At 73.4% G+C, this 224,004-nt stretch carries 209 protein-coding genes, 3 tRNA genes, 1 pseudogene and 1 riboswitch (2 of these 214 running past the window's edge); of the genes and pseudogenes, 117 read left to right on the top strand and 96 right to left on the bottom strand.

All coding sequences use genetic code 11. The features are described from left to right. From nagA to ACZ7LK_RS21725, 3 genes are all read right to left on the bottom strand, one after another. A protein-coding gene (nagA, locus tag ACZ7LK_RS21735; RefSeq protein WP_469461083.1) for an N-acetylglucosamine-6-phosphate deacetylase crosses the window boundary here: on the bottom strand, positions 1-1,140 show its 5' portion. The gene continues 6 nt to the left of window position 1, outside the view; only the first 1,140 of its 1,146 coding nucleotides appear in the window; it begins with the start codon at positions 1,138-1,140; its stop codon lies off the left edge, out of view. Then, complete coding sequence (locus tag ACZ7LK_RS21730) at positions 1,140-2,075, bottom strand: ROK family protein (protein ID WP_392274980.1); 936 nt, start codon at positions 2,073-2,075, stop codon at positions 1,140-1,142. Before ACZ7LK_RS21730 ends, nagA begins: the two co-directional genes overlap by 1 nt. 91 nt (positions 2,076-2,166) lie before the next feature. Then, positions 2,167-3,078 (bottom strand): SIS domain-containing protein, encoded by a 912-nt coding sequence (locus ACZ7LK_RS21725; protein WP_392274981.1) that lies wholly within the window; start codon positions 3,076-3,078, stop codon positions 2,167-2,169. A 155-nt stretch (positions 3,079-3,233) separates the two neighbouring features. Here ACZ7LK_RS21725 and ACZ7LK_RS21720 point away from each other — a divergent pair, with 155 nt between their 5' ends. The 3 genes from ACZ7LK_RS21720 to otsB are packed head-to-tail and all read left to right on the top strand — an operon-like array spanning position 3,234 to position 5,645. Then, a complete protein-coding gene (locus ACZ7LK_RS21720) occupies positions 3,234-4,502 on the top strand; it encodes an extracellular solute-binding protein (RefSeq protein ID WP_469461086.1) in 1,269 nt (422 codons plus the stop codon). 13 nt (positions 4,503-4,515) lie between these two features. After that, positions 4,516-4,767, top strand: coding sequence for a DUF3263 domain-containing protein (locus ACZ7LK_RS21715; protein WP_392274982.1), 252 nt, complete (start codon positions 4,516-4,518; stop codon positions 4,765-4,767). 35 nt (positions 4,768-4,802) lie between these two features. After that, positions 4,803-5,645 (top strand): trehalose-phosphatase, encoded by an 843-nt coding sequence (otsB, locus tag ACZ7LK_RS21710; protein ID WP_392274983.1) that lies wholly within the window; start codon positions 4,803-4,805, stop codon positions 5,643-5,645. Positions 5,646-5,695: 50 nt separating this feature from the next. Here otsB and ACZ7LK_RS21705 read toward each other — a convergent pair whose 3' ends face one another. Together ACZ7LK_RS21705 and ACZ7LK_RS21700 are read right to left on the bottom strand one after the other, a co-directional pair. Next, complete coding sequence (locus tag ACZ7LK_RS21705) at positions 5,696-7,141, bottom strand: alpha,alpha-trehalose-phosphate synthase (UDP-forming) (protein ID WP_392274984.1); 1,446 nt, start codon at positions 7,139-7,141, stop codon at positions 5,696-5,698. A gap of 45 nt (positions 7,142-7,186) precedes the next feature. Then, a complete protein-coding gene (locus tag ACZ7LK_RS21700; protein WP_471142717.1) occupies positions 7,187-8,131 on the bottom strand; it encodes a glucosyl-3-phosphoglycerate synthase in 945 nt (314 codons plus the stop codon). 130 nt (positions 8,132-8,261) lie between these two features. After that, positions 8,262-8,406: riboswitch (SAM riboswitch) on the top strand. Here ACZ7LK_RS21700 and thrC point away from each other — a divergent pair. From thrC to groL, 4 genes are all read left to right on the top strand, one after another. Next, entirely contained in the window at positions 8,391-9,707 is a 1,317-nt protein-coding gene (gene thrC, locus ACZ7LK_RS21695) for a threonine synthase (protein WP_471142715.1), read from the top strand. Its footprint overlaps the riboswitch before it by 16 nt. 24 nt (positions 9,708-9,731) lie before the next feature. Further along, entirely contained in the window at positions 9,732-10,010 is a 279-nt protein-coding gene (locus ACZ7LK_RS21690; protein WP_156693656.1) for a ubiquitin-like small modifier protein 1, read from the top strand. Between the two features lie 411 nt (positions 10,011-10,421). Continuing rightward, positions 10,422-10,628, top strand: coding sequence for a cold-shock protein (locus tag ACZ7LK_RS21685; protein ID WP_008743607.1), 207 nt, complete (start codon positions 10,422-10,424; stop codon positions 10,626-10,628). A 411-nt stretch (positions 10,629-11,039) separates the two neighbouring features. Beyond that, the gene (groL, locus tag ACZ7LK_RS21680) at positions 11,040-12,662 is read left to right on the top strand and encodes a chaperonin GroEL (RefSeq protein WP_392274987.1); all 1,623 of its coding nucleotides are present in this window, start codon (positions 11,040-11,042) and stop codon (positions 12,660-12,662) included. Positions 12,663-12,707: 45 nt separating this feature from the next. Here groL and ACZ7LK_RS21675 read toward each other — a convergent pair whose 3' ends face one another. Then, positions 12,708-13,478 carry a TetR/AcrR family transcriptional regulator gene (locus ACZ7LK_RS21675; RefSeq protein WP_471142710.1) on the bottom strand — a complete coding sequence of 257 codons (771 nt, stop codon included), beginning with the start codon at positions 13,476-13,478 and terminating at the stop codon, positions 12,708-12,710. A 327-nt stretch (positions 13,479-13,805) separates the two neighbouring features. On the opposite strand from ACZ7LK_RS21675, the gene ACZ7LK_RS21670 reads away from it, so the two are divergent. Beyond that, the gene (locus ACZ7LK_RS21670; protein WP_469461093.1) at positions 13,806-14,927 is read left to right on the top strand and encodes a glycosyltransferase family 2 protein; all 1,122 of its coding nucleotides are present in this window, start codon (positions 13,806-13,808) and stop codon (positions 14,925-14,927) included. Between the two features lie 34 nt (positions 14,928-14,961). Next, positions 14,962-15,405 (top strand): SRPBCC family protein, encoded by a 444-nt coding sequence (locus ACZ7LK_RS21665; protein WP_469461095.1) that lies wholly within the window; start codon positions 14,962-14,964, stop codon positions 15,403-15,405. Between the two features lie 22 nt (positions 15,406-15,427). Here the strand turns inward: ACZ7LK_RS21665 and ACZ7LK_RS21660 are convergent, their stop codons facing one another. After that, positions 15,428-15,670, bottom strand: a complete 243-nt coding sequence (locus tag ACZ7LK_RS21660) for a DUF397 domain-containing protein (protein WP_471142707.1) — start codon at positions 15,668-15,670, stop codon at positions 15,428-15,430. Next, on the bottom strand, positions 15,651-16,493 hold the full coding sequence (locus tag ACZ7LK_RS21655) for a helix-turn-helix domain-containing protein (protein WP_471142704.1): 843 nt from the start codon (positions 16,491-16,493) through the stop codon (positions 15,651-15,653). The genes ACZ7LK_RS21660 and ACZ7LK_RS21655 overlap by 20 nt, the downstream gene beginning before the upstream one ends. Before the next feature lie 115 nt (positions 16,494-16,608). On the opposite strand from ACZ7LK_RS21655, the gene ACZ7LK_RS21650 reads away from it, so the two are divergent. Beyond that, positions 16,609-16,806, top strand: a complete 198-nt coding sequence (locus tag ACZ7LK_RS21650; protein ID WP_392274993.1) for a hypothetical protein — start codon at positions 16,609-16,611, stop codon at positions 16,804-16,806. Next, on the top strand, positions 16,803-17,009 hold the full coding sequence (locus ACZ7LK_RS21645) for a hypothetical protein (protein ID WP_471142700.1): 207 nt from the start codon (positions 16,803-16,805) through the stop codon (positions 17,007-17,009). The genes ACZ7LK_RS21650 and ACZ7LK_RS21645 overlap by 4 nt, the downstream gene beginning before the upstream one ends. A gap of 9 nt (positions 17,010-17,018) precedes the next feature. Here the strand turns inward: ACZ7LK_RS21645 and ACZ7LK_RS21640 are convergent, their stop codons facing one another. The 3 genes from ACZ7LK_RS21640 to ACZ7LK_RS21630 form a co-directional block, all read right to left on the bottom strand. After that, positions 17,019-18,512, bottom strand: coding sequence for a PTS transporter subunit EIIC (locus ACZ7LK_RS21640; RefSeq protein WP_392274995.1), 1,494 nt, complete (start codon positions 18,510-18,512; stop codon positions 17,019-17,021). Between the two features lie 97 nt (positions 18,513-18,609). Continuing rightward, positions 18,610-19,512, bottom strand: coding sequence for an N-acetylmuramic acid 6-phosphate etherase (gene murQ, locus ACZ7LK_RS21635; protein ID WP_471142698.1), 903 nt, complete (start codon positions 19,510-19,512; stop codon positions 18,610-18,612). A 25-nt stretch (positions 19,513-19,537) separates the two neighbouring features. Then, positions 19,538-20,485, bottom strand: coding sequence for a MurR/RpiR family transcriptional regulator (locus ACZ7LK_RS21630; RefSeq protein WP_392274997.1), 948 nt, complete (start codon positions 20,483-20,485; stop codon positions 19,538-19,540). A 65-nt stretch (positions 20,486-20,550) separates the two neighbouring features. Between ACZ7LK_RS21630 and ACZ7LK_RS21625 the strand changes: the two genes are divergently transcribed. Then, a complete protein-coding gene (locus ACZ7LK_RS21625) occupies positions 20,551-20,907 on the top strand; it encodes a hypothetical protein (RefSeq protein ID WP_392274998.1) in 357 nt (118 codons plus the stop codon). Continuing rightward, on the top strand, positions 20,904-21,173 hold the full coding sequence (locus ACZ7LK_RS21620; RefSeq protein WP_392274999.1) for a DUF4031 domain-containing protein: 270 nt from the start codon (positions 20,904-20,906) through the stop codon (positions 21,171-21,173). The genes ACZ7LK_RS21625 and ACZ7LK_RS21620 overlap by 4 nt, the downstream gene beginning before the upstream one ends. 40 nt (positions 21,174-21,213) lie before the next feature. On the opposite strand, the gene ACZ7LK_RS21615 is transcribed toward ACZ7LK_RS21620, so the two are convergent. The 4 genes from ACZ7LK_RS21615 to ACZ7LK_RS21600 all read right to left on the bottom strand — a co-directional run bounded on the left by ACZ7LK_RS21615 (position 21,214) and on the right by ACZ7LK_RS21600 (position 24,866). Beyond that, on the bottom strand, positions 21,214-22,422 hold the full coding sequence (locus ACZ7LK_RS21615) for a Cmx/CmrA family chloramphenicol efflux MFS transporter (protein WP_469461310.1): 1,209 nt from the start codon (positions 22,420-22,422) through the stop codon (positions 21,214-21,216). Positions 22,423-22,476: 54 nt separating this feature from the next. Further along, positions 22,477-23,130 (bottom strand): HD domain-containing protein, encoded by a 654-nt coding sequence (locus ACZ7LK_RS21610; RefSeq protein WP_471142694.1) that lies wholly within the window; start codon positions 23,128-23,130, stop codon positions 22,477-22,479. Positions 23,131-23,249: 119 nt separating this feature from the next. Then, positions 23,250-23,954: a copper homeostasis protein CutC gene (locus ACZ7LK_RS21605; protein WP_392275001.1), complete on the bottom strand. Its 705-nt coding sequence runs from the start codon at positions 23,952-23,954 to the stop codon at positions 23,250-23,252. Positions 23,955-23,999: 45 nt separating this feature from the next. Beyond that, positions 24,000-24,866 carry a hypothetical protein gene (locus ACZ7LK_RS21600; RefSeq protein ID WP_469461105.1) on the bottom strand — a complete coding sequence of 289 codons (867 nt, stop codon included), beginning with the start codon at positions 24,864-24,866 and terminating at the stop codon, positions 24,000-24,002. A gap of 165 nt (positions 24,867-25,031) precedes the next feature. On the opposite strand from ACZ7LK_RS21600, the gene ACZ7LK_RS21595 reads away from it, so the two are divergent. Continuing rightward, a complete protein-coding gene (locus ACZ7LK_RS21595) occupies positions 25,032-27,290 on the top strand; it encodes a heavy metal translocating P-type ATPase (RefSeq protein ID WP_392275003.1) in 2,259 nt (752 codons plus the stop codon). Positions 27,291-27,377: 87 nt separating this feature from the next. Here the strand turns inward: ACZ7LK_RS21595 and ACZ7LK_RS21590 are convergent, their stop codons facing one another. Then, positions 27,378-29,333, bottom strand: a complete 1,956-nt coding sequence (locus tag ACZ7LK_RS21590; RefSeq protein ID WP_471142869.1) for a HelD family protein — start codon at positions 29,331-29,333, stop codon at positions 27,378-27,380. A 312-nt stretch (positions 29,334-29,645) separates the two neighbouring features. Here ACZ7LK_RS21590 and ACZ7LK_RS21585 point away from each other — a divergent pair, with 312 nt between their 5' ends. Beyond that, positions 29,646-29,816 carry a hypothetical protein gene (locus ACZ7LK_RS21585; protein WP_392275004.1) on the top strand — a complete coding sequence of 57 codons (171 nt, stop codon included), beginning with the start codon at positions 29,646-29,648 and terminating at the stop codon, positions 29,814-29,816. Here the strand turns inward: ACZ7LK_RS21585 and ACZ7LK_RS21580 are convergent. The 3 genes from ACZ7LK_RS21580 to ACZ7LK_RS21570 form a co-directional block, all read right to left on the bottom strand. Then, positions 29,803-31,476 carry a DNA repair helicase XPB gene (locus tag ACZ7LK_RS21580; protein ID WP_392275005.1) on the bottom strand — a complete coding sequence of 558 codons (1,674 nt, stop codon included), beginning with the start codon at positions 31,474-31,476 and terminating at the stop codon, positions 29,803-29,805. The two genes, ACZ7LK_RS21585 and ACZ7LK_RS21580, sit on opposite strands and share 14 nt — an antisense overlap. Before the next feature lie 117 nt (positions 31,477-31,593). After that, a complete protein-coding gene (locus tag ACZ7LK_RS21575; protein ID WP_392275006.1) occupies positions 31,594-31,755 on the bottom strand; it encodes a hypothetical protein in 162 nt (53 codons plus the stop codon). A 349-nt stretch (positions 31,756-32,104) separates the two neighbouring features. Further along, complete coding sequence (locus tag ACZ7LK_RS21570) at positions 32,105-34,726, bottom strand: helicase-associated domain-containing protein (RefSeq protein WP_471142688.1); 2,622 nt, start codon at positions 34,724-34,726, stop codon at positions 32,105-32,107. A 42-nt stretch (positions 34,727-34,768) separates the two neighbouring features. Here ACZ7LK_RS21570 and ACZ7LK_RS21565 point away from each other — a divergent pair, with 42 nt between their 5' ends. Together ACZ7LK_RS21565 and ACZ7LK_RS21560 are read left to right on the top strand one after the other, a co-directional pair. After that, on the top strand, positions 34,769-35,764 hold the full coding sequence (locus tag ACZ7LK_RS21565; RefSeq protein WP_471142685.1) for a hypothetical protein: 996 nt from the start codon (positions 34,769-34,771) through the stop codon (positions 35,762-35,764). A gap of 58 nt (positions 35,765-35,822) precedes the next feature. After that, on the top strand, positions 35,823-36,443 hold the full coding sequence (locus ACZ7LK_RS21560) for an HAD family hydrolase (protein WP_469461116.1): 621 nt from the start codon (positions 35,823-35,825) through the stop codon (positions 36,441-36,443). Here the strand turns inward: ACZ7LK_RS21560 and ACZ7LK_RS21555 are convergent. Continuing rightward, a complete protein-coding gene (locus tag ACZ7LK_RS21555) occupies positions 36,422-36,670 on the bottom strand; it encodes a hypothetical protein (protein ID WP_392275010.1) in 249 nt (82 codons plus the stop codon). The genes ACZ7LK_RS21560 and ACZ7LK_RS21555 overlap by 22 nt on opposite strands. Before the next feature lie 161 nt (positions 36,671-36,831). On the opposite strand from ACZ7LK_RS21555, the gene ACZ7LK_RS21550 reads away from it, so the two are divergent. Continuing rightward, positions 36,832-37,215, top strand: coding sequence for a cold-shock protein (locus ACZ7LK_RS21550; protein ID WP_031073201.1), 384 nt, complete (start codon positions 36,832-36,834; stop codon positions 37,213-37,215). Between the two features lie 75 nt (positions 37,216-37,290). Here the strand turns inward: ACZ7LK_RS21550 and ACZ7LK_RS21545 are convergent, their stop codons facing one another. From ACZ7LK_RS21545 to ACZ7LK_RS21530, 4 genes are read right to left on the bottom strand one after another with little or no spacing between them, the layout of a single operon-like run. Next, positions 37,291-38,130 carry a 1,4-dihydroxy-6-naphthoate synthase gene (locus ACZ7LK_RS21545; protein WP_471142681.1) on the bottom strand — a complete coding sequence of 280 codons (840 nt, stop codon included), beginning with the start codon at positions 38,128-38,130 and terminating at the stop codon, positions 37,291-37,293. Next, positions 38,127-38,879 carry a futalosine hydrolase gene (locus ACZ7LK_RS21540; protein ID WP_471142866.1) on the bottom strand — a complete coding sequence of 251 codons (753 nt, stop codon included), beginning with the start codon at positions 38,877-38,879 and terminating at the stop codon, positions 38,127-38,129. Before ACZ7LK_RS21540 ends, ACZ7LK_RS21545 begins: the two co-directional genes overlap by 4 nt. A 2-nt stretch (positions 38,880-38,881) precedes the next feature. Then, positions 38,882-39,361 (bottom strand): DUF2771 domain-containing protein, encoded by a 480-nt coding sequence (locus ACZ7LK_RS21535; protein ID WP_392275012.1) that lies wholly within the window; start codon positions 39,359-39,361, stop codon positions 38,882-38,884. Between the two features lie 27 nt (positions 39,362-39,388). Next, a complete protein-coding gene (locus tag ACZ7LK_RS21530; protein WP_471142678.1) occupies positions 39,389-40,735 on the bottom strand; it encodes an MFS transporter in 1,347 nt (448 codons plus the stop codon). Between the two features lie 287 nt (positions 40,736-41,022). Between ACZ7LK_RS21530 and ACZ7LK_RS21525 the strand changes: the two genes are divergently transcribed. Together ACZ7LK_RS21525 and ACZ7LK_RS21520 are read left to right on the top strand one after the other, a co-directional pair. Beyond that, entirely contained in the window at positions 41,023-41,937 is a 915-nt protein-coding gene (locus ACZ7LK_RS21525; RefSeq protein WP_392275014.1) for a DUF3027 domain-containing protein, read from the top strand. Positions 41,938-42,221: 284 nt separating this feature from the next. Beyond that, entirely contained in the window at positions 42,222-45,398 is a 3,177-nt protein-coding gene (locus ACZ7LK_RS21520) for a sacsin N-terminal ATP-binding-like domain-containing protein (protein ID WP_471142674.1), read from the top strand. A gap of 84 nt (positions 45,399-45,482) precedes the next feature. On the opposite strand, the gene ACZ7LK_RS21515 is transcribed toward ACZ7LK_RS21520, so the two are convergent. Both ACZ7LK_RS21515 and ACZ7LK_RS21510 read right to left on the bottom strand, forming a co-directional pair. Next, complete coding sequence (locus ACZ7LK_RS21515; RefSeq protein ID WP_471142671.1) at positions 45,483-47,942, bottom strand: HAD-IC family P-type ATPase; 2,460 nt, start codon at positions 47,940-47,942, stop codon at positions 45,483-45,485. Positions 47,943-48,033: 91 nt separating this feature from the next. Continuing rightward, positions 48,034-48,306 carry a DUF2530 domain-containing protein gene (locus tag ACZ7LK_RS21510; RefSeq protein ID WP_392275017.1) on the bottom strand — a complete coding sequence of 91 codons (273 nt, stop codon included), beginning with the start codon at positions 48,304-48,306 and terminating at the stop codon, positions 48,034-48,036. Positions 48,307-48,532: 226 nt separating this feature from the next. Between ACZ7LK_RS21510 and ACZ7LK_RS21505 the strand changes: the two genes are divergently transcribed. Then, positions 48,533-49,990, top strand: a complete 1,458-nt coding sequence (locus ACZ7LK_RS21505; protein WP_392275018.1) for an NCS2 family permease — start codon at positions 48,533-48,535, stop codon at positions 49,988-49,990. A gap of 99 nt (positions 49,991-50,089) precedes the next feature. Here the strand turns inward: ACZ7LK_RS21505 and ACZ7LK_RS21500 are convergent, their stop codons facing one another. Next, positions 50,090-50,278 (bottom strand): ribbon-helix-helix protein, CopG family, encoded by a 189-nt coding sequence (locus ACZ7LK_RS21500; protein WP_392275019.1) that lies wholly within the window; start codon positions 50,276-50,278, stop codon positions 50,090-50,092. A 131-nt stretch (positions 50,279-50,409) separates the two neighbouring features. On the opposite strand from ACZ7LK_RS21500, the gene ACZ7LK_RS21495 reads away from it, so the two are divergent. Next, on the top strand, positions 50,410-50,853 hold the full coding sequence (locus tag ACZ7LK_RS21495) for a MarR family winged helix-turn-helix transcriptional regulator (RefSeq protein ID WP_392275020.1): 444 nt from the start codon (positions 50,410-50,412) through the stop codon (positions 50,851-50,853). Positions 50,854-50,883: 30 nt separating this feature from the next. Next, a complete protein-coding gene (locus ACZ7LK_RS21490; RefSeq protein ID WP_471142667.1) occupies positions 50,884-52,272 on the top strand; it encodes an MFS transporter in 1,389 nt (462 codons plus the stop codon). A gap of 48 nt (positions 52,273-52,320) precedes the next feature. Here ACZ7LK_RS21490 and ACZ7LK_RS21485 read toward each other — a convergent pair whose 3' ends face one another. Then, entirely contained in the window at positions 52,321-52,830 is a 510-nt protein-coding gene (locus tag ACZ7LK_RS21485; protein WP_392275022.1) for a GNAT family N-acetyltransferase, read from the bottom strand. A 41-nt stretch (positions 52,831-52,871) separates the two neighbouring features. Between ACZ7LK_RS21485 and thpR the strand changes: the two genes are divergently transcribed. Continuing rightward, a complete protein-coding gene (gene thpR, locus ACZ7LK_RS21480) occupies positions 52,872-53,444 on the top strand; it encodes an RNA 2',3'-cyclic phosphodiesterase (protein ID WP_392275023.1) in 573 nt (190 codons plus the stop codon). A gap of 128 nt (positions 53,445-53,572) precedes the next feature. On the opposite strand, the gene ACZ7LK_RS21475 is transcribed toward thpR, so the two are convergent. Together ACZ7LK_RS21475 and ACZ7LK_RS21470 are read right to left on the bottom strand one after the other, a co-directional pair. Then, on the bottom strand, positions 53,573-54,559 hold the full coding sequence (locus ACZ7LK_RS21475) for an aldo/keto reductase (protein ID WP_469461129.1): 987 nt from the start codon (positions 54,557-54,559) through the stop codon (positions 53,573-53,575). A 54-nt stretch (positions 54,560-54,613) separates the two neighbouring features. Then, on the bottom strand, positions 54,614-55,123 hold the full coding sequence (locus tag ACZ7LK_RS21470) for a MarR family winged helix-turn-helix transcriptional regulator (RefSeq protein WP_392275025.1): 510 nt from the start codon (positions 55,121-55,123) through the stop codon (positions 54,614-54,616). Here ACZ7LK_RS21470 and ACZ7LK_RS21465 point away from each other — a divergent pair. Beyond that, complete coding sequence (locus ACZ7LK_RS21465; RefSeq protein ID WP_392275026.1) at positions 55,122-55,652, top strand: carboxymuconolactone decarboxylase family protein; 531 nt, start codon at positions 55,122-55,124, stop codon at positions 55,650-55,652. The genes ACZ7LK_RS21470 and ACZ7LK_RS21465 overlap by 2 nt on opposite strands. On the opposite strand, the gene ACZ7LK_RS21460 is transcribed toward ACZ7LK_RS21465, so the two are convergent. After that, a complete protein-coding gene (locus tag ACZ7LK_RS21460) occupies positions 55,639-56,115 on the bottom strand; it encodes a MarR family winged helix-turn-helix transcriptional regulator (protein WP_392275027.1) in 477 nt (158 codons plus the stop codon). The two genes, ACZ7LK_RS21465 and ACZ7LK_RS21460, sit on opposite strands and share 14 nt — an antisense overlap. Positions 56,116-56,267: 152 nt before the next feature. Between ACZ7LK_RS21460 and ACZ7LK_RS21455 the strand changes: the two genes are divergently transcribed. Further along, positions 56,268-57,428, top strand: a complete 1,161-nt coding sequence (locus tag ACZ7LK_RS21455) for an alpha/beta hydrolase family protein (RefSeq protein WP_392275028.1) — start codon at positions 56,268-56,270, stop codon at positions 57,426-57,428. Here ACZ7LK_RS21455 and ACZ7LK_RS21450 read toward each other — a convergent pair. Next, positions 57,372-57,638: a DUF397 domain-containing protein gene (locus tag ACZ7LK_RS21450; RefSeq protein WP_471142660.1), complete on the bottom strand. Its 267-nt coding sequence runs from the start codon at positions 57,636-57,638 to the stop codon at positions 57,372-57,374. The two genes, ACZ7LK_RS21455 and ACZ7LK_RS21450, sit on opposite strands and share 57 nt — an antisense overlap. Beyond that, the gene (locus tag ACZ7LK_RS21445) at positions 57,635-58,453 is read right to left on the bottom strand and encodes a helix-turn-helix domain-containing protein (RefSeq protein ID WP_392275030.1); all 819 of its coding nucleotides are present in this window, start codon (positions 58,451-58,453) and stop codon (positions 57,635-57,637) included. The genes ACZ7LK_RS21450 and ACZ7LK_RS21445 overlap by 4 nt, the downstream gene beginning before the upstream one ends. A gap of 82 nt (positions 58,454-58,535) precedes the next feature. Between ACZ7LK_RS21445 and ACZ7LK_RS21440 the strand changes: the two genes are divergently transcribed. Both ACZ7LK_RS21440 and ACZ7LK_RS21435 read left to right on the top strand, forming a co-directional pair. Continuing rightward, the gene (locus tag ACZ7LK_RS21440; protein WP_471142863.1) at positions 58,536-58,946 is read left to right on the top strand and encodes a hypothetical protein; all 411 of its coding nucleotides are present in this window, start codon (positions 58,536-58,538) and stop codon (positions 58,944-58,946) included. A 102-nt stretch (positions 58,947-59,048) separates the two neighbouring features. Then, the gene (locus ACZ7LK_RS21435; RefSeq protein WP_471142658.1) at positions 59,049-59,987 is read left to right on the top strand and encodes a hypothetical protein; all 939 of its coding nucleotides are present in this window, start codon (positions 59,049-59,051) and stop codon (positions 59,985-59,987) included. A 30-nt stretch (positions 59,988-60,017) separates the two neighbouring features. Here the strand turns inward: ACZ7LK_RS21435 and ACZ7LK_RS21430 are convergent, their stop codons facing one another. Then, positions 60,018-60,563, bottom strand: a complete 546-nt coding sequence (locus ACZ7LK_RS21430) for a DUF7927 domain-containing protein (RefSeq protein WP_469461138.1) — start codon at positions 60,561-60,563, stop codon at positions 60,018-60,020. Positions 60,564-60,640: 77 nt separating this feature from the next. On the opposite strand from ACZ7LK_RS21430, the gene ACZ7LK_RS21425 reads away from it, so the two are divergent. Then, entirely contained in the window at positions 60,641-60,952 is a 312-nt protein-coding gene (locus tag ACZ7LK_RS21425; protein WP_392275033.1) for a CAP domain-containing protein, read from the top strand. Positions 60,953-60,958: 6 nt separating this feature from the next. Here the strand turns inward: ACZ7LK_RS21425 and ACZ7LK_RS21420 are convergent, their stop codons facing one another. Continuing rightward, positions 60,959-61,666, bottom strand: coding sequence for a GDSL-type esterase/lipase family protein (locus ACZ7LK_RS21420; RefSeq protein WP_471142654.1), 708 nt, complete (start codon positions 61,664-61,666; stop codon positions 60,959-60,961). Between the two features lie 59 nt (positions 61,667-61,725). Here ACZ7LK_RS21420 and ACZ7LK_RS21415 point away from each other — a divergent pair, with 59 nt between their 5' ends. Further along, complete coding sequence (locus ACZ7LK_RS21415; RefSeq protein WP_471142651.1) at positions 61,726-62,715, top strand: WD40 repeat domain-containing protein; 990 nt, start codon at positions 61,726-61,728, stop codon at positions 62,713-62,715. 186 nt (positions 62,716-62,901) lie between these two features. On the opposite strand, the gene ACZ7LK_RS21410 is transcribed toward ACZ7LK_RS21415, so the two are convergent. From ACZ7LK_RS21410 to ACZ7LK_RS21400, 3 genes are all read right to left on the bottom strand, one after another. Beyond that, positions 62,902-63,753 (bottom strand): ABC transporter permease, encoded by an 852-nt coding sequence (locus tag ACZ7LK_RS21410; RefSeq protein WP_392275036.1) that lies wholly within the window; start codon positions 63,751-63,753, stop codon positions 62,902-62,904. Then, a complete protein-coding gene (locus ACZ7LK_RS21405) occupies positions 63,750-64,721 on the bottom strand; it encodes an ABC transporter ATP-binding protein (RefSeq protein ID WP_392275306.1) in 972 nt (323 codons plus the stop codon). The genes ACZ7LK_RS21410 and ACZ7LK_RS21405 overlap by 4 nt, the downstream gene beginning before the upstream one ends. Before the next feature lie 231 nt (positions 64,722-64,952). Next, positions 64,953-65,747, bottom strand: a complete 795-nt coding sequence (locus ACZ7LK_RS21400; RefSeq protein WP_469461146.1) for a TetR/AcrR family transcriptional regulator — start codon at positions 65,745-65,747, stop codon at positions 64,953-64,955. Between the two features lie 88 nt (positions 65,748-65,835). On the opposite strand from ACZ7LK_RS21400, the gene ACZ7LK_RS21395 reads away from it, so the two are divergent. Both ACZ7LK_RS21395 and ACZ7LK_RS21390 read left to right on the top strand, forming a co-directional pair. Continuing rightward, positions 65,836-66,804 carry an ATP-binding cassette domain-containing protein gene (locus ACZ7LK_RS21395; protein ID WP_392275038.1) on the top strand — a complete coding sequence of 323 codons (969 nt, stop codon included), beginning with the start codon at positions 65,836-65,838 and terminating at the stop codon, positions 66,802-66,804. 8 nt (positions 66,805-66,812) lie between these two features. After that, positions 66,813-67,631 carry an ABC transporter permease gene (locus ACZ7LK_RS21390; RefSeq protein WP_392275307.1) on the top strand — a complete coding sequence of 273 codons (819 nt, stop codon included), beginning with the start codon at positions 66,813-66,815 and terminating at the stop codon, positions 67,629-67,631. A gap of 63 nt (positions 67,632-67,694) precedes the next feature. Here the strand turns inward: ACZ7LK_RS21390 and ACZ7LK_RS21385 are convergent, their stop codons facing one another. The 8 genes from ACZ7LK_RS21385 to ACZ7LK_RS21350 form a co-directional block, all read right to left on the bottom strand. Beyond that, positions 67,695-68,357 (bottom strand): DUF4360 domain-containing protein, encoded by a 663-nt coding sequence (locus ACZ7LK_RS21385; RefSeq protein WP_392275039.1) that lies wholly within the window; start codon positions 68,355-68,357, stop codon positions 67,695-67,697. A 275-nt stretch (positions 68,358-68,632) separates the two neighbouring features. Then, positions 68,633-69,751 (bottom strand): phosphoserine transaminase, encoded by a 1,119-nt coding sequence (gene serC, locus ACZ7LK_RS21380; protein ID WP_471142647.1) that lies wholly within the window; start codon positions 69,749-69,751, stop codon positions 68,633-68,635. A gap of 94 nt (positions 69,752-69,845) precedes the next feature. Beyond that, positions 69,846-71,090, bottom strand: coding sequence for a cytochrome P450 family protein (locus ACZ7LK_RS21375; RefSeq protein ID WP_471142859.1), 1,245 nt, complete (start codon positions 71,088-71,090; stop codon positions 69,846-69,848). Next, entirely contained in the window at positions 71,090-72,307 is a 1,218-nt protein-coding gene (locus tag ACZ7LK_RS21370; protein WP_392275041.1) for a cytochrome P450, read from the bottom strand. The genes ACZ7LK_RS21375 and ACZ7LK_RS21370 overlap by 1 nt, the downstream gene beginning before the upstream one ends. Then, on the bottom strand, positions 72,304-72,903 hold the full coding sequence (locus tag ACZ7LK_RS21365; protein WP_392275042.1) for a GTP-binding protein: 600 nt from the start codon (positions 72,901-72,903) through the stop codon (positions 72,304-72,306). Before ACZ7LK_RS21365 ends, ACZ7LK_RS21370 begins: the two co-directional genes overlap by 4 nt. Next, complete coding sequence (locus ACZ7LK_RS21360; RefSeq protein ID WP_392275043.1) at positions 72,884-73,240, bottom strand: DUF742 domain-containing protein; 357 nt, start codon at positions 73,238-73,240, stop codon at positions 72,884-72,886. Before ACZ7LK_RS21360 ends, ACZ7LK_RS21365 begins: the two co-directional genes overlap by 20 nt. Next, positions 73,237-73,644 (bottom strand): roadblock/LC7 domain-containing protein, encoded by a 408-nt coding sequence (locus ACZ7LK_RS21355; RefSeq protein ID WP_336320886.1) that lies wholly within the window; start codon positions 73,642-73,644, stop codon positions 73,237-73,239. The genes ACZ7LK_RS21360 and ACZ7LK_RS21355 overlap by 4 nt, the downstream gene beginning before the upstream one ends. After that, complete coding sequence (locus tag ACZ7LK_RS21350) at positions 73,641-75,209, bottom strand: sensor histidine kinase (RefSeq protein WP_471142641.1); 1,569 nt, start codon at positions 75,207-75,209, stop codon at positions 73,641-73,643. Before ACZ7LK_RS21350 ends, ACZ7LK_RS21355 begins: the two co-directional genes overlap by 4 nt. Before the next feature lie 187 nt (positions 75,210-75,396). Here ACZ7LK_RS21350 and ACZ7LK_RS21345 point away from each other — a divergent pair, with 187 nt between their 5' ends. The 10 genes from ACZ7LK_RS21345 (at position 75,397) to ACZ7LK_RS21300 (ending at position 89,342) form a co-directional block, all read left to right on the top strand. After that, a complete protein-coding gene (locus ACZ7LK_RS21345; RefSeq protein WP_471142638.1) occupies positions 75,397-78,204 on the top strand; it encodes an FAD-binding and (Fe-S)-binding domain-containing protein in 2,808 nt (935 codons plus the stop codon). Between the two features lie 109 nt (positions 78,205-78,313). Further along, positions 78,314-79,240 (top strand): EamA family transporter, encoded by a 927-nt coding sequence (locus ACZ7LK_RS21340; protein ID WP_392275046.1) that lies wholly within the window; start codon positions 78,314-78,316, stop codon positions 79,238-79,240. A gap of 78 nt (positions 79,241-79,318) precedes the next feature. Beyond that, positions 79,319-80,107 carry a TIGR03084 family metal-binding protein gene (locus ACZ7LK_RS21335; RefSeq protein ID WP_471142636.1) on the top strand — a complete coding sequence of 263 codons (789 nt, stop codon included), beginning with the start codon at positions 79,319-79,321 and terminating at the stop codon, positions 80,105-80,107. Continuing rightward, a complete protein-coding gene (locus tag ACZ7LK_RS21330) occupies positions 80,104-81,780 on the top strand; it encodes an acyclic terpene utilization AtuA family protein (RefSeq protein WP_392275048.1) in 1,677 nt (558 codons plus the stop codon). The genes ACZ7LK_RS21335 and ACZ7LK_RS21330 overlap by 4 nt, the downstream gene beginning before the upstream one ends. Continuing rightward, positions 81,777-83,375 (top strand): acyl-CoA carboxylase subunit beta, encoded by a 1,599-nt coding sequence (locus ACZ7LK_RS21325; RefSeq protein WP_471142633.1) that lies wholly within the window; start codon positions 81,777-81,779, stop codon positions 83,373-83,375. The genes ACZ7LK_RS21330 and ACZ7LK_RS21325 overlap by 4 nt, the downstream gene beginning before the upstream one ends. A 10-nt stretch (positions 83,376-83,385) precedes the next feature. Further along, entirely contained in the window at positions 83,386-85,278 is a 1,893-nt protein-coding gene (locus ACZ7LK_RS21320; RefSeq protein ID WP_471142630.1) for an ATP-binding protein, read from the top strand. Next, positions 85,275-86,408 carry an acyl-CoA dehydrogenase family protein gene (locus ACZ7LK_RS21315; protein WP_471142628.1) on the top strand — a complete coding sequence of 378 codons (1,134 nt, stop codon included), beginning with the start codon at positions 85,275-85,277 and terminating at the stop codon, positions 86,406-86,408. Before ACZ7LK_RS21320 ends, ACZ7LK_RS21315 begins: the two co-directional genes overlap by 4 nt. A 35-nt stretch (positions 86,409-86,443) precedes the next feature. Beyond that, complete coding sequence (locus ACZ7LK_RS21310; RefSeq protein ID WP_392275052.1) at positions 86,444-88,021, top strand: 4-coumarate--CoA ligase family protein; 1,578 nt, start codon at positions 86,444-86,446, stop codon at positions 88,019-88,021. After that, complete coding sequence (locus ACZ7LK_RS21305; RefSeq protein ID WP_392275053.1) at positions 88,018-88,764, top strand: enoyl-CoA hydratase family protein; 747 nt, start codon at positions 88,018-88,020, stop codon at positions 88,762-88,764. Before ACZ7LK_RS21310 ends, ACZ7LK_RS21305 begins: the two co-directional genes overlap by 4 nt. After that, on the top strand, positions 88,752-89,342 hold the full coding sequence (locus ACZ7LK_RS21300) for a TetR/AcrR family transcriptional regulator (protein ID WP_392275054.1): 591 nt from the start codon (positions 88,752-88,754) through the stop codon (positions 89,340-89,342). The genes ACZ7LK_RS21305 and ACZ7LK_RS21300 overlap by 13 nt, the downstream gene beginning before the upstream one ends. 58 nt (positions 89,343-89,400) lie before the next feature. On the opposite strand, the gene ACZ7LK_RS21295 is transcribed toward ACZ7LK_RS21300, so the two are convergent. Continuing rightward, positions 89,401-90,501 (bottom strand): citrate synthase 2, encoded by a 1,101-nt coding sequence (locus ACZ7LK_RS21295; RefSeq protein WP_392275055.1) that lies wholly within the window; start codon positions 90,499-90,501, stop codon positions 89,401-89,403. Positions 90,502-90,792: 291 nt separating this feature from the next. Between ACZ7LK_RS21295 and pdxH the strand changes: the two genes are divergently transcribed. Further along, a complete protein-coding gene (gene pdxH, locus ACZ7LK_RS21290; RefSeq protein WP_469461320.1) occupies positions 90,793-91,419 on the top strand; it encodes a pyridoxamine 5'-phosphate oxidase in 627 nt (208 codons plus the stop codon). Positions 91,420-91,435: 16 nt separating this feature from the next. Here pdxH and ACZ7LK_RS21285 read toward each other — a convergent pair whose 3' ends face one another. After that, a complete protein-coding gene (locus tag ACZ7LK_RS21285) occupies positions 91,436-91,753 on the bottom strand; it encodes a hypothetical protein (protein ID WP_392275056.1) in 318 nt (105 codons plus the stop codon). Between the two features lie 505 nt (positions 91,754-92,258). On the opposite strand from ACZ7LK_RS21285, the gene ACZ7LK_RS21280 reads away from it, so the two are divergent. After that, a complete protein-coding gene (locus ACZ7LK_RS21280) occupies positions 92,259-93,572 on the top strand; it encodes a PAS domain-containing protein (protein ID WP_392275057.1) in 1,314 nt (437 codons plus the stop codon). Positions 93,573-93,641: 69 nt separating this feature from the next. Here ACZ7LK_RS21280 and ACZ7LK_RS21275 read toward each other — a convergent pair whose 3' ends face one another. Beyond that, positions 93,642-94,409, bottom strand: a complete 768-nt coding sequence (locus tag ACZ7LK_RS21275; RefSeq protein ID WP_392275058.1) for an SIS domain-containing protein — start codon at positions 94,407-94,409, stop codon at positions 93,642-93,644. Between the two features lie 151 nt (positions 94,410-94,560). On the opposite strand from ACZ7LK_RS21275, the gene ACZ7LK_RS21270 reads away from it, so the two are divergent. Beyond that, positions 94,561-95,253, top strand: coding sequence for a metal-dependent transcriptional regulator (locus tag ACZ7LK_RS21270; RefSeq protein WP_392275059.1), 693 nt, complete (start codon positions 94,561-94,563; stop codon positions 95,251-95,253). A gap of 510 nt (positions 95,254-95,763) precedes the next feature. Then, entirely contained in the window at positions 95,764-96,633 is an 870-nt protein-coding gene (locus tag ACZ7LK_RS21265) for an alpha/beta fold hydrolase (protein ID WP_471142621.1), read from the top strand. Between the two features lie 210 nt (positions 96,634-96,843). Here the strand turns inward: ACZ7LK_RS21265 and ACZ7LK_RS21260 are convergent, their stop codons facing one another. Then, positions 96,844-97,539, bottom strand: coding sequence for a bifunctional DNA primase/polymerase (locus ACZ7LK_RS21260; protein ID WP_392275061.1), 696 nt, complete (start codon positions 97,537-97,539; stop codon positions 96,844-96,846). A 368-nt stretch (positions 97,540-97,907) separates the two neighbouring features. Between ACZ7LK_RS21260 and ACZ7LK_RS21255 the strand changes: the two genes are divergently transcribed. Both ACZ7LK_RS21255 and ACZ7LK_RS21250 read left to right on the top strand, forming a co-directional pair. Continuing rightward, entirely contained in the window at positions 97,908-99,290 is a 1,383-nt protein-coding gene (locus tag ACZ7LK_RS21255; RefSeq protein WP_392275062.1) for a transcriptional regulator, read from the top strand. Positions 99,291-99,432: 142 nt separating this feature from the next. Next, positions 99,433-100,887, top strand: coding sequence for a hypothetical protein (locus ACZ7LK_RS21250; protein ID WP_471142617.1), 1,455 nt, complete (start codon positions 99,433-99,435; stop codon positions 100,885-100,887). 27 nt (positions 100,888-100,914) lie between these two features. On the opposite strand, the gene ACZ7LK_RS21245 is transcribed toward ACZ7LK_RS21250, so the two are convergent. Further along, positions 100,915-102,186 carry an ABC transporter substrate-binding protein gene (locus tag ACZ7LK_RS21245; protein WP_469461322.1) on the bottom strand — a complete coding sequence of 424 codons (1,272 nt, stop codon included), beginning with the start codon at positions 102,184-102,186 and terminating at the stop codon, positions 100,915-100,917. Positions 102,187-102,355: 169 nt separating this feature from the next. Here ACZ7LK_RS21245 and ACZ7LK_RS21240 point away from each other — a divergent pair, with 169 nt between their 5' ends. Both ACZ7LK_RS21240 and purU read left to right on the top strand, forming a co-directional pair. Then, positions 102,356-102,802, top strand: coding sequence for an SCO4402 family protein (locus tag ACZ7LK_RS21240; RefSeq protein WP_469461325.1), 447 nt, complete (start codon positions 102,356-102,358; stop codon positions 102,800-102,802). Between the two features lie 123 nt (positions 102,803-102,925). Next, positions 102,926-103,777, top strand: coding sequence for a formyltetrahydrofolate deformylase (gene purU, locus ACZ7LK_RS21235; RefSeq protein ID WP_392275065.1), 852 nt, complete (start codon positions 102,926-102,928; stop codon positions 103,775-103,777). A 76-nt stretch (positions 103,778-103,853) separates the two neighbouring features. On the opposite strand, the gene ACZ7LK_RS21230 is transcribed toward purU, so the two are convergent. Both ACZ7LK_RS21230 and ACZ7LK_RS21225 read right to left on the bottom strand, forming a co-directional pair. Beyond that, positions 103,854-105,074: a zf-HC2 domain-containing protein gene (locus tag ACZ7LK_RS21230; RefSeq protein ID WP_471142614.1), complete on the bottom strand. Its 1,221-nt coding sequence runs from the start codon at positions 105,072-105,074 to the stop codon at positions 103,854-103,856. Further along, positions 105,071-105,631, bottom strand: coding sequence for a sigma-70 family RNA polymerase sigma factor (locus ACZ7LK_RS21225; protein WP_392275067.1), 561 nt, complete (start codon positions 105,629-105,631; stop codon positions 105,071-105,073). Before ACZ7LK_RS21225 ends, ACZ7LK_RS21230 begins: the two co-directional genes overlap by 4 nt. Positions 105,632-105,853: 222 nt before the next feature. On the opposite strand from ACZ7LK_RS21225, the gene ACZ7LK_RS21220 reads away from it, so the two are divergent. The 4 genes from ACZ7LK_RS21220 to ACZ7LK_RS21205 all read left to right on the top strand — a co-directional run bounded on the left by ACZ7LK_RS21220 (position 105,854) and on the right by ACZ7LK_RS21205 (position 108,311). Beyond that, positions 105,854-106,228: an STAS domain-containing protein gene (locus ACZ7LK_RS21220; RefSeq protein WP_392275068.1), complete on the top strand. Its 375-nt coding sequence runs from the start codon at positions 105,854-105,856 to the stop codon at positions 106,226-106,228. Between the two features lie 31 nt (positions 106,229-106,259). Then, complete coding sequence (locus ACZ7LK_RS21215; RefSeq protein ID WP_392275069.1) at positions 106,260-106,778, top strand: EF-hand domain-containing protein; 519 nt, start codon at positions 106,260-106,262, stop codon at positions 106,776-106,778. 248 nt (positions 106,779-107,026) lie between these two features. Continuing rightward, positions 107,027-107,299, top strand: a complete 273-nt coding sequence (locus ACZ7LK_RS21210) for an SH3 domain-containing protein (RefSeq protein WP_392275070.1) — start codon at positions 107,027-107,029, stop codon at positions 107,297-107,299. Positions 107,300-107,837: 538 nt separating this feature from the next. After that, the gene (locus ACZ7LK_RS21205) at positions 107,838-108,311 is read left to right on the top strand and encodes an ATP-binding protein (protein ID WP_392275071.1); all 474 of its coding nucleotides are present in this window, start codon (positions 107,838-107,840) and stop codon (positions 108,309-108,311) included. Positions 108,312-108,609: 298 nt separating this feature from the next. On the opposite strand, the gene ACZ7LK_RS21200 is transcribed toward ACZ7LK_RS21205, so the two are convergent. Beyond that, entirely contained in the window at positions 108,610-109,590 is a 981-nt protein-coding gene (locus ACZ7LK_RS21200; protein ID WP_392275072.1) for a GlxA family transcriptional regulator, read from the bottom strand. Positions 109,591-109,649: 59 nt separating this feature from the next. Here ACZ7LK_RS21200 and ACZ7LK_RS21195 point away from each other — a divergent pair, with 59 nt between their 5' ends. Then, positions 109,650-110,978, top strand: coding sequence for an MFS transporter (locus tag ACZ7LK_RS21195; RefSeq protein ID WP_392275073.1), 1,329 nt, complete (start codon positions 109,650-109,652; stop codon positions 110,976-110,978). A gap of 40 nt (positions 110,979-111,018) precedes the next feature. Here the strand turns inward: ACZ7LK_RS21195 and ACZ7LK_RS21190 are convergent, their stop codons facing one another. The 4 genes from ACZ7LK_RS21190 to ACZ7LK_RS21175 all read right to left on the bottom strand — a co-directional run bounded on the left by ACZ7LK_RS21190 (position 111,019) and on the right by ACZ7LK_RS21175 (position 113,698). Beyond that, complete coding sequence (locus tag ACZ7LK_RS21190) at positions 111,019-111,342, bottom strand: hypothetical protein (protein ID WP_392275074.1); 324 nt, start codon at positions 111,340-111,342, stop codon at positions 111,019-111,021. A 21-nt stretch (positions 111,343-111,363) separates the two neighbouring features. Next, positions 111,364-112,023, bottom strand: coding sequence for a GOLPH3/VPS74 family protein (locus tag ACZ7LK_RS21185; protein ID WP_469461175.1), 660 nt, complete (start codon positions 112,021-112,023; stop codon positions 111,364-111,366). Between the two features lie 245 nt (positions 112,024-112,268). Next, positions 112,269-112,925, bottom strand: coding sequence for a pyridoxine/pyridoxamine 5'-phosphate oxidase (locus tag ACZ7LK_RS21180; protein WP_471142607.1), 657 nt, complete (start codon positions 112,923-112,925; stop codon positions 112,269-112,271). Positions 112,926-113,050: 125 nt separating this feature from the next. Beyond that, positions 113,051-113,698: a TetR family transcriptional regulator gene (locus ACZ7LK_RS21175; RefSeq protein ID WP_392275077.1), complete on the bottom strand. Its 648-nt coding sequence runs from the start codon at positions 113,696-113,698 to the stop codon at positions 113,051-113,053. 424 nt (positions 113,699-114,122) lie between these two features. On the opposite strand from ACZ7LK_RS21175, the gene kbpA reads away from it, so the two are divergent. Continuing rightward, a complete protein-coding gene (gene kbpA, locus ACZ7LK_RS21170) occupies positions 114,123-114,905 on the top strand; it encodes an AfsK-binding protein KbpA (protein WP_469461180.1) in 783 nt (260 codons plus the stop codon). A gap of 136 nt (positions 114,906-115,041) precedes the next feature. Continuing rightward, positions 115,042-117,513 (top strand): protein serine/threonine kinase AfsK, encoded by a 2,472-nt coding sequence (gene afsK, locus ACZ7LK_RS21165; protein WP_471142602.1) that lies wholly within the window; start codon positions 115,042-115,044, stop codon positions 117,511-117,513. 69 nt (positions 117,514-117,582) lie between these two features. Here the strand turns inward: afsK and ACZ7LK_RS21160 are convergent, their stop codons facing one another. Continuing rightward, the gene (locus ACZ7LK_RS21160) at positions 117,583-118,359 is read right to left on the bottom strand and encodes a hypothetical protein (protein ID WP_469461184.1); all 777 of its coding nucleotides are present in this window, start codon (positions 118,357-118,359) and stop codon (positions 117,583-117,585) included. Between the two features lie 157 nt (positions 118,360-118,516). Here ACZ7LK_RS21160 and ACZ7LK_RS21155 point away from each other — a divergent pair, with 157 nt between their 5' ends. Then, positions 118,517-119,050 carry a hypothetical protein gene (locus ACZ7LK_RS21155; RefSeq protein WP_469461186.1) on the top strand — a complete coding sequence of 178 codons (534 nt, stop codon included), beginning with the start codon at positions 118,517-118,519 and terminating at the stop codon, positions 119,048-119,050. 137 nt (positions 119,051-119,187) lie between these two features. Here ACZ7LK_RS21155 and ACZ7LK_RS21150 read toward each other — a convergent pair whose 3' ends face one another. Then, a complete protein-coding gene (locus ACZ7LK_RS21150; protein WP_392275083.1) occupies positions 119,188-119,421 on the bottom strand; it encodes a sigma-like protein in 234 nt (77 codons plus the stop codon). A 172-nt stretch (positions 119,422-119,593) separates the two neighbouring features. After that, entirely contained in the window at positions 119,594-122,545 is a 2,952-nt protein-coding gene (gene afsR / locus ACZ7LK_RS21145) for an SARP-family global regulator AfsR (RefSeq protein WP_392275084.1), read from the bottom strand. Positions 122,546-122,819: 274 nt separating this feature from the next. Between afsR and ACZ7LK_RS21140 the strand changes: the two genes are divergently transcribed. Further along, positions 122,820-123,116 carry a hypothetical protein gene (locus tag ACZ7LK_RS21140; RefSeq protein WP_392275085.1) on the top strand — a complete coding sequence of 99 codons (297 nt, stop codon included), beginning with the start codon at positions 122,820-122,822 and terminating at the stop codon, positions 123,114-123,116. A 44-nt stretch (positions 123,117-123,160) separates the two neighbouring features. Continuing rightward, complete coding sequence (locus ACZ7LK_RS21135) at positions 123,161-123,763, top strand: pentapeptide repeat-containing protein (RefSeq protein WP_392275086.1); 603 nt, start codon at positions 123,161-123,163, stop codon at positions 123,761-123,763. A gap of 131 nt (positions 123,764-123,894) precedes the next feature. Here ACZ7LK_RS21135 and ACZ7LK_RS21130 read toward each other — a convergent pair whose 3' ends face one another. Continuing rightward, complete coding sequence (locus tag ACZ7LK_RS21130) at positions 123,895-124,737, bottom strand: alpha/beta fold hydrolase (RefSeq protein ID WP_471142596.1); 843 nt, start codon at positions 124,735-124,737, stop codon at positions 123,895-123,897. A gap of 150 nt (positions 124,738-124,887) precedes the next feature. Between ACZ7LK_RS21130 and ACZ7LK_RS21125 the strand changes: the two genes are divergently transcribed. From ACZ7LK_RS21125 to ACZ7LK_RS21115, 3 genes are all read left to right on the top strand, one after another. Further along, complete coding sequence (locus ACZ7LK_RS21125; protein ID WP_471142593.1) at positions 124,888-125,301, top strand: PaaI family thioesterase; 414 nt, start codon at positions 124,888-124,890, stop codon at positions 125,299-125,301. Between the two features lie 227 nt (positions 125,302-125,528). Further along, entirely contained in the window at positions 125,529-127,100 is a 1,572-nt protein-coding gene (locus ACZ7LK_RS21120; RefSeq protein ID WP_471142590.1) for an APC family permease, read from the top strand. A 96-nt stretch (positions 127,101-127,196) separates the two neighbouring features. After that, positions 127,197-127,514, top strand: coding sequence for a cupin domain-containing protein (locus tag ACZ7LK_RS21115; RefSeq protein ID WP_392275090.1), 318 nt, complete (start codon positions 127,197-127,199; stop codon positions 127,512-127,514). A 6-nt stretch (positions 127,515-127,520) separates the two neighbouring features. On the opposite strand, the gene ACZ7LK_RS21110 is transcribed toward ACZ7LK_RS21115, so the two are convergent. From ACZ7LK_RS21110 to ACZ7LK_RS21100, 3 genes are read right to left on the bottom strand one after another with little or no spacing between them, the layout of a single operon-like run. Continuing rightward, positions 127,521-127,850, bottom strand: coding sequence for a putative quinol monooxygenase (locus tag ACZ7LK_RS21110; RefSeq protein WP_469461194.1), 330 nt, complete (start codon positions 127,848-127,850; stop codon positions 127,521-127,523). 37 nt (positions 127,851-127,887) lie between these two features. After that, entirely contained in the window at positions 127,888-128,652 is a 765-nt protein-coding gene (locus tag ACZ7LK_RS21105; RefSeq protein ID WP_471142587.1) for an IclR family transcriptional regulator, read from the bottom strand. A gap of 10 nt (positions 128,653-128,662) precedes the next feature. Then, positions 128,663-130,165: a CehA/McbA family metallohydrolase gene (locus ACZ7LK_RS21100; protein WP_471142584.1), complete on the bottom strand. Its 1,503-nt coding sequence runs from the start codon at positions 130,163-130,165 to the stop codon at positions 128,663-128,665. Between the two features lie 92 nt (positions 130,166-130,257). Between ACZ7LK_RS21100 and ACZ7LK_RS21095 the strand changes: the two genes are divergently transcribed. From ACZ7LK_RS21095 to ACZ7LK_RS21075, 5 genes are all read left to right on the top strand, one after another. Beyond that, entirely contained in the window at positions 130,258-131,085 is an 828-nt protein-coding gene (locus ACZ7LK_RS21095; RefSeq protein WP_471142581.1) for a TIGR03619 family F420-dependent LLM class oxidoreductase, read from the top strand. A gap of 27 nt (positions 131,086-131,112) precedes the next feature. Continuing rightward, a complete protein-coding gene (locus tag ACZ7LK_RS21090) occupies positions 131,113-133,734 on the top strand; it encodes a bifunctional FO biosynthesis protein CofGH (RefSeq protein ID WP_392275095.1) in 2,622 nt (873 codons plus the stop codon). A 93-nt stretch (positions 133,735-133,827) separates the two neighbouring features. Continuing rightward, positions 133,828-134,949 carry an ADP-ribosylglycohydrolase family protein gene (locus tag ACZ7LK_RS21085; protein ID WP_392275096.1) on the top strand — a complete coding sequence of 374 codons (1,122 nt, stop codon included), beginning with the start codon at positions 133,828-133,830 and terminating at the stop codon, positions 134,947-134,949. A 200-nt stretch (positions 134,950-135,149) separates the two neighbouring features. Continuing rightward, a complete protein-coding gene (locus ACZ7LK_RS21080) occupies positions 135,150-135,566 on the top strand; it encodes a hypothetical protein (RefSeq protein WP_471142577.1) in 417 nt (138 codons plus the stop codon). A gap of 17 nt (positions 135,567-135,583) precedes the next feature. Next, positions 135,584-137,920, top strand: coding sequence for a tetratricopeptide repeat protein (locus ACZ7LK_RS21075; RefSeq protein ID WP_471142574.1), 2,337 nt, complete (start codon positions 135,584-135,586; stop codon positions 137,918-137,920). A 111-nt stretch (positions 137,921-138,031) separates the two neighbouring features. On the opposite strand, the gene ACZ7LK_RS21070 is transcribed toward ACZ7LK_RS21075, so the two are convergent. The 3 genes from ACZ7LK_RS21070 to ACZ7LK_RS21060 form a co-directional block, all read right to left on the bottom strand. Next, the gene (locus tag ACZ7LK_RS21070; protein ID WP_471142571.1) at positions 138,032-138,241 is read right to left on the bottom strand and encodes a DUF397 domain-containing protein; all 210 of its coding nucleotides are present in this window, start codon (positions 138,239-138,241) and stop codon (positions 138,032-138,034) included. A gap of 190 nt (positions 138,242-138,431) precedes the next feature. After that, entirely contained in the window at positions 138,432-139,289 is an 858-nt protein-coding gene (locus ACZ7LK_RS21065; protein WP_471142568.1) for a helix-turn-helix domain-containing protein, read from the bottom strand. A gap of 274 nt (positions 139,290-139,563) precedes the next feature. Beyond that, positions 139,564-140,292: a GOLPH3/VPS74 family protein gene (locus ACZ7LK_RS21060; RefSeq protein WP_392275099.1), complete on the bottom strand. Its 729-nt coding sequence runs from the start codon at positions 140,290-140,292 to the stop codon at positions 139,564-139,566. Between the two features lie 179 nt (positions 140,293-140,471). Between ACZ7LK_RS21060 and ACZ7LK_RS21055 the strand changes: the two genes are divergently transcribed. From ACZ7LK_RS21055 to ACZ7LK_RS21035, 5 genes are all read left to right on the top strand, one after another. Next, complete coding sequence (locus tag ACZ7LK_RS21055; protein ID WP_471142565.1) at positions 140,472-142,763, top strand: D-alanyl-D-alanine carboxypeptidase family protein; 2,292 nt, start codon at positions 140,472-140,474, stop codon at positions 142,761-142,763. A 273-nt stretch (positions 142,764-143,036) separates the two neighbouring features. Continuing rightward, the gene (locus tag ACZ7LK_RS21050) at positions 143,037-144,950 is read left to right on the top strand and encodes an MFS transporter (RefSeq protein ID WP_471142563.1); all 1,914 of its coding nucleotides are present in this window, start codon (positions 143,037-143,039) and stop codon (positions 144,948-144,950) included. A gap of 44 nt (positions 144,951-144,994) precedes the next feature. Next, complete coding sequence (locus tag ACZ7LK_RS21045) at positions 144,995-145,675, top strand: adhesin (RefSeq protein ID WP_392275102.1); 681 nt, start codon at positions 144,995-144,997, stop codon at positions 145,673-145,675. 33 nt (positions 145,676-145,708) lie between these two features. Continuing rightward, positions 145,709-146,017, top strand: coding sequence for a hypothetical protein (locus ACZ7LK_RS21040; protein ID WP_471142561.1), 309 nt, complete (start codon positions 145,709-145,711; stop codon positions 146,015-146,017). Between the two features lie 330 nt (positions 146,018-146,347). Then, on the top strand, positions 146,348-146,704 hold the full coding sequence (locus ACZ7LK_RS21035; protein ID WP_471142558.1) for an STAS domain-containing protein: 357 nt from the start codon (positions 146,348-146,350) through the stop codon (positions 146,702-146,704). Between the two features lie 120 nt (positions 146,705-146,824). On the opposite strand, the gene ACZ7LK_RS21030 is transcribed toward ACZ7LK_RS21035, so the two are convergent. The 3 genes from ACZ7LK_RS21030 to ACZ7LK_RS21020 form a co-directional block, all read right to left on the bottom strand. Beyond that, a tRNA-OTHER gene (locus tag ACZ7LK_RS21030) sits at positions 146,825-146,910 on the bottom strand. A gap of 33 nt (positions 146,911-146,943) precedes the next feature. Continuing rightward, positions 146,944-147,810 carry a lamin tail domain-containing protein gene (locus ACZ7LK_RS21025; RefSeq protein ID WP_392275105.1) on the bottom strand — a complete coding sequence of 289 codons (867 nt, stop codon included), beginning with the start codon at positions 147,808-147,810 and terminating at the stop codon, positions 146,944-146,946. A 20-nt stretch (positions 147,811-147,830) separates the two neighbouring features. Beyond that, on the bottom strand, positions 147,831-148,442 hold the full coding sequence (locus tag ACZ7LK_RS21020; protein ID WP_469461210.1) for a hypothetical protein: 612 nt from the start codon (positions 148,440-148,442) through the stop codon (positions 147,831-147,833). A 755-nt stretch (positions 148,443-149,197) separates the two neighbouring features. On the opposite strand from ACZ7LK_RS21020, the gene ACZ7LK_RS21015 reads away from it, so the two are divergent. From ACZ7LK_RS21015 to ACZ7LK_RS20995, 5 genes are all read left to right on the top strand, one after another. Beyond that, positions 149,198-150,829, top strand: a complete 1,632-nt coding sequence (locus tag ACZ7LK_RS21015) for an NHL repeat-containing protein (RefSeq protein ID WP_471142554.1) — start codon at positions 149,198-149,200, stop codon at positions 150,827-150,829. Positions 150,830-150,997: 168 nt separating this feature from the next. Next, positions 150,998-152,083, top strand: a complete 1,086-nt coding sequence (locus ACZ7LK_RS21010) for a hypothetical protein (protein WP_392275108.1) — start codon at positions 150,998-151,000, stop codon at positions 152,081-152,083. Beyond that, complete coding sequence (locus ACZ7LK_RS21005; protein WP_471142552.1) at positions 152,076-153,728, top strand: polyprenyl synthetase family protein; 1,653 nt, start codon at positions 152,076-152,078, stop codon at positions 153,726-153,728. Before ACZ7LK_RS21010 ends, ACZ7LK_RS21005 begins: the two co-directional genes overlap by 8 nt. After that, positions 153,725-154,405: a hypothetical protein gene (locus ACZ7LK_RS21000; protein ID WP_471142549.1), complete on the top strand. Its 681-nt coding sequence runs from the start codon at positions 153,725-153,727 to the stop codon at positions 154,403-154,405. Before ACZ7LK_RS21005 ends, ACZ7LK_RS21000 begins: the two co-directional genes overlap by 4 nt. Before the next feature lie 101 nt (positions 154,406-154,506). After that, entirely contained in the window at positions 154,507-154,977 is a 471-nt protein-coding gene (locus tag ACZ7LK_RS20995) for a hypothetical protein (RefSeq protein WP_471142547.1), read from the top strand. A 496-nt stretch (positions 154,978-155,473) separates the two neighbouring features. Here ACZ7LK_RS20995 and ACZ7LK_RS20990 read toward each other — a convergent pair. Continuing rightward, positions 155,474-155,546, bottom strand: a tRNA-Arg gene (locus tag ACZ7LK_RS20990). Positions 155,547-155,684: 138 nt separating this feature from the next. On the opposite strand from ACZ7LK_RS20990, the gene ACZ7LK_RS20985 reads away from it, so the two are divergent. From ACZ7LK_RS20985 to ACZ7LK_RS20970, 4 genes are all read left to right on the top strand, one after another. After that, a complete protein-coding gene (locus ACZ7LK_RS20985) occupies positions 155,685-156,323 on the top strand; it encodes a ScbR family autoregulator-binding transcription factor (RefSeq protein WP_471142545.1) in 639 nt (212 codons plus the stop codon). Next, on the top strand, positions 156,320-157,216 hold the full coding sequence (locus tag ACZ7LK_RS20980) for an NAD(P)H-binding protein (RefSeq protein WP_471142542.1): 897 nt from the start codon (positions 156,320-156,322) through the stop codon (positions 157,214-157,216). The genes ACZ7LK_RS20985 and ACZ7LK_RS20980 overlap by 4 nt, the downstream gene beginning before the upstream one ends. A 209-nt stretch (positions 157,217-157,425) precedes the next feature. Then, complete coding sequence (locus tag ACZ7LK_RS20975) at positions 157,426-158,073, top strand: ScbR family autoregulator-binding transcription factor (protein ID WP_392275115.1); 648 nt, start codon at positions 157,426-157,428, stop codon at positions 158,071-158,073. A gap of 125 nt (positions 158,074-158,198) precedes the next feature. Further along, positions 158,199-159,932, top strand: a complete 1,734-nt coding sequence (locus tag ACZ7LK_RS20970; RefSeq protein WP_392275116.1) for a class I adenylate-forming enzyme family protein — start codon at positions 158,199-158,201, stop codon at positions 159,930-159,932. 195 nt (positions 159,933-160,127) lie between these two features. Here the strand turns inward: ACZ7LK_RS20970 and ACZ7LK_RS20965 are convergent, their stop codons facing one another. Then, positions 160,128-161,411 (bottom strand): M6 family metalloprotease domain-containing protein, encoded by a 1,284-nt coding sequence (locus ACZ7LK_RS20965; protein ID WP_469461224.1) that lies wholly within the window; start codon positions 161,409-161,411, stop codon positions 160,128-160,130. A gap of 269 nt (positions 161,412-161,680) precedes the next feature. Between ACZ7LK_RS20965 and ACZ7LK_RS20960 the strand changes: the two genes are divergently transcribed. From ACZ7LK_RS20960 to ACZ7LK_RS20940, 5 genes are all read left to right on the top strand, one after another. Further along, entirely contained in the window at positions 161,681-162,340 is a 660-nt protein-coding gene (locus tag ACZ7LK_RS20960) for a TetR/AcrR family transcriptional regulator (protein WP_392275118.1), read from the top strand. A 111-nt stretch (positions 162,341-162,451) separates the two neighbouring features. Then, positions 162,452-164,005 carry an MFS transporter gene (locus tag ACZ7LK_RS20955; protein ID WP_471142537.1) on the top strand — a complete coding sequence of 518 codons (1,554 nt, stop codon included), beginning with the start codon at positions 162,452-162,454 and terminating at the stop codon, positions 164,003-164,005. An 87-nt stretch (positions 164,006-164,092) separates the two neighbouring features. Further along, positions 164,093-164,998 (top strand): LysR family transcriptional regulator, encoded by a 906-nt coding sequence (locus ACZ7LK_RS20950; protein ID WP_392275120.1) that lies wholly within the window; start codon positions 164,093-164,095, stop codon positions 164,996-164,998. Between the two features lie 90 nt (positions 164,999-165,088). Then, positions 165,089-165,649: a cysteine dioxygenase family protein gene (locus tag ACZ7LK_RS20945; RefSeq protein ID WP_392275121.1), complete on the top strand. Its 561-nt coding sequence runs from the start codon at positions 165,089-165,091 to the stop codon at positions 165,647-165,649. Then, complete coding sequence (locus ACZ7LK_RS20940) at positions 165,649-166,695, top strand: YeiH family protein (RefSeq protein WP_392275122.1); 1,047 nt, start codon at positions 165,649-165,651, stop codon at positions 166,693-166,695. The genes ACZ7LK_RS20945 and ACZ7LK_RS20940 overlap by 1 nt, the downstream gene beginning before the upstream one ends. Before the next feature lie 77 nt (positions 166,696-166,772). On the opposite strand, the gene ACZ7LK_RS20935 is transcribed toward ACZ7LK_RS20940, so the two are convergent. Continuing rightward, positions 166,773-167,285: a MarR family winged helix-turn-helix transcriptional regulator gene (locus tag ACZ7LK_RS20935; RefSeq protein ID WP_471142532.1), complete on the bottom strand. Its 513-nt coding sequence runs from the start codon at positions 167,283-167,285 to the stop codon at positions 166,773-166,775. A gap of 121 nt (positions 167,286-167,406) precedes the next feature. Here ACZ7LK_RS20935 and ACZ7LK_RS20930 point away from each other — a divergent pair, with 121 nt between their 5' ends. Next, complete coding sequence (locus tag ACZ7LK_RS20930) at positions 167,407-168,216, top strand: dioxygenase family protein (protein ID WP_469461231.1); 810 nt, start codon at positions 167,407-167,409, stop codon at positions 168,214-168,216. A 477-nt stretch (positions 168,217-168,693) separates the two neighbouring features. Next, positions 168,694-169,707 (top strand): sigma-70 family RNA polymerase sigma factor, encoded by a 1,014-nt coding sequence (locus tag ACZ7LK_RS20925; protein WP_469461233.1) that lies wholly within the window; start codon positions 168,694-168,696, stop codon positions 169,705-169,707. A 163-nt stretch (positions 169,708-169,870) separates the two neighbouring features. Here ACZ7LK_RS20925 and ACZ7LK_RS20920 read toward each other — a convergent pair whose 3' ends face one another. Further along, positions 169,871-170,827 carry a helix-turn-helix transcriptional regulator gene (locus ACZ7LK_RS20920; RefSeq protein ID WP_392275126.1) on the bottom strand — a complete coding sequence of 319 codons (957 nt, stop codon included), beginning with the start codon at positions 170,825-170,827 and terminating at the stop codon, positions 169,871-169,873. A gap of 62 nt (positions 170,828-170,889) precedes the next feature. Between ACZ7LK_RS20920 and ACZ7LK_RS20915 the strand changes: the two genes are divergently transcribed. The 4 genes from ACZ7LK_RS20915 (at position 170,890) to ACZ7LK_RS20900 (ending at position 176,430) form a co-directional block, all read left to right on the top strand. Beyond that, entirely contained in the window at positions 170,890-172,452 is a 1,563-nt protein-coding gene (locus ACZ7LK_RS20915) for an MFS transporter (RefSeq protein WP_471142527.1), read from the top strand. A gap of 221 nt (positions 172,453-172,673) precedes the next feature. Beyond that, positions 172,674-173,435: a DeoR/GlpR family DNA-binding transcription regulator gene (locus tag ACZ7LK_RS20910; protein WP_392275312.1), complete on the top strand. Its 762-nt coding sequence runs from the start codon at positions 172,674-172,676 to the stop codon at positions 173,433-173,435. Next, positions 173,432-174,385 carry a 1-phosphofructokinase gene (pfkB, locus tag ACZ7LK_RS20905; RefSeq protein WP_392275128.1) on the top strand — a complete coding sequence of 318 codons (954 nt, stop codon included), beginning with the start codon at positions 173,432-173,434 and terminating at the stop codon, positions 174,383-174,385. The genes ACZ7LK_RS20910 and pfkB overlap by 4 nt, the downstream gene beginning before the upstream one ends. Continuing rightward, on the top strand, positions 174,382-176,430 hold the full coding sequence (locus ACZ7LK_RS20900; protein WP_471142524.1) for a PTS fructose transporter subunit IIABC: 2,049 nt from the start codon (positions 174,382-174,384) through the stop codon (positions 176,428-176,430). The genes pfkB and ACZ7LK_RS20900 overlap by 4 nt, the downstream gene beginning before the upstream one ends. A gap of 13 nt (positions 176,431-176,443) precedes the next feature. Here the strand turns inward: ACZ7LK_RS20900 and ACZ7LK_RS20895 are convergent, their stop codons facing one another. The 3 genes from ACZ7LK_RS20895 to ACZ7LK_RS20885 form a co-directional block, all read right to left on the bottom strand. Continuing rightward, positions 176,444-177,181 (bottom strand): DUF6227 family protein, encoded by a 738-nt coding sequence (locus ACZ7LK_RS20895; RefSeq protein ID WP_392275313.1) that lies wholly within the window; start codon positions 177,179-177,181, stop codon positions 176,444-176,446. Between the two features lie 174 nt (positions 177,182-177,355). Next, positions 177,356-178,384: a P1 family peptidase gene (locus ACZ7LK_RS20890; RefSeq protein WP_471142521.1), complete on the bottom strand. Its 1,029-nt coding sequence runs from the start codon at positions 178,382-178,384 to the stop codon at positions 177,356-177,358. Further along, positions 178,381-179,562: a low temperature requirement protein A gene (locus tag ACZ7LK_RS20885; RefSeq protein ID WP_392275131.1), complete on the bottom strand. Its 1,182-nt coding sequence runs from the start codon at positions 179,560-179,562 to the stop codon at positions 178,381-178,383. Before ACZ7LK_RS20885 ends, ACZ7LK_RS20890 begins: the two co-directional genes overlap by 4 nt. A 425-nt stretch (positions 179,563-179,987) precedes the next feature. Here ACZ7LK_RS20885 and ACZ7LK_RS20880 point away from each other — a divergent pair, with 425 nt between their 5' ends. Next, a complete protein-coding gene (locus ACZ7LK_RS20880; RefSeq protein ID WP_469461243.1) occupies positions 179,988-180,230 on the top strand; it encodes a hypothetical protein in 243 nt (80 codons plus the stop codon). Positions 180,231-180,248: 18 nt separating this feature from the next. Here the strand turns inward: ACZ7LK_RS20880 and ACZ7LK_RS20875 are convergent. From ACZ7LK_RS20875 to ACZ7LK_RS20850, 6 genes and pseudogenes are all read right to left on the bottom strand, one after another. Next, positions 180,249-180,344: pseudogene (locus tag ACZ7LK_RS20875) on the bottom strand (large conductance mechanosensitive channel protein MscL); the annotation flags it as partial. Positions 180,345-180,408: 64 nt separating this feature from the next. Further along, entirely contained in the window at positions 180,409-180,828 is a 420-nt protein-coding gene (locus ACZ7LK_RS20870) for an RcpC/CpaB family pilus assembly protein (protein ID WP_392275133.1), read from the bottom strand. A gap of 457 nt (positions 180,829-181,285) precedes the next feature. Then, positions 181,286-182,164 carry an S-methyl-5'-thioadenosine phosphorylase gene (locus tag ACZ7LK_RS20865; RefSeq protein ID WP_392275134.1) on the bottom strand — a complete coding sequence of 293 codons (879 nt, stop codon included), beginning with the start codon at positions 182,162-182,164 and terminating at the stop codon, positions 181,286-181,288. Positions 182,165-182,242: 78 nt separating this feature from the next. Then, on the bottom strand, positions 182,243-182,560 hold the full coding sequence (locus tag ACZ7LK_RS20860; protein WP_471142517.1) for an FmdB family zinc ribbon protein: 318 nt from the start codon (positions 182,558-182,560) through the stop codon (positions 182,243-182,245). A gap of 68 nt (positions 182,561-182,628) precedes the next feature. Further along, positions 182,629-183,924 (bottom strand): MFS transporter, encoded by a 1,296-nt coding sequence (locus ACZ7LK_RS20855; RefSeq protein WP_469461249.1) that lies wholly within the window; start codon positions 183,922-183,924, stop codon positions 182,629-182,631. Positions 183,925-184,271: 347 nt separating this feature from the next. Then, a complete protein-coding gene (locus ACZ7LK_RS20850; RefSeq protein ID WP_392275137.1) occupies positions 184,272-185,792 on the bottom strand; it encodes a potassium/proton antiporter in 1,521 nt (506 codons plus the stop codon). Between the two features lie 197 nt (positions 185,793-185,989). Between ACZ7LK_RS20850 and ACZ7LK_RS20845 the strand changes: the two genes are divergently transcribed. Beyond that, complete coding sequence (locus tag ACZ7LK_RS20845) at positions 185,990-188,830, top strand: penicillin acylase family protein (protein ID WP_392275138.1); 2,841 nt, start codon at positions 185,990-185,992, stop codon at positions 188,828-188,830. A gap of 14 nt (positions 188,831-188,844) precedes the next feature. Here ACZ7LK_RS20845 and ACZ7LK_RS20840 read toward each other — a convergent pair whose 3' ends face one another. Continuing rightward, positions 188,845-189,426 (bottom strand): 5-formyltetrahydrofolate cyclo-ligase, encoded by a 582-nt coding sequence (locus ACZ7LK_RS20840; protein WP_392275139.1) that lies wholly within the window; start codon positions 189,424-189,426, stop codon positions 188,845-188,847. Between the two features lie 107 nt (positions 189,427-189,533). Here ACZ7LK_RS20840 and galU point away from each other — a divergent pair, with 107 nt between their 5' ends. The 8 genes from galU (at position 189,534) to ACZ7LK_RS20800 (ending at position 197,361) form a co-directional block, all read left to right on the top strand. Further along, positions 189,534-190,445: a UTP--glucose-1-phosphate uridylyltransferase GalU gene (gene galU, locus ACZ7LK_RS20835; RefSeq protein ID WP_392275140.1), complete on the top strand. Its 912-nt coding sequence runs from the start codon at positions 189,534-189,536 to the stop codon at positions 190,443-190,445. After that, positions 190,442-191,749 carry a molybdotransferase-like divisome protein Glp gene (gene glp, locus ACZ7LK_RS20830; RefSeq protein WP_469461254.1) on the top strand — a complete coding sequence of 436 codons (1,308 nt, stop codon included), beginning with the start codon at positions 190,442-190,444 and terminating at the stop codon, positions 191,747-191,749. Before galU ends, glp begins: the two co-directional genes overlap by 4 nt. A 126-nt stretch (positions 191,750-191,875) precedes the next feature. After that, complete coding sequence (moaC, locus tag ACZ7LK_RS20825; protein ID WP_392275142.1) at positions 191,876-192,376, top strand: cyclic pyranopterin monophosphate synthase MoaC; 501 nt, start codon at positions 191,876-191,878, stop codon at positions 192,374-192,376. Beyond that, positions 192,373-192,987: a MogA/MoaB family molybdenum cofactor biosynthesis protein gene (locus ACZ7LK_RS20820; protein ID WP_392275143.1), complete on the top strand. Its 615-nt coding sequence runs from the start codon at positions 192,373-192,375 to the stop codon at positions 192,985-192,987. Before moaC ends, ACZ7LK_RS20820 begins: the two co-directional genes overlap by 4 nt. Next, positions 192,984-193,604 carry a GNAT family N-acetyltransferase gene (locus ACZ7LK_RS20815; RefSeq protein ID WP_392275144.1) on the top strand — a complete coding sequence of 207 codons (621 nt, stop codon included), beginning with the start codon at positions 192,984-192,986 and terminating at the stop codon, positions 193,602-193,604. Before ACZ7LK_RS20820 ends, ACZ7LK_RS20815 begins: the two co-directional genes overlap by 4 nt. A gap of 148 nt (positions 193,605-193,752) precedes the next feature. Then, entirely contained in the window at positions 193,753-194,820 is a 1,068-nt protein-coding gene (gene sepX / locus ACZ7LK_RS20810) for a divisome protein SepX/GlpR (RefSeq protein WP_392275145.1), read from the top strand. Between the two features lie 86 nt (positions 194,821-194,906). Continuing rightward, positions 194,907-194,980: transfer RNA gene (locus tag ACZ7LK_RS20805), tRNA-Ala, on the top strand. A 410-nt stretch (positions 194,981-195,390) separates the two neighbouring features. Then, positions 195,391-197,361 (top strand): RICIN domain-containing protein, encoded by a 1,971-nt coding sequence (locus ACZ7LK_RS20800; RefSeq protein ID WP_471142510.1) that lies wholly within the window; start codon positions 195,391-195,393, stop codon positions 197,359-197,361. 39 nt (positions 197,362-197,400) lie between these two features. Here ACZ7LK_RS20800 and ACZ7LK_RS20795 read toward each other — a convergent pair whose 3' ends face one another. Further along, positions 197,401-198,393, bottom strand: a complete 993-nt coding sequence (locus tag ACZ7LK_RS20795; protein ID WP_392275147.1) for a trypsin-like serine peptidase — start codon at positions 198,391-198,393, stop codon at positions 197,401-197,403. Between the two features lie 171 nt (positions 198,394-198,564). Next, complete coding sequence (locus tag ACZ7LK_RS20790) at positions 198,565-199,044, bottom strand: GNAT family N-acetyltransferase (RefSeq protein ID WP_392275148.1); 480 nt, start codon at positions 199,042-199,044, stop codon at positions 198,565-198,567. Positions 199,045-199,103: 59 nt separating this feature from the next. On the opposite strand from ACZ7LK_RS20790, the gene ACZ7LK_RS20785 reads away from it, so the two are divergent. Together ACZ7LK_RS20785 and ACZ7LK_RS20780 are read left to right on the top strand one after the other, a co-directional pair. After that, positions 199,104-199,901, top strand: coding sequence for an exodeoxyribonuclease III (locus ACZ7LK_RS20785; RefSeq protein ID WP_392275149.1), 798 nt, complete (start codon positions 199,104-199,106; stop codon positions 199,899-199,901). Positions 199,902-200,039: 138 nt separating this feature from the next. Next, a complete protein-coding gene (locus ACZ7LK_RS20780; protein ID WP_392275150.1) occupies positions 200,040-201,083 on the top strand; it encodes a DUF6528 family protein in 1,044 nt (347 codons plus the stop codon). Here ACZ7LK_RS20780 and ACZ7LK_RS20775 read toward each other — a convergent pair. After that, entirely contained in the window at positions 201,073-201,699 is a 627-nt protein-coding gene (locus ACZ7LK_RS20775) for a MerR family transcriptional regulator (RefSeq protein WP_392275314.1), read from the bottom strand. The genes ACZ7LK_RS20780 and ACZ7LK_RS20775 overlap by 11 nt on opposite strands. Positions 201,700-201,954: 255 nt before the next feature. On the opposite strand from ACZ7LK_RS20775, the gene ACZ7LK_RS20770 reads away from it, so the two are divergent. The 5 genes from ACZ7LK_RS20770 (at position 201,955) to ACZ7LK_RS20750 (ending at position 206,666) form a co-directional block, all read left to right on the top strand. Next, positions 201,955-203,469, top strand: a complete 1,515-nt coding sequence (locus ACZ7LK_RS20770; protein ID WP_471142505.1) for a flavin-containing monooxygenase — start codon at positions 201,955-201,957, stop codon at positions 203,467-203,469. Further along, entirely contained in the window at positions 203,466-204,344 is an 879-nt protein-coding gene (locus tag ACZ7LK_RS20765) for an alpha/beta fold hydrolase (RefSeq protein ID WP_392275152.1), read from the top strand. Before ACZ7LK_RS20770 ends, ACZ7LK_RS20765 begins: the two co-directional genes overlap by 4 nt. Next, positions 204,341-205,234, top strand: coding sequence for an SDR family oxidoreductase (locus ACZ7LK_RS20760; protein ID WP_392275153.1), 894 nt, complete (start codon positions 204,341-204,343; stop codon positions 205,232-205,234). The genes ACZ7LK_RS20765 and ACZ7LK_RS20760 overlap by 4 nt, the downstream gene beginning before the upstream one ends. 96 nt (positions 205,235-205,330) lie before the next feature. Further along, a complete protein-coding gene (locus ACZ7LK_RS20755) occupies positions 205,331-205,528 on the top strand; it encodes a hypothetical protein (protein WP_392275154.1) in 198 nt (65 codons plus the stop codon). Between the two features lie 295 nt (positions 205,529-205,823). Further along, complete coding sequence (locus ACZ7LK_RS20750) at positions 205,824-206,666, top strand: alpha/beta fold hydrolase (RefSeq protein ID WP_471142500.1); 843 nt, start codon at positions 205,824-205,826, stop codon at positions 206,664-206,666. Between the two features lie 17 nt (positions 206,667-206,683). On the opposite strand, the gene ACZ7LK_RS20745 is transcribed toward ACZ7LK_RS20750, so the two are convergent. Beyond that, positions 206,684-210,166 (bottom strand): S41 family peptidase, encoded by a 3,483-nt coding sequence (locus ACZ7LK_RS20745; RefSeq protein ID WP_471142496.1) that lies wholly within the window; start codon positions 210,164-210,166, stop codon positions 206,684-206,686. Positions 210,167-210,328: 162 nt separating this feature from the next. On the opposite strand from ACZ7LK_RS20745, the gene ACZ7LK_RS20740 reads away from it, so the two are divergent. Together ACZ7LK_RS20740 and ACZ7LK_RS20735 are read left to right on the top strand one after the other, a co-directional pair. Beyond that, entirely contained in the window at positions 210,329-210,901 is a 573-nt protein-coding gene (locus tag ACZ7LK_RS20740) for a TetR/AcrR family transcriptional regulator (protein ID WP_392275157.1), read from the top strand. Between the two features lie 213 nt (positions 210,902-211,114). Further along, the gene (locus ACZ7LK_RS20735; RefSeq protein WP_469461273.1) at positions 211,115-213,286 is read left to right on the top strand and encodes an MMPL family transporter; all 2,172 of its coding nucleotides are present in this window, start codon (positions 211,115-211,117) and stop codon (positions 213,284-213,286) included. A gap of 49 nt (positions 213,287-213,335) precedes the next feature. On the opposite strand, the gene ACZ7LK_RS20730 is transcribed toward ACZ7LK_RS20735, so the two are convergent. After that, positions 213,336-213,698, bottom strand: a complete 363-nt coding sequence (locus tag ACZ7LK_RS20730) for an SsgA family sporulation/cell division regulator (protein WP_392275159.1) — start codon at positions 213,696-213,698, stop codon at positions 213,336-213,338. 160 nt (positions 213,699-213,858) lie between these two features. On the opposite strand from ACZ7LK_RS20730, the gene ACZ7LK_RS20725 reads away from it, so the two are divergent. The 5 genes from ACZ7LK_RS20725 (at position 213,859) to ACZ7LK_RS20705 (ending at position 218,821) form a co-directional block, all read left to right on the top strand. Continuing rightward, positions 213,859-214,923, top strand: coding sequence for an energy-coupling factor ABC transporter permease (locus ACZ7LK_RS20725; RefSeq protein WP_471142491.1), 1,065 nt, complete (start codon positions 213,859-213,861; stop codon positions 214,921-214,923). A gap of 1 nt (position 214,924) precedes the next feature. Further along, a complete protein-coding gene (gene cbiQ, locus ACZ7LK_RS20720) occupies positions 214,925-215,686 on the top strand; it encodes a cobalt ECF transporter T component CbiQ (RefSeq protein ID WP_392275161.1) in 762 nt (253 codons plus the stop codon). Continuing rightward, positions 215,683-216,456, top strand: coding sequence for an energy-coupling factor ABC transporter ATP-binding protein (locus ACZ7LK_RS20715; protein ID WP_392275162.1), 774 nt, complete (start codon positions 215,683-215,685; stop codon positions 216,454-216,456). Before cbiQ ends, ACZ7LK_RS20715 begins: the two co-directional genes overlap by 4 nt. A 140-nt stretch (positions 216,457-216,596) precedes the next feature. Further along, a complete protein-coding gene (locus tag ACZ7LK_RS20710) occupies positions 216,597-217,772 on the top strand; it encodes a serine hydrolase domain-containing protein (RefSeq protein ID WP_469461277.1) in 1,176 nt (391 codons plus the stop codon). 233 nt (positions 217,773-218,005) lie between these two features. Next, positions 218,006-218,821 carry a helix-turn-helix transcriptional regulator gene (locus ACZ7LK_RS20705; protein ID WP_392275164.1) on the top strand — a complete coding sequence of 272 codons (816 nt, stop codon included), beginning with the start codon at positions 218,006-218,008 and terminating at the stop codon, positions 218,819-218,821. On the opposite strand, the gene ACZ7LK_RS20700 is transcribed toward ACZ7LK_RS20705, so the two are convergent. The 6 genes from ACZ7LK_RS20700 to ACZ7LK_RS20675 form a co-directional block, all read right to left on the bottom strand. Continuing rightward, on the bottom strand, positions 218,806-219,225 hold the full coding sequence (locus ACZ7LK_RS20700; RefSeq protein ID WP_392275165.1) for a hypothetical protein: 420 nt from the start codon (positions 219,223-219,225) through the stop codon (positions 218,806-218,808). The two genes, ACZ7LK_RS20705 and ACZ7LK_RS20700, sit on opposite strands and share 16 nt — an antisense overlap. Before the next feature lie 144 nt (positions 219,226-219,369). Further along, the gene (locus tag ACZ7LK_RS20695) at positions 219,370-221,010 is read right to left on the bottom strand and encodes a penicillin-binding transpeptidase domain-containing protein (protein ID WP_392275166.1); all 1,641 of its coding nucleotides are present in this window, start codon (positions 221,008-221,010) and stop codon (positions 219,370-219,372) included. Between the two features lie 385 nt (positions 221,011-221,395). Next, positions 221,396-221,728, bottom strand: coding sequence for a hypothetical protein (locus ACZ7LK_RS20690; protein WP_471142485.1), 333 nt, complete (start codon positions 221,726-221,728; stop codon positions 221,396-221,398). A gap of 67 nt (positions 221,729-221,795) precedes the next feature. Next, on the bottom strand, positions 221,796-223,028 hold the full coding sequence (locus tag ACZ7LK_RS20685) for a tyrosine-type recombinase/integrase (protein ID WP_471142483.1): 1,233 nt from the start codon (positions 223,026-223,028) through the stop codon (positions 221,796-221,798). 73 nt (positions 223,029-223,101) lie between these two features. Then, on the bottom strand, positions 223,102-223,332 hold the full coding sequence (locus ACZ7LK_RS20680; protein WP_469463094.1) for a helix-turn-helix domain-containing protein: 231 nt from the start codon (positions 223,330-223,332) through the stop codon (positions 223,102-223,104). 463 nt (positions 223,333-223,795) lie between these two features. After that, positions 223,796-224,004: the final stretch of an ATP-binding protein gene (locus ACZ7LK_RS20675; protein ID WP_471142479.1), read on the bottom strand. 1,267 nt of this gene lie beyond the right edge of the window; the window shows 209 of its 1,476 coding nt (coding positions 1,268-1,476); its start codon lies beyond the right edge, outside the window; its stop codon occupies positions 223,796-223,798.

Below are 224,004 nucleotides of genomic sequence, written 5' to 3'. Positions count from 1 at the left end.
CAGTCGGGGTTCAACCACCCATTCGCCCTTGCGCATGACACCCACCAGGGTGAATCCGGCGTCCAGGACCACCAGATCGGCGTCCTTGCCGGGCTCCAGGGAGCCGACCCTGTCGTACACGCCGAGCAGCTTCGCCGGGTTGGCGGAGACGGCGCGGACGATCGACTCCACGGGCAGGCCGTCGATGGTGGCGGCCCGCTTGAACGCGGTGTCGAGGGTGAGGGTGGAGCCGGCGATCGAGCCGCCCTCGACCAGCCGGGCGACGCCGTCGAGCACCTGGACCTCCAGCGGGCCCAGGTGGTAGGTCCCGTCCCCGAAGCCCGCCGCGTCCATCGCGTCCGTGATGAACGCGACCCGGCCGGGGCCCGCGTGATGGAACGCCAGCTCCAGGGCCGCGGGGTGCAGATGGGTGCCGTCGTTGATCAGCTCGACGGTGACCCGCTCGTCCTCCAGCAGCGCGGCGATCGGCCCGGGCGCGCGGTGGCCGAGCGCGGGCATGGCGTTGAACAGGTGGGTGGCGACGGTGGCGCCCGCGTCGATGGCCTCGACGGTCTGCTCGTACGTGGCGTCCGTGTGGCCGATCGCGGCGATGACGCCGTGTTCGGCCAGCAGCCGTACGGAGTCGATGCCGCCGGGCAGCTCGGTGGCGAGGGTGACCATCCGGGCGTGGCCGTGTGCCGCGTCGACCAGCTTGCGCACCTCGGCGGGGTCCGGGTCGCGCAGCAGGCCCTCGCTGTGGGCGCCCTTGCGGCAGGGCGAGATGAACGGCCCCTCGAAGTGGATGCCCGCGATGTCGCCCTGCTGGGCCAGCTCGGACAGCTCACCGGCGCGGTGCGCGAGGAAGTCCATGTCGCCGGTGACGGTCGAGGCGACGACGGTGGTCGTGCCGTGCAGCCGGTGCGTGTGGACGCCCCGGAGGACCTCCTCCATGGTGCCGGAGGTGAACGACGCGCCGCCGCCGCCGTGGTTGTGCATGTCGACGAAGCCGGGCACCACCCAGTGCCCGGTGAGGTCGAGGGCCGGGGCGTCCGCCGGGGCGTGTCCCGCGATCCGGCCGCCTTCGACGATCACCCGCCCGTTGTCCACGATCCCGGTCGGCAGCACCACGCGGGCGCCGGCGAGAACCTTGTGATCGGCCATCAGGCGGATACCTCCGAACTGGCGAGTAGGTCCCAGGCGAGCAGGCCCGCGCCCAGGCATCCGGCGGTGTCCCCGAGGGCCGCCGGCACGATGGCGGGGAGTTTCTGGAACGTGACGCGTTCCTCGACGGCCGCCCTGAGGGGTGTGAACAACGTTTCCCCCGCCTCGGCGAGACCGCCACCGATGATGAGCGTGCGGGGGTCCAGCAGGGTGAGCGCGGTGACCAGCCCGTCGGCGAGCGCGTCGACCGCCTCCCGCCACACCCGTACGGCCCGCTCGTCGCCCGACCGGACGGCCTTGGCGCAGTCCGCCGCGTCCGCCTCCGGGTCGCCGCTCGCCACCGCCCAGGCCCTCGACACGGCGGAGGCCGAGGCGAGCGTCTCCAGGCAGCCGCGCTGCCCACAGCCGCACGCGGGGCCGCCCGGGCGGACCACGATGTGGCCGATCTCGCCGGCGTACCCGTGCGCGCCCGCCTCGATGGCGCCGCCGATGCCGATCGCCCCGGCGATGCCGGTGCCCAGCGGCACGAACAGGAACCGGTCGGCGCCCCGGCCGGCGCCCACCCGGCCCTCGGCCAGCCCGCCGGTGCGCACGTCGTGCCCGAGGGCGACCGGCAGGCCGCCGAGCCGCTCCGCGAGGAGGGCGCGCAGCGGGACGTCGCGCCAGCCGAGGTTGGCGGCGTAGACCGCGAGGCCCCGGTCGGGGTCGACGATGCCGGGGACGGCGACACCGGCGGCGACGGCGGCCGTGCCGTACCGCTCGCGGCCGTGCGCGAGCAGCTCGGCGGCGAAGCCGAGGATGGACTCCACGACCGCGTCGGGGCCGCGCTCGCGGCCGGTCGCCCGGCGCGCCTCGTACAGCAGGGCCCCGTCGGCTCCGACCAGGGCGGCCTTCATCCCGGTGCCGCCCACATCGAGGGCGATGACGTGTCTCACGAGGGACAGTGTCGCTCGTGAACCCGTGAAAGGTCTAGTCCACTTCTCGGGATTGTTGCCGACGCATACAAAACGGGGCCGGGGGACGGGGTCATGCTCCGGGTGAGGACAGGATCACGCTCCGCGTCAGGTTGCGCGGCCGGTCCGGGTCGTACCCCTTCGCCTCCGCCACGGCCACCGCCAGCCGCTGCGCCCGGACCAGATCGGCCATCGGGTCGGCCGACGCGTGCGCGTACAGCGTCCCGCCCACCCTCGCCACGTCCCCCGCGAGCCCCTCCGGCGGGGTGCCGAACACCCAGGTCACCCGGCCGGGGCCGGTGACCGCGATCGGCCCGTGCCGGTACTCCATCGCGGGGTACGCCTCCGTCCACGCCCCCGCCGCCTCCCGCATCTTCAGCCCCGCCTCCAGCGCCAGCCCGTACGTCCAGCCCCGGCCCAGGAACGTCCACTGCTCGGCCTCCGCCACGGCCCGGGGCAGCGGCTCCGCCACCGCCGCCTCCGCGTCCACCGCCGCCTCCGCGACCGGCTTGACGCCCGGTACGTCGCCCAGCGCCGCGCGCAGGAACGCCAGCGCCGTCGTCGCGAACCGGGTCTGCACCACCGACTCCTCGTCCGCCCAGTCGAGCACCGCGACCACGTCCGCCGACTCCATCACCGGCGTCCTCGGGTCGGCCGTCAGCGCCAGCGTCGGCACCCCCCGCCCGCGCAGCGCCCCCAGCAGCTCCAGCACCTCCGTCGTCGTGCCCGAACGGGTGATCGCCACGACCCGGTCGTACGCGCGGGCCGACGGGAACTCCGAGGAGGCGAACGCGTCCGTCTCCCCCTGGCCGGCCGCCTCCCGCAGCGCCGCGTACGCGATGGCCATGAACCAGGACGTGCCGCACCCCGTCACCGCGACCCGCTCCCCGGGCCGCGGGAGGCCCTCCCCGAACGACGCGGCCGCCTCGGCGGCACGGCGCCAGGAGTCGGGCTGGGTGGCGATCTCTTCTGCGGTGCGTGACATGCGCGGAGGCTCCTACGGCTGCGAGTGGCTGCGGAGGGGACGGCCGGGTGTGGCGGACCGGGCGTTGTTGGCCAAGCGATACCCAGGTGGTGTAGACCTCATCCCCGCTGTGCGAAAATCACTGCTCGAACAGACGCAAAGGTGGGGAAAGAGTCGTGCAGCGCCGCTACACAGGACTGACCGCGGCGGTGGCCGCACTGGGCATGGCGGCGACGCTGGCCGGCTGCGGAGCCGGCGGCGGTGCCGAGGACGTCACGCTCAGGCTCGTCGCCGCCGACTACGGCAGCAACCAGGGCAACACGTCCGAGAAGTACTGGGACGAGGTCGCCCGCTCCTTCGAGAAGACGCACCCCGGCATCACGGTCGACGTCGACGTCATGTCCTGGAAGGACGTCGACCGCGAGGTCGCCGAGATGGTCCGTGCCGGCCGGGCGCCCGACCTCGCCCAGATCGGCGCGTACGCGGACTACGCCGCCGACGACCGGCTCTACAAGGCCGACGAACTCCTCCCCATCCCCACCCAGGCCAACTTCCTGCCCCTGCTCAGCCGGGCGGGCCAGGTCGACCGCAACCAGTACGGCATGCCGTTCGCCGCCAGCACCCGGCTGCTCTTCTACAACAAGGACCTCTTCGAGAAGGCCGGCGCCCAGCCCCCCAAGACCTGGGACGAGATCAGCGCCGCCGCCGGGAAGCTGAAGGCCAAGGGCGTGACGTACCCCTTCGCGCTGCCGCTCGGCGCCGAGGAGTCCCAGGCCGAGACCATGATGTGGATGCTCGCCGGCGGCGGTGGGTACCGCGACACCAGCAACATCTCGTACGACATCAACTCCAACCAGAACGTCGCCACGTTCACCTGGCTGAGGGACAACCTCGTCGCCAAGGGGCTGACCGGGCCCGTCGCCCCCGGCCGGTTCGACCGGCAGGAGGCCTTCGACGCCTTCGTCCGCGGCGACGTCGGCATGCTCAACGGCCACCCCACGCTGATGGACGCGGCGAAGCAGGCCGGCGTGGACGTCGGCATGGTGCCGCTGCCCAGCCCCGACGGCGAACCCCGGCCCTCGATGGGCGTGGCCGACTGGATGATGGCCTTCAAGCAGAACGGCCACCGCAAGGAGATCGGCGCGTTCCTGGAGTTCGTCTACCAGGACAAGAACGTGCTGGCCTTCTCCGACCGGTACGACATCCTCCCGGTCACCAGCACCGCCAGCGCCGCCATGCGCAACGACACCAAGCACAAGGACCTGTGGCCGTTCCTGGAGGAGCTGCCCACCTCCGAGCTCTACCCGGTGGGCAGCACGTCCTGGGCCAAGGTGAGCGAGAGCGTCAAGAAGAACATCGGCAAGGCCGTCGCGCCCGGCGGCGACCCGGACGCCGTGCTGTCGCAGATAGCACGGGACGCCAAGGACGCGGAGGCGGCCGAGTAACTATGTTGCTCATATGACCGCTTCTCCTCGTCCGGCGGGCCCGGACCTGACCGACCGGGACCGCGCCGTCCTCGCCGTCGAACGGCGCTCGTGGCCCGGCCCCGGTGCCAAGGAGCGCGCGATACGCGAGCAGCTCGGCCTGTCGCCCACCCGCTACTACCAGCTCCTCAACGCGCTCCTCGACGACCCGCGCGCCCTCGCGCACGACCCCGTCACCGTCAACCGGCTGCGCCGGCTGCGGGCGTCGCGGGAGGCGCGGCGGTAGGTGTGGGCGGCCGGGGCCCTGGATAGGTTCGGTGCATGGGCACCCCACCGGAATCCTTGCCGCGTCCCGTCACGCCCGCCGGCCGTGAGGGCCTCGACGCGTTCCTGGCCGACCCCCGGCGGGCCGTCGTCGCGCTCGACTTCGACGGCACCCTCGCCGACATCGTCGACGACCCCGAGCAGGCCCGCGCCCACCCCGGCGCCGTGCCCGCCATCGCCGCGCTCGCCCCGCGGGTCGCGTCCGTCGCGGTCATCACAGGCCGCCCGGCCGGAGTCGCGGTGCGCCACGGAGGCTTCGCCGGAGTGCCCGGCCTGGAGCGCCTGGTCGTCCTCGGCCACTACGGCGCCGAACGGTGGGACGCCGTCACCGGCACCGTCCGGGCCGCCCCCGAGCACCCGGGCGTCGCGGCCGTCCGCGCCGAGCTGCCCGGCTTCCTCGACCGGGCGGGCGCGTGGCGCGGCACGTGGATCGAGGAGAAGGGCCGGGCGCTGGCCGTCCACACCCGGCGCGCGGACGACCCCCAGGCCGCCTTCGACGCGCTGCACGCCCCGCTCGCCGACCTCGCCACCCGGCACGGCCTCGTCCTCGAACCCGGCCGCCTGGTCCTGGAACTGCGCCCCCCGGGCGTCGACAAGGGCGTGGCGCTGACGGAGTACGTCCGCGAGACCGGCGCGCGGACCGTCCTGTACGCGGGCGACGACCTGGGCGACCTGCCCGCCTTCGCGGCGGTGGAGAAGCTCCGCTCGGACGGCCTGGCGGGACTGCTGGTGTGCAGCGGCAGCGACGAGGTCACCGAAGTCGCCCAGCGCGCCGACCTCCTCCTCCCCGGCCCCTCGGGCGTCGCCCGCTTCCTCCAGGCCCTGGCGGCGGCCGTCTGACCCCTCCGGCGGGGCGGCCGTGCCCGCGGGGCGGCGCCCCGCCGGAGGGGTCAGAGGGAGCGGAGGGCGGTGAGCTGGTCGAGGAACCAGCGGGAGGGGGGGAGGGACGTGGCGGCGGCGGCCAGGCGCTTGGTGCGGTCGGCGCGCTCGGTGAGGGGCATGGAGAGGGCCTCGTGGAGGGCGTCCGCGGTGCCGACCACGTCGAACGGGTTCACCGTGATCGCGTCGTCGCCCAGCTCCTCGTGCGCGCCCGCCTCGCGGGACAGGACCAGGGCGCAGCCCGCGTCGGAGACGACGGGGACCTCCTTGGCGACCAGGTTCATGCCGTCCCGGATCGGGTTGACCAGGGCCACGTCGGCCAGCCGGTACGCGGCCAGCGAGCGGGCGAAGTCGTCCTCGACGTGCAGGATCACCGGGGTCCAGCCGTCGCGGCCGTACTCCGCGTTGATCTCGTCCGCGAGGCGGGTGACCTCGGCGGTGTACTCGCGGTAGACGGCCAGGTCCTGGCGGGAGGGGTACGCGAAGGCGAGGTGGACGACCCGCTCGTGCCACTCGGGCCGCTCGGCGAGCAGGTGCCGGTAGGCGAGGAGGCCGCGGACGATGTTCTTGGACAGTTCGGTGCGGTCGACGCGCACGACGGTCCGGCGGTCGGGGCCGATCTGCTCGCGCAGGGCCGCCATCCGGTCCTCGACGTCCGGGCGGCGGGACCGCTCGCGGAGGAAGTCGGCGTCCGCGCCGAGGCCGTGCACGCCCAGGTGTGTCTGGTGTGGCGTGCCGTGCGCCGAGTGGCGCACGCTCGGCGACTGGTCCTTGGGCCACTGCGTCGTCACGTCCATGTCCTTGAGGGCGGACGCGCAGCAGTCCTGGAAGGCCTGGAGCCAGCGCCAGGTCAGGAAGCCCAGCCGGTCGGCGCCGAGCATGCCGAGGAGGAGTTCCTCCGCGATGTCGTCGGGCAGCATGGCGAAGTACTCGGGAGGGGCCCAGGGGGTGTGCGAGAAGTGGCCGATCCGCAGGTCGGGGCGCAGCTCGCGGAGCATGCCGGGGACCAGGGCCAGGTGGTAGTCCTGGACGATCACGACGGCGTCGTCGGCCGCCTCCACGGCGAGGGCCTCGGCGAAGGCGCGGTTGTAGAGGCGGTAGGACGCCCACTGGCGGCGCAGCTCCGCGTCGAAGACCGGCTCCAGCGGGGTCTGGTACAGCATGTGGTTGACGAACCACAGCACGGAGTTGGCGATGCCGTTGTAGGCGTCGGCGTGCACGGCCGCGTCGATGTCCAGCATCTTCACGCCCGGCTCGACCGCGGCGCCCCGGCGCACGGCCTGCCGGTCGCCGTCGCTCAGGGCCGCGCACACCCAGAGCGCGCCCGCGTCGGGCCCGATCGCGGACAGTCCCGACACCAGTCCGCCGCCGCCGCGCCGGGTGTCGAAGGTCCCGTCCTCCCGTGGCACGTAGCTGACCGGACCGCGGTTCGAGGCGACAAGAATCTGGGCTGCCATGGAGACGAACCTAGCCCGTAGCCCAAACACTCAAACGTATGGCGCTCACGCCACGCGGCGGCGCCGTGCGTACTCGGCCACCTCGATCATCGGGGGCCGTTCCTCGGTGTCGACGTCGTGCGTGCGCGGGACGAAGCCGTCCTCCCCGCGGTCGAACTGGGTCAGCCGCGGCCGGACCAGGTGCCCGCGCGACAGCCGTAGCTGGGCCGTGCGGTAGATCGCCGCCGCCATCCGGCCCAGCGCCCGTTCGTCCTGGTGCCGGTGCTTGCGGACGCCCACGTCCACCTGGGCGAGGGCGTCGAGGCCCACGGTGTGCAGGGCGTCGACCAGCAGGCCGAGTTCGACCCCGTACCCGACGGGGAAGGGCAGCCGTTCCAGGAGCGAGCGGCGGGCCGCGTACTCCCCGCCCAGGGGCTGGACGAAGCCGGCGAGCTGCGGCCAGTGGAGGTTCAGCAGCGGCCGGGCCACCAGCTCGGTCACCCGCCCGCCCTGGCCGGGCGTGCCGGCCAGGGGCCGGTCGTACATGGCCTTGACCAGGTGGACGGTGGGGTCGGTGAGGAGCGGGCCGACGATGCCGCTGACGAAATCGGCCGAGAAGTCGCGCAGGTCGGCGTCGACGAAGCAGACGACGTCACCGGTGGTGGCGAGGAGGGAGCGCCACAGGACCTCGCCCTTGCCGGGGAGGGCGGGTATGCGGGGGAGTATCGCGTCCCGGTGCACCACGCGCGCGCCCGCGGTGGCGGCCACCTCGGAGGTGCGGTCGGTGGAGCCGGAGTCGATCACCAGGAGTTCGTCGACGAGGGGGACGGCGGGTGACATGAGGTCGCGGCGGATGGTGGCGACGATGTCGCCGACCGTCGCCTCCTCGTTCAGCGCCGGCAGGACGACGCTGACGGTCGTGCCGTGCTTGGCCGCGAGCAGCCGGTCGAGCGGCCGGTCGGCCACGGACCAGGACCGCCGTTCCAGCCAGCGCTCCACCTCTTCCAGCACGTGATCTCCATCTCGCGTTTCGGACGACCATCTCGGGCGTCGGGGGGTTCGGTTACAGTCTTGAACAACGCGGATGACCGTCGCATGTCGGGTCCCCACGTTGGTGAACACGCACCACACAATCGAATACCGCTCATCCAGAGGGGCAGAGGGACACGGCCCGTTGAAGCCCCGGCAACCCTCCAGTCGGCACTCGTCAGCTCTTGCGCGAGGCCCCGGCTAGGGAAGGTGCCAAATCCGTCTCATGGCGAAGTGCGCCATGAGGAAGATGAGGAGAAAGGGCCTCGCCTCCATGGCTGTACAGACTGTCGCCACCGCCAAGAACGTCGACCTCGGGCCTGCTTCCGCCCTCTCCTGTCGCGAATGCGGCGAGCGCTTCCCGCTCGGCCCGGTTTTCGCCTGTGAGCTGTGTTTCGGGCCGCTGGAGATCGCCTACGACCTGCCGGTGGGTGACCCGGAAGCCCTGCGCAAGCGGATCGAGGCCGGTCCCGCCAACATCTGGCGGTACGCCCCTCTCCTGCCCGTGCCGTCCGACGTGGCGGACAAGCCGAACCTGAACCCCGGCTGGACCAAGCTCGTCCGGGCGGACAACCTGGGGCGCGAGCTGGGCGTCGAGCCGGGCAAGCTGTTCGTGAAGGACGACTCCGGCAACCCGACGCACTCCTTCAAGGACCGGGTCGTCGCCCAGGCGCTGGAGGCCGCCCGTGCCTTCGGCTTCACCACGCTGTCGTGCTCCTCCACGGGGAACCTGGCGGGTGCCGTGGGCGCCGCGGCGGCGCGGGCCGGGTTCCGCTCGTGCGTGTTCATCCCGCACGACCTGGAGCAGGGCAAGGTCGTCATGGCCGCCGTGTACGGCGGTGAGCTGGTCGGCATCGAGGGCAATTACGACGACGTCAACCGCTTCTGCTCCGAGCTCATCGGCGACCCGCTGGGCGAGGGCTGGGGCTTCGTGAACGTGAACCTGCGGCCGTACTACGCGGAGGGTTCCAAGACCCTGGCGTACGAGATCTGCGAGCAGCTCGGGTGGGAGCTGCCGGACCAGCTCGTCATCCCGATCGCGTCCGGCTCCCAGCTCACGAAGATCGACAAGGGGCTCCGGGAGCTCGTCGAGCTCGGTCTGGTCGCGGACAAGCCGTACAGGATCTTCGGTGCGCAGGCGGAGGGCTGCTCCCCGGTGTCGGCGGCCTTCAAGGCCGGTCATGACGTCGTGCGGCCCCAGAAGCCGAACACGATCGCGAAGTCGCTGGCCATCGGCAACCCGGCGGACGGCCCGTACGTGCTGGACATCGCCCGCCGCACGGGTGGCGCGGTGGAGGACGTGAACGACGAGCAGATCGTCGACGCGATCAAGCTGCTGGCGCGCACGGAGGGCATCTTCGCCGAGACGGCGGGCGGGGTGACCGTGGGCGTGACGAGGAAGCTGATCGAGGCGGGCGTGCTGGACCCGTCGCTCACCACGGTCGTGCTCAACACGGGCGACGGCCTGAAGACCCTCGACGCGGTGGCGCCGACCACCGGCCCGACCGCCACCATCCGCCCGAGCCTGGACGCCTTCCGCGCCGCCGGCCTGGCCTGACCGACTGAGAGGCAGCACCACGACATGAGCGTCAACGTCCGCATCCCCACCATCCTCCGTACGTACACGGGCGGCCAGGCCGAGGTCCCGGCGGAGGGCGCGACCCTCTCCGAGGTCATCGAGTCGCTGGAGAAGAACCACCCGGGCATCGCCGCGCGTGTCCTGGACGACCAGGGCAAGCTCCGCCGCTTCGTGAACGTGTACGTCAACGACGACGACGTGCGCTTCGAGGACGGTCTGGCCACCGCCACGCCCGACGGTGCCGGCGTGTCGATCATCCCGGCCGTCGCGGGCGGCTGCTGACGTACGCAGCGTGACGGACATTGCCCCCTCCGCGAGAGAAAGCGGAGGGGGCAATTCTGCATGGTTGAGCGCGGTAGAGTTGGGGAAGTCCCCGCCACCGCCTGTGCCGCACGCATATGAGAAGGTGCGCGGTCGCGACAAGATGCAGTCAATGTGAGCCCGAGAGTTGCGCCATTTGCGCGCTTTGCCCGGCCCGACTTGCCCGGGATTTTGGCTACTTCAGCCCCCTTTTCCGTTCACGCGTGCTCGGATTTCTCGTCCGATTGACCTGTTGCAGACGGCAGTTGGGCAGATACATTCAGCGGCGGTCGACGCGTTCCGGCGCACGCCTCCACCTGTCAGGGGGGCGAGGTCTGACCCGGGTCCGCGAAGTGCGGTCCTGTGCAAGGGCCAGTAATAGGGGAGTTAGGCATGGCTCAGGGCACCGTCAAGTGGTTCAACGCGGAGAAGGGGTACGGCTTCATCGCGGTCGACGGTGGTGCGGATGTTTTCGTCCACTACAGCGCGATCCAGATGGACGGCTACCGCACCCTTGAAGAAGGTCAGCGGGTCGAGTTCGAGATCTCGCAGGGCCAGAAGGGTCCGCAGGCGGACATGGTCAAGCTCGCCGCCGGCTGAGAGCCGCGTCGCGATCGACCGACCATCGACTGTCGACATCGCAAGTCTCGTCAGTACCGCACGTCAAGAGCCGAGGGGCTCGCGTTCCAGGGGACGCGAGCCCCTCGGCGTTCGTCCGGGCCCGTGGCATTCGCCCGGGCCCCTCGGTGTTTCTCCGGGCCGGCCGGGACGCGCCGCGCCCCCGGGCGGAGGCCCCCGAGGGGGTTCTCTCCGCGAGAGGCGCTTGCACTCGCAGGGGTCGAGTGCTAATCATTGGCGTTAGCACTCTGAAGGTGAGAGTGACAACGAAGGACCGGGTCGGTGAGGTCCGCAGGCCGGTGGGGCAAGGAACCACCTCAGGCAGGCAGACCGTCCGTCGCGGGCGCCAGCGCGGTCCGGAGCATCCACCCCAGTCCGGGAGGACCACTTCACATGGCCAAGATCATCGCGTTCGACGAGGAGGCACGGCGCGGCCTCGAGCGCGGCATGAACCAGCTCGCCGACGCCGTCAAGGTGACCCTGGGCCCCAAGGGTCGCAACGTCGTCCTCGAGAAGAAGTGGGGCGCCCCCACGATCACCAACGATGGTGTCTCCATCGCCAAGGAGATCGAGCTCGAGGACCCGTACGAGAAGATCGGCGCCGAGCTGGTCAAGGAAGTCGCCAAGAAGACGGACGACGTCGCCGGTGACGGTACGACCACCGCGACCGTCCTCGCCCAGGCGCTCGTCCGCGAGGGTCTGCGCAACGTCGCCGCCGGCGCCAACCCGATGGCCCTGAAGCGCGGCATCGAGACCGCCGTCGAGGCCGTCTCCGGCGCGCTGCTCGAGCAGGCGAAGGATGTCGAGACCAAGGAGCAGATCGCTTCCACGGCCTCCATCTCCGCCGCCGACACCCAGATCGGCGAGCTCATCGCCGAGGCCATGGACAAGGTCGGCAAGGAAGGCGTCATCACCGTCGAGGAGTCCCAGACCTTCGGTCTGGAGCTGGAGCTCACCGAGGGTATGCGCTTCGACAAGGGCTACATCTCGGCGTACTTCGCCACCGACATGGAGCGTATGGAGGCGTCGCTCGACGACCCGTACATCCTGATCGTCAACTCGAAGATCTCCTCGGTGAAGGACCTGCTCCCGCTGCTGGAGAAGGTCATGCAGTCCGGCAAGCCGCTGCTGATCATCGCCGAGGACGTCGAGGGCGAGGCCCTGTCGACCCTGGTCGTCAACAAGATCCGCGGCACCTTCAAGTCCGTCGCCGTCAAGGCCCCGGGCTTCGGCGACCGCCGCAAGGCCATGCTGAACGACATCGCCATCCTCACCGGTGGCCAGGTCATCTCCGAGGAGGTCGGCCTCAAGCTCGAGAACGCCGGCCTGGACCTGCTGGGCCGCGCCCGCAAGGTCGTCATCACCAAGGACGAGACCACCATCGTCGACGGTGCCGGTGACAGCGACCAGGTCGCGGGCCGCGTCAACCAGATCCGTGCCGAGATCGAGAACTCGGACTCGGACTACGACCGCGAGAAGCTCCAGGAGCGTCTGGCGAAGCTGGCCGGCGGCGTGGCCGTCATCAAGGCCGGTGCCGCCACCGAGGTCGAGCTCAAGGAGCGCAAGCACCGCATCGAGGACGCGGTGCGCAACGCCAAGGCCGCCGTCGAGGAGGGCATCGTCGCCGGTGGTGGCGTGGCCCTGCTCCAGGCCTCCTCGGTCTTCGAGAAGCTCGAGCTCGAGGGCGACGAGGCGACCGGCGCGAACATCGTTCGCCTGGCGCTGGAGGCCCCGCTGAAGCAGATCGCCGTCAACGGTGGTCTCGAGGGCGGCGTCATCGTCGAGAAGGTGCGCAACCTGCCCGTCGGCCACGGCCTGAACGCCGCGACCGGCGAGTACGTCGACATGATCGCCGAGGGCATCATCGACCCCGCCAAGGTGACCCGTTCCGCTCTGCAGAACGCGGCCTCCATCGCGGCGCTGTTCCTCACCACCGAGGCCGTCATCGCCGACAAGCCGGAGAAGGCCGCGGCCGGTGCTCCGGGCGGCATGCCGGGCGGTGACATGGACTTCTGATCCTCGCGGATCGGACACAGTCCTTTCGTTCCGAGGGCGGCACCCCTACTCCCAGGGGGTGCCGCCCTCGGGCGTTTCCCGGGGCCGGGCGCCGGTCACGCGGTCGAGGAGCGCGTCGACCCCGGCGGCCAGCTCCTCGCGCCCGCCCCGGCCGGAGAGGGACACGGCGCTCGCGCGGAGGCGCGGGAAGTCCTGGGCGGGCATGCGGTGCAGGCCGAGCCGGAACGCCGGCTCCGGCTCGTCGGGCGCGTCGACCATCGCGCGCAGTTCCACCAGCAGGTAGCCGAGCAGCCAGGCGGTGAAGGCGCGGTGGGCGGCCGTCGCGGTGGGTTCGTCCAGCCCCGCCTGGTACAGCAGGCGGAGGACCCGCTCGTCGACGCGCAGCACGGCGGCCGGCCGGCGGGCGAGCGGCACGCTCAGCATCCGGGTCGCGAGCAGGGGCACGACCTCGGGGTGGCGCAGGGCGACGGCGTACGTGGCGCGGGCGATCCGCTGGAGCCCCGCGCGCCAGTCCTCGGCGTCCCCGTCCGCTCCCGGGCCCGCTCCCGCGTCGGCGTCCGGCGCCAGGAGCTCCTCCACCTCTTGGTGCAGTGCCTCCACCAGTCCGTCCAGCAGGGCTCCCTTGCCGGGCAGGTACCGGTACAGCGACATGGCCTCCACGCCGAGCTCGGCGCCGAGGCGGCGCATGCTCAGCGCCGACAGCCCCTCCGCGTCGACCACCCCGAGGGCGGCCGCCAGCACGCGCTCGCGGGTGAGCCGCCCGTAACGCCCTCTGTCACTGGCGCGCCGGCCGCCGGCCGTGTCGTCATGAGCCATCGGCTGCCGTCCCCTCGTCGTATCTACACCGTACACGGCCTTTGTATACGTATTTCCCATTTGGGGCTTGACGTGGCACTTCTCCCGGGTGAACAATCGGGTATACAACGTAAACGTACGACCCACGGTTAGCCCGTAAGCGCCTCCCGGCGCGGGCGGCCCCCGGCGCCATCGATCGCGCCCCTCCCCTCGAACCGCATTTCAGGGAAGTCGGCACACCATGTACGGCTCACTCGCACACACCGGAATCTCTTGGCCTCTGTACGCCGTCGTCGGCATCATCGCGACGGTCGTCGGCAAGACGCTGAGCTGGTTCAGGGATCACTGATGACCCCCGTCGGCACCATCGAGCGTGAGGACGTCACGCCGGTACGACATCCCGGGCCCGGGACGGGACGGCTGTCCGTCACCGCCCTGGTCCCCGCCCACAACGAGGAGGAGGCCATCGGTGACACGCTCCGGTCCCTCCTCGACCAGACCGACCCCTTCGACGAGATCATCGTCGTCGACGACTGCTCCACCGACCGCACCGGCGACATCGCCCGGTCCTACGGCGTGACCGTCGTCCGACCCGAGCGCAACCGGGGGAGCAAGGCGAAGGCCCAGAACTACGGGCTGCCCGCGGTGCGGACCGACCTGGTCCTGCCGGTGGACGCCGACACGCTCCTCGCGCCCGACTACGTCGAACTGATCGAGGCCGCGTTCCACGACGACCGCGTGGCGATCGCCGCCGGCTGCGTCCAGACCAGGTTCGACGACAGGGCGACCGAGCGGGGCCGGTGCATCGAGTACCTCTTCGGCTTCCACTTCCAGCGGCCGATCCAGAACGCCGCCAACAGCCCGGTCGTCTGCTCCGGCTGCTGCTCGGCCTTCCGCACCGACGAACTGCGCAGCTTCGGGGGCTTTCCCGAGCGGACCATCGTCGAGGACATGGACTACACCTGGAGCAAGCAGATCGAGGGGCGTCGCGCGGTCTACGTCGGCGACGCCGTCGCGTGGGCGGCCGACCCCTCCGACCTCACCTACCTGCGCAAGCAGGTATGGCGCTGGATGGCCGGCTTCTTCCAGAACGTCCGCATCCACTCCAAGGGCATGATCTGCCACAAGCCGATGCTGTTCCTCTGGATCCTCATCGCCTGCTGGGACATCGTCACCGCGCCACTCTGGTACGTCATGCCGTTCTTCCTGATCTTCGTCCTCCACCAGGACGTCGGCACCACCCTGATGTGGTGGCTGGGCTTCGAGATGGTGCTGATGTGGCTGCCGCTGATCTACGCGATAAGACGCCGCCACCTGTCCTGGCTGCGCATCCTCCGCAACTTCCCGTTCGTCTATATGAACAAGATGGTCAACATCGTCTACGCATGGAAGGCCCTCCTGGTGGAGCTGATCGGCGTCCCGCTGAAGCTCACCCACGGCCTGGTCACCTACGAGAAGGGCCGGGCCTGAGCCCCCGCTCGCAGCCGGGGCATACGCTGGACCCATGGCCGTCGACGTCCTCACCGAGACCGTCATCGGCGCCCCGTGCGACCTCGTCGCCGCCTACGCCGCCGACCCGTCGAACGCGCCCGAGTGGTACCTCAACATCGTCTCCGTCGAGTGGGAGACCCCGGCGGAGGTCGAGGTCGGCGCACGGGCCGCGTTCGTCGCCCGCTTCCTCGGCCGGAGGCTCGTGTACACCTACGAGATCGTCGCGTACGAGCCCGGCCGCCGACTGGTGATGCGCGCCGACCAGGGGCCGTTCCCCATGGAGACCACCTACACCTGGGAGCCCTACGGCCCCGGGGGCGACCGAACGCTGATGACCCTGCGCAACCGGGGCGACGGCGGCAGCCGGGTCGTCGCCGCCGCGATGCGCCGCGCCAACCGCAAGGACCTCGCGCTGCTGCGGCACCTCCTGGAGACGCGCTACGGCCCCGGGGCGTGACCCCCGGGGTCGCGGTGGCGCGCTATCGCTTGAGGTCCGCCACGAACGAGGACCATGCGGCGGCCCGGAACACGAGCACCGGGCCGGTGGGGTTCTTGGAGTCACGGACGGGGATCATGTCCGGGTGGCCGTCGGCGACTTCGAGGCAGTCGCCGCCGCTGCCGCCGCTGTACGTGGACTTTCGCCACGTGGCGACTTCGAGGCAGTTGCCACTGCTGCCGTCGCTGTAGCTCGACTTGCGCCACTCAAGGATGTCGATCTTCATGGGCGTAATCCTCCGCCACTGATGCGATCAGAGCCAGGGATTCTCTGGGTGACAGTGCACTGGCCCCGAGCAGATCGTAGGACAGTTCGTAGCGTTTGACGGTGGCCGGGTCGTCCTGCAACTGGCCTGTCCCCAGGCCCTGGAGGTAGGCCAGTGGTGGTGCGTCGTCGAAGGCCATCAACTTCACGGCACCCTCCAGTGCCATGTGCGCGCCTGCCACGAACGGCAGGACCTGCACGATCACCCGGTGGGCGCGGCCCAACCGCGTGATGTGTTGCAACGCCTCGGCCATCACCGCCGGACCGCCGACCCTGCGTTGCAGCACGGCCTCGTCCAGGACCGCCCAGAACAACGGCGTCGTCGGATCGTCGAGGATGCGGGCGCGAGCCAGGCGGGCGTCGACCAGGCCGTCGATGACGTCCTCCGTGGCGGTCGGCTGGTACGCGCGGAAGACCTCCCGTGCGTACCCCTCCGTCTGCAACACGCCCGGGATCAGCAGCGGTGCGTACTCCTTGATGGCGGTCGCGACCGCTTCCGCCTCCGCCGCTTCCGCGAAGTGATCGGGATACCGCGACCTGTTGGCGGCTTGGCAGTTCCGCTGGAAGAACCCGTTCGTGCCCAGTATCTCGTCGATCTGTGCCGCGAACTCCGGCTGCATCCGCCGCGTACCCGCTTCGAGCTGGCCGATGAACGAGCCGCTCACGAAGAGCTTCAGGCCCAGCGCGTCCTGGCTGAGCCTGGCGTTCTCGCGGGCATGGCGCAGCTCGGCGCCGAGCAGTGCCCTGGGCGAGGAAGACGGGTCGAGATCCTTTGGACCGGGCATGTGTCAACTCCCGTTAGCACAGATGGGGTTGTTGGGCCGCCTTTGTGTTCAGACTAGCCGCCAATCGACCACGCTGTGTACAGAAGCCGAACACTCAGCGTGGAGGTGCCTGGTCATGGGGATGCGATCCGTGGAGCACGTGGTGGACCAACTGCGGGACGAGCTCGGCAGAGTGGGCGTGACGCTGCCGTCCCTGCGGGTGGACCCGGTGTCGGCCGCGAGCGAGATGCCGTATCCGCTGGTGGACCTGGGACGCTGCAACGTGGACACGGCCATGCGGCTGATCGCCGTGCTGCACGAGGCGCGGCGATGAGCGGCGGGCCCGAGTACGTGATCGACGGCCGGGACGGCCGGATCGGCGAGGTGATGGGGCACTTCGGCGGCTACGTACAACTGCGTCCACCGGGCGGCGGCCGGGAGTGGGACTGTCCCGCCGACGCCCTGGCCCCCGCGCCGCCGGGTGAGGTGCTGCGCGCACGCGTTCGGGAGTTGAACCAGCGGGGGCGCCTGCCCTGAAGGGGGTGGTCAAGGAGCCGGTGGTGGGGTGACGGGCGCTTCGGAGGCCTGCGGGGCGGGGGCGGGGGAGCCCCCGGTGGCCCCGGCGCCACGGGTGGCCCCGGGGGCGGCCGGCTCCTCGGGGGGCACGTCGAACTCTTCGAGGAGCGTCCTGCCGAAGCCGAAGCAGTACGTGACGAGGAAGCCGGCCACGTAGCCGGTGAGCAGCCCGCCGGCGTAGACCGCGATCGTCGTGCCGAGGCCGGTGCCGCCCGCGAGGAGGGGGAACAGGGCCCAGCCGGACGGGCCGATCGCCGTGGCGCCGACGGGCTCGCCGAGCATGCCGAACAGGCCGACGAACCCGCCGCCGAAGGCGCCGCCGACGCAGGCCGTGACGAAGGGGCGGCCGAGCGGCAGCGAGACGCCGTAGATCAGGGGCTCCCCCACCCCCAGCAGGCCGGCCGGGAGGGCGGACCTGATGGTGCGGCGGATGGCGGTGTTGCGCCGGAGCCGTACGTAGACGGCGGCGGCGGCGCCGACCTGGCCCGCGCCCGCCATGGCGAGGATGGGCAGCAGCACGGTGTGGCCCTGCTGCTCGATGAGGGTGGCGTGGATGGGGATCAGTGCCTGGTGCAGGCCCACCATCACCAGGGGCAGGAAGAGCCCGCCGAGGACGAATCCGGCCGCCGCGCCGCCGCGTACCAGGAGCCAGTCGGCGGCGTTGCCGATGGCGGCGGACACCTCGCCCGCGAGGAACATCAGGCCGTAGACGGTGACGAGGCCGGAGAGCAGCACCGTGAGCGTGGGCGTGAGCAGCACGTCGAGGGACTCGGGGACGCGGCGCCGGCACCACTTCTCGATCCGTACGGCGAGCAGCGCGGCGGCCAGGGCGCCGAGGACTCCGCCCTGGCCGGGTGCGAGCTGCTGGCCGAACGCCTCGACCTTGGCGACCCCGGGGAAGACGACGATCGCGGCGACCGCGCCGCCCAGGACCGGCGTACCGCCGAACTCCGTGGCGGTGTTGACGCCGACGAACACGGCGATCAGCGCCATGAAGCCCGAGGCGATGGCGGTGAGGGCGGGGGTGAGGGCGGGGAGCCGGTGGAGGTTGAGGAGCAGGCCGTTGAAGCCCGCGATGATGCCGCAGCCGATGAGGGCGGGGATGAGCGGCACGAAGATGTTCGCGACGCGGCGGAGAAGGAGCTTGGCGGGGGTGGCGTTACGGGCCTTCCGGCCGGCCCTCAGGGCGGCGCCCCGGGACCGGAGGAGGAGCGCCTCGAACTCGGGGGTGACCCGGGCGACGGTGCCGGGGCCGAGGACGATCTGGTAGCTCGCCCCGTCCTCGACGACTCCGAGGACGGCGGGGTGGGCCCTGAGGGCCTCGTCGCTGACCAGGGTGCGGTCGCGGAGGCCGAGGCGGAGCCGGGTCATGCAGTGGGCGACGGTGGTGACGTTCCCGGCGCCGCCGACGAGGGGGAGGAGGTCGGCGGCGGTCGTGCGGGGGTCGGACGCGGGTGGGGTCATGGCGCGGATGGTGCCAGGGGTGCGGCACCGTGGGGCGGGTGCGCGCCGGTGGGCGGGTGGTGGGCCCACCCGTTCGTCCCCGGGCCGGCGCCGCCGGTCACTGTTCCAGGGCCGCCCGGAGGTGGCCGTCGGTCTTGGTGAGGAGCGCGGTCGCCGTCTCGGCGTCGACACCCGCCAGGAGGGTGAGGATCGCGGGCTTGACCTCGCCGTCCGTGGCGGCCAGGGCCGCTACCACGGCCGTGTCGGGGGCGCCGGTGGCGAGGGCGACGATCCGGCGGGAGCGGGCGCGGAGCTTGTCGTTGGAGGCGCGGACGTCGACCATGAGGTTCCCGTACGTCTTGCCCAGCCGGATCATCGTGATCGTGGAGATCATGTTGAGGACCAGCTTCTGCGCCGTGCCGGCCTTCAGGCGGGTGGAGCCGGTGAGGAGTTCGGGGCCGACGACGACCTCGATGCCGTGTTCGGCGGCCGCCGCGAGGGTGCTGCCCGGGTTGCAGGACAGGCCGATCGTCAGGGCGCCCCGGGCGCGGGCGTGTTCGACCGCGCCGACGGCGTAGGGGGTGCGGCCGGAGGCGGAGACGCCGACGACCGTGTCGTCGGCGGTGAGGGAGAGGGCGTCCAGGTCGGCGACGGCCAGCTCCCGGGAGTCCTCGGCGCCCTCGACCGCCTCCAGCAGCGCGGCCGGGCCGCCGGCGATGAGGCCGACGACCTGGTGGGGGGCGGTGTTGAAGGTGGGCGGGCACTCGCTGGCGTCCAGCACGCCGAGCCGCCCGGCGGTGCCGGCGCCGGCGTAGACGAGGCGGCCGCCGCGGGCCATGCGGTCGGCGGTGGCGTCGATGGCGGCGGCGATGCGGGGCAGTTCGGCGGCGACCGCGCCGGGGACCGTCCGGTCCTCGGTGTTCATCAGGCGGGCGATCTCGGCGGTGGGGAGGCGGTCGATGTCCGCCAGCTCCGGCCGGAAGGCCTCCGTGGTGAGGCCGGACAGTTCGGAGGGGTTCATCTGTCGTGCTCTTCCGTCGTGTGCGTCAGCGGGTGCGGGGAGCGTGGCGGTGCGCGAGGGCCTCGTAGGACGCGGAGAGGGCGGGCGCGGCCGTCTCGTACGTGCGCTGGGTGACGCCGGTGAACAGGCAGTCGACCACCAGTAGCTGGCTGGTGCGGGACGACATGGCGGCGGGGCGCAGTTCGCTCTCCCGGGCGGTGGAGGTGGTGAGTATGTGGTCGGCGTACTGGGACACCGGGCCGTTCGGGCGGCCGGTGATCGCGACGGTGGTGGCGCCGCGGTCGAAGGCGGCGCGGAGCGGTTCTATGACGTCACCGGTGGAGCCCGAGTGTGTGATGGCGATGGCGACGTCGCCGGAGCGGAGCTGGACGGCGTTGGTGACGGCGAGGTGCGGGTCGCTGTGGGCGTGGGCGACGAGTCCGATGCGGAGCAGCTTCTGCGCGAGATCCTGGGCGACGAGGCCGGAGGCGCCGACGCCGTAGATGTCGGTGCGGCGCGCGCCGGCGAGGGCGGTGACGGCGGCTCCGAGCTGGATGGTGTCGAGTCCGGCGGCGGTGTCGGCGAGGGTCTGCTGCTCGTCGTGGGCGAGCTTGGCGACGACGTCCGCGATCGGGTCGTCCACCGCGATGTCGGCGGTCACGGAGGGGGCGCGGCCGGACTGCTGCTGGGCGGCCAGCCCGGCGAGGGCAAGGCGCAGGTCGCGGTAGCCGGGGTAGCCGAGGAGGCGGGCGGTGCGGACGACGGTCGCCTCGCTGGTGCCGGTGAGCTCGGCGAGGCCGGTGACCGTGAGGGCGGCGCAGCCGGCGGGGTCACCGGCGACGGCTTCGGCGACGCGCTGCATGGAGCGGGTCATGGAGGGCGCGAGGGTGCGGACCTTGGCGGCGAGGGCGGCGGGCGCGGGGGCGGCTTCCCCGCCGGGTCTGCCCGTGCTCCCCGAACCGTTGCTGAAAATTTCCTTCACCTTGTTGGTCACCACTGAAAGGTATTTTCAGCCCGGTGGGCCGTCAACCCCTCCGGACCTGGGGTGACAATGGCTCCATGGACGCCGTAGACCCCCTGGAGCAGGCCCTGCACGCCGCGCGGGCCCTGGTCCTCGCCGATCTCATGGCGCGGAACGTCGCCGAGGCCGAGGTCGTGTCCCTCGTCGAGGACGCGGTGACGCACCGCCGATGGTGGGTCGAGCAGTGGCCGGAAGGCATCGAGTACCTCGCCGGTCTCGTCGCCCAGGACGTCCAGGACGCCCTGCTGGAGCGGTACGGCCGCTGGCCGCTGTGCCCCGTGTGCAGCTCCGGCGACCCGCACGCGCTGGACGTCGAACCGGAACTGGGCCCCGACCCGCACTGGGTGTGCGGCAAGGCGGGCGTGGTCGTGGCCCGGGTCGGCGGCCTCACGTGACGGTCTACATCGACCCGCCGAACTGGCCGGGGCACGGCCGCATGTGGTCCCACATGGTGAGCGACACGTCCTACGACGAGCTGCACGCCTTCGCCGCCGGGATCGGCGCCCCGCCCCGCGCCTTCGACCGGGACCACTACGACGTCCCCTCCGAGCGGTACGCCGACGCGGTGGCGGCGGGCGCGGTCGAGGTGGGGTCGAAGGAACTGGTCCGCCTGCTCCAGGAGTCCGGTCTGCGCCGTCCGAAGCACCGGTCGGCGGACTGAGGCCGCTCCCGCCCCTCGCGGGCGGTGGGTGGTGGTGGGCTCAGCGGCGGGCGGTCTCGCGGTCCCGGGCCGTCGGGACGGCCGAGCCGGTGACCACGCGGGACGCCGAGGAGTGCAGGCGCAGGGCCATGGCCGCCGCCGCGAGTCCGAGGACGGTCATCGCGGCGCCCGCCCAGGCCGTGGACGGGAAGCCGAGGCCCGCGTCGATGACTGTGCCGCCGAGCCACGGGCCGCCGGTGTTGCCCAGGTTGAACGCGGCCGTGGTGGTGGCGCCCGCCAGGGTGGGGGCCGCCCCGGCGACGTTGAACATCCGGGCGTTGAGGGCCGGGGCCGTGTAGAACGCCGAGACGCCGAGGAGAAAGGAGAGGACGACCGTGGCGACGGGGCTGGGGGCGAGGACCGCGAGCGCCACCAGGAACACCGTCGAGGCGGTGATGCCGCTGAGCAGCACGCCGAACAGGTGGGCGTCCGCGACCCGGCCGCCGATCGTCGTGCCGATCAGCGCGCCGATGCCGAAGAGGGCCAGCACGGTCGGCACCCAGCCGGCGTCCAGCCCGGACACGTCGGTGAGCAGCGGCGCCAGGTAGGAGAAGGCGCAGAACACGCCGCCCGCCGCGAGCGCGGTGACCGCCACCGCGAGCCAGACCTGCCGGTCCCGGTAGATGCTCAGCTCGTGCCGGAGCCGTGGCTTCTCGTCGGGGAGGGGGATGCGGGGGATGAGGGTCACCACGCCGGCCAGGGCGACGGCGGAGGCGGCGCCGACCGCCCAGAACGCGGACCGCCAGCCCAGGTGCTCGCCGAGGAACGCGCCGGCCGGGACGCCCAGGACGTTGGCGATCGACAGGCCGCCGATCATCACGGCCATCGCGCGGGCGCGTGAGCCGACCGGCACCATCGCGATGGCGACGGCGGCGCCGACCGCCCAGAAACCGGCGCACGCCAGCGCGCTGACCACGCGGGAGGCGAAGAGGATCCCGTACGAGGGCGCCAGCGCGCCCGCAAGCTGCCCGGCGCCGAACGTGCTGATCAGCGCGATGAGCGTGGTCTTGCGCGGCAGCCGGAGGGTGGCCACCGCGAGGAGCGGGGCGCCGATGACCATGCCGATCGCGAAGGCGGATATGAGCAGCCCCGCCCGGGGGATGGAGACGCCCATGTCCTCCGCGATGGGCGGCAGCAGGCCGGACAGCATGAACTCGCTCGTGCCGAGCGCGAAGACGGACAGGCCGAGGATGTAGACGGCCAGGGGCATGCGGGTGCGATCGGCGGAGGACGGCATGCCAGGGGTCAACACCTCGTTGATCCCTTACATTCCCGCGGTCTCCAGGAGCTTCAGCTCCGTGGTCAGGTTCTGCCGGGCCCGCTCCTCCCACGCGCGTGCCCCGTGGGGCGTACGGAACAGGCGCGGCAGGCCCAGCAACTGGCGCAGCACCGCCGCGCGGCCCGCGCGGAACGCGTCGTCCGGGACGAAGCCGTACTCCTCCCGTACGGCGGCGGCGTACACGGCGTACGCGTCGGGCGTGGCGGCCAGTACGGCGAGGTCGGCGTCGCACAGCGCCTCGCCGTTGCGGTCGCCCTCGGCCGGGTCGTGGGTGACCGTGAGCCGGACCAGGCGGGCCACCTCCGCCGTGGCCGCCCCGTCGAAGCCCAGCTCGGGCAGGGCCCGCTCGGCCAGCCGGGCGCTGCGCTCCTCGTTGGTGGACCGCTCGGGCAGGTACACGGCGTCGTGGAACCAGGCGGCGAGCCGTACGAGGTCGGGGTCGTCCGCGTGGTCCGCCAGCTCGTCGACGCGGTCCAGCACGGCGAGCAGGTGGTCGGTGGTGTGGTACCGCCGCTGCGGCTCGGCCCAGCGGGCGAGCAGGTCTTCGGCGTACCGGTCGGCATGGGGCGCGTCCCGTACGGCCGACAGCCAGCGCCGGCGGAGGTCGTCGTGGGCGGGGTGCGCGGGAAGGGACGCCATGCGCCCATTCTGCCGCCCGCTCACCCCGCTCACCCCGCCCACCCCGCCCACCCCGCTCACCCCGCCCACACCGCCCGGGCCCGCCCGGGGGCGGGCGCCCTCCGGTCGGGGTCCGGGGGTCAGGGGGCGGGGGCGTCGAGGGTGGTGCGCCAGGTGCGGACCGCGGTGGGGGAGACCGGGGCGGTCCAGCCGGAGGGGCGGGCGGCGCCGCCGATGTGGAAGGCGGTGATCCCGCCCGCGAGGAGCGCCGGGACGTGGTCCAGGCGCAGTCCGCCGCCGACCAGGAGCCGGGGTTCGTACCCCGGTTCGCCGCGGCGGGCGGCGTCGGCCTCGGCGAGCAGGGTCGGCAGGCCCGCGTCGACACCGGTGGCCGAGCCGGCGGTGAGGTAGGTGTCCAGGCCCGGCAGGTCCGCGAGCTGCTTGCGCGCCGCGTCCCGGTCGGCCGCCCGGTCGAGGGCGCGGTGGAACGTCCAGCGGCAGCCCTCCAGCTCGGCCACCACCCGCTCGACGGTCACCAGGTCGACATTCCCCTCGGCGTCGAGGAAGCCGAGGACGAACTCGTCGGCGCCCTCCTCGCGCAGCTCCCGGGTCACCCGCACCAGCGCGTCGACGTCGCCGGCCGCGAAGCCGTCGGCCAGTCGCAGCATCACGCGCAGCGGGATGTCCACGGCGGCGCGGATCCGCCCGTAGGTCTCGCGGGAGGGGGTGAGCCCGTCCGCGGCCATGTCGGTGACCAGCTCCAGCCGGTCCGCTCCTCCGGCCTGTGCGGCGATCGCGTCCTCCGCGTCGAGGGCGATCACCTCCAGGACTGCACGGTTGCTCACTGACGGCTCCCTTTCACCGGGCTACAGGTCTAGTCCAATGCCACCCTAATGCGCGTGCACGGTGAAGGCAGCCGTACGCACCTTCCCGCCGTGCCGGAAATCGAGGAAGAGCCGGTACGCCCCCGCGCTCGGCGCCGTGGCTGTGAACGCCACCTCCGGCCCGGCGGGGCCCTCGTGGGGGTGGACGTGCAGGTACGCCAGGTCTCCGGCGCGCAACGCGACCAGGTGGCCGTACGCGCCGAGGTACGGCTGGAGGTCGGTGACGGGCCTTCCGTTCCGGCTGACCCGCAGCGTCAGTTCTGCCGCCCGCCCCGGCTCGGGCGTCCCGGCCAGTTCGACGCGGTAGCCGTCCACCTCGGCGACCCGGTTCGGCGCGGGCGGCGGCGCCGGGCGATACGTGCCGGACACGGCGAGGTCCGCGCCGAGCGTCAGCGCCTCGCCGCCCGCGGGCGTGAAGTCGGCCAGCGCCCGGTAGTCGCCGGCCCGCGGCAGCTCCACCGGTGTCGACCAGGTGCCGTCGGCGCCCCGTACGGGATGCAGGTGCCGGTAGACGGTGAGGTCCCGGGAGACGAGCACCAGGTGCAGTTCCTTGCCGTGCTTCCGCTCGTACGCCGTGACGGCCCGCCCGTGTCCGTCCTCGATGCGGAACCGCAGCTCACCCGGCTCGCCGGCGGTGAGGGCCGGCCGCTCCAGGGCCAGGGTGCGGCCGCGCTCGGAGATCTGGAGCCCGCCGGGGACCGGGGGTTCGGCCGCTCCGGCGGGCGTGGCGGGCGCGTCGTGCCGCCCGTGCGCCGCGGCCGGCCGCTCCTCCGCCGCGACGACCGGCCCGACGCCCTTCCCCACCCCGTACGCCGTGCCGAAGGTCGCGGCGAGGGCGGCGGCGAATGCGGTGATCTTCGCTCCGGTGTTCATGACGGCTCCTTGATGAGGCGGGGTCCCAATGCAGCTCACCATACCCCCATGGGGTATCAAGTCAAGCGGGGGCGACGCTTGCTTCCTCCTACCCCCCGGGGGTATACAGGAGTCGAACGGAAGGGCATACCCTGTCGGGGTATCAATCGGCGAGGAGCAGCACTCATGAGCACCCCCACGACGACGACACCCGGCCCCACCGCCGAGGTGGAGCTCGCCATCGGCGGTATGACCTGCGCCTCCTGCGCGGCCCGCGTCGAGAAGAAGCTCAACCGCATGGACGGCGTCACCGCGACCGTCAACTACGCCACCGAGAAGGCCAAGGTCACCTTCGCCGACGGGGTGCGGGTCGCCGACCTCATCGCCACCGTCGAAGCGACCGGCTACACCGCCCGCGAACCCGAGCCCCCCGTGCCCGAGGTCCGGGAGGAGGACCGGGAGCCGGCCGACGAACTGCGGCCGCTGCGCCAGCGTCTGGTCACGGCCGTCGTGCTGTCCGTACCCGTCGTCGCCATGGCCATGGTCCCGGCGCTCCAGATCGAGTACTGGCAGTGGCTCTCCCTCACCCTCGCCGCGCCGGTCGTCACCTACGCCGCCTGGCCCTTCCACCGGGCCGCCTGGACCAACGCCCGGCACGGCGCCGCCACGATGGACACCCTCATCTCGGTCGGCACGTCGGCGGCCTTCCTCTGGTCGCTGTGGGCGCTGTTCCTCGGCACCGCCGGCACGCCCGGCATGACCCACCCCTTCGAGCTGACCATCGCCCGCGGCGACGGCGCCGGGAACATCTACCTGGAGGCCGCGGCCGGGGTCACCGCCTTCATCCTGGCCGGCCGCTACTTCGAGGCCCGCTCCAAGCGCAAGGCGGGCGCGGCGCTGAAGGCGCTGCTGGAGCTGGGCGCCAAGGACGTCACCGTCCTGCGCGGCGGCCGGGAAACCCTCGTCCCCGTCGGCGAGCTGCGGGTCGGCGACCGCTTCGTCGTCCGGCCCGGCGAGAAGATCGCCACGGACGGCACCGTCGTCGAGGGCACCTCCGCCGTGGACGCCTCCATGCTCACCGGCGAGTCCGTGCCGGTGGAGGTCGGCACCGGCGACCCCGTCACCGGCGCCACCCTCAACGCCGGCGGCCGGCTGGTCGTCGAGGCCACCCGTATCGGCGCCGACACCCAACTGGCCCGGATGGCCAAGCTGGTGGAGGACGCCCAGAACGGCAAGGCCGCCGCCCAGCGCCTCGCCGACCGGATCTCCGCCGTCTTCGTCCCCGTCGTCATCGGCCTCGCGCTCGCCACCCTCGGCTTCTGGCTCGGCAACGGCTCCGGCCTCACCGCCGCGTTCACCGCCGCCGTCGCCGTGCTGATCATCGCCTGCCCGTGCGCCCTCGGCCTCGCCACCCCGACCGCCCTCATGGTCGGCACCGGACGCGGCGCCCAGCTCGGCATCCTGATCAAGGGCCCGGAAGTCCTGGAGACCACCCGCAAGGCCGACACGATCGTCCTCGACAAGACCGGCACCGTCACCACCGGACGCATGACCCTGCTCGCGGTCCACACCGCCGAGGGCACCGACGAGGACGACGTGCTGCGCCTGGCGGGCGCCCTGGAGCACGCCTCCGAGCACCCCATCGCCAAGGCGGTGGCCACCGGGGCGGCCGAGCGCGTCGGCACGCTCCCCACCCCCGAGGACTTCGCCAACGCCGCCGGCCTCGGCGTCCAGGGCGTGGTGGACGGCCACGCCGTGCTCGTCGGCCGCGAGAAGCTGCTGGCCGCGTGGTCCATCGAGCTCCCCGCCGCGCTGGAGCGCGCCAAGCACGAGGCCGAGGCCGCCGGCCGCACCGCCATCGCCGTCGCCTGGGACGGCGAGGCCCGCGCGGTCCTGGAGGTCGCGGACGCGGTCAAGGACACCAGTGCCGAGGCGATCGGCCGCCTCCGGGCGCTCGGCCTCACGCCCATCCTCCTGACCGGCGACAACCGGGCCGTCGCCGAGGCGGTCGCTGCCGAGGTCGGCATCGACGAGGTGTACGCGGAGGTCATGCCCGAGGACAAGGTCGATGTGGTCAAGCGCCTCCAGGCCGAGGGCCGCTCGGTCGCCATGGTCGGCGACGGCGTCAACGACGCCGCCGCGCTCGCCCAGGCCGACCTGGGCCTCGCCATGGGCACCGGCACGGACGCCGCGATCGAGGCGGGCGACCTCACGCTCGTCCGCGGTGACCTCCGCGCCGCGGTCGACGCCATCCGGCTCTCGCGCCGGACCCTCGCCACGATCAAGGGCAACCTGTTCTGGGCGTTCGCCTACAACGTCGCCGCGCTGCCGCTCGCCGCGGCGGGCCTCCTGAACCCGATGATCGCGGGCGCGGCCATGGCGTTCTCGTCGGTCTTCGTGGTCGGCAACAGCCTCCGCCTGCGCGGCTTCAAGCCGGTCGCGTGAGCCCGGCCGGGCGCCGTTCGGCTCCTGCCCGGTGGGTGGGGACGTCCCGCCGTCCGGCTCCTGCCGGTGGTGCGGGGCGGCGCCCCGTCAGGGGGCCAACTCCGGGGGCAGCGGGGCCGCGTGCAGGAGCGTCAGGCCCGAGACCGCCCGGGTGAGGGCCACGTACAGGCGGCGGAGGCCGGTGCGCTCGTCCGGTTCGCCGTCGACGACCGCCGCCGGCTCGTCGAGGACGACGTAGTCGTACTCCAGACCTTTCGCCAGCGACGCGGGCACCAGCGTCAGACGGGACTCGGCGGTCGTCTCCTCGCCCGGTGCCAGCCACGCCAGGCCCGCCCCGCGCAGCGCGTCCGCCAGGACCGGCACCCGGGCGTCCGCCGCGATCAGGCCGATCGACCCCTCGTGGCGCAGCGCGGCCCGGCACGCCGCCACCACCGAGGCGGCCAGGTCCTCCGCCCGGCACGGCACGATCTCCAGCGAGCCCGGCGACTCCCGCACCGAGCGCACCGGGGCCAGCCCGGGCGACATGTGCGGCAGCAGCCGGGACGCGTACGCGATCACCTCGCGCGGCACGCGGAAACCGGCCGTGAGCTCCTCCACCACCGCGTCCGGCTTGCCCAGGTGCGCCAGCGCCTCCGCCCAGCTCGCCGTCGCCCACGGGGTGGTTCCCTGGGCCAGGTCGCCCAGCACGGTCACCGAGCCGGTCGAGCAGCGCCGCCCCACCGCCCGGTACTGCATGGGCGACAGGTCCTGCGCCTCGTCCAGGACCACATGGCCCAGGGACGGCGTACGTTCCACCAGGTCGGCCGCCTCGTCGATCAGTACCGCGTCCGCCGCCGACCACCGCGCGGCCCTCACCGAGCGGGGCGGCTTCGTCCACAGGACCGCCTTCTGTTCCTCGGCGGTCAGCAGCCCGTCCGCGTGCTCGGCCAGGAACGCGGCGTCCGACAGCAGCCGCAGCACCAGCTTCGCCGGGTCGACGGCCGGCCACACCGCCTTGACCACCGCCTTCACCGCCGTGTTCCGCGCCACCGCGTCCTGGACCCGGTCGTCCGGCGCCTCGCCCGCCTGTTCCATGCGGACCAGCACCGCGTGCGCGATCCGCTGCGGCAGGGCGTCCCGCGCAGCCCCGTACCGGATGTCGCGGTCCAGCAGCTCGCGGACGATCTCCTCCAGCTCGTACGCCGGCACCCGCCAGCGCCGGGAGCCGCGCACCACCACCAGCGGCTCGGTGGGCGGCGTCACGTGCGACCGCACGGCCCGGCGCAGCACCTCGGCCATCCGGGCGTCGCCCTTGACGACGGCCGCCGTCGCCTCGTCCGCGCCCCGCACCTCCACGCGCGCGACCAGGTCGTCGACCGTGGCCTGCTTCACCTCCAACTCGCCCAGCGCGGGCAGCACCTGCTCGATGTAGTGGAGGAAGGACCGGTTCGGTCCGACGACCAGCGTGCCGGTGCGGGCCAGCCGCTCCCGGTGCGCGTACAGCAGGTAGGCCACCCGGTGCAGGCCGACCGCCGTCTTGCCGGTGCCGGGCCCTCCCTGGACGCAGACGGAGCCGGACAGGCCGCTGCGGACGATCTCGTCCTGCTCGGGCTGGATGGTCGCGACGATGTCCCGCATCGGGCCGACGCGCGGCCGCTCGATCTCCGCCTGGAGCAGCCGGGACGTCGTCTCCGCCTCCTCCGGGTCGGACAGGTGCTCGTCCTCGTAGGCGGTCAGCTCACCGCCCGTGTACCCGAACCGCCGGCGCAGCGCGACGTCAAGCGGGTCCTTCCGGGACGCCCGGTAGAACGGCTGCGACACCGGGGCGCGCCAGTCGACGACCATCGGGTCGCCGTCCGCGTCGTGGACGTGCCGCCGCCCGATGTAGAACCTCTGGCCCTCCTGCGTGGTGTGCAGGTAGTCGAGCCGGCCGAAGAACAGCGGGGTGTGGGACAGGTCGGCGAGCGCCTTGATCCGGTCCTCGATCTGGGCCGACAGCACGGCGGCGTTGACCCAGTTCGCGGTGACGTCACGGATGTCGAGGGCCTGGACGTCCTCGCGCATGGTGCGCAGGGCGGCACGCGAGGCGGCGAGGTGGGCGCGCTCTCGCGCGAGCGGATCGGGCACGGCGGGGCCTCCAGGGGCGTACGCGGGGGGACGGCGGGCCGACCGGTTTCCGACCGGTGGGCGGCGCTCCACGGGAGGGAGGCGGGCAAGGCGGGCGATTCTAGCCAGGGTGCCGGGCGGCGGGCGAGCGAATTGTCGTGGCCGTCCGTCCCGTAGGGGATGCCGTATGCCTGGAGTCGTACGCGGGCGGCGCCCGGGTTCGGTCTGCGGACCGATGTACCGGCCACCGGCGGGAACCATCATGGAGACATGACCACCACCCTCCATGACGCCCCCGGCGCGACCGCCCTGGGCACGGCCCACCACCCCGCCCACCGCATCGGCAACGCCCTGCGTGTGATCAAGGTGTTCGCCGAGGCGGCGTTCGGGGTGGTCGTGCTCGGCGAGTTCGCCGAGGAGGCAGGCGTCAGGCGCCGCTGAGATCCGGATCGGTGCCCTGCGACGGGGACAGCAGCTCGTCCGCGTCGACGATCCGGTACGCGTACCCCTGCTCGGCCAGGAACCGCTGGCGGTGCGCGGCGAAGTCCTGGTCGATCGTGTCCCGCGCGACCACCGAGTAGAAGTGCGCCTGGTGCCCGTCCGCCTTGGGCCGCAGCACCCGGCCGAGACGCTGGGCCTCCTCCTGGCGTGAGCCGAAGGTGCCCGACACCTGGATGGCGACGGTCGCCTCCGGCAGGTCGATCGAGAAGTTCGCCACCTTGGAGACCACCAGCACGCTGATCTCGGCGTTGCGGAAGGCGTCGAAGAGCTTCTCGCGCTGCGCGTTGGGCGTCTCGCCCTTGATCACCGGGGCGTCGAGGTGTTCGCCCAGTTCGTCGAGCTGGTCGATGTACTGGCCGATGACGAGGATCTGCTGGCCGGCGAACTTCCGCACCAGCGCCTCCGTGACCTTCCGCTTCGTCGCGGTCGTCGCGCAGAAGCGGTACTTCTCCTCCGTCTCGGCGGTCGCGTAGGCCAGCCGCTCGCCGTCGGTGAGGTTGACCCGCACCTCGACGCAGTCGGCGGGCGCGATGTAGCCCTGCGCCTCGATCTCCTTCCACGGCGCGTCGAACCGCTTGGGCCCGATGAGCGAGAACACGTCCGACTCGCGGCCGTCCTCGCGCACCAGCGTCGCGGTCAGTCCGAGGCGCCGGCGGGCCTGGAGGTCGGCGGTGAACTTGAAGACGGGCGCGGGCAGCAGGTGCACCTCGTCGTAGACGATCAGGCCCCAGTCGCGGGAGTCGAACAGCTCCAGGTGCGGGTAGATGCCCTTCCGCTTCGTGGTCAGCACCTGGTAGGTGGCGATCGTGACCGGGCGGATCTCCTTCTTCGTCCCGCTGTACTCGCCGATCTCGTCCTCGGTCAGCGAGGTCCGCTTCACCAGCTCGTGCTTCCACTGGCGGGCGGAGACCGTGTTGGTCACCAGGATCAGGGTGGTCGCCCCGGCCTTGGCCATGGCGCCCGCCCCGACGAGGGTCTTGCCCGCGCCGCAGGGGAGGACGACGACCCCCGAGCCGCCGTGCCAGAAGCCCTCGACGGCCTGCCGCTGGTACGGGCGCAGCGCCCAGCCGTCCTCGGCCAGGTCGATGCGGTGCGCCTCGCCGTCCACGTACCCGGCGAGGTCCTCGGCCGGCCAGCCGAGCTTCAGCAGTGTCTGCTTGATCTGCCCGCGCTCGGAGGGGTGGACGACGACGGTGTCCGCGTCGATGCGCGCGCCGACCAGTGGCTGCACCTTCTTGGAGCGGAGGATCTCCTCCAGGACCGGCCGGTCGGTGGTCGTCAGGACCAGCCCGTGGGTGGGGTGCTTGGACAGGGTGAGCCGCCCGTAGCGGGCCATGGTCTCGGCGACGTCCACCAGCAGGGCGTGCGGCACCGGGTAGCGGGAGAACTCGACCAGCGCGTCGACGACCTGCTCCGCGTCGTGCCCCGCCGCCCGCGCGTTCCACAGGCCCAGCGGCGTGACCCGGTAGGTGTGGATGTGCTCGGGCGCGCGCTCCAGCTCCGCGAACGGAGCGATGGCGCGACGGCAGGCGTCGGCCCGCTCGTGGTCCACTTCGAGCAGCAGTGTCTTGTCGCTCTGGACGATCAGGGGTCCGTTCACGCCTCACCCTTTCCTGGCGGCCTCGGTGTGTGGCCAAACATCCAGTGTTACGCATCGGCGGCGTAAGCGGCCCGGGCCGGGGTGGGCGGGGTGCGGGGGTGACCGGGCCGGGGCGGGTCAGAGCAGGGGACTGTTGAACAGGGGGCCCTCGATCTGGAGGTCGGCCAGGGGGCCGCCGGGCCCGCCGATCGGCGGGAGCGTGGTGGCGGCGGCCGGGGTGGCGAGGGCGGTGAAGAACAGCGTCGCGGCCGTCAGGAGGAGGGCGATGCGCCGGCTCATGCGGGGGTCCTTTCACATCGGCGGCGTACGTGGCCGGGCCCGCGCCTTCCGTGGTGGCGCGGGCCCGGCGGCAGAGGGGGACGGGCGGTCAGAGGGTGAGCCCGCCGCCGAGGTCGATGCCGATCGCGGCGGCCTGGGTGGTGATCGCGGAGAGGAAGGCGGCGGTGGTGATCAGGACCGTGGTGACGCGACGACGCATGGGGGGCGACCTCTTTCGGGTGCGGTGCCGTTCGGGACGTCCCGTGGCTGCCCGCGCCGCGCCGGAGGAATGCGGAAGGTCCCCCTGAGGTGGGGAATCGGTCACTCACGCGCGGTAAATCGTCCGCCCGCGCGCATGATCCGGCCGGGGTCAGGTCGGGTCGTCGGCGAGTTCCGCGACGCCGGTGATGCGGTGCAGCGGGTAGGTGCGGACCTCGTCGGCGGTGTGGTCGTACGCTGTGACGAAGCCGCCCTCCACCCGTACCGGGGCGATCACCCGCTGGCTGGCGGCGCCCTCGGCGGTGACGTAGCCGATCCACACCGCCGAGCCGGTCATCGCGGCGGCCTGGACGGTGGCGAGGGTCTCGGCGGCCGAGGTGCGGGGAGGGGCGCCGTCCCCGGCCGTCCCGGAGGTGGCCGGCTCCTCCTTGCGGACGACCGTCGAGGCCAGGTCCCCGGCGCGGATGGCCCGCACGGCGGCGCCCAGCAGCGTGGCGTCCGGCTCCGGGGGGCCCTCGGGCACCGGCGCGGGCGCCGTGCGCGCCGGGGTCCGGTAGGCCCGCGCCCGGGTGATCAGGACGTCGCCCTCCGCCGACTCGGCCGCGGGGGCGAAGCCCATGGACCGCAGCCCCTCCAGCAGCGCCGCCGGGTCGGCCTGGGCGGCGAGCACGGTCGGCGCGAGGCGCCGCAGCCGGAGGGACGCCGACCGCTTGTCGGCCAGGATCTCGCCCAGCACCGTGTCGTCGTCGCAGCGTACGTAGGCGGAGGCGGCGCCCACCCGGAGGTGGCCGTGTCTGCGGGCGACGTCGTCGATGAGGTACGCGAGCGGCTGGGGGACCGGGGTGCGGGAGTGGGCCGCCAGGAAGGCGTGCAGGTCGGCGGCCGCCTGCCCGGCGTCCAGGGCGCGGCGCACCGAGCCGGGCGTGAAGCGGTACACGGTCGCGCCGCCCTTGGACTCGACGTCCGCGACGACGGCCAGCATGTCGGCGAGCGGCCGCTTCAGGGGCCCGGGGGCGACCGCCGTCAGGTCGGCCTGGAGCAGGACGTGGTCGACCGGTTCGGGCAGCAGCGGTGCGAGGAGCGCGGCGGCGCCCGCGTGGGCGGCGACGGTGGCGTGGGCGGGCCGGCGGCCGTTGACGGCCTCGGTGCCGCCGGGCGCGGGCACCGGCACGAACGCCTTCGCCGGGTACCCGGGGCCCTGGCCGGCCACCGGGTGGTCCGTGCCCGGGGCGGGGGCGCCCGGGAGCAGGGCGCGGCCGTGGGCGGACAGGGCGCCGCGCCCGGTCACGCCCAGCAGCTCGGCCTCGGTCAGGGTCCAGCTCGCCAGCCGGACCCGCAGGTCGGCGCCCGGCTGCGCGGCGCCCCGCCCGTCGCGCAGCGGGCGCTCCCAGCGCAGCCGGGCGAGCAGGGCCTCCGGGTCGGGCGACGCCCCGGCGGGGAGGCCGGCCAGCAGGGACAGCACCCGGCGGCGCACCTCGGGCGCGGCGCCCCGGTCGAGGTCGGGTCCGAGGGCCGCGAGCGTGCGGCCCTTGGCGTCCTGGGTGCCGATCAGGCCGGGTGTCCGGGTCGAGGCGAGCCACGTTCCGGCGAGCAGCGCCCAGCGTTCGGCGGCGGGCAGTTCGAGCCACTCGTCGAAGGCGGGGGTCGGCGCGTACCGCTCGTCCGCCTCGCCGTCCGACGCGATCAGGCCGGCCCCGTACGCCACCTCCAGCCAGAAGGCCGCGACCTGTTCGGGCACGTCGAGCGCCGTCGCGGTCCGCTTCAGGTCGCGGACGGACATGCCGCCCGCGCGCAGGACGGCCGGTCCGCCCTCGTTCCACTCCTTGGCGAGTTCCTCGATGGTGGCGAGCGCGTGGTGGGCCTGGCCCGCCGCCGTGCTGTCGACGACCGGGGGGCCGTACTCGCGGGCGGGCGTGACGGCGGGCGGCACCGGCTCGGGCGCCCGGTGCGCGCGCCCGGCGCGCAGGTGCAGCGCCGCCTCCCGGGGCAGCACCACCGTGCGCGCGGTCGCGGGCAGCAGCAGGCCCCGGTCGCGCAGCCAGCGCACCGGCGGCGCCGGGTTCGGGGTCACCTCGCCGTACGGCGGCCCCCACACCAGCCGGTCCAGGATGCCGAGCGCCTCCATCGGCGCGGTGTCCAGCAGCGCGCCCATCCGATCCCGGTCGGTGAACAGGTCCGTCAACGCGGCGACCGCCGACACCGGATCGTGTGTCGTCGGCAGTCCCGCCGTCGCGATGATCTCCTGGAGCCGGGTCGGGGACATGCCCGCCGTCGCCTCGGCGACCGTGGGGCCGAGGCCGGTGGGGGACGGGTGCTGCGGGGAGGGGGCCAGCAGTTCCCGGGCGGTCCGCACCAGCCGCAGCCGGTCGTCGTCGCCCCACGCCAGCGCCTGGGCGCGGAGCACGGCGACCGCGCGCGGCAGCGCCGCCTCGACGTCGGGGTCGCCCTCGTCGCCGGCCATCAGCGCGAGGAGCTCGGCGTACGGGGCGGGGTCCGGTGCCACCGCGAGCGCCTCGGCGGTCTGGAGCGCGAACCGGTCGAGCCGTTCCAGCGCCCGTACGACGGAGGCGCGGGTCCCGGCCCGGGTGGCGAGCTGCGTCAGGTCGCCGGGGACGGGGACCAGCAGGTCGGGGCGGGCGCTCAGCAGCGCGGCCAGCCCCTCGTCGCCACGGGCCCGGAGGGCCTCCGCGAGGGTGCGCGGAGCCGTCGTACCGCCATTGCCTTCGGTTCCTGCGGCCACGTGCGCCTCCCGATCGAGCTCACCGGTCCCCATCCGGACCACGTTAGCCCCTGCGCAGGCGCTAACGTCGTGACGGTGGGGATCGAGAGCGACCAGCTGGTGTTCGACTATCTGAGCCGGGTGGGTGACCTGGCCCAGCAACGGCAGCTGTCCTCGCAGACGCGGATGCGGCTGGTGTCGTCGCTGCGCAGCGAGATCGACAGCAGGCGCGCCAAGGACGACAGCCCGGGGGCGGTGCGCGGCATCCTCACCGCCCTGGGCACGCCGGACGAGGTGGTCGACGCGGCGGCCTCGGGCGCGTCGGGCGCGCCGAACACCCCGGGTGCGTCGGGGGCGCCGGGACGGCCACGGCCGGCCGTGCCGGAACAGCGCACGCCCCGGACACGCTTCCGCCGCCGCGCGGGCACGGGCTCCGACGTGCCGGCGGCGCGCGAGAGGCCCGCCGCGGACGCGTGGAGCCCGCACCTGGCCGGGATGGACGAGGTCGGCGCGTCGGTGGAACAGCCCGACTGGTGGCGGGTCGAGGAGGGCGCGTTCGGCGGGGACGCCGTGCCGCCCGGGTTCCGGGGCGGGGTGGAGATCCCGGACATGCTGAAACCCCCGCCGAAGGAGGAGCCCGCCCCGGCCGCCGCCCCCGCCGCCGGCGCGCCGGCGGCGGACGCGGAGCCGCCGTCGCCGCCCGCGTCGGCGGCCGCCGCGCGCCGCCGCCCGCCGCTGCTCCGGCTGCCGCTGCGGCTCGGCCACCCGATGCTGGTGGCCGCCGCCCTGCTGCTGGTGGCGGGCGTGGTGCTCGGCTCATGGGCGGCCCTCGGCGGCGGCTGGCTGCTGGCGTACCTGTCGGGCCGTCTCAGCCGTACGGAGGCCAAGCTGGCCGTGTTCGGGCTGCCCGGTGCCGTCGCCGCGGCCACGGCGGTGTGGCTGTGGGGCCGCCTCGACGGCCGCTGGGGCGAGCCGATCCCGGCGGGCGGCGACGCCCTGGGCCAGGCGCTGGGCGCTGCCTGGCCGTGGACGCTGCGGGCGGCGGCCCTGGCCTCCGCCCTCTACCTGCTGTGGCGGGCCCGCCGCGTCTGACGCCCGGGGAGCGGGCGACCGGCCGGCACCGCGCGGGCCGGCGGGCACAATGGCGGTCATGGTCCCCACGCTGACGGTCGGCTTCGACCTCGACATGACCCTGATCGACTCCCGCCCCGGGATCCACGCCACCTACCGGGCGCTGTCCGCCGAGACCGGTGCGTGGATCGACGCCGATCTGGCCGTCACGCGGCTGGGACCACCCCTCGAACAGGAGCTCGCACACTGGTTCCCGGCCGACCGGATCGCGGAGACGGCCGACCGCTACCGGGAGATCTACCCGGCCCACGCCATCGCGCCCACCCTCGCGATGCCCGGCGCCAGGGATGCGATTCAAGCCGTTCGCGCGGCGGGCGGCCGGGCCGTCGTCGTCACCGCCAAGCACGAGCCGAACGCCAAGCTGCACCTGGAGCACCTGGGCATCGAACCCGACGCGGTGGTCGGCTGGTTGTGGGCCGAGGCGAAGGCGGAGGCGCTGCGCGAGCACGGCGCGGGCGTGTACGTCGGCGACCACACCGGCGACGTGCGCGGCGCCCGCGCGGCCGGCGCCCTGGCGGTGTCGATACCCACCGGGCCGTGCGACGCCGACGAGCTGCGGGCGGCCGGCGCGGACGTCGTCCTGCCCGACCTGACGGCCTTCCCGGCCTGGTGGGACGCCTACCGGGCCGACGTGGCCTGACGGCGCTGGGCGGCGACCGACCGCAGCACCCCGGCGGCGGCGATCAGGAACCCGACGCCCATGAGCATGCACACGGCGTACGCGACCGGCGGGAACGGGTCGGTGCCCAGGAACAGCGGGGCCATGGTGGCCAGAGTGGCGACGGCGCCGACGATGAAGACGATTCCGCCGGCCCGGACCAGGCCGTCACCGGGGGCGGTGCCGCCGGCGGGGGTTTCACTATGCATTCGGCCAGGGTAGTTCCCTGGCCGGAGGAACGGACCGGCGACGTCTTGTCACCAGCCCCTGGACCATTAGCCTTGACGTGTGGCGGGTCCCGGCGACCCGCTGTAGTGCTATCCAGAGCCATTTTTGGCGCCAGACATCGAGTACGAGGACGAGGACAGACGTGCCTACCGGCAAGGTCAAGTGGTTCAACAGCGAGAAGGGCTTCGGCTTTCTCTCCCGCGACGACGGCGGCGACGTCTTCGTGCACTCGTCGGTGCTCCCTGCCGGGGTCGACGCCCTCAAGCCCGGCCAGCGCGTCGAGTTCGGCGTGGTCGCGGGCCAGCGCGGTGACCAGGCGCTCTCGGTGACGGTCCTCGACCCGACCCCCTCGGTCGCGGCGGCCCAGCGGCGCAAGCCGGACGAACTGGCCTCGATCGTCCAGGACCTGACGACGCTGCTGGAGAACATCACGCCCATGCTGGAGCGCGGCCGCTACCCCGACAAGGTCCACGGAAAGAAGATCGCCGGCCTGCTGCGGGCGGTCGCCGACCAGCTCGACGTCTGAGGACCGCCCCGCCCGGCGGGGCCCCGCCACGACGCCCGCCCCCGGCCACGGCCGGGGGCGCGGCCCGTCACGGGGTCACGGGAAGGCCAGCGCCTCCGGCCGCACCGGCGGGACCAGCCCCTCGGCCGCCGCGCGGGTCAGCAGCCCCCGTACCGCCGCGTAGCCGTCCTCGCCGAGGTCGGCCGTGAACTCGTTGACGTACAGCCCGATGTGCTGATCGGCCACGGCCCGGTCCATCTCCTGGGCGTGCTCCCGTACGTACGGGCGCGACGCCTCCGGGTCGTCCCAGGCCATACGGACCGACGCGCGCGCCGACTCCGCGAGCCGCCGGAGCGTGTCCGCGCCCAGGGAGCGCTTCGCGACGATCGCGCCCAGCGGGATCGGCAGCCCGGTCGTGCCCTCCCAGTGCTCGCCCATGTCGGCGAGGCGGTGCAGGCCGTAGTCCTGGTACGTGAACCGGGCCTCGTGGATGACCAGGCCCGCGTCGACCTTGCCGTCCCGCACGGCCGGCATGATCTCGTGGAACGGCATCACCACGACCTCGCCGACCCCGCCCGGGACGACGTCCGCCGCCCACAGCCGGAACAGCAGGTACGCGGTGGAGCGCTCGCTCGGCACCGCGACCGTCCGGCCGGTCAGGTCCAGGCCCGCCTCCCGGGTGAGGACCAGCGGGCCGCAGCCCCGGCCCAGCGCGCCCCCGCAGGGCAGCAGGGCGTACTCGTCCAGGATCCAGGGCAGCACGGCGTACGACACCTTCAGGACGTCGAAGCCGGCCGCGCCGCGCTCGGCCAGGCCGTTCGTCACGTCGATGTCCGCGAACGTCACGTCGAGCGGGGGCGCGCCCGGCACCAGGCCGTGCGCCCAGGCGTGGAAGACGAACGTGTCGTTCGGGCACGGGGAGTACGCGATCCTCACAGGTCCTCCGGGAAGACGGTGGTACCGAGCGACCGGAAGGCGTGCCGCAGCGAGTCCAGGGCCTCGCCGATCCGCCAGGCGGCCCGGTCGCGCGGGCCGACGGTGTTGGACACCGCGCGCAGTTCGACGACGGGCACCCCGTGGGCGGCGGCCGCCTCGGCGACGCCGAAGCCCTCCATCGCCTCCGAGCCGGCCCCGGGGTGACGGGCGATGAGCTCCGCGGTGCGGGCGGCGGTGCCGGTGACGGTCGACACGGTCAGCGCCGGGGCGACCACGTGCGGCCGGCCGTCCGCGCGCAGGGCGGCGGCGATCCGGCCGGTCAGACCGGGCGGCGGCAGGTGGACGGAGCGGCCGAAGCCCAGCTCCTCGACGGCGACGTACCCGTCGGGCGTGTCGGCCCCCAGGTCGGCGGCGACGATCGAGCCGGACACCACGAGCGTCCCGAGCGGCGCCACGGGCGCGAAACCGCCGCCGATGCCGGCCGAGACGACCAGGTCGTACGGGGCCGGGGCGGCGGCGAGGGCGGCGGTCGCCGCGACGGCCGCGGTCGCGGGGCCCACGCCCCCGGTGACGACGTCCACGACGGTGTCCGTGGTGGCTCCGTCCGCCGCGTGCGGCGGACGCCGGCGCAGACGGGTCAGGGCGTGACCCGACGGCAGGGCGCCCGGGGCGGACACCGCGTCACCGCCGAGACCGGCGACGACGGAGTCCGACTCCACCGCCACCGCCGTCACGACCAGGACACGCAGGGTCAGGATTCCTTCTTCAGCTCGAAGTGCCAGATGCCGGTCAGCTTCTTGCCGCTGGTCTCCACGATGCTGATCTGCGCCGTGTTGGACGTCTCACCGGTCTGGCTGGAGAGGAACGCGCTGGCCGGGATCGACCGGTACGTCTTCTTGTAGGGCTCCTGCTCGGCCTGCTGGCCCCCGATGAACAGCGTCCAGCCGTGCTCGGCGACCTCCGGGTCCACGCCGAAGCGGATCCGGTCGTCGGCGGAGACCGTGATGGTCTTCTCCGGCTTCTTCTTCAGACAGCCCTGGATCAGCGACTCCTTGATGGCCTCGCCGTCGTTGTAGCAGGCCGCTTCGGCGTTGACCGAGTCGGACCCGACCGTCACGGTCGCGAGCGGGGTCGGCTTGTCGCATGCGGAGAGTACGAGGAGTCCGGCGGAGACGGCACCCAGAGCGACGCCGGCCCGGCGGGCCTTACCGGAAAAGAACGCAACGGTCATGGGCCGAAGGCTATACGCCGCCCCGCATCACGCCACGCGGGGGTGCGGCGTGCCGCGCCGTGCCGCCGACAGCAGGCCCCGTACCGTCACCGCCACGCCCAGCGCCAGGATCGCCGCCGCGACCGACATGCCGAGCGTCCCGTTCAGCGGCAGCGCGATGCCGATCCCCCCGCCGACCACCCACGCCATCTGGAGCAGCGTCTCGGAGCGGGCGAACGCCGACGTCCGCACCACCTCCGGCACGTCCCGCTGGATCATCGCGTCCAGCGACAGCTTCGACAGCGCCTGCGACAGCCCCGCCACCGCGCCGAGCACCGCGACCGCGATCCCCCCGAAGAACACCGCCGCCACGATTGCCGCCACCATCGCGAGCGTCACCATCGCCGCGACGATCAGCTCCGGCGCCCGCGACCTGAGCAGCGCCCCCAGCGCCGTACCGCACGCGTTGCCGACGCCCGCCGCCACGCCCACGATGCCCAGCGACACCGCCGCGCTCTGTCCCGACAGCGGGTGCTCCCGCAGCAGGAACGCCAGGAAGAAGATCAGGAAGCCGGACAGCACCCGGTGCGCGGCGTTCGCCTGGAGGCCGTGCAGCACCGACGGGCCGACCGTGCGGAGGCTCGGCTTCCGCTCGCCGTGCGTCAGCATGTGCGCCTTGCGCTCGCCCTTCGCCGAGTCGACCTTGGGCGGCATCGACAGCGCCAGCAGCGTCCCCCCGGCGAACAGCACGCACGCCCCGTACAGCGGCCACTGCGGCCCGATCCGCTGCAACCCCACCCCCACGGGCGCGGCGACGCCCGTCGCCAGCAGCCCGGCCAGGGTCACCCGCGAGTTCGCCTTCACCAGGGAGAAGCCGTGCGGCAGGAGTCTGGGCACCACGGCGCTGCGCACCACCCCGTACGCCTTCGACGCCACCAGCACGCCGAGCGCCGCCGGGTACAGCTCCAGGTCCCCGGTGACCACCGCGCCCGACAGGGCGACGGCGAGCAGCACCCGGGCGAGCATCGCGCCCGCCATCGCCGCCCGGCGGCCGTGCGGCAGCCGGTCCAGCAGCGGGCCGATGACGGGAGCGAGGAGGGTGAACGGGGCCATGGTGACGGCCAGGTACAGCGCCACCCGGCCGCGGGCCTCGTCCGTCGGCACCGAGAAGAACACCGTGGAGGCGAGCGCGACGGTGATCATGACGTCACCCGCGCCGTTCACGGCGTGCAGTTCGATCAGTTTCCCGAGGCCCGATTCGCCCGCGCCGTGGGCGTGCGTCGCTTTTCGGATACCGCGCGCGGTGCCGGTGAACGGCAGGTGGAGGGCGCGCCCCAGCCGCCGGCCCGCCCTCCGGCGCGGCCCGGCATCGTCGGACGACCTCGCGGCTGCCACCTCGTCATAGTGCCCCAGCAGCCGCTTCCGCGAACCGTGAAGAGGGCTACTTGGGGCGGGCAGGTGGGCGGCGGGCTGCGGAAGGGGTAGCGTGCGTAGCGCGCCACCGGCGGAAGTTCTCGGCCGCGCGCCTCTTCGGCATCCCGCAGAATGGATGACGATAGGTGTGCCCGAGACACGGAGGGCGCGGACGTCGATGCGGCCCACTGGTCCGCTCCGCCCGCCGCCCGAACCTTCGCGAATCGGCCGGCGCATCTGTGAGACGGCGTAGGAGATGAGCGAGACCTGTGAGTGCTGCGACGACGCGAAGCCGTACCCCGCGTACCCCCGCCCCCGACCGCCTGTGCGCCGAGGCGGTGGACCTTGCCCGGGAGGCGGCCGCGGAGGCGGCCGCGCCCGGGGTGGTGGGTGAGCACACGGGCGTCGTCGCGGAGGGCGACCGGGTCGTCACGCACTTCTTCGCCTGCCACGAACCCGGCTACCGGGGGTGGCGCTGGGCCGTGACGGTCGCCCGCGCGTCGCGCGCGAAGGTCGTCACCCTCGACGAGACGGTGCTGCTGCCGGGGCCCGACGCCCTCCTGGCGCCCGAGTGGGTGCCGTGGAGCGAGCGGCTGCGCCCGGGCGACATGGGGCCGGGGGACCTGCTGCCCACCGAGCAGGACGACCTGCGGCTGGAGCCCGGGTACACCGGGGAGGACGTGCCGCCGCCGAACTCCCCCGTGTCGGAGGAGATGGCCGAGCTCGTCGACGCCGAGGACGCCGACCTGGTGGCCCGCACCCCCTCGCGGGGCTCCATCGCGGCCGTCGCGGAGGAACTGGGCCTGCGCCGGGCGCGGGTGCTGTCCCGGTACGGGCTGCATGTCGCGGCCGACCGCTGGGAGGAGAACTTCGGGGCGAAGACCCCGATGGCGCAGGCCGCGCCGGCGCCGTGCGTGTCGTGCGGGTTCCTCATGCCGCTGGGCGGGTCGCTGAAGCAGGCGTTCGGCGTGTGCGCCAACGAGTTCTCGCCGGCGGACGGGCGCGTGGTGTCCCTGACGTACGGCTGCGGCGGGCACTCCGAGGCGGCCGTCATGCCCAAGCCGCCGCGGCCTGCCCCGCCGGTGCTGGACTCGATGGGCGCGGACGAGTTCCCCCTGCGCCCGGCCCGCGACAGCGGTTCGGTGCCGTCGGCGTCCCCGGACGAGGACCTCGGCCACAGCTAGCCCCCCGGGCGGGGGCGCCCACGGGCGCCGGCCGGGCGGGCCGCTGCGGGAGGCACGTCACGGGTTCTCCCACGCAAGCCCGGTCGTCCTACGCCCGGAACACGCCACCCTCCGCGTCCCCCTTCGGGGTGGCCCCACGGCCCGGGGTGATCCACCGGCGTGAGGGTGACGGGGTCGGAGGTGGGGGGTGCTCGGACGTAAAAGAGCGCAGCGACAGTCCGGGTACCGCCCGCCGTAGGCCCCGGCCCCCGGGGGAGGGACTGCCTCGTCGGGGGACGGGGGGCATGGCGCTCCGGGCGGCGCGCGGTACCTTCGGGCTCCGTAACGACGCGCAGGGCGAGAGAGCGGAGCACGACGTGGGCGTGAGGGCGACGGCGACCGATGGGGCCGACCCGTTCGGGACCGCGCGGCTGCGGCGTGGGGTGCTGGACGCGTGGGGCGCGGGACCCGCGAGGTTCCGGGAGGACGCCAACGCGGAGGAGGACCTGGCGCTCGGCGGGTACCGCGACCGGCTGGTGGTGGAGCTGGCGCAGAACGCCGCGGACGCCGCCGCCCGCGCCGGCGTGCCCGGCCGGCTGCGGCTGACGCTGCACCCGGCGGACGCGGACGGCCCCGCCGTGCTCGCGGCCGCCAACACCGGCGCGCCGCTGGACGCGACCGGTGTCGAGTCGCTGAGCACGCTGCGCGCGTCCGCCAAGCGGGAGGGCCACGAGGGCGCGGTCGGCCGGTTCGGCGTCGGGTTCGCCGCGGTGCTGGCGGTGAGCGACGAGCCGGCGGTCGTGGGCCGGCACGGGGGCGTCCGGTGGTCGTTGCGGGAGGCCCGCGAGATGGCGGCCGACGTGGCGAAGGCCAGCCCCGGCCTGGGCGACGAACTGCGCCGCCGGGACGGCCACGTGCCGCTGCTGCGGCTGCCGCTGCCCGCCGAGGGCACCGCGCCGGAGGGGTACGACACGGTGGTGATCCTGCCGTTGCGGGACGCCGCCGCCGTGGACCTGGCCGAGCGGCTGCTCGCCGGGATCGACGACGCCCTGCTGCTGACCCTGCCGGGGCTCACCGAGGTCGTCGTGGAGGGCCCGAAGGGGACGCGGACGCTCACCCGGCGGGAGGAGGACGGGTACGTCCACATCGACGACAGCGAGGACGGCACGCGCCGGTGGCGGACCGTCACCCACCGGGGCGCGATCGAGCCGGAGCTGCTGAAGGACCGGCCCGTCGAGGAGCGGCTGCGGCCGCACTGGACGGTGACGTGGGCCGTTCCGGTGGACGGCGAGGGCGCGCCGGTCCGTCCGCGCACCGCGCCGGTGGTGCACGCCCCGACGCCCACCGATGAACCGCTCGGCATCCCCGCCCTGCTCATCGCGACGTTCCCGCTGGACACGACCCGCCGCCACCCGGCGCCCGGCCCGCTGACCGACTTCCTGGTGCGGCGCGCCGCCGACGCGTACGCCGAACTGCTCGCCGACTGGCGGCCGGTGACCACCGGCACGGTCGACCTGGTGCCGGGCCCGCTGGGCGGGGGCGTCCTGGACGGGGCGCTCCGGGGGGCGGTGCTGGAGCTGCTGCCCCGGGTGGCGTTCCTGGCCCCGGCGGCGGCCACGGAGGAGCTCCCGGCGCTGCGCCCGTTCGAGGCGGAGGTCGTCGAGGGCGCCGGCGCCGACACCGTCCGCGTCCTGGCGGAGGTCCTGCCGACGCTGCTGCCGGCCGGTCTGGAGCGCCGGGCCGAGCTGCGCGCCCTGGGGGTGGCCCGGCTGTCGCTCGGCGACGCGATCGACCGGCTGGCCGGCACCGAGCGCACCCCCGCGTGGTGGCACCGGCTGTACGAGTCGCTCGCGGGCGTCGACCCGGACCGGCTGACGGGCCTGCCCGTGCCGCTCGTCGGCGGCCGTACCGCGACCGGCCCCCGGCACGTGCTGCTGCCGCTGGCGGACACGCCCACCGACCTGACGAAGCTGGGCCTGAAGGTCGCCCACCCCGACGCCGCGCACCCGCTGCTGGAGAAGCTCGGCGCCCTGCCCGCCACCCCGCGCGCGGTGCTCACCACCCCGCAGGTGCGGGCGGCCGTGGCGGGGTCGCTGGACGCGGGCGAGATGTGGGAGGAGGACGCCCCGGACGCCGAGGAGCTGGCGGAGACGGTCCTCACCCTCGTACGGGACGCCGGGCTGGAGCCGGGCGACGAGCCGTGGCTGGGCGCGCTGGCGCTGCCCGACGAGGACGGCGAGCTGGCTCCGGCGGGTGAACTGGTGCTGCCGGGCAGCCCGTTCGCGGACGTGATGCGGCCGGACGAACTGGCGCTGGTGGACGCCGGGCTGGCCGAGCGGTGGGGCGGGCAGCCGCTCGCCGCGTGCGGGGTGCTCGCGGACTTCGCGCTGGTACGCGCCTCGGACGTGGTGCTGGACCCGGACGAACTGGAGCCGCGCGAGGGGGACTTCCCGGAGCCGGACGACGCGGGGCTGCTGGACGCGGTCGACGTGTGGTGCGAGGACGTGCTGGACCGGCTGCCCGAGACGCCGGTGCCGCCCGTCGCGACCGAGATCGTGGCCGTGCGGGACCTGGACCTGGTGGACGACGACGCCTGGCCCCGGGCGCTGGCCATGCTCGCCCGGCCGCCGCTGCGGGACGCCCTGACCCAGCCGGTGCGGGTCCTGCTGCCGGACGGGACGACCACGACGGTCCGCCCGTACACGGCCTGGTGGCTGCGCGACCACCCGGTGCTGGACGGCCGCCGTCCCGCCGGGCTGCGCGCGGCCGGGGCGGACCCGCTGCTGGAGGGTCTGTACGACCCGGCCGACACGACCGGTTTCGCCGACGCGCAGGTGCTGCGCGCCCTGGGCGTGCGCACCTCGGTGGCCGCGCTGCTGGACGAGCCGGGCGGTGCCGCCGAGCTGCTGGGCCGGCTCGCCGATCCGGAGCGGGAGGTGACGGGCGCCCAGCTTCACGGCCTGTACACCGCCCTGGCGGACCTCGACCCCGAGCAGGTGACCCTGCCGGACGAGCTGCGCGCGGTGGTGGACGGCGAGGTGCGGGTGGTGGACGCGGCGGACGCGCTGGTCGCCGACGCGCCGGACCTGCTGCCGCTGACGGCGGGGCGGCCGCTGCTGCCGGTGGCCCCGGCGCGGGCGGCGGACCTGGCGGAGCTGCTCCAGGTGCGGCGGCTGAGCGAGGAGGTGGTGGCGGAGGTGACGTCGGCGGGCGAGGAGCACGACGTACCGGAGCCGGTGCACGCCCTGCTCGGTCCGGGCACGCCGGTGACGTACGTGGAGCACGAGGAGCTGCGGGCGGGGGGCGTCGAGCTGGACTGGCGGCGAACCCCGGACGGCACGGTGCACGCGGCCACCCTGGAGGGCGTCGCGGCGGGCCTGGCGTGGGCGGCGGGCCAGTGGCCGCGCCGCTTCGAGGTCGCCGCCCTGCTGGAGGACCCGTCCCGCACGGCGGAGCTGGCCCGCGACCGCTGGTTCGACTGACGGCCGCGCGCCCCGGGGGCACCGGCACCGCGCCCCCGGGGGGCACCGGTACCGAACCCCCGGGCCCGCGTCCCCGGGGCGGCGTCAGGCGGTGGACCGGCGGTCCACCAGCCGCCAGGCGAGTTCCACCAGCGCGGCGCCGACGGCCGCGATGGCCACGGCGAGCCACGGCATGGTGGTGCCCACCAGCCGGAGGGCGAAGAAGTGCTGGAGCCAGGGCACGGCGAGGACCAGGACGAAGGCGCCGGCCATGGTGGCGACCAGGGCGACGCGCCACCAGGTGTAGGGGCGGGCGATGATCGCCAGGACCCACATGGACACCAGGAACAGGGTGAGGGTGGCCGCGCTGGTCTCGGCGCCGAGCGCGTCGGGTCCGTCGTAGTGGGCGCGGGCCAGGAGGTACGTCGTGAAGGTGGCGGCGGCCGCGACGATGCCGCCGGGGACGGCGTACCGCATGACCCGGCGGACGAAGTGGGGTTCGGCTCGCTCGGTGTTGGGGGCCAGCGCGAGGAAGAAGGCGGGGGCGCCGATGGTGAGGGTGGACAGCAGGGTGAGGTGGCGGGGCAGGAAGGGGTACTCGATGCCGCTGCACACCACCAGGATCGCCAGCAGCACCGAGTAGACCGTCTTGGTGAGGAAGAGGGTGGCGACCCGGGTGATGTTGCCGATGACCCGGCGGCCCTCGGCCACGACGGCGGGCAGGGTGGCGAAGCTGTTGTCGAGGAGCACGATCTGGGCGACGGCCTTGGTCGCCTCGGAGCCGGAGCCCATGGACACCCCGATGTCGGCGTCCTTGAGGGCGAGGACGTCGTTGACACCGTCGCCCGTCATGGCGACGGTGTGGCCGCCGGACTGGAGGGCGCCGACCATCTTCCGCTTCTGCTGGGGGGTGACGCGCCCGAAGACGGCGGCCGCGTCGAGCGCCTCGGCCATCTCGTGCCGTTCGGCGGGGAGCCGGCGGGCGTCGACGGTGGCGTCGGCGCCGGGCAGGCCGAGTTTCGCGGCGACGGCGCCGACGGCCACCGCGTTGTCGCCGGAGATGACCTTGGCGGCGACGTTCTGGTCGGCGAAGTAGCCGAGGGTGTCGGCGGCGTCGGGGCGCAGCCGCTGTTCGAGGACGACGAGGGCGGTGGCGCGGGCGCCGTCGGTGACGTCGGGGGCGTCCAGTGCGCCGGCGGCGCGCGCCAGGAGCAGGACGCGCAGTCCCCGCCGGTTGAGGTCGTCGGTCTCGCGCTGGACGGGATCGTCGTCGGGGAGGAGGACGTCGGGGGCGCCGAGCAGCCAGGTGCTGGTGCGGCCGTCGCCCTCGCTGAAGGTGGCGCCGCTGTACTTGCGGGCGGAGGAGAAGGGCAGGGCCTGGGTGCAGCGCCACTCCTCGTGGTCCGGGTAGGCGTCGATGATCGCCCGGAGGGAGGCGTTGGGGCGGGGGTCGGATTCGCCGAGGGCGCCGAGGACGGTCCGTACGTAGGTCTCGTCCCCGCCGCCGAGGGTGCGCAGCTCGGTGACGTCCATGCCGCCCTCGGTGAGGGTGCCGGTCTTGTCGAGGCAGACGACGTCGACGCGGGCGAGCCCCTCGATGGCGGGCAGTTCCTGCACGAGGCACTGTTTGCGGCCGAGCCGGATGACGCCGATGGCGAAGGCGACGGAGGTGAGGAGGACCAGGCCCTCGGGGATCATCGGGACGATGCCGCCGACGGTGCGGGCGACGGAGTTCTTGACGTCGGTGTCCTTGACGACGAGCTGGCTGATGACCAGGCCGATGGCGGTCGGGACCATCATCCACGTCACGTACTTGAGGATGGTGGAGATGCCGGACCGGAGTTCGGAGCGGACCAGGGTGAAGCGGGACGCCTCCTCGGCGAGCTGGGCCGCGTAGGCCTCGCGTCCCACCCGGGTGGCGGTGAAGGCCCCGCCGCCGGCGACGACGAAGCTGCCGGACATGACCTGGTCGCCGCGCTTCTTCACGACGGGGTCGGCCTCGCCGGTGAGCAGGGACTCGTCCACCTCCAGGTTGTCCGCCTCGGCGACCTGGCCGTCGACGACGACCTTGTCGCCGGGGCCGAGCTCGATGCAGTCCCCGAGGACGATCTCCGAGGTGTGGACCTCGGCGGCCTTCCCGTCGCGCCGGACGGTGGGCTTGGTCTCGCCGATGACGGCGAGCGAGTCCAGGGTCCGCTTGGCCCGCAGTTCCTGGACGATGCCGATGCCGGTGTTGGCGATGATCACGAACCCGAAGAGGCTGTCCTGGATGGGGGCGACGATCAGCATGATCACCCACAGGACGCCGATGATCGCGTTGAAGCGGGTGAAGACGTTGCCGCGGACGATGTCGGTGGTGGAGCGGGAGCTGCGGACGGGTACGTCGTTGACCTCGCCCCGCGCGACCCGTTCGGCCACCTCGGCGGCGGTCAGTCCGGCGGGCCGGTGCTGGACGGGCGGCCGCACGGGGTGGACGGGGTCGAGTTCCGCCCCGGCGTCGATGGTGGGTTCGCCGGGATCGGCGCCCTCGGAGCCGTCGGTCTCGATCTGCGCCCGCTGCGTCATGTTTCCGACGGTACGACCGTCCCCGCGCCCGCACACGGCGAGCGGCGGGGGGATCCGCCCGGAACGACGCGGACGGTCCCCGGGCGCCGCGTCAGGGGCGCGCGGTGCCGTCCCGCTCGGCGGCGGCCGCCCGCTTGAGGGCCGCGTCGCGCCTGCGGACGTACCAGATGCCGATCAGGCCCAGTCCGGCGCCGGCGAGGCAGGTCCACACCCACCAGGTGAGGTCGTGGTCGGCGAACCAGCCGTAGAAGGGGACCTGGGCGAGGAAGAGGACGAACCAGAGGACCGTGCCGCCGGTGATGGTGGCGACGACGGGCCCCTCCAGGGGCTCGGGTGCCTCGTGCTTGGGGGTCCACTTCGCCATGCGCACAGTGTAGGCGGGGCGGTCCCGGGGTCCGACGGGCCGTGCGGGGCGGTCCCCCGGGGCCGTGCGGGGACTGGCTCTACGCGCGGAGATACCGATCTTCGCATGATGCGTTCATACTGAAACAGCTTGTGTCTGACTGGTTTTCTTTGTGTGAATGGCCAAATGCGACCGGTCATGACAGCCGTCCTGCCTTCCTTCCCGCCCCCGCACCCTGAGGTTCTCCATGCCCTCCTCGGCCACCGCGCCGGCGGACGCCGTCTCCACGCCGCCGTCCCCCCAGCCGTCTTCCCGCGGCCGCCTGGACCGCTTCTTCAAGATCTCGGAGCGTGGCTCCACGGTCGCCCGTGAGGTACGCGGCGGCTTCGCGACCTTCTTCGCGATGGCCTACATCATCGTGCTGAACCCGATCATCCTGGGCAGCGCCAAGGACATGTACGGGCACCAGCTCGACGGTGGCCAGCTCGTCACCGCCACGGTGCTGACCGCCGCGTTCTCGACGCTGCTGATGGGCGTCATCGGCAACGTGCCGATCGCCCTGGCGGCCGGCCTCGGCGTCAACACGGTCGTCGCCCTCCAGCTCGCGCCCCGCATGTCGTGGCCGGATGCGATGGGCATGGTCGTGCTGGCCGGCTTCGTGGTGATGCTGCTGGTCGCGACGGGTCTGCGCGAGCGGGTGATGAACGCGGTGCCCGTCGGGCTGCGCAAGGGCATCGCCATCGGCATCGGCCTGTTCATCATGCTCATCGGGCTGGTCGACTCCGGGTTCGTCTCCCGCATCCCGGACGCCGCCCACACCACCGTCCCGCTCCAGCTCGGCGCCGACGGCCACCTCACCGGCTGGCCGGTGCTGGTCTTCGTGCTGGGCGCGCTGCTGACGCTGGCCCTGATCGTCCGCAAGGTGCCGGGCGCGATCCTGATCTCGATCGTGGTCATGACCCTGGTCGCGATGGTGGTCAACGCGGTCGCGACCGTCCCCTCCTGGGGCCTGACCACCCCGGAGTGGCCCGGCAACCCGGTGGCCTCGCCGGACTTCGGCCTGGTCGGCCAGGTGAGCCTGTTCGGCGGCTTCGGCAAGGTCGGCCTGCTGACCGGGTGCCTGTTCGTCTTCACCGTGCTGCTCTCCTGCTTCTTCGACGCGATGGGCACCATCCTGGGCGTCGGCGACGAGGCCAAGCTGATGGACGAGGACGGCAACTTCCCCGGCATCAACAAGGTGCTCCTGGTGGACGGCCTCGCGGTCGCCTCCGGCGGCGCCAGCTCCTCCTCGGCGACCACCTGCTTCGTGGAGTCCACGGCGGGCGTCGGCGAGGGCGCGCGCACCGGTCTGGCGTCCGTCGTCACCGGCGCGCTGTTCTCGGTGGCGCTCTTCCTCACCCCGATCGCCACGATGGTCCCCTCCCAGGCGGCCACCCCCGCGCTGCTGGCGGTCGGGTTCCTGATCCTGGCCGGGTCGGTGAAGGACATCGACTGGAGCGACTTCACGATCGCGGTGCCGGCGTTCCTGGCGATGGTGATGATGCCGTTCACGTACTCGATCACCAACGGCATCGGCATCGGCTTCATCGCCTTCTCCGTGCTGCGCCTCGCCGCGGGCCGTGGCCGCGAGGTCCCGGTGGCGATGTACGTGGTCTCGGCGGTCTTCGCCTTCTACTACGCGATGCCGGCCCTCGGCCTCACCTGACGGGCGTCCCCGCCCCCTTTTCGTCCGTCCGGCCCGGTCCGTGTCCCCCACGGTCCGGGCCGCCGGCGTTCCCGGCCGCCGGTGGCCGTCGGCGGCCGGTCAGGCGCCCCGGGGGCCGTAGAAGCGGGCCGTCTCGTCGACCGAGGCCCGGAAGCGTTCGTCGAAGTCGTCCCGGGCGAGCGCCCGGACCACGTAGTCCTGGAGGGTCATCCCGCTGCGGGCGGCGTGGCGCCGGACCCGGTCGAGCAGTTCTCCGTCTATCCGCAGGCTGAGCACCGTCGATCCCATGCCGCCCAGACTCGCCCTCCAGCGCGCGCCCCCGCGTCACTTTTCGGCCTCGTCTCACTCGTACGGGTGACACGTACCACGCACGGCCAACCGGGTGGTATTTAGCCTGGGTAATGAGTTACGCTAAATACATGCCAGACCTCTCCCACGGCGACCCCGCTGACGCAGCCGCCGTGAACGCCTTGCGCTCGGCCGTCATGCGGCTGGGCCGACGCCTGAAGCACCAGCGCGTCGACGAATCGCTGAGCCCCACCGAGATGTCGGTGCTGGGCACCCTCGCCCGCTGCGGTTCCGCCACCCCCGGTGAGCTGGCCCGCAAGGAGCACGTACAGCCGCCGTCGATGACCCGCATCGTGGCGCTGCTGGAGGCCAAGGGACTGGTCCGGCTGGAGCCGCACCCCGACGACCGCCGGCAGAAGGTGGTCAGCCAGACCGAGACGGCCGAGGCCATGCTCGAGGAGTCCCGCCGCAAGCGGAACGCCTGGCTGGCTTCGCTCGCCGAGGGTCTGGATGAGGACGAGTGGGCGAAGCTGCGCGCTGCCGCTCCCGTGCTGGAGAAGCTCGCAGATCTGTAAGACGCACGAGGCACCAAGGAGGCGGACCTTTTGAGTTCGGGACCCGGAGCAGACTCCGCACCCGCACACAACCCCTACAACAAGCACCGCAAGCACGACAAGCTCAGCAAGCACGACAAGCGCGCCGAGCAGGCGGCCCCCCGGCGGCCGGAGACGTTCTCCTCCCTCAAGGTCCGCAACTACCGGCTCTTCTTCGCCGGCGCCATCGTCTCCAACACCGGTACCTGGATGGCCCGGATCGCCCAGGACTGGCTGGTGCTGAGCCTCACGGGCTCCGCCGCCGCCGTCGGCATCACCACGGCGCTGCAATTCCTGCCGATGCTGCTCTTCGGCCTGTACGGCGGTGTCATCGCCGACCGCTACCCCAAGCGGAACCTGCTGATGTTCAGCCAGGCCGCCCTCGGTCTGTGCGGTCTCGCACTCGCCGTCCTCACCCTGTCCGGGCATGTCCAGGTCTGGCACGTGTACCTGATCGCGTTCCTGCTCGGCATGGTCACGGTCGTCGACAACCCGGCCCGGCAGTCGTTCTACTCGGAGCTGGTCGGGCCCGCCGAGGTCCGCAACGCCGTCAGCCTGAACTCGGCCAACTTCCAGTCGGCGCGGCTGATCGGCCCCGCCGTCGCGGGTGCCCTGATCGCGTCGGTCGGCAGCGGCTACGCCTTCCTGGTCAACGGCCTGTCCTTCCTCGCCCCGCTCGCCTCCCTGCTGCTCATGCGCACCGCCGAGCTGCACCAGGTGGCCCGGGCACCGCGCGGCAAGGGGCAGCTCCGGGAAGGGCTGCGGTACGTGGCGGGCCGGCCGGAGCTGATCTGGCCGATCGCGCTGGTGGGCTTCGTCGGCACCTTCGGTTTCAACTTCCCGATCTGGCTGACCGCCTTCTCCGGCGACGTCTTCCACGCCGGGGCGGGCACCTACGGCTTCCTCAACACCCTGATGGCCGTCGGCTCCCTCGCCGGTGCGCTGCTCGCCGCCCGGCGCGGCACCTCCCGGCTGCGGCTGCTGGTCGGCGGGGCGGTCGCGTTCGGCGTCCTGGAGATCGCGGCCGCGCTCTCGCCGTCCTTCTGGCTCTTCGCGCTGCTGCTGGTCCCGATCGGCATGTTCGGCCTGACGGTGAACGTGACGGCCAACTCGTCGGTCCAGCTCGCCACCGACCCGGTGATGCGGGGCCGGGTGATGAGCCTCTACATGATGGTCTTCGTCGGCGGTACGCCGGTGGGCGCGCCCCTGCTGGGCTGGATCACCGACACCTACGGCGCCCGCGCCGGCTTCGCCACGGGCGGCGCCGTCTCGCTGGCCGCCGCCGTGGTGATCGGTCTGGTGCTGGCCCGGGTGGGCGGGCTGCGCGTGAAGGTCGAGATGCGCGGCCGTCACCCGCACGTGCGGTTCGTCCCGCGCGAGCAGCTCGCCACGGCTGCCTGAGCGCCACCGGCGCGATGGTAGGGGCCCCGCCCTCGGCGGGGCCCTTCGTCATACCCGCCGCTCCAGCACCTGCCCCGGCCAGTCACCGACGGTGAAGGTCTCGGTGGGCGTGAAGCCGTTGCGTACGTAGTAGTCCACGAGCCGCCCGCCGCTGCCGGCGAAGCAGTCGACCCGCAGCAGCGAGACGCCCTGCCGCCGGGTCTCCTCGACCGCGTGCGCCAGCAGCGCGCCGCCCACGCCCCGTCCGTGGAACCGGATGCCGGTGGCCAGGAAGCGCACGTACTGTTCCGGCTCACCGGCGGGGGCGACGTCGGGCCCGGGGTGGGGCGTCAGCGTCAGGGTTCCCGCCGGTACACCGCCGATCTCGGCGATCCACGGCGAGCCCTCCGTGACCGTCTCCCGCACCCGGCGCACGGCCCGGGGCTTCGACGACCAGGGCTCGGTGCCCCACTGGTCGGTGATCCCGCGCTCGTTGAGCCAGACGACGGCGCTGTCCAGCATGCCGAGTATCGCGGGGACGTCGTCCGCCGTGGCCTTCCTGATCTCCACAGTGTCCATCGGCCGAGGATACGGCGCGTGGATCATGCCAGACTCGCGGTATGAGGCTTTTCGCTGCCGTGCTGCCGAGTCCCGCGGCCGTCGACGAACTCGCCGCCGAGGTGGGCCGGTTGAGGGCGCTGCCCGGTGCCGGTGACCTCCGCTGGACGGGGCGGGACGGCTGGCACTTCACGCTGGCGTTCATGGGTGAGGTCGACGACGGGCTGGTGCCGGAGCTGAGCACCCGGCTCGCCCGTGCCGCGCACCGCACCGACCCGTTCGCGCTGCGGCTCCACGGGGGCGGGCGGTTCGGCCGGCGGGTGCTGTGGGCGGGCGCGGCGGGCGGGCTGGACGAGATGCGGCTGCTCGCCGAGCGCGCGGACGCGGCCGCCCGGCGCTCGGGCGTGCCCATGGAGGAGCACCGCCGCTACCAGGCCCATCTCACGGTGGCCCGGAGCCGTACGGACGCCGTCGACCTGCGCCCCTTCGTGGAGCGGCTCCGGGAGTTCGAGGGCGTCCGCTGGGACGTCGCGGAGCTGGCGCTGGTGCGCAGCAACCTGCCGGGCGGCGGCGCCGTGGGCCGGGGGCCCCGTTACGAGACGGTCGGGTCCTGGCCGCTCGGGCGGGCCAGCTAACCTCGAAGCGTGGACCCCAAGACCCGTAACCGCATCATGGCCGGTGTACTCGTGCTGATGTTCGTGATCGTCGCCGTGGCGGCCGCGCTCGGCTGAGCCCGGGGCGCGGCCGTCCGGTGTGACGCCCGTCACCAGGCGAAGGCCTCCGGGGACGGTCCCGGGCCGGGGAAGATCGCGTCCAGCTCGGACAGGACTTCGTCGGTGAGTTCCAGCTCCACCGCCCGCAGCGCGGAGTCGAGCTGTTCGGCGGTGCGCGGGCCGACGATCGGTCCCGTCACGCCGGGCCGGGTCAGCAGCCAGGCCAGGGCCACCTCGCCGGGCTCCAGCCCGTGCTTGTCGAGGAGGTCCTCGTACGCCTGGAGCTGGAGGCGCACGTCGGTGTCGGCGAGCGCGTCCGCCGAGCGGCCGCTGGTGCGGCGCCCGCCCTTGGCCTCCTTCTTGATCACGCCGCCGAGCAGTCCGCCGTGCAGCGGCGACCAGGGGATGACGCCCAGGCCGTAGTCCTGCGCGGCGGGGATGACCTCCATCTCGGCGCGGCGCTCGGACAGGTTGTAGAGGCACTGCTCGCTGACGAGCCCGACCATGCCGCGCCGGGCGGCGGCCTCGTTCGCCTGGGCGATCTTGTAGCCGGGGAAGTTGGACGACCCGGCGTAGAGGATCTTGCCCTGCTGGATCAGGACGTCGATGGCCTGCCAGATCTCGTCGAAGGGCGTGTGCCGGTCGATGTGGTGGAACTGGTAGAGGTCGATGTGGTCGGTGTTCAGCCGCTTGAGGCTGGCCTCGACGGCCCGCCGGATGTTCACGGCGGAGAGCTTGTCGTGGTTGGGCCAGACCTGCCCGTCGGTCGACATGTTGCCGTACACCTTGGTGGCGAGGACGACCTTGTCCCGGTCGCCGCCCCGGGCGAACCAGGAGCCGATGATCTCCTCCGTACGGCCCTTGTTCTCGCCCCAGCCGTAGACGTTGGCAGTGTCGAAGAAGTTGATGCCCGCGTCGATCGCGGCGTTCATGATGGCGTGACTGCCGGCCTCGTCGGTCTGGGGTCCGAAGTTCATCGTGCCGAGGACGAGTCGGCTGACCTTGAGTCCGGTGCGTCCGAGCTGCGTGTACTTCATGGATGTACAGCCAACGCCTTCGAGCGCCCTCGAAGCAAGGGGGCGCCGGGCGGGTCACGCCCCGCCCAGCCACCCCGCCGCGTCGAGCCGGAAGGCGTCGGCCGGGACGACCGCGCGCAGGGCGTCCTCCATGTCCCGGACGCGGTCGGACCCGAGGGTGCGCGCCCAGTCGGCCCGCAGCTCGTCGAAGATCGCGGCCGACCGGGCGAGCGCGTCCAGACCGTGCGGGGTGAGGCGGACGAGCTTGCGGCGGGCGTCGGCGGGGTCGTCGGCGCGCTCGGCGTACCCGAGGGCGACCAGCCGGTCGACGGTCTTGCCGGCCGCCTGCTTGGACACCCCGAGCCGCCGCCCGACCTCGCTGGCGGTCGCCCCGGCGACCCCGACGGCCTGCATGGCGTAGCCGTGGGCGGGCCGCAGGTCCGGGTGGCCCTGGGCGGCGAGTTCGGCGTGCAGGCGGTCGATCAGGGTGCGGAAGCCCGCGAAGAGGAGCAGCGGCAGCTCGTAACCCCGGCTCGACCCCTTGCCCGGATCGACAACCTGGTTTACCTTCTTATCGTCAACCATGTTGTCCATCTTAGGAGCGGCCGTGTTCGTCGACCACACCCTGGAGTCCGCCCCGCCCGCCTCCCGTCCCGTCATGGAGGCCGTCGCCCACCGCATGGGCGGCCACGTCCCGCCGGCCGTCGCCCGCATGGCGGCCTCGCCCGAGCTGCTGGAGGGGTTCATGACCCTCACGGCCATGTTCGACCGCACCTCGCTCGACCCGCTCGCCCGCGAGACGGTCGTCATGACGGTGGCCACCCGCAACGGCTGCCAGGTCTGCGTGGACCTCCACACCCGCAAGCTCCGCGCCCTGGGCGCCGACCCCGCCACGATCACCGCCCTCCGGGACGGCACCCCGCTCCCCGAGGAACGCCTCGACGCGGTGCGGCGGTTCGTCGAGGCCGTGTACGCCACGGCGGGCGAGGTCGCCGACGCGGACCTGGCCGCCTTCCTCGCCCACGGCTACACCGAACGCAACGCCCTGGAGGTGGTGATGGGCATCGGCACGTACACCATGTCCACCTTCGCCAATCGCCTCACGCGGGCGTAGCCGCCGCGTTGGCGGCCATGCGGCGCAGTACCTTCAGCGCGGCCACGTACTCGTCGTCGCCGATGCCGTCGTGGATCCGCGCCCGGACGTCCGTGACCAGCTCCTTGATACGGGCCTTGGCGGCGCGGCCCTCGTCGGTGAGGTGCAGGTGCCCGGCGCCGTCGGCGCGCAGCCAGCCCCGGTGGAGCAGGTGATCGACGGCACGGGAGGCGTCGTGGGGCGTGTCCGCGACATCGGCCAGCCCGGCCACGATCACCTCTCGGGTGACGTCGTCACCGGCGTCGACGCGGTTGAGCGTCCACCACATGGGCTGGGTGATGTCCACCCGGGCCATCGCGTCACGGATGTACTTGATGACCGCCTTGTGGGCGACGCCGCTCCAGTAGCCGATGGGCTGCGCGGCGAGCTCTTCGTCGGTGGCGGCGGGGTCGGCGGGGACGGGAACGGTCTTCGTGGTCGTCATGCGGTCGACCGTAGGACCTCGACCGCGCTTGAGGTCAACTCCCTTACGGGGCAGGTCGTTCCACGGTCGGAGACCGCCGTACGTCCAGGGGGCGACCCGGCTCGGGCCATGGGGGGACGCCCGGGGGCCGGTCCGCTGCCTAGCCTCGCCGTATGCATCGACTGCCTCGCGGCGCGGCCGCCGCCCTCCTCGGTCTGTCCCTCGCCCTGCTCGGTACGGGTGTCGCCCACGCGGCCCCGGCCGTTGGCCCCGTCGCCGCCTCCGACCCCTCCTCCGTGCGCCTCCACCTCCCGGCGCCCACCGGCCCGTACGCGGTGGGCCGCGACACGCTGCACCTCGTCGACACCGGCCGTCCCGACCCGTGGGTCCCGGAGGCCGGGCCGCGCGAGCTGATGGTGACGATGTACTACCCGGCCCGCCCCGGTGGCGGCCGCACCGCCAAGTACATGACCGAGCGCGAGGCCCAGGCGTTCCTGGAGGACCGGAAGCTGACCGACGCGGTGTCCGCCCGGACGCTCAGCGCCACCCGCACCAACGCCCGCACCGGCGCCGCCCCCGTACACGGGAAGTTCCCGCTCGTGGTGCTGTCGCCCGGGTTCTCCGTCAACCGCTGGACCCTGTCCGTCCTCGCCGAGGAGCTGGCCGCCCAGGGCTACGTCGTCGCCGCCGTCGACCACGCCTACGAGGCGGCCGGTGCCGCCTTCCCGGGCGGCCGTCTGCTCTCCTGCGTCGCCTGCGACAAGATCAAGCCGGGCGGGTACGGCGTGGTGCCCAAGGGCCGGGCCCAGGACACGTCCTTCCTGCTCGACCGGCTGCTCGCCGACAAGCGCCCCGCCTGGCGGCACGCCCGCATGATCGACCGCACGAAGATCGGCATGGCCGGCCACTCCATCGGCGGCGCCTCCGCCGCCACGACCATGGCGGGCGACCGGCGCGTGCGCGCGGGCGTCAACATGGACGGCTCCTTCATGGAGCCCGTACCCGCCGAGGGTCTGGGCGGCCGGCCCTTCCTGATGCTCGGCACCGGCGACGACGACCCCTCCTGGATCCGCGACTGGCCGCTCCTGGGCGGCTGGAAGCGCTGGATCAACGTCACGGGCTCGGAACACTTCACCTTCACGGACGTGCCCGTCCTCGCCGACCAGCTCGGCCTCCTGCCCCCGGAGGAGCCCCTGTCCGGCAAGCGGTCCCAGGAGATCACCCGCGCGTACGTGACCGCCTTCTTCGACCTGCACCTGAGGGGCGTGGACCGGAAGCTACTGGACGGCCCGACCGCCCAGCACCCGGAGGTGGTCTTCCACAAGGAAGGCTGACCAGGCGGAGGTGGAGAGGGTCAGGGCGGGGCGGGTCACGTCCTTGGAGTCACGGACGTGGACGGCGTGGGGGAGCAGGGCGACCTCGACGCAGTCGCCGCCCTGGCTGCCGCTGTAGCTGGACTTCGTCCAGGCGAAGGCGACCTCGACGCATGCGCCGCCCTGGTCGCCGCTGTAGCTGCTCTTGAACCAGTCGAGGACGCTGTTCATAGCTCGTGTGCCACCTGTTCGATGAGTTTGGCGGAGTCTTCGGGGGCCAGGGCCTGTGCCCGCAGAATGCCATACCGTGCGAACACGTCCCCCAAGTCCGGCTGTTCGCTCAAGAAGTAGCGTCCACCCTGCCCCTCGATGTAGGCCAACTGACGTTGCCGTTCCGCCGTGTCGAGCAGGGTAAACGGGCCATCGAGCCCGGCATGTGTCTCACGGTCGGCAGGCATTACCTGGATTTCGACGTTCCTACGCCGTCCGACGCTGAGCAGATGCTCCAGGTTCGCCTTGAGGACCGTAGGGCCGCCCAGGGGGCGGGTGAGCACGCTCTGCTCCAGCACGAAGCTGACGAGAGGGGTTGGCTTACGGGTGAAGAGCTGCTGTCGGGAGAGCCGGGCGGAAACCATGGCGTCGATCTCCTCATCGTCCAGTGCCGGACGGTGGGAGCCGAATACAGCGCGGGCGTACGGCTCGATCTGGAGCAAGCCGGGGATGACGTGGTTCTCGTACTTGTGGATGGCGGCCGCCCGGGCCTCCTCCTCCAAGTAGTCCTCGAACCACGCCGCCACTCCGCTCGCCTTCAGCTCCTGCGCCACCTCCAGCAGTGCACCTTGTGCACCCAGCAGCTGGTCCGCCACCTCCACGAAGTTGCCCCTCGGGCGGCGTTCACCGCGCTCGATCATGGCCACTTGGGACTTGGAGTATCCGGTCTCGCGGCCCAGGAGCTCCTGCGAGACCTTCGCCCGTTCGCGGTGGAAGCGCAGCAGCCGGCCGAACGCCTTCGCGGCGCCCGGGCTGCCGTTGTTCCCGATGTTCACGCCCGTCCTCCCCAGGTGCACAACGCGGCACAAACAGCTTGTGGCGCTGGTCACAGTAGATCCGGACCGGGAAGCTGGCCGCATGAATCCACGCGTTTCACTTGACAGGGTTCCGTCCTGGATCCCGGCCTCCGGGCATGCCCTCCGGCATGCGGGCATCCACTTCGACGCCGTGCGCGTCCGGGGGATGCTCGGCGAGGAAGTGGCCTACCGGCTCATGGAGTTCACGGACTTCCAGGCCGGGCCGATCGTCCGGGAGCTGACCGGGGAGCGGAATCTGTACTTCCTGCTGCCGCCCCAGACGGCGGCGGCGTACGCCTGGCCTGCGGGGGCGCGGGCGTTGAGCCGGAGCGGGCGGAGCGCCGCGTTCGTGGGGATCCCGGCGCTGGAGGGGCTGACGTGGCCGCTGGACTGGAGGTCGCGGCCCACGGACGAAGTGCCTTTCGTGGAACCGGACTTGTTGCGCGAAACGGTCGAACATGCTGTACGGTAATCGCGCCAACACGCTCCGTGTGCAGACATGGAGCGGTCCCCGGGGGTGCGCCAACACCGACCGAGGACCTTCACCACTAGTGGAGCTAGAGGTCCACCAGAAATGCTTCGGCATGCTATCGCGCCCGAGCGGCGCTTCACCAAGGTCTCGCACGAGCTCGTACGGCATCGCCGTCTCGGCAGCGACGCCAAGTTGCTGGTCATCTATGTGCAGGGGCTTCCCGAACCCGAGGCCGCCAAGCCGCTCGGTGAGCACGCGGAGAGCCTGGGCATGAAGCCCCGGGCGTTCCAGCGGGCCAAGGAGGAGCTGCTGGCGAGCGGGTTCTTCCACCACTGGCGCCGGCAGGGCGGGCGCGGTCAGTGGATCACCGATCAGTTGCTGTCCAACGTCACCCTGACGGGGGAGGAGGCGAGCCGGCTGCGGGACGGGGTGGCGCCCGAACCCTCCAGCCCGCCGCCACAGTCTTCGCCACCTCCGCCACCTCCGCCCGCTCCGAGGGTCCCGGAACCGACGGTCGGTGCACCGGGGTCCCCGGTGGTCGCCGGTTCTCCTCCGGTAGAAGAAGACCGGGAGAAGAACACTCCCCACCCCCCACCCGAAGAACCGGCCGCTGCGGCCGATTGCGCCGAAGTCGTCGCCGCCGAGGGCGTGTTGCTCTCGCTGCGGCACGAGCACCGGGAGCTGTGGCTGGGCGTGCGGGAGGCCCGGGGCCTGGCGGATGCGGCGGCCGAGTGGCTGCGGCGCGGCTTCTCGACGACCGAGCTGCGGCGGGCGTTGACGACCGGGTTGCCGCCCGGCGGGGTGCGTTCCGCCGTGGGCTTCCTACGGCACCGGCTGGTGGAGAAGCTGCCCGTACCGCTGGAGCCGAGGCCCGCCGTGCGGGGGCTGGTCGTCTGCGAGGGGCCGGGTGACGAGCACGTCTTCCGGCCGGTCGGGGACGAGACGCGGTGCGGGCCGTGCCGGCGGGACGCCGCCGCGTCGATGGCACCGCCGCGCCGGGAGGCGGTCGGCTGGCGGGCACGCCTGAGCCCCGGGCCGTGAGACCCGGGGCTCGGCCGGTGCGGGCTGTGATCAGGCGCCCGTCACCCGGCGGCGACGCATCAGGACCGCGCCGTGCCCGAGGGCTCCGACCGCGCCGATCGAGGCCAGCGCGGGAGCCCGGGCCTCCGGGCTCACGACGGGGATGCCGCGCGAGACGGTGACGTCGCTGGTGCAGCCCGGGTCCTCGGCGCCCTCACCGCAGTTGGAGTCCGCGGTGGAGGTGACGCTGTTGGACAGGGTGGCGGTGTCGCCGTCCGGTTCACCAGCGGTGACGGAGTAGGTCACCTCCGCCTCCTCGCCCGGTTCGAGTTCCCCGGCCCAGGACAGGGTGGAGGTCTCCTCGTCGAAGGAGACCGAACCCGTGGACGCGGTGGCGTCACCGTTGTACTCGGCGCCGCGCAGGGCCGAGAGGTCGTCGGTGAAGGAGGCCTCGTTGTTCGGGGCGTTGCCGTCGTTCCTGACCGTGACGGTGTAGGTGATCCTGTCGCCGGGCTGGACGGCCCGGTTGTCGGCCGACTTGGTCAGCGTGAGGTCCTTCGACAGGTCCGACGAGGTGTCGCAGCTCGCCAGGTCCACCAGCTTGCCGTCGTTGGCGGTGTTGCCCCGGTGGTTCTCCGAGGCGAACGCGTTGCCGACGAACTCGGACGAAGCCGTTGCGGGGGGTCGGCCAGGTCGTCCGGCTGGTCAACATCGAGCGGAGGAAGGCGGGTTGCCCGCCGCTCAAGGTCCACCGGAAGCTGGCGCGCGCGGCGCGCGGCCACAGCGTCGACATGGCGGGGCGCAACCGGCTCTCCCACCGCGGCTCGGGCGGCTCCACGCTCGTGGGCCGCATCAACCGCACCGGTCACGCGTGGGGCATGGCCGGGGAGAACGTGGCCCGGGGCTATCCGGACGCGGCGGCCGTCCTGCGGGGCTGGATGGACAGCCCCGGCCATCGGGCCAACATCGGTGTTCGCCGCTCCTAGGTGACCCTAGGTGACCGGCCCGGAGGCGGCGGCCGGCGCGGTGTACGGGCCGCCCAGGCCCCACGCCTGGTGCATCGCCGTCGCGAAGGCGGCCGCGAGCTTGTGCTCACCGGACGGGCCCGGGTGGGTGCCGTCGTAGGTGTCGGTGGCGATGTCGTACGACTCCGGCACCGAGGCCAGCAGCAGCGGGGAGCCCGGCTCGTCGAGGTCGGCCACGGCCTTGCCGAGCAGCTCGTTGAAGCGGGCGCACTCGGCGGCGAAGGGGGCGTCGTACCCGGCGCGCACGTTGGGGATCACGGGGAGCAGGACGGCCCGGACGCGCGGGTTCGCGGCGCGGGCGGCGGCGACGAAGGCGTGGACGTTCTCGGACGTCTGGTCGCTGTTGGTGTAGAAGCCGAGGTCTATCAGGCCCAGGGACACCAGGAGCACGTCCGCTTCCGCCGCCGTGACGGCCCCGCCGATCAGGGGCGCCATGTGCAGCCAGCCCTCACCCCAGCCGGCCAGGTGCCGGCGGGCGCGGGCGGGGAAGCCGGGGTCGGCGTAGGCGTGTGAGACGGGGGCGTCGGCGGACGCCTCGTACAGCCCGTCGCGCGGGCCGACGATCGCGTACCGGCCGGGGAGGGTGGCGTCCAGGTGCTGCCACATCCGGTAGCGCCAGGTGAAGTCGCCGGCGCGTCCGATGGTCATGGAGTCGCCGACGAACATGAAACGCATGGGGGCCATCATGGCCGACCCCGGCCGGGGAGTGCGATGTGACCATGGACACTGGGAGCATGCGTTCGTTGCGTACGACCCTGGGGGCGGCCTTCGCCGCGGTGGTGCTGGCGGCCGGTCCGGCGGTGGCCGGCGAGGAGGACGGCGGGTTCACCGTCGAGGACGCCCGGATCACCGAGTCCAGCGGCCTCGCCGCCAGCCGTGCCCACCCGGGGGTCTACTGGACGCACAACGACCAGGACGGGCCACGGGTGTTCGCCGTGGACTCCAGGACGGGCAAGACCGTCGCCACCGTCACCCTGCGGGGCATCGGCACGCCCCGGGACATGGAGGCGATCTCCGTCGGAGCCGACGGGGCGGTGTACGTCGGTGACATCGGCGACAACCTCGACGGCTCCTGGGACCACGTCTGGATCTACCGCTTCCCCGAGCCGAAGGAGCTGCGCGACCAGGCCGTGGACGCCACGCAGTACACGGTGCGGTACGCCGACGGGCCCCGGAACGCCGAGGCGCTGATGGTGCACCCCGTCACGGGGCGCGTCTACATCGCGTCCAAGAAGGAGGACGGGGGCGGTCTGTACGAGGGCCCCGCGCGGTTGTCGGCGGACGGGGCGAACGTGTTCCGGCGGATCGGCGAGGTGCCGTGGGTCACCGACGGGGCGTTCTCGCCGGACGGCCGGGAGCTGGTGCTGCGCGGGTACTTCAGCGCCCGGGCGTACGCGTGGGAGGACGGGCGGCTCGGGGCCGAGAAGCGGCTGAGCGCGCCGATCATGCGGCAGTCGGAGTCGGTGACGTACACGGCGGACGGTTCGGCGCTGATGTACGGCTCGGAGGGCTCGGGCAGCCGGGTGGAGCGGGTGCCGCTGGAGGACGGCCCCCGGCCCGCCCCCGGCGGCAGCAGCTCCCCCGCCCCGGACGGAACGCCGGCCCCCGGGAAGCCCGCCGCCGGCGACGGCACCGGCACCACCACGATGGGCGCCCTCGTCCTGGCCGGCGCGGCCGGGCTGGTCCTCCTGTGGCACCGGGCGCGGCGGCGGAGCGCCGGCTAGGGGAGTGTCCGTACAGCATCGGCCGCCGCAAGGGCACCGCCAACACTCTGGCCGCGCTGAAGCCGGTCCGTGCCGCCCGGCCCGACAGCGTCCCGATCCACATCGTGGCCTTGCACCGCCACCTGCGCCGGCGCCCGCTGCCCGACGCGGCCTGACCAGGAGCCGGGCCGACATCCCGGCACATCGTCAAACGACCCGCTGCATCGCCTTCCGGTGCCGTTCCGCCATCGCGGCCCCGGACTCGCGGCGGGCCATCCTGCGCAGGACGGATGGTGCGAGGAGCAGCCCGGCGACTGCCCAGACGCCCAGAACGCCCGCCGTCTCCAGGTGCCGCCAGGATTCGCCGATCTCGGCGGCGACCGCATCGGCCGGCAGCAGCGCCGAGCGGAGACCGAGGCCGAGCCAGTACACGGGGAAGATCTGCCCGACGGTCCGGAGCCACTCGGGCAGCTCGGACAGGGGGAAGTAGATCCCGGAGATCACGACGAGTCCCATCACCGGGAGCATCAGCAGGCCGACGGTGCGCGGACTGCTGACCAGTGAGCCGATGACGGCGCCGATCGGCAGGGTCGCCAGGAGACCCAGCGGCGTCACCCACACCAGCGTCAGCAGCGCTCCGCCGCCCTGCCGGGCCACCCCGTCCACCAGGAACACGCCGACGGCGAAGGGGAGCGCCATGGAGACGAGAGCCGTGCCCGACACCATGATGATCTTTCCGACCAGGTGGCCGACCATGCCGTGCGGCACCGCCTTGGCCCGCAGGAGCGTGCCGTCCTCGCGCTCGGTCGCGAGTAGCTGTGCCGTGGTCATCATCCCGGTGAACGCGAGCGTCATGCCCAGCATGCTCGGCAGCATGAACGCGCCGGTCGAGATGCCGGCGCCCTTCAGCGGGTCGTCCTTGAGCAGGAACAGCGGCACGAGGAGCAGGACCGTCCAGAGTACGTAGCCGAACACGTCCTGGCCGGTGGTGAAGGTCTGCCGGAGTTCCGTCCAGCCGCGCCGCACTCCTACTCCCGCCGCGTACCACACCGGACTCATCGCGATCCCTCCCCGAAAGCGTGCACCGTCCGCTCATCGGGAACGTTCCCCGCCTCGAGCTCCCGCACCATCGTCAAGTAGGTGTCCTCCAGGCTCGCCCGGCGCACCTCCAGCCCGCCGATCGCCTCGCCGTGCTCCTCGAACAGCCGACGGACGAACCGGGTGGGCTCGGCCGTCGCCTCCTCGAAGTGCCGCCCGGCCCGCGTCCAGCGCACAGTGGCCTCGGCCGATGCCTGCCGCGACAGCTCCTCGGCCGAGCCATCGGCCACGATCCGGCCGCCGGCCAGAATCAGGATCCGGTCGGCGAGCCTCTCCGCCTCGGCAAGGTCGTGCGTGGTCAGCAGAACAGTGGTGTTCTCGTCCGCCAGCCCGCGTACCAGGCCGTGGAACTCGTTCCTCGCCTCCGGGTCCAGACCCGCCGTCGGCTCGTCCAAAAACAACACCTCAGGCCTGCCTACGATGCCGACGGCCACGTCGAAGCGCCTGCGCTGCCCGCCGGACAGAGTCCCGACCCGCTTGTCCGCCTGCTCGGTCAGACCCACTGCGGCGAGGAGCTCGTCAACGTCCCACGGCCGCCGCACGAGGGCCGTGGAGTACGGCGCGTAGTACGAGCCGAGATGGGCCAGCAGTTCCCGCACCCGCCACTTGCCGTGGTCACGCCAGGACTGCAACACGATGCCCAGGCGCGCACGCCACCGCTCGTCCCCGCCGGCCGGATCAGTGCCGAGGACGGTCACGTCACCGGCAGAGCGCATCCGGAAGCCTTCCAAGACCTCGATCGTGGTCGTCTTGCCCGCGCCGTTCGGGCCGAGCAGCAGGACGACTTCGCCTCGCCGGGCCGTGAATCCGACACCCTTCAACACGTCCTGACTGCGGTAGCGCATCCGCAGATCCCGTACGGCGATGACCGTGTCGCTCTCCGGCGGTGGGCTGCTCCCTACCCCGGATGAGGCGTGAGCGGTCGTCATCGGTGTTCCCCCGTCCGTATCGTGGTCCGTTCTCTGGGAGAAGGGGCCGGAGGCCGTGCCGACGTCCGTGGTCATGGGACGTGTGTATGGCTGCGGCGGACGTTGCCGCCTGGCAGCAGCCGTTCGGGCCCTCCCCGGACGAACACATTACCGAACGGATCAGGTATCTGATCTTGTCGATCGCTGCGCCGAGCCGCCGGACCGACGATCCGGTGACCGGGAAGTCCCTCCCTAGGGCCTGTCGTCCGGACGGCCCTCCGCCCGGCGGGCCACCCGTGCTTCGAGGCCGTCCAGCAGGGTGCGCAGGCCGAAGGCGAAGTGGTCGAAGTCGGGGGAGAAGGCGTCCCGGGAGAGCGCGGCCATCACGGGGTAGTCGCCGGTGCGCATGGCGCGGTCGAGGAAGGGTTCCTGGCGCGTCCAGAACTCCTCGTCGCTGACGCCGGTCTCCTTGGCCGCCTCGACCGTCTCGGCCTCCATGCGCGCGATGCCGGTGACGAAGCTCTGGACGGCGATGATCAGGGAGATGAGCTCCGGGTCGGAGAGGCCGGTGCCCCGCAGTCCGGTTAGGGCGAGTTCGAGGCCGCGCAGGGTGCTGGGGCCCAGGACGCTGCGGGCCTGGTTGACCTTGAGCAGCCATGGGTGGCGGCGGTAGAGGCCGAGTTCGGCGTGGGCCAGGGCGTCCACGGCGGCGCGCCAGTCGCAGGGCTCGGGCGGCTGGGAGTCGAGCATCAGGCCGCGGACGCGGTCGAGCATCAGGTCGAGCAGCTCCGCCTTGCCGGGGACGTACCGGTACAGCGACATGGTGCCGACGCCGAGGTCGGCCGAGAGGCGCCGCATGGACACCGCGTCCAGGCCCTCGGCGTCGGCGACCTCGACGGCGGTGGTGACGATCCGGTCGAGGGTGAGGCCGCGCCGGGGTCCCCGGGTGGCGGGTTCGCCCGTGCCCCAGAGCAGCTCCAGGCTGCGGACGACATCGCCGCTGCCGCTGGTCGCCGTCGCCGCCGCGGGCTTGCTGTCGCTGGTCATGGCGTCAGCGTAAATCACTGGACAGAAACTGGGTACGCCGTACGCTATGTTGGGTACGGTGTACTCAGTTCTTGGACGGGGAGGGCGCATGGACGACTGGGCGGTACGGGCCGAGGGCCTGGAGAAGCGGTACGGGGACAAGCGCGCGCTGGACGGGTTCGACCTGGCCGTGCGCACCGGCACGGTGCACGGTCTGCTGGGACCCAACGGGGCGGGCAAGACCACCGCCGTGCGGGTGCTGGCGACGCTGCGCCGCTTCGACGGCGGCCGCGCCGAGGTGGCCGGGGTCGACGTGGCGCGCGACCCGCGCAAGGTGCGGTCGCTGATCGGGCTCACCGGCCAGTACGCGGCGGTGGACGAGATCCTGACGGGCCGGCAGAACCTGGAGATGTTCGGCCGGCTGTTCCACCTGGGCGGGCGCCGGGCCCGCGCCCGCGCCGCCGAGCTGCTGGAGCGGTTCGACCTGACGGAGGCGGCGGACAAGGGCGTCGAGGGGTACAGCGGCGGGATGCGCCGCCGTCTGGACCTGGCCGCCTCGATGATCCTGGCGCCCCGCGTGCTGTTCCTGGACGAGCCGACGACCGGTCTCGACCCGCGCGGCCGGGGCGAGGTCTGGGACGCGGTGCGGGCCCTGGTGGCGGGCGGGACCAGCGTGCTGCTGACCACCCAGTACCTGGAGGAGGCCGACCGGCTCGCCTCCCGGGTCACGGTCATCGACCGGGGCCGGGCCATCGCCGACGACACCCCCGAGGCGCTGAAGGACCGGGTGGGCGGCGACCGCATCGAGGTCGTCGCCCTGGAGGCGGCCGACCTGCCGCGGGTGGCCCGGACCGTGGCGCGGGTGTGCCTGGGCGAGCCGCGCGTGGACGAGGCCGGGCGCCGCGTCCACGCGCCCGTCACCGACCGGGTGAAGGCACTGACCGAGGTCGTCAGGTCCCTCCAGGACGAGGGCGTCCACGTCGAGGACATCGGGCTGCGCAGGCCCAGCCTGGACGACGTGTTCCTGCGCCTGACCGGTCACGCGACCGAGGAGAAGAAGGCGGAGGTGGCCGCGTGAGCACGACCATGGAACCCCTCGCGGGGCGCGGACGGGCCTACTGGGCCGTGGCGGACTGCTGGAACGTGGTCCGCCGCCATCTGACCACCTACCGGCGCAAGCCGGTCTACATCGCCTGGCAGCTCGGCTTCCCGATCCTGTCGGTGCTGCTCTACGGGTACGTCTTCAGCGGTGCGATGAAGCCGCCGGGCGGCGGCGGGGCGTCGGACTACCGCGACTTCCTGATGCCCGGGATGTTCGTGATGACGATGGCCTTCGGATTCATCAACACCGCGACGACGGTGGTCACCGACGCCAACAAGGGCGTCATCGACCGGTTCCGCTCCATGCCCATGGCCCCCTCCGCGGTGGTCACCGGGCGGGGCGTCACCGACGCGATCATCGCCTGCGCCGAGCTGACCATCCTGGCGACGACGGCGTTCGCGATGGGCTGGCGCTCGGACGGCGGCCCGGCCGCCACGGCGGGCGCCTTCGCGCTGCTGCTCCTGCTGCGCTACTGCCTCACCTGGGTGGGGATCTGGCTGGGGCTGCTGGTCCCGAACCCGGAGGCGGCGGGCGGGCTGTTCGCGGTCGCCTTCCCGCTCACCATGATCTCCAGCGTCTTCGTGCCGCCGGGCACGATGCCGGGCTGGCTGGGCACGATCGCCGCCTGGAACCCGATCTCCTCCACGGCCGCGGCGACCCGGGAGCTGTTCGGCAACCCCGGCGCGGGCGGCGGGAGCTGGGTGGAGCAGCACGCGCCGCTGATGGCGGTGGTGTGGCCGGTGGTGATCACGGCGGTGTTCCTGCCGCTCGCGGTGCGGCGCTTCCGGCGGCTGAGCCGGTAGCCGGGAGGGACGGGGGTGGGCCCGCGGAGGGGGCGCGGGCCCACCCGGTCCTCGGGGGAGCGCCTACTTGGGCGGGCACTCCTTCCACGCCAGCCGGTAGACGGTCTTGATCTCACCGTCGGTGGAGTCCATGGCGATGAAGCTGTTGGTCTTCGTCGGGTCGGAGGTGCCCGCGCTGACCCGCAGCTCGGTGTTGATGTTGAAGTTGCGCTTGACCCCGCAGGGCGCCCAGACGAGCTGGCCCCAGTCGGTCTGGTCGGTGGCCTGCCAGTTGTCGTTGTACGGGCCCCGGTAGGGGTGGCTCTTCTGGGCGGTGTCGGGCGAGCCCTGGAAGTAGTAGGACGCCCTCTGGACGGCGGTGGCGCCGGCCTCCAGCTTGGCGTAGCCGCGGTAGTCGGCGCCGGCGACGGCGTAGGTGAAGCCGCCGGGGACGTGGACGATCAGGTTGAGCTGACAGTTCTTGCGGAAGTCGGTCGGCTCCGCGCCCACGCCCACCTGGGCGAGGTAGTCGCTGTAGGTCACGGTGAAGGCCGTGTTGTCCGGGGCCACGGCGACGGCGGCCGTGCCCTGGCGGCAGCCCGATCCGTTGACGGTGGCGACCTCGATCACGATCTTGTCGGGCGGGGCGACGATGCCCGCCGACGCGGGGGACGGGGTGAGGACGGTCGCCGCGAGGGCCGTGGTGGCGGCCGTGCCGGCGAAGAGGGTCCGGGATCTTCTGGACATGGGGCTCCGATCGGTTGCCGGTCGAAGTGGGGGGTCCAACCGTGGATGGCACAGATGGCACAGATGGCACAGATGGCACAGATGGCACAGATGGCACAGATGGCGCGGGTAGCGCGGATGGCGCATGCATGTCACACACTCTGCGTGTGGTGCTGCCGGAGTGCTTGGGATGGTAGGGACACCGGACGAGCCCCGATAGAGCGGTTATCGGCCGCATGCGGAAGGGCCCCCACCCATCGGGCGGGGGCCCTTTCGTCACACGGTCGTGCCGTCGGCTACAGCTTCTCGATCACGTAGTCGACGCACGCCGTCAGCGCCTCGACGTCCGACGGCTCGACCGCCGGGAACATCGCGATCCGAAGCTGGTTGCGGCCCAGCTTGCGGTACGGCTCGGTGTCGACGATGCCGTTGGCGCGCAGCACCTTGGCGACCGCCGCCGCGTCGACCTCGTCGGAGAAGTCGATGGTGCCGATGACCTGCGAGCGCTTCGCCGGGTCGGCGACGAACGGCGAGGCGTACTTGGACTCCTCCGCCCAGCCGTACAGCGTCCGCGCGGAGGTCGCCGTGCGGCGCACCGACCAGTCCAGACCGCCCTGGCCGTTGATCCACTTGAGCTGCTCGTTGAGCAGGAACAGCGTGGACAGCGCCGGGGTGTTGTACGTCTGGTTCTTCAGCGAGTTGTCGATGGCGGTCGGCAGCGAGAAGAACTCCGGGACGTGGCGGCCCGAGGCGTGGACGCGCCGGGCGCGCTCCAGGGCGGCGGGCGAGAACACACCGATCCACAGGCCGCCCTCGGAGGCGAAGGACTTCTGCGGCGCGAAGTAGTAGACGTCCGACTGGGTGATGTCGACCGGCAGGCCGCCCGCGCCCGAGGTCGCGTCCACCAGCACCAGCGCGCCCTCGTCGGCGCCCTCGACGCGCTCGACCGGCGCGGCGACACCGGTGGACGTCTCGTTGTGGGTGAACGCGTACACGTCCACGCCCGCCTCCGCCCGCGGCTCCGGGTGCGTGCCCGGCTCCGAGGAGATGACGGTCGGCTCGGCCAGCCACGGAGCCAGCTTCGCGGCCTTGGCGAACTTGGAGGAGAACTCGCCGAAGGTCAGGTGCTGCGACTTGTTCTCGATCAGACCGTGGGTCGCGATGTCCCAGAAGGCGGTGGAGCCGCCGTTGCCGAGGATCACCTCGTACCCCTCGGGCAGGGAGAACAGGTCACGCACGCCCGAGCGGACCTCGCCGACCAGGTTCTTGACCGGGGCCTGGCGGTGGGAGGTACCGAGGAGGGAGGTGCCGGTGGCGGCCAGGGCCTCCAGCGCCTCCGTACGCACCTTGGAGGGGCCCGCGCCGAAACGGCCGTCGGCGGGCTTGATGTCGGTGGGAATCTGGATCTCAGCCACGCCTCGGAGCCTAGCCGGTGACGGACACGGCGCGAGCGCCGTGTCCGTCCGGTGAGACGAGCGGATGAGACGCGCAGCGCCTCCCCGGCGGGCGTCAGCCGAGGCGGACCGGCAGCTCGAAGAGATCGTTCTGGGTGACGACCGGCTTGTGGCGCAGCTCCGTGACCGGCACCGCCAGGGTGAGACGGGGGAAGCGCTCGTACAGGGCGGGCAGGGCGATCCCCGCCTCCAGCCGGGACAGCGCCGCGCCCGGGCACACATGCGGCCCGTGGCCGAAGGAGATGTGCCGGTTGGGCGAGCGGGTGACGTCGAAGACGCCGGCCGTCGGACCGTGCTGCTCCTCGTCACGGCCGATCGCCCCGTACGACACGATCAGCGCGTCCCCGCGCGGCAGGACCCGGTCGCCGACGGCGACGTCCTCGGTGGCGAACCGGATCAGGACGTGCGACGTGGGGGTGGAGTACCGCAGTGTCTCCTCGACCACCGCGTCCCAGCCGACCTCACCGGAACGGACCAGAGCGAGCTGGTCGGGATGGGCCGACAGGTTGACGACCGCGTTGACGATCAGCGAGATCGTCGTCTCGTGGCCCGCCGCCACCATGAGCTGGAGGGTGGAGACGATCTCCGCGTCCGTGAGGTGGTCGCCGTCCTCGGACGCGGCGATCAGCGCGCTCGTCAGGTCGTCGCCCGGCTCCGCCCGGCGGGCCGCCACCACCTTCGCCATCATCCCCGCCAGCTCCCCGAGGGTCGCCACGACCTCCCCGGGCGGCGTCTGGGTGGAGAAGAACCGGTCGAACAGCACCTTCAGCCGGGGGTGGTCCGCCGCGGCGATGCCCATCAGGTCGCTGATCACGTACATGGGCAGCGGATAGGCGAAGGCGGCCTTCAGGTCGACCGTCTCCGCCGGCCCGTACGCGGCCAGCCCGTCCAGCAGCCCCCGGGTCAGCTCGGTGATCCGCCCCCGCATCCGCTCCACCCGGCGCGGGGTGAGCGCCTGGGCGACCAGCGCCCGCATCCGGCGGTGGTCCTCGCCGTCCACCGTCAGCATCGAGCGGCCCGGGTTGGCCAGCCCGATCAGCGGCCAGTCCGCCGGTATCTCGCCCCGCCGCCAGGCACCCCACACCTCGATGTCCTTGACCAGCCGCTTGTCGGTGAGCAGCGCCCGCGCCTCCGCGTGGCGCGTGACCGCCCACACCGGGACCCCGCCCGGCAGGACGACCCGGGCGAGCGGCCCGGCCGCGCGCAGCGCCGCGCTCTCGCCGTCGAGGTCGGTGACGAACGGGTCGAGGGGGATGGGTTCGGCCGCTCCGGCCGGTACGGCCGCTTCGGTCACGGGGATCACGGAGTGCCTCCGAGGGCGGGGGTCGGGGTGAAGGTCACGGGCAGGTCGGTCATGCCCCGCAGCCAGGGCGAGGGACGCCGGGTCAGCGCGTCGGCGCCGGTCGCCAGGTCCAGGTCGGGCAGCCGGTCCAGCAGCACCTCGATCCCGGTACGGGCGATGACCTCGGCCATCTCCTGGGCGGGGAACGGGCAGCGGTGCTCGCCGTGCCCGAAGGAGAAGTGGGCGCTGTTGCCGCCGGTGAGCGCCGCGTTGTCGATGTGGACCTGCGGGTCGGCGTTGGCGGCGGCCAGGCCCAGCAGGACGAGGTCACCGGCCTTCACGTGCCGCCCGCCCAGGTGCGTGTCGCGCGACGCCCACCGGCCGGCCACGTTCTGCGTCGGGGTGTCGGCCCACAGCACCTCGTTCATCGCCTCGGCGACGCTGTGCCGGCCCCCCGACAGGGAGGCGGCGAACCGGTCGTCGGTCAGCATCAGCCGCAGCGAGTTGCCGATCCAGTCGGCCGTCGGCTGGTGCCCGGCCGCCATCATCACCATCAGGTCCTGGGCGATCTCCTCCACCGAGAACCCGGACGGGTCGGCCAGCATGCGGGACACCACGTCCTCGCCCGGCTCGGCGGCCTTGGCGGCGAGCAGGGCGGACATCGACTCCGCCAGGTGCCGCTGGCCCTCCAGCGCCCGCTCCCGGCCGTCGATCATGTCGTTGAGCGCGGTCACCAGCCCCGGGCCCTGCTCGTCGGGGACGCCGTAGACCTTCACCAGCACGCGGACCGGCAGCAGCATGGCGTACTGGGCGATCAGCTCCGCCCGCCCGGTGCCGCAGAACGTGTCGACGAGCCCGTCCGCGTACTCCTCGGCGTACCGGCGCAGACTGAAGGGGTCGACCGATTCCAGCGCGGTCGCGATCATCCCCGCCCGCTGCCGGTGGCGCTCGCCGGTGGTGTAGAGGATCGAGGGCTGCTTGCGCCCGATCATCGGCAGCAGCGGCCAGTCGGCGGGGATGCGGTCCCACTGGTTCCACAGCTCGGAGTCGCGGCTGAACAGCACCGGGTCGCTGGTCACCTGGTGCAGCTCGCGGTAGTCGAGCACCAGCCAGGCCGGGACGTCCCCGTCGAGGAGGACCGGCGCGACGGCTCCGTGCTCGCGCCTCATCTCCCGGTACAACCGGGCGGGTTCGGTCTGGAACCGGGGCCCGGACAGGGGCACGGGGGCGGTCATGTTCTGGTCTCCCGGAGGGCGTGCAGACGCTGGAGGTGCGTGACGAGGGTGATCAGTACGTACTTGCTCGACGAGCGGTCGCGGGCGTCGCACTCCACCAGCGGTACGTGGTCGGGCAGGTCGAGCGCCTCGCGGACCTCCCGCTCGGTGTGGGCCGGGCCGCCGAAGTCGTTGCAGGCGACGATGAACGGCATGCCGTGGTGCTCCAGGCGGTCGATCGCGTACCAGGAGTCGGCCAGGCGGCGGGTGTCGACCAGGACGACCGCGCCCAGGGTGCCGGCGAACAACCGGTCCCACAGGAACCAGAAGCGCTCCTGGCCGGGCGCGCCGAACAGGTACAGCACGTTGTGCGCGTCCAGGGTGATGCGGCCGAAGTCGAAGGCCACGGTGGTGGACGTCTTGGAGTGGACCTGGGCCACGTCGTCGACGTCCTCGCCCGCGCGGGTCATCGTCTCCTCGGTGTTGAGGGGACGGATCTCGCTGACCGAGCGCACGAGGGTGGTCTTGCCGACACCGAAACCCCCGACGATGACGATCTTGAGACCGTTGTCGGCGGTGCTGGTGAGGGGTGTCCGTTCAGAGGTTGCGGAGTCCAACGAGCACCTGCTCCAGGATGTCGGGGTCGGGAAGGCTGTGCGCGGAGGTGCGCGGGTGACGGGCGCTGATCCGGCCCGTGTCCAGCAGGTCGGAGAGCAGGATGCGCACGATGCCGACCGGCAGGCCCAGTTCGGCCGCCACCTCCACCACGGCGGTGGGGCGGTGGCACAGACGCAGGATCGCCGCGTGCTCGGACTGCATGCCGGGCGCCGGCTCCGACTCCGCCACCACCAGGGTCACCAGGTCGAACGGCGCGTCCGGGGCGGAACGGGTGCGGCCGCCGGTGAGGGTGTACAGCCGGTCCGGGGACTCGTCCCTGTGGCTCCCCGGGGTCACGGGGTGCGGGGCTCGGCGTGCAGGTGCTCACCGAGCTGCTCGACGAGTTCGCTCATGTTGTGGCCGATCAGGCCGACGTCGGAGTCCTCGGCGGCCACGACCGCGAGGTGCGCGCCCTCCCCGGCCTCGACGATCAGCAGCACTCCACCGTAGAACTCGGCCATCGCGGACCGTACGCCGCCGGTGCCGTCGCCGAACTCCATGGACGCCCCGTGGGACAGGCTCTGGATGCCGGCGGCGATGGCGGCGAGCTGGTCGGCCTGGTCGACGGAGAGCTCCGGCGTACGGCACAGCTTGAGGCCGTCCCGGGACAGCACGAGGGCGTGGCGGGCTCCCGGCGTGCGCTGGAGCAGGTTCTCCAGCAGCCAGTTGAGCTTCTCGTCGGTGGTGGTGCCGGTGGTCATCGGGGGGTGCCTTCCGTGGTGGTGCGTACCGCTTGGCGGAAGCTGCTGAAACGGGCGGCCGACCGGGTCCGCGAGGCGGGGTCGGGGGGCGTGGTGGGCTCGGGGAGGGTGCCGTCGGTGAGGGTGCCGTCCGGGTGCGCGGCGGCCAGGGTCCGGCCGCGGCGGCGCTTGGGGAGGCCGCCGGGCGTCAGCGCGGTGCCGGGGCCGGGTTCGGTGCCGGCCGGCTGCGGCGGCTCGGGCGTGGCGAAGGGGGAGGAGGGCCGGTCGTGGACCTCCCGGGGCTCGCGGTCCGCCGGTACGGGCGGGAGGGCGCGGGCGGGCGCGGCGGTGGCCGCGGGTGCGGGGGCGAGCGCGGGTGTGGGGGACGGTGCCGGCGGGTGCGCGGGGCGGGTGCGGGTGATCAGCTCGTGCGGGATCATCATCAGCGCGCCGGTGCCGCCCCGGGCCGAGGGCCGGAAGGAGACGGTCAGCCCGTGCTTGCGGGCCAGCCGGCCGACGACCGCGAGACCCAGCCGGGTGCCCGACAGGCCGGTGAGGTCGGTCCGTTCGGCGGTGACGGCCCGCTCGGCGCGGCGCAACTGCACCTCGCTCATGACCAGGCCGCTGTCCTCGACGGTGACGACCAGCCCGGCGGGCACCTCCTCCACGTACACGTGCACCTCGGCGGTGGGCGGCGAGAAGTTGGCGGCGTTGTCGAGGAGTTCGGCCAGGGCGTGCATGACGCCCTCGGCGGCGTGGCCGGCGATCGCGGCGTCGCTGGTGGTGTGCAGCCGTACGCGCTGGTAGCCGCCGATACGGCCCATCGCGCCGCGCAGGATGGACTCCATCACGATCGGCTTCGCCCAGCGGCGGCCCGAACGGGCGCCGGTGAGCACGGCGATGGAGTCGGCCAGGCGGCCCGCCTGGGCGGTGCGGTGGTCGAGGTGGAGGAGGTCGGTCAGGACGTCCTCGTCGGCGTGCCGGTGCTCCATCTCGCGCAGGTCGGCGAGCATGCTCGTGGCCAGCGCCTGCATGCGGCCGGCCGCGTTGGCGCAGGCGGCCACGGCGGCGGCCCGGTTGGTCTCGCTGCGCGCCGCCTCCGCGCGGGCCCGGTCCGCCTCCGCGCGGGCCTCGACGGTGGCGCGTTCGGTCTCGGCGCGAGCCTCGGCTACGGCCCGGTCCGCCTCCGCGTGGGCCTCGGCGACGGCGCGTTCGGCGGCGGCGCGGACCTCGGCGGTGACGCGGGCGGTCTCGGCACGGGCCTCCGCGACGGCCCGGTCCGCCTCCGCCCTCGTGCGGGACGCCTCCCCGCGGGCCTCGGCGACCGTCCGGGCGCCGTCGGTGGCGCGGCGGGCGGCCTCGGCGGTGAGCGCGGCGTTGCGTTCGCGCAGCCGGCGGGCGGTGTCCAGGGCGTACGCGGCCAGGGTGACCGCGGCGGTCAGCAGGACGGCGGCCGCGGCCGCGCCCCAGGCCAGCGGAGCCCGGACGGAGCCGGGAGCGACGGCCACCGCTCCCGCGCACAGGAGGCCGGTGACGGCCGCCGAGATCAGCAGGGCCGGCGCGACCGGCCGGATGGAGGGGCGCAAATCGTCAGTCCTCTGGGCGTGGGTATCTGCGTACGTATCTGGAGCCGTCAATTCCCTAGCAATTCCGGGTCACTATAAGAGAATTGACGATCACTTTGGGAAGTTCTTGTGCGCTTTCTTACGGTGACCTCGGCGACCCCGGCGGGGGGCACGACACCGGCGGGCCCGCCCGGGGCATCCTGGCCCCATGGGTGATCGGCTTCGGGAGACGGCGGGCCTCGCACGGGCGCTGCGGGACGCCGTGCGCGGCGAGGTGGACTTCGGGGTGGCCGCCCGCGCGCTGCACACCATGGACGCGTCCAACTACCGGCGGGTCCCGGTGGGCGTCGTCGCCCCGCGCGACGCCGAGGACGTGGCCGCCGCGCTCCGGGTGTGCCGCGAGCACGGGGTGCCGGTGGTGCCGCGCGGGGCGGGGACGTCGATCGCCGGGCAGGCGACCGGGACCGGCGTCGTCCTGGACTTCACCCGGCACATGAGGGACGTCGTCTCGGTCGACCCCGGGACGCGGACGGCCGTCGTGCAGCCCGGCGTGGTGCTGGACCGGCTGCGCGACGCGGCGGGGGCGTACGGGCTGACCTTCGGGCCCGACCCGTCCACGCACAGCCGCTGCACGCTGGGCGGCATGATCGGTAACAACGCGTGCGGGTCGCACTCCGTGGCCTGGGGCACGACCGCCGACAACGTCGACCGGCTCACGGTCATGACCTACGGCGGCGCCGAACTCCGCCTGGGGCGCGGCGGACAGGGCGCGCCGGACGGACTGGCCCGGCTGGTCGGCGACCACCTGGCGGTCCTCCGCACCGGCTTCCGCCCGGACCTGCCCCGCCGCATCTCGGGCTACGCCCTGGACGCCCTGCTGCCCGAGCGCGGCACCGACCTGGCGCGGGCCTTCTGCGGCAGCGAGGGCACCCTGGGCGTGCTCACCGAGGCCACCGTCCGGCTCGTCGAGTCACCGCCCGCCCGCGCCCTCGCCGTCCTCGGGTACGCCGACGAGAGCGCCGCCGCCGAGGCCGCGCCCGGCCTCCTCCCGTACGGCCCGCTCACCGTCGAGGGCATGGCCGAGGACCTGGTGCGCGACCCGGCCGCCCGCGCCGCGCTGCCCCGGGGCGGCGCCTGGCTCTTCGCCGAGACCGGCGGCGCGGCCCCCGGCGAGGCCCGCGCCCGCGCGGAGGCCCTGCTCCGGGCCGCCGGCGCCCTGGACGGCGCCGTCGTCACCGACCCGGCGGCCCGGCGGGCCCTGTGGCGGGTGCGCGAGGACGCCGCCGGCACCGCCACGCGCACCGCCGGGGGCGCCGAGGCGTGGCCCGGCTGGGAGGACTGCGCCGTGCCGCCCGCCCGCCTGGGCGCGTACCTCCGCGACTTCCGCGCCCTGCTCGCCGAACACGGGCTGCGCGGCACGCCCTACGGCCACTTCGGGGACGGCTGCGTCCACGTCCGGATCGACTTCGACCTGGTCTCGGACGAGGGCGTCCGGCGCTTCCGGCGGTTCTCCGAGGAGGTCGCCGACCTCGTCGTCGCCCACGGCGGCTCGCTCTCCGGCGAGCACGGCGACGGCCAGGCGCGCGCCGAGCTGCTGCCGAGGATGTACGGCGACGAACTGGTCGCCCTGTTCGGCCGGTTCAAGGACCTGTGGGACCCGGACGGCGGGATGAACCCGGGCATGCTCGCCCGCCCCGCGCGCCTCGACGAGAACCTCCGCTTCGCCGTGCTCCCGCGCGAGCGCGTCGAGGTGGCCTTCGGCTACCCGCACGACGGCGGCGACTTCGCCACCGCCGTACGGCGCTGCGTCGGCGTCGCCAAGTGCCGGGTGGAGGGGCCGAACCAGGGGCCCGGTGTGATGTGCCCGTCCTTCCGCGCCACGGGGGAGGAGCGGCACTCCACGCGCGGCCGCGCCCGGCTGCTGCACGAGATGCTCGCGGGCGAGGTGGTCACGGACGGCTGGCGCTCGCCGGAGGTACGGGACGCGCTCGACCTGTGCCTGGGGTGCAAGGGCTGCCGGAGCGACTGCCCGGTGGGCGTCGACATGGCCACGTACAAGGCCGAATTCCTGCGCCACCACTACGCCGGCCGGCCGCGCCCCGCCGCCCACTACGCGCTGGGCCGGCTGCCGCGGTGGCTGCGGCTGGCGGCCCCGGTCGCCCGGCCGGTGAACGCGCTGGCCCGGGTGCGGCCGCTCGCCGCCCTGGCCAAGCGGGCGGCGGGCGTCGCACCGGAGCGGGACCTGCCCGAGCTGGCGGCCGAGACGTTCACCCGCTGGTTCCGGCGGCGGGGCGGCGGGCCGGGGGACCCGGTCCTGTGGCCCGACACGTTCACCGAGCACCTGACGCCCTCCGTCGGCCGCGCGGCCGTCACCGTCCTGGAGGCGGCCGGGCTGCGCCCGGCGCTGCCGCGCGGCCGGGTGTGCTGCGGCCTGACGTACGTCTCCACCGGCCAGCTCGACCGGGCCCGCGCCGTGCTGCGCCGCACCCTCGACACCATGGCGCCCGTCCTGGGCACGCCCGTGGTGGTCCTGGAACCGAGCTGCGCCGCCACCCTGCGGACCGACCTGCCGGAGCTGCTGCCCGGCGACCCCCGCGCCCGCCGGCTGGCCGCCTCCGTGCGCACCTTCGCCGAGATCCTCCAGGAGCGCGCCCCCGACTGGCGGCCGCCGCGCCTGGACCGACCGGTCGCCGGCCAGACCCACTGCCACCAGCACGCGGTCCTGGGCGACGCCGCCGACCGCCGCCTGCGCGAGCGGGTGGGCCTCACCGGCGACCTGGCCGGCGGCTGCTGCGGCCTGGCCGGCGACTTCGGCTTCACGCGCGGCCACTACGCCGTCTCGGTCGCCTGCGCCGAGGACCAGCTCCTCCCGGCCGTCCGCGCGGCCGCCCCGGACGCCGAGCTGCTGGCGGACGGCTTCTCCTGCCGTACGCAGATCGGGCAGCTCGCGGGCCGGCGGGCCCGGCACCTGGCGGAGGTGCTGGCGGAGGCGCTGGAGGAGGGGCTGGAGGGCTGAGGGGCGGCCCGTACCGTGGGAGGGTGGGTCCCATCCTGGTCGGTGCAGTATGTTGCACCGGTAGATCAATGGAAAGTACCGTGCGAGAGAAAGTCCTGAGGGTCCCGGTGTGAACGACACCACCCGTACCGCAGACGCCCCCGCCGTCGCGCTGCCCGAGGCCGCCGCCGCGCACCCGGAGGGTGCCGGACAGCGGCGAGGGGGCCTCGGCCCGGTCGCGCTGGTGGTGGCCGGCGGGCTGTCCGTGCAGTTCGGCTCGGCCGTCGCGGTGCTGCTGATGCCCCGCGCCGGAGCGCTCGGGGTGGTCACCCTGCGGCTGGTGCTGGCCGCCGTGGTGCTGCTGGCGGTGTGCCGGCCCACCGTGCGCGGGTACACCCGGGCCGACTGGGGGACGGTGGTGGCCTTCGGCACCGCCATGGCGGGGATGAACGTCCTCTTCTACCAGTCCGCCGACCGCATCCCGCTGGGCGCCGCCGTCACCCTGGAGGTGCTCGGCCCGCTCGTCCTGTCGGTGATCGCCTCGCGGAGGCTGGTCAACCTCGTGTGGGCGGGCCTGGCGCTGGGCGGCGTGGTGCTGCTGAGCGGGGGCGGCTTCGACCGGCTGGACCCGGTGGGCGCGGCGTTCGCCCTCGCGGCGGGCGCGATGTGGGCCGCGTACATCGTCTTCAGCGCCCGCACCGGGCGGCGGTTCCCGCAGGCGGACGGGCTGGCGCTGGCGATGGCCTTCGGCGCGGTGCTGACCCTGCCGCTGGGCATCGCCGAAGCCGGGTCGAAACTGCTGGTGCCGTCGACGGTCGGGCTGGGCCTGGCCGTCGCGCTGATGTCGTCCGTCCTGCCGTACACCCTGGAACTGCTCGCGCTGCGCCGGCTGCCCGCGCCGACCTTCGCCATCCTGATGAGCCTGGAGCCCGCCATCGCGGCGACCGCCGGCTTCCTCGTCCTGCATCAAGCCCTTTCCCTCGTCGACGCGTTGGCGATCGCGCTGGTCATCGCGGCGAGCATGGGCGCCGTGCGGTCCCAGATGGCGAAAAAGTAAAGCAAGCACGCTTGCTTGTTTCTCGGGCCGCTGCCATGCTCCGGGGCACGCACTGCCGTGTCCCGGAGGGAGCGCCCCGTGTCCGATGTCCTGCTGGACGACCTGCGCGACGAGAGCGAGGAACTCGACCGGCTGGTCGCGGACCTGGAACCTGACGGCTGGGCCACCCCCACCCCGGCGCCCCGCTGGACCGTCGCCCACCAGATCGCCCACCTGGCGTGGACCGACGACGCCGCCCTGCTCGCCCTCACCGACCCGGACGCCTTCACCGCGCACGTCGAACAGGCACTGAAGGCCCCGGACACCTTCGTCGACGAGGGGGCGGACGCGGGGGCCGCCGACCCGCCACCCGCTCTCCTCGCCCGCTGGCGCGACGGCCGCGCCCGCCTCCACGCCGCCCTCGCCGCCGCCCCCGCCGGAGCCCGGTTCCCCTGGTACGGCCCGCCCATGAGCGCCGCCGCCATGGCGACCGCCCGCCTGATGGAGACCTGGGCCCACGGCCAGGACGTCGCCGACGCACTCGGCGTCACCCGCACCCCTACCGTGCGCCTCCGGCACGTCGCCTGGATCGGCGTCCGCGCCCGCGACTACGCCTACGCGGTCCGGGGCCTCACCCCGCCCGCCGCGCCCTTCCGCGTGGAGCTGACCGCACCGGACGGCTCCGGCGTGTGGACCTACGGTCCCGAGGACGCCGCCCAGCGGATCACCGGCCCCGCCCTCGACTTCTGCCTCCTCGTCACCCAGCGCGCCCACCGCGACGACGTGGCGCTGCGCGCGGAGGGCCCCGACGCCGACCGGTGGCTGGACATCGCGCAGGCCTTCGCCGGCCCGGCCGGCCCCGGCCGCCCCGCCAAGGGGGCCCGGTGAGGCGGCCGCTGCGGATCGGCAACGCCTCCGGCTTCTACGGCGACCGCTCCGACGCCGTGCGTGAGATGCTCACCGGCGGCGCCCTCGACGTCCTCACCGGCGACTACCTCGCCGAACTGACCATGCTCATCCTCGGCCGCGACCGGCTCAAGGACCCGGGACTCGGCTACGCCAAGACCTTCCTGCGCCAGATGGAGGAGGGCCTGGGCCTCGCCCACGACCGGGGCGTCAAGGTCGTCACCAACGCCGGCGGCCTCAACCCGGCCGGCCTCGCCGACGCGCTGCGCGCCCTCGCCGCCCGCCTCGGCCTGCCGGAGGTGCGCGTCGCCCATGTCGAGGGCGACCACCTCCCCGTGCCGGACGGGGCCCTGACGGCCAACGCCTACCTGGGCGGCGGCGGCATCACCGCCTGCCTGCGCGCCGGGGCCGACGTCGTGGTCACCGGCCGCGTCACGGACGCCGCCCTGGTCAGCGGTCCGGCGGCCTGGTGGTTCGGGTGGGGGCCCGAGGAGTACGACCGGCTCGCGGGCGCGGTCGCCGCCGGGCACGTCCTGGAGTGCGGCACCCAGGCCACCGGCGGCAACTACGCGTTCTTCGCCCGCCACGACGTGCGCCGCCCCGGCTTCCCGCTCGCCGAACTCCACCAGGACGGGACCGCCGTCATCACCAAGCACGACGGCACCGGCGGGCTCGTCGACACCGGCACGGTCACCGCCCAGCTCCTGTACGAGACGGCGGGCGCCCGGTACCCGGGACCGGACGTCACCACCCGGCTCGACACCGTCCGCCTGGACCCCGACGGCCCGGACCGGGTGCGGATCTCCGGCGTGCGCGGGGAGGCACCGCCCCCGGCGCTGAAGGCCGGGCTGAACCGGCTCGGCGGCTGGCGCAACGAGGTGGTGTTCGTGCTGACCGGCCTCGACGTCGAGGCCAAGGCGCGGCTGGTGCGCGAGCAGATGGAGGACGCCCTCACGACGAAGCCCGCCGAGGTGCGGTGGGAGCTGGCCCGCACCGACCGGCCGGACGCCGCCACCGAGGAGACGGCCAGCGCCCTGCTGCGGCTGGTCGTCCGGGACCCCGACCCCGACGCCGTGGGCCGGGCCGTGAGCGGCGCGGCCGTCGAACTGGCCCTCGGCAGCTACCCCGGCTTCCACGTCACCGCCCCGCCCGGGAAGGGCGCCCCCTACGGCGTGTTCGAGGCGATGTACGTCGACCCCGGCACCGTCACGCACACCGCCGTGCTCCCGGACGGCCGGCGCGAGGTCATCCCGCCGCCGGTGCGCACCCGGGCCCTGGCACCCGTCCCCGAGCCGCCCCCGCCCGCCCCCCTCCCGCCCGGCCCGGTGCGCCGCGCCCCGCTCGGGCTGGTCGCCGGGGCCCGGAGCGGCGACAAGGGCGGCGACGCCAACGTCGGGGTGTGGGCGCCCACCGAGGAGGCCTGGCGCTGGCTCGCCCACACGCTGACCACCGACCGGCTGCGCGCCCTGCTCCCCGAGACACGGGACCTGCCCGTCACCCGGCACGTCCTGCCGAACCTCCGCGCGCTGAACTTCACCGTCACCGGGCTGCTCGGCGAAGGGGTCGCCGCCCAGGCCCGGTTCGACCCGCAGGCCAAGGCGCTGGGCGAATGGCTGCGCGCCCGCCACCTCGACGTACCGGAGGTCCTGCTGTGACCGCCCTGCCCACCGCCCTCGACACGGCCGGCCCCGACTACGCCGCCCACCGCGCGGCCATGCTCGCCAAACTCACCGAACTGGAGGCCGAGCACGCCAAGGCCCTCGCCGGCGGCGGCGAGAAGTACACCGACCGGCACCGGGGGCGCGGCAAGCTCCTGGCCCGCGAACGGATCGAGCTGCTGCTCGACCCCGACTCCCCGTTCCTCGAACTGTCCCCGCTCGCCGCCTGGGGCAGCGACCACCCGGTCGGCGCCTCGATCGTCACCGGCATCGGGGTCGTCGAGGGCGTCGAGTGCCTGATCACCGCCAACGACCCGACCGTACGCGGCGGCGCGTCCAACCCCTGGACGCTGAGGAAGGCCCTGCGCGCCAACGAGATCGCGTACGCCAACCGCCTGCCCTGCGTCGCCCTCGTCGAGTCCGGCGGCGCCGACCTGCCCTCCCAGAAGGAGATCTTCATCCCCGGCGGGGCGCTGTTCCGCGACATCACACGGCTGTCGGCCGCCGGGATCCCCACCGTCGCCGTCGTCTTCGGCAACTCCACGGCGGGCGGCGCGTACATCCCCGGCATGTCCGACCACACGGTGATGATCAAGGAGCGGTCGAAGGTGTTCCTCGGCGGCCCGCCGCTGGTGAGGATGGCCACCGGGGAGGAGAGCGACGACGAGTCCCTGGGCGGCGCCGAGATGCACGCGCGCGTGTCCGGGCTCGCCGACCACTACGCCCTCGACGAGCCCGACGCGATCCGCCGGGCCCGCCGGATCGTCGCCCGCCTCAACCACCGCAAGGCCCACCCCGACCCCGGCCCGGCCGCACCCCCGAAGTACGACCCCGAGGAGCTCCTCGGCATCGTCCCCGGCGACCTGAAGACCCCTTTCGACCCGCGCGAGGTCATCGCCCGGATCGTCGACGGCTCCGACTTCGACGAGTTCAAGCCGCTGTACGGGCCCTCCCTCACCACCGGCTGGGCCGCCCTGCACGGCTATCCGGTCGGGATCCTCGCCAACGCCCAGGGGGTGCTGTTCTCCGCCGAGTCCCAGAAGGCGGCGCAGTTCATCCAGCTCGCCAACCAGCGGGACGTGCCGCTGCTCTTCCTGCACAACACCACCGGCTACATGGTCGGCAAGGAGTACGAGCAGGGAGGCATCATCAAGCACGGCGCCATGATGATCAACGCCGTGGCCAACTCGAAGGTCCCGCACCTGTCGGTCCTCCTGGGCGCCTCGTACGGCGCCGGGCACTACGGCATGTGCGGCCGCGCCTACGACCCCCGGTTCCTGTTCGCCTGGCCCAGCGCCAAGTCCGCCGTCATGGGCCCCCAGCAGCTCGCCGGCGTCCTGTCGATCGTCGCCCGCGCCTCGGCCGCCGCCAAGGGGCAGCCGTACGACGAGGAGGGCGACGCCGCGCTGCGCGCCATGGTGGAGCGGCAGATCGAGACCGAGTCCCTGCCGATGTTCCTGTCGGGGCGGCTGTACGACGACGGAGTGATCGACCCGCGCGACACCCGCACGGTCCTCGGACTGTGCCTGTCGGCCATCCACACCGCCCCGGTCGAAGGCGCGCGCGGCGGCTTCGGCGTCTTCCGGATGTGAGGACCACCCCATGATCTTCACCGTCCTTGTCGCCAACCGCACCGAGATCGCCTGCCGCGTCTTCCGCACCTGCCGGACGCTGGGCATCGGCACGGTGGCGGTGTACGCCGACCCCGACGCGGACGCCCTGCACGTCCGTGAGGCCGACGCGGCGGTACGGCTGCCGGGCGCGGCGCCCGCCGACACCTACCTGCGCGGCGACCTGGTCGTGCGGGCCGCCCTCGCGGCGGGTGCCGACGCGGTGCACCCCGGCTACGGGTTCCTCTCCGAGAACGCCGACTTCGCACGGGCCGTCACCGACGCGGGCCTGACCTGGGTCGGCCCGCCGCCGAAGGCCGTCGAGACGATGGCGTCCAAGACGCGCGCCAAGGAGCTGATGGCCGCCGCGGGCGTGCCGCTGCTGGCACCCGTCGACCCGGCGACGGCCACCGAGGAGGACCTGCCGCTGCTGCTCAAGGCGGCCGCGGGCGGCGGCGGCCGGGGCATGCGGGTGGTGCGCGACCTGGCCGCCCTGCCCGGCGAACTGGCGGCGGCCGCCGCCGAGGCCCGGTCGGCGTTCGGCGACGGCGAGGTGTTCGCGGAGCCGTACGTCGAACGCGGCCGCCACGTCGAGGTGCAGGTCCTCGCCGACGCGCACGGCACGGTGTGGACGCTCGGCACCCGCGACTGCTCGCTCCAGCGCCGGCACCAGAAGGTCGTCGAGGAGGCCCCCGCGCCGGGCCTCGGCCCCGCCCTCCGCGAGACGCTGCACGCCTCGGCCGTCGCGGCCGCCAGGGCGGTGGGCTACGCCGGCGCGGGCACCGTCGAGTTCCTGGTCGCCGGGGAGCGGGCGTACTTCCTGGAGATGAACACCCGGCTCCAGGTCGAACACCCCGTCACGGAGGCCGTCTTCGGCCTGGACCTGGTCGCCCACCAGCTCCGGATCGCCGAGGGCGCCGCCCTCCCCCCGGAACCCCCCGCCCCGGCCGGCCACGCCGTGGAGGCCCGGCTCTACGCGGAGGACCCGGCCCGGGACTGGGCCCCGCAGACGGGCGTCCTGCACGCGCTGGACGTCCCCGCCGGCGAAGGGCTGCGCGTCGACGCCGGGTACGCCGCCGGGGACACCGTCGGCGTCCACTACGACGCCATGCTCGCCAAGGTGGTCGCCCACGCGCCCACCCGGGAGGAGGCCGTCCGCAAGCTGGCCCACGCCCTCGCACACGCCCGCGTGCACGGGCCCGTCACCAACCGGGACCTGCTCGTGGCCTCGCTGCGGCACCCCGACTTCGTGGCCGGGCGCCTCGACACCGGGTTCTACGGGCGGCACCTGGCCGAACTGACCGCCCCCGCGCCCGGCGAGGAGTACGCGGCCGTCGCCGCCGCGCTCGCCGCCGCGGCCGGCCGCTCCGGCCGGTTCGGCGCCTTCCGGAACGTACCGTCGCAGCCGCAGACCGCCCGGTACGGCGACCACGAGGTGCGCTACCGGCCCACCCGGGACGGCGGGTTCACCGTCGAGTCCCACCCGGACGTCCGGGTGGTGGCCGCCGCGCCCGGGTGCGTGCGCCTGGAGGCGCGCGGCGTCGTCCGGCGCTTCACGGTGGCCGCCCACGGGGACGGCGCCGTCCATGTGAACGGCCACCGGCTGACCGCCCACCCCCGGTTCACCGACCCGGCCGAGCGCACCGCGCCCGGCTCCCTGCTCGCGCCCATGCCCGGCACCGTCGTCCGGGTGGCCGACGTGGCGGCCGGCGACCACGTCGAGGCCGGGCAGCCCCTCGTCTGGCTGGAGGCCATGAAGATGGAGCACCGCGTCACCGCTCCCGCCTCCGGCACGCTCACCGCGCTCCACGCCGTCCCCGGCCACCAGGTCGAGGTCGGTGCCCTGCTCGCCGTCGTACAGCACGTACAGGAGGAACAGGCATGACCGGAGTCATCGAGACCGAGGAGCAGTCCGCCCTGCGCACGGCCGTCGCCGCCCTCGGCCGCCGCCACGGGCGCGAGCACGACCGCGAGGCCCTCTGGGCGGAGGCCGGCAAGCTCGGCTACCTCGGCGTCAACCTGCCCGAGGAGTACGGCGGCGGGGGCGGCGGCATGGCCGAACTGTCCCTCGTGCTGGAGGAACTGGGCGCGGCGGGCTGCCCGCTGCTGATGATGGTCGTCTCGCCCGCCATCTGCGGCACCGTCATCGCCCGCTTCGGCACCGAGGAGCAGAAGGGCAGGTGGCTCCCGGGCCTGGCCGACGGCACCCGCACCATGGCCTTCGGCATCACCGAGCCCGACGCGGGCTCCAACTCCCACCGCATCACCACCACCGCCCGCCGCGACGGGGACGACTGGGTCCTCACCGGCCGCAAGGTGTTCATCTCCGGCGTCGACATCGCCGACGCCACCCTTGTCGTCGGCCGCACCGAGGACGCCCGCAGCGGGCGGCTCAAGCCCTGCCTGTTCGTCGTCCCGCGCGACGCCCCCGGTTACGGCCGCCGGCGCATCGACATGGAACTGCACGCCCACGAGAAGCAGTTCGAGCTGACCTTCGACGACGTGCGGCTGCCCGCCGACGCGCTCGTCGGCGACGAGGACGCCGGGCTGCTCCAGCTCTTCGCGGGGCTCAACCCCGAGCGGATCATGACCGCCGCGTTCGCCCTGGGGATGGGCCGGTACGCGCTCGCCACCGCCGTCGGGTACGCCAAGGACCGCCAGGTGTGGCAGGCCCCCATCGGCGCCCACCAGGCCATCGCCCACCCCCTCGCCCAGGCCCACATCGAGCTGGAGCTGGCCGGCCTGATGACGCGCAAGGCCGCCCACCTGTACGACGCGGGCGACGACACCGGTGCGGGTGAGGCCGCCAACATGGCCAAGTACGCCGCCGCCGAGGCGTGCGTGCGGGCCGTCGACAGTGCCGTGCACACCCTCGGCGGCAACGGCCTCACGCGCGAGTACGGCCTCGCCTCGCTCATCACCGCCTCACGAGTGGCACGCATCGCTCCGGTAAGCCGGGAAATGATTCTCAACTACGTGTCCCACCAGACCCTGGGCCTGCCCAAGTCGTACTGAGCCAGGCGCCGGCAGCCGTACCGACAGGAGCCGTGATGGTGTTCCACAGCGCGTACGCGGACGTCCCGACCGTTTCCCTCCCCATCCACGACGCGGTGCTGGCCAGCTCGGCCGCCGTGTACGCCGGCGAGACCGCCCTCGTCGACGGGGCGGGCGACCTCACCCTCACCTACGGGCAGCTCGACACGTACCACCGGCGGGTCGCCGCCGCGCTCGCCGAGGCGGGCCTGCGCAAGGGCGACGTCCTCGCCCTGCACAGCCCCAACACGGTCGCCTACCCGGTCGTCTTCTACGGCGCGACGCGCGCCGGGGCGGCCGTCACCACCGTCCACCCGCTGGCCACCCCCGAGGAGTTCGCCACACAGCTCCGGGACTCCTCCGCCCGCTGGATCGTCACCGTCTCCCCGCTCCTGCCCACCGCGCGGCGGGCGGCCGAGCTGGCGGGCGGGATCGCCGAGGTCTTCGTCTGCGACGAGGCCGAGGGGCACCGGTCCGTCCTGGACATGCTCGGCTCGACCGCCCCCGAACCGGCCGTCCCCATCGACCCGGACGAAGACCTCGCCGCCCTGCCCTACTCCTCGGGCACCACCGGCGTCCCCAAGGGCGTCATGCTCACCCACCGCTCCATCGCCACCAACCTGGCCCAGCTCGAGCCGACCATCCCCATGGGCCCGGGTGACCGCGTCCTGGCGGTGCTGCCCTTCTTCCACATCTACGGGCTGACCGCCCTGCTGAACGCCCCGCTGCGGATGGGCGCCACCGTCGTCGTCCTGCCCCGCTTCGAGATCGACCGGTTCCTCGCGGCGATCGAGAAGCACCGCATCAACGCCCTGTACGTCGCCCCGCCGATCGTCCTGGCGCTCGCCAAGCACCCGGCGGTCGAGCGGTACGACCTGTCGTCGCTGGAGTACGTCGTCAGCGCCGCCGCCCCGCTCGACGCCCGCCTCGCCGAGGCGTGCTCCGCCCGCCTGGGCCTGCCCCCGGTGCGGCAGGCGTACGGGATGACCGAACTGTCGCCCGGCACGCACGTCGTCCCCCTGGACGCCATCGCCCCCCCGCCCGGCACGGTGGGCAGACTGCTGCCCAGCACCGAGATGCGACTGCTGTCCCTGGACGAATCCGGCAAGGACGTCCCGCCCGGGCAGGAGGGCGAGATCGCGATCCGCGGCCCGCAGGTCATGAAGGGCTACCTGGGCCGGCCCGACGCCACCGCCGCGCTGATCGACTCCGACGGCTGGGTGCACACCGGGGACATCGGCCGGGTCGACGACGACGGCTGGCTGTTCGTCGTCGACCGGGTCAAGGAACTGATCAAGTACAAGGGCTTCCAGGTCGCCCCGGCCGAGCTGGAAGCACTGCTGCTGACCCACGGGTCGGTCGCCGACGCGGCCGTGATCGGGGTGTACGACGAGGACGGCAACGAGGTGCCGAAGGCGTTCGTCGTTCCGCAACCCGGCACCACCGGACTGACGGGCGACGACATCATCGCCTTCGTGGCGGGGAAGGTCGCCCCGTACAAGAAGATCCGGCGCGTCGAGTTCGTCGAGGGCGTGCCGAGGGCGGCGTCGGGGAAGATACTCCGGCGCGAACTGAGGGAGCGGGAAGGCGCATGACGAGTCTCGTCACCACCGCGCACGAGCGGGGCATCACGACCCTGACGCTGGATTCTCCGGACAACCGCAACGCCCTGTCGGCGCGGCTCGTCGGCGAACTGGCCGGGGCGCTGGACGACTGCGGCAAGGACCCGGCGGTCCGGGCGGTGGTGCTCACCCACACCGGGCCCACCTTCAGCGCCGGCGCCGACCTGAAGGCACCGCCCAGCCCGTACACCTTCGTGGCGCTGCTGCGGGCGATCGTCGAGCTGCCCAAGCCGGTGGTGGCCCGGGTGGACGGGCACGTCCGGGCGGGCGGGCTGGGCATCCTCGGGGCGTGCGACATCGTGGCGGCCGGCACCGGCGTGGACTTCGCCCTGACCGAGGTACGGATCGGGGTGGCCCCGTCGGTCATCTCCCTGTCGCTGCTGCCGCGCCTCGATCCGCGGGCCGCCTCCCGCTACTACCTCACCGGGGAGCGGTTCGACGCGGCCGAGGCGGCCCGGATCGGCCTGGTCACGGTCGTCGGGGACGGTGTGGACGGCGTCGACGGTGTTCTCGCCCCGGTGCTGGACGGGCTGCGCAAGGCCTCCCCGCAGGGGCTGGCCGAGGCCAAGAGGCTGGTCACGGCTAGGGTGCTGGAGACGTTCGAGCGCGACGCGGAGGACCTCGTACAGCGCTCGGCCTCGCTCTTCGCCTCGGCGGAGGCACGCGAGGGCATGACCGCCTTCCTCGAACGACGGGACCCTGCATGGGTGGTGTGACGACAGCCACGAAGGAGCCGAAGCAGGACCGCAGCCGGGCCACCCGGCAGCGGCTCCTCGCGGCGGCGGTCGCCTGCCTCGCCGAACGCGGCTGGGCCGGCTCGACCGTCTCCGTCGTCGCCGAGCGGGCGGGCGTCTCGCGCGGCGCGGCACAGCACCACTTCCCGACCCGGGAGGACCTGTTCACCGCGGCGGTCGAGTACGTCGCCGAGGAGCGCTCCCAGGCACTGCGTGCCCTGCCCGTCCAGGGCCGCGCCGACGTCGTGTCCGCCCTGGTGGGCCTCTACACCGGGCCGCTGTTCCGGGCCGCCCTGCACCTGTGGGTGGCCGCCTCCGACGAGGAGCAGCTCCGCCCCCGGGTGACCGAGCTGGAGGCCCGGGTGGGCCGTGAGACCCACCGCATCGCGGTCGACCTGCTCGGTGCCGACGAGTCCCGTCCCGGCGTCCGCGAAACCGTCCAGGGCCTGCTCGACATGGCCCGCGGACTGGGCCTGGCCAACCTCCTCACGGACGACTCGGCGCGCCGCGAGCGGGTGGTGGCCCAGTGGGCCGCCCTCCTGGACGACGTCCTGGACTGAGCCGCCGCACGCGAACGGCGCCGCCCCTGAGCAGGTACGGCGCCGTGTGCGTACGACCTCAGCCGGCGATGTCCTGGTAGCCCTGGACCTCGCGCGGGCTGCGCGGGCCGGGACCCACGTAGCGGGCCGAGGGGCGGACCAGGCGGCCGGTGCGCTTCTGCTCCAGGATGTGCGCGGACCAGCCGGCCGTCCGGGCGCAGGTGAACATCGACGTGAACATGTGCGCCGGGACCTCCGCGAAGTCCAGCATGATCGCCGCCCAGAACTCCACGTTCGTCGCCAGGACCCGGTCCGGGCGGCGGTTGTGCAGCTCCTCCAGGGCGGCCTTCTCCAGCGCCTCGGCCACCTCGAAGCGGGGCGCGCCCAGCTCCTTGGCGGTACGGCGCAGCACCCGGGCGCGCGGGTCCTCGGCGCGGTACACCCGGTGGCCGAAGCCCATCAGGCGCTCGCCCTTGTCGAGGGCCTTGCGGACGTAGGCGCCGGCGTCACCGGTGCGCTCGATCTCCTCGATCATGCCCAGCACCCGGGAGGGCGCCCCGCCGTGCAGCGGGCCCGACATGGCGCCGACGGCACCCGACAGGGCCGCGGCCACGTCCGCGCCGGTGGAGGCGATGACACGGGCGGTGAAGGTGGAGGCGTTCATGCCGTGCTCGGCGGCGGACGTCCAGTACGCGTCGACGGCCTTGACGTGCTTGGGGTCCGGCTCACCGCGCCAGCGGATCATGAAGCGCTCGACGACGGACTCCGCCTTGTCGATCTCGCTCTGCGGAACCATCGGCAGCCCCTGGCCGCGCGCCGACTGGGCGACGTACGACAGGGCCATCACGGCGGCGCGCGCCAGGTCGTCGCGGGCCTCCTCCTCGTCGATGTCCAGCAGCGGCTTCAGGCCCCAGACGGGCGCGAGCATCGCGAGCGCGGACTGGACGTCGACCCGGATGTCACCGGAGTGGACCGGGATCGGGAACGGCTCGGCGGGCGGCAGACCGGGGTTGAACGCCCCGTCGACCAGCAGGCCCCAGACGTTCCCGAAGGAGACCTGGCCCACCAGGTCCTCGATGTCGACGCCGCGGTAGCGGAGCGCGCCGCCCTCCTTGTCCGGTTCGGCGATCTCCGTCTCGAACGCGACGACTCCTTCGAGTCCGGGTACGAAGTCGGACATCAGGCGGCTCCTCGTGAGGTGTGCGACAGGTTGCGGCAGTCCGGGGTGTCTTCCGGTGGTGCGGTGATGCCCCGTACGACTGGTGGTCATCCTCACCGTCGTAGGGAGGGGACAGTGACCCAGCCCAAGAGTCTGTCGGGTTCGTCGGATGCGGGGAAGCGTGACATCCGGCACACTGCGCCGAACCGGTCAGGGAGATTAGTGGCACGCGGTGCCGGGCAGACTGGGCGGCTACGGCAGGATGGCCCTGTGACAGACGCTCTCGATCCAGCAGCGCTCGATCCCGCCGACATGCGCGAGCAGTACCGCACCGCCGAGTTCCTGGAGTCGGACCTCGCGGACGGGCCGATGGAACAGTTCGCGCGCTGGTTCAAGGACGCCGCCGACAGCGAGGCGATCGTCGAGCCGAACGCCATGATCGTCTCGACGGCCACGCCCGACGGCCGGCCGTCGTCGCGGACGGTGCTCCTGAAGCACTACGACGTCCGCGGGTTCGTCTTCTTCACGAATTACGGCTCCCGCAAGGGCGCGGAGCTGGAGACCAACCCGTACGTCTCGCTGCTCTTCCCCTGGCACCCGGTCGCCCGCCAGGTCATGGTCACCGGCACGGCGTCGCGCGTCGGGCGGGACGAGACGGCCGCCTACTTCCGCACCCGCCCGCACGGCTCCCAGCTCGGCGCCTGGGCGAGCGAGCAGTCCTCGGTGATCGCCTCCCGGGCGGAGCTGGTCGCCCGGTACGAGGAGCTGGCGGCCCGCTACCCGGAGGGCGAGCAGGTGCCGGTCCCGCCGCACTGGGGCGGGTTCCGCGTCGAGCCCGCGACGGTCGAGTTCTGGCAGGGCCACGAGAACCGCCTCCACGACCGGCTGCGGTACGTCCGCGACGGCGAGGCCTGGCGGGTCGAGCGGCTGTCGCCCTGACCCGCGGCGGGCCGCGTCACGCCGGGTCGACCGCCGCCATGAGGGGTCCCGCCACCATCGCCGCGTACTGGACGCACACCGCCGCCCGCCGCACCCGGTGGCCCACCGCGTCGACGGGCAGGCACGCCGCCCAGAGCCCCACGAGCGCCGAGAGCCCCAGCGACCACATGGCCAGACCGGCGAGCGGGCCGGCGACGCCGTCGCCCGCGTAGCTCTGCCGCAGCAGCACCACCAGGGTCATGACGAAGGCGAACGCCAGCAGCACCAGCCCGGTGCCGGCGAGGAAGCGCACCGCCCGGGTGCTGGGGGCGAAGGGGTCGTCGGTCGTGTCCATGCCGACATGCTGCGGGGCCGGCGACGGGGCGGACACCGTCCCCGTACTCAGAGCCGCCGGGCCGGGTACTCAGCCGCCGCCGTACGCGGGAACACGGGCCGGACGCGGGCGGGCACCGGCGGGCGGGGACCCCGGACAAGCGGAGACCCCGGACAAGCGGAAACCCGCGGGCTCTTGGCTCTCCTGACGGAGAGGCCGGCCGGATGTGCCGGCGAGCCCGCGGGTCGGTGACTGCTGGGGATTGCGGCAGGAGGCCTGCCGACGTTGCACAGAGTGCGACAACGGGCCTCAGCCCGCAGTCACCTCACGCATCCGAAAAGAAACCACTTCCGGATCACCTCCTTTCTTCGTGTGCTCCACACCCTAGGAACCCCGTCCGCGCCCCACAACCGTTTTTTCTCGGCGGGCGATTTCCGGGAACCGGGTGTGCCCTGGGTCACGTTCCAGTTGAATGACCGGTGGCGTGCACATGCACGTGAGTACACGTCCTGCAGGGGGTGCCGGGATGAGTGCGTCCAGGAGCGAGACCGCCAAGGCTCTCGGGCCGGGGGCCGATCTGCTCGCCGCGCTGCTCGACGGGATGGACGCCGCGCTGTGCGCGTTCGACGCCGAGGGCGTGATCACCCACTGGAACCGCGAGGCCGAGCGGATCCTCGGGTGGAGCGCCGAGGAGGCCGTCGGGCGCAGCGGGTTCGCCGGCTGGGCCGTGCGCAGCGCCGACGCCGACGAGGTGCGCCGGCGGCTGATGGCCGTCATGGACGCGCCGGGCCGCCAGGTCCACGAGTTCGCCCTGGTCCGCAAGGACGGCGGCCGCGTCCTGGTGCGGACGCAGTCCGCCGGGGTGCGCGGCGCGGACGGCCGGCCGGCCGGGGTGTACTGCGCGTTCAGCGAGGTGCACGCCCAGATCGACCTGGAGCGGTCCATCGCCCTGAGCGAGGCCCTGTTCGACGACGCCTCCTGGGGCGTCGTCCTGGTCGACGTCGACCTCCGCCCCACCGTCGTGAACGTCCACGCCGCACGGGCGCTCGGCGCCGGGCGGACCGGCCTGCTCGGCCGGCCGCTCGGCGAGGTGGTCGTGCAGGGCGTGGAGGAACTGGAGGGCGCGCTCCACCACGTCCTCGCCGAAGGCCCGCCCCGGGCGCCGGTCGAGCTGTGGGTGACGCTCAGGACGGCGCAGGGCGAGCGGCGGCGCTGCTGGCGCAGCGGCTTCCTGCGGCTGGCGTCGCCGCTCGCGGAGGAGCCGGTGCCGCTCGGGGTCGGCTGGCTGTTCCAGGACGTGACGGACGCCAAGCTGGCGGAACAGGAGGCCGACCGGCTGCGGTTCCGGACCAGTCAGCTCCACCGGGCGGGCGGTGCGGCCGCCGAGTGCGAGGACCCGATGGAGGCGGCGGCGACCTACCTGGACTTCGCGCTGGCCGGGTTCGCCGACCACGCGCTGGTGGACCTCGCCGAGGGCGGCCGGCTCGTCCGGGCGGCCGCCTCCCCGACCGGCGAGCCCGGTCCGGTGGCCCGCCCCGCCGGTGGCGGCATCCCGGTCCGGTACGCCGCGGGCCACCCGGCGCTCCAGGCGATGGAGCGGGCGGGCTCGGTGCGGGCCAGCAGCTCGTCCGAGGCGTGGGCCGCCGAGCGGCAGTGGCCCGGGGACGCCGCGCACGCCCTGTGCACGGTGCTCCGCAGCCGGGGCCGGACGCTCGGCGTCGTCACCTTCCTCCGCTCCGGTTCGCGCCCGGCCTTCGAGCGCCCGGACGCGGTGTACGCCGAGAGCGTCGCGGTGCGCGTCGCGGCGGCGGTGGACCTGGCGGGGGCCGCCGCCGGCTGACGGGCGGCCCGTCGTGTCCGCGACGTCCCGTCCTCCGGGCGGGCCGGGCGAGACTTGCGCGGACGCTCCCTAGTGGCGGAAGAAGATGCGGTCCGCGTACTCGGTCATCACCCGGCCGTTCCACTCGTGGCCCCCGTCGACGTTGCCGGAGCGCAGCAGCGGCGGTTCGATGCCGCGCGCCACCAGCTCCTCCGTGGCGGCGGCCATCACGGCCTGCATCAGGGCGCTGGTGACGACGGTGGACGCGGGGGCGAACGGTGCCTCGACGCCCTCGTGGGTGAGTTCCGCGTCCCCCACGGCGATCTTGGAGTCCAGGACGACGTCGCAGTGGTCCTTGAGGAAGGTGCCCGACGCGTGCCGGGACTTCGTCTCCTCCGCGTACGCCACCGACGTCACCCCGATGGTCTTCAGGCCGAGCGCGCGGGCGTTCATCGCCATCTCGACGGGCAGGGCGTTGCGCCCCGACAGCGACACCACGACCAGGACGTCTCCGGCCCGGGCGGGCGAGGAGTCCAGCACCGCCCCGGCCAGCCCGTCCACCCGCTCCAGGGCGGAGCCGAGCGTCGCGGGCATGACGTCGACGCCGACGACGCCGGGCACGGCGAGCAGGTTCACCAGCGCGAGCCCGCCGGCGCGGTAGACGACGTCCTGGGCGGCGAGCGACGAGTGGCCGGCGCCGAAGGCGAACACGCGGCCGCCCGAGGCGACGGTGTCGGCGATGGCCGCGCCCGCGGCCGCGATGTTCGGCGCCTCTTCGTCCCGCACGCGCCGGAGCAGGCCGATCGCGGCGTCGAAGAACCGTCCGGCCAGCTCGCTCCCGCCGGTGGTGTCAGCCATGGCGTCAGGCCCCTTCTCTCCGTGTCGCGGATCACGTTGCGGTCTGGACCATTGCTCTGTCAATACCGGCTCCTCGCGGGACGGCACGGTTGTCGGCGCGATGCGCAAGAATTGAGTCAGGGCCAGCGCACGAATCTTTCGAGGGGCACGAATGTCCGGACTGATCGACACCACGGAGATGTATCTCCGCACCATCCTCGAGCTGGAAGAGGAAGGTGTGGTGCCCATGCGCGCCCGCATCGCCGAGCGGCTCGACCAGAGCGGGCCGACCGTCAGCCAGACGGTGGCCCGGATGGAGCGGGACGGTCTGGTGACCGTCGCGGGCGACCGGCACCTGGAGCTGACCGACGAGGGACGCCGCTTGGCCACCCGTGTGATGCGCAAGCACCGGCTCGCCGAGTGCCTGCTGGTCGATGTGATCGGCCTGGAGTGGGAGCAGGTCCACGCCGAGGCCTGCCGCTGGGAGCACGTGATGAGCGAGGCGGTGGAGCGCCGGGTGCTGGAGCTGCTGCGGCACCCCACCGAGTCCCCGTACGGCAACCCGATCCCGGGCCTGGAGGAGCTGGGCGAGAAGGCCGAGACCGAGGCGTTCCTGGACGAGGGCATGGTGTCGCTGGCCGAGCTCGACGCGGGCCCGGAGGGCAAGACCGTGGTGGTGCGCCGGATCGGCGAGCCGATCCAGACGGACGCCCAGCTCATGTACACGCTGCGCCGGGCGGGCGTGCAGCCCGGTTCGGTGGTGAGCGTGACGGAGTCGCCCGGCGGGGTGCTGGTCGGCAGCAGCGGCGAGGCCGCCGAGCTGGGCGCCGACGTGGCGTCGCACGTCTTCGTCGCCAAGCGCTGACCTCCGGTGCGGCGGGGCGGGTGCCCCGTCCCGCACCGGCTCCCGGAGCGTCGTCCGGTGCCCTGCCCGGGTCCCCGGGCCGGGCGGCGCGTCCGCCCCACCCGTCACGGAACGCGCTTTCGAGCGGAATGGCAGCGCCGGGGCGGCTCCCGTGCCAGTCTTGGCTCAGGCATATGACGTGAGTGGGCGTGGGCCGAGTCCCCGCGCCCGGGGAGGGGCAGGGTGATGCGCCCGCCTGGACGCCCCCGACATGGGGAGAGCCCCGGCGCCGCACGGCGCCGGGGCCCGACCTCCCCTGTGCTGACCCGGAGCCCCGAGCTCTCAGGGTCAATCCCCTCGGACCGTTTTCCCCGAGCGGCCCGCCTCCCGATGAAGATCTCCCCTCGGCGGCGGCCGTCAACCCTGGAGCCGGGTCACTCGAACGAGCGGTGTTGCGGCTGGAACCCCAGTTTTCGAATACAGGTTCGATAGTCTGGCCCGTGCACGTGACAGAAGGGGGTGTCAGGACACATGGTGCGACGCATCGACCTGACCGGAGCCGACGGCTTACGCCTCGCCGCCTGGGAGTTCGCCGACCCGCCCAAGGGCCGCACGCCCGCGGACGCCGAGCAGGCGCCCGGGGTGCTCCTCCTCCACGGCCTGATGGGCCGCGCCTCGCACTGGGCCTCCACCGCCCGCTGGCTCGCCGAGCGGCACCGGGCCGTCGCGCTCGACCAGCGGGGGCACGGCCGCAGCGACAAGCCGGCCGACGGCCCCTTCACCCGCGAGGCGTACGTGGCGGACGCCGCCGCCGCGATCGAACAGCTCGGGCTCGCGCCCGTCACCCTCATCGGCCACTCCATGGGCGCCCTGACCGCCTGGCAGCTCGCCGCCGAGCGCCCCGACCTCGTCCGGGCCCTGGTCATCTGCGACATGCGGGCCTCCGCCCTCGGCGCCGCTTCCCAGCGCGAATGGGAGGACTGGTTCCGCGCCTGGCCCCTGCCGTTCGCCACGCTCGCCGACGTCCGCAAGTGGTTCGGCGAGGACGACCCCTGGGTGGAGCGCCCCAACCTGGCCCGCGGCGAGTTCTTCGCCGAGGTCATGACCGAGGGCCCCGACGGCTGGCGCCCCCTCTTCTCCCGCCGCCAGATGCTCACCTCCCGGGAGACCTGGGTGTACGACGCCCACTGGGACTCCCTCGCACAGGTCCGCTGCCCCACCCTCGTCGTCCGGGGCCTCGACGGCGAACTGGGCCGCGCGGAGGCGCAGGAGATGGTCCGCGTCCTGCCCCACGGCCGGTACGCCGAGGTCCCCGACGCCGGCCACCTCGTCCACTACGACCGGCCCGACGGCTGGCGCACCGCCATCAGCCCGTTCCTCGACGGTGTCCTGACAGCCTGAAGGCACCCGCCCGCCGTGCCCGCCCCGAACCCCCGCCCGCCCCGAATCCCCGCCCGTCCCGAATCCCCGCCCGTCCCTGACCTCCGCCCCGCGCCGGGCCCATGACGCCGGGGCCGCTGGCCCGGCCCCCGGACGCGAGCGGCGGGCGGCGCCGTCCTCGGCACTCCGCCCGCCACCTCGTCCCTCGTCCCTCGCCCCGCCGGGCCCCGGTCAGCCCTGGCGGGCCCGGGCGGCCGCGGCCTCCCTGGCGTCGGCGGCCTCGCGGGCGCACGCGTAGGCCAGCGGGCTGATCAGCTCCTCGACGTCCGGCAGCCACCGGTTCGCCGGCGTGGGGCGGCGGGCCCACTGCACCGCGCCGTAACCGCCCACCCGGGTCGGCGGCGCCGCCACGTACTCGCCCTCGCCCCGGGCCACCAGGTCGATGCCGGTCGGCGACCAGCCCAGCTTGCGCACCAGGTCCGGCACCTTCACGGCGGCACCGGGCAGCACGAAGAACAGCATCCGGCGGTCCGGGGTGCAGGTGACCGGGCCGAGCGTCAGGTCCATCCGCTCCATCCGCGCCAGCGCCAGGAAGCCCGCCGCCTCCGGCACGTCCAGCGCGTCGAAGGTACGGCCCGTCGGCAGCAGGATCGACGCCCTCGGCTGCTTCCCCCACAGCCGGCGCGCCACCACGGCGCTGCCCGTCGCCTGGGTCGCCCAGTCCGGCCGGGCCGGGTGCGCCCCCGCCGCGGGGCACGCGGTCTCGCCGCACGAGCACCGCTCGTGGCCGTCGACCGCCTCCAGCCAGGTGCCGGGGAACACGTCCCAGTGCCGCTCTTCCGCATACCGCACGGCGCAGTCCAGCAGTTGCTCGCCGCGCTGCTTGGGGATCTGTGCGGCTTCCGTGACTCCGATGGTCTCTTCCACGAAAGGACTCAACTCCCCACCCCAGCGGGGGTTACGGGGCGCGGGAAGGGAGGCCGAGGAGCATCGATTCGGCATCCGGGGCGCACGGATGCACGAACGGGGGCGCGCATGGGGACCGGAAGCGGTGCGCGGGTAGCCACAGTCGGGGGAGGTGACCGTCTCAGGCTATTGCACGACGTATCGGGCTTCATCGGACCTTTGCGTACGACCGGCGCTTCCCGCGCCTTCCGCCCACTTCCGTAACTGTGCGTGCCCTTCTCGGTCCTTCATCGGTTTCGTCAGTATTCGCAGGTCAACTTCTGCATTCTCCGCATATCAGCCGGGCAGTGATCAGCGGGACTGATCACCGCGGCAACAGGGGGTAGTCAATGGCAGCGAGGCCGCTCGTCGCCCGTCAGCCGAACGAACGGCTACAGGCTCTCATCCAGGAAGCAGGGTGCTCCAACGCCGGGCTCGCCCGCCGCGTGAACATGGTGGGGCAGGAGCGCGGGCTCGACCTGCGGTACGACAAGACGTCGGTGGCCCGCTGGCTGCGCGGCCAGCAGCCGCGCGGCCGGGCCCCCGGGATCATCGCCGAGGCCCTCGGCCGGAAGCTGGGGCGCACGGTCACGATCGACGAGATCGGCATGGCCAACGGCAAGAACCTGGCCTCCGGCGTGGGCCTCCAGTTCTCGCCGACCGTGCTCGGCGCCATCGAGCAGGTCTGCGAGCTGTGGCGCAGCGACGTGGGCCGGCGCGACTTCCTGTCCGGCTCGACGGTGGCGGCGTCCGCGCTGGTGGAGCCCAGCAGAGACTGGCTGATCACGGGCGCCGACCCGCAGGTGGCCCGGCAGGCGGGCTCGCGGGTCGGGGCGGCGGACGTCGAGGCGGTACGGGCGATGACGGCCGCGCTGGTCGACCTGGACCACCGGTTCGGCAGCGGGCACGTGCGGCCCGTGGTGGTGCACTACCTGAACAGCGTGGTGTCGGGGCTGCTGTCCGGCTCGTACCGGGACACCGTCGGCCGGCAACTCTTCGCCGCCGTGGCCCGGTTGACGGAGCTCGCCGGGTACATGGCGGTGGACACCGGGCAACCCGGGCTGGCGCAGCGGTACTACATCCAGGCGCTGCGGCTGGCGCAGGCGGCCGGCGACCGCGGGTACGGCGGGTACGTCCTGGCCGCGTCCATGAGCCACCTGGCGGCCCAGCTCGGCAACCCGCGCGAGATCGCCCAGTTGGCGCGAGCGGCGCAGGAGGGCGCACGGGGGCACGTGCCGCCGCGGGCGGAGGCGATGTTCCTGGCGGCCGAGGCGCGCGGGCACGCCCTGCTCGGTGATCTGCGCACGTGCCAGGAGGTGGCGGCGCGGGCGGTGACCGCGATGGACCGGAGCGATCCGGAGGCGGGCGACGACCCCGCCTGGATCGCCCACTTCGACCGGGCGTACCTCGCGGACGAGCTGGCCCACTGCTACCGGGACCTGGGCCGGCCCGAGGAAGCGGCGAGGGCGGCCGGCGAGGCGCTGGACGGTCACCCCGGGACACGGGCGCGGCGGCGGGCGATCGGGCTGGTCCTGCTGGCCACCGCGCAGGTCCAGCAGCGCGAGGTGGAGGCCGCCTGCCACACGGGTACGCGCGCGGCCGAACTCCTGGGCACGCTGCGGTCGTCGCGGGGTGCCGAGTACCTGGACGACCTGCAACAGCGGCTGGAGCCGTACGCGGACGAGCCCGCCGTCCGGGAGTTCGGCGCCCGGCTGGAGCTCCAGGCCGCCTGAGACCCGGTGCGGTGCCCGTCTCAACAGCGTCGCGGGGAAGGATCTTGTTACTGCCGCCACACACGTGTGCGCGGGCTCTGCGTCACCCGGTAGCGTGAGCCGACGCTTCCGTAGGTTTACAGGTTCACACGTAGGAGTCCCGGTGACGCAGAGCGGACAGGGCCAGGAGCCGCACCATCCCGCGGCGCGGCCCGCGCACGAGGGTGTCGTGCTGCCCGCCGAGGGCAGTGAGGCCTGGGGCGGCGCGGCGGACGCCGGGCCGGCCGGGGGCCAGCCGTGGGGCGGCCCGTGGGGGCCGCCGGACGGACAGCAGCAGCAGCAGCCCCTGCCGCCCCAGCAGCCGGGTCCGTACGGCGGGGAGCCCGGTCCGTACCAGCAGCCCCAGCAGCACGCGCACCCGCAACCGCACCAGCCGCACCAGCAGCACGCGCAGCAGCCGCCGCAGCACCAGCAGCACGCGCACCAGCCGCCGCCGCAGCAGCACCAGCCCCCGCAGCAGCAGGCGTACGGCACCGTCGCCCAGCCCCTGCCGCCCGAGGTGACCCCCGGGGCCGGCGACGCGGCCGCCACCCAGTACCTCCCGCCCGTCGGCGCGACCGGCGCCGGGCCCATGCCCATGCCGGCGAGCACGCCCCGGCCCGAGAGCCCGGCCGAGTCGACCACGTTCCTCGGCACCCGGCAGCCGGCCGGCGACGAGAACGCCACGCAGTACCTCCCGCCCGTTCCGCCCCAGCCGTCCGGAGCGCCCTACGGCATCCGTCCCGGTGCCCCCGGCGACCGGCAGCCCCCGGCCGAGTTCGACAGCCTGTTCCGCGACGACGCGGCGGCCACGCAGCACCTGCCCCCCTACGGCGCCCAGGCGCCGCGCCGGCAGGCCCAGCAGCCGTATCAGGCACCCCAGGCACCGCAGGCGCACCAGCCCGCCCAGCAGTATCAGGAGGCGTACGACGAGCCCGCCCCGCGCCGCTCGTCGAAGCTCCCGCTGATCGCGGCGGTCGTCATCGGCGCCACCGTGCTCGGGCTGGGCGCAGGCGCCCTGCTCAGCGGCGGCGAGGACGACAAGAAGGGCGCCGACAAGGCCGGCGTCGCCGCCGCCAGCTCCCCGACCCCGGGCGCGGGCTCCTCGCAGGCGGCCCCCGACCCGGTCAGGACGCAGGCGGAGGCCCTCGACAAGCTCCTCGCGGACAGCAACAACAGCCGCGACACGGTGATCCGCTCCGTGGAGAACATCAAGCAGTGCCGGGAACTCGACCGGGCCGCCACGGACCTGCGCGGTGCCGCCGGGCAGCGCCGGGACCTGGTGACGCGGCTGGAGGGCCTGAGCATCGACAAGCTCCCCGACCACGCCGCACTGAGTGCCGCGCTCACCAAGGCCTGGCAGGCGTCCGCCTCCGCCGACGACCACTACGCGGCCTGGGCGACGGAGGCCAAGGGCAAGAAGGGCTGCAAGGGCGGCAAGGCGCGCAGCACGGCCGAGTTCGCCCAGGGCAACCGGGCCAGCGGTGAGGCGACGACCGCGAAGAGGGAGGCCTCGCGGCTCTGGAACGGCATCGCGGGCACGTACGGGCTGACCCCGCGCCAGCCGGCGCAGCTCTGAGCCGGCCCACCGACGGAAGCGGAGGTCCTACAGGGCGGCGGCCCGGCGGAGCGTCGGGCCGACGTCCACGAAGCCGTCCTTCTGGGCCACCAGCCGTCCCTGTCGCACCACTTGGAACGTGACCCGGGAGTTGACCGCCCGGGGCGTGCCCGGTGTGCCGAGCATGTCCTCGTAGCGCCAGCGCAGCGGCGGGGTGAGGCCCCCGGTGTCCACCCGCACCCCCCGGTTCAGGGCCTGCCCGATCCGGCGGGGGGTGATCTCCTCCCCGTCCAGGGACTCGACGACCTCGGTCAGCACCGTGTAGGCGATCCAGGTCGTCTGCACGCCCGCGTCGGCCGGGTCGATCCGGTTGTCGGCGAAGGCGTGGTCGCGGAGCACCCGCTTCATCGTGTCCCAGCGCGGGTCCCCCGCCTCCGGGTACCAGCCGGTGATGTAGGCCCCCTCGAAGGGGCCGCCGGCACCCCCGGTGCGGTCGATGAGCGGCTGGTCCACGCTGCCCAGGACCGAGGAGACCTTGACGTCCCGGCCGTCGGGCGGGAGGCGGCGGAAGGAGTCGAAGAACGTGGCGGTGTGCTCGCCCAGGGCGGCGGTGACGCAACCGCCCTCCTCGCCCGCCCCCTTGCGGGACAGCCGGGCCTCCTCGGTGTACTCGCCGGCGTCGTCGGCGGCCGGGATGTCGGTGGCGGTCCGGTGGTGCCCCTGGGTGAGGCCCGAGTTGAGGATGAACGGCAGGTCGGCGCCGGGCAGCGAGTCGGGCCGTACCAGGGAGACCCGGTCGCACGAGTCCGCGAGCTGGAGCCCGTTGCCCGCCAGCAGCGCGGCCTGGCCGCCGTTGACGGGGTAGGAGACCGCGCTTCGGAACTCGTCGTCCGTGACGCCGTAGCCGCCGATGTAGGGGATGCCGGCGGCCTCCAGCGGAGGCATGAAGGCCCGGCCGTTCTGGCTGTACGAGCCGACCACGGCCACCACGCCCTCCCGCACCGCCCGCCGGGCGCACGCGGCGGCGGCCGCCGGGTCGTTGCCCTCGTTGCAGGTGAGCACGCGCAGCTCGCGGCCGCCGATGCCGCCCCGGGAGTTGATCCAGCGGGCGTACGCCTGCCCCATGGCGGGCATACCGGGCATATTGGTGGCGCGGGTGTTGTCGGGGGCCCAGGTCATCACGGTGAGGGGCTCCCTGGAGCCCCCCGTGGCCCCAGGGATGACCCCGCACCCGGCCAGCAGGCACGCCGAACCGAGTGCCGCCGCCGTCCTGAGGAGGGAGAGGGTGGTGGAGGAGCGTCGCCTGCCGTTACCGGTCATGGTCATGCACAATTCCGCCCCATGGGTAACGCGGGAGTGAGGACGGTTCAACGCGGAGTGACGCCGAGGTGAATTGCGGGGGCCGGTCCGCGTTGTCCGAGGGGGCACGTACGATCGCCACGTGTCAGCTTCCGTGAACTCTTCCCGTCGCGGCCGTCGCTCCTCCACCATGGGCGGCATGCCGCTCAACGACATGCCGTGGTGGCGCTGGCGCGCCAACGTGCGCTCGGCGCTGCACATGCTCTCCGACCCCGTCTTCCACCAGGAATGCTGGCTGGCCGGTGTCGAGGGGTACGGGGACGTCACGGACGCCGTGTACCGGCTGGTCGAGGACACCTGGCTGGACAACTGGTCCGCCGAGAAGTACGTGGGGACCATCTTCCGGGACTCGGGCGAGGCCGCGCTGGTCGACGTCGCGGTGCTGCGAGTGCTGCGGATCATGCACCAGGTCGGCCCGGACGCCCCCGTCTCCGCCTACATGGGCCACCACGGCTGGCCCGAGGCGGTCCGGGCGGCCCGGGACGCGCACGTACGGCTGGCCGTCAACGACGGCGAGGACCCGGACGCGCCGCCGCGCTCGCTGGACGTGCTGCGGATCATGACCCGGGCCGCGTGACGGGTTTCGTACCGGCCCCGCGTGACGGGCCCCGCGTGACGGGCTTCGCAACCGGGTCGGGGGCCGGGTCCGCCTGACGGACCGAGGTCCGGCCGTCCCGGGCGGATGTGGCATCCTGCCAGGATGACCGACCAGTACGTCCTCACGCTCTCCTGCCCGGACAAACAGGGCATCGTGCACGCCGTTTCGAGTTACCTCTTCATCACCGGCTGCAACATCGAGGACAGTCAGCAGTTCGGGGACCGGGACACCGGCCTCTTCTTCATGCGCGTCCACTTCTCCGCCGAGACGCCGGTCACGGTGGACAAGCTCCGGGCGAGCTTCGCGGCGGTGGGCGACTCCTTCGGGATGGACTGGCGGATCAACCGCGCCGACGAGCGCATGCGCGTCGTGCTGATGGTGTCGAAGTTCGGCCACTGCCTGAACGACCTGCTGTTCCGGGCCCGGATCGGCGCGCTGCCGGTCGACATCGTGGCCGTCGTCTCCAACCACACCGACTTCGCCGAGCTGGTCGCCTCGTACGACGTCCCCTTCCACCACATCCCGGTCACCAAGGACACGAAGGCCCAGGCCGAGGCCGAGCTGCTGGACCTGGTCCGCGCCGAAGGCGTCGAGCTGGTGGTCCTGGCCCGGTACATGCAGGTCCTGTCGGACGACCTGTGCAAGGAGCTGAGCGGCCGGATCATCAACATCCACCACTCGTTCCTCCCGAGCTTCAAGGGCGCCAAGCCCTACCACCAGGCGCACGCGCGCGGTGTGAAGCTGATCGGCGCGACGGCCCACTACGTGACGGCCGACCTCGACGAGGGCCCGATCATCGAGCAGGAGGTCGAGCGGGTGGGCCACGACGTCACGCCCGAGCAGCTCGTCGCGGTCGGACGGGACGTGGAGTGCCAGGCACTGGCCCGGGCGGTCAAGTGGCACGCGGAACGCCGCATCCTGCTCAACGGCCGCCGCACGGTCGTCTTCGCCTAGGCCTCGGGCCTCCGCCCCGCCGGCCTCCGGCCCTCCGGCCCCCCGGTCCCCCCAGGGGGGCGGGGGGCCGGAATGCTCAGAGGCGGCTGAGGGACGCGGCGGCGAAGAGGACGTCGCGGATGGCCTCGCGGTCGCCGTCCTGGCCCGCGGCGGCTTCCTCCGGGGCGATGTGGCCCGCCACGAGCTGGCAGAACTCCACGCCGTCCAGCGCCACCTGGGCGACCTTGTGGTCCCGGGAGCCGACCGCCGCCGGGGAGTCCAGGGCGATGTACCAGTCGCCGCCGCCCGAACCCTCGACCTCCAGGTGGAGCGAGCGGCCGGGCGCGCCGGCCGTGACGAGGTGACGGGCCGGGGCGGCGAGCCCCGCGCGGCGACGGCCGGCGAGGGCGGCCGGCAGTAACCGGGCCGCCAGGTCGATCATGCCGTGCAGATGGGCGGCGCTGGGCGGCTCGTACGGGTAGTCGACGGCGGTCGCGATGTCGTCCGCGTGCACCCAGCACTCGAAGGCCCGGTCGAGCAGCGCGTCCCGGAGGGGCAGCGAGAAGTCGCCGTAGGAGACGGACAGTTCGGCCACCCCGCGGCCCGCGAAGGACACCGTGCGGATCAGGGTGTGGGCCTGATCGCGCCACGGGCCGCGGACCGCTCTCGTGGGCGGGTGGTGCGCGCTCTGCCAGATGGCCTCGGTGCGCTCGGCCGGGGTCTTGGGCGACAGCGGGTCGTCCAGGCCGATCGCCGTCGCCACCAGGCCGTCGACCGCCTGGAGGTGGCTGATCACCCCCGCGACGGTGGTCCGGCGGCTGGCCGGCCGGTCGCGCTCGAACCACTTGAGCCGCACCGGGGCGTGCCACTCGGAGTCCCCGATGTCCCGCAGCAGCGCGTCCAGCCGGGCCGTCTCCGCGTCGTAGGGGCCGGCCCAGTCGGGCACGGGGATGCGGGCGGGGCGGCGGCCCAGGCAGTTCTCCAGCACCCGGGAGCGCAGCAGCGGGTCGAGGTCGAGGTCCCGCTCGTGGTGGAGCAGCCCGACCGCGTCGCGCAGCCGCAGGGCCTCTTCCGCGCAGGGGGCGCACTCGGTGAGGTGCTCCTCGACGGCGGTGGTCTCCTCGGGCGAGCACGCGGACAGCGCCCACGCGCCGAGCAGGGACTGGAGGACCTTGTGGGGGAGGGGCGGCGGCGCCGTCCCGGGCGCGGGCAGCTCCTCGAAGTTGTCGGCGGCCCGTCGCGGGGCCGGTATGCGCGGCACGCCGCCCACCCCTTCCCGGCCGTCGTCGTGGCCACCGCCGTCCAGCGGCCCGGTCACAGCGACCGCCCGTCCAGCGGCCTGCTGTTCGCGGTGGCCAGGAGCTGGAGCCCGAGCCGCAGCCGGCGGCGCGCCTCGTCCTCGGTCACGCCCAGGTCGGCCGCGGTCTGGCGGTAGTCCCGGCGCTGGAAGTAGGCCAGTTCCAGCGCGGCGCGCAGGGGCGCCGGCATGGACTGGACGATGTAGTCCGCGCGAGCGGACACCGCGGCGCGGTGCACCTTCTGCTCCAGCTCGTCGGTGGAGCCGCCCCGCTCCGCGTGCGCCTTGGCCTCGGCCTGGCGCAGCCGGTGGACGGCCTGGCGGCGGGTCAGTTTCGCTATCCACGAGCGCATGGACCCCTCGCGCCTCGGGTCGTACGCGTCCGGGTTCTCCCACACGTACCCGAACACCTCGCGGGTGACCCGGTCGGCGGCCGACTCGTCGTCGAGGACGCGGTGCGCCGTGTTGTGCACCAGGGAGGCGAAGCGGTCGTACAGCTCACCGAGGGCGGCCGCCTCGCCGCGCGCCAGCCGCTGCTGCATCTTGCGGTCCCAGCGCGGTGGTGTGTCCTTCGCCATACGGAAAGTCCTCCCGAACCGACTCCCCTCGAATGTAATGCGCCGTACGGACAATGCGCCTCTCTTTGCCTCAAGCGCCCATCGTGCCGGCTCCGCATGGTAAGGGACTCATCACTCCGAGTGGATCGTGTTTCATGGGAGTACGGGAGGGGCAGCAGCGGCCCGAAGGAAGCATCGCTTCCGGTTCGTTGTGCCCCGGTTGGATCGGCGAAGGGTTGGCGCGTGACGCTCACGGTGGACGAAGCCGAACACGGCGCCTGGACCGTGCTCAGCATCCGGGGAGAACTCGACCTCGTCTCCTCGCCCGTCGTCCGCCGGCGGGTGCACGACGCGGTCGCGGAGGGCAGGCGCGACGTCGTCCTCGACCTGTCCCAGGTGCTGTTCTGCGACTCCAGCGGCGTGGGAGTGCTGATCGCCTCCCGGCGGCTGCTGCACTCGTGCCGGGGCAGGCTGCGGCTGATACTGCCCGCCCGGGGGGCCGTCGAGGGCTCCCACGTCAACCGGGTCCTGGCAGCCCTGGGCGTACGGCGGCTGTTCGCGGTGTACGCGGACGTCGCCTCGGCCACCGGCGAGGAGGACGAGCAACTCTCGGCGTGACGGCGCCCCCTTCGCGTCGTACCCTCCCGGCATGGACGCAGAGGAGTTGTACCAGCGCCGGATCGCCTCGCGGTTCGACGCCCTGGACCAGGACGGCAACGGCTATGTCTCCCGCGAGGACTTCACCACCGCGGCCGCCCGGCTGCTGGAGGAGTTCGGCACCCCGTTCCGCTCGGACGAGGGGCAGGCGCTCGCCGGCGGCGCGGAGGCGTTCTGGCAGGGCCTGGCCGGGATCGCCGACGTGGACGGTGACCAGCGGGTGACGCGGGGCGAGTTCGTCAGCGGTGCCGTGAAGCGGCTGCGCGACAACCCGGAGCGGTTCGCCGAGATCGCCCGCCCCTTCGTCCGCGCCCTGCTCGCCGTCGCCGACGGGGACGGCGACGGGAAGGCCGGGACGGCGGAGGTGGAGCGCGCCCTGCGGGTGCTGGGCGTCGAGTCGCACACCGCGGCGCTCGCGGCCGAGTCGCTGGACCTGGACCGCAGCGGACTGGTCGACGAGGAGGAGGTCGTCACGGCCTTCGCCCGCTACTTCGTGACCCAGGAGCCCTAGGGGACGCCCACGTCGTCGGCCGCGCCGCGTACGTGAGGGCGGCCAGGAGCCCTGGGGGGGCGCCCGCGCCGCGTACGTGAGGGCGGGCCGAACGCCAGGGACGGAGCCGTCAGGATGACGCCCGGGCGCGGCCCGTGGGGTCCGCCCGCACGCCTCCGGCTCACCGGCGGGAGTCGGCCTTACCCTCCAAGCGACCCGTCCGGATACCGGACGGCGTTCTGCCGCTCCGCATTCCCCTGGAGGCCATCATGCCCAGTCCACCGCAGCCGTTCGGCACCGTCGTCAGCACCATCGGCGTCAACCTGCGGAGGTATCCGAGCACGGACTCCGCGATCATCGGCAACCTGAGCCACGGTGCCGAGATCGGCCTGCGCAGCAAAGTGAACGCGCAGAACATCGACGGCAACAGCATCTGGTACCTGCTGCGCGACAAGGCCGCGTGGGTCGCCGCGCGGCACGTCGACAACACGGGACAGGTCCCGCTGTCCAAGGACGCCGAACCGGTCGGCCCGCAGGGCTGACCAGGGTTCCACCGAGCCGCCCCGGGGGCATCCCCATGGCTGTCCCCGGGACCGGCCCGTACTCGGCGAGCGAGGCGGTGACCGCACGAGACGCGCGCGGCGGAGCCCGGCCGGTCAAGGCGGAACGCTTTCGGGTGACGCGATCACGCTGCGTTGATAACGGGCGGGTCATGGGCCCGAGGCCCGTCACCGCCCGGAGTCGGCCGCCGGCTTCGGTACCGTCCGTGGAATGCGCGTGGTTCACGGGCCGGGGCGTTCCGGTGGCGCCGCCCGTGCGACGGTTCCCTGCCCGGGTGTGCCCGTCTCTCCTGCCCTTCGGCGGCGCGGTGCGCCCCCCTGTTCGACTGTGCGCGGGGTGCGTCGCACAGTATGCAGCACACGTACTCCTTCGCGCTGGAATATGCCCGAAGCGCTTGTTGCGGTGACTGTACGTCAACCATCCTGTTCCGCAGGGAAATCACGTTCAGTGACGACTGTGAAGGCTGTGGTCGCTGTGAGACGCGAGGCGTTGTGTCCGCCGGTTCGGATGGTGTGAGCGGTGCAGGTGCTTCAGGTGCAGTTGGAGATCGGTCCCGACCCGGCGGAGGTCGGTCGGGCCCGGAGATGGGCGAGGTCACGGCTCGCCGGTTCCGGGATAGGGGATGACGAGCCACTGGCCGAGACGCTGGTGCTGCTCATTTCGGAACTCGTCACCAACGCCGTGGTGCACACCGGGTGTCCGGCCGTGCTGCGGATGCTCTTCGGCGCGGGTGCCGCGGAGGCGGGGACGGTGCGGGTGGAGGTCGCGGACACCAGCGCCCGCCCGCCGCGCCAGCGGCACGCCGACGGTGACGACACCAACGGGCGGGGGCTGGAGCTGGTCGACGGGCTCGCCGACCGGTGGGGCTGGCAGCGGGAGGGGGTCGGCAAGAGCATCTGGTGCGAAGTGGACCGGGGTGCACCGGCGGTGGCGCGGGTGGTGCGCGAGTCAGGGGGACTCATGCCGTCGTGCGCCGTCACCCACCGGGGATAACGGTGCCACTCTGATGGGGTGTTGACGGCTGGTGCCCGTGTGATCACCCTTGGAGCAGCGATTCGTGGCGAGGGGACGCCGAGGGCTTGACGCCCTCGGCGAGTGCGGGTCGCGGCTCGGCGGCGGCTCCTGTCAGGGCCCTCGGGGTGAGCCCGCCGGAGCCGGGTGGCGGCGGCCGTGCCGTGCTCGGGGTGCGCATGCGTGCGCCGCCACCCAAGGTCGCCCCCCGGGGAGCACCCCGGCGGGAACGCGCACCGCCGTTCCTGTGCACAGGCTGTGGACAGTTCCTCCGGCCCGGTCAGGCGCGGGCGGCGCGGAAGGTGCGGCGGTAGACGGTGGGCGTGACGCCCAGCGCGGCCTGGACGTGCTGCCGCATCGACTGGGCGCTGCCGAACCCGGCGTCCGCCGCGACCTGGTCGACCGGCAGGTCCGTGGACTCCAGCAGGTGCCGGGCCCGCTCCACCCGCTGCCGGGTGAGCCACTGGCCGGGGCTGACGCCCACCTCCTCGCGGAAGCGGCGGGTGAACGTCCGTACGCTCATGGCCTCCTGCCGGGCCATGTCCCGTAGCTGGATCGGCTCGTGCAGACGGTCCAGGGCCCACGCGCGGGCCCTGGTCGTGGTGACGAACTGCGGGTCCGGAACCGGGCGGTGGACGAACTGGGCCTGCCCGCCGTCCCGGTGCGGCGGCACGACGGTGCGGCGCGCCACCTCGTTGGCCACCGCCGCCCCGTGGTCGCGCCGCACGATGTGCAGGCACAGGTCGATGCCGGCGGCCACCCCGGCGGAGGTCAGGACGTCGCCGTCGTCGATGAACAGGACGCCGGCGTCCACCTCCACCGCCGGGAACAGCCGCTGGAAGTGCTCGGCGGACGCCCAGTGGGTGGTGGCCGGCCGCCCGTCGAGGAACCCGGCGGCGGCCAGGACGTACCCGCCGGTGCAGATGGACACCAGGCGGGTGCCCGGCCGGACGTGGGCGAGCGCGGCGGCCAGCTCGTCGGTGAGCCTGCCCTCCCGGTGCACCGGGCCGAGTTCGTACGAGGCGGGCACGACGACCGTGTCGGCGGTGGCCAGCACCTCGGGCCCGTGGTCCACCGAGATGAGGAAGTCCGCGTCGGTCGGGACCGTTCCCGGAGCCACCCCGCACGTGATCGTCTCGTACAGGGGGTGCCCCCCGGCGTCCCGGGCGCCGCCGAAGATGCGGTGCGGTATGCCCAGCTCAAAGGGGAGGAGCCCGGCGAGGGCGAGGACGACGACACGATGCGGAACCGGCTGACCCATGGCCCGATCCTAGTGAACGGTGGCATCCGGGCCACTGGTACGGTACTCGGCCGCTCGCGATGCTGTCGGACGTGACCCAGACGACTCCGCCCCCCGCCGCCGCGGCCTCCCCGGCCGTCCCCCCGCCCGCCGCCCGCGCGCCCCGCGTCCACCGCGCGTGGTCCGTCGCCGCCGTCACCTTCGTGACGATCGTCGGCGCGGCGGCCTTCATCTCGCTGCCGGGGCTGCTGATCGAGCCGCTGCACGGGGAGTTCGGCTGGTCGCGCGGCACGATCGGCTTCGCCGTCTCGGTCAACCTCGCCCTGTACGGCCTGACGGCCCCGTTCGCCGCCGCCCTCATGGACCGGTTCGGCATCCGGCGGGTCGTGGCGCTGGCGCTGACGGTCGTCGCCACAGGCTCGCTGCTGACGGTGTGGATGACCGCGAGCTGGCAGCTCGTCCTCTACTGGGGCGTCCTCGTCGGGCTCGGCGGCGGCTCCATGGCGCTGGCCTTCGCCGCGACGGTCACCAACCGGTGGTTCACCGCCCGGCGCGGTCTGGTGACCGGCATCCTCACCGCCGCGGGCGCCTCCGGGCAACTGGTGTTCCTGCCGCTGCTGTCCTGGCTCGTCACGGACCACGGCTGGCGCCCGGCCGCGATCACGGTCGCCCTGTCGGCCCTCGCCGTCGTCCCGCTGGTCCGGCTCCTGCTGCGCGACCACCCCGCGGACGTGGGGCTCACGCCGTACGGCTCCGACGTGTTCGTCCCCAAGCCCGCCCCGGTGACCGGTGCGGCACGGCGGACCGTCACGGTCCTGGTCTCGGCGGCCCGCACCGGCCCGTTCTGGCTGCTCGCCGGCACCTTCGCCATCTGCGGCGCGTCCACCAACGGCCTGGTCAAGACCCATTTCGTGCCGGCCGCCCACGACCACGGCATGCCGATGACGGCGGCCGCGTCGCTGCTGGCGGTGATCGGTGTCTTCGACGTGGCCGGCACCATTGCCTCCGGTTGGTTCACCGACCGCTTCGAGGCGCGCCGGCTGCTGGCCGTGTACTACGCGCTGCGCGGCGTCTCGCTGCTGTTCCTGCCGATGCTGCTGGCCCCGTCGGTCCACCCGCCGATGGTCTTCTTCATCGTCTTCTACGGCCTGGACTGGGTCGCCACGGTGCCGCCGACGATCGCCCTGTGCCGCGAGCACTACGGGGAGGACTCGGCCATCGTCTTCGGCTGGGTGCTCGCCTCCCACCAGGTGGGCGCGGCGGTGGTCGCCTTCGCGGGCGGGCTGGCCCGTGACGTGTTCGGCTCCTACGACGTGGTCTGGTACGCCTCGGGCGCCCTGTGCGCGGTGGCCGCCCTGATGGCCCTGGTCATCCGCCGCCGGCAGCCGGCCGCCCCGCTGATGCCGTGAACCGGCCGAACCGCGGGGCGGGCGAGACTCTGCGGAGGCCCTAGCCCGCGGCGGGCCGGCGCTCCAGGTCCGGGTAGCCCCAGTCGAGAGTGGTCCGCGCGCCCGGCGCGACCTCGTCGACCGCGAACCTGACGTAGCTCTCGAAGTTCGGCTGCCACAGGTGGAAGCGGGTGATGCTCAACGGGAAGTCGGTCTCGCCGGACACGAAGGCCGTGCCGTCCGCGTCCCAGGCGACGCCCAGGTTCACCTGGTCCTGGACGCGCTCGTCCGCCATGACCTCGTCCAGCGAGCGCACGACCTCCCGCGCCTGGGCCTCGTTCTCCAGGGCGGTGACCGTGAGGGTGAAAGTGATGTTGACCGACATGGCTGAAGCGTACGAGGCGGCTCAGAGCACCGTCGTGGTGGTGACCACGGTGACCGCCACCATCGCGGCCTGCATGTTCCGGATGGCCTCGCGCACACCGTCACCCGCCCACTGGCCCTCGGCGATCGCCGCCATACGGGGCTCGACCAGCTTGCGCGGGATGTCCGGGAACGCCAGCCGGTGCAGCTTGGCGGCGTGCAGCAGGGAGACGAGCCCGGACGTGCGGTCGTCCGGCTCCGCGCCGTGCACCACCACCGACGTCAGCCGGGCCCGCAGTTCGCGCTCGACCGAGCCGTCCGCCTCGGGGTAGCGGCGTACCGGGAACATCCCGAGGACCCGGGTCTGCTCCTCGACGACGAGCCCGCGCTCGCACAGGCTCTCCACCGTCGAGCGGACCGCCCTGGACTGGTCCTTGCTCAGCCAGTCCGACACCTTGCGCCTGCTCTTGCGCCGGGCCCACTCGTCGAGCGCCGCCAGGCGGCCGTCGAGCAGCGCGTTCCCGGTCGGGGTCGGGTCGGTGACCTCCAGCCGGCCCTCGGCCACGGCGATCCGCCCGGCCATCGCCAGCTCCAGCAGGATGCCCCCGGCCACGGCCCATCCGGCCGACGAACGTTCCCGTGCGGCGCCCGACTCGTCGTCCAGCGAGAGCAGCGTGATCTCCTCGCCCAGCGTCACGGTCATGGTCGTCCCCCTCGGTCGTGTGCGGTCATGCGCGTCGACGTGTCAACGCGACAAGAATCGCACGCGGTTGGGCGGGTGTCCCGCCGCCCCCGGATCAGGCCGGAACCGCGCGCAGGGCGCCCGCGTCGGCGGCCGGTGAGGCGGTCCGGGGCGGCTGCGCAGGCCTCGTAGGCGGGCAGGTGGCCGGCGGGAGCCCCGGCAGCCTCGCCACGCGGTCGGTGAACTCCGCCCCGGCGGGGTGCGGGCTACGGCCAGAGCAGGTCGCGTTCCCAGCCGCCCCCGGCGGTGGCGCGGTAGCGGAGCCGTACATGCCGGCGGCGGGCGTCCCCCTGGAAGAACTCGGCCTCGTCCGGTTCGAGCACGTACAGGGTCCAGGTGTCGGCGTCCGCGTCCGGCTCCGCGTCGGCGCGCCGCCAGGCGGCCGCGCTCGCCCGCGCCAGCTCGTCCAGGGAGCCCAGCACCTCGCTCTGCCGCCCCACCAGCGCGGCGGCCAGCGCTCCCGTGGAGCGGGCGTGCAGGTCGGCGTACGCCTCCTCGGGCGTGCCGGACGAGACCCGGCCGCGCAGCCGCACCTGGCGGCCCTGGGCCGGCCAGTAGAAGTGGAGCGCCGCGTGCGGGTCGGCGGCGAGCTGGCGGCCCTTGGCGCTGGTGGCATGGGTGGCGAAGTGCCAGCCCCGCCCGTCGGCGCCGTGCAGCATGACCGTCCGTACGTCGGGCCGCCCGTCCGCGCCGACGGTGGCCAGCGACATGGTGTGCGGCTCCACCTGGCCCGCCTCCGCCGCCGCCACGAACCACGCGCGGAACAGCGGCAGCGGCTCCCCGGGCGCGGAGTCCGGGTCGAAGGCGGGCAGTTCGGTGTCCCACACCCGCAGGGAGCGGAGGGTCTCGTCGAAGTCGCTCATCGGCCCATCATGCGTCACCGGTCCCGGCCCGGGGCCACCGTTACCGGGCCGTGGGAAAAGGAACGCCGACGGCGGTCGACGAGGTGGACCGCCATCGGCGTGACAGGACGTACGGGGGTGGGGCGTTATCGGGTCGGTTTCTTGCCCGTGATGCCGAGATGGACCAACAGGGCGAGATGGGGCTTGAGTTCGGCCTGCTTGACGCCCCAGGCCTGGAAACCCTTCTGGTGGCCGGCGACCGCCGCCAGCATGGCGACCAGTGAGCCCGCCATCGCCGCCGGGTTGACGTCCTTGTCGACCTTGTTCTTCGCCTGGAGCTCCTTCACCGCGTCCGTCAGGGAGTTGGTGACGGAGTTCAGGATCTTCATCCGGATCTTGTAGAAGCGCTTGTCGCCCTCCGCGGCGCCCAGGTCGATCACACGGAGGATGGCATCGTTCTTCCGCCAGAAGTCGAGGAATCCCTCGACCAGTTCCTCCGAGGTCTGCCAGGCCGCCTTGCCGACCCAATTCCGGCCGGATACCAGTTCGGTCAAACCGGCGCCCTCTTTGGCCATTTCCTCCGCGATCTCGAGGACCGCGCCCTCGACGTCCGGGAAGTACTGGTAGAACGTCGCCGGGGAAGTACCCGCCTTCCGGGCCACGTCGATGACTTTGACGTCCCGGTACGGCGAGGAGCTGAGCATCTCGCTGAGGCAGTCGAGCAGCTTCTGCCGCGTCGCCTGTCCGCGTCGACCGGCCACGCGGCCGTCGACGGTGCGTACTTGTCCTGTCATGCCGTCAGCTTACCGACGGGTGATCGGCGCGCGATTCGGCCGACTGCAAATGGGGTGACGGCCCTCCGTGCGGCGGCCGCCGGGGCCCCGCGCACCAGGCCCGTACGGGCCTCGACGGCCACCCGGGCGCGGATCCGCGCCCGGGGCGAATGGGCGGTTTTCGGCCACCTCGGGATCCCCGCGCCACCCCGATAGGCTTATGAACAGCCTGTGGAAAACTTCGGTGGACAACGCACGGGGACGGCGGCGGGCAACCGCCGGAGCACGGGCCGGGGACTCCCCGGCGGCGGCCGGCGAACCCCCGCGAACCGGGATGGGCGACCCATATCCGGGGAATTCTCCCCTGCGGCGGACGCCCGGCACCCTTAGCGTGACCGTGACGGGCACTACACGCCCCGCCCGTACACGGAAAGGGATCAGGTCCATGGCCGCGTTCACAGAGGGCACGCCGTGCTGGGCGGATGCGATGCTCCCCGACCTCGAAGCCGGCAAGCGTTTCTACGGAGAGCTGTTCGGCTGGACGTTCGACGAGGGCGGCGAGGCCTACGGCAACTACACCAACGCCTTCAGCGAGGGAAAGCGGGTCGCCGGTCTCGCGCCCAAGCGGGACGGCCGCATGCCCACCGTCTGGGGCGTCTACTTCGCCACCCCCGACGCCGCCGCCACCACCCGCCGCATCCGTGAGGCTGGCGGCCAGATGGTGATGGACCCCATGCCCATCGGCTCCTTCGGCACCATGGCCCAGGCCGTGGACCCCGGCGGCGCCGTCTTCGGACTCTGGGAGCCCGGCGACCACCCCGGCTTCGAGAAGCAGGGCGAACCCGGCTCCTTCTGCTGGACCGAGGTCTACACGAGGGACAAGGACACCGTGGACGCCTTCTACGAGACCGTCTTCGGCTTCCAGGTGCGCGACCTCGACGACGCCTCCATCGACTTCCGCGTCTGGTCGCCCGCCGGCACCCGGGCCGGCGACGATACGGCCATCGGGGGACGCAGTGTGATCACCGACGCCTTCCCGGCCGCGATGCCCGCCCACTTCCTCACCTATTTCGCCGTCGAGGACTGCGACGACACCGCCGCCCTGGCCACCCGGCTCGGCGGCCGGGTCACCGAGGACCCCTTCGACACCCCGTACGGCCGGATCGCCCTGATCGCCGACGACCAGGGCGCCGTCTTCGCCGTGCTGGCGGAGCCGAAGGCCGCCTGAGAACCCTCACGGCGGTGTCCGGAACGAGGTGAGACACCCCGATCCGCCCCCGGGTTCGCAACCACCGCCCCGGACAGGAAGAATCAGGGGGCACGGGGCCGTACTCTCATGGCCCCGACGGGGAGGTGGCAGGCAAGTGGAGCAGCTGACGCAGCACGACCCGAGACGGATCGGCCCGTTCGAGGTGCTGGGCCGGCTCGGTGCCGGAGGCATGGGCCTGGTCTATCTCGCGCGATCGGCGTCCGGGCGGCGCGTGGCGATCAAGACGGTGCGGACCGAGCTCGCCGAGGACCAGCTGTTCCGCGTCCGCTTCACGCGCGAGGTGGAGGCCGCACGGGCGGTGTCCGGCTTCTACACGGCGGCCGTGGTCGACGCCGACCCGCGGGCCGCGGTGCCGTGGCTGGCCACCGCGTACGTCCCGGCGCCCTCGCTCGAGGAAATAGTGAATGAGTGCGGGCCCCTGCCGGCCCAGGCGGTGCGCTGGCTCGCCGCCGGGATCGCCGAGGCGCTCCAGTCCATCCACGGCGCCGGCCTGGTCCACCGCGACCTGAAGCCGTCCAACGTCCTCGTCGTCGAGGACGGGCCGCGCGTCATCGACTTCGGCATCGCGTCCGGCGTCTCCAACACCCGGCTGACGATGACCAACGTCGCCGTGGGCACGCCCGCCTACATGTCACCCGAACAGGCGAAGGACTCCCGCAGCGTCACCGGCGCGAGCGATGTCTTCTCGCTCGGCTCCACCCTGGTCTTCGCCGCCACCGGACACGCCCCCTACCACGGGGCGAACCCGGTCGAGACGGTCTTCATGCTGCTGCGCGAGGGCCCGGACCTGGAGGGGCTGCCCGACGAACTGCGGCCGCTCATCGAGTCGTGCATGCAGATGGAGGCGGGACTGCGGCCCTCGCCGGCCGACCTCCAGGCGCAGCTCGCACCGCACCTGTTCTCGGGCAGCGACGACAGCGGTACGGCGTCGGCGTGGCTGCCGGCCCGCGCCACCGCCATGATCGAGACCCGCCGGGGCGGCCGTCCCAGCACCCCGCCGCCCCCGCCGGCATCCCCGGCCGCCCCGCCCCCCGCGCCGCCGTCCGCGCCCCCTCCCGCCCCCGGCGGCGACCGGGACACGGCCTGGCGGGGCGGCACCGGCGACCCGCGCACCGGGCACGCGGCCCCCGCCGCCCCCGTACGGCTGCCCGGCGCCCCCGTGCCGATCGGACCCGGGCCCCGCGTGGCCGACACCCGCGCCGCCTTCCCGGTGGACGCCGGACCGACGACCGGCTGGATCCGCCGCCCCGCCGGCGGCCCGCACGGCGCCGACCCGGCCACGTCCGGTCCCGCCGGGTCCGCCGCGGCGCCCCCGCAGCACCTCGCGCCCCCCACCGGGCCGCCCCTGACCGGCCCGTCCGGCTCCTCCGCCCCGTCCGGCTCCTCCGGGGCCCCCGGCTCCGGCGCCCAGGAGCCCGCGGGCCCCGGGCACTGGCGGCCGTGGCGGTTCCGGATGTCCAACGACGTTTGGGGCACGCCCGTCGTCTCGGGCGACCTGCTCTACGTCACGTCCTTCGAGGTCCACGCACTGGACGTGGGCACCGGCCGGCGCCAGTTCAAGACCCGGGACGTGGCCTGGACGATGGCCGTGGCGGGCGGCCGCATCCACGCCTCCGACGGACCCTCGCTGTACGCGCTCGACGCCCTCGACGGCAGCGAGCGGTGGCGGCTCCAGACCGACGCCTGGGCGTATTCGCTCAAGGTCGACCGCGGCACCGTGGTCACCGGCACGCGCGGCGGCGGCGTCCAGGGCTGGGAGGCCTCCAACGGCGAGCGGCTCTGGGAGATCACCGGGGCGCAGACCGACTTCGAGACCCCCGACGCCGGGCCCGCCCTGTTCGGGGACACCGTCTACGTGTGGCGCGACGCCCGGCTCCAGGCCCTCGACGCGCGCACCGGCACGCAGCGCTGGTCGTACCCGATCGGGGACGCCGCCTCCTGCGGCGGGGTGCCCGTGCGGGTCGCCCCGGCGGAGGACGGGTACGTCTACGTGGCCGCCGGCACCCGGGTGCTGTCCATCGACGTCATGTCCGGCCACGTGCGCTGGCACTTCGAGGCCCCGGCGGTCTTCCTCTCGCCGCCGGCCTTCGCCCCGGGCCCGGCCGTCACCGGCGGCGGGGTGTACCTCGCCGACTACCTCGGCACGGTGTACGCGCTGGACGCCACGACCGGAAAGGACCGCTGGCGCATCGCCACCGAGTCCCGCCACTCCAGCGAGCCCGTGCTGGTCGCGGACGGCAACGTGCACGTCGGCAGCGGCAGCGCGGTCTACACCCTGGACGCGGTGACCGGCACCCCGAAGTGGCGCTTCCCGGCCGGCGGGCCGATCATCGGTGCCCCGGTCGTGGCCGACGGCCGGCTCCACTTCGGCTCGGCCGACCACGTGCTGTACACCCTGGACGCCGGCGGCGGCCAGCTCCGGTGGAAGCTCACCACCGGCGGCGAGATCACCGGCTCGCTGGTCGCGCGGGCGGGTGTCGTCTACGCGTGCAGCAAGGACCGGTGCGTCTACGCGCTGGACGCGGTGAAGGGCACGGCCACGGGCCGCGGCGGCGCCGGGCGGTAGGTCGCCCGCTCCGGTCGGTCGCCCGGCCGGAGCGGCCGAGGCGCCGGTGCCGTCGCCCGGGCGCGTGCCTCAGCCGCGCCCGCGGTGGGGCCCGCGCGGCCGGTCCGGTCCGCCGGGCCAGGCGTCGGGGCCGGGTCCGCCCTGTCCGGGACCCGGCTCGTCGGGGCCGGGGCGGTCGTCGTACCGGTCGTCGTACCGGCCCTCGTCGTAGCGGGGGTACTCGGCGGTGCGGGTCTCGTCGGAGCCGTCCCCGTAGGGCCGCTGCCCGTACGGCTGTCCCTGCCCCGGGGGCTCGGTGTAGGGCTCCGGCCGGCCGTGGGGGTCGGCGTACGGCTCGGTGTACGGCTCCGGGTGCTGCTCGGCGTACGGCTCGTCGTGCCGGTGGCGGCGTCGCCACCCGCGCCCTTCCGTGTCGTACGGCTCGCGGTCGGCCCGTCGGCGTCCGCTCATCAGCGCGGCGCCCAGCAACAGCAGGATGCCGCCGCCCAGCGCCAGCCCGACGCCCTGTCCGAGCCCCGAGCCGTCCGACTCCACGCTCAGGTTGCCGGCGGCCTGCCCCTGGCGGACCATCCACAGCACGGTGAAGCCCAGCACGATCACGCCCGCGACGAGGACCAGCAGCCGGGACCGCAGCACCACTCCGATCACGGTCACCAGCGCGGCGACGGCCAGCGGCAGCAGGATCGAGGTCGCCAGGTCGGCCTTCGTCTGGCCGATGCCGCCGAAGAGGTCGGCGACGGGGTAGTTCCGTCCGGGACGGCCGTCGTACCAGGCACGGAAGGGGCTCCAGACGGCGGCCGTCGCTCCGACGAGAGCGAGGATCGAGCCGACGACGTTACGGATCATCCTCGGCCTCCCTGGGTCCGGCTCTCGATCACGACGCTACGCCCGGCGGGAGCGGAGCGCCACACGACGGAACGGGAGGCCCCTCCCGCGCTGCTAGGGTGACGTGCGCCCGTCAAGATCGGGCTGCATCCACTCGCACTTTCAACGGGGGTTGAACGTGAAGCTCCGCCATGTCCGCGCCGTCGCCGTCTTCGGCATCGCCGTCGTCGCACTCACCGGAGCCCGTGGCTCCCACGGCGGAAGCTGTGGCGGTGGCCACAGCTCCAGTTCCAGCAGCAGCTCCAGCGGCGGCTCCGGCTCGGACACCAGCAGCAGCTCCGGCAGCACCACCGGCGGCAGCGGCGACAGCACCGGCGGCAGCTCGGGCGGGGTCTCCGTGCCCGGCGGCTCCAGCAGCAGCGACCGGGCCTCGCGCGACATCAAGATCGACGAATGCCGGATGGACGACTCGGGCAAGAACCTCGTCGCCCGGCTCACGGTCACCAACAGCGGCTCGCTGGACCAGACGTACAACGTCACCATGAAGTTCCGCGGTACGAGCGCCGCCACGGCGTACGCCAGCGTCACCGGGCTGACCGTCAAGGCCGGCGCCTCCCAGCAGGCCGAGGCCACGACGACGTACACCGGCACCGGCGACGGCAGCGAGTACAAGGAGTGCGTCGTCTCCACGGCGACGAAGAACGCGCTCTGACCGGTCCTTACCGGAGCCGGTACGCGACGCGAGGGGCACCGGACCGCGTTCGGTCCGGTGCCCCGTCGTTTCGTGCCGCGGCCGCGGCGGCTCCCCCTCCGCGCCGCCGCGGCCGCACCCCGTCGTGAAGGTCCGTGTCAGCTCGCCGGCGGCGCCGGCGTGTGGTGGTCGCCCTGGGTGGTGACGATGTCCTGGGCGGGCGGGGCGGGCGTGTGGTGGTCGCCCATCGTGATGAGGTCCTGGGCGGGCGGGGCGGGCGTGTGGTGGTCGCCCATGGTGATGAGGTCCTGGGCCGGCGGGGCCGGCGTGTGGTGGTCGCCCAGTGTCGTGATCGTTTCGCGCTTCGTCTCGAGCTTCTTCTCGGCGCTCATGAATCCGTCCCCCGTGAGGTGCTGATGGTGTGTGCGTGCCTTCTGTCCGGCGACTCCCCCGAGGGTCGCCGGGCAGAAGGCTAGTGGACCCGCTGGTCCCCCGATGTGGCGGATCGACTGCTACGAGCATGCCGGGCCGGCATAAACAATCGATGAACGGCCTGGTGGGAGGTCATGCGGCGGTCAGCGGCGACAGCAGCTCCCGGGCCTCCGCCGCCTCTGCGGCCCCCGACTGCTCGTGCAGGGCCAGCGCCTCCCGCCAGCAGGCCCGCGCGCGGCCCGTCTGCCCGAGCCGGTCCAGCGCCTTGCCCAGGGTGATCAGCACACTGCCCCGGATACGGTCGCCGCCGATGCAGCCGATGGCAAGGGCTTGCTCGGCGTGTTGGGCGGCCCTGGCCGGCCGCTGGGCGGACAGGTGCGTCTGGGCGATGCGGAAGTGCGTCGTCCCGGCCCACAGGCGCTGCCGGTTGGTCTCGAACCGGTGCAGCGCCTGCGCCAGTTGCTCCAGGGCCTCGGCGTGCCGGCGGGCCTGCGTGAGGGCGACCCCGAGGGCGTACTGGGCGTTGGCCAGCCGCAGGGTGTGGCCTATCCGCTCGTACAGCTCGACGCCCTGCTGCGCCAGTTCGATGGCCTGGGGCACCCGGTCCATGGACAGGTGCAGCCGCGACAGGTTGCACAGGGCGCTGGCCTCACCCGGGCGGTTGCCGTCCGCGCGGGACCCCTCCATGCCCCGCAGCAGGTGCTTCTCGGCGTCCGCGTGCCTGCCCTGGTTGAAGGCGATGATGCCCCGGTCGTTGTCGGCCCAGTACACCGGAGCGGGGTCCCCGGCCGCGGCGGCCAGGCGCGCGGCCTGCTCGGCCTCCCGGTCCGCCTCCTCGTACCGGCCCGCGACGAGGTGCACGTTCGTCATGGACGTCCGGGCGCGCGCCTCGACCCGGGCGTCGCCCGAGGCGCGGGCGGCGGCCAGGGCGGTCAGCGCGGCCGTCTCGTACAGCTTGGAATTCGCGCCGGACTCCGCCAGGTCCTGGGCGGCCCACAGCAGGTCCACCGCGGTACGCAGGCCCGGACCGCCCGTCGCCTGCCGGGCGCAGGCCAGCAGGCAGTTCGCCTCCGTGTACAGCCAGTCCAGCGCGGCCCGGCGGTCGGTGAAGGACAGTCCGTCGTACGCGGTCGGCTCCAGGTGGTCGACCAGGCGGTCGCCCGGCCGTTCCATCGCGAAGACCCGGGTCGCCGTCGACAGATAGAAGTCGAGCAGACGGGACAGGGCCAGCCGGCGTTCCGCCGGCGGCTGTTCGTCCCGGGCGGCGCATGCACGCGCGTAGAGGCGGACCAGATCGTGGTAGCGGTAGCGGCCCGGAGCGGCCGACTCCAGCAGCGACGTGTCGACCAGGGACTCCAGCAGGTCCTCCGCGTCGTGCGGCGGGAGGTCCAGCACCGCCGCCGCGGCCGCCAGGGAGATGTCCGGCCCGTCGGCGAGGCCCAGCAGCCGGAACGCCCGCGCCTGCGCGGGTTCGAGCTGGCCGTACCCGAGCTCGAACGTGGCCTTCACGGCGAGGTCGCCCGCCTGGAGCTCGTCCAGGCGCCGCCGCTCGTCGGCGAGCTTGGCCGCCAGGACCGACACCGTCCAGGTGCGGCGCGCCGCCAGGCGGGAGGCGGCGATCCGGATCGCCAGCGGGAGGAACCCGCACGAGGCGACCACGTCCAGGGCCGCCTCCCGCTCCGACTGCACCCGCTCGGCCCCCACGATCTTGGTGAAGAGCTGGAGCGCCTCCTCCGGCGACATCACATCCAGGTCCACCAGGTGCGCGCCCGCCAGGTCCACCATCCGCACCCGGCTGGTGACCAGCGCCGCGCACCCCTCCGTACCGGGCAGCAGCGGCCGCACCTGGGCGGCGTCGCGGGCGTTGTCCAGCAGGACCAGCACCCGCCGGCCCGCCAGGGTCGAGCGGTACAGCGCGGCGCGCTCGTCGAGGGTGTCGGGGATGGACGAGTCCGGGGTGCCCAGCGCCCGCAGGAAGGCGCCCAGCACGGTCTCCGGCTCCGCGGAGCGTGCTCCCGCGCCCTGGAGGTCCACGTAGAGCTGGCCGTCCGGGAAGCGCGGGCGGGCGGTGTGCGCGACGTGCACCGCGAGCGTCGTCTTGCCGACCCCGCCGATGCCCGCGAGCGCCGAGACGGCCATCACGGAGCCCTCGGCCGTGTCCAGGTGGTCGCTCAGCTCGCGCACGAGCGCCGCCCGCCCGGTGAAGTCCGGCACGGTCGCGGGCAACTGCGCCGGACGGGAAACGGCCGGGGCGGGCGCCGGGGCCTCCACCGGGCGGGCCAGCTCGGCGTCCGCCCGGAGGATGCGCTGCTGGAGCCGGGCCAGCTCCGGGCGCGGGTCGACGCCCAGCTCGTCGGCGAGGAGCCGGCGGGTGTCGGCGTACACGGCGAGGGCCTCGGCCTGCCGCCCGCTGCGGTACAGGGCCAGCATCAGCAGTTCCCGCAGCCGCTCGCGCAGCGGGTGCGCGGCGGTCAGGGCCGTCAGCTCCGACACCGCCTCGGCGTGGTGCCCGCACTCCAGGTCCAGGTCCAGCCGGGTCTCCAGCAGCCCGAGCCGCCACTCCTCCAGGCGGGCGCGCTGCGTCTCGGCGTACGGGCCGGGGACGGACGCCAGCGGCTCGCCGTCCCACAGGCCCAGCGACTCGTCGATCAGCGCCCGCGCCCGGTTCCGGTCGCCGCCGGCCCGCGCCTTCTCCGCCTCGACGGCCAGCTCCTGCGCCACGTTCAGGTCCAGGGCGTCGGGACGCACCCGGATCGCGTACCCGCCGGACTCGCTGACCAGGACGCCCGGCGGGAGGACCTTGCGCAGCCGGGAGGCGTACGTCCGTACCGCGGCCAGGGCCTGGGAGGGGGGCTCGTCGCCCCAGATGGCGTCGATCAGCTCGGCGGCCGTCGCCGTGCGCCCGTCGCGCAGCAACAGGGCGGCCAGCAGGGCACGCTGCTGCGGCGAGCCGGACGGCAGGGGTTCGCCGTCGCACCGGGCGCGCACCGGGCCGAGCACGCCGAAGCGCAGGCCGCCCACCGCGCCGTCGCCGTCGCGCGGGGCGCGCTGCTCCGGCACCCGCGGCCCGTCTTCACGGTCCATAGCTCCCCCTGCCCGTACCGCTGGTTCCGCCCCCGACAGTCTGCCTTGTCGACGGCGTTTGCGTCAGCAGTGGGTGACGCTCTGCACAAGGTCGTGACACGATCCGCCCACCAGTGATCTGACGGGTCGTCAGTTCGCCGCGGCCACCCCTGCACCCGCCACCCGGACGGCTCCGCCCGGATGCGCGGTCCGCCCCGGCCCGCGAACACTGGTCGGGACGGCGCCATGACGGACAGGCCGGACACCACGGACAAGACGGACAAGAGGCGGGCTCATGCGCACGATGCTGATGTGCCAGATGGACACCGGGAAGACCAACGAGGCGATCAGGGCCAACCGGCTGGAGGAGGTCCTGGGCGCCTTCCTGGAGCGGGTGAAGCCCGAGGCGGCGTACTTCGGCTCGGTGGACGGCATGCGCACCGGGTTCATCGTCTTCGACCTGGAGCACCCCTCCCAGATGCCGGTCGTCTGCGAGCCGCTCTTCATGGAGCTCGACGCCAAGATCACGCTGTTGCCCGTGATGAACGCCGAGGACGTGCGGACGGGCGTGGGGCAGTTCCTGTCCTCCTGACGCCGAGCGGCCGCGTTGTCGGTGGCGGCCGGTTGAATGGGCGCATGGGGAACGAACACGACGTACGCGACCTCGTCGTCCGCGGTGAGGACTGGTACGCCCGGGAGCTCGGCCCCGGGACCACGTACACGGGCTGCACCTTCTACGACACGGACTTCACCGAGGTCGTCAACGAGGGGGCGGTCTTCGACGAGTGCGTCTTCTCGGGGGTGCGCTTCAACGCCTCCCGTCACACGGGGGCGGCGTTCACCAACTGCTCCTTCCGCGGGTGCGGCTTCTTCGACACGCGCTTCGAGCGGTGCAAGGTCGTCGGCAGCCGCTTCGAGCGGTCGACGTTCGGGCTCCTGGAGGTCACCGGCGGCGACTGGTCGTTCGCCGGCCTCCGCGGCGCCGACCTGCGCAAGGTGTGCTTCGACGGCGTCCGCCTCCGCGAGGCCGACCTCACCGGCGCCCGCCTGGAGGGCGCGCACGTCCTCCGGTGCGACCTCTCCGGCGCGCTGCTGCACGGCGCCAAGCTCAAGGACGCGGACCTCCGGGGCAGCGACCTCTCCTCCCTCGACCCCCTGACGGTGGACCCGGCCGGCGCCAGGATCGATCTCGAACAGGCCGCCGTCATCGCCACGGCGCTCGGCTTCCACCTCGGCTGACCGCCGGTCCGCCGTCCGCTCTCCGCCGTCCGCTGTCCGCCGGCCGCTGTCCGTCCTCCGCCGTCCGCCGGCCGCGATCCGCCGTCCGCTGACCGCCCGCCGCCCGCCGCCGTCCGGCGACTTGCTCTCCGCTATCCGCGCGCGAGCATCGCCCCGGCGACCTCGCCGACCGCCGCCCCGGGGATCGCGGTGGCGGCGTCCTCCAGGACGAGCAGCCGTGCCCCGGGGATCTCGCGCGCGAGCGCCTCGCCGTTGCCGACGGGGAAGAACGGGTCGCGGCGGCCGTGGACGACGAGCGTGGGGACGGCGATCCCGGGCAGGCGCTCGCGCCACCGGGGCCGGCAGTCGAGTCGGGAGAACACCAGGCCCAACTGGTTGGCCCGCTGCACCGGGGGCGCGGTGCCGGGCGTGCGGTCCCAGACGCGCGCGGCGGTCGCTCGCGCGGCGGCGGGGTCGTCGCCGCGGATCTCCGCGCCGGCGGCGGCGAACTCCGCGACCGCCTCGCGGTCGGCCCAGTCGGGCGCCGGACGGGCGAACAGCCGGCCCATCGTCGTGCCGTCGTGGTCGGGGAGGTCGTCGTCGGTCGGGCCGGGGGCGACCGGGCGGGTGCCGATCAGGGTGAGCGCCGAGAACGCGCCCGGATGGTCGAGCACGGCCACCTGGGCGACCATCCCGCCGACGCCGATCCCCGCGAGGTGCGCCGGCCCCCCGCCGAGCGCCTCGACGAGGGCCGCCGCGTCGGCGGCGAGGTCGCGCAGGGTGTAGGCGGGCGCCTCCGGATCCGTCGCCTCGGACTCCCCGCTGTCGCGGAGGTCGTAGCGCACCGCGCGGCGCCCGCCGGCGGCGAGCCGCTCGCACAGCGCGTCGGGCCAGGAGAGCATCGTCGGCCCGCCCGCGAGCAGCACGAGCGGCGCGTCGTCGTCCCCGAAGGACTCGACGCCCAGGGCGGTCCCTCGAACGTGGACAGTGGTCATCCCCTCACCGGCAGCCGTCGTGGGTCGGGTGTCATACGGGGCAGACCCGGCCCGCCGCCCGGACTCATCGCCCACGCCCCGCCTCTTCCCGCCCGGCCGGCGGGCGTCCGCACGGGTTTCGGGGGAGGGGCGGGGCGGCAGCATTGCGGCATGACTCTCACGCTCGTCGAAGCCGACAAGATCCTCGCCGACAACTTCGCGCCCTGGGTGCTGGAGCTCGGGCTGTCCGTCGTGGAGGCGGGTGAGGCGCACGCCGTGCTGCGGCTGCCCTGGGACGGGCGGCTGGCCCGGGAAGGGGGCGGGCTGTCGGGGCAGGCGCTGATGGCGGCGGCCGACACCGCCACGGTGATCGCGGTGGCCTCGGCGCGCGGGGCGTTCGTGCCCATGACCACGGTGCAGCAGTCGACCAGCTTCATGCGGGCGGTGACCGGTGCCGATGTACTGGTGGACGCGCGGATCACCAAGCTGGGCAGGCGGATGGCGTTCGCGGACATCACGATGACCGCCGAGGGCGCGGCGGAGCCCGCCGCACGGGCCTCGACGGTGTACGCGCTGCTCGGCTGAGGCGCCGTCCGAAATCGGCGCGGGAAAATTTGGAACCGGACAAAATGGGCATGGCTGCGGTTCCCGCATATCGGACGGTGCGGTTTTGACCTACCAATCGGTCGGCATGCGCCCGAGGGCATCTTTCATTCCTTGCCCGAGGCGCCCGTGTGGCCTCGTAATGCAAGGAAAAGATCGCGGAGTTCCTTCTTCCGGATGTGGAAACCGCAGCACCTAACGTCCACTGCATGACTCAGGTAGAAGCACGGCCCCAGGCCGGAGACACGGTAAGGGGCGTCACCGCGACGGGTGGCACCGGTGACGTACGGACCAAGGGGCTCGGCGGCAACTCCGTCGGACTGGTCGGCAGTGCCGTCATCGGCATCTCGACGGTCGCCCCCGTCTACTGCCTGACCTCCACGCTGGGGTCCACCGCGGGCGAGGTCGGGCTCCAGATGCCGGCCGTCTTCCTGGCCGGATTCCTGCCCATGCTCCTGGTGGCCTTCGCCTACCGCGAGCTCAACCGGGCGATGCCCGACTGCGGCACGTCCTTCACCTGGACCGTCAAGGCCTTCGGCCCCCGGATCGGCTGGATGTGCGGCTGGGGCCTGGTCATCGCGACGATCATCGTCCTGTCCAACCTCGCGGGGGTCGCGACCTCCTACTTCTGGCTCCTCGCCGGGGAGATCAGCGGCAGCCCGGACATCGCCGCACTGGACGACAACAAGGCCGTCCACATCCTCACCTGCCTCACCCTCATCGCCATCGCCACCGCCATCAGCTACCGAGGCATGACGGCCACCAAGAGCGTCCAGTACGCGCTGGTCGGCCTCCAGCTCGCCGTCCTGGCGATCTTCGTGGTCATGGCCTTCTCCAAGGCCGGCGGCACCGACTTCCCCACCGGCGCCGACTTCTCCTGGTCCTGGCTGAACCCCTTCGAGGTCGAGTCCTTCTCGGCCTTCACCGCCGGCCTGTCCCTGGCGATCTTCATCTACTGGGGCTGGGACGCCTGCATGGCGACCAACGAGGAGACCACCGGCAGCGCCAGGACCCCCGGCCGCGCCGCCCTCATCACCATGGTCGTGCTGGTCGGCTCCTACCTGGCCACCGGCATCGCCGCCCAGATGGTCGTCGGCTCCGGCGACCAGGGCCTCGGCCTCGCCAACCCCGACACCTCCGACAACGTCTTCGCCGCCCTCGCCGGGCCGGTCATGGGCAGCGTCCTGGGCGTCACCCTCTTCGTCGCCGTCCTCGCCTCCGCCGCCGCCAGCCTCCAGACCACCTTCATCCCGGTGGCGCGCACGGTCCTCGCCATGTCGACGTACGAAGCCCTGCCGCACTCCTTCACCAAGGTCCACCCCACGTACAAGACCCCCGGCCTGGCCACCGTCGTCGCCGGGGTCGCCACCGGCGTCTTCTACACCGTGATGACCCTGGTCAGCGAGAACGTCCTGGTCGACACGATCTACGCGCTCGGCCTGATGATCTGCTTCTACTACGCGCTGACCGCCTTCGCCTGCGTCTGGTTCTTCCGCGGCGAGCTGACGGCCTCCGTCAAGGACGCGCTCTTCAAGGGCGTCCTGCCGGCCCTCGGCGGCCTGATGCTCACCGCCGTCTTCGCCAAGACGCTGTACGACATGTGGGACCCGGCCTACGGCTCCGGCTCCTCCGTCCTCGGCATGGGCTCGGTCTTCGTGATCGGCGTCGGCCTGCTGCTCCTCGGCGTCGTGATCATGCTGGTGATGCAGCGCCGCAGCCCCGCCTTCTTCCGGGGCGAGGTGCTCAGGAAGGAGACGCCGTCGCTGGTCGTCGCCGACTGACGGACACCTGAGCCGGAGGGGGCGGGCACCGTGGGACGGCACGGCGCCCGCCCCCTCCGTATGCGCCGCCTTCCGCGGCACGGCAAGGTGGACGGTATGTACGACCTCAACGTGATCGCAGAGGAACACCTCGTCGCCGCGCACGCCGACGAGCACGGCCGCAGCGCCAACCTGATCCTCCGGGACCCGCCGCTGCGGCAGAGCGTCATCGCCCTCACCGCGGGCACCTCGCTCGACGAGCACAACACCCCGCCCGCCGCGTCCCTCCAGGTGCTGCGGGGCGTGGTCAGGGTGACGGCCCAGTCCGGTGACGTGGAGCTGACCATGGGCACCCTGTACCTGCTGCCGCCGGAGCGGCACGGGGTGACGGCCGTGACCGACGCGGCGGTGCTGCTCACCGCCGTCAACGACTGAGCGGCCTCACCCGCGCGGGCTCAGCTCCGCCATGGCGTTCCAGCCGTGCTGGTCCGGCAGCTCGACGTTGATGATCTCCGGCGTCGTCGCGATGGCACCGGCCATCGCCTCCAGCCCCGCCGCGAAGTGGTCCGACGCCACGTGCGCCGCCCCCGCCTCCGCGTCCGCGAAGGCCTCCAGCAGCACGAACCGGTCCGGATCCGCGACGTCGCGCGACCAGTCGAAGAAGAGGTTCCCGGGCTCGGCGCGCGTGGCACGGGTGAAACCGTCGACCAGCGTGAGCCACTGGTCGCGGTACTCGGGACGGACGGTGAACCTGACGGCGATGAAGATCATGCCGTTACGGTGCTGCCCGCCCCGCCCGCGGTCCAGCTCACGCGCCGGGGATTCCGGCACCGCCCGAAAACGCCGCCACCGCCCCGGCCACCGCCGCCCGCACCCTGCCGTACCGCAACCGGAACTCCACCGTCGGCAGGGCCACCGACAGGGCGTGCCGCACCTCCCCGCCGCCCGGGACGACCATCGCCAGGCAGGTGTACGCCGGGTCCGCCTCGCCCACCGACACCGCGAACCCCCGCCCCCGCACCCGCGCCAGCTCCGCCTCGAAACGCTCCGCCCCGGTGATCGTCCGGTCGGTGAACCGGGCCATCCCGTGCTCGGCCAGGTACCGCCGCCGCACCCCCCGCGACACCTCCGCCAGCAGCGCCTTCCCGTGCGCCGTGGCGTGCGCCCGCACCTCCGGCCCGGGCGAGAAGGGGTCGGCCGTGGCCGTCACGGGAGCCGTACTGTCCACCACGGTGATCCGCCCGTCCCGGTACGCCGTCACGTACGCCTCCGCACCGCTCTCCCGCCGCGGCCGGGCCAGCACCTCACCGGCCCCCGGCGCCACCTCCACCCGCCGCCGGAACGACCGGTGCAGCGCCGCCACGCGTGGCCCCGGCGCGTACCCCCCGCCCTCCGCCCGCACCAGATGGCCGCGCGCCACCAGCGGCCCGAGCAGGTGGTACACCGTCGACAGCGAGCACCCCAGATGCCGCGCCAGCGCCTTCGCCCCGACGGGCCCGGCCGCGTCGGCCACCACGTCGAGGATCTCCAACGCACGCTCCACGGACCGGGGCCCACCACTGGCATCGCTCATACGGCCGAGCCTAAGGGGCGGCCCGGACGGCCCCCAGGAACACCGGGTTCGTGAACGCCGCCAGGGCCCCCGGGAGGGGCGGCAGCACCGCCGGGTGGCGCACCTCGGCACGGACGTAGCCGGCCCGGGCGGGCGTCGTCGTCCATTCCACCGTGCCCGCACCCGAGGCGGGCAGCGGGGCGGAGTGCACCAGGCCCTGGTCGGTGACGAAGTGGGCCGTGCAGCCCGGGGCGCCCGTCACGTCGAGGCGGGCGGTGACCGGGGTGCCGGGCGGGACGGCGAGACGCCCGCCGATGCCCGCGTGGCCGCCGCGGCCGCCCGTCACCGAGAACGCCAGCGACACGGCGGACGACTCGGCGACGTAACTGCGGCCCGCGCGCAGCCCGGCCAGGACCGCCCCCCGGGTCAGGTCGTCGGCCAGCACGACCGTCTGCGGGCCGCCCACACGGTCGGGCTCGCGGTGCGCGTCGCTGCCGCCCATCGCGGGGACCCAGCGGTCCCCGGCGGCCAGGCCGCTGTCCCAGTGGGCCAGGGTGACCTCGTCGTCCGGGGTGTACGGGCCGTTCCACACCTCCACCGCGTCCGCGTCGGCGAACCCGGACCTCCAGCCGCAGCCCACGCACGTGGCGTGCGGGTGCGCCGGGACGGCCAGCCCGCCGGCCCGGCGGATCGCCCGGGCCGTACGGCCGAAGCGGTCGTCACGGGCCCGGTGGCGCCAGTCGACGAACGTGCCGGGATCGGTACCGACGGCGAGCAGGTGACCGGTGCGGGTGGTGACCTCCACGCCGGTCAGGACCAGCAGGTCGTCGCCCCACAGTCCCTCCCACGCCCCGTGGCCGGCGTGCGTGTTGTGCTCCGAGGTGTTGATGAAGTCCAGCCCGGCGGCCCGCGCGGCCGCCGCCACCTCGGCGGGCGTGCGCCGCCCGTCGGAGTGCGTCGTGTGCAGGTGGCAGTCGCCCCGGTACCAGGCCCGCCCCCGGCCCCGGGCCCGCTCCGGCGGGTACACCGGGCGCCGGACCGGCCCGGCGGAGCCGTACGTGAGGCGGACCGTCACCGTGTAGGCCAGGCCCTGCGGGGCGATCGTGTAGGGGCCGAGCACGATGTGCCAGGTGCCGGGGCGGACCGGCCCCGCGAGGTACCCGGGCGTGGCGTCGTCGGCACGCAGGAAGAACTCGGTGCGCGCGCCGCCCGACCACCCCCGGAACCCCCGCCCGTCCGGCGGGGCGCCGCGCCCGCCCGGCCCCGTACCGCGCTCGTCGAAGACGCCGATGTCCAGGGCGTTGCCCTGCGTCCCGGGCGGCACGGCGGGCCGGTCGTACGCGTACGACACCCGGAACTCCCGCACCCCCGGCGGCACCTCCACCGGCAGGTACACGTAGTCGGGCGCACCCGGCGGCAGGGTGCCGCGCAGCACCCGCTCCGTCCGCCCGGCCGCGGAGCCCACCCCGCCGGTCACGGCGAAGGCGCCCGCCGTACCCGCCGCACCCGTCACGAACCCTCGTCTGTCCACCATGGGACACCACCCTCCTCGCGGCCGGTGAACTTCCCGCCAATCCGGGGCGACGGTCTCGGAATTCGCCGCCGGCCGCCATACCTTGGGCGCTCATGCGCATCGCGACGACGATTTTCCTCACGGACCGGACCATCACCCCGGTACGGCTCGCACCCGAACTCGAACAGCGCGGCTTCGCGGGCCTGTACCTGCCGGAGCACACCCACATCCCCGTCGAACGCAGCAGCCCCTACCCGGCGGGCGGCGAACTGCCGCCGGAGTACGGCCGCACCCTCGACCCCTTCGTCGCGCTCGGCCAGGCCGCCGCCGTCACCGAGCGGCTCGCCCTGGGCACCGGCATCACGCTCGTCGCCCAGCACGACCCCATCGACCTCGCCAAGCAGGTCGCCACCCTCGACCACCTCTCCGGCGGCCGCTTCACCCTCGGCGTCGGCTACGGCTGGAACCGCGAGGAGGCCGAGGACCACGGCGTCACCTGGACCACCCGCCGTGACCGCACCCGTGACCGGATGGCGCTGATGCGCGCCCTGTGGGCCGCCGAACCCACCGCGTACGACGGGGAGACGGCCTCGGTGCGCGCCTCCCACGCCTTCCCGAAACCCGCCGGAGGCGCCCCCCGCGTCCTGATCGGCGGCGCGGCCGGGCCCACGCTGTTCGCCCACATCGCCGAGTACGCCGACGGCTGGCTCCCCGTCGGCGGCCGGGGCCTCGCCGAGAGCATCCCCGCGCTGCGCGAGGTCTGGCGGAAGGCGGGCCGCGACCCCGAAGCCCTCCAGGTCGTGCCCTACGCCGTCCGCCCCTCGCCGGACAAGCTCGACCGCCTCGCCGCCCTCGGCGTCACCGAGGTCGTCGTCCAACTCCCGCCGTCGGGGGAGGCGGAGGTGCTGCGCACCCTGGACGAGTACGCGCGGTACGTGTAGGGAGGGGGCACTCGTATGCTCGGGGCCATGACGGATGACCAGGCCGGACGCCCCACCCTCCCCCGAGCTCTCGGCTCCGCTCGAGCAGGGGGAACCCCCACCGCCATGCGACGTGCCCTGAAGCGGGCCAGGGACGGTGTCGCGCTCGACGTCACCGAGGCCGCCGTCCTGCTCCGGGCGCGGGGCGCGGACCTGGAGGACCTGACCGCGTCCGCCGCGCGCGTGCGGGACGCCGGGCTGGCGGCGGCCGGGCGGCCCGGGGTCATCACGTACTCGAAGAGCGTGTTCCTCCCGCTCACCCGGCTGTGCCGCGACACGTGCCACTACTGCACCTTCGTGACCGTGCCCGGCAAGCTGCGGCGGGCCGGGCAGGGGATGTTCATGTCGCCGGACGAGGTCCTGGACATCGCCCGCCGGGGCGCCGAACTGGGCTGCAAGGAAGCCCTGATCACCCTCGGCGACAAGCCCGAGGACCGCTGGCCCGAGGCCCGGGAGTGGCTGGACGCGCACGGCTACGACGACACCCTGGCGTACGTACGGGCCATGGCGATCCGCATCCTGGAGGAGACCGGGCTGCTGCCCCACCTCAACCCCGGCGTGCTGTCGTGGACCGACTTCCAGCGGCTCAAGCCGGTGGCCCCGTCCATGGGGATGATGCTGGAGACCACCGCCACCCGCCTGTGGTCCGAGCCGGGCGGCCCCCACCACGGCTCGCCCGACAAGGAACCCGCCGTACGGCTGCGGGTCCTGGAGGACGCCGGGCGGTCCTCCGTGCCCTTCACCAGCGGACTGCTCATCGGCATCGGCGAGACGTACGAGGAGCGGGCGGAGTCGCTGTTCGCGCTGCGCCGCGTCTCCCGCGCCCACCACGGCATCCAGGAACTGATCATCCAGAACTTCCGCGCCAAGCCGGACACGGCGATGCGCGGCATGCCGGACGCCGAACTGGACGACCTGGTCGCCACCATCGCCGTCGCCCGGCACATCATGGGCCCCGCCGCCTGCCTCCAGGCCCCGCCGAACCTGGTCGACGGGGAGTACGGGCGCCTCATCGGCGCCGGCATCGACGACTGGGGCGGGGTGTCACCCGTCACCATCGACCACGTCAACCCGGAGCGGCCCTGGCCGGCGATCGACACCCTCGCCGAGCGGTCCGCCGCGGCCGGCTTCGAGCTCCGGGAACGGCTCTGCGTCTACCCCGAGTTCGTGACCCGCGGCGAACCGTGGCTCGACCCCCGCCTGCTGCCGCACGTCCGCGCCCTCGCCGACCCCGAGACGGGGCTGGCCGACCCCGGCGCGGAGGTGCGCGGCCTGCCCTGGCAGGAACCCGACGAGGCCTTCACCGCCGCCGGGCGCACCGACCTGCACCGCACCATCGACACCACCGGCCGCACCTCCGACCGGCGCGACGACTTCGACGAGGTGTACGGCGACTGGGAGGCGCTGCGGGAGGCCGCCGCACCCGGCATGGTGCCGCAGCGCATCGACACCGACGTACGCGAGGCCCTCGGTGTCGCCGCCGACGACCCCACCCGGCTCACCGACGACCAGGCCCTGGCCCTGCTCCACGCGGACGGGCCGGCCCTGGACGCGCTGTGCCGGACCGCCGACGCCATCCGGCGCGACACGGTCGGTGACGACGTCACGTACATCGTCACCCGCAACATCAACTTCACCAACGTCTGTTACACCGGCTGCCGCTTCTGCGCCTTCGCCCAGCGCCGCACCGACGCCGACGCCTACACCCTGTCGCTGGACCAGGTCGCCGACCGCGCCCAGCAGGCGTGGGACGTGGGCGCGGTCGAGGTGTGCATGCAGGGCGGCATCCACCCGGACCTGCCGGGCACCGCGTACTTCGACATCGCCCGCGCGGTGAAGGCCCGCGTCCCCGGCATCCACGTCCACGCCTTCTCGCCGATGGAGGTCGTCAACGGCGCCACGCGCACCGGGCTGTCGATCCGCGAGTGGCTGACGGCCGCCAAGGAAGCCGGTCTGGACTCCCTCCCCGGCACCGCCGCCGAGATCCTCGACGACGAGGTGCGCTGGGTCCTCACCAAGGGCAAGCTGCCGGCGGCCACCTGGATCGAGGTGGTGCGCACCGCGCACGAGCTGGGCATCCGCTCCTCCTCCACGATGATGTACGGCCACGTCGACCAGCCCCGCCACTGGCTCGGCCACCTCCGCACCCTCGCCCGCATCCAGCAGGAGACGGGCGGCTTCACCGAGTTCGTCACCCTCCCCTTCATCCACACCAACGCCCCCGTCTACCTCGCCGGCATCGCCCGCCCCGGGCCCACCACCCGCGACAACCGGGCCGTCACCGCCATGGCCCGGATCCTGCTCCACCCGCACATCCCCCACATCCAGACGAGCTGGGTCAAGCTCGGCGCCGACGGTGCCGCCGAGATGCTCCGCTCCGGCGCCGACGACCTCGGCGGCACGCTGATGGAGGAGACGATCTCCCGCATGGCCGGCTCCGGCTACGGCTCCTACAAGTCCGTCCGGGACCTCACCGCCATCGCCCGCGCCGCCGGCCGCCCCGCCCGCCCCCGCACCACCCTCTACGGCGAGGTCCCCGAGGAACGCCGGCGCGCGGCCGCGGCCTCCGACGGACACCTCCCGGAACTGCTGCCGGTCCTGACCGACTGAGCCCGTCACCCTCCGGGCCCGGGGCGCGCGCACGCCGTCCATTACAGTGCTGCGCGCCGGAGTGGCGTACAGGGGCGACGGAGGGGACGCGAGGTGAGCGCAGCAGCCGCGGCGGTCTGGGGCCGGGCCGAGCAGCAGGACTTCCGCGCGCGGGTGCGCGGCTGCCTCCTGGGCGCCGCCATCGGGGACGCCCTGGGGGCCGGCGTGTCCGGGCTGTCGGTCGAGGCGATCCGGGCGGCGCACGGCGCCGACGGGCTCGCCGACCTGGCCCCGGCGTACGGGCGGCGCGGGGCGGTCACGTCCGCCACCCAGCTCTCGCTGTTCACCGTGGACGGTCTGATACGGGCCCAGGTGCGCCGGGACACCGGCGCCTGGCACCCGCCCACCGATGTGCACCGCGCCCATCTGCGGTGGGCCGCCACCCAGCGCGACTGGGGCCCCGACGAGCGCCGCCAGGACAACGGCTGGCTGGCCTGCGAGGAGTGGCTGTACACCCGCCGCGACCCGGCCCGCGCCACGCTCACCGGCCTGGCCGACGGGGTGCTCGGCACCCTGGACAAGCCGAAGAACCCGGCCGCCCGGGACGCCGGCGCCCTGGTGCGGTCCGCGCCGTTCGGGCTGCTGGTCGGCTGGGAGCCGCAGTTGGTGTACCAGCTCGCCGTCGAATGCGCCGTACAGACCCACGGCCATCCGGCCGCGTACCTCTCGGCGGGTGCCTTCGCCGTCGTCGTGCACGGCCTGGCCCGTGGGGAGAGCGTGGACGGCTCCGTGCAGCGGGCGCTGGCCCTGCTGGCGGCCCGCCCCGGGCACGAGCCGGTCGGCGAGGCCCTCCAGCACGCCCTCGGCGCGGTACGCCAGGGCATCCCCGGCCCGGCCAGGATCGCCTCGCTCGGCGACACCGACGGCGAACACGCCGAGGACGCCCTGGCCATCGCCGTCTACTGCGCGCTCGTCGGCGAGGACGTACGGCACGGGCTGCGCCTGGCGGTGAACCACGACGGCCCGTCGGAGACCACCGGCGCCCTCACCGGCGCGCTCCTCGGGGCCCTGCACGGCGAGACGGCCCTCCCGCCGGCCTGGCTGGCCGAACTGGAGGGGCGCCCCACGCTCCTCCAGCTTGCCGACGACTTCGCGATGGAGATGACCCAGGGCCCGGCCCTGCACGGCCCGGCCGCCTCCGCACCCGGCTGGCTGGCCCGCTACCCGAGGGGCTGACGCCCGGGGGAGCGGGCCGTACCGCTGTCAACTCGCCCGCGTCGATCGCCCGCGCGCGGTCGGAGGCGCGGAATACCCGCGCGACCGGGAGTGCGGGCACCCGTTCGGCTGCCGGACGTTCCCCTGACAGTCACATGTGCCCACCCTATTGTGGGCGTTCGGCCAAAAGGCCGGTCGAGGAACTGAGCATGGGGGCGTGAATGGAAGCTCAGATGGTCGAGTTGGCACGGGTGGCGGGTACGGCCGTGGTCACACTCATGGCCACCGACGCCTGGGAGCGCACGCGCGACGGGATGGTCGCCCTGTGGCGTCGTGTCAGCCCGGGACGCGCAGACGGCGTCGAAACCGCTCTGGAGTCGGCACGCGACGACCTCCTCGCCGCCAGGGAGAACGGTGACGAGCTCACCGAACAGGAACTGCGTGAGGACTGGACGGGCCGGGTGCGCCGCCTCCTGCGTGACCAGCCCGAGGTTGCTGCGGAACTGCGCGCGATGCTGGCCGAGCTCGATCCGGAGTCCGAGAACAGAGGCGCCCACACGATCCGGCTGCAGGCGGAGGCGTCGGGCAGTGGCCGTGTCTACCAAGCCGGCCGTGACCAGCACATCACCGAGCGGTGAGGGAGAGTGAGCAGGGCGTGCAGGAGACCGTACGCGGTCACGCCTCCGGTCAGGGGCGCGTCTACCAGGCTGTCCGGGATCAACACATCACGGAGTACCACCATCACTACGCACCGGGAGAGCCGGCCTCGCTGTTCGACGGCTCGGTGCGACGGACCGTGGTGCGGGTGGACGCGGCACCGTTCGGCGTGCCCGGCCCCGCTCCCGATTCGGTCCGCACGCCACTGGTGGGCCGGACCCCGCTCGTCCTGAGGGACAGGCGGGAACTGATGGACACTTTGGTGAATGCCGCGCAAGAGCAGACGGGCGGCATCCATGTCCTGCACGGTCTGGGCGGCTGCGGCAAGACAGCGTTGGCTCAGGCCGTGTTCAACGAGGTGACACGAGGCGGCCGGCGCATCGGTCTGTGGGTCAACGCGTCGGAGCGGGCCTCCCTGCGTGCGGGCATGCTCGCGGTCGCGGCCGACCGAGGAGCCCGGACGACCGAGCTGGCGGCCGCGTTCGACGGGCAGCGGGCGTCCGCGGATCTCGCGTGGCACTACTTGGACCATTCGTCGCAACCGTGGCTGCTCGTCCTGGACACCGCCGACGATCCCACCGCGCTCAGCGAGGGTTCCTGGCTCCGGCGCAGCCCGCTGGGAACGGTCATCGTGACCACCAGGCAGTCCGGTTCCGCGCTCTGGAACGGAACCGAACTCCACAATGTGGACCTACTACCTGAGGAGGATGCCGCCCGGATCCTGTGCGACCTGGCGCCGCGGGCAGGCACAGTGGAGGAGGCGAGAGCTGTGGCCCGGCGGCTTGATTGCCTGCCGCTTGCCGTGACTTTGGCCGGTTCCTTTCTATCCCGACAACTCTTGGAGAGTTGGTCCATGAGCGACTATTGCCGTCACTTGGACGACAATGCGGCGGAACTGATCGACCGAGGGGCGACGGGCGGCGACTCCGAAAGAAACGCACGGCAACTCGTGAGCAGGACGTGGGGGATTTCCCTGCGTGCCCTGGCCGAGTCCGGCGTACCGGAGTCCACGACGCTGCTGCGACTCCTTTCGTTCTGGGCGCCGGACCCGGTACCGCTGTTACTGCTCCGGCCCGAAGCCGTCCAGCGAACCGAAGCGGCCGCTGTCGAACCCCCACTTCTGGGGCAGCACGTCGAAACGGCGCTCAGGGGCCTGATGGACCACTCACTGGTGTCCCTGGTGGAGGTCGAGGACGAAGGAGCGGTCCTGCGGTGCGTCAAGGCGCACGGCATCGTCCTGGACAGTGTCGCCGCCGGCGTGCCGCGGGAACAGCGGCGCCCGCTCGCAGCAGCGGCCGCCCGGCTGTTGGAGGAGCAGGTGCCCGCAGAACTCGTGAGGGGTCGCACGCCGGCGCATCTGCGGTACCTCGTGCCCCATGTCACCACACTCCTCCGGCACACGCCGGACGCCGACACCGCACCGGCGATCGTCGACGTCGCCGTGCGCCTGGCGGGCCACGTCTTCGAGGGCGGCGATTACCAGGCTTCACTCTTCCTCGCCAACGCCGCCGGAGCCACTGCCGAACAGTGGCTCGGGACGGAGGACCCGGTGACTCTCAGGGCCCGTCACCGTGCCGCTCTGGGGTTGTTCAGACTCGGCCGGTTCGCAGAGTCCGAGGACCTGCACCGGCAGGTTCTCGAAACACGGAAGCGTGTGCTGGGGCCGGAACACCCGGAGACCCTGGAAAGCCGCCAGGACATGCACGAGCCGATCGGTCAGCTGAACCGCCCCGAGGAATCGGTGGCCGCTCTGCGTGTGGCGGAGGAATACCGCACCCGAGCCCTGGGGCCACAACACCCCGACACCCTCCACACCCGAGCGCTGCTCATCGAATACCTCGCGACGACCGACGCGATCGCGGATTTCGACAGGATCGGCGAATCGACGGTTTCCGCGTGCACGGAAATTCTCGGGCCGGATTCCTTCACCACGGTGACCGCCGTGCACAATTTCGCCTACGGGCTCTTCCGGTTCGGCCGGTGGGAACAGGCGGAGCCCGCCGCCCGCCAGGCTTTGAGCGGCCGGGAACGGGTGCACGGTCCCGGGCACCCGCTCGCGCTGTCCGCCGCTGTCCTCCTGAGCTGGATCCTGCGGGAACGGGGATCGCTCGAGGAGTCCATCGCGTTGGCCCGCCGTGTCGTCGCCGGCCAGGACCGGGCGCTCGGGCCGGAGCATCCTTACCTGCTCGTCAACCGCACCGGACTGGCCGTGTCCCTCGCCGACTTCGGCGCGATGGCCGAGGCCCGGGAGCTGGCTCGCCAGAACCTTCCGCTGTGCGAGCGGGTACTGGGTCCGGAAGACCCTGTGACCGTGGAGACGCGGCGTCTGCTCTGACCGGACCTCGGGCAGGCCGCTGACAGCAACCAGCCCCCTCGGCCGGGACGGCGGACCAGTCGAGAGGGCTTCGGTCGTTCAGGGCACCGGGTAAGAGACCTGCCGCCTGCATCATGCGCTGGGAGGCACGCCTTCGCTGATGTCGCGGATGAATGCGGTCCACATGTCCGCGGTGACCTCCAGCCCCCGGCGGCCCGTGTCCTTGGAATCGCGGACGGCGACCGTGCATCCGTCGAGCGTCCGCACTTCGACGCAATCGCCATTGACGGCCGAGTAGGAGGACTTCGTCCAGTCCGTCAGCGTGACGTGCCGAATCAGCATAGTGACTCCGATGGTTGTGCCAGATGAATGGGTCCTGTCACCCTCAGCCGCCGGTCAGCGGCTGCTCTACGGACGGTACGCCGCGCTATCACTGCACACGTGAGCGGTTCACCCATCCGGATGGCATATTCCATCGAGTCTTTTCAGTTGTGGACGCGCCGGTGTACTGTGCGCGCCCGCTTTGCGGGGTTCACGAGCTGTAACCCTCGGCCACCTCGAGAATGAAGTCCCGGGACCGCTCCGGGCTCAGGGCCTTGGCGCGCAGGTGCTCGTACATCACGGTGTAGCTCTGCACATCGTTCGCCTTCTCCAGGTACAGGTCGCTCGTCACGCCCTCCAGGTAGACCACGCTGGCGTCCATGGCCTCGTGGAACTCCAGGATCGCGAACTTGCCGTACATCCCCGGATGGGCGCCGACGTCGTACGTCAGCACCTGGAGCGTGACATGTGGCCGCTCGCTCAGGTCCGCGAGGTGACGGAGTTGGTCGGCCATGATCCGCCGGCTGCCCACGACGCGCCGCAGCAGGGCCTCGTCGATCACCGCCCAGAAGCGCAAGGGGTTGGCCGGGTCCGAGAGCCGGTCCTGGCGTTTGAGGCGGATCTGGATGCGCTTCTCGATCTCGTTCGAGGTCGCCTCGGGCCACATGCCCTCGATCACCGCCTGCGCGTACTCCCGCGTCTGGAGCAGGCCGGGCACGATGAGGGACTCGTACACCCGCAGCGAGGCCGCGTCCGTCTCCAGGCCGATGTACACGCTGTACGGGATGTCGCCGAACGCGTGCCACCAGCCCTGCTGGCGCGAGTCCTTGGCCATCTGCATCAGCGAATCGACGATACGGTGGTCCTCGACCTCGTACACCCCGCACAGATCACGGACATCGCGCTGACTGATGGAGCGACGGCCGTTCTCGAGGCGGCTGATCTTCGACTGCGAGACGAGCAGGCGCTCCGCCACCTCCTCCGCCGTCATGCCCTTGAGCTCACGCAGCCGGCGCAGCTCCTGGCCCAATCTGCGTCGCCTGACGGTGGGGTTGACGTTGGACGCCACGGGAAACTGCACCTCCGGCTGCTTGGCTGGGTAGCTGGCGTAGCTCTGCGTATCTACTGCTCAGCAGACTGCCACCAATAGGCTTTGCGCGCTGGAAAATGGCCACAAGCGCCCCTGGACTACGCACGTACGGGAACGCGCGAGCGCGCGGGGCGGCGGTGATCACCGTCCCGCGCGCTCGCGCGGCTCTCGAACCGGGCCGTGGACCGGGCCGTGGGGGTGTGCGTCCGGTGCCGTGTTCCGGCGGTGAGCGGTGCGCCCCCGCCGGTGTGGTTCAGTGCGCCACTGCGCGGGCCATGGGCCCGCCGCGCGGCTGCATCGGTACGGCCGTGGCCGGGCGGCCACCGCCTCCCGAGGCGGAGCCGCGGCGTGGCTGCGCGCCCACGCCGTTCTGGACGTCCATCACGGCGTGCGCCACGAGACCGCCCATGGGGTCGTGCCTGATCAGGTCCCGGAGCCGGGAGCGCGAGGAGCGCCCCTCGTTGCCGGGGTAGAGGTGCTTGCCGAGTCCGACCGCGTGGGCCAGTGCGGCGAGCGCCGCGGTCCGCGGGTCCGGCGGTACACCGGTGCGGATCGCACTGTCCAGCCGGGCCCTGATCTCCCGGCTGATCGCCGTCTCCGTCGCCTGGTAGCGCGTCGTCGGCAGCACCCCGCACATCTGGCCCTCGACGGCATGCACCATGCCGCACCGTTCCAGATGCGAGAGATACGTCTGGCGCAGCCCCAGCCGGGGCCCGCCGATCCAGTGGACGGCCCGCACCGGGCTGCCGCGCCTGCGCAGCAGCTCGAGCGCGGAGTCCAGTGTCGGATCTCCGGTCGGCCGTGGCATCACCACGGCGATACGATCCCCGTCAGGGGCTATCCGTCCTGCCAGAGCCAGCTCCACTAGCTGTGCTCCGGCGAGGCCGAGGTCGAGCGACTGCGGCTGCGCTGTGGTACCCGTGGCCGGGTCCAGAGCGAGCAGCAGAAGCTCCTCCGGAAGTGTTCTGCGGCTCCTGCCCATCCATGCCTCCCCGCGTGGATGAATGACAGGGTGACCCCTCTCACATTGGTCTGTCGAGAGCGCCTGGGTGCTTCGTACGGGAACCGGCAGGTATGTCGTTCTCGTCTTGCACGGGAGCCAAGCGCTCACACAGGACACTGGTACATGGTTCGGGCAACGCGTTGATTGAAGGAGGCACGGTGGCGGGCGAGTCCCCCGACAAGTCGGAGCAGCAGAAGTCGCCGGGGGAGACGGCTTCGAACGACCGCGATCCGAGGCTGGCCGTGCGCGGCGGCACCGGGCCGGCGGAGGGGGACGCGGGGCGCTCGGTCGACCAGCCGACAGCCGTGTTCCGGGCGGTCCCGACGGACGCCACCCCCGCCGCTGACGCCGATGCCGACGCGGATGTGGACGGGGGCGCCGAGACGGAGGCGGACGGGGACGCCGACGACGCCGGCAAGGGTGCCGACGAGGACGTTGCCACGGGGGACGCCGGAGACGCCGGGGAGGCCGGAGACGCCGGCAAGGGTGCCGACGGGGACGCGCGCCTGCGGGACGCCGTGGCCGCCTGGGTGACCAAGGAGAACCGGCCGTCCACCACGCGGGCCGACGAACCGGGCGGAAACGCCCCTTCCCCGGAGCCTGAGGCAGAGGCGGAGACGGAGGCGGCGGCGGACGCCCCCGCCCCCGAGGCCGCCGAGCCGGAGCCCGGGGCCGACGAGCCCGCCGCCGAGGCGGACGCCCCCACCACCGAGGCCGACCAGCCGGAGCCCGAGCCCGAGCCCGAGGCCGACGAGCCCGCGCCCAAGGGCGACCAGCCGCCCGTCGACCAGCCCACCGCCATCTTCCGGGCCGTCCCGCGCAAGCCCGTGGACCAGCCGACGACCGCGCTCAAGGCCGTCACGCCCGACGCGAAGCAGGGGACGTCCGGTCCCGCGGCGGAGTCCCCGGCCGAGCGGACCAGCAAGTTCGTACCGCTGCGCGGGGACGACGTACGTCCCGCCGCGAGGAAGCCTGAGCCGAAGGCCCCCTCCCAGGCCGCACCGGCAGCCCCCGCCGCACCGGCGACCCCCGCCGCGCCCGCGAAGGGCGCCGCCCCCGCCGGCAGCGCCGAGCCGCCCAGGACGGGCGCTCCCGCCAAGGCCGCCCCCGCCGCCCAGGCACCCGCGTCCCTGACCGAGGCCGAGCGGACCAAGCAGCAGCCGCTGCCGCCCCGCCCGCCGCTCGACATGCTCGCGGAGCTCACCAACACCCCGCCGCCGCCGGAGACCCCGGTGCGGACGGCCGTCCGGCGGGTCAAGATCTGGACGCCGCTGGTCCTCCTCCTGCTGATCGTCTTTGCGATCGTGCAGTTCGTACGACCGCTGCCCGCGCCCACCCTGAAGATGACCGCCACGTCGTCGTTCACCTTCGAGGGAGGCAAGCCGTCCCTGCCGTGGCCGGGCGAGGGACAGGGGTACATGTCGGCGACCGGCCTCGGTACCGTCGACTCCTTCGGCGAGCAGAAGCCCGTGCCCATCGGCTCCGTCGCGAAGGCCATGACGGCCTACGTGATCCTCAAGGAGCACCCCCTGAAGAAGGGGTCCAAGGGCGAGATGATCGAGATCGACGCCCTGGCGGAGAAGGAGGGCGGCTACGACGCGCAGAACGAGTCGACCCTCAACACCGTGAAGGCCGGGGAGAAGATCTCGGAGTACGACGCGCTCGCCGCGATCATGATCCCCTCCGCCAACAACATCGCCCGGCTGCTGGCGCGCTGGGACGCCGGTTCCGAAGCGGCGTTCGTCAAGAAGATGAACGACACCGCCAAGGAACTGGGGATGAAGAACACGACGTACACCGATCCCTCGGGCCTCAACCACACCACCGTCAGCTCCGCCGAGGACCAGGTGAAGCTCGGCGAGAAGCTGGTCGAGATCCCGTCGCTGGTGGAGATCACCGCCATGCCGTGGTGGACGGACCCGTCGGGCAAGAAGTGGCGTAACTACAACGACCTCGTCCCCTACGACGGCGCGCTCGGCATCAAGACCGGCAGCACCACCAAGGCGGGCGGCAACCTGCTCTTCGCCGCGCACAAGAAGGTCGGTGACACGGACCAGCTCATCGTCGGCGCGGTCCTGGCCCAGTACAAGACGCCCATCCTGGGCAGCGCGATCGCCGCCAGCAAGGAGGCGATGCTCGCCACGCAGGACCTGCTGGCCGACCGGGCGGTCGTCAAGAAGGGCGATGTCGTCGGGTACGTGGACGACGGCCTCGGCGGCAGTACGCCGGTGATCGCCACCAAGGACGTGAAGGTCGTCGGCTGGTCGGGCCTCACCGTCAAGCTGGAGCTGGGCAACGACGGCCGCCCGCTGCCCCACTCGGCGCCCGCCGGAACCCAGGTCGGTGTGCTGACCGTGGGCGAGGGAGCCAGCCAGGTCCGGGTGCCGGTGGCCCTCAAGAGCGCCCTGTCCGAACCCGGGCTCGGCGACAAGCTGACCCGTATCGGCTGAAATCGCCCTGGGCGCCCCGGATTTCCGGGGCGCCCCCGTGTTAGCGTCCGGGCACGGCCGGGCAACGGAAGGCGCCGGGACGACGTCTTCGCAGACAGCACGTGGCAAGGACGTGGGGGACGACGCAGAGAGCAGAGAGCCGCAGTGACCACCACTGAGCCGACCAGCGCTGAGCCGGCCCGCGCGGAGGACGCCCCGAATTCGCGGGCGCGAATAAGGCCACCGGCTGGGGCGCGTGAGGTACCGGGGGCCTCCGAGGCGCCCGGGACCGTCATGCTCCCCGAAGCCCTCGACGGCCCCTCGGACCCCGGGGCGCCCGGAGGCCAGACACGCCCCGAGGCCCCCGCCGCGCCCCCGGACCCCGCGCTCCCAGGCCCCGCGCCCGCCGCGCTCCCGGTACCCGCGCCCGGCCCCGGCGAGGTCGCCGCCCCGGCGCCCGCCCCGGCACCCACCCCCGCGCCCGCTCCCGCCCCCCGTCCCCGTACCCGACCCGGCGTCCTCCGCCACCCCGTCACCGTCGCGACGGCACTCGCCGCGCTCACCCACATCGTCTGGTTCCTCTTCTTCGCGAACAGCGGCGGCGACCTCGCCGCGCAGGACGCGTGGTCCGAGTTCGTCGGACGGCACCCCGACTCCGCGTACAACCTCGCCTGGTACGGCGGGATGCACCCGGTGTCGTACAGCGTGGTGTCCCCGTACCTGATGTCGCTGCTGGGCGTGCGGACGACGATGATGATCGCCGGTACGGCGTCCGCCGCGCTGACCGCGCTGATCCTGGTCCGCGTGCCGGCCGTGCGCAATCCGCTGGCGTGCGCGCTCGCCGGGGTGTTCGCGTTCCTGTGCAACGCGCTGTCCGGCCGCGTGACGTTCGGCCTCGGCATGATGTTCGCGCTGGGCGCGGTGGCCGCCGTGTTCTGCTGGCCCTACCGGTGGCGCACCAAGCGGTGGGCCAAGGCCGCCGTCGCGGCGCCGCTCGCCGGACTGGCCACCGCCGCGAGTCCGGTCGCCGGGCTGTTCCTGGGGGTCGCGGCGGCGGCCCTGTTCCTCAACAAGCGGCGCCCCGGGGCGTACGCGCTGGGTCTCGCGCCGGTCGTCGTCGTGGCCCTGTCGTCCTGGCTGTTCCCCTTCTCCGGTACGCAGCCGATGTCGTTCGGGTCGACGATGCTGCCGTTCGCCTTCGGGGTGCTCGTCCTCGTCCTCGTACCGTCCGACTGGCGCACCGTCCGCACCGCCGCCGCCGTGTACGCACTCGGCACCCTCCTCACCTGGCTGATCGACTCGCAGATCGGGTCGAACGTCTCGCGGCTGCCGATGCTGTTCGCGGGGGTCGTGCTGCTGGCCGCGCTGCCGTACACCGCCCGCGGGACGCGCAGGTGGTACGCGCTGGTCCTGGCCTTCGCCGTCCTGAACGTGTGGATCGGGTTCAAGAGCGCCGACGACGTCGTGCGCACCGCGCCGGACGCGTCGTGGGCGCGGGAGGCGGCGCCGCTGATCCACCAGTTGCAGCAGCTCGGGGCGGAGAGGGCGCGGGTGGAGGTGGTGCCGGCGCGCAGCCACCGGGAGGCGTCGGCGCTGACGCCGTACATCAACCTGGCCCGGGGCTGGAACCGCCAGGCGGACATGGAGCGCAACCCCGTCTTCTACGACGACACGCTCAACTCCGCCACCTACCGGGACTGGCTGCACCGCTGGGCCGTGCACTACGTGGTGCTGCCCAAGGGCGAGCCGGACACCGGCGCCGAGCAGGAGGCGGAGCTCGTCAAGGACGGGCAGCCCTACCTCAGGCCGGTGTGGTCCGACGCCAACTGGCGGCTGTTCGCCGTGGAGGACCCGACCCCGCTGGCCGACCCGCCGGCGACGGTGGAGCGGGCGGGCGCCGGTGAGGTGACCATCCGGGTGCGGACGGCGGGGCGGGTGCTGATCCGGGTCCCGTACTCGCCGTGGCTCGCGCTCCTCGACGAGGAGGGCAAGAAGGTCGAGCCGCCGGAGGAGACCGAGGCGTCCCAGCAGCGCGGGGACGGCCCGAAGACCTTCCTCAACCTGCGCGGCTGTCTGCTGAAGGCGGAGGAGGACCGGGAGGGCGACGAGTGGACGGAGCTGGTCGCCCCGGCGCCGGGGGTCTACCGGCTGGCCGCCCCCTACAAGATCTTCCCGCGTGGCACGCCCTGTCCGGAGGAACTGCGCTGACGGCCCTCACGGTTACCGCGAGTCGCGCTGCATAGTGGTCGCGCATGGTGAGCGTACGAACTGTGCTGGCAGCGGGAACCGTCGTGGCCGCGGGCTGTCTGATCGCCTCGGTCGGTCTGCTGGGCGGTGACGCCCGCCCGGACCCCGGCCGGGACGGCGGCCGGCCGCCGGAGCGGAGCCTGCCGTCCCGGATAGCCCCGACGCGCCCGCCGACGTACACGGTGTGGGCGGGTCCGGGGTGTGCGACCGAGGCCGCCTACCGCGAGCAGGGCCGGCTGGAGAACGGCGACGCCGCCTGGTACACGGTGCCCACCGGTGGTTTCCGGGGCGGCGGGTGCGACGGCCGGTTCACCGCCCTGCCGATGTCGGGCAGCTCCGACCGGGACGGTACGGGCTCGGCGACGTGGACGTGGCCGGTCGGCACGGCGTACAAGCGGTGCGCGCTGGCGGTGTACGTTCCGAAGGGCGCACGTGACATCGATGTCGCCGGTGACCCCACCGTGTACCGCGTCCTCGCCGACCCGGCGGACCCCACATCCACGTACGCCGTCTTCGGCGTCCTCCAGACCATCCACCGCGGCACCCTGGTCCAGGTCGGCGCCTACCCCGTCAAGTCCCCGACCTTCACGGTCCGCCTCACAGACCGGGGCCGCGACTGGGGCTCCCGCACCCTCCTGGGTGCCCACCACGCCGCCTCCCAGCTCCGCCTCACCTGCCGCGGCTGACGGGCCCCCGGAGCCACGTGGTGGGATCACCGTATGAGCAGCCCCCACCCCCCGCCGCCCACCGGCGCGCCACGGCCCCGGAACGTCGCGATGATCTGCGGCGGCACCTCCGTCGCGATCTGGTTCTGCTGCCCGTTCTGGATGCTGGTGTGGCTCCTCGCCCTCCCCCTCGGCGCCACCGGCCTGGTGCGTTCCCTCCTGGACCTCCGCACCGCCTCGCGCTTCGGCCACCCCCGCACCCCGCCGCTGCTCGCCCTGGCCCTCTCCGCCACGGGCACCGCAGCGGCCGTCGCCTACCTGCTCTTCCTCCTCACCCACCCGGACCTGCCGATCCAGGACTGAACCGACGCGGCTGGTGACCGCGCCGGTGTGGCGGAGCGGTGCTCGGCCCACGGCCTGGTGGAGGCCGGCGAGGGCCGGCCGGTAGGAGGTGATCAACCCTCACACCGTGACGGACGGGGGCTCGGGAGCGGTCCGCGTGCGTTCCGGCGGAACCGGGTCCGGCCGGCCGCCGCCCGGAGGAGGAGTCCTCCACATTCACGCGGCCATCGATCCTTGCCGCAGGGAGGCGCGGCGCTCACCGCCGTGTTCCCGGAACGTACATCCGGGCACTGAACCGGGCGCGGTCGTTACCCCTGGACCCAGCCATCCGAGCATCCGAACCGAGGCGTCATGACTCTTCCGCGACTGAACGTCTACCGGCACGACCGGCGCGGGCGGGCACTGGTCACCCTGGCCGGTGTGATCGACCCCGCTACCGCACCCCGGGTGCGTACCGCCCTGGAACGGTGCCCGCACGACGGCATCACCCTCATCGACGTCGATCTGACCACCGTCGACCGCTGTGACAGCAGCGGCCTGCGCGTCTTCCTCGACGTGTCACGGCACGCCGCCCGGAACCACGCGTCCCTGCGGCATCACCACCCGTCCCCGCAGACCGAACGGCTTCTCACCGACACAGGATCCGATCGTCTGCTCCACCCGCCAAGGCCGGGAGGGGCGCGGCCTCAGCGGACCTGGCGCGGGTAGGAGCGCCATGAGCCGCATGGACCGGCTGCTCAGGAGGCGTGGTCGTCAGTGACCATGCCCGTTGATGCGGAAGTGGATGCCGAAGACCCCGGACCGTGATCGGTCCGGGGGTCCTTTCGCTGGTGCCCTCCGGCGGGATGCGAACCCGCGACACCCGCTTCAGGAGTTCTTCCTGGGCGGGGCCGCGAGCTGCGGAGACAGTGGCCCTCACCGGTACCCGACGGGCCGGCGAGGCTTGTTCACGGCGCGCCGGTCTTGTTGAAGCCCTTGTCGAGGTAGGGCTGCTGGTCCACGACGAAGCCGTCGTCCGCGACCAGGCGGGCGATGCCGCCCTGGTCCCGCCAGACCTCCCCGGAGGAGCCGAAGGAGAAACCACCGAACTGCTGATGGGTCTCGTTGGTGTAGACCCGGTAGCGCTGACCGGGCTGGATGACCGTCCCCGGGGGAAAGGGGAAGGAACGCCCGGTGGGTTTGCTCTCCACGGTCCAGCCGGTCAGGTCCTGGGGCGCGGCGCCCCGGTTGAAGACCTCGACGTATTCGTCGGGCTGGCCCGCGCCGGTGCCCAGGTAGCGCAGACCGGAGATGATCACGTCGGGCTCCTCGAGCGTGAACATGCAGACGACTTCGGCGAAGTTGATGCCGCCTTCCGGGCTGCGGAACTGCCGGACGATCTGACCGTTGCGCTTGAACCCGCTCAGGACCGCCCGGTACTGCTTGCCGTCGATCGTGACGGGCTGGGGGTGGACGAAGGTCTGTAGGTCGACCAGGTCGTCGTCCGCGGGACTGGTGCCCGTGTTGTTGGGTGTTTCGTTGTGATGGAAGGTGAAGCCGAGGTTGGTCGTGCTGCCGTCCTCGAACATGACGCTGATGGAGAGCTGGACGTCGAACTGGCTCGGGTTGACGACGGTGGGGACGTTGCGGTGCACGAAGGTGCCGATGACGAACTCGGTGCCGTCGAGCTCGACGTCCGCGGCCGCGCCACGGAACTGGTACCCGCTCTGCGAGTTGTTGCTGCCCCACCTGATGTCCGGGGTGCCCAGGCCGTTGACCGGCGAGACGGCCGGATTCGTGGACGAAAAGACGCCGGAAGTGACGACGGTGGTCATGGTGTCCGATCCCTGCCCTCTCAGTCCTCGTCCTCGATGACCTCGGCCTTGAGCTTGGCCGGCGGCGCGGTGCCGATCTGGGCGGTGCCGTCGGTGCGGCGGCCGGGACTGGCGCCCTCGACGGCTTCGAGGCCGCAGGTGTAGGCGAGGCAGTCCTTGTCCTCGTCGTTCGTGTTCAGGTGCACGTGGTAGGTGAAGGTCAGCGTGCGCCCGTCGTCGCTGACCGTGGCCCGGATGGGGGGCAGGCTGCCGCCTGTCGTCCGGTCGATGCGCTTGTACTGGGCGCCCACCACGCCGTTCCAGCGGAATCCGGTGGGGGCGGTGAAGACGTGTTCGCGTTCACCGGCGTCGACGGTCTCGTTCCAGTTCGGTGTGCGGACGCAGATGTTGACGGAGGTGCCGAGGCCGCCGGGGGCGTCCTCGACGCCGCCTTCCTGCCACACCACGAGGTCCAGCTTCTGCGCCCGGCCCTGCTCGTAACCCCAGTCGTAGCCGTTCGCGTACTGGTCCTTCTCGCCGCGTGTGCCGTCGCGCGGCGGGTCGGCGTGCGGGCGTCCGGCGAGAGCGTCGGCGCGTCCCTGGTCCTCCCCCCGCTTGTAGGCTTCCCTCTTGGACTGCACGTCGGTGGTCATCTCCGCGTCCTCCTGTGGCTGTGGTCGAAGCGTGCGACGGAAAAGACGTCCTGGAGCGGGCCGCCCCGGCTCCCGGCGGCCGGTGGCTCCCCGCATCGCGTACCGTGCGGTGCACCGAACGCGGGACGCCCTGGGGAGCGGTGTCCGGAAGACGGAGAGCGGGACGCCGCCGACGGCGTCGGGTGGGGCGTCGCTGCGTCGCACAGGCATGACGGCATGCACTGGACCGTCATCCAGATCCATCGTTGGCCCAAGGCCACGGGCGATATGCCGCCGTACCCCCGTTCACGAGTGCCGGATCGTTTCTGTGTCGCTGGTTCGAGTGAAGCCGAGGCGCACGGGCCTCAGGGCGCGGAGTGCGGCAGGCCCGTGTCCGGCTGGGGGTGCCGGATCCCCTGCTGTTCGTTCCCGGCGGGTCCCGTCGCCGTGCGTCCCGCTCGGCTCCTCCCCCGTGCGGGTGGAGCGCTCGGTGCGCTGCTCCTGCGGGACCGGCCCAGCCGGTATGCAGGGGAAATGCCAACGACCGCTCGGAAGGAGACGGACATGCGGGAGACCTGGCCGTGGAAGTGGGGGGCGCGGGGCGCCACCGAGGTCCGGCCGTGCCCGTACCGGGCGGTGACGGCGTGACGGCGAAGGCCGCGGCGCGGCAGCGGAAAACTGTCTCCTCCTCGGCCGCGGGCGGACCGTTGAGCACCGTGGCGGGCAACGGCACCGCCGGATTCTCCGGGGACGGCGGGCCCGCAACGGAAGGGCGGTTGGCGTTCCCCGCAGACGTGGCGGTGGGGGGCGGGGCGGTCCTCGTCGCCGACCACGCCAACCACCGGGTCCGCCGCATCGACGGCTCGGGCACCCTGACGACGGTCGCCGGGGACGGGCTGCGGGGCTTCGCGGGGGACGGCGGGGACGCGGTGCGGGCCCGTCTGGGTTTTCCGTCCGCACTCGCTGTCGCCCCGGACGGAGGGGTGCTCGTCGCCGACGAGATGAACCACCGGGTCCGCCGGATCGGGCCCTCGGGAGTCATCGACACCATCGCGGGAGACGGCTCCCGCGGCGGCGGCGCCGGTGACGGCGACGAGGGCGACGGCGACGGCGGCCCCGCCGTCCGTGCCCGGCTGGACGCCCCGTGCGCCCTGGCCGTGGACGGCACCGGATCGCTGTACATCGGGGAAGCGGGCAGCCCCAGGGTGCGCAGGATCAGAGGCGACGGCGTCATCAGCACGGTCGTCGCGGCATCCGGACGGTCCGGCGGCTCCGGTGCGGCCGACGCCGGTGAGACGTTCCTGCCCGCGGGCCTGGCAGTCGACCCGGCCGGGCAGCTGTACATCGCCGATCCGGCGGGCCGACGGGTGCTGTTGCTGGGCACGGACGGGACGCTCCGGGTACTGGCGGGCCCGCCGGGCGGGGACGGCGACGCCACGGCCGTCGACTGGAGCGCCCCGTGCGCGGTGGCGGTCGACGGCCGAGGGGCGGTCTACGTCGCCGACCTGAACGGACACCGGGTCTGGCGGCTGGCCGACGGAGTGGCCAGCGTCGCCGTGGGGCCGGAGCCGACGGCCGGTGAGACGGCAGGACCCGGTGCCGGCGCCGGTACCGCCGCTGGTACCGCGCTGGCCTATCCGTGCGGCCTCGCCGTGGATCCGGCCGGGCGGCTGCTCGTGGTGGACAACTTCCACCACCGGATCGTGGCTCTGCCCCTCGCCACGGTTCCCTCGCCGACCATCGAGCAGGGACCGGCCGAGAAGCCGAAACCGAAGCCGAAACCGAAGCCGAAGCCGCGACCGGAGCCGACACCCGAACCAAAGCCGGAGCCGGAGCCAACACCCGAACCAAAGCCGGAACCGGAACCGACACCGGACCCGGAGCCGACACCGGAACCGAAGCCGGAACCGGAGCCGACACCGGAGCCGGACCGCGGAGCCGAGAGCGCGCAGGTCGGCGACGGCGCTGCCGAGGCCACGGCCGCCGCGCGACTGCTGGTCCGCCAGGAGGTCGGCGTGGAGACCCCGCGCGGCGGAAGCGAACTGCTGCACGTACGGGTCTCCTCCACCGATCCCTGGATTCCGGGACGGGTGGAACACCACTTCACGGCCCCGACGGGATTCGTCTTCGACGGCCGGGTGACCTGCACGTACTACCGCGAGGACCGCACGGTGCTCCCTGGTGGGGAACCGGCGGTGACCGTGCGGGACGACGGCCGGTCGCTGACCGTCACGGACGAGCCCCGCCTGAACGCTCCCGGCCACCCGGCGGCGGCCCTGGTCTACATGCTCGGCGTCCGGTCCCTGGCGGACGCCGAGCCGGGCCGGTACACCGACGGACGGGCGGTGATCTCGGGCCGGCCGGAAGTGCGCCTGAAGGCAAGCGTTCTCGGAGACGACGAGGAGTAGCGGGAACACGCGCAGGGCCGAGAGCCGTCCGTGGCGGACCATCCGCCATGGGCGGCTCTTGGCGTTCACACGGTCGGCATATGAGTGAAGGTTTCTGCGCTCCCGGGTCACCCATTCGAGGGGTTACAGATGGCAACAAATCGGAATCAGTGAGTTAGCGTTCGAGCCGTGTTCACGCCCACCCTCCCGAGGCTCGGGCTTCCGGGCCCCTTCCCGCGTGCCCCGCTCACCCATGCGCTCGACCGCAGATGGCTGCACTACGCGTTCCTGTCCCGGTGCGGTCGACAGGCTCTGATCGCCAACCTCTCCGTTCTGGGGTCTTCCAGCGGCACGGTCCTCGCGGACCCGGGCGCCCCGGCCGGCGGCCGCCGCAGCGGCACCGGTACGGCGGCCGAGGGACAGCACATGGCGATCCTCCTCGTCTACCAGGAGGGGTACGGCTGGAGCGCGACGCAGTTCAACGCCGAGCAGCCCGAACTGCCCTGGTCGGCCTTCCGGTTACCGCATCCGCACGGTGAGCCCGGCGTCTTCCGGGTGGCGGCCCGGTCCGCGGCGCCGGCGATCGACGTACGGCTGACCCGTACCAGCAGACCGTGCACCTCGCAGTGCGCGCCGTTCGGTGAGGACGAGCACCTGCGGTGGCAGTCGGAGCCCGGCGTCCTGGGCACCGGCACCCTGCGGCACGGCGACGGCACGACCACGGAGACGGACCTGCTCGGCTACCACGAACGAGTACGCGGCCGCTGGTCCTGGCCCACACTCGGCGGCTGGGTGTTCGGGTTCGTCAACGACCCTTCCGGACCGGCCGATGCCGCCCCGCCCTCGGCGGTGGTCTTCACCCTGCTCCAGCCCGCACGTCCGGCGGACGCGGCCAACGGGTCGGTGATGCTGTGGCACGAGGGACGCATGATCCGCCACTTCCCGCGGCGCAACCTGCAAGTCGCGGTCAGCGGCACCCTGGACCGCGACCGGGTGGCGATGGTGCCACCGCTGGCGGACGTACTGGGCACCCCGCCGATGGCCGCGGTGCCCGGCCGGCTGCTGATCACCGCCCGGCTCGGTGACGACCGCCTCGTCCTCGACTTCCGCTCGCACACGGCGGGCCGCATCGCCAACCCGTCGGAGACGAGCCTGCACCCGTTCAGCGTGCACGAGACCCTCGGCCCGTGCACCGTGGAAGGCCGCATCGGCGGGCGGCGCATCGGGTTCCGCACCAAGGGCATCGTGGAGTTCGCCGGTGGCGCCCGTGACTGAGACCCTGCCCGCGTTCACGGGCGCCCGGCTGCTGGACGAGACCGTCGCCGCCCTGTCCGACCGGGCGCCGGCCGTCCTCGCCGCCGCCGCCGACCAACTGCGCGGCATCCGGCTCGGCCTGCACTTCAACGACGGCAGCCACGCCACCCTCACCGCACGGCACAGCCGGATCGTCGTCACCCAGGACCGCTGCCCCGACCCCGACGTCGAGGTCGCCTTCGACAACCGGGCCATGAACCTGCTGTTCGACCTGCAACGCCCTCCCGTCGAACAGGTCCTCCCCGACAGCCTCGACGTCCGCGGCTCCCGTGACGACACCCTCGCCGTGTGGCGCGCCTTCACCCTGCTGTCCCAGCGCGCGGCCGGCCTGCGCAGCATGCAAGAACTCTGGGGCGCCTACCGCGAACAGGCCCCCTACCTGTGGGGCGGCGCGGCGTCCGCCGCCCCACAGCCGGCCGCCGACCCGGTCGACTGGACGGCGCTGGACTTCCTCGCCCGACGCTCCCCCGATGACGTACCCGCACCGCTCGCGCTGATCGGCGACACCACCGTCCGGGCGCCGCGACTGCTGTGGGACGGCCGCACCAGCACCAGTTGGTCGCTGGAGGACACCGTCCGCGACGCGGACCTGATGGACACCATGCAGCGGTGCCGGGCCCGCACCAACGAGGAGATCGAACGGCTGCTGCCGGACCGGGAACCGCGCGCCGAGCTGTACGACCTCATGCGCTCCTACCCCACCCGGCAGGGCAAGGGCCTGCGGCCCACCCTGACCATCGCCACCTGCGCCGCCTTCGGCGGGCGCCCCGACGACGCCGTGCGCGCCGCCGCCGCGCTGGAGCTGTTCCACAACGGCTTCCTCGTCCACGACGACATCGCCGACGAGTCCACCCACCGGCGCGGCCTGCCGACCATGCACGAGGAGCACGGCCCCGGTCTGGCGGTCAACGCCGGCGACGGCCTCAACCTGCTTGCCGTCGACGCCGTCCTGTCCAACCTCGAAACGCTCGGCCTGGTCCGCACCCTCGGTCTCATCCACGAGGCGATGCACATGTGCCGGGAGTCCATCGAGGGCCAGGCCATGGAGCTGGGCTGGATCCGACACGAGGTCGTCCCCGAGAGCGACGACGCCTACCTCACCATGAGCACGAAGAAGACCGGCTGGTACACCTGCATCAGTCCGTGCCGCATCGGAGCCGTCTGCGCCGGTGTCACCGACCCGGCCGTGCTGGGCCGGTTCGACGAGGCGTTCCGCCTGATCGGCATCGCCTTCCAGATCCAGGACGACATCCTGAACCTGGTCGGCGAGGAGGCCCTCTACGGCAAGGAACCCCTCGGCGACCTCCTCGAAGGCAAACGCACGGTGATGCTGATCCACCTCTTCCGCACCGCGCGCACCCACGAGCGCCCCCGCCTCCTCGACGTCCTGCGGCAGCGCCGCACCGACAAGACCCAGCAGCACGCCGAGGAACTCCTCGCCGCCATGCGACGGCACGGTTCCATCGAGTACGCCACCGACCTCGCCGACCGGCTCGCCGCCGAAGGCATCGCCCGCTTCGAAGAGGACCTGCAGATCATCCCCGAGAACGAAGGCAAAGCCGTCCTGCGGCAGATCGCCCACTACGTCACCTCAAGGCCGCTGTGACCACCACGACCCCGCCCCCGCCGGCCGATCCGGCCGCCACCGGCCCGCTGACCCCGACCGACCACCGGGCCCTGGCCTTCCTCGACCAGGTCAACCACTGCCTGCGCCAGTGCCTGTGCACCCTGGCCCGGCACGGCGTGGCGCTGCGCCGCCACGCCCCCGAACGCGCCCGACTGCTCCTCGACACGATCCGGCCCTGGCCCTTCTACAAAGGCGGCCAGTTCCTCTTCGACCTGATGGAGTGGGAAGACCTCATGGTCGACGGCGATCCCCCGCCCCTGATGCCCACCGAGCGGATCGTCTCCACCTGCTCCCTGCCCGTCCAGTGGATCGCCGCCGCCACCGCGGAGACCCCCGACGCGATGAGACTCGTCCCCGGCCAGCGCACCGCCGCCGCGCTCGGCCTCCCCTTGCGCCTGCTGGTCACCACCGCCCGCACCGCCGTCCTGGGGGCCGCACAGGACCTCACCGACCTGCTCGGCACACCCACCACTCGGGACGACACCGGACACGCCACCGCTCCGGAATCCGCGGCGGAGGGCACCGATGCCGAGCTGCCCCCCTTGGAGGCGGGGTTCTACCTCTACGAGGACATCGCCCTCGGCGCCCTCATCGTCCTCGGCCCGCTCCTGGCCGGCCACGCCCCGACGACACCGCTCCAGTCGCCCGGCCCGTGACGTCCGTCACCGTCCAGGCGATCCGTGAGCGGGCCCGGTCCCCGAGCCCGCGACCAGCGGGACCGCCCTCGCGGACACCACCATCCACAGAAGGGAAAACCATGGCCACGCAGACCCAGGCCCCCGTCGAACCGGGATCCGAGAGCAAGCTGTACGTCCTCCAGCAAGGCATCGTCGAGGACGCACCGGGCGGGGTACCGGCCCACCTCAGCTTCGGCATCCTCAGCACCGTCACGAACCCGGTGAACCCCGGCGACATCACCTTCACCCTGAAGGCGCCCACGGGCTTCGCGTTCACCGGCTGGCTCTCCTGGTCCTACCACGATGCCAACACGCTCCAGGCGAAGGGCAACCTGAGCACCATCCAGGGCACCCTCGGCGACGGAGGCCGCACACTGACCTTCACCCATAACCCGTCCCTGTCCACCAACCAGGAGGCCCTCGGCTACGCGGCCCAGGTCACCGCCGTCGACGGCGCGACACCGGGCCGCTACACCGACGGCCAACTCAAGGTGGGAGCCGCCAACCCGGTCAAACTCAAGGGCCGCGTCCTCGACCCCGACGAGGACTGACGTCCACCTGACGGACCGCCCCGTCGGCTGCTCCGGCACCGCCGACGGGGCGTGTGGTGCGCACACCCTCCGACGACGTCCTCGTCCGACTGCTCGACGGTGATCTCCTCGCCCCCGCGCCTCCATCAACCCGCTCGTCGAGCGGGAAGAGCCGGCCACCGACCGGACGGGTAACGGCCTTCCGGCCGAGACGGCGCCCGGCCTCCCGGGCGGCTCGCCGGACGTCCTTGAGTTCGCCCATCTCCGCGAGATCGTGGCTGCTGAGGCCCCTTTGCCTGTAGTAGCCGCTCATCCGGCGGGTTCGGACTCGCGCGCATCAGCGTCTCAAGGCGGTCGACCAGCCCCGCGCGCCGCCGCCGGGCCGGCTCGTCCCTCGCGGGCATGTCGCACGGCTCCCCACCGCTGTTCGCGGCCGCGTATGTGCCATATGTGTGCTGCGAGCACGAAGGCCCTTCCGCCCGTTGGACGGAAGGGCCTCTGACCAGGTGCTTCCCTGTGCCCCCGGCAGGATTCGAACCTGCGACACCCGCTTTAGGAGAGCGGTGCTCTATCCCCTGAGCTACGGAGGCGTGGTGCCGTGGCGGCACCGGCGTCAGTGTAGCGGGTGGGGGTGGGGAGGGTGGGACAGGCGGGTGCAGGGGGTGGGGAAGATCGTTTGGGGGAGTACGGTAGCGGGCGCTCGGTTTGTTTTGAGAACGGGGGCAGGGATGGCGCAGCTCAAGCAGGAGCGGGCCGTGCAGACGCGGTGGGTGCTGATGAGGGCGGCCGCGGAGGTGTTCGACGAGTACGGGTACGCCGGGGCCGGGATCAACAAGATCTTGCAGCGGGCCGGGCTGACCGCGGGGGCGTTGTACTTCCACTTCGGGTCGAAGGAGGGGCTCGCCAAGGCGGTGGTGGAGGCGCAGCGGGATGCCGTGGTGCCGATGCTGGAGACGCGGGGGCTCCAGGGGCTGGTGGACGTGACGCTGCTGTGGGCGCGGCGGCTCCAGGAGGATCCGCTGGTGCGGGCGGGGATGCAGTTGGCGCTCGACGGGGAGGGGTTCGCGGAAGGGCCGCCGTTCGAGGGGTGGCACGAGCTGGTGGCCGGGTACCTGCGGGAGGCGCGGGAGCGGGGGGAGTTGCGGGAGGGTGCCGACCCCGAGGTGATCGCCCGGTTCGTGGTGGGGGCGTGCACCGGCGTACAGCTCTACTCGCGCCAGGTGGACGGGCGGCGGGAGTTGCCGCGGCGCGTCACGGAGATGTGGGGCTGCCTGCTGCCCGGGATCGCCGCCCCCGGCACGGCCGGGAGCGTCGACGCCAGTGTCGCGCGCGGGGAGCGGCTGCGGCGGGCGGGGGAGGCGGCATGACGCGGGGCGGGGACGACCGGCCCGTCGTGGCCGTCACCGGCGCCACCGGTACCGTCGGCCGGCTCGTCGCCCGGGGGATCGCGGCCGCCGGCGGGGCGGAGGCGCGGCTCCTGGTGCGGGATCCCGCGAAGGCGGCGCGCCTGGGGCTGCCGGGGCGGGCCGTGGGCGCCGACTTCGGCGACCCGGACGGGCTCACGGGCGCGTTGGCGGGGGCCGGCGCCCTGTTCGTGGTCACCGCCGACCCCCTGCGGCCCGAGCACGACGAGAACGTCCTGGCCGCCGCCCGTGCCGCGGGGGTGCGCCGGGTGGTCAAGCTCTCCGCTCTCGCGGTCCTCGACGCGGGCGCCCAGGACCCGCTCACCCGCTGGCAACGGGACAACGAGGAGCGGCTGCTGGCGTCCGGACTCGACTGGACCCTGCTGCGCCCCCGGGCGTTCATGTCGAACGCGCTCGGATGGGCCGCCTCCGTACGGGACGAGGGGGTGGTGCGTGCCCTCCACGGCTCCGGGCGCAACGCGTGCGTCGACCCGCGTGACGTGGCCGACGCGGCGGTACGGGCGCTCCTCGAACCCGGGCACGCCGGCCGGAGTTACGCCCTGACCGGGCCGGAGCCGCTGTCCGCGCGCGAGCAGACGGAGATCCTGGGCCGGGTGATGGGCCGGGCGCTGCGGTTCGTCGAGCTGACGGAGGACCAGGCGGTCGAGCGGTGGCGGGCCCGGTGGCCCGAGCCCCTGGTGCGGGCGCTCCTGGACGGTGCCCGGCGCCAGCGCGACGGGGCCAAGGCCGGGGTGGGCAGCGGGGTCCGGGAGGCCACCGGGCACGCTCCGCGCTCCTTCGCCGACTGGGCCCGGGCGCACGCGGAGGCGTTCACTCCGGCCGCGTCGGCGGGGTGAGGTACCAGGGCTGGTGTGACTGATGAGGCCCGAGGGACTGCTGGGGCGGTAGAAAAGAAAGAACCGCGTAGGTGGTTTGTTTGATCGGGCCTCCGGGTGGCAAACTGACCGCTCGGGCGGGTCTCGACGTGAACACCCGCTGCTTTTGCGCGCCGTTGACAAACCAAAAGGTTGGTTTCTACCGTCGTGCCCGTGAGAAGGGTGGGGTTGTGGCGAAGCAGGAGAGGGCCGAACGGACCCGGGCGAATCTGATCAGGGCCGCCGCCGCGGTGTTCGACCAAGTCGGTTACGAACGGGCCACCTTGGCGGTGATCAGCGATCATGCCCAGGTCACCAAGGGGGCGTTGTCCTTCCACTTCGCCGCCAAGTCCGATCTGGCCCGTGCGGTGCAGGTCGAGGCGTGCGCCACCTCCGGCGCCGCGCTCCAGGTGTGCGCCGAGCGGCGCGGGCCGGCCTTCCAGTCGGTCGTCGACATGACGTACACCCTGGTGGGGCTGCTGGAGAGCGACGTGGTCACCCGGGCCGGGGTGCGGCTCGCCCGTGAACTGGAGACTCCGGAGGACCCGGCGCTGCACTGCCACGTCAACTGGCTCGGCAGCCTGTTCCAGGCCCTCCGGCGGGCCGAGGCTGACGGCACGGCGCTGCCCGGCGCGGACGCCCGTTCCGCCGCGGCGCTCGTCATGTCCGTGATCGTGGGCGCCGAGACGATGGCCCGTACGCGCGCCGACATGGCCTTCGGCGAGGCGCTGCCCACCCCGCGCGAGACGGCGCAGGAGTGGCTGGGGCGCATGTGGCAGGTCGTACGGCCCGTCCTCGCCCCGTCGCCCGCGCCCGCGCACTCGGTGTCGGCGGCCTAGGCGGCGCTCAGGGGGGTGCCGGTGGGCGGCGGGATTACGTGGTGACTACAACGACCTTGACGGGGCGCGGTCCGGGCGCATAGCGTCGCCCGAAGGACTGAGCAAGCGCTTAGGAAGAGGCGATCGTGCCGCACACCGATCCGTCCACCCACCGCTCCCCGGCGCCCGCACCCGGGCCCGGCCCCGACGGGCGGGTCCCCGACCGGGGCGCGGCCCCGGATCCCGGCGCGCGCCTCACCGCGCCCGGGGCGCCCTTCGCGGTCGTGACGACCGAGGACGGACGGCGCGTGTACGCCGACGGACCGCGCACGCTGCGGGAGTTCGTCGAGGTCACCTGGGCGTACGGGGAGCGCCCCTTCCTCGTCGCCGACAGCCGGACCTACACCTACGGAGAGTTCTTCGCGGCCGCCTGCGCCCTCGCCCGCCGCTTCACCGACGTCTACGGGCTGCGGCCCGGCGACCGGGCCGTCGTCGCGATGCGGAACCATCCCGAGTGGCAGGTCGCCTTCTGGGCCGCCCAGCTCGCGGGGCTCGTCGCCGTACCGCTCAACGCCTGGTGGACCGAGGACGAGTTCACCTACGCCCTCGACGACTGCCGGCCGCGCGTGCTGCTGGTGGACGGGGAGCGGGTGGAGCGCGTACGGGACTGGGCGCGGCGCCACCGGGTGGCGGCGCTGGTCTTCCACGGGGAGGCCGAGGAGGGCTTCGAGCGGTACGAGGACCTGCCCGCCGCCGATCCGGCGCTCGGCCCGCCGGACGTCGAGGTCCGGCCCGAGGACGACGCCACCATCGTCTACACGTCCGGCACCACCGGCCGGCCCAAGGGGGCCGTCGCCACGCACCTGGCGCAGGCCGGGGCCGCGGCGAACCCCCGCTTCCACGCCGCCGCGGCCGCGCTGGAGCGCGGGGAGATCCCCGGGCAGGGCCCCGCGCCGGTGTCGCTGACCACCTTCCCGTTCTTCCACGTCGCCGCCTTCACCTCCTTCTACGCGGTGATGGCGGCGGGCGGCACGCTCGTGCTGATGCACAGGTGGGACGCCGCCAAGGCCCTGGAGCTGATCCACCGGCACGGCGTCACGCACTACGCGGGCGTGCCCACCACCGCGCTCCAGTTGCTGGACGCGGCCGGGGACGGCGGCCTCGGGTCGCTGGCCCACCTCAACACCGGCGGTGCCGCCGCCCCGCCCGGGATCGTCGCCCGCTGCCCCCGGGGCGTCGAGCCCCGGAACGGGTACGGGCTGACCGAGACCTGCGGAGGCGTGCTGGCCGCGTTCGGCGCGTCCTACCGGCGCTTCCCCGGCAGCGTGGGGCGGCCCACCCCGGTCACCGAGGTGCGGATCGCCGCCCCGGACGGGCGGGCGCTGCCCGAGGGCGAGGTCGGCGAGCTGTGGCTGCGCGGCCAGTCCCTGGTGCGCGGGTACTGGGAGGACCCGGAGGCGACGGCCGCCGCGTTCACCTCCGACGGCTGGTTCCGCACCGGTGACCTGGCCACCGTGCACGACGGGCGGGTCAGCGTCGTCGACCGGCTGAAGGACATGGTGATCCGGGGCGGCGAGAACGTGTACTGCGGGGAGGTCGAGGCGGCGCTGTACGACCACCCCGACGTGCTGGACGCGGCCGTCCTCGGCGTCCCGCACCCGCAACTGGGCGAGGAGGTCGCGGCCGTCGTACGGCTCCGGGAGGGCGCGGCGGCCGGTGCGGAGGAGCTGCGGGCGCACGTCGCGCGGAGCCTGGCCGCGTTCAAGGTGCCGGCCCACGTCCTCGTCCAGGACGGCCCGCTGCCCCGGAACGCCACCGGCAAGGTGCTCAAGCGCGACCTCCGCCCGGCCGTCGAGGCGCGGGTGCGGGCGGCGTCCTAGGAAGGCGCCTGGCGGCCGGGGGCCTGTGCGTGGCCGTGCGGGCGGCCTGTGCGGGGCCGTGCGGGCCGGTGCGGGACTGCGCGGGGCCGTGCCGGACTGCGCGGGACTGCACGGGTCTTCACGCGCGGGGGCCGCGACCGCCGGGGCGGGTCTTCACGCGCCCGCCCGCGGGCACCGGCCGGCCCGGGGCCGGGCTCAGGCGCGGGTGACGCGGATGCGGTAGGTGCCCGTTCCGGGGTCTTCGGACAGCACCGTGATGCGCACGCCGCTCTCGCGGTCAGTGAAGGACTCGCCGGGGCGGTACGGGGCGTCCGACAGTTCCGCGTGCACGTTCGGGCGGCGCGTGCAGCCGCCGCTCTCGCGGTCGCTGTCGACGACGGTGACCGGACCGTGTCCGGTGTCGACGTCCGCCTGGACGTGGTAGACCAGCACCCCCGGCTCGCACACCGCCTCGTCGTTGCCCTCCCGGGTGCGGACCTCCACCGCGTACCCGGACTCCGGGGTCAGCGGGACGAAGGCCAGTTTCGGGCCGCCCTTGGTGGCCAGCGGGGTGAGCGTGTACTCGCGGCTGCCGGACGCGGAGGCGCAGCGGACCTGGCCGTCGTCGAGCCAGCCGAGCTTCCACTTGTGCCAGGCCAGCAGGTCGTTGTTGGCCCCCCAGTCCTCGGACATGATGTCCCAGTGCCCCACCGCGCCGCCGCCCTCGGTCGTGTACAGGTCGGGCAGGCCGAAGACGTGGCCGTTCTCGTGGGGGAGGACCCGGAAGCCCGTCTCGTGGTACGTGCCGGAGCCGTCGTCCTGGCGGCTGTAGACGAAGGACGTGTTGGCGAGCGGCGTCCCGTCCGCGTGCGGGGCCTCGCTGTTGCCGGAGAAGGTGACGGACAGGACGGTGTCCAGGGCGGACGGGCCCGCGTTCGGCGTGACCAGGATGTTGACCAGGTCGTAGTCGGCGAAGTCGACCTTCGGGTCGGCGGCCGTGACGATGTCCTGGACGAGCTGCCGGTAGCCGGGTTCGTACGGTGAGCCGCGCTCGATGCCGTACGAGTCGAAGGGCATCGGCATCCGCAGCCAGTCCGGCAGCGGGGCTTCGGGGCGGTAGCGCAGCCGGCCGTAGGAGCTGACGCGGAACCAGTCGGTGGTCTGCGGGAAGAACTCGGCGAACCGGCTCATGGCCGGGCCCTCGCCGGGGGCGTCGGGGAAGTCGACCATCAGGGTCAGGGCCCGGATCTCGCCCGTGGATCGGGCGTACACCGGGCCCGTGGGTATGCCCTCCGAGAGCTGGACCCCCAGGGCGGTGCTGATCCGGCACGGTGCGAGCCCCGGTGCGTCGGCGGCGGACCGGGCGGCGGCGGGCCCGGCCGAGGCGCGGGTCGGGTCCGGCAGGGTCGAGCTCGCCGTGGCGAGGCCGGCCATGGCCAGGGTGGTGGCGGCCGCGCCCAGTGCGACCGGTCTGCGTATCCGCCGGCGGGTCTGCTGCATGCGTGCTGATCGCCTTCGGTCCGCGGCAGCCGGCCGGGCCCGGACTGCTCTCCGTCCGATCAGCCTCTGCCGCGCGGCGGGAGGGCGCCCGCCGGGTGCGGCCGATCGTGGGTTACCCGCCGGGAACGGGAGTGGGCGCGGGAGCGGGGGTGTGAGTGGCGCAGGTCACAGCCGGAACGGGAGTAAGCGGGGACGGCATCCCCGTTTACCCCTGTGTCGCGACAAGCGGGGAACTACTCCCCGCTTGCGTTCCGAGAAAGGGAGTGACCGTGACGAGCACCGCCGACACCGCCACCCGCCCCGCGTCCCGCGCCGGCCGCCCCCGGGCGGACGCCCAGCGCAACCGGGAGCGGATCGTGACGGCGGCCCGCGAGATGTTCGTCGAGTTCGGGCCCGACGTGCCCTTCGACGAGGTCGCCCGCCGGGCCGGCATCGGCAACGCCACGCTGTACCGGCACTTCCCCGACCGGGGCACGCTGGTCCACGAGGTGGTCCTGTCCGTCATGTCCCGCACCACCGAGCGGGCCCTGGAGGCGGACGCCGAGGAGGCCGACCCCTTCGAGGCGCTGCGCCGCTTCACGCACGCCGCCGCCGACGAGCGGATCGGCGCCCTGTGCCCGATGCTCTCCGGCGCCTTCGACCGGGACCACCCCGAGCTGCTCGCCGAACGCGGGCGCCTGGAGGAGGCCGTACAGCGGCTCTTCGACCGGGCGCAGGCGGCCGGCCGGCTGCGGACCGACGTCGCCGTCGGCGATTTGCTGATCGGTCTGTCCCAGCTCACCCGGCCACTGCCGGGCTCCGCGTGCCCGAGCTTCGACCGGTTCGTGCACCGCCACCTCCAGCTCTTCCTGGACGGCCTGGAGGCGCCCGCCCGCTCCGAGCTGCCCGGCTCGCCCGCGACCCTGGAGGACCTCCGCCGCGAGCCCTGAGCCGCTCGCGGCCGCCGGCCCCCTTCACCCCCTTCCTTCACCCCCTTCCTTCACGTCGTTCCTCGCCCGTTCCCTCTCCTCGCCGTCCCGAGTGCTTAGGTGGCTGTTCCCATGCCGAAAACCCCGTCCGCTCCCGCTCCCGCCGACCTCAGATCCGGGCCCGGTCCCGATCCCAGCCGCTGGAAGGCGCTGGTCTTCATAGCCCTGGCCCAGCTCATGGTCGTGCTCGACGCGACGATCGTGAACATCGCGCTGCCCTCCGCCCAGGTGGACCTGGGGATCTCGGACGGCAACCGGCAGTGGGTCATCACCGCGTACGCCCTCGCCTTCGGCGGTCTGCTGCTGTTCGGCGGCCGCATCGCCGACCTGTGGGGCCGTAAGCGCACCTTCGTCGTCGGCCTGCTGGGCTTCGCCGCCGCCTCCGCGCTGGGTGGCGCGGCCGGCGGCGAGGCGATGCTGCTCGGCTCGCGCGCCCTCCAGGGTGCCTTCGGCGCGCTGCTGGCGCCCGCCGCGCTGTCCCTGCTGGCGGTGATGTTCACCGACGGCAAGGAGCGCGCCAAGGCGTTCGGCATCTACGGGGCGATCGCCGGTGGCGGTGGCGCCGTCGGCCTGATCCTCGGCGGTGTCCTCACGGAGTACCTCGACTGGCGCTGGACGTTCTTCGTCAACATCCCCTTCGCCGTCGTCGCCGCCGCGGGCGCCTACTTCGTGATCCGCGAGCCGGCCGGCGGCCGCAACCGCTCGCCGCTCGACATCCCGGGCGTCGTCCTGTCCACCCTGGGCCTGGTCTCGCTGGTGTACGGCTTCACCCGCGCCGAGTCGGAGGGCTGGTCCGACACGGGCACCATCGGCATGTTCGTCGCCTCCGTCGTGCTGCTCGCCGCCTTCCTCGCCGTCGAGTCGAAGGTGAAGTCGCCGCTGCTGCCGCTGCGCGTGATCACCGAGCGCAACCGGGGCGGTGTCTACCTGTCCCTGGGGCTCGCCATCATCGCGATGTTCGGCCTGTTCCTCTTCCTCACGTACTACCTCCAGGTCGTCAAGGGCTTCTCGCCGGTCAAGACCGGTTTCGCCTTCCTGCCGATGATCGCCGGCATGATCACGGGCTCCACGCAGATCGGTGCCCGGCTGATGACCCGCGTGGCGCCCCGGCTGCTGATGGGCCCCGGCTTCCTGGCGGCCGCGACCGGCATGCTGCTGCTCACCCAGCTCGAGGTCGGCTCGTCGTACGCCGGCCTGATCCTGCCCGCGCAGCTCCTGCTCGGCCTCGGCATGGGTACGGCCTTCATGCCGGCCATGTCGCTGGCGACGCACGGCGTCGAGGCCCGGGACGCGGGCGTCGCCTCCGCGATGGTGAACACCTCGCAGCAGGTCGGCGGCGCGATCGGTACGGCGCTGCTCAACACCATCGCCGCGTCGGCGACCACCGCGTACCTCACCGACCACGCGGCCGCCGCGACCACCCCGCAGGCGCAGAAGCTGCTCCAGCTCCAGGGCATGGTGGAGGGCTACTCCGCCGCCATCTGGTGGGCGGTCGGCATCCTGCTGGTGTCCGCGACGATCGCGGTGACCTTCATCAACACCGGCCGGCCGGGCTCCGGTTCGCAGACCGCCGCCGGCGGCGGCGAGGTCGAGGACGAACTGCTGGTCCCGGTGGTCGCGCACTGACGGTTCGCCGTCAAGAGGCGTTCCCCGCCGCAGGATTGGCGGGGAGCGCCTCTTTTCGTACCCCAATTTCTGCTTATGCTTGCGGCTGTGTTCGACTCCCGGTACATCAAGACCTTCCATGAAGTGGTCAGGACCGGTTCCTATACGGCGGCCGCCCGCTCCCTCGGGTACACCCAGCCGGCCGTCAGCCAGCAGATGAAGGCGCTCGAACGGGACGTCGGCACCCCGCTGTTCACCCGGGTGGGACGCGGCCTCCGGCTCACCGAGGCGGGGGAGGCCCTGACCCGGCACACCGGGACGATCCTCGACAGCCTGGCCGCCGCCCAGGAGCAGATCGACGCCATAGCGCGGCTGCGCTCCGGCCGGGTGCGGGTGTGCGCCTTCCCCAGCGCCGGGGCGACGATCCTGCCGGAGGCGATGGCCCGTATGGCGGCCGCGCACCCGGGGATACGGGTCGAACTGGTGGAGAGCGAACCGCCCGCGTCGCTGCGGATGGCCGCCCGGGGGGAGTGCGACATCACCCTGGCCTTCAGCTACCCGGGCCTGCGGGTCGACGTCCCCGACGAGCTGGACGAGTTCAAGCTGCTGGAGGACCCGCTGACGGTGCTCCTGCCCACCGGGCACCCGCTCGCCCGCCGCAAGGCGGTGCACCTGGCCGATCTGGCGCACGAGCGGTGGATCGCCGGCTGCGCGCGCTGCAACGCCAACTTCCTGCACGCGTGCGCCGAGGCGGGCTTCAGCCCCGACATCGCCTGCACCACGGACGACAACCTGGTGATGCAGAGCCTGGTGGCGGCCGGGGTGGGCATCGCCATGGTCCCGGCGCTGGTGCTGTCCTTCCTCTGCCACGACAAGGTCACCGGACGGGTCGTCGAGCCGCACACACGTCGCCAGGTCTACGCCTACGTCCTCCGCGACCACCTCAGGATCCCCGCGACGGCCCTCATGCTCGACGAGATCGCCGCCGTGGCGGAGTCCAAGGTCGGCTGCTGAACCACCCGCCCCCACCCATAAGCGTTCCTTGGGTACGGGGCAAAGAACCCTCCTTGGACGCCCTGCGTGCGCCAGGCGGACGCTGCGGCCATGACGACGACCCCCGTTGCCGCTGCCGGCCCGACCACCGAACGCCTTCGCACCCTCGTCGCCGGGATCCGGGAGACCGTGGACCGCGGTCTCCCGCCCGAACCGACCGCCCGGCTCGTGGCGGAACGCCTCGCCCCGCACCTCGGCGCGTCCGACCTGCTCACCCCGGCGCAGTGCGAGCCCGACCCCGCGCACTACCGCCAGCACGTCCTGCACGCCGAACCGGACGGCGGCTTCTCCGTGGTGGCCCTCGTCTGGCTGCCCGGACAGGGCACACCCATCCACGACCACGTCGCGTGGTGCGCGACCGGCGTCCACCGGGGCGAGGAGCACGAACGGCGCTACCAGCTCGTCCCCGACGGCGCGTCCGCCCGGCTGCTCGCCACCGAGGACGTGGTGAACGGACCGGGCGCGGTCGCCGCCTTCGCCCCGCCCGGCGACATCCACGCCGTACGCAACGGCGGTGACCGCACCGCCCTGTCGCTGCACGTCTACGGCGCCGACATCACGCGCCTGGGCACCAGCGTCCGGCGCGTCTACCGCCTGCCCGCGGACCGCTGATGACGCTCGTCGGCCCACGCGTCCGCCCCGCCGCCACCGGGAGCACGGGGGCGCGGCCGGGCCCCGGACCCGTGCCCGGACTGCTGCTGGCCGCCGGCGGGGTCGGCGCGGCCTGGCTGGCGCACCTCGCCGTACCGGCCGTCCCCCCGCTCACCGCGGCCGTGGTCCTCGGGGTCGCCGCCGCGCACACGCCGTGGCTGCGCGACCGCGTCCGGGGCGGCTGCCGGCCCGGCCTGACGCTGGCGGCCAAGCGCCTGATGCGCGTCGGCGTGGTGCTGCTGGGGCTGAAGCTGAGCCTGTCGGACGTGATGGGCCTGGGCTGGCGGACCGTCGCCATGGTGCTGGCCGTCGTGGCCGCCACCTTCGGCGGTACCTGGTGGCTCGGGCGCCGGCTGGGCCTGCCGGGCGACCGGCCGGTGCTCATCGCCACCGGCTACGCGATCTGCGGCGCGTCGGCGATCGGGGCGGTCGGCGCGGTGCGGGACAGCGACGAGGAGGACGCCGCCACCTCGGTCGCCCTGGTCACCTTGTGCGGCACGCTCGCCATCGCCGTACTGCCGCTGCTGCACGGCCCGTTGGGGCTGAGCGACGCGCAGTTCGGGCGGTGGGTGGGGGCGGGCGTGCACGACGTGGGCCAGGTGGTCGCCGCCGCGCAGACGGCCGGCCCGGCCGCGCTGGGCGAGGCGGTGCTGGTCAAGCTCATGCGGGTCGCGCTGCTGGCCCCGCTGGTGGCGGCCATGGTGGTGGCGGCACGGCGCCGTGGCCGTACCGCGCCGGGAGGGCGGCGGCCGCCGCTGGTGCCGCTGTTCGTCGCCGGGTTCCTGGCGATGGTGGCGCTGCGCACCACCGGGTGGCTGCCCGGGGCGGCCCTGGAGGCGGCCGGGACGGCCCAGGAACTGCTGCTGGCCGCCGCCCTGTTCGGCCTGGGGAGCGCGGTGCACCTGCCGACGCTGTCGCGGACCGGGGCGCGGGTCGCGGTGCTGGGCCTGACGGCCTGGGTGCTCGTCGCGGCGGCGTCGTACGCGGGGGTGCTGCTGACGACCTGACACCCCCTGGGGGTCGTGTCGATCGGGCCGGGTCAGGGAGCGGGCGCCGCGAGCCGGCATGATCGGCGAGACGTTTTCTAGCGCAGCCAGGGCAGGTCGGCGTCCGGGCAGGTCGGCTGGAGGCCCTCGGCCATGACGCGCATGATCTCGCCGAGCTGGCCGACCTGCTCCGGGGTGAGCCGGTCGAACATCGCCTGGCGTACGGCGGAGACATGGCCGGGGGCGCTCCGCCTCAGCACCTCGTACCCCTCGTCCGTGAGGTACGCGTTCTGGCCGCGCTTGTCGGAGGGGCAGTCCTCGCGGCGTACCCAGCCGTTCTTCTCCAGCCTCGACACCGCGTGGGACAGCCGGGAGCGGGTGATCTTGGCGTCCTTGGCCAGCTCGGTCATCCGCATGCGGCGGCGCGGGGCCTGGGCGAGCTGGACCATCAGCCCGTAGTAGACGTGGGGCATCCCGGCGTCGCGCTGGAGCTGCCGGTCGAGGTGGTCCTCCAGGAGCGTGGTCGCGTGCAGGTACGCCCGCCAGACGCGCTGCTCGTCGTCGCTGAGCCAGCGCGGCCCCTCGTTGCCGCCGTTGGTTGCCGTGTCCATGTATCCCACTCTACGGCTTCTTGAAAGTTGAACAAAGGATCGGTACGCTCGATCATCGGCCTGCTTTAACTTTCAAGTAAGTAGGATGGAAGCAGCACGCAGCCCGTCAGGAGGCGCCGCCATGACCCCCACCGCCCACGAGGAATCCGTACCGCGTGGGGCGGGGCGGATGCCGGCCCTGTACCTCTCCCACGGCGCGCCGCCGCTCGCCGACGACCCCGTATGGCCCGGCCAGCTCGCCGCCTGGTCCGCCCGGCTGCCCCGGCCGTCCGCGATCCTGATGGTCTCCGCCCACTGGGAGGAGGCCCCGCTGGCCCTCGGCGCCACCGCACCCGCGCCGCTGGTGTACGACTTCTGGGGCTTCCCCGAGCACTACTACGGGGTGCGGTACGCGGCTCCCGGGGCGCCCGCGCTCGCCGCCGCCGTCCGCAAGCTGCTGGACGCCCCCGGCACACCCGTGCAGGACCTCCCCGACCGGGGACTGGACCACGGGGCGTACGTGCCGCTCGTCGAGATGTACCCGGACGCCGACGTGCCCGTCCTCCAGATGTCCCTGCCCACCCTCGACCCCGTCCGGCTCATGGACATCGGCCGCAAGCTGGCGCCGCTGCGCGACGAGGGCGTCCTCATCGTCGGGAGCGGGTTCTTCACCCACAACCTGGCCGCGCTGCGCCACCGGGGCGTCCCCGGCTGGTCGGCGGAGTTCGACGACTGGGGGCGGCGGGCGCTGGAGGCCGGCGACGTGGACGCGCTGCTGGACTTCGCGCACGCCTCACCGGCCGGGGCGCTCGCCCATCCCCGTACCGAGCACTTCGCGCCCCTGTTCGTCACGCTGGGCGCCGCCGACGCGGCCGGCGACCTGAGCGGCGGGCGCAGTGTCATCGACGGCTTCTGGATGGGGCTGGCGAAGCGGTCCGTGCAGTTCGGCTAGGCGGGCCGGGGCGGAAGGGGGCAGGGCCGGGGCGGCCGGGGCGGTTCGGCCGGGCGGGCCGGAGTACGCGGCCTTCGGCCGGGAACGGGCTTGAGGTGGCGTAACCGGGGACGGTTCCGGCAACCCGGACGTCATGGGCAACCAGCAGGCGGTGAGGGCCGTCTTCAGGGTGGGAGTGAAGCCAGGGGCGCCGCTCGCCGGGAGTGAAGGGAGCGGTGTCGAATGTGATGGCCGTCTCACGGACGCAGTGGTGGCAGAGGTCCGTGAGGGCTGCCAGATCCCCCTCCCCGCCCGGGCTGACCTGCACCTCTGCGATGTCGTGAGACATACGCCCTGCCCTCGGTGGCCGCACAGGATACTGCAAGATCGCGGAAATCGAGGGACGTCATGGGAATTCTGTCCGGATTCCAGTCGTTGTTTCCGTCGGATGCAGGGCACCCGGGAGGGTGTCGCGACCTACTCAGCAAGGGAGCTCGCATGGCAACCCGTGCCGTCGCCCGTCGTCAGTCCGCCGCACGTGAGACCACCGACCGGGCACGCAGCGTTCGCGCCGTGGGCGGGGAGATCGCCGACCGCGACCTGGTCGGCATGTACCTCGACGAGATCGCGCGCACGCCCCTGCTCGACGCCGCCAAGGAGGTCGAGCTGTCCCAGACCATCGAGGCGGGCGTGTACGCCCAGCAGATCCTGGACGGCGAGACGGAGCCGCAGGCGGACGGCGCCGCCGCGGGCGCGTCCCGCGAGGAGCTGGAGCGCCTGGTCGCCGAGGGCGAGCGTGCCAAGGACGTGTTCATCCGGTCGAACCTGCGTCTCGTGGTGGCCGTCGCCCGCCGTTACCCGCGCAGCGGGCTGCCGCTCCTCGACCTCATCCAGGAGGGCAACGCGGGCCTGGTGCGGGCGGTGGAGAAGTTCGACTACACCAAGGGCTTCAAGTTCTCGACGTACGCGACGTGGTGGATCCGGCAGGCCATCACCCGGTCGATCGCCGACCAGTCGCGCACGATCCGCCTCCCCGTCCACCTGGTGGAGGAGCTGGGCCGCATCCGGCGCGTGCAGCGGGAGTTCAACCGCGAGCACGGCCGCGACCCGGAGCCTTCGGAGGTGGCGGCCGAGCTCGGCTCCAACCCGGAGCGGGTCATCGACGTCCTGGACTGGGCGCGCGACCCGGTCTCGCTGAACATGTCGGTGGACGACGCCGGCGAGACCCAGTTCGGCGACCTCCTGGAGGACACCTCGGCGGTGTCGCCGGAGCAGTCGGTGCTGACGCTGCTGCGCAGTGAGGAACTGGACGACCTGATCGGCAAGCTCGACAACCGTACGGCGTCGATCATCCGGATGCGGTACGGCATCGAGGACGGGCGCGAGCGGACGCTGACCGAGGTCGGCAAGGAGCACGGCCTGACGCGGGAGCGGATCCGCCAGATCGAGAAGCACGCGCTGCTGGAACTGAAGCGCATGGCCCGCGACACGGGCTTCGACGCGGCGGCCTGACCCGCCAAGACGGCCACGACGGCGCGGCCCCCGGACTTCCGGGGGCCGCCGGCCGTTCGCCCCGGGACCGTGACCGTGACCGCGACCGTGACCGCGGCCGCGACCGTGACCGCGACCGTGACCGCGGCCGCGACCGTGACCGTGACCGTGACCGCGGCCGCCCTCAGGCCACCGCGCGGCTGAGTCGGGCGCCGAGGTCGGAGACGTACGCCACCAGCGCCCGCGGGCCGTGGACGGTGAACGCGCAGTCCACGACGGCGACGCGCAGGGCCAGCCACTCCACGGAGTCCGCCGACCGGGCGCGCAGCCGGCAGGTGCGGGGGCCCGTGGGCGTGGGGGCGAGGTGCGCGGGCAGCCGGGCGGTGACGAACTCTGCGGGGGCCTCGAAACTGATGTCGACCTCGTGCTCCGCCTGCGTCCCCGACGCCGAGTGCGACAGCAGCTCCGCCGCGTTCTCCGCGGGCAGCTCGCGCGGGGTGAACCGGGCGCCCGTCGCGAACGGCTCGTCGACCCGGTCGACGCGGAACGTCCGCCAGTCCTCGCGCCCCAGGTCGTACGCCACCAGGTACCAGCGGTGGCCCGTCGACACCAGACGGTACGGCTCCACCTGCCGCTTGGTCTCCGTTCCGTCGCCCGCCCGGTAGCCGAACCGCACGCGCTCATGGCCGGTGACGGCCGCCGCGAGCGTGGTCAGCGTGGAGGGCGCGACGGTGGCGCCGTCCCCGCGCGTCAGCGGGATCGTCGCGTTCTGGAGGGTGGCGACCCGGTGCCGCAGCCGCGACGGGAGCACCTGCTCCAGCTTGGCCAGCGCCCGTACGGCCGCCTCCTCGACGCCCTCGATGGCGTGACCGGCCCCGGCGCGCAGGCCGACGGCGATGGCCACCGCCTCCTCGTCGTCCAGCAGCAGCGGCGGCATGGCGGCCCCGGCGACCAGCCGGTACCCGCCGATGGCGCCCCGGGTCGCCTCGACCGGATAGCCCAGGTCGCGCAGCCGGTCGACGTCGCGGCGGATCGTTCGGGGACTGACGCCGAGGCGTTCGGCCAGCTCGCTGCCGGGCCATTCGCGCGGGGTCTGGAGGAGGGACAGCAGGGTGAGGAGTCGTGCCGGGGTGTCCGTCATGCATCCCAGGATGCGCGCCCAGTAGGACATGACCTGACCTATATGACGATTAGTTTTCCGGCATGCCTTCCTCCTCCCCACAGACCACAGCCGTACCGACGGACCCGTCCGCGGACGCCGTGACCGCGGACCCCGTGACCGCGGCCGCCGCCAAGGCCGACCGGCGGCGCTGGCTGGCGCTGGCCGTCGTGATGACGGCCGCGTTCATGGACCTCGTCGACGTCACCATCGTCAACATCGCCATTCCCAGCATCGAGCGCGACCTGTCGGCGTCGTTCGGCGCCATCCAGTGGGTCACCGCCGGGTACGCGCTGGCCTTCGCCGCCGGGCTCATCACCGGCGGGCGCCTCGGCGACATCCACGGCCGCAAGCGGCTCTTCCTGGTCGGCATCGCCGGGTTCACCGTCGCCTCCGCCCTCTGCGGTCTCGCCGCCAACCCCGAGATGCTGGTCGCCTCGCGGCTGTTGCAGGGCGCGATGGCCGCGCTGATGGTGCCGCAGGTGCTGGCGATCATCCATGTCACGTTCCCGGCGCACGAGCGCGGCAAGGTGTTCGGGATGTTCGGGGCGATCGTGGGGCTCGGGGCCGTCTCCGGTCCGCTGCTGGGCGCGCTGCTGACCCAGTGGAACCTGTTCGGGCTGGAGTGGCGGCCGATCTTCCTCATCAACCTGCCGGTCGGCATCGCCGGACTGATCCTGGGCCGGAAGTTCATCACCGAGTCCCGCGCCGACCGTGCGATGCGGCTGGACCTGGTCGGCGTCGCGCTGGTCACCCTGGCGCTGCTGATGCTGATCTACCCGCTGACGCGCGGGCGTGAGCTGGGCTGGCCGCTGTGGGGCCATGTGTGCATGGTGGGCAGCCTGGCGGTGTTCGCCGTGTTCGTGGCGTACGAGCGGTACAAGACGCGCAAGGACGGTTCGCCGCTGGTGGAGCTGTCGCTGTTCCGGGTGAAGAGCTTCGCGGCCGGCATCGCGGTGCAGCTCACCTTCGGCGTCGTGATGGGCATCTTCTTCCTGGTCTGGACGCTGTACATGCAGATAGGGCTGGGCTGGAGCCCGCTGAAGGCCGGTCTGACCGGTGTGCCGTTCTCGATCGCCGTGTCCGCCGCGGCCGGGATGTCCGTGCAGAAGCTGGTGCCGCGCTTCGGGCGGAAGGTGCTCCAGGCGGGCGCGCTGACGATGGCCGCCGGTGTGCTCGGCTACATCTGGGAGGCCGGGCGGTACGGGACCGGCATCGAGCCCTGGCAGATGGCCGCCCCGCTGATCGTGATGGGCGCGGGCATGGGCCTGATCGTGGCGCCGCTGACGGACGCCGTGCTGTCGGACGTGCCGCGCGAGCACGCCGGTTCGGCGTCGGGGCTGATCAACACGACCGGGCAGATGGGCACGGCGCTGGGCCTCGGCCTCGTGTCGGTGGTCTTCTTCGGGGTCATCGACGAGGAGCGTCTCGCGCCCGGTGAGGTCGGTGCCGCCTTCGCGGACGCCTTCCGGGGCGCGCTGTGGTGGGTCGTGGCGGTGCTCGGGCTGATCTTCGCCGTGATGTTCGCGCTGCCCGGGCGTCCCGCGCAGCACCTGGAGGGCGAGGCGGCGGCCGCCACGGAGGCGGAGCCGGCCCCCACGCACTGAGGCACCCGCGCGGGACGGCCCGGCGGCCCCGGCGGCCGGGCGGTCCCGCGCGTCGGGACGGCCCGGCGGCCTGTAGGCCCGGCTCCGGGGATCGGAAGATCCCTGGAGCCGGGCCTTCCGTTTGCCCGATTGCGTTGCCCGACCGTGTTTACTTCCTGCGGATCCGGTCGTAGCCTGCTGGTGAAACCACAAACTCGGGCATGGATCGGACGCAAACCCACATGTACGCACCGGAGCGCCAGCAGCTCATCCTGCGCCTCGCCCGTGAGGGCGGCCGGGTCGACGTGCTCTCCCTCGCCGAGCGGTTCCAGGTCACCGCCGAGACGGTCCGCCGGGACCTCAAGGCGCTGGACCGGGCCGGCCTCGTCCGCCGGGTGCACGGCGGGGCCATCCCCGCCGGGCGGCTGGACTTCGAACCCGACCTCGCCGAGCGCGAGTCCACCGCGTCCGACGAGAAGGACCGCATCGCGCGCGCCGCCCTCGCCGGGCTGCCCGAGGAGGGCAGCGTCATCCTGGACGCCGGGTCCACCGTGGCCCGGGTGGCGGCCGGGCTGCCGCCCGAGTGCTCGCTCACCGTCGTCACCCACGCCCTGCCGGCCGCCTTCCGGCTCGCCGACCACCCCGGCATCGCGCTCCACCTGGTGGGCGGGCGCGTCCGGCACCGCACCCGCGCCGCCGTCGACGCATGGGCGCTGCGGGCCTACGGAGAGATCCGGGCCGACGTCCTCCTCCTCGGCGCCAACGGCTTCTCGGCCGCGTCCGGGCTCACCACCCCCGACCTCGCCGAGGCGGCCGTGAAGCGCGCCATGATCGGCGCCGCCCGGCGCGTGGTGCTGCTCGCCGACTCGGCCAAGCACGGCGAGGAGCACTTCGCCCGCTTCGGCGACCTCACCGACGTGGACCTGCTCATCACGGACACCGGCCTCGCTCCCGAGCAAGCGGCCGCCATCGAGGCGGCCGGAACGGAAGTCGTACGCGCATGATCCTCACCGTCACCCCCAACCCGTCCCTGGACCGGACCTACGAGGTCCCGGCCCTGGAGCGCGGCGACGTGCTGCGCGCCACCCGGGAACGCGTGGACCCCGGCGGCAAGGGCGTCAACGTCTCCCGCGCCGTCGCCGCGGCCGGGCACCGTACCGTCGCCGTGGTGCCGCTGGGCGGCACGCCCGGTGCCCTGGTGGCCGAGCTGCTGGCCGGCGAGGGCATCGAGGTGGCGCCCGTCCCGCTGAAGGGCCACACCCGGTCCAACATCGCGATCGCCGAACCGGACGGCACCCTCACCAAGATCAACGCCCCGGGCCCCCGGCTTACCCCGGGCGAGTCGGAGGCGATCCTGTCGGCGGTCGGCGCCCACGCGCCCGCCGCCGACTGGGTCGCCTGCTGCGGCAGCCTCCCGCCCGGCCTCGGCCCCGAGTGGTACGCCGACCTGGTCACCCGGGCGCACGGGTACGGCTCGCGGATCGCCCTGGACACCTCCGGACCGTCGCTGGTGGCCGGGCTGCGGGCCCGCCCCGACGTGATCAAGCCCAACGCCGGGGAACTCGCCGAAGCGGTCGGCCGCCCCCTCGCCACCGTCGGCGACGCGGTCAAGGCGGCGGAGGAGCTGCGGGACGCGGGCGCCGGGGCGGTGCTCGCCAGCCTGGGCGCGGACGGCCAGCTTCTGGTCTGCGCGGACGGCACCTTCTACGGGTACGCCGCCGTCGACGCCGTGCGCAGCGACGTCGGCGCCGGCGACGCGTCCCTGGCGGGGTTCCTCGCCGCGGGTGGTGAGGGCCCGGACGCCCTGGCGGCGGCGGTGGCGCACGGCGCGGCCGCGGTGCGGCTGCCGGGCAGCGAGATGCCGGGCCCGTCCGACCTGGACCACTCCGCGGTCACGGTGACCGCCGACGTACCCCTCGACCGAGAGCTGAGCGAGCAAGGGAGCCCGCGATGAGCGACCTGATCACCGCGGACCTGGTCGACCTCGACCTGGCCGCCGACACCAAGGAAGCGGCGGCCCGTTCGCTCGCCGAGCGGATGGTGCGGCTCGGCCGGGTGACCGACCTGGACGGGTTCCTGGCGGACGTGGCCGCGCGTGAGGCGCAGATGCCGACCGGCCTGGACGGCGGCATCGGCATCCCGCACTGCCGCAGCGCGCACGTCACGGAGCCCACGCTCGCCTTCGGCCGCTCGGGCCCCGGCATCGACTTCGGCGCCCCGGACGGCCCGGCCGACCTGATCTTCCTGATCGCCGCCCCTGCCGGCGCGGACGACGCCCATCTGACGATCCTGTCCTCGCTGGCCCGCCGGCTGATGGACGCCGACTTCACCTCCGCCCTCCGCACGACGACCGCCCCGGCCCGGGCCGCCGCCCTGATCCGGGGCGACGACCCGGCCGCCGAGGCCGCCCCGGCCACCCCCGAGCCGGTACCGGAGCCGGTCCCGGCCGCCCCGGCCACCCCCGAGCCGGTACCGGAGCCGGTCCCGGCCGCTCCGGAGCCGGCCGCGCCGTTCCGGATCGTGGCGGTGACGTCGTGCCCGACCGGGATCGCGCATACCTACATGGCGGCCGAGGCCCTGGAGAACGCCGGACGGGACGCGGGGGTCGAGGTCGCCGTCGAGACGCAGGGATCCGCCGGGTTCACCCGGCTCGACCCCGCCGTCATCGCGGCCGCCGACGGCGTGGTCTTCGCGCACGACGTCCCGGTCCGGGAGAAGGAACGGTTCGCCGGGAAGCCCACGGTCGACGTCGGCGTGAAGGCCGGCATCAACCGGGCCGCGGCGCTGATCGCCCAGGTCCGCGACAAGGCCGCACGCGGTGAGGTCACCGCGCCGGCCGCCCCCGCCGCCCCGGCCGGTCCCGTCGGAGCCCCGGGTGAACCGGGTGAGGGCTACGGGACCAGGCTCCGCAAGTGGCTCATGTCCGGCGTCAGTTACATGGTGCCGTTCGTGGCCGCCGGCGGTCTCCTCATCGCCCTCGGCTTCGCCATCGGCGGGTACGCCGTCGACAAGGCCCCGTCCGTCGCCGAGCACTTCGCCTGGGGGCAGGCCGACAGCTGGGCCGCGCTGCTGTTCCAGACCGGCTCCCTGGCGTTCGCCTTCCTGATCCCGGTCCTCGCCGGCTACATCGCGTACGGCATGGCCGACCGCCCCGGACTGGTCCCCGGCTTCGTCGGCGGCGCGGTCGCGCTCACCATCGACGCCGGGTTCCTCGGCGGCCTGGCCGCCGGTCTGATCGCGGGCGGGGTGGTGAGGGCGGTCCAGCGGATCAGGGTGCCCGGCCCCCTGCGCGGCATCATGCCCGTCGTCGTCATCCCCCTCGTCTCGTCGGCGGTCGTCGCCTTCCTGATGTTCCTGGTGATCGGCAAGCCCATCGCCGCGCTCCAGGAGGCCCTGACCGACTGGCTGTCCGGCCTGTCCGGCGCCAACGCGGTCGTCCTGGGCGTGATCCTCGGCCTCATGATGTGCTTCGACCTCGGCGGACCGCTCAACAAGGTCGCCTACGCCTTCGCCATCGGCGGCCTGACCAACCCCAACGAGGGCTCCCTCAAGGTCATGGCCGCCGTGATGGCCGCCGGGATGGTGCCCCCGCTGGCGATGGCCCTGGCCACGGTGGTGCGCGGCAGGCTGTTCACCCGGGCCGAGCGGGAGAACGGCAAGGCGGCCTGGGTGCTCGGCGCCTCCTTCATCACCGAGGGCGCCATCCCCTTCGCCGCCGCCGACCCGCTGCGGGTCATCCCCTCGGCGATGGTGGGCGGCGCGGTCACCGGCGCCCTGTCGATGCTCTTCGAGTGCACCCTGCGCGCGCCGCACGGCGGGATCTGGGTCGTCCCGCTGATCGGCAACCCGGTGCTCTACCTGGTCGCGGTCCTCGCCGGCACGGTGGTGAGCGCCGCGCTGGTGATCCTGCTCAAGGGCCACGCGCACCGGCGGTCCGCCCCCGCCCCGGCGGCGGGCGAGGCGGGGGAGACTCCCGGGAAGGTGGCCGTCGCGGCCTGAACGCGCCGAACGGTCAGCGCACCCGGCCCCGCACCCGCGCGCGGCGCTCCATGGCGTCGCGCGCGGTGTGCTCGTCCTCGTACACCTCGCACATGTGCCGGCCGTCCGGCGTGGCCGTGTGCTCCACCTCCCAGACGCTCATCTCACTGCCGTCCAGCAGCAGGAACGCGTGCTCGTACAGCGTGAAGCCGGCGTCCTTCCCCGCCACGCTGCACTGCCGGCCGAAGACCTGCCTGATGTGGTGCGCGAACGCGCCCCGCAGCCGGGCCGCCACCACCTCGCCCGGCCGGTCCTCGTTCTCCGCGCGGCGCAGCACCCGGCGGGCGTGGTCCGCCGAGTCGTCCGGCACGTACATCAGCGGGGCCGTGGCCGGAGGATGGGCCAGCAGCGCCCCCAGCAGCTCCAGGTCCGCGTCCAGATCCGCGCCGAGGTCCACGTCCAGGTCGTCCTCCGGCGCGGGGAACCCGACCGGCAGACGGGAGGCGGCGAGCCGGACGTCGGTCTCCTCCGCGTACAGCTCGTGCTGCTCGGCGCCGTCCCGCCCGGTGTTGTGCACCAGCTCCCAGAGCGTCAGCGACGAGCCGTCCGCCAGCAGGTACGTGTGCCGGTACGTCGCCCGGTGGAGCGCCGCGCTGTGGTGCGACGAGTGCAGCGAACTGGCGTGCGCCAGCGCGGAGTCCAGTCGCTCGACCAGCGCGTCGGGCAGGTCGAAGGAGTTGAGCGCCCGCCCCAGGAGGCGCTCGACGTGCATCTCGGTCGTCTCGTCGTTCGGAACGTTCAAGAGGGGTCTCCAGGCCGTCGCCGCGTGTCACTCGATGCTTGCTTAAGGTAGTGCCTTGGTCTGACAGCGCGTCCGACTTCCTCAAAACGAGGGGCGCGCGTGGCCGGTTCCCGCGCGCCCCCTCCAACTCGCCCCCGCCGCGCCTCAGTCGAGCCGGTACAGGTCGCGGTACGAGGGGAACTCGCCGCCCGGCCCCGACACCGTCCCCGCGGCCAGCACCGCCCGTACGACGGCCCTGGTCACGACGGTGGCACCGGCCGCCAGCACCTCGTTCAGCGCGAGCGGGCCGTGCGAGTCGGGCAGGGGCCGCCCGCCGGTGGCGAGGGTGAACACGGTGTCGCCGTCGTTCAGCAGGTGCACCGGCCGCACGGCGCGCGCGATCCCGTCGTGCGCCGTCCCCGCGAGCTTCTGCGCCTGCGCCCGGGTGAGGTCCGCGTCCGTGCCGACCACCGCGAGGGTGGTGTTCAGCGGCGGCCAGTCGTTGCGCTCCAGTGCCTCCGCCAGCCGGCGTGCCGCCGCCGCGTGCACCTCCGGCTCCGGCCGGAACTCCGGCCCGTCGCCGTACGCCCCGTACAGCGTTCCCGTCAGCGGGTCGACCGCCGAGCCCACCGCGTTGGCCACGACCAGGGCGCCGACCGTGATCCCGGACGCCAGGACCGTACTGGCCGTGCCGACCCCGCCCTTCATCCCGCCGATCACCGCCCCGGTCCCGGCGCCGACGGATCCGCACTCCACGGGGGCGTGGGGACCGGTCGCGTCCGCCGCCTCCACCGCCGCCCGCCCCGTCGACGCGTCCGGGCGCGCCTTCCAGTCCCCGCCCCGGCCGAGGTCGAACACGCACGCCGCCGGGACCACCGGCACCACCTGCGAGGGGTCCGGGCCCACGCGGACGCCGCGCCCCCGCTCCTCCAGCCAGGCCATCACCCCGGCCGCCGCCTCCAGTCCGTACGCGCTGCCGCCGGTCAGCACCACCGCCTCGATCCGCTGCACCAGGTTCCGGGGGTCGAGCGCGTCCGTCTCCCGGGTGCCGGGCCCGCCGCCCCGCACGTCCACGGCCGCGACCGCCCCGCCCACGGGCGCCAGGACCACGGTGGTGCCGCTGAGGGCGCTGTCCCCCGGTACGCGCGCGTGGCCGACCCGCAGACCGGCCACGTCCGTCAGTGCGTCATTCATGCCCCCTGGGTACCACGCCCGGCACGGGCGGTGAGGGCGACTCCGGCAGCGACGGCGGCCGCCGCGACGAGTCCGGCGGCGAGCACGCCCCAGCGCCCCGCGAACGTGCAGAGCAGGATTCCGAGCGCGGCGCTCGGCAGCACCGCCTGCTGCGCGATCCCCGCCTTGAAGTACCGCGAGTGCAGTCCCCACACCAGCAGCAGGAACAGTGCCGACGGCAGGGTCACCGCGGCGGCGGCCGCCGTGACCGACAGGTGGGCCTCGCCGACCGCCTGCTCGACGGCGACCTCGATGCCCGCCCCGATCGCCGCGGCCGACGCCTGGATCAGGTAGTGGCCGTAGCCCCACAGGAAGGCCTGCCGGTTGGACAGCAGCCGCTGGTGGGCCGGGACGACGAAGTAGATCCACCAGGCGGCGAAGATCAGCAGCAGCCCGCCGGCGGCGATGGGCAGTACGTCGCCCAGCGCGTCGTTCTCCTCGACGCCCGTCTTCACGGCCACGGTCGCGGCCGCGACGGTCTCGCCGAGCACGATGATCGTGAACAGCCCGTACCGCTCCGCGATGTGCTGCGCGTGCCAGCTCGAGGAGAAGTTCCGCTCCGCGATCGGAGGCACGGACACCTCGGCGACCACCAGGGCCAGGAACACCCACGGGCGCGCGGGCGGGGGCACCAGAACCAGTGCCGTCCAGCCCACCTGGCAGAGCGTCACCCCGGCCGCGTACCGCAGCGCCATGGTCCGCTCGGCACCCGACGCGGCCCGCGCGGCCCGCAGCCACTGCGAGGCGAGCGCGAGCCGCATCACCACGTACCCCAGCCAGACCAGGAAGTAGTCCTGGTCCTCGAAGGCCCGCGACACCCCCGCGGCGAGGATCAGCACACCGGAGATCTGCACCAGTGTCACGACCCGGTAGAGGGCGTCGTCGTTGTCGTACGCCGAGGCGAACCAGGAGAAGTTCATCCAGGCCCACCAGATCGCGAAGAACACCATCGCGTACCGGGCGATGCCGTCCCCGGCATGGCCCTCGGCCACGGCGTGCACGAGCTGGACACCCGCCTGGGCGACCGCCACGACGAAGCAGAGGTCGAAGAAGAGCTCCAGGGGCGTGGCGGCGCGGTGCGTCTCGTCGCGATCGCGCGAGACCAGGGGCCGCAGGGGCGAACGGGGAGGGGAGGTCATCCCCCCAGGACAGCAGAGGCGCCGCCGCCGGACGCCGTCCGTGGGAAGCGGTCACGCCGAAGTCCCCCACAACGGGCGAACCGGCCCGGACGCCCCCTACGGTGGCCGCGTGACCCAGCCCCCCGTCCATGAGCCCGCGCCCGACGAGCCCGCGCCCGACGAACCAGCGCCTGACGAGCCCGCGCCCGATGCGCCAGCGCCCGATGCACCAGCCCCCACGGCCGACCCCCCACCCGGCGCCCCGCCGGCGCCCACGGGCGAGCCGCCCCCGGGCGCACCCCCGGCGCCGACGGGCCCCACCGCCGACGAGCCCCCACCCGTCGAGCGGCCCGCCCCGCCGGACGGGTCCGTCCCCGCATGAGCCCCGATGCCGCCCGTCCCCGGCCACACCGCCCACGCGCGGACGGGCGGCGTACCCTGGAGGAATGAGGACCGCCCCCGCCCCCGGACCGCGTGATGCGAAGAGCGACTCGGCGTCGGAGGAAGAAGAGCAGAACCCCCAGGACCCCCGGGTCCCGAAGAAGAAACCCGCGCTGATCTTCGACGATCCGCTGGACCAGCCTTCGGCGGACGATACGGACCGTGGGTGGGGTGAGCGGCCTCCGGCCGGCGGCAGCGCCGCCGACCTGGCGCGCTTCCTCGACGAGAAGCCGCCGCACCACCTCTGAGCCGACGGCCCTACGGGGCCGCCCGGCCGGCGCCGCGCTGCGCTGCGCGACGAGCGCGTCGCGGATCTCCTTGAGGACCTCCAGCTCGGTGACCTCCAGGGTCTCCTCCACACCCCGCCGCTCCCTCTGGGGGGCCGCCCCCTTGCGCCGTGACCGTGCCGCACCGGCCCGCCCGCACTCAGCACAGCGTCAGCGCCAGACGGGAGGTCGTGGCCGCGCCGGCCAGCTCGGCGGCGGTCGCGCGCGGGACGGACAGCACGATCAGCGCACCGCCGTCGCCCGGCCCGCCGTCCGTCGCTCCGCCCGCCGCGCGCGGCACCGTCTCGACGCGCGCCCCCCTGGCCACCACCCGGGCGGTGTCGTCACCGTCCGCCGACGGGGAGACCGGGGACGCGATCACGTCGACGCGGTCGCCGGGCCGCAGCAGGCGCACGGTGGCGGCGTCCGCGATCCGCACCGGGACGGACACCACCTGAACCGGCTTCCGCTCCCGCTGGGGCGCTGCCGAGGCCCGCGGCTCGTCCACGTCGGCGGGGGCACGCGAACCGGCGGCGGAAGCGGCCAGCGCGGCGGCCGTCAGGGCGAGCCCCGCCGCCACGGCGTGACGCCTCCGCCGCACCGCCCGCCGCAGCCGGTGCCGCCCGCCGCGCACCCGTAACGGCGCGAACTGCGGTACCCCGCACGTCTCGGGCACCGGCGCCGGCGCAGGCACCGGATGCCGGCGCCCCGGCGCGGGCGGGGCGCACGATCCGGACGACGGCGCGGCATCGGCACGAGCGCGAGCGTCAGCGTCGACGTGAAGGGGCGGGAGGGGGAGGGGGAGGGGAAGGGGGAGAGAGCGGGGAGGACAGGGAGGAGTGGAGCGAGGAGGAGTGGGGAGCGTCATGACGACCACCGCCAGCCGTGAGAGGACCGGGCCCGGGCAGCGGCTCGGGCGCCGCCGGCTTTCCGCCGGCGCCCCTCACGATCCCGTCCGCCCGCCGATCCCGCTCACGCCTGTGGACGACCCCGGCGATGGGGAGAACCGCGTCACCCGCGAAGGTGAGCGCCCCTGATCACGGCAGTTCGATGCCGAGGTCCCAGCCGTCGTGCGCGTGGGTGCACAGGCAGGAACGGCTGTCGGTCTCGGGCAGCCCGGCGACCGCGTCGAAGAGCACCTCCCGCAGCCGCCCCACGTTCTCGCCGAACACCCGCAGCACCTCGGTGTGGGAGACGCCGTCCCCGGTCTCGGCACCCGCGTCCAGGTCCGTGACCAGGGCCATCGACGTGTAGCAGAGCCCCAGCTCCCGGGCGAGGTACGCCTCCGGGTGCCCGGTCATGCCGACCACCGACCAGCCCATGGCGGCGTGCCACCGCGATTCGGCGCGCGTGGAGAAGCGCGGCCCCTCGACGACGACCATCGTCCCGCCGTCGACCGCCTCCCAGCCGCGCCCGTGGGCGGCGGCGAGGGCGACCTTGCGGCCGTCGGGGCAATAGGGGTCGGCGAACGACGTGTGCACCACGTTCGGGACGCTCCCGTCGGGCAGCGGCTCCCCGTCGAAGTACGTCTGCGTACGGGCCTTCGTGCGGTCCACCAGTTGGTCCGGCACCAGCAGCGTGCCCGGACCGTACTCGGGGCGCAGTCCGCCGACCGCGCACGGCCCCAGAATCTGCCGCACCCCGACGGACCGGAGCGCCCAGAGGTTGGCCCGGTAGTTGATGCGGTGCGGCGGCAGGTGGTGGCCGCGCCCGTGCCGGGGCAGGAAGGCGACGCGGCGCCCGGCCAGCTCCCCGAAGAACAGCGAGTCGCTGGGGCTGCCGTACGGGGTGGTGACCCGTACCTCGGTGACGTCCTTCAGGAAGGAGTAGAACCCCGAGCCGCCGATGACACCGATGTCCGCGCGGAGCCCCTCGCCGCCGCCACCGCCGTTGCCTGCCTTCGCCGCGTTCGCCATGCGGCTCACCCTAGCCGGGCCCGGAAACGCCCGGGACCCCGCCGTAGGGATACGACGGGGTCCTCGGGGAAGCGGGGGTCAGGCGGCGGAGCTGGAGCTCCCGGCCGCGCCGGACGTGGCCGGCTTGGAGTCCGACGACGAGGAGCTCGTCGAAGAGCCGGAGCCGGAGCCGGACGTCGTGCTCGACGACTTCGAGGCGGGCGAGCTGCTGGACGACGCGCCACGGCTGTCGTTGCGGTAGAAGCCGGAGCCCTTGAAGACAATGCCGACGGCCGAGAACACCTTCTTCAGGCGTCCCTGGCAGTTCGGGCACTCGGTCAGGGCGTCATCGGTGAACTTCTGCACCGCCTCGAGGCCCTCGCCGCACTCGGTGCACTGGTACTGGTAGGTCGGCACTTGTCTTCCTCCTGGCACTCTCACTCATTGAGTGCTAACGACAGTCCATACTGACGTATTCCGCGGGATCAGTCCACTGTCACCGGTACGCGGTGACCGACGCCACGCGCCACGGTGCGGCTCGCCGGACGCGGCGCGAGCCGCGAGCGGAGCGCCACCAGGGTGGCCAGCGCCAGTGCCGTACCGGCCAGCGGGACCAGGAATCCGGCGCTCGCGCCGTGCGCGTCCGCCAGCCGGCCGGCGACCGTCACGGCGGCGGCCTGGCCCAGCGCCACGGCGCCCGTCAGCCAGGTGAACGCCTCGGTCCGGGCGGACGCCGGGACCAGCGACTCGACCAGCGTGTAGCCGGTGATCAGCGCGGGGGCGATGCACAGGCCGACGACCAGGCCGAGCGCGCCGAGCATCACCGCGGAGTGCGCGGACCACAGCAGCGAGGCGGCGAGGGTGAGGCCGGTGTAGCCGAGGACCAGCCGGCGGCGGGGCCCCATCTTCCAGGCGATGGCCCCGACGGCGATGCCGGCCAGCATGTTGCCCGCGGCGAAGAGCCCGTACAGCAGGCCGTTCATGCCCGGCTGCCCGATCTCCTCGGTGAAGGCGGTCAGCGAGACCTGCATGCCGCCGAAGACGGACCCGATGCCCAGGAAGGCGACGGCCAGGACCCGTACACCGGGTACGGACAGGGCGGAGACGCGGTCCACGCGCGCGTGGCCGGCGGCGTTGCCGTGGGCGGGCTGGGTACGGCGCTGGGCGGCGAAGAGCAGGCCGCCGGCCAGGGTCAGCGTCGCCTCGGCGATCAGGCCGGCCGCCGGGTGGACGCCGGTGCACAGCGCGGTGGCGAGGACGGGGCCCACCACGAAGGTGAACTCGTCCGTCACGGACTCGAAGGCCGCCGCGGTCGACATCAGCGGGGAGCCCTCCAGCTTGGCGGCCCAGCGGGACCGGACCATGGGCCCGACCTGCGGCACGGAGGCGCCGGTCGGCACCGCCGCCGCGAACAGGGCCCACAGGGGGGCGTCCGCCAGGGCCAGCGCCGTCAGGGCCGACACCGACAGGGTGTGCACCAGCACGCCGGGGACCAGGACGGCCCGCTGGCCGAAACGGTCGGCGAGCTTGCCGCTCTGCGGGGCGAACAGGGCCATGGAGACGCCGGTGAACGCGGCGACCGCGCCGGCGCTGCCGTAGGAGCCGGTGGTGTGCTGCACCAGCAGGACGATGCCGATGGTCAGCATCGCGAAGGGCTGCCGCGCGGCGAACCCGGGCAGCAGGAACGTCCAGGCGCCCGGGGTGCGCAGGAGCTGCCCGTAACCGGGACGCCGAGCGGGGTCCGTGGGGGTGACCTGGGCTGTCTTGACAGCGGAGGGCACGGCCCGTGCCTTTCTGCCGCCTGGTAGCGCTCCCCTGGGTGTCGGGAGCCGCCGAGAGCTGTCCTCTTGCGCGGAACTGCGGTAGATACCGGGCTCCACTGCGGGGAGCTTCACGGCCGCCATACGGTCGCGCCAGCTCTGCGTCAGGCAGAGTTGGTCGATCAGTGTGCCTTCATGGTACAGGGAGCGGCGCGTGTGGTGCCTGTGAAATTGCCGATACGGCCAGGACCTCACCTCCGATTAACCGGAAGTTCACCTTCCGTTTGGTTGGCGCCGGCGTACGCCCGCCTCCCACCGTGCCGCCCCGCCCCGCACCGCCCCGCCGCCCCGGCCGCCCGCTCCCCGCCTCAGCGGCGGCCGTTGGCGCCCGTGCCCAGCCAGTCGGCCAGCTTGCCGCCCTGGCTCACCGCCCGGAGGCGCCGCTCGGCCGCGTCCCGGACCGGGTCCGTCGCCACCACCAGCAGCTCGTCCCCGCGCCGCAGCACGGTCGTGGGCGCCGGGACGAAGCTCTGGCCCTCCCGGACGACCAGGGTCACCGCCGCCCCCGGAGGCAGCCGCAGCTCGGCGACCTCCACGCCGTGCATCCGGGACTTCTCCGGGACGGCCACCGACAGCAGGTGCCCGCGCAGCCGCTCCAGGGGTGCCGATTCGACGCCCAGGTCGGCGGCCTCCGCCGAGTCGGCCAGCCGCAGCGCCCTGGCCAGCCACGGCAGGGTCGGACCCTGCACCAGGGTGTAGACGACGACCAGCACGAAGACGATGTTGAAGACCTTCTCGCTGCCCTCGATCCCGGACACCATCGGGATGGTCGCCAGGATGATGGGCACCGCCCCGCGCAGGCCCGCCCACGACATCAGGGCCTGCTCCTGCCACGGGACGCGGAACGGCAGCAGGCTCAGCAGCACGGACAGCGGCCGCGCCACCACCGTCAGCGCCAGCCCGACCAGCACCGCCGGCCAGAAGTCGTCCACCAGCTCGTGCGGGGTCACCAGCAGGCCGAGCAGGACGAACATGCCGATCTGGGCGATCCAGCCCAACCCCTCGGCGAACCCCCGGTTGGCGGGCGCGTGCGGCAGCCTGGCGTTGCCCAGGACCACCGAGGCCAGGTAGACCGCGAGGAAGCCGCTGCCGTGCGCCATGGCGCCCGCCGCGTAGGCGACCACGGCGATGGCCATCACGGCGATCGGGTACAGGCCGGAGGCGGGCAGGGCCACGTGGCGCAGCCCGAACGAGCCCAGGAAGCCGATCGCCAGTCCGATGCCGGCGCCGATGGCCAGTTCCATCACGATCGTGCCGAGCAGCATGTACCAGCTCTCGACCGGGCCGGTCGTCGAGAAGGCCACCACCAGGATCACGACGGGGGCGTCGTTGAAGCCGGACTCGGCTTCCAGGGTGCCGGTCACCCGGGACGGGAGGGGGATCTTGCGCAGGACGGAGAAGACGGCGGCGGCGTCGGTCGAGGAGACGACCGCGCCGATGATCAGCGCCTGGCGCCAGTCGAGGCCCACCCAGTAGTGGGCCGCCGCGGCCGTGACGCCCACGCTCACCGCGACGCCGGCGGTCGACAGGACGGCCGCCATGGGCAACGCGGGTTTGATCTCCTTCCACTTCGTTCCCAGGCCACCCTCGGCCAGGATCACCACAAGCGCGGCATAGCCTATGACTTGGGTCATTTCGGCATTGTCGAAGTGGACGTTGCCGATCCCGTCCTGCCCGATGGCGACCCCGATCCCGAGGTACAGCAACAGGCTGGGGAGCCCGCTGCGGGAGGAGATCCGCACAGCCGCGACGGCGACGAGCAGCACGAGCGAGCAGATGAACAGGAGTTCGTTGAGCTGGTGGACAGTCAGTGGCCGACCCTTCCTCATGTGCGCGCCGGATCGTTCCAGCAACGGGGGTACTTCGTTACCTTACCTAATCATTAACGTTTCCTTGACGCCTGATCGTCCTCCATGGTCGTCCGGGGGAGGCGGTCCCTTACTGACACCGCGTCCGGGCCGGGTGAGCGCTGCGCCTATGGTTGCTCCCAGCACTCCAGGACCAGCCTGCGCCTCGAAGGACAGCGATGCCCGCCAACACCACCGCCGCTTCCACCAAGAAGAAGGGGCGACGTGCCCGTCTGCTCGTGATCGCCCTGGTGCTGGCGCTGGTCGCGGGCGTCGGCTACGGCGCCTACTGGAGCGTCAGCACCGTGCGTGCTCCGTTCCCGCAGACCACCGGCACCCTCAAGCTCGACGGGCTCTCCGGTCCGGTCGACGTGAAACGGGACGACTACGGCGTCCCGCAGATCTACGCCTCCACCGACGAGGACCTCTTCCGCGCCCAGGGTTACGTCCAGGCCCAGGACCGCTTCTGGGAGATGGACGTCCGCCGCCACATGACGGCCGGACGGCTGTCGGAGATGTTCGGCAAGGACCAGGTCGAGACGGACGCGTTCCTGCGCACCCTCGGCTGGCACCGGGTGGCCCAGCAGGAGTACGACAAGCTCCTGTCGCCCGACACCAAGAAGAACCTCCAGGCCTACGCGGACGGCGTGAACGCCTACCTGAAGGGCAAGGAGGGCGGTGACATCTCCGTCGAGTACTCCGCCCTCGCCTTCGCCAACGACTACACCATCGAGCCCTGGACGCCGGTCGACTCGGTGGCCTGGCTCAAGGCGATGGCCTGGGACCTGCGCGGCAACATGCAGGAGGAGATCGACCGTTCGCTGATGACCAGCAGGCTCAGCGAGAAGCAGATCAAGGACCTGTACCCGGCGTACCCCTACGACCTGCACCGTCCGATCGTGGACAAGGGCGGCGTCGACAAGGCCACCGGCAAGTTCGACCCCGACGCCGAGGGGGAGGGCGGCGGCCAGGACGCGGACACGGACGGCGGCCAGGGCACGGGCAACGGCACGGGCCGGAACGGCACCGGCCAGGGCACCGGCAGCGGCAGCGGCCAGGGCAATGGCTCCGGCACGGGCAACGGCACCCCTCAGGGGGCCACCCAGGGCCTCCAGTCCCAGCTCTCGTCCCTGTCGGCGAACCTGGAGAAGATCCCCGCCCTGCTCGGCCCCAACGGCAACGGCATCGGCTCCAACTCGTGGGTCGTCTCCGGCAAGTACACGACCACCGGGAAGCCGCTGCTCGCCAACGACCCGCACCTGGCGCCCCAGCTCCCCTCGCTCTGGTACCAGATGGGCCTGCACTGCCGTGCCGTCTCGGACAAGTGCCGTTACGACGTGGCCGGCTACACCTTCTCGGGCATGCCCGGCGTGATCATCGGCCACAACCAGGACATCGCCTGGGGCTTCACCAACCTGGGCGCGGACGTCAGCGACCTGTACCTGGAGAAGATCACCGACAACGGGTACGAGTTCGACAAGAAGGAGATCCCCTTCGTCACCCGCAAGGAGGTCATCAAGATCGCCGGTGAGGGCCCCAGGACCATCACCGTCCGGTCGACGAACAACGGCCCCCTGGTGTCCGACCGCAGCAACGAGCTGGAGAAGGTCGGCGACGAGGCTCCCGTCGACGCCCTCGCCCCGGACCGCGGCGACGGCTACGCGGTCGCCCTGCGCTGGACCGCGCTCGACCCGGGCAAGTCCATGGACGCCGTCTTCAAGCTGAACCGCGCCACCGACTTCAAGCAGTTCCGCGAGGCCGCCCGCGACTTCGAGGTGCCCTCCCAGAACCTGATCTACGCCGACGCCAAGGGCGCCGAGGGCAACATCGGCTACCAGGCCCCCGGCAGGATCCCGGTCCGCCAGAAGGGCCACGACGGCACCCTGCCGGCGCCCGGCTGGGACAAGAAGTACACCTGGAAGAAGACGTACGTCCCCTTCGACGAGCTCCCCTACGAGGAGAACCCGGAGCGCGGCTACATCGTGACCGCCAACCAGGCCGTCATCGACCAGGACGCGTACCCGTACGCGCTCACCCAGGACTGGGGCTACGGCTCGCGCAGCCAGCGCATCAACGACCTCATCGAGTCCAAGACCAAGGACGGGGCCAAGGTCTCCACCGAGGACATGCGGACCATGCAGATGGACAACAGCAGCGAGATCGCCAAGCTGCTGACCCCCTACCTGCTGAAGATCGACATCTCCGACCCGCACGTCCGCGAGGCGCAGAAGCTCCTGGAGGGGTGGAACTACACCCAGGACGCGGACTCCGGGGCGGCCGCCTACTTCAACGGCGTCTGGCGCAACGTCCTGAAGCTGGCTTTCGGCAACAAGCTGCCCAAGGAGCTCCGGGTGAAGGGCGAGTGCCTCAACGTCCGCCCGGCCGACTCCACCGGACCCGTCGACGAGCAGAACCGGCTGGTGCGGGAGTGCGGCCAGCGCGACGCCGACTCGGCGCAGCCGGACGGCGGCGACCGCTGGTACGAGGTGGTCCGCAGGATCCTGGCGGACGAGAAGAACGAGTGGTGGAAGTCGCCGCAGAGCCGGACCCACGACGGCACCGACACCCGTGACGAACTGCTGAAGCGCGCCATGGAGGACGCCCGCTGGGAGCTGACCTCCAAGCTCGGCAAGGACGTCAACAGCTGGAGCTGGGGCCGGCTGCACCAGCTCACCCTGAAGAACCAGACCCTCGGCACCGAGGGCCCGGGCGCCGTCCAGTGGCTGCTCAACCGGGGCCCCTGGAACCTCTCGGGCGGCGAGGCGGCGGTCAACGCCACCGGCTGGAACGCGGCCGGCGGGTACGGGGTCGTCTGGGTGCCGTCGATGCGGATGGTCGTGAACGTCGGCGACTGGGACAAGTCCCGCTGGATCAACCTGACCGGCGCCTCCGGTCACGCCTACAGCGCCCACTACACCGACCAGACCGACAAGTGGGCCAAGGGCGAGCTGCTCGACTGGGCCTACGGCAAGCAGGCGGTCGACGCCCGGACCGTCGACACGCTCGTGCTCACGCCGTAGGGGGCGCCAGGGCCTCAGGCACGGAAGCGGAGGGTGACCTCCGGGGTCACCGCCGCGTGGACGGGGTGGTCGTGCGGTTCCTCCGGGACCCGCTCGACCACCTCGTTCGCGTACAGGAGCACCACCAGGGCCGGATCGTGCCCGCCCCGGGCCAGCCGGGCCAGCACCCGGTCGTACGAGCCGCCGCCGCGCCCCAGCCGCATCCCCCGCACGTCCACCGCCAGGCCGGGCAGGAGGACCGTGTCGGCCTCCACGACGGCGTCCACGCCCAGCCGGGGCCCCGCGGGCTCCAGGAGGCCCCGCCGGGCCGGCAGGAGCCGCTCCGCGCCCTCGTAGGCCGCCCAGTCCAGGTCGTTGTCCTCCAGCAGGACCGGCAGCAGGACGCGCACGCCCCGCTCGCGCAGTACGTCGAGCAGCGCGCGCGTGCCGGGCTCGCTCCCCGTGGAGACGTAGGCGGCGACCGTCCAGGCCCGCCGCAGCTCGGGCAGGTTCAGGGCGGCTTCCGCGAGAACCGCCGCGGACTTCTGGACGTCATCACTGGTCAGGAGGGCTCGCGCGGCCAGCAGTTGGCGTCGCAGAGCGGTCTTTTCGGACATGTCGTCGGTCACCAATACCTCACAAAACCTCTCGTACAAGGCCGTAGGGGCACGAAGTTAACCGGAGGCGGATCTTCCTCCCATACCGACCGGATAGGGTGCTCCGCATGAACGACTCGCACCCCAGGATCAGCAAGGCTGTCATTCCCGCCGCCGGCCTCGGCACCAGGTTCCTGCCGGCCACCAAAGCCACTCCCAAAGAGATGCTGCCTGTGGTCGACAAGCCGGCCATCCAGTACGTCGTCGAAGAGGCGGCCGGTGCCGGCCTCTCCGACGTGCTGATGGTCACCGGCCGCAACAAGCGGCCCCTCGAGGACCACTTCGACCGCAACTACGAGCTCGAGGAAGCCCTCGTCAAGAAGGGCGACCAGGAGCGCCTCGCCAAGGTCCAGGAGTCCAGCGACCTGGCGACCATGCACTACGTCCGCCAGGGCGACCCCCGCGGACTCGGCCACGCCGTCCTGTGCGCCGCCCCGCACGTCGGCGACGAGCCGTTCGCGGTCCTCCTCGGCGACGACCTCATCGACCCGCGCGACCCCCTGCTGTCCCGCATGGTGGAGATCCAGGAGCGCGAGGGCGGCAGCGTCGTCGCCCTGATGGAGGTCGAGCCGTCCCAGATCCACCTCTACGGCTGCGCGGCCGTCGAGCCCACCGGCGACGCCGACGTCGTCAAGGTGACCAACCTGGTCGAGAAGCCCGACCCGGCCGAGGCCCCCAGCAACTACGCCATCATCGGCCGGTACGTGCTGGACCCCGCCGTGTTCGGGATACTGCGCCGGACCGAGCCGGGCCGGGGTGGTGAGATCCAGCTCACCGACGCCCTCCAGAAGCTCGCCGCCGACGAGTCGGCGGGCGGCCCGGTGCACGGCGTCGTCTTCAAGGGCCGCCGCTACGACACCGGTGACCGGGGCGACTACCTGCGGGCCATTGTCAGACTCGCGTGCGAACGTGAGGATCTGGGACCGGACTTCCGGAACTGGCTGCGCGGTTACGTCACCGAGGAGATGCAGGAACTGTGAGTACGACCTGGTCGGTGGACGAGCACCTGGAGGACATCCTCCAGGCTGTCCACCCGCTCGACCCCATCGAGCTGCCGCTGCCCGACGCCCAGGGCTGTGTCCTGGTCGAGGACGTCACGGTGTCCGTCGCCCTGCCGCCCTTCGACAACAGTTCCATGGACGGGTACGCGGTACGGGTCGCCGATGTCACCGGCGCCACCGAGGAGTTCCCGGCGGTGCTCACCGTGATCGGCGACGTGGCGGCGGGCAGCGAGGAGCTGCTCACCGTCGGCCCCGGCCAGGCCGCCCGCATCATGACCGGCGCCCCGCTGCCGCCCGGCGCCGAGGCCGTCGTCCCCGTCGAGTGGACCGACGGCGGCACCGGCGGCGCGCCCGCCACCGGGATGCGGGCCGCCAGCGCCGCGCCCGAGGGCGCCACCGGCGAGGTCCGCGTCCACCGCCCCGCCGGGGCCCGCGCCCATGTGCGCGCGCGGGGCAGCGACGTGCGGCCCGGCGACCTGGCCCTGGCGGCCGGCACCGTCCTCGGCCCGCCGCAGATCGGGCTGCTCGCCGCCATCGGACGCGGCACGGTCCGGGTGCGTCCCCGCCCGCGCGTGGTGGTGATCTCCACCGGCAGCGAGCTGGTCCAGCCCGGCGAGGAGCTGGGCCCCGGCCGGATCTACGACTCCAACAGCTTCGCCCTGGCCGCCGCCGCGCGGGACGCGGGCGCCATCGCCTACCGGGTCGGCGCCGTCACCGACGACGCCGCCGGCCTCCGGGCCGCCATCGAGGACCAGCTCATCCGCGCCGACCTCCTGGTCACCACCGGCGGGGTCAGCGTCGGCGCGTACGACGTGGTCAAGGAGGCCCTCTCCTCGGTGGGCGACGAGGACGAGCCGGGCGGCGGCGTCGACTTCCGCAAGCTCGCCATGCAGCCGGGCAAGCCGCAGGGCTTCGGCTCCATCGGCCCCGACCACACCCCGCTCCTGGCGCTGCCCGGCAACCCGGTCTCCAGTTACGTCTCCTTCGAGCTGTTCGTCCGGCCCGCGATCCGGGCCCTGATGGGCCTGGGGGACACCGTGGACACCCAGCGGCCACGCGTGCGTGCCGCCCTCGCCGCCGACGGGCCGCTGTCCTCCCCGGCCGGCAAGCGCCAGTTCCTCCGGGGCCGGTACGACGCCGCCGACGGCACGGTCACCCCGGTGGGCGGCGCCGGCTCCCACCTGATCGCCGCCCTCGCCCGGGCGGACGCCCTGCTGGTCGTCCCCGAGGACACCACCACGGTGGAGCCGGGCGGGGAACTGGACGTGATCCTCATCGGCTGACGGGGGCCGCGTGGCGGTACCGTGTCTGCCGCTGTGCCTTCCCGGGGGACCACCCCCGGCCCCCGCCGGCGCGACAATGGCCGTGCGGGGCAATCGGCGCCGGAACACGCGAGGCGGAGTTCAGCAGTGAGTACGCAAGGCAGCCTGACGCACATCGACGAGTCGGGGGCGGCCCGGATGGTCGACGTCTCCGGGAAGGACGTCACCGCCCGCACCGCCCGCGCCACCGGCCGGGTGCTGGTCTCCCCCCGGGTGATCGAGCTGCTGCGCGGTGAAGGCGTCCCCAAGGGCGACGCCCTCGCCACCGCCCGGATCGCGGGCATCATGGGCGCCAAGCGCACCCCGGACCTCATCCCGCTGTGCCACCCGCTCGCCGTCTCGGGCGTGAAGCTGGACCTGTCGGTCGCGGACGACGCGGTCGAGATCGCCGCGACGGTGAAGACCACCGACCGCACGGGCGTCGAGATGGAGGCGCTCACGGCGGTCTCGGTGGCCGCGCTGACCGTCGTCGACATGATCAAGGCCGTCGACAAGTCCGCCGTCATCACCGACGTACGGGTGGAGGAGAAGACGGGCGGCAAGTCCGGCCCCTACCGGCGGACCGAGGCCGAAGGGGAGCGGGCGTGACCCCCAGGGCCGGACACGTCCACGGCGCGCACGCCCCCGGACCGGAGCGCGGCACCACCCCGCACGCCGCCGGAGCGGAACACGCCCCCGGAGCGGAAAACGCCCCCACCGTCCCCGCCGACGGCGCCCCGTACCGGGCGCTCGTCGTGACCGCGTCCAACCGGGCCTCCGCCGGGGTGTACGAGGACAAGGGCGGCCCCCTCCTGGCCGAGGGGCTCACCAGGCTCGGCTTCCGCGTCGACGGCCCCCAGGTCGTCCCGGACGGCGACCCGGTGGAAGCCGCGCTGCGCGCCGGGGTCGAGGCCGCGTACGACGTCATCCTCACCACCGGCGGCACCGGGATCTCGCCCACCGACCGGACGCCCGACGTCACCCGCCGGGTCCTGGACCACGAGGTCCCCGGCATCCCCGAGGCCATCCGCGCGTACGGCCGCGACAAGGTCCCCGCCGCCGCCCTGTCCCGGGGGCTGGCCGGGGTCGCCGGCCGCACCCTGATCGTCAACCTGCCCGGCTCCACCGGTGGCGTCCGCGACGGCCTCGCCGTCCTGGAGCGGATCCTGGTGCACGCGGTCGACCAGCTCCGCGGCGGCGACCACCCCAGACCGTCATGAACCCGGCCTGGCCCGTGACGCTGGTGGACGGCGCCGTCGTCCTGCGGCCGATAAAGCTGCGCGACCAGCGGGAGTGGCGGGAGGTCAACCGGCGCAACCGCGACTGGCTGCGCCCCTGGGAGGCGACCATCCCGCCGCCCGCGCCCGGCAGTCCGCTCGCCCAGCGCCCCACCTACCGGCAGATGGTCCGCCATCTGCGCGCCGAGGCGAACGCGGGGCGGATGCTGCCGTTCGTCGTCGAGTACGAGGGCCGCCTGGTCGGACAGCTCACCGTCGCCGGCATCACCTGGGGCTCGATGTGCTCGGGCCACGTCGGGTATTGGGTGGACCGGGAGATCGCCGGCCGGGGCGTCATGCCGACGTCCGTGGCCCTCGCCGTCGACCACTGCTTCCGCGCGGTCGGACTGCACCGGATCGAGGTGTGCATCCGCCCCGAGAACACCCCCAGCCGCCGGGTCGTCGAGAAACTCGGATTCCGGGAGGAAGGGCTGCGTCCCCGGTACCTCCACATCGACGGGGCCTGGCGCGACCACCTGGTCTTCGCGCTCACCGCGGAGGAGGTCCCGGAGGGACTGCTGCGCCGCTGGCACCGCACCGGCCGCGGCACCCCGCGCTGATTAATAAGAAATGTGTTCGAATTCGGTCCCCGTTCAGTCGTAACCGGTCGGATCAATCACAAAAAAATTCAGTGATATCAGCCAGATCGTGCGACACACCGGCCCAATTGGCCGATGGCCGGATGCGAACCCCTCTACGGTGTGAGACGTGAGCAGCAGCGGCCTCATCTACGCAGTCATCGTCGGGGCCTGGGCCGCCTACTTGGTGCCGATGTGGCTCCGCAGGCAGGACGAGCTGAACGAAGCCCGTCCGACGGAACGCTTCAGCACCGCCATCCGGCTCCTGTCCGGACGGGCGGGGATGGAGCGCCGGTACGCCAAGGAGCTGCGTGAGCGCACCGCCGAACAGGCGGCGTCACCCGACGTCGACCCGGACGCCGAGACCGAGCACCTCAGCTCGGTCGACGTCCGGGCCTTCGCCGCGCCCCCGGACCACACCGAGGCGCGTCTGGAGGTCCCGGCGGTCCCGCCGGCCGGGCCTCGCCCCGCCCGGCGTCCCCGGCCCGCCGGAGCGGCCGCCGAGCGAGCCCGGCGTTCCAAGGTCCTCGCCCGGCGCCGGCGCACCACGGTGGTCCTCTTCCTCGCCTTCACGCTCGGCGCGATCGTCGCGGCGGTCGGCGGCCTGGCGTTCCTGTGGGCCCCCGGCGTCCCGGCCGTCCTGCTGAGCGCGTACATCGTGCACCTGCGCGCCCAGGAGCGCCGGCGCTTCGTGTACGTCATGGACCGGCGTCGCGCCGAGGCCGCCGCCCAGCGACTGCGCGAGAGCCGCCCGCGCGGCCGGCCCGTCCAGGATCAGGACGAGGCGCCCGAGGCCCACCACCCGCACCCGCAGCCCGAGCCGGAGCCGGCTCCCGCGCTCACCCCGCAGGAGGCCGGGCGCCGCGCCTTGGTGGAGCAGACGGACCACGCGGAGTGGGTGGACCAGCAGCGCGATCACGGCCCCGCCCGTGGCGACAGCTGGGACCCGGTCCCCGTGCCGCTGCCCACGTACGTCACCGCGCCGGTCGCCCCGCGCGCGACGGGCGGCGTCGACGTCACCGACCCGGAGACCTGGAGCGCGGCCCGCTCCTCGGCGGCGGAGCCCACCCCGCCGCCGCCCACGCGCCAGAACCCGAACCCGAGCCCGCACCCCCCGCGCCGCTCCCACGACCACGGCCGGACGCCGCTCTTCGACCAGTACGCGGACGAGGACCGGCCCCGCGCCGCGAACGAGTGAGAGCGGTGTGACGCGTCTCGCGCGGTCCCCGGGGGTACGGATTTCCAAGCACCCGGATCGGGATGCTAATGTTTCACACGTCGCAAGGGCCTGTGGCGCAGTCTGGTAGCGCACCTCGTTCGCATCGAGGGGGTCTGGGGTTCAAATCCCCACAGGTCCACGCACACACGAGATCCCGTCCGATCGTTCCGATCGGGCGGGATCTCGTCGTTGACGGCCCCGTGGCGCGGCGGCCGGGCGGCGGGGGGACCGGCGCGACGAGGAGCCCGGGGTCCGCAGGCCGGAGTCGGCCGGCCGGGGCGCGGACGGCGCTCGTACGGGATGCGCGGGCGCGGCCGGTATGGGGCCGGGTGCACCGCCTGCCGGAAGTCTTGTTCCATAGCGGCGGGTTATGGAAAGCTGTGCAACCCCGCGGGCCCAACCGGGCTTTATTGCGCGGTAGTTCGAATTCCTGGGCGGTGGCAACCCTAAAAGGGAATCGCGCCGAATAGGTATGTACCAATCCAGGTACCCATCAGGCTGCGTTCCCCTTCAGCCCCCCATCGCAATGCCCTGAATGGAAATGGACCCATGCGCTCTCCCCGTCCCGAGCATCCCGTACCGCCACCGCCGCCCTACGCACCCACGTCGGGAGGCGCCGACGCGGCGCTGGCCGCCGCGCTGGGCGCGGCGCCCGGCGGCGGGGACCCGGCGGACACGTACCCCGCCACCGTGCTCCTCGCGCGGCACTGCCGGGCGATGAGCGACTACGCGGCACTGCTCACCACCTCCCGCACCTACGCCTCGATGGCCGTGTCGGCCGCCTTCGCCCGGGTCCTGGACGAACTGCGGTACGGCGGCGGGAGCGGCACGGAGGCGGCGGTGCGGCCGCGGCTGCTGGCGGCGGTGCGCCGTACCGTCGCGGACTGGGCCCGGGACCCGCGGACCGCGGCGCTGCTGACCGGGCTGCCGGACCCCGCCGCGCCGGGGCCCGACCGGCTGCTCGTCGCCCGGGCGTTCGCCGCGCTGCCCGGCCCGGCGCAGGTGCTGCTGTGGCACCGGGAGGTCGAGGCCGAGGGGATATCCATTCCGGCCGCATTGCTCGCCGTCGACCCCCGGACCGCGTCGGCACAACTCGACGACGCCCGGGAACTGTTCCGCGACGGGTGTCTTCGCGTCCATTCGGAGCTCGCCACCGACCCGGAATGCCGGCACTACAACCGGCTGCTCGACATATCGCTGCGGCGCGGTGGAGAGCTGATCCCGGACATCCGGCGGCATTTGTCGAAGTGCCGGCACTGCCGGTACGCGGCGGACCAGTTGGACCACTCCGGCGGGCGGCTGCCGCTGCTGCTGGCCGAGGGCGTGCTCGGCGAGGGCGCCCGCGGGTACGTCGAGTCGCGGCCCGGCCGCTCCCGCGCCCGGACCGCCGCCCCGGCCGAGGCGCCGCGCCGGGCGGGGCGCCACTCGCGGGCCGTGCCGGCGGGAGCCGCACGGCGCCTGGCCGCCGCCGTACCGGGCGGGGGAGCGCTGCTGGTGGGCCTCGGGGTCGTCATGGCCGGCGTCCTGGGCGTGGCGGCCGTGACCAGCTTGTGGCCGGACCGGGACGGCGGTGGGCGGAGTGCCGGGCCGGCGGCCCCGGGCGGGTCCGGCGGTGCCGCCGCCCCGGCGCCGGGTTCCCGGCCGACGACCGCCACCCCCCGGCCCCCCGCGCCGGCCGGTCACGGCGGCGGAGCGCCGACCACCCGGCTGCGCAACGCGCGGGCGGCGGAGCTGTGCCTGGACATCCGGGACGGCCGGCCGCAGGTCGGCGCCGAACTCATGCTGGCCGTCTGCTCGGGCCACCCCGCGCAGACGTGGCGGTACGAGCCGGACGGCCTGCTGCGCAGCGCCGCGGCCCCGGACCTGTGCGCGCACTCGCAGGAGCCCTCCGGGGTGGTCGTGCTGCGGCTGTGCGCGACACAGGCGGCCATGACCGTGCGGTACGACCTGAGCGTCCAGGGCGACCTCGTGCCCCGCTGGCACGCGGGACTGGGCCTGGTGCCGACCGCGCCGCAGGCCGGGGCCACGGTGGTGGTCAGGATGCGGGACGGGTCGGTGTCCCAGCGCTGGCTGACCGACAACGCTGTCGGCGCCCCCGCGACGGTGCCCGCGCCCCGGCGGGCGGTCGATGACATCGATGCCACCGGCGGGGGCGCGACGGGGAGGACCCGGGCGCCGGGCGCCCCGACGGGCCCGTCGGCGGACCGGCCGGCCGCCCCGCCGGCCGCCACCGGTGGCCGCACGGCGGCGACCGGGGCCCCGTCCGGTGGGCGGGACGGCGAGCGGTCCCAGGAGCAGGACGGTGAGCCGTACGGGGAGCGGGACGGCGTCCGGGGAGTCAGCGCCCCGGCCCCGGACCCCGGCGCGCGGCCGGAGGCCCCTGACCCCGGTGCGCCGTCGGGCGCCCCGGGGCGGGCGGTGGAGCTCGCGCCCGCCGAGGGCGCGGGCCCGCTCGTCCTCACGGTGGTCCCGGGTGTGGCGGCCCCCGCGGTGGACCGGGGCGGGGCCGTCACGGACTGAGCGCCGGCGGGGGCGGCCCCGCCGGCGCGGCCGGGCCGGTTACGACACCTGGGCCTTGTCGTACAGGGCCTTGGCCTCGTTGCCGAAGTACGGGCCGAACATGCGGTTCGGCAGGAACGTGTAGCCGAAGCTGTTCACCGACACCTGGAGGCCCGTCCCGGCCGACTCGCTGAAGCCGGTGAACCAGGGTCCGCCGCTGGAGCCGCCGGTCATGTTGCAGCCCAGGCTGTGGTCCTGGGAGAAGAGGAAGTCCTTGGAGGAGTTCCCGCTGCAGTAGATCAGCTTCGTGCCGTCGTACGGGGACGCCGCCGGGAACCCGAAGGCGTACATCTGCTTGTTGTAGCCGCCGTTGAACTGGATGCCCTGGGCGCCGGTGACGGCGGTGAGGTTCTGGCCGCCCAGCGGGGCGACGACGGCCGCGCCGATGTCGTGGTTGATGTCCTCGCTCGCCTCCCACTGCGGGGTGGTGAGGGTCTTGGTGGCGGTCCACTGACCGTACGGCGCCTGGCCGTTGTCGTACGCGGGCACGAAGACCCAGTTGGTGTGCCAGCTCCCCTGGTACTTCACGCAGTGCCCGGCGGTGATGACCGTGCTGGCGTTCTGGCTGGTCACGGCATTTCCGGTGCAGGACGCGGTCCGCCCCTGGAAGGTGAAGAACACCCGGCCGGAGGTCTTCACGACCGCTCCGCCGCCGGTCCAGGCCCCGCCCGCCTGGGGGAAGGCCGTGGGCGCGACGGCCGTGGGCGCGGCGGCCGTCGGCGCGACGGTCGTGGTGCGGCCGCCCGGTGCCGGGGCCCGGAGCTTCGTGGCGGCCGCCGGGGTGAGGGTCAGGTCGAGCGGGGTGGCGCCGCGCATGCGCTCGGCGGTCCAGAAGGTCCGTGCCCGGTGCTGTTCGGCGGCGGTGACGGTCCTGGCGCCGGGGTCGGGGGCGGGTGCCGGCGCGGCCGCGGTGGCGGTCGCGGTCGACAGGGCGCCGGTGAGCAGGGCTCCGACGGTCAGCAGGACACCCATGGCGGTGCGTTGGCCTCTCACGCATGTCTCCTTCTGCCGTGCCCGGGCGCGGCCCGCGCGGCCGGGCAGGGTGGGGGAACGAAGAGCGGTGCGGATCGACGTGCGTGAGGCAGGGTGCCACGACCGGGGGTGCTTTGTCAGGGGCGCGTCACGGTCTCGTCGTCGGGAGGTCGTCACTCGGGTCGTACGGCGTCACTTCAGCGGTTTCGCGAAACAGCGGCTGCTCTCGTACTCCCGGTAGTAGCCGAACTTGGCGCACGGCTCGTACCCGCTGGAGACGTAGAGCGCGATGGCCTCCGGCTGGGCGTCGCCGGTCTCCAGCACCATCCGGGTGCGGCCGGCGGCCCGGGCGTCGTCCTCCAGGGCGGCGAGGATGCGGCGGGCCAGGCCCAGGCCGCGCGCCTCGGGCACGACGTACATGCGCTTCAGCTCGGCGTCACCGTCGGAGTAGCCCTCCTCGTTCTCGTCCTGGGTGCGCCAGCCGCCCGTGGCGACGGGGCGGCCGCCGGAGTCGTAGGCGAGCAGGTAGAGGCCCCGGGGCGGCCGGAACATCACGGGATCCAGCGGTGTGAGGTCGCCCTCGTCGCCGTACCGCTCGGCGTACTCGAGCTGGACCATGTCGTTGAGTTTGCGGGCGTCCGGGTGGTCGAACGAGCTGGACTGAATAATCATGCGAGGCATCGTACAATCATGCGGAGTGATCTTCGAGGTGTCGTCGGTAGGGTGCGTGGATGCTCATTGTGACCTCCGTGAACGTGAACGGTCTGCGGGCCGCCGCCAAGAAGGGCTTCGTGGAGTGGCTGGCCGCCACCGAGGCCGACGTGGTGTGCCTCCAGGAGGTGCGGGCCGAGGAGTCCCAGCTCCCCGAGGCGGTCCGCGCCCCCGAGGGCTGGCACACGGTCCACGCCCCGGCCGCCGCCAAGGGGCGCGCGGGCGTCGCGCTCTACACGCGGCGCGAGCCCGACGCCGTACGGATCGGGTTCGGGTCGGAGGAGTTCGACGGCAGCGGCCGCTACGTGGAGGCCGACCTGCCCGGCGTCACGGTCGCCAGCCTCTACCTGCCCTCCGGTGAGGTCGGCACGGAGCGGCAGGACGAGAAGACCCGCTTCATGGGGGCGTTCCTGCCGTACCTCGCCGGGCTGCGGGAGCGCGCCGCCGCCGACGGCCGTGAGGTGGTCGTCTGCGGCGACTGGAACATCGCCCACCGGCCGGCCGACCTGAAGAACTGGAAGTCCAACCAGAAGAACTCCGGCTTCCTCCCCGAGGAGCGGGAGTGGCTGACCCGCGTCTTCGACGAGGCGGAGTACGTGGACGTCGTCCGCGCGCTCCACCCCGACCAGGACGGGCCGTACTCGTGGTGGTCCTACCGGGGCCGGGCCTTCGACAACGACGCCGGCTGGCGCATCGACCTCCAGGTCGCGACGCCCGGGCTCGCCGCCCGGGCGGTCAAGGCCTGGGTGGAGCGGGCGGCCACGCACGGCGAGCGGTGGAGCGACCACGCCCCCGTCACGGCGGCCTACGACCTCTAGGCCGTGTCTTGTCCCGCCGCCCGGTGCGGGCGGGCGCAGGTGTCCGTCAAGCGGGGCCGGATGGTCCGGAAGTGAGGGTTCGTCAGCCCTGGTGTGGCGGGGCCCGGAAGCGGGGAAACCTTCTGGCAGGGTGACGGTGTGCGCATCACCGCCGTACGTACGCCGCCGAAGTCCGCCCTGCTCGCGGCCGTCGTGTGCGGCCTGCTGATCGCCGCCACCGTACCGACGTCGGCCACCGTCCCGGTTCCCGCTCACGAGATCCCCGCCGGGACGCCCGACGTCCTCCTCACCGACCAGGCCTCCAGGCGGGTCCTGGTGCTCGACGGCCGCCGGCGCGACTGGGACCCGGACGCCGGCCCGGCCGTCGTGAAGTGGGCGTTCTCGCCGGTCGGCGACGCCCGGTACGCCGACCTGGAGCCGGACGTGAGCTGGGTGCACCCGAGCGAGGCCAAGGTGCGCCGGTGGCGCGGCCGGACGTACGTGCTGACGGTGGCCTCGTACGGCTTCGCGGCGGTGGTCGCGTACCCGTCGGGCCGCCGGTACTGGGGCGGCACGCTCTCGCCGGGCACCATCCGGCACAACCCGCACAGCATCGAACTGCTGCCGGACGGCAACGTGGCCGTCGCGGGCAGCACCGGAGGCGTCGTACGCCTCTACGCGGCCGCCACCGCCAGGGGCCGGGCGGAGGTGCCGTACACGACGTACCCGCTCGCGGACGCGCACGGGCTCCAGTGGGACGCCGGGCGGCGGGTGCTGTGGGCGCTGGGCGGCGACCGGCTGGTGGCGCTGCGGGTGGGCGGCACGGCGGCGGAGCCGACGCTCCACGAGGTGGCCGGGGCGCGGCTGCCCACCCCGCACGGGCACGACCTGGGTCAGGTGGCGGGCGACCCGGACCGGCTGTGGGTGAGCAGCGGATCGGCCGTGTACCAGTACGTGAAGAGCACCGGCGCGTTCCGGCGGGACTACCCGGGCGCGGCGGGGATCAGCCGGGCGCGGGTCAAGGCGGTGGGCGACGACCCGGTGACCGGGCAGGTGCTGTCCACGGTGCCGGAGGCGGGCCTGGGGGAGAGCTGGTGGACCCGCACGGTGGCCGTGCACCGGCCCGAGGGGAGCTACCGGCTCGCGGGCGGGGGCGTCTACAAGGCGCGCTGGTGGCGGATCCCGCCCGGCGTCACCGGTTGAGCGCGCGCAGCCGGCGGTCCAGGGCCATCGAGACCTCCGCCTCCACCACGCTCTTCGCCAGCGGCCGCAGGCGGACGACGTCGGCGTCCCCGACCGCGTGGGCGCGCAGCAGGTCGGCGAAGAGGGTGGCGAGCGCGTCGGCGTGCTCCCGGACGCGGGACGCGGCGGACAGCACCGCCGCCAGCGGCACGCCCTCCCGGACGAGCGCGGCCGACACCTCCAGCAGCCGGCGGCTGACGTGGACGATCTCCTCGCCGTCGGTGGCGAGGTAGCCCAGTTCCAGGGCGCTGGCGAAGTTCTCGGGCGTGACCTGGTCGCCGAAGTGGTCGGCCAGTTCCTCGGGGGTGAGCCGGACCGGCTCCTCCTCCGTCGGCTCGCCGAGTCCGAGGACCTCGCCGACGTCCCGGCCGCTCTCGAAGGCGGCGGCCAGGTCGGCGATGCCGTTGAGGGTGTGGCCGCGCTCCAGCAGGGCGGCGATCGTCCGCAGCCGGGCCAGGTGGTGGGGTCCGTACCAGGCGATCCGGCCCTCCCGGCGGGGCGGCGGGATCAGACCGCGCTCGCGGTAGAAGCGCAGGGTGCGGGCGGTGATGCCGGCCGCGCGGGCCAGCTCCTCCATGCGGTACTCGCGGGCCTGCCCCGGCTCCGTGTCCGCCGGTCCGTGCACCCGTCCGTCCGCCGGGCCGTCCGTCCGCCCGCCCGTCCGCCCGTTCGCCCGCTGGTTCGTCACGCCCGCCACCCTATGTCGTACCGCCGGTAACTTCTCCGCCCCGACCCCTACCGCTCGGTATGGACCTGCTCTACTCTCCCAACAACCGTGCCAGTGATTGCTGGCAGAGTTTCACGGATCTCGGAATTCCGATGCGGAGGCGGCATGAGCCAGCACGAGCACGTACGAGTGGCGGTGATCGGATCCGGATTCGGCGGCCTCGGAGCCGCCGTCCGGCTGCGCCGCGAGGGGATCACCGACTTCGTCGTCCTGGAGCGGGCCGACTCCGTCGGCGGCACCTGGCGCGACAACAGCTACCCCGGCTGCGCCTGCGACGTACCGTCGCACCTCTACTCGTTCTCCTTCGCGCCCAACCCGGACTGGCCGCGCACCTTCTCCGGGCAGCGGCACATCCGCGCCTACCTGGAGCACGTCACCGACACCTTCCGGCTGAGCCCGCACCTCCGCCTCGGCCACGAGGTGCTGATGATGCGCTGGGACAACGACGAGCTGCGGTGGGAGATCGAGACCTCGCGCGGGACGCTCACCGCCGACGTCGTCGTCTCCGCCACCGGACCGCTGTCCGACCCCAAGATCCCCGACGTCCCGGGGCTGGCCGCCTTCGAGGAGGCGGGCGGCAAGGTCTTCCACTCCGCCCGCTGGGACCACGACTACGACCTGGCCGGCAAGCGCGTCGCCATGATCGGCACCGGCGCCTCGGCCATCCAGATCGTCCCCGCGATCCAGCCGAAGGCGGGGAAGGTGACGCTGTTCCAGCGCACCCCGCCCTGGGTCATGCCCCGCATGGACCGCGCCATCAGCGGCGTCGAGCGGTGGCTGCACAGGCAGGTCCCGTTCACCGGGACCGCCCGGCGCGGACTGCTGTGGGGCATCCGGGAGTTGCAGGTCGGCGCCTTCACCAAGCGGCCCGACGGGCTGCGGCTGGTCGAGTCGATCGCCCGGGCCAACATGGCCCGGGCCATCAAGGACCCCGCCCTGCGGGCCAAGCTGACCCCCTCGTACCGCATCGGCTGCAAGCGGATCCTGCTGTCCAGCGAGTACTACCCGGCCCTGGCACGACCCAACGTGGATGTGGTCGCCTCCGGGCTCGCGGAGGTGCGCGGCCGGACCGCCGTGGCCGCCGACGGGACGGAGGCCGAGGTCGACGCCATCGTCTTCGGCACCGGGTTCCACGTCACCGACATGCCGATCGCCGACCGGGTGGTGGGCGCGGACGGGATCACGCTCGCCGAGGCCTGGAAGGACGGCATGGAGTCGCTGCGCGGCGCCACCGCCGCCGGCTTCCCCAACTGGATGACCATCATCGGGCCGAACACCGGCCTCGGGAACTCCTCCATGATCCTCATGATCGAGTCCCAATTGAACTACCTGGCGGACTACATGCGGCAGCTCGACGTGCTCGGCGGCCGGGCCGCCCTCGCCGCCCGGCCCTCGGCGGTCGCCGCCTGGAACCGGCGCGTCCAGGCCCGCATGGAGCGGACCGTGTGGAAGGCCGGCGGCTGCGAGAGCTGGTACCTCGACGTCAACGGGCGCAACACCACGCTCTGGCCGGGCACGACCTCCGAGTTCCGGCGGGCCACCCGCGAGGTGGACCTGTCGGAGTACGAGGTCGTCCGCGCCCGGTCGCTGACGACCGAGCCGAAGGGGGCCGTGGCATGAGGGTCGTCCCCGCCGTCTCCGCCGACGGTTCGTCGCTGCACGTCGAGATCCACGGGGCCGAGGGCGCCCCGGCGGTGGTCCTGTCCCACGGCTGGACCTGCTCGACGGAGTTCTGGGCCGCCCAGGTGCGGGACCTGTCCGCCGACCACCGGGTGGTCGTCTACGACCAGCGCGGGCACGGGCGTTCGCCCGCCGTCGGACGGTCCGGCTACACCACGGACGCCCTGGCCGACGACCTGGAGGCGGTGCTGGCCGCCACGCTGGAGCCGGGCGAGAAGGCGGTGCTGGCCGGCCACTCCATGGGCGGCATGACGCTCATGGCCGCCGCCGGCAGGCCGGGGCTGCGGGAGCACGCGGCGGCCGTCCTGCTGTGCAGCACGGGCGCCTCGCGGCTGGCCGCCGAGTCGCTGGTGCTGCCGCTGCGGGCCGGGCGGCTGCGGACCCGGCTGACCCGGGCCGTGCTGGGCGCGCGGGCGCCGCTCGGGCCCGTCACCCCGGTGTCCCGGGCCGTCCTCAAGTACGCCACCATGGGCCCCGGTTCGGCCGCCGAGCGGGTCGCGGAGTGCGCCCGGATCGTGCACGCCTGCCCGCGCGCGGTGCGGGTGGCGTGGTCGCACGTGCTCGCCGGGCTGGACATCGAGTCGGGCGTACGGGAGCTGGCCGTGCCGACGGCGGTGATCGTCGGTACGGCGGACCGGCTCACCCCGCCGGTGCACGCGCGGGCGCTGGCCGCCGCGCTGCCCGAGTGCGTGGGGCTGGAGGAACTGGCCGGCGTCGGGCACATGACGCCGGTGGAGGCGCCGGAGGCCGTGACGGCCCGGATACGCGCGCTGGTCACGACGTACGTCCGTACCGAGCAGGAGGAAGCGGCATGAGCAGGGTGAGCCTGGAGGGGCAGGTCGCCGTCGTCACGGGCGGGGCCCGGGGCGTCGGTGAGCTGCTGGCGCGCAAACTGTCCGCGCGGGGCGCGAAGGTGGCGCTGCTGGGCCTGGAGCCGGAGCTGCTCAAGGAGGTCTCCGGGCGGCTGCACACCGAGAGCGACTGGTGGCACGTCGACGTCACCGACCACGAGGCGATGGCCCGGGTGGCGGCCGAGGTGAAGGAACGCTTCGGCAAGGTGGACGTGGTCGTCGCCAACGCGGGCGTCGCGTCCGGCGGTCCGTTCGTGGACTCCGACCCGGTCGCCTGGCGGCGGGTCATCGAGGTCAACCTGATCGGCGGCGCGGTGACGGGACGCGCGTTCCTGCCGGTGCTGACGGAGAGCCGGGGGTACTTCCTCCAGATCGCGTCCCTCGCGGCGATCACCCCGGCACCGATGATGACCGCGTACTGCGCCTCCAAGTCCGGGGTGGAGGCGTTCGCGCACAGCCTGCGGGCCGAGGTCGGGTACAAGGGCGTGCGGGTCGGCGTCGGCTACCTGTCGTGGACCGACACCGACATGGTGCGCGGCGCCGACGAGGACGACGTGATGCGGGAGTTGCGACAGCGGCTGCCCTGGCCGTCGAACCGGACGTACCCGCTGGGCCCGGCGGTCGACCGGATCGTCGCGGGCATCGAGCGGCGCTCGGCGCATGTGTACGCCCAGTGGTGGCTGCGCGGCATGCAGTCGGTGCGCGGCTACCTGCCGGGGCTCATCGCGACGGTCGGACAGCGCGAGATGCGGCGCTTCGAGCCGCGGCTGGCCGGGGTGCGCAAGGGGCTGGTCGGCGCGGGCGGCGCGGCGGACGAGCGGGCGCGCACGGAGGGTGACCACCTGGTTACTTGATCGAAATGCGCGGTATGTCCGGCCGTGCCAATCTGGTCGAGGCCGGGGACCGATCAGGTTCCCGCAGTCCCCCACATCCTTTCAGGAGACACCTCGATGGGTATCGCAGACCAGTTCAACGACAAGGCGCAGGACATGAAGGACCAGGCCAAGCGCCGCGCCCAGGACGTGAAGCGCGAGGCGCAGGAGCGCACGCAGAAGGGCCAGCCGAAGGGCCGCCAGCAGCGTGACGAGCGCCGTCCGCAGGAGGACACGCGCATGGCCCAGGAGCGGCTGGACCTCGACGAGGTCTGACGCACGCCTGGTCGTGGGAGGCGCACCCGGGACGCCGGGTGCGCCTTTCGCGCGCCCGGCGGGAGGGGGCCGGGCGCTTCTCGCGTGTGGTGGGTGGTGTGCGCTTCTCGCGCGGGGCCCGGCCCGGCGGCGGCCACCTGACCCGCGCATGCGGAGTGCCGCGTACCGCTGGCGCGGATGATCATGGGCCGGGTAGCGTCCGTCACCGGGGCACCCCGGAACCGGGGTCGACCGGCGGCCGGCCCCGACCCGGCGCGCCGCCGGCGCCGCGCAGGCCGGGAAAGGGAGCCGACCGATGAAGCCGACCTTCGTCCTCGTCCATGGAGCGTTCGCCAACTCCTTCTCGTTCGCGCCCCTCCATGCCGAACTGGGCCTCCTCGGGCACCGCTCGGTGGCCGTGGACCTGCCCGGCCACGGATTCGGGGCGACCTTCCCCCTCGCCTACCAGGCGCCGCAGGACCCGGAGGGGCTCGCCACCGCGCCCGGTGCGATCAAGGGCGTCACCCTGGCGGACAACGTGGCCCATCTGACCGGCGTCCTGGAGCGGGCCAAGCGGAACGGGCCCGTGATCCTGGTGTCCCACAGCCGCGGCGGCGCGACGGCCACGGCCACCGCCAACGCCCGCCCCGATCTGATCGACCGCCTCGTCTACGTCTCGGCCTGGTGCCCGGTCGACCTGGACGTCGCCGGCTACTACGCCGAACCGGAGATGGCCACCGTCGACGTCGCCGCCCTGGCCCCGGCGATGGCCGGCGATCCGGCCGCGCTGGGCCTGCTGCGGACCAACTTCCGCACCGCCGACCCGGAGGTCCTCGCGGCCTTCAGGGCGGCGTTCTTCGCCGACGGCACCGACGACGAGTTCCTGGCCTTCCTCAACACCTTCCAGCCCGACGAGAACCTGGACGCCGGCACCTCCGACGACCGGGCGCGGGCCGCCACGTGGGGCCGCATCCCGCGGACGTACATCCGGCTGGCCGACGACAGGAGCCTGCCGCTCGCCCTCCAGGACCGGCTGATCCGCGAGGGCGACGCCCTCACGCCGGACAACCCGTACGACGTCCACACCCTCGACGGCAGCCACCTGCGGTGGCTGGTCCACCCGGAACCGGCGGCCCGGCTGCTGGCGGGACTCGCCTAGTCCCCCCAGGTCTCCCGTCACGCCCCCGGTCGCGGCGGGAGCTCGGGGCGGGCGAGCGAGGGGACCTGGGAATAGTCGGGCGGACGGGACGCGGGGTGCGTGGACAGCAGGTCCAGCGCGACCTCCACCGCGTCCGCGAGCTGCCGGTGGCGGCCCTCCGCCCAGTCCAGCGGGGTGCGCAGGATCTCGATGTCCGGGGCCACCCCGTGGTTCTCGACCGACCAGCCGTACTCGTCGAACCAGGCCGCGTTCATCGGCACCGTGATGACCGTGCCGTCGCCCAGCCGGTGGCGGCCCGTCATGCCGACGACGCCGCCCCAGGTGCGCTGCCCGACCACCGGGCCGAGGCCCAGCAGCCTGAACGCGGCCGTGATCATGTCGCCGTCCGACGCGGTGGCCTCGTCCGCGAGCGCGACCACCGGGCCGCGCGGGGCGTTCGAGGCGTACGAGACGGGCTGGGCGCCCCGGGTGAGGTCCCAGCCCAGGATCCGGCGGGTGAGCTTCTCCACCACGAGCTCGCTGATGTGCCCGCCCGCGTTGCCCCGGACGTCCACGATCAGCGCGGGCCGGGACACCTCCAGCCGCAGGTCCCGGTTGAACTGCGCCCACCCCGAGCCGCCCATGTCCGGGATGTGCAGGTACCCGCACCTGCCGCCGCTCAGCTCCCGCACCACCTCGCGGCGCTTGGCCACCCAGTCCTGGTACCGCAGCGGCCGCTCGTCCACCAGCGGGACGACGGCCACGCGCCGTGCGCGGCCCTCGCCCCCGCCGGGGCGGAACGTCAGCTCCACGGTCGTCCCGCCCGCCCCGGCCAGCAGCGGATACGGACCCGCCACCGGGTCCACCGGCCGGCCGTCCACATGGGTCAGGACGGCACCCTCGCGGATGCCCGTACCGGCCAGGGGCGAACGCGCCTTGGAGTCCGACGACTCGCCGGGGAGGATCCGCTTGACCGTCCACCGCCCGTCCCGGCACACGAAGTTGGCGCCCAGCAGCCCCTGGGCGCGCTGGTAGTGCGGCGGCCCCTCGTTGCGGCGCGCGGGCGTGACGTACGCGTGCGAGGTGCCCAGCTCCCCGAGCACCTCCCGCAGCAGGTCGGCGAACTCGTCGGGGGAGGCGACCCGTTCGACGAGCGGGCGGTACTGGTCGAGGACCGCGTCCCAGTCGATGCCGCTCATGCCGGGGTCCCAGAAGTAGGCGCGGATGATCCGGCCCGCCTCGTCGTACGCCTGGCGCCACTCCGCGCCCGGGTCCACCTCGTGCAGGATGCGGCGGGAGTCGACGTACACGGTGGTGTCGCTGTCGCCCGTCTCGGTCGCCGGGACGGCCCGCAGGTCGCCCTCGTCGACCACGACGAGCCGGGTCCCGTCGCCGCTCACCGCGAACCAGTCGAGGTGGTCGACCAGTTCGGTGCGGCGGGCCTTGGTGAGATTGAAGTGTTCGAGGGTGGGCCGCCCGGACGTGTCGGCCGGGTTGACGAACGTCTCGCCCAGCGCGCCGGAGATCGGCCAGCGCAGCCACACCAGGCCGCCCCCGCTCACCGGGTGCAGGGACGAGTACTTGGAGGCGGCGACCGGGAAGGGCGTCACCCGGTTCTCCAGCCCCTCGAACTCCACCACCACCGTCCCGTCACCCTCGGCGGCCTCCTCCGTGAGGTCCAGCCCGCCCGCCGCGGGACGCCCCTCGGGCGACAGCGCGAACGGGGACGGCGTGGTGGAGGCGAGCGGGACGAGGTGCGGGCGGCAGCCGAGCGGGAAGGACAGGTCCCCGGTGTGCACGTCATACACCGGGTCGAAGCCCCGCCAGGACAGGAAGGCCAGGTAGCGGCCGTCCCGGGTGAAGACGGGGCTCTCGTCCTCGAACCGGCCGTTGGTGACGTCCACGATCGTCCGGTCGGCGATGCGGGCGATCTTGATCTGGCGCAGTGACCGGCCGATCCCCGGGTGGGACCAGGTCAGCCAGGCGCCGTCGGGGGAGAAGGCCATGTCGCGGACGGGCCCGTTGATCGAGCGGGTGAGCTCGGTCAGCCGTCCCGCCGCCCCGCCGCCCGCCCCGCCGCCCGCCCCGCCGTCCGGCGCGCCCGCCGTGGCGCCGGCCACTCCGCCCGCCGGCCCGGCCTCCGGTCCACCGGCCACTCCGCCCGCCGCCGCGCCCTCCGGTCCGCTCGCCGTGGCGCCGGCCGGCTCGGCCGGGGCCTCCGCGACCGGCTCCCCGGGCTCCTCCGCGGAGACCCCGGCAACCGCCTCCCCGGGCTCCTCGGCGGGCTCCTCCGAGACGTCCAGGAGCAGCAGCCGGCCGTCGTTCGACGCGATGGCCAGCCGCTCGCCGTCCGGGTCGGCCGCCATCTCCGTCACATGGCCCAGCTCGCCCGCCGCGAACCGCCGGGGCGGCCGGTCGCCGCTGGCGCGCGGCAGGTGGGCGACCTCGACGGCGTCCGCGCCCTCGGCGTCGGTGACGTACGCGATCCGCCCGCTGCTGCCGAGCATCTCCGGCAGCCGTACCCGGACGCCGGGGGTGTCGGCGATCGTCCGCGCGGGGCCGTCCCGGTGGGTGAGCCAGTACAGGCTGCCGCGTACGGAGACGGCGCTGGCCCGGCCCGTCTCGTCCACCGACACGGCGTCGACGTTGCTCGCCGTCGGCACCTGGTAGGTGCGCCGCCCCGCGCGCGGGCCGCCGAGCCGCACGGCCAGCCTGCGCGGCACCGAGTCCGGGGTCAGCGCGTCCACCATCCACAGGTCGCCCGCGCACTGGTAGACCACGCGGCGCCCGTCGGAGGAGGCGTGCCGGGCGTAGAACTCGTCGTGGTCGGTGTGCCGGCGGAGGTCGGTGCCGTCCGGCAGGCAGGAGTAGAGGTTGCCGACGCCCTCGTGGTCGGAGAGGAAAGCGATCCGGCCGTCCACGAACATGGCGCAGTCCAGGTGGCCGCCCAGATCGGGCAGCAGCCGCTCGCCCTGGAGCCACAGCCGCCCCGTCGCCCCGCCCCGGTACCGCTTCCACGAGGCGGGCTCGTGCGGCGGCTTGCCGGTCAGAAGGAGGGTGAGGTGCTGCCCGTCGACGTCCGCGACCGCGATGTCCGAGACCGGCCCCCACGGCAGGCGCCCGCCGGGCGAGCCGTCCACCGGGACCTTGTACGCCCACGAGAAGTGCGAGAACGGCTGGCCGTGCGAGGCGACGGCCAGGACCTCGCCGTCCGGCGTCCACCCGCACACCCGGGTGTCGAGCGACCCCCAGTAGGTGAGCCGGCGGGCCGGGCCGCCGTCGACCGGGGCCAGGTGGATCTCGGGGTCCAGGCTGCGCCAGTTCGTGTAGGCGATGTGCCGCCCGTCCGGCGAGAAGCGCGGGTGCCCGACGCGGGTCCGGTCGACCGTCACGCGCCAGGCCCGGCCGGGCGGTTCGCCGTCCTCGGCCAGCGGGGCGACCCACAGGTCGTCCTCGGCCGCGAAGCACAGCAGGCCGTCGTGGAGGTGGGGGTAGCGGAGGTACGCGCCGTCGCTGCTCACACAGCCATGCTTTCCGCGCTCGGGGGGCCCGGCAACCCGACCCCGGGCGCCTTCCCCGGGAGAGGTGACCCGGAACACGTACGAAACGGTTTCGTTTCGCAGTGCCGCGGGCATAGGGTCCTCGGTGTACGAAACCGTTTCGTCTCGATGGGAGTCGGAGGCATGGCACGCGGCAGGCTCACCCCGGAGCGCGAGTCCGAGCTGTACGAAGCCGTGCTCGACCTGCTCCGCGAGGTCGGTTACGACGCCCTCACCATGGACGCCGTCGCCGCCCGCACGCACTCCAGCAAGGCCACCCTCTACCGCCAGTGGGGGAGCAAGCCCGAGCTGGTCGCCCACGCCCTGCGGCACAACAAGCCGGTCGACATCGCCGAGATCGACACCGGCTCGCTGCGCGGCGACTTCCACGAGATGCTCGCGCGTTCCGACGACTGCCAGATGGAGCGGGACTCCGCGCTCATGCGGGGCCTCGCCCATGCCGTCCACGACAATCCCGACCTGCTCCAGGCCCTGCGCGACCTGCTCGTCGAACCGGAGATGACCGGGCTCGACGAGGTGCTGGGCCGTGCGGTGCGGCGCGGCGAGATCGCCGTGGACAACCCCGCGCTGGGGCTCGTCCCGCACATGTTCATCGGTGCCTTCGTCGCCCGGCCCCTCATCGAGGACCGGCCGGTCGACCGGGACTTCCTCACCGCGTACATCGACGCCGTGGTCCTCCCCGCCCTGGGCGTCTGACGCTCCACCGCACCACCAGCGTCACCGCGTACCACCAGAACCACCCGGCACCACCGCGCACACCCGGCACCACCCAGTCCCACGCGCACCACCCAGTCCCACCGCGCACCCCGCGCACCACCCGCACCACCGCGCACCACCTGACACGTACCGCTCACGCTGTCGGGCCGACTCCCCATGTCCTTGTCCCACCCATCACCGGGAGACGCCCCCGTGGCAACGTTCCTCTACAGACTCGGCCGGTCCGCCTTCCGGCGCCGCCACCTCGTGGCCCTCATATGGGTCGCGCTGCTGGCGCTCGCCGGCGTCGGCGCCGCCTCCGCGCCCGTCGCGACGTCCAGCTCCTTCTCCATCCCGGGCACGGAGGCGCAGAAGGCCTTCGACCTGCTCGAAGAGCGCTTCCCCGACGCGGGCGCCGACGGCGCCACCGCGCGGGTCGTCTTCAAGGCGCCCGACGGCGCGAAGATGACCGACCCGGCCAACAAGGCCACGGTCGGCAAGGCCGTGACCGAGCTGAAGAGCGGGTCCGACCAGGTCGCCCACGTCACCGACCCGTACACCGTCCAGGCGGTCTCCCGGGACGGCGGCACCGCCTACGTGCAGGTGTCCTACAAGGTCAACGGCATGGAACTGACCGACGCGACGCGCGAGGCGCTGAAGGAGACCGGCGAGGAGGCCCGGAAGAGCGGGCTCACCGTCGAGATCGGTGGCGACGCGCTCCAGACCGTCCCGGAGACCGGCGCGGGTGAGATCGTCGGCGTGGTCATCGCCGGCATCGTCCTGGTCATCACCTTCGGGTCCCTGGTCGCGGCCGGGCTGCCGCTGCTGACCGCGATCATCGGCGTCGGCATCGGCGTCTCGACGATCACGGCGCTCGCCTCCGCCCTCGACCTCGGCTCCACCACCTCCACCCTGGCGATGATGATCGGCCTCGCCGTCGGCATCGACTACGCGCTGTTCATCGTCTCCCGCTACCGCGCCGAGCTGGCCGAGGGCCGCGAGCGGGAGGAGGCGGCCGGACGGGCCGTCGGTACGGCGGGCTCCGCCGTCGTCTTCGCCGGGCTCACCGTGGTCATCGCCCTGGTCGGCCTGGCCGTCGTCAACATCCCGATGCTCACCAAGATGGGCTTCGCCGCGGCCGGTACGGTCCTGATCGCCGTCCTCATCGCCCTCACCCTCATCCCCGCGCTGCTCGGCTACGCCGGCAAGCGCGTGCTCGGCCGCAAGGCCCGCAAGGCGGCGGCGGACGCGCCCGTGGCCGACAAGCCCAACATGGGCACCCGCTGGGCCCGCTTCGTGCTGCGCCGCCCGGTCGCCGTGCTGCTCGTCGGCGTCCTGGGCCTCGGAGCCATCGCCGTACCGGCCGCCTCGCTGGAGATGGGCCTGCCCGACGACGGCGCCCAGCCGACCTCCACCACCCAGCGCCGCGCCTACGACCTGCTGTCGGACGGCTTCGGCCCCGGCTCCAACGGCCCGCTGATGGTCGTCGTCGACGGCGACAGGGCCGCCGCGGACCGGACCGTCACCGACATCAAGGGCCTCGACGGGGTCGCGGCCGTCACCCCGGCCACCCCGAACAAGGCCGGCGACACCTCGATCATCACCGTCGTCCCGAAGGACCGCCCCTCCTCCCCCGAGACGGAGAACCTGGTCCACTCCATCCGCGACACCACCGGTGACGACGTGCTGGTCACCGGCGCGACCGCGATGAACATCGACTTCTCGCAGAAGATGAACGACGCGCTGCTGCCCTACCTGGCGCTCGTCGTGGGCCTCGCCTTCCTGCTGCTGATGGTGGTCTTCCGGTCCGTGCTGGTGCCGCTCAAGGCCGCGCTCGGCTTCCTGCTGTCGGTGGTCGCCGCCCTCGGCGCCGTCGTGGCCGTCTTCCAGTGGGGCTGGCTCGGGTCGCTGTTCGGCGTCGAGCAGACCGGCCCGATCATGAGCATGATGCCGATCTTCATGGTGGGTGTCGTGTTCGGCCTGGCCATGGACTACGAGGTCTTCCTCGTCACCCGGATGCGCGAGGCGTACGTCCACGGGGAGCGGCCCGGCGAGGCGATCGTGACCGGCTTCCGGCACGGGGCGCGGGTCGTCACCGCCGCCGCGGTGATCATGATCGCGGTGTTCTCGGGCTTCATCGGCTCCAGTGAGCAGATGGTGAAGATGATCGGCTTCGGCCTCGCCGTCGCCGTCTTCTTCGACGCCTTCGTGGTCCGGATGGCCGTCGTGCCGGCCGTGCTCGCCCTGCTGGGCCGCAAGGCCTGGTGGCTGCCGCGCTGGCTGGACCGCGCCCTGCCGAACGTGGACGTGGAGGGCGAGGGGCTGCGCAAGGAACTGGGCGGCGACGCCTCCGAGGGCGGCGAGCGGGAGCTCGTACGCGCCTGACGCCTCACGCCGGACCCGAACGCCGTCACCGCGTCGCGCCGTCAGCCCCTCAGTGGGTGACGGGCGACGTGGTGGCGGCGTACGTGCGCCGGAGGAAGCGCAGCAGCGCCGAGGAGTCGAACTGCACCACGGCCACGCCCTCCGGCGCGTGGAACTCCACGATCGTCTGGACCCGGCCGCACGGCCAGATCCCGATGTCCCCGGCGCGGGCCGGGGCGCGCAGCCCCGACTCCAGCAGGGTGCGCGGGAAGCTCCACTCGGTGCCGCCGGGGAAGCACAGCCGCACGGTGGCGGGCTCGGCGCCTTCCGGCCGCTCGTGGCACACCGCGACGGGAACGGGGCGGGAGAGGGGACCGTCGGTCACGATCAGGGCCTTGGTGTGGACTACGACACCTTCCTCAGCGGGGTACATCGACCGACTCCTCACGCTCGCCTCATTTGTCTCTAATGTCCCACCATTCCGCGCGGTGCGCCCCCGCCCCCTTCTGTGATGTGGACGCTCTTGCAAGTCGTTCGCAAAAGGACCCATCATCGAAGCCGTTCCTGTCCGCCTGTCCGAAAGCGGTCCCCGCATGCATGTCCCCGACGGATTCATCAACGCGCCGGTCTCCGCGGCCGCCGGTCTCGCCGCCGCCGGTGCCGTCGCGGTCAGCCTGCGCGGAGCGCGCCGGGAGCTCGGCGGCTCCGGCGCCGACGGCCACGGCGGGGAGCGGACCGCCCCGCTGGCCGGGCTGGTCGCCGCCTTCGTCTTCGCCGTGCAGATGCTGAACTTCCCGGTCGCGGCCGGCACCAGCGGGCACCTGCTGGGCGGCGCGCTCGCCGCGATCCTCGTCGGGCCCTGCACGGGGGTGCTGTGCATCGCGGTCGTCCTGCTGATGCAGGGCGTCCTGTTCGCGGACGGCGGGCTCACCGCCCTGGGCGTCAACATCACCGTGATGGGCGCGGTCACCGTGCTCGTCGCGTACGGGCTCTTCCGCGCCCTGGTCAAGGTCCTGCCCCGCTCCCGCCGCTCGGTGACCGTCGCGTCGTTCGTCGCCGCGCTGGCGTCCGTACCGGCCGCGGCGGTCGCGTTCACCGCCCTCTACGCGGTCGGCGGCACCACCGACGTCCCCGTCGGGAAGGTCCTCACGGCCATGGTCGGCGTCCACCTGCTGATCGGCCTCGGTGAGGCGGTGATCACCACCGCCACGGTCGGCGCCGTGATCGCCGTACGCCCCGACCTGGTCTACGGCGCCCGCGGTCTGTCCACCCCGCTGAAGCTGCGGGTGGGCGGCGAGCTGGTCGACGCCGCCCCCGCACCGGTGGCGCCGGCGGCCGCCCGCTCCACGAAGAAGGTCTGGGCCACCGGCCTGGCCGCCTCCCTCGTCCTGGCCGGCGTCGTCTCCTTCTACGCCTCGGCCAGCCCCGACGGCCTGGAGAAGGTCGCCGCCGACCAGGGCATCGACCGGAAGGTCCAGGAGCACGCCGCCGCCGGCTCACCGCTCGCCGACTACGGCGTCAGCGGCCTCACCGACGCCCGCCTGTCCGGAGGGCTCGCGGGCGCCATCGGCGTCGGCGCGACGGTCCTGGCCGGCACGGGCGTCTTCCTCGCCGTACGCCGCCGCCGCGACGGCGCCCGTACCGGCGGAACCGTCTGACATGGGCGCCGGTCACGCGCACAAGCTCTACCGGCACGGCCACTCGCCCGTGCACACGCTGCCGCCGCACTGCAAGCTCGCCGCCGTGCTCTGCTTCGTGGTGGTCGTCGTCTCCACCCCGCGCGAGGCGGTCTGGGCGTTCGCCGCGTACGCCGTGCTGCTCGCCGCCGTCGCGGCCGCCGCCCGGGTGTCGCCGGTGTTCGTGCTGCGGCGGCTGGTGATCGAGGTGCCGTTCGTCGCGTTCGCGTTCCTGATGCCGTTCGTGGTGCCCGGCGAGCAGACCGAGCTGTTCGGCGTGTCCGTCTCCGTGCCCGGGCTGTGGGACGCCTGGAACGTGCTCGCCAAGGGCACCCTGGGCGTCGCCGCGTCCGTACTGCTCGCCGCCACCACCGAACTGCGCGCCCTGCTGCTGGGGCTGCAACGGCTGAGGCTGCCACCCCTCCTCGTCCAGATCGCCTCCTTCATGATCCGGTACGGCGACGTCATCACCGACGAGATGCGCCGCATGTCCGTCGCCCGGCGCTCGCGCGGCTTCGAGGCCAGGGGCGTCCGGCACTGGGGCGTGCTCGCCAAGTCGGCGGGCGCCCTGTTCATCCGCTCCTACGAGCGCGGCGAGCGCGTCCACCTGGCGATGGTCAGCCGTGGCTACGCCGGAACCATGCCGGTCCTCGACGAGGTGACCGCCTCCCGGGCGCAGTGGTCCACGGCCGCCGCCCTCCCGCTCACCGCCCTGATCATCTGTCTGCTGGGATGGACGCTATGAGTCTCAGTTTCGTGCCGTCGCTCGACGTCCGCGGCCTCGCGTACGCCTACCCCGACGGCCACCAGGCGCTGTTCGGCGTCGACCTCACCGTCGAGCGCGGCGAACGGGTCGCGCTGCTCGGCCCCAACGGCGCCGGCAAGACCACCCTCGTGCTCCACCTCAACGGCATCCTCACCGGCGGCGCCGGGACGGTGACCGTCGCCGGGCTGCCCGTCGCCAAGGGCAACCTCGCGGAGATCCGCCGCCGGGTCGGCATCGTCTTCCAGGACCCCGACGACCAGTTGTTCATGCCGACCGTCCGCGAGGACGTCGCCTTCGGCCCGGCGGCGGCCGGGCTGCGCGGCCCCGAACTGGAGGCGGTCGTGCACAAGGCGCTCGACCGGGTCGGCATGGCGGAGTACGCCGACCGGCCCCCGCACCACCTGTCCTTCGGCCAGCGGCGCCGGGTCGCGGTGGCCACCGTGCTCGCGATGGAGCCCGAGATCCTCGTCCTCGACGAGCCGTCGTCCAACCTGGACCCGGCCTCGCGCCGCGAACTCGCCGACATCCTGCGCTCCCTGGACGTCACCGTCCTGATGGTCACCCACGACCTGCCGTACGCCCTGGAACTGTGCCCGCGCGCGGTGGTGCTCAGCGGCGGTGTCATCGCGGCGGACGGCCCGACCGGCGAGCTGCTCGGCGACGAGGAGCTGATGCGCGAGCACCGCCTGGAGCTCCCGTTCGGCTTCGACCCGGCCGCCAGGCCGACCCGGAAGCCCGCGCCCCGCTAGGGCGTGTGTCGAAAGTGGCGTCGTCCGCCCGGAGGGCGGGGCAGCGGGCGTGCCGGGCGTTCCCGGCCAGACGGGACTTTCGACACACGCCCTGGCACGTTGCACCATGGGGTGAACGATCGCGAGAGGAGCGTGGGAGCGTGGACGTCCAGGACATCCAGGACATCCAGGGCACGGTGCAGCCGGGTTTCGAGCCGGTCAGGGACGCGTTCCTGCGCAACTTCCGGCAGCGCGGCGAACGCGGTGCCGCGGTCGCCGTCTACCGGGACGGCCGCAAGGTCGTCGACCTGTGGGCGGGCGTCAAGGACGTCGACGGCACCGCCCCGTGGGCCGTGGACACCGCCCAGGTGGTCCGCTCGGCCACCAAGGGCGTCGCCGCCGCCGTACCCCTGCTGCTGCACCAGCGCGGGCAACTGGACCTGGACGCCCCGGTCGGCACGTACTGGCCGGAGTTCAAGGCCGCCGGCAAGGAGCGGGCGCTGGTGCGCCACCTGCTGTCGCACCAGGCGGGCGTCCCGGCCCTGGACCGGCCGCTGACCCTGGCGGAGGCGGCGGACCCGGACGTGGCGTCCGACGCCGTCGCCGCCCAGGCACCCGCGTGGGAACCGGGCACCGGCCACGGCTACCACCCGCACACCTACGGCTGGCTGCTGGCCGCGCTGGTCCTGCGGGTCACGGGCCGCACCATCGGCCGCTGGGTCGCGGAGGAGATCGCCCGCCCGCTCGGCCTCGACCTGTGGATCGGCCTCCCGGCGGACGAGGCCCACCGGGTCGGCCGCATCGGCCCGGTCGAGGAACCGGCCACCGGCGGAGCCCTCACGCTCCGCCCCAAGCGCTCGGTCGCCGACGCCTACGCCGACCCCGGCTCGCTCACCCGCCGCGCCTTCGGCGCCATCGACCCGGCCCCCGACGAGAACGACCCGGCCTACCGCGCCGCCGAACTCCCCGCCTCGGCCGGCATCTCCACCGCCCGCGCGCTCGCCCGCTTCTACGCCGCGACCCTCGGCCCGGTGGACGGCCACCGCCTCTTCGCCCCGGCGACCCTCGCGATGGCCCGCACCGAGGAGTCCGCCGGTCCCGACCGGGTCCTGGTGGTCTCCACCCGCTTCGGCCTCGGTCACATGCTGCACGGCCCCGCGTCGCCGCTGCTGTCCCCGGGGTCCTTCGGGCACCCCGGGCGGGGCGGTTCGCTGGGCTTCGCCGACCCCGCCTCGGGCATCGCCCTCGGCTACGTCACCAACGGGATGCGCAAGGGCGTCACCGCCGATCCGCGGGCCCAGGCCCTGCTGCGGGCGGTCAAGGCGTCGATCGCGTGAGGCCGCGGCCGCGCCCCGGATCCGTACGCCCAGCTCCGCGACCCCCGTGCGCGGAGCGGAGCACGCGCCCCGCACCGGCCGGCTCAGGCCGTGCGGGGCGCTCCACCGAGCGGCCCTGGAGGCGGTGCCTCCGGGTGTAACCAGTCGGCGGGTGGGGATCCGTCCCCCCTACGATGGCAGCGCGGCCGAGGCCGATCCATGGGGAGAACTGCGTATGGACTGCGGAGGGAGCCGTGGCGTACCCGGGGGAGCACGACTACGAGCGGATGCTCGGTCTGGCCGTCGCCGTCATGGAGAGCCGACGGCCCGGCGAGGTGTGGCGGCTGGTCGCCGCGGAACTGCTGCGCCGGCTCGACGGCTCGCTGCTGCTGGTGAAGGACGACGAGTGGACCCCGTCCGGCGGCGCGGTCGGCGTCTGGCTGCCGGACGCGCCGGCTCCGGTCGCACCGGACGACGACACCGCCCGGCTGATCCGCTCCGGGTACCCCTTCGCGGGCCACTACGGCGACCACGGCGACCGGGACCCCAGGACGGCGGCCCAGGTCGCCGGCGACCGGGCCTGGTCCCACAGTGAGACGGCCAGCGAGCTGCGGCGGTCCTTCGGCACCCGCCACATGCTCGGCCTGCCGCTCCCCGGCGACGACGGCGCCGTCCGCGGCTTCATCGTCCACCGGGACGGCGCCGACTTCGACGCCCGGGACCTGCTCTACGCCGCTCGGGTCCAGCCGCTGCTGTCCGCCGCCGCGGCGCACCACCGGCTGCTGGCCCACCGGTGCGGGGACGGGCCCGTCGCACCGGCGGACGAGCGGCACGGGCTGACGCCCCGTGAGACGGCCGTCCTGCGGACGCTCGCCGAAGGGCTGCCCGCCACGGCCATGGCCCGGCGGCTCGGTGTCTCGGTCCGGACGGTGCACAAGCACCTCCAGAACCTCTACCGCAAGCTCGACACCGCCGACCGCCTCGGCACGGTCCTCCGCGCCCAGGAGCTGGGTCTGCTGACGGCAGCCCCGGGAGCGGCGGCCCGGCCCGGCGGTCAGTGGACCTGCTGACCCGTCAGCAGCCCCAGGAGCTGGTCCATCTCGCCCCGCCAGATGCGGTGCACGTTCATCCGGGTCGGCTTCTGCTGCCCGGGCAGCAGGACGCGGAACGAGCTCCATATGGTGTTGCGCCGTACGTCACCGATCATCGCGCCGACCTGCGCGGGCGGCAGCGCGAACGCGATCTCCTGGGGGCGGTTGCTCATCCGGCTCGCCTTGTGGATGACGACGCTCTGCTCGGTCAGGGTGATGAAGTAGTACGTCAGGAACGCCTGACCGATCAGCCCCAGCATGCTCATCAGCCACACGCTGGGCCCGGCGACGGCCTGGATGGTGACGACGGGACGGTCGGTCGGGTTGGCCTGCGCGAGGGCCTCCGCCACTTGCTGCTGAATGGTCGCCTTCTTGATGGCCATCGGGCCCTCCCCAGGATGCGGAATGTAAGCCCCCACTTCCGGGGGCACCGCAGAATACCCAGGCGGTCCGGCCCGGCCACGGGCGGTCCCGGGAAGCGCCCGCGGCCCGCACGGCGGAGTGTCGCGCACCGGCCGCGCGGGGCGTCACCGGGCCCGGAGCACCGCCGCGACGACCGGGCCCGCCGCGTCACCGCCGTGGCCGCCCGACTGGACGACCGCCGCGGCCGCCAGGTCGTCCGCGAACCCGGCGAACCAGCTGTTGGAGTCGGTCTGCCCGCCGACCTCCGCCGACCCGGTCTTGGCGCCCTTGTCGCCGCCGACACCGGCCATGGCGGCCGCACCCGTCCCGCTGGTCGCGGTGGCCCGCATCATGTCGCGGAGCTGCTGGGCCGCGCCCGGTTCCAGGCCGCGTGCGGCGGTGGCGACCTCCCGGCCGTCCAGCGAACGCGGCACGATGACCGGCTGCCTGAAGGAACCGTTCTTCGCGGTCGCCGTGATGGAGGCGATGTTGAGGACGTTCATCTGGACCGTGCCCTGCCCGATGTACTGGGCCGCCGCCTCGCCGCCGGTCTCCGCGGGCACCGAGCCGTCCCAGGAGGGGATGCCCGTCTGCCAGTTCAGGCCGATCCCGAAGACGTCGCGGGCCTCCCGGCCCAGGGCGGCGTCGTCACCGACGTCGTCGATCAGCTTGATGAACGCGGTGTTGCAGGACTTCTTGAAGCTCTGCTGGAAGGTGCTGCCCGCCGGCAGGTCGAAGTGTTCGAGGTTGTGGAAGGTACGGCCCTGGTACATGGCCTCCTCAGGGCATTCGGCCGGGCGGTCCGCGCTCACCAGGCCCTTCTCCAGCAGCATCGCCGCCGTCATCACCTTCAGGGTGGAACCGGGGGCCTGCTTGCCCAGGAACGCCGCGTTGAAGGCGTCCGCGCGGTTGTTGGCGACCGCCCGGACCTCACCCGTGGACGGCTTGACGGCCACGACCGACGACTCGCCGAATCGCTGGACCGCCCGCTCGGCCGCCGCCTGCACCCCGGCGTCCAGCGTGGTGGTGAGCTTGCCCGGCACGCCCTTGGCGAGCGTCAGGAGCGTCTGGTCGGCGACGCCCTCGGCCGGGGAGTCGATCCAGGTCTCGATGCCGGGCCGGCCGCCCGCCTCGGCGCCGTACTTCTCGCGGAGTTGGTCCAAGATGGGCTTCAGGGACGGGTACTTCTCCGGCGTCAGCTCCACCCCCTCGTGGTCGACCGCCCGGACGGGCGGGTTCGCCGCCTCCCCGGTGCGCAGCACCGACCCCTCGGTGAGCTTGGGGTGGATCACCGACGGCTTCCAGTCCACCAGCGGCAGGCCGCTGGTGACGCCCCGGACGACGGTGAGTTCGGAGGCGTACGCCAGGCGCTGGGAATGCCCCTCGTACGTCACGGTGGCGTCGACCGTGAACGGCACCCTCGCCCCCACCGGCGTGCCGGGCGTGATGACCGCCTTCGCCACGTGGGCCTCCTTCCGGAAACCCGCCACCGCGGGCCCGGCGGAACCGGCGTCGTCGGTCAGCGCGCCCGCCGCGGTGTCGTCGCCCGCCGCCCAGGCGGCCAGGAAGTCCTTCGCCGTCCGCTCGACCTCCTCGGCGGTCACCGGACCGCTGCCGGCCCGCCTCGGGGCCGATGCCGACGCGGTGTTCACCCCGTCCGCCCCGCCGGTGATCCCGTTCCAGACGTTGTACGCCCCGTACCCCACACCACCGGCCACGACGGTGAACACACCGGCGACGACGGCGACCTTCGCTCCACTCCGCATCGTGCGGTCCCCCTCCCCTGGAGCCCACTTGAACACGTTCAAGCAGTCAACTCGGGTCACCCTACGGGACGGTAGTGACGCCCGAGGCGACCGTTATCCGACCGGAACACCACGGCCCCGGACACCTGCGACGGTGTCCGGGGCCATGGGCCGACCGGCAACGCGGGAGGCCGATCCACCGGTGGCGCCCGCTCCTGATCACACCCAGGTGTCCAGCCACATCCGGTCGCGCCAGTCGTCCATGGGGATCGACTGGCCGGTGTAGAGGGGCCAGAAGTAGATGAAGTTCGCGTGATTCACGCGGACAGGGCGTCGACCAGGGCGGTTGGCCCCAACCGGGGCCGTCTCAGGCACCTTGGGCCGTCTGTGGGCCGTGGAGTGTCTTTCAGCCGAACTGGTCCTCGTTGCGTTCCATGAGGCCCCAATATTCTTTGTCGTCACTCTTTGACAGCCGCACGGCGCCTGCGCGGACGAGGTGTCTCTGCAGCTCGGTGTCGTCGAACCCGTCGCCGATAACCTCCTTGATCGCTCCGTATGACCGCCTCCTCCACTTGCTGTGCATGAGGAGTCGACGGATGACGGTTTCCGCCATGTACTCCGTTCGCAGATCCTCGCGCTTCAGCTCAACTGCCTGCTTCGCCTGTAGGCGGGCCACGACAAGCGATGCTGCGACTGTGAGGACCCCGATTAGTAGAGATACTGCTACTTCGTCACTCATGCTGATGAAGCTAGCGCCTGAACAGGTAGGAAGTGCTCAACCTGCTCAGTCACCCGAGGGATATCGCTCAGTCGACGGCTCCAGAAAAGATCCGTTCCACGGCCGAGCGCGTGCGTCCCTCACTGCTTGGCATGAGGTGCGTGTACGTCCTGAGCGTGAATCCCGGATCGCTGTGACCGAGGTACTGACTCAGGGCCCGGATGTTCTCGCCGGCGTCCAGCAGCACGGACGCGTAGAAGTGCCTGAGCGCGTGCATGCCGTGCTCGCGCGCCGACGCGTACCGCGCGCCCCCTTCCGCGTCGGGGATGATGCCGGCGGCAGCCAGAGCGGGCTTCCAAAGCCGATCGTTGAAGTGGCTCACGCGTACATGCCTCCCCTCGGCACCACTGAAGACGAGCCGCTTCGTCATGAGGGGACCGTCAGGCGTGCGCCACGGAAGCGTCACGTCGATCGGCGCGAACTCCGTCACATGGTCCCGAAGCGCGGCGGCCACGGCCTTCGGTAGCGGTACGTCCCGGACCTTTCCGCCCTTGGGCAGGGCGAAGACGTACTTGCCCCGAATGCGCTTGAGCTGATGGCCCACAGCCAGCCACCCGCCTACGTAGTCGAGTTCATCGACAGCCAGGCCGAAGATTTCGCCGTGCCGGAGCCCGCATCCTGCCCCGGCGTCCACGGCGGCCTGGTAGCGCCGGGGGAGGGCAGCGCGTACGCCGAAGACCTGCTCTGCCGTCCACGGGACGACGCGCGGCTTGCCCGGTTTCGGGAGCTGCACCGTGCGGGCACGGCACGGGTTCTTGCTGAGCAGCCCGTCGTCCACCGCCGCGCTCAGCGCTGCGGAAACGGTGCCGACGATGATGCGGCGGTGCGACTCGGCCGGCACGGTCCCTTCCAGGTCGGCGATCCAGGCGCGGATGTGCTCCGGCTTGAACGAGCCGAGCGGACGGGAGCCGATGTGGGGATACGCATGCAGCCGGAGACGACGCTCCGCAGCCTCTCGACTGTTGATCTCGCCGGTATGCGTCTTGACCCAGCGTTCCGCGTACTGCCGGAACGTGGTCCGTGCGGTGCGAGGGTCGATGTACTGGCCGCGCGACATGTCCGCTTCGATCTGGGTGAGCCACTGTTTGGCGAGCCGCAATTCTTTGTCGCGGAACGACTTGCTTTTCTCGGTGCCGTCCGGGCCGACGTACCGGGCGCGGTACCGGAGGCCCGACCCATGTCGGTCGGTCTTGACCTTGAGGGGCTTGCCGTCGGGGCTGGTGACAGTCTTGAACCACCGGTCTTGGATGTGGCCTGCCATGGAGGGACGGTCCCTTCTTGGTACGAGGGCGGGCCGTTGGGCGGCCCGCCCTCGTGGCGTACGGACTGGGGTATTAGGCGGCGAGGTCGGCGGCCATGCGCTCGGCGGCCCAGCGGTGGACTGCGGCGGGGTCGTAGCGGATGTGCTTGCCGACGCGGAAGCCGGGCGGGCCGGTGCGCTTCTTGCGCCACTGGTAGACGGTCTCTTTGGGCACGTCGAACAGTTCGGCGATGTCGTCGGGGGTGAGGTAGCGGTCCGGGAGTCCGGCCCGGAGCGTGGTCCGGGGGTCGGTGTCGGGTCTCACTGGGTGCCCTCCGGAAGCGGCGTTGGGTGGCTTGGGCGTCCGGGTGTGTCCGAGGTGCGGATTTCTGCGTCACTGCGTCATCTGCGTCACGTCACTCGTCTGAGCTGCGGGTTCTCGTGACGCAGTGGCTGTTGGCGTGCGTCATCGGTGACGCAGGGCGTGCGTCACCGATGACGCTCGTGACGCGGAATGACGCAGCCGCAGCCGTCTGCGTCACTCCTATTGCGGCAGGTCACGGGCCGTTTAGGAGCCCTGAGTGACGCAGATGACGCAGCATCTTTTCCCTTAGGACAAAGGGAGGGGTTCTTCTTGTGGTGCGGTGCGGCTCAGGGAGCGAATGCGGAGCCGCTTCGCGGCGCGACCATCGGGCGGCGGCGAGCCGCCGAACTGCAAGAGGAGCACGTCCACGCGGCGCCCGGTGCTCTTCTTGCTTGTCCGCGCCGCGCCAGCGTGGCGCGGCAGGTCAGGTCAGCGCTTCCTGCTGCTGTGCGGGAGGCGTGGGCGGGCGGGTCATAGCGATGTAGCGGGCGGAGCCGGTGCGGCCCCAGTCGATGAGCACCCCCCGGGCGCCCAGCGTCGGCTGGAGGCGCTTGAGGCGGTCGGAGAGGACTTTGCCGGTCGTGGGCCACCCCTTGGGCAGGGGACGGCACTCCTCGCCGCTGTAGAGGCCGG

The sequence above is a fragment of the Streptomyces sp. NPDC039423 genome, from assembly GCF_055598725.1.
The sequence above is the reverse complement of the archived record's forward strand: the minus strand, read 5'-3'. Positions and strand labels throughout refer to the sequence as shown.

Coding starts and splice junctions, on each gene's coding strand:
- ACZ7LK_RS21725 (WP_392274981.1), bottom strand. CDS start 3,078: ATGTCACGCACCGCAGAAGAGATCGCCACCCAGCCCGACTCCTGGCGC.
- ACZ7LK_RS21715 (WP_392274982.1), top strand. CDS start 4,516: ATGACCGCTTCTCCTCGTCCGGCGGGCCCGGACCTGACCGACCGGGAC.
- otsB (WP_392274983.1), top strand. CDS start 4,803: ATGGGCACCCCACCGGAATCCTTGCCGCGTCCCGTCACGCCCGCCGGC.
- ACZ7LK_RS21705 (WP_392274984.1), bottom strand. CDS start 7,141: ATGGCAGCCCAGATTCTTGTCGCCTCGAACCGCGGTCCGGTCAGCTAC.
- thrC (WP_471142715.1), top strand. CDS start 8,391: ATGAGGAAGATGAGGAGAAAGGGCCTCGCCTCCATGGCTGTACAGACT.
- ACZ7LK_RS21690 (WP_156693656.1), top strand. CDS start 9,732: ATGAGCGTCAACGTCCGCATCCCCACCATCCTCCGTACGTACACGGGC.
- ACZ7LK_RS21685 (WP_008743607.1), top strand. CDS start 10,422: ATGGCTCAGGGCACCGTCAAGTGGTTCAACGCGGAGAAGGGGTACGGC.
- groL (WP_392274987.1), top strand. CDS start 11,040: ATGGCCAAGATCATCGCGTTCGACGAGGAGGCACGGCGCGGCCTCGAG.
- ACZ7LK_RS21675 (WP_471142710.1), bottom strand. CDS start 13,478: ATGGCTCATGACGACACGGCCGGCGGCCGGCGCGCCAGTGACAGAGGG.
- ACZ7LK_RS21670 (WP_469461093.1), top strand. CDS start 13,806: ATGACCCCCGTCGGCACCATCGAGCGTGAGGACGTCACGCCGGTACGA.
- ACZ7LK_RS21665 (WP_469461095.1), top strand. CDS start 14,962: ATGGCCGTCGACGTCCTCACCGAGACCGTCATCGGCGCCCCGTGCGAC.
- ACZ7LK_RS21660 (WP_471142707.1), bottom strand. CDS start 15,670: ATGAAGATCGACATCCTTGAGTGGCGCAAGTCGAGCTACAGCGACGGC.
- ACZ7LK_RS21655 (WP_471142704.1), bottom strand. CDS start 16,493: ATGCCCGGTCCAAAGGATCTCGACCCGTCTTCCTCGCCCAGGGCACTG.
- ACZ7LK_RS21650 (WP_392274993.1), top strand. CDS start 16,609: ATGGGGATGCGATCCGTGGAGCACGTGGTGGACCAACTGCGGGACGAG.
- ACZ7LK_RS21645 (WP_471142700.1), top strand. CDS start 16,803: ATGAGCGGCGGGCCCGAGTACGTGATCGACGGCCGGGACGGCCGGATC.
- ACZ7LK_RS21640 (WP_392274995.1), bottom strand. CDS start 18,512: ATGACCCCACCCGCGTCCGACCCCCGCACGACCGCCGCCGACCTCCTC.
- murQ (WP_471142698.1), bottom strand. CDS start 19,512: ATGAACCCCTCCGAACTGTCCGGCCTCACCACGGAGGCCTTCCGGCCG.
- ACZ7LK_RS21625 (WP_392274998.1), top strand. CDS start 20,551: ATGGACGCCGTAGACCCCCTGGAGCAGGCCCTGCACGCCGCGCGGGCC.
- ACZ7LK_RS21615 (WP_469461310.1), bottom strand. CDS start 22,422: ATGCCCCTGGCCGTCTACATCCTCGGCCTGTCCGTCTTCGCGCTCGGC.
- ACZ7LK_RS21610 (WP_471142694.1), bottom strand. CDS start 23,130: ATGGCGTCCCTTCCCGCGCACCCCGCCCACGACGACCTCCGCCGGCGC.
- ACZ7LK_RS21600 (WP_469461105.1), bottom strand. CDS start 24,866: ATGAACACCGGAGCGAAGATCACCGCATTCGCCGCCGCCCTCGCCGCG.
- ACZ7LK_RS21595 (WP_392275003.1), top strand. CDS start 25,032: ATGAGCACCCCCACGACGACGACACCCGGCCCCACCGCCGAGGTGGAG.
- ACZ7LK_RS21590 (WP_471142869.1), bottom strand. CDS start 29,333: ATGCGCGAGGACGTCCAGGCCCTCGACATCCGTGACGTCACCGCGAAC.
- ACZ7LK_RS21585 (WP_392275004.1), top strand. CDS start 29,646: ATGACCACCACCCTCCATGACGCCCCCGGCGCGACCGCCCTGGGCACG.
- ACZ7LK_RS21575 (WP_392275006.1), bottom strand. CDS start 31,755: ATGAGCCGGCGCATCGCCCTCCTCCTGACGGCCGCGACGCTGTTCTTC.
- ACZ7LK_RS21570 (WP_471142688.1), bottom strand. CDS start 34,726: ATGGGGACCGGTGAGCTCGATCGGGAGGCGCACGTGGCCGCAGGAACC.
- ACZ7LK_RS21560 (WP_469461116.1), top strand. CDS start 35,823: ATGGTCCCCACGCTGACGGTCGGCTTCGACCTCGACATGACCCTGATC.
- ACZ7LK_RS21555 (WP_392275010.1), bottom strand. CDS start 36,670: ATGCATAGTGAAACCCCCGCCGGCGGCACCGCCCCCGGTGACGGCCTG.
- ACZ7LK_RS21535 (WP_392275012.1), bottom strand. CDS start 39,361: ATGACCGTTGCGTTCTTTTCCGGTAAGGCCCGCCGGGCCGGCGTCGCT.
- ACZ7LK_RS21520 (WP_471142674.1), top strand. CDS start 42,222: ATGGCGCTCCGGGCGGCGCGCGGTACCTTCGGGCTCCGTAACGACGCG.
- ACZ7LK_RS21515 (WP_471142671.1), bottom strand. CDS start 47,942: ATGACGCAGCGGGCGCAGATCGAGACCGACGGCTCCGAGGGCGCCGAT.
- ACZ7LK_RS21510 (WP_392275017.1), bottom strand. CDS start 48,306: ATGGCGAAGTGGACCCCCAAGCACGAGGCACCCGAGCCCCTGGAGGGG.
- ACZ7LK_RS21505 (WP_392275018.1), top strand. CDS start 48,533: ATGCCCTCCTCGGCCACCGCGCCGGCGGACGCCGTCTCCACGCCGCCG.
- ACZ7LK_RS21500 (WP_392275019.1), bottom strand. CDS start 50,278: ATGGGATCGACGGTGCTCAGCCTGCGGATAGACGGAGAACTGCTCGAC.
- ACZ7LK_RS21495 (WP_392275020.1), top strand. CDS start 50,410: ATGCCAGACCTCTCCCACGGCGACCCCGCTGACGCAGCCGCCGTGAAC.
- ACZ7LK_RS21485 (WP_392275022.1), bottom strand. CDS start 52,830: ATGGACACTGTGGAGATCAGGAAGGCCACGGCGGACGACGTCCCCGCG.
- thpR (WP_392275023.1), top strand. CDS start 52,872: ATGAGGCTTTTCGCTGCCGTGCTGCCGAGTCCCGCGGCCGTCGACGAA.
- ACZ7LK_RS21475 (WP_469461129.1), bottom strand. CDS start 54,559: ATGAAGTACACGCAGCTCGGACGCACCGGACTCAAGGTCAGCCGACTC.
- ACZ7LK_RS21465 (WP_392275026.1), top strand. CDS start 55,122: ATGTTGTCCATCTTAGGAGCGGCCGTGTTCGTCGACCACACCCTGGAG.
- ACZ7LK_RS21470 (WP_392275025.1), bottom strand. CDS start 55,123: ATGGTTGACGATAAGAAGGTAAACCAGGTTGTCGATCCGGGCAAGGGG.
- ACZ7LK_RS21460 (WP_392275027.1), bottom strand. CDS start 56,115: ATGACGACCACGAAGACCGTTCCCGTCCCCGCCGACCCCGCCGCCACC.
- ACZ7LK_RS21455 (WP_392275028.1), top strand. CDS start 56,268: ATGCATCGACTGCCTCGCGGCGCGGCCGCCGCCCTCCTCGGTCTGTCC.
- ACZ7LK_RS21450 (WP_471142660.1), bottom strand. CDS start 57,638: ATGAACAGCGTCCTCGACTGGTTCAAGAGCAGCTACAGCGGCGACCAG.
- ACZ7LK_RS21440 (WP_471142863.1), top strand. CDS start 58,536: ATGAATCCACGCGTTTCACTTGACAGGGTTCCGTCCTGGATCCCGGCC.
- ACZ7LK_RS21435 (WP_471142658.1), top strand. CDS start 59,049: ATGCTTCGGCATGCTATCGCGCCCGAGCGGCGCTTCACCAAGGTCTCG.
- ACZ7LK_RS21420 (WP_471142654.1), bottom strand. CDS start 61,666: ATGCGTTTCATGTTCGTCGGCGACTCCATGACCATCGGACGCGCCGGC.
- ACZ7LK_RS21415 (WP_471142651.1), top strand. CDS start 61,726: ATGCGTTCGTTGCGTACGACCCTGGGGGCGGCCTTCGCCGCGGTGGTG.
- ACZ7LK_RS21410 (WP_392275036.1), bottom strand. CDS start 63,753: ATGAGTCCGGTGTGGTACGCGGCGGGAGTAGGAGTGCGGCGCGGCTGG.
- ACZ7LK_RS21405 (WP_392275306.1), bottom strand. CDS start 64,721: ATGACGACCGCTCACGCCTCATCCGGGGTAGGGAGCAGCCCACCGCCG.
- ACZ7LK_RS21400 (WP_469461146.1), bottom strand. CDS start 65,747: ATGACCAGCGACAGCAAGCCCGCGGCGGCGACGGCGACCAGCGGCAGC.
- ACZ7LK_RS21395 (WP_392275038.1), top strand. CDS start 65,836: ATGGACGACTGGGCGGTACGGGCCGAGGGCCTGGAGAAGCGGTACGGG.
- ACZ7LK_RS21390 (WP_392275307.1), top strand. CDS start 66,813: ATGGAACCCCTCGCGGGGCGCGGACGGGCCTACTGGGCCGTGGCGGAC.
- ACZ7LK_RS21385 (WP_392275039.1), bottom strand. CDS start 68,357: ATGTCCAGAAGATCCCGGACCCTCTTCGCCGGCACGGCCGCCACCACG.
- ACZ7LK_RS21370 (WP_392275041.1), bottom strand. CDS start 72,307: ATGACCGCCCCCGTGCCCCTGTCCGGGCCCCGGTTCCAGACCGAACCC.
- ACZ7LK_RS21355 (WP_336320886.1), bottom strand. CDS start 73,644: ATGACCACCGGCACCACCACCGACGAGAAGCTCAACTGGCTGCTGGAG.
- ACZ7LK_RS21345 (WP_471142638.1), top strand. CDS start 75,397: ATGGGTGATCGGCTTCGGGAGACGGCGGGCCTCGCACGGGCGCTGCGG.
- ACZ7LK_RS21320 (WP_471142630.1), top strand. CDS start 83,386: ATGATCTTCACCGTCCTTGTCGCCAACCGCACCGAGATCGCCTGCCGC.
- ACZ7LK_RS21315 (WP_471142628.1), top strand. CDS start 85,275: ATGACCGGAGTCATCGAGACCGAGGAGCAGTCCGCCCTGCGCACGGCC.
- ACZ7LK_RS21310 (WP_392275052.1), top strand. CDS start 86,444: ATGGTGTTCCACAGCGCGTACGCGGACGTCCCGACCGTTTCCCTCCCC.
- ACZ7LK_RS21305 (WP_392275053.1), top strand. CDS start 88,018: ATGACGAGTCTCGTCACCACCGCGCACGAGCGGGGCATCACGACCCTG.
- ACZ7LK_RS21300 (WP_392275054.1), top strand. CDS start 88,752: ATGGGTGGTGTGACGACAGCCACGAAGGAGCCGAAGCAGGACCGCAGC.
- ACZ7LK_RS21295 (WP_392275055.1), bottom strand. CDS start 90,501: ATGTCCGACTTCGTACCCGGACTCGAAGGAGTCGTCGCGTTCGAGACG.
- pdxH (WP_469461320.1), top strand. CDS start 90,793: ATGCGCGAGCAGTACCGCACCGCCGAGTTCCTGGAGTCGGACCTCGCG.
- ACZ7LK_RS21285 (WP_392275056.1), bottom strand. CDS start 91,753: ATGGACACGACCGACGACCCCTTCGCCCCCAGCACCCGGGCGGTGCGC.
- ACZ7LK_RS21280 (WP_392275057.1), top strand. CDS start 92,259: ATGAGTGCGTCCAGGAGCGAGACCGCCAAGGCTCTCGGGCCGGGGGCC.
- ACZ7LK_RS21275 (WP_392275058.1), bottom strand. CDS start 94,409: ATGGCTGACACCACCGGCGGGAGCGAGCTGGCCGGACGGTTCTTCGAC.
- ACZ7LK_RS21270 (WP_392275059.1), top strand. CDS start 94,561: ATGTCCGGACTGATCGACACCACGGAGATGTATCTCCGCACCATCCTC.
- ACZ7LK_RS21265 (WP_471142621.1), top strand. CDS start 95,764: ATGGTGCGACGCATCGACCTGACCGGAGCCGACGGCTTACGCCTCGCC.
- ACZ7LK_RS21255 (WP_392275062.1), top strand. CDS start 97,908: ATGGCAGCGAGGCCGCTCGTCGCCCGTCAGCCGAACGAACGGCTACAG.
- ACZ7LK_RS21245 (WP_469461322.1), bottom strand. CDS start 102,186: ATGACCGGTAACGGCAGGCGACGCTCCTCCACCACCCTCTCCCTCCTC.
- ACZ7LK_RS21240 (WP_469461325.1), top strand. CDS start 102,356: ATGGGCGGCATGCCGCTCAACGACATGCCGTGGTGGCGCTGGCGCGCC.
- purU (WP_392275065.1), top strand. CDS start 102,926: ATGACCGACCAGTACGTCCTCACGCTCTCCTGCCCGGACAAACAGGGC.
- ACZ7LK_RS21225 (WP_392275067.1), bottom strand. CDS start 105,631: ATGGCGAAGGACACACCACCGCGCTGGGACCGCAAGATGCAGCAGCGG.
- ACZ7LK_RS21215 (WP_392275069.1), top strand. CDS start 106,260: ATGGACGCAGAGGAGTTGTACCAGCGCCGGATCGCCTCGCGGTTCGAC.
- ACZ7LK_RS21210 (WP_392275070.1), top strand. CDS start 107,027: ATGCCCAGTCCACCGCAGCCGTTCGGCACCGTCGTCAGCACCATCGGC.
- ACZ7LK_RS21200 (WP_392275072.1), bottom strand. CDS start 109,590: ATGGGTCAGCCGGTTCCGCATCGTGTCGTCGTCCTCGCCCTCGCCGGG.
- ACZ7LK_RS21195 (WP_392275073.1), top strand. CDS start 109,650: ATGCTGTCGGACGTGACCCAGACGACTCCGCCCCCCGCCGCCGCGGCC.
- ACZ7LK_RS21190 (WP_392275074.1), bottom strand. CDS start 111,342: ATGTCGGTCAACATCACTTTCACCCTCACGGTCACCGCCCTGGAGAAC.
- ACZ7LK_RS21185 (WP_469461175.1), bottom strand. CDS start 112,023: ATGACCGTGACGCTGGGCGAGGAGATCACGCTGCTCTCGCTGGACGAC.
- ACZ7LK_RS21180 (WP_471142607.1), bottom strand. CDS start 112,925: ATGAGCGACTTCGACGAGACCCTCCGCTCCCTGCGGGTGTGGGACACC.
- ACZ7LK_RS21175 (WP_392275077.1), bottom strand. CDS start 113,698: ATGACAGGACAAGTACGCACCGTCGACGGCCGCGTGGCCGGTCGACGC.
- kbpA (WP_469461180.1), top strand. CDS start 114,123: ATGGCCGCGTTCACAGAGGGCACGCCGTGCTGGGCGGATGCGATGCTC.
- ACZ7LK_RS21160 (WP_469461184.1), bottom strand. CDS start 118,359: ATGATCCGTAACGTCGTCGGCTCGATCCTCGCTCTCGTCGGAGCGACG.
- ACZ7LK_RS21150 (WP_392275083.1), bottom strand. CDS start 119,421: ATGAGCGCCGAGAAGAAGCTCGAGACGAAGCGCGAAACGATCACGACA.
- afsR (WP_392275084.1), bottom strand. CDS start 122,545: ATGGACCGTGAAGACGGGCCGCGGGTGCCGGAGCAGCGCGCCCCGCGC.
- ACZ7LK_RS21140 (WP_392275085.1), top strand. CDS start 122,820: ATGCGCACGATGCTGATGTGCCAGATGGACACCGGGAAGACCAACGAG.
- ACZ7LK_RS21135 (WP_392275086.1), top strand. CDS start 123,161: ATGGGGAACGAACACGACGTACGCGACCTCGTCGTCCGCGGTGAGGAC.
- ACZ7LK_RS21130 (WP_471142596.1), bottom strand. CDS start 124,737: ATGACCACTGTCCACGTTCGAGGGACCGCCCTGGGCGTCGAGTCCTTC.
- ACZ7LK_RS21125 (WP_471142593.1), top strand. CDS start 124,888: ATGACTCTCACGCTCGTCGAAGCCGACAAGATCCTCGCCGACAACTTC.
- ACZ7LK_RS21120 (WP_471142590.1), top strand. CDS start 125,529: ATGACTCAGGTAGAAGCACGGCCCCAGGCCGGAGACACGGTAAGGGGC.
- ACZ7LK_RS21115 (WP_392275090.1), top strand. CDS start 127,197: ATGTACGACCTCAACGTGATCGCAGAGGAACACCTCGTCGCCGCGCAC.
- ACZ7LK_RS21110 (WP_469461194.1), bottom strand. CDS start 127,850: ATGATCTTCATCGCCGTCAGGTTCACCGTCCGTCCCGAGTACCGCGAC.
- ACZ7LK_RS21105 (WP_471142587.1), bottom strand. CDS start 128,652: ATGAGCGATGCCAGTGGTGGGCCCCGGTCCGTGGAGCGTGCGTTGGAG.
- ACZ7LK_RS21100 (WP_471142584.1), bottom strand. CDS start 130,165: ATGGTGGACAGACGAGGGTTCGTGACGGGTGCGGCGGGTACGGCGGGC.
- ACZ7LK_RS21095 (WP_471142581.1), top strand. CDS start 130,258: ATGCGCATCGCGACGACGATTTTCCTCACGGACCGGACCATCACCCCG.
- ACZ7LK_RS21090 (WP_392275095.1), top strand. CDS start 131,113: ATGACGGATGACCAGGCCGGACGCCCCACCCTCCCCCGAGCTCTCGGC.
- ACZ7LK_RS21080 (WP_471142577.1), top strand. CDS start 135,150: ATGGAAGCTCAGATGGTCGAGTTGGCACGGGTGGCGGGTACGGCCGTG.
- ACZ7LK_RS21070 (WP_471142571.1), bottom strand. CDS start 138,241: ATGCTGATTCGGCACGTCACGCTGACGGACTGGACGAAGTCCTCCTAC.
- ACZ7LK_RS21060 (WP_392275099.1), bottom strand. CDS start 140,292: ATGGGCAGGAGCCGCAGAACACTTCCGGAGGAGCTTCTGCTGCTCGCT.
- ACZ7LK_RS21050 (WP_471142563.1), top strand. CDS start 143,037: ATGCTCCCCGAAGCCCTCGACGGCCCCTCGGACCCCGGGGCGCCCGGA.
- ACZ7LK_RS21045 (WP_392275102.1), top strand. CDS start 144,995: ATGGTGAGCGTACGAACTGTGCTGGCAGCGGGAACCGTCGTGGCCGCG.
- ACZ7LK_RS21040 (WP_471142561.1), top strand. CDS start 145,709: ATGAGCAGCCCCCACCCCCCGCCGCCCACCGGCGCGCCACGGCCCCGG.
- ACZ7LK_RS21035 (WP_471142558.1), top strand. CDS start 146,348: ATGACTCTTCCGCGACTGAACGTCTACCGGCACGACCGGCGCGGGCGG.
- ACZ7LK_RS21025 (WP_392275105.1), bottom strand. CDS start 147,810: ATGACCACCGTCGTCACTTCCGGCGTCTTTTCGTCCACGAATCCGGCC.
- ACZ7LK_RS21020 (WP_469461210.1), bottom strand. CDS start 148,442: ATGACCACCGACGTGCAGTCCAAGAGGGAAGCCTACAAGCGGGGGGAG.
- ACZ7LK_RS20995 (WP_471142547.1), top strand. CDS start 154,507: ATGGCCACGCAGACCCAGGCCCCCGTCGAACCGGGATCCGAGAGCAAG.
- ACZ7LK_RS20985 (WP_471142545.1), top strand. CDS start 155,685: ATGGCGCAGCTCAAGCAGGAGCGGGCCGTGCAGACGCGGTGGGTGCTG.
- ACZ7LK_RS20980 (WP_471142542.1), top strand. CDS start 156,320: ATGACGCGGGGCGGGGACGACCGGCCCGTCGTGGCCGTCACCGGCGCC.
- ACZ7LK_RS20965 (WP_469461224.1), bottom strand. CDS start 161,411: ATGCAGCAGACCCGCCGGCGGATACGCAGACCGGTCGCACTGGGCGCG.
- ACZ7LK_RS20955 (WP_471142537.1), top strand. CDS start 162,452: ATGCCGAAAACCCCGTCCGCTCCCGCTCCCGCCGACCTCAGATCCGGG.
- ACZ7LK_RS20945 (WP_392275121.1), top strand. CDS start 165,089: ATGACGACGACCCCCGTTGCCGCTGCCGGCCCGACCACCGAACGCCTT.
- ACZ7LK_RS20940 (WP_392275122.1), top strand. CDS start 165,649: ATGACGCTCGTCGGCCCACGCGTCCGCCCCGCCGCCACCGGGAGCACG.
- ACZ7LK_RS20935 (WP_471142532.1), bottom strand. CDS start 167,285: ATGGACACGGCAACCAACGGCGGCAACGAGGGGCCGCGCTGGCTCAGC.
- ACZ7LK_RS20930 (WP_469461231.1), top strand. CDS start 167,407: ATGACCCCCACCGCCCACGAGGAATCCGTACCGCGTGGGGCGGGGCGG.
- ACZ7LK_RS20925 (WP_469461233.1), top strand. CDS start 168,694: ATGGCAACCCGTGCCGTCGCCCGTCGTCAGTCCGCCGCACGTGAGACC.
- ACZ7LK_RS20920 (WP_392275126.1), bottom strand. CDS start 170,827: ATGACGGACACCCCGGCACGACTCCTCACCCTGCTGTCCCTCCTCCAG.
- ACZ7LK_RS20915 (WP_471142527.1), top strand. CDS start 170,890: ATGCCTTCCTCCTCCCCACAGACCACAGCCGTACCGACGGACCCGTCC.
- ACZ7LK_RS20910 (WP_392275312.1), top strand. CDS start 172,674: ATGTACGCACCGGAGCGCCAGCAGCTCATCCTGCGCCTCGCCCGTGAG.
- pfkB (WP_392275128.1), top strand. CDS start 173,432: ATGATCCTCACCGTCACCCCCAACCCGTCCCTGGACCGGACCTACGAG.
- ACZ7LK_RS20900 (WP_471142524.1), top strand. CDS start 174,382: ATGAGCGACCTGATCACCGCGGACCTGGTCGACCTCGACCTGGCCGCC.
- ACZ7LK_RS20895 (WP_392275313.1), bottom strand. CDS start 177,181: ATGCACGTCGAGCGCCTCCTGGGGCGGGCGCTCAACTCCTTCGACCTG.
- ACZ7LK_RS20890 (WP_471142521.1), bottom strand. CDS start 178,384: ATGAATGACGCACTGACGGACGTGGCCGGTCTGCGGGTCGGCCACGCG.
- ACZ7LK_RS20885 (WP_392275131.1), bottom strand. CDS start 179,562: ATGACCTCCCCTCCCCGTTCGCCCCTGCGGCCCCTGGTCTCGCGCGAT.
- ACZ7LK_RS20880 (WP_469461243.1), top strand. CDS start 179,988: ATGAGGACCGCCCCCGCCCCCGGACCGCGTGATGCGAAGAGCGACTCG.
- ACZ7LK_RS20865 (WP_392275134.1), bottom strand. CDS start 182,164: ATGGCGAACGCGGCGAAGGCAGGCAACGGCGGTGGCGGCGGCGAGGGG.
- ACZ7LK_RS20850 (WP_392275137.1), bottom strand. CDS start 185,792: ATGAGGAAGGGTCGGCCACTGACTGTCCACCAGCTCAACGAACTCCTG.
- ACZ7LK_RS20845 (WP_392275138.1), top strand. CDS start 185,990: ATGCCCGCCAACACCACCGCCGCTTCCACCAAGAAGAAGGGGCGACGT.
- ACZ7LK_RS20840 (WP_392275139.1), bottom strand. CDS start 189,426: ATGTCCGAAAAGACCGCTCTGCGACGCCAACTGCTGGCCGCGCGAGCC.
- galU (WP_392275140.1), top strand. CDS start 189,534: ATGAACGACTCGCACCCCAGGATCAGCAAGGCTGTCATTCCCGCCGCC.
- ACZ7LK_RS20815 (WP_392275144.1), top strand. CDS start 192,984: ATGAACCCGGCCTGGCCCGTGACGCTGGTGGACGGCGCCGTCGTCCTG.
- ACZ7LK_RS20800 (WP_471142510.1), top strand. CDS start 195,391: ATGCGCTCTCCCCGTCCCGAGCATCCCGTACCGCCACCGCCGCCCTAC.
- ACZ7LK_RS20790 (WP_392275148.1), bottom strand. CDS start 199,044: ATGATTATTCAGTCCAGCTCGTTCGACCACCCGGACGCCCGCAAACTC.
- ACZ7LK_RS20785 (WP_392275149.1), top strand. CDS start 199,104: ATGCTCATTGTGACCTCCGTGAACGTGAACGGTCTGCGGGCCGCCGCC.
- ACZ7LK_RS20775 (WP_392275314.1), bottom strand. CDS start 201,699: ATGGAGGAGCTGGCCCGCGCGGCCGGCATCACCGCCCGCACCCTGCGC.
- ACZ7LK_RS20770 (WP_471142505.1), top strand. CDS start 201,955: ATGAGCCAGCACGAGCACGTACGAGTGGCGGTGATCGGATCCGGATTC.
- ACZ7LK_RS20765 (WP_392275152.1), top strand. CDS start 203,466: ATGAGGGTCGTCCCCGCCGTCTCCGCCGACGGTTCGTCGCTGCACGTC.
- ACZ7LK_RS20760 (WP_392275153.1), top strand. CDS start 204,341: ATGAGCAGGGTGAGCCTGGAGGGGCAGGTCGCCGTCGTCACGGGCGGG.
- ACZ7LK_RS20755 (WP_392275154.1), top strand. CDS start 205,331: ATGGGTATCGCAGACCAGTTCAACGACAAGGCGCAGGACATGAAGGAC.
- ACZ7LK_RS20750 (WP_471142500.1), top strand. CDS start 205,824: ATGAAGCCGACCTTCGTCCTCGTCCATGGAGCGTTCGCCAACTCCTTC.
- ACZ7LK_RS20740 (WP_392275157.1), top strand. CDS start 210,329: ATGGCACGCGGCAGGCTCACCCCGGAGCGCGAGTCCGAGCTGTACGAA.
- ACZ7LK_RS20730 (WP_392275159.1), bottom strand. CDS start 213,698: ATGTACCCCGCTGAGGAAGGTGTCGTAGTCCACACCAAGGCCCTGATC.
- ACZ7LK_RS20725 (WP_471142491.1), top strand. CDS start 213,859: ATGCATGTCCCCGACGGATTCATCAACGCGCCGGTCTCCGCGGCCGCC.
- cbiQ (WP_392275161.1), top strand. CDS start 214,925: ATGGGCGCCGGTCACGCGCACAAGCTCTACCGGCACGGCCACTCGCCC.
- ACZ7LK_RS20715 (WP_392275162.1), top strand. CDS start 215,683: ATGAGTCTCAGTTTCGTGCCGTCGCTCGACGTCCGCGGCCTCGCGTAC.
- ACZ7LK_RS20700 (WP_392275165.1), bottom strand. CDS start 219,225: ATGGCCATCAAGAAGGCGACCATTCAGCAGCAAGTGGCGGAGGCCCTC.
- ACZ7LK_RS20695 (WP_392275166.1), bottom strand. CDS start 221,010: ATGCGGAGTGGAGCGAAGGTCGCCGTCGTCGCCGGTGTGTTCACCGTC.
- ACZ7LK_RS20690 (WP_471142485.1), bottom strand. CDS start 221,728: ATGAGTGACGAAGTAGCAGTATCTCTACTAATCGGGGTCCTCACAGTC.
- ACZ7LK_RS20685 (WP_471142483.1), bottom strand. CDS start 223,028: ATGGCAGGCCACATCCAAGACCGGTGGTTCAAGACTGTCACCAGCCCC.